The sequence below is a fragment of the Streptomyces sp. 184 genome (assembly GCF_045781775.1).
Taxonomy (GTDB): domain Bacteria; phylum Actinomycetota; class Actinomycetes; order Streptomycetales; family Streptomycetaceae; genus Streptomyces.
The window spans coordinates 4,761,868-4,992,553 of the sequence record NZ_CP123230.1 but is presented as its reverse complement, the minus strand read 5'-3'; the positions used below and the strand labels follow the sequence as shown (position 1 = coordinate 4,992,553).

Genomic DNA, 230,686 nt, shown 5'->3' with positions numbered 1-230,686 from the left:
CTCCCGCACCGCGGCCTCCCGCCCCTGCCGAGACCCGCGGCTGCCTCTTCGCCCTGTCCCAGCCGCCGTTGATGCTCTTTCTCACCGTCGTGGGCGTGCTGATCTTCGGCACCTCGGTCTACGACCTCATCGGCTGGTGAGCGCCGCCCCGCCGGTCGCCCCGGCCGCCGCCTTCCCGGTCCCCGCCCCCGTCCCGGTCCCGTCGCCGCGTCCGCTCTCGGCCGCCGCCTCGCGCTGCCGCGCGCGGTACGCGGCCACATGCAGCCGGTTGCCGCACGTGCGGCTTGAGCAGTAGCGGCGGGAGCGGTTGCGCGAGTAGTCCACGAAGGCCCGGCCGCAGTCCGGCGCCTCGCAGCGGCGCAGCCGCTCGCGCTCGCCGGCGACGACGAGGAACGCCAGCGCCATCCCGCCGTCCGCGGCCAGATGCTCGGCGACGGAGGCGCCGGGCGCGAAGTAGTGCACGTGCCACTCGTAGCCGTCGTGGTCCGTGAGCTGCGGCGTCGTGCCGGCGGCGGCCACGATCGCGTTCAGCCGTTCCGCCGCCGCCCGGTCGTCCGGGGCGGCGAAGACGGCCGAAAGGTCGCTCCGTACGGCACGGACCGCGGCGACGTCGGAGCCGCACAGGGCCTCGATGCCGCTGATCTCCTGCTCGTCGACGAACCCCTGAAGCGCCGCCACGTCCACGAGCGCGTCCGATTCCGCGCCCCCGTCCCCGGTGTCGGTGTTCAAGAGCGCCACGACGATGTCGAGCGCGCACCGGGTGTCGTGATCGATCAGCACCGTTCCGCTCCCCTGGTCGGGCCGCGCGTTCCCCTGGTCGGTCTGACGCCGACTCTAGCCAAAACGTGACACCGCCGTCGCCCACGTCGGGCGACGGCGGTGCCTGATGCTGCGGTTGTCCGGTTGCGGCCCGGCCGTCTCCCCGAGGCTGACGGCTACGGACGGTGACCTCGTACGGGCTCAGCTCTCCGCGAGGATGTGCGAGAGCTCCGTGTCGAGGTCGAAGTGGCGTGGCTCCGTCCCGGGCGGCACGGCGGCGTCCGTGCGCTTCAGGAAGGACTCCAGCGCCCGCGCGGGTGCTTCGAGCAGTGCCTCGCCCTCGGGCGAGCTGAGGGCGATGCAGACGACGCCCTGGCCGTGGCTTCTGGATGGCCAGACGCGGACGTCGCCGGTGCCGGTCGGGCGGTGGAGCCCTTCGGCGAGGAGGTCGCGGGCGAACACCCATTCGACCGTCTCTTCTGCGCCCGTGTGGAAGGTGGCGTGCACGGCGTAAGGATCCGCGGTGTCGTACCGCAGACCTGCGGGGACAGGCAGGGAAGACTCGCTCGACACAACGAGGCGCAGGTGCAGCTCGCAGCTGACCGTGTGGTTCATAAGCGCCAGGGCCTTTCGCTCAGTGTGCGCTCGGGGATTCGCACGTCGGCGAAGTCGACATGCCACCTACCGGGGCGTTGTAAACCCCTCTGACTGTTTTGTGATGTTTTTCGTAGTTCGTACGGCCTAGTGCAGGTTCTCGGAGCAGGGCCGTTCCGGTGAACTCTCCGGCACGGATAGTTTGGGCTCCATGGATGCGGAGAGTAACGAGGATCGGGCCCGGTGTGACGGAGGCGCGCGGAAGGCGCGGGGGCGGAAGGCCGGTAAGGGGCACACGCAGGTGCTCACATCGGGTAACGTGGTCACCCGCGAGGGCGATTAGCTCAGCGGGAGAGCGCTTCGTTCACACCGAAGAAGTCACTGGTTCGATCCCAGTATCGCCCACGAGCCGACAGGCGACCTGTGTCCGCGGAACGCGCGGAGCGGGTCGCCTTCGCCGTTGGCGGGTACCGGCGGGCGGGGCGGGGGGCCCAACGTGTGTGTCCGGGGCAGACTCGCGGCATGGGCCTGAGCCACTATCGCTTCCGCAGCGTGTGGGACCTCCCCGACGCGCCCCCCGCCGTCGTCTACGACGTCCTCGCCGACGCCGACGCCTACCCCGCCTGGTGGCCGCAGGTCCGCCGGGTCACCCGGCTCGACGAGCACACCGGCACCGCCGTCTTCGGCTCCGCGCTTCCGTACGAACTGCGCGTCACCGCACGGGCCGTGCGGCAGGACCCCGGGGCCGGGGTGGTACAGATCGAGATGACCGGCGATCTGGCGGGCTGGGCCCGCTGGACGGTCTCCGCCCGGGCCGGCGGCACCAGCGCCGTCTTCACCCAGCAGGTGGAGGTGACGCGGCCGTCGCTGCGGCTGCTCGCGCTGCCCGGGCGGCCGTTCTTCGTCGCCAACCACGCCTGGATGATGCGCTCGGGCCGCCGGGGGCTGCTGGCGCTGCTGCGGCAACGGGTTTGAACACCGAGGCCGCCGCAATGTATGGTTCTGGCCGCGCCACCACGGCGTTCCCGGGCGATTAGCTCAGCGGGAGAGCGCTTCGTTCACACCGAAGAAGTCACTGGTTCGATCCCAGTATCGCCCACAAGGTCGAGGCGACCTGTGTCCGCAAGAAGCGCGGACACAGGTCGCCTTCGTCGTTTCTGCGCGGCTGCGCCCCCGCGTCCCGGCTACGGGGCGCCCCGCATCACGCTCGGGCCGCCGTCGTCAGGCCGCTCATGCGTAACGGCCAGGCCGGGTCGCAGCGTTCGTCCGAGCCCGTGTGCGCGAACCACGCCGTCAGGCCGCGCGCCTGCGCGCCGTGCCAGACCGCCTGCCGCGCGTGCAGCTCCGCGGCGCTCAGCTCGCCCAGCCGCTCCGCGTAGCGCTGGCCGATGGCCCGTACGAGACGCAGCGCCGCCGTCGCGTCCGCGCCCGCCTCGTGGGCGCCGGCCAGCTCCACGCCGTAGTGCTCGCACAGCGCCGACAGCGTGCGGCGGCCCTTGCGGTAGCGGTCGAGGTGCCGGTCCAGCACCAGCGGGTCCAGCACGCACAGCGGGGCGCCGCCGAGGTACTTCGGCAGCGAGGAGGCGCGGTGCCGGCCCAACTCCCGGTCCAGCAGCGTGAGATCGTACGGGGCGTTCATCACCACCAGCGGCACGTGGCTCGCGCACTGCGCCGCCAGGGCCTTGCCGACCTCCTCCATCACCGGCGCCGGCCAGCGGCCGAGGCGCTGGAGATGCGGCAGCGTCAGCCCGTGGATCGCCGTGGCCGCCGCCGGGATCTCGACGTCGGGGGAGACCAGCCACGACGTACAGCGGGGCGGTGAGGTGATGTGGGGCTGCACGACGACGGCTGCGGAGAGTATCCGGTCGCGTTCCACGTCCACGCCGGTGGTCTCGGTGTCGAAGGCCGCGAGCGGCCCCTCGTACCAGAGCGTCATCGCCCCAACTCCCTGGACTTTTGCGGACTGTGGAGGTCGGCCCGCCCGACCGGGTGATACCCGCAACACCGCGGATTCGAACAATGGTTGTTTGGCGGAGAGTCGGCGCGGTGACAACAGAGAGTGAGGGCCGGGCACACCTCCGGTCGCCCGTGGAGGCCCGGCCCCGTCACCTACCCGACAGCGCGTGGAAGGCAGTTGGGCCATGGCCCTGACACGGCCTGAACCGAGCGGCCCGCTTCCGGGGCGGGCCGCCCCGCGGCGCGGCGCTCCCGGCGGGACGGCGTGCCCGCAGACGTGGCGTACCGCCCGTCTGCCCGCGGTCGTTGCCGCTGCCGGCTGCTCTCCGGCGCAGCCCTTCCCCGGCAGCGGCACCGACCGGCACACCGGGTTCCGCGGCGCCCCCGCGCTCCGCGGGATCGCGGCGCGGGCCGGCTGGGGAGGGAGACCCTGATGTACCGGCAGCCCCCCGAACCCGATCCCGCCCACGTGGACCCCGCCGTGCTCGGCGCCCTCCTCGCCCGCCACGGCTGGCGCCGGCACGGCGGTTCCACCGGGCGGTACGCGCGCTTCACGCCGCCCGGCGACGCGAAGAGCGGCGCCGGCGTCCTCGTACCGGCCGACCGCGCCTTCCCCGACTGCACCGACCTGCTCGCCGAGGCGCTCGCCGCGCTGGCCCGCAGCCCCGAGCCGTCCGCCCCGCTCGTCCGTACCGCCCTGGCCGTGCCCAGCGACGAGGTGAGCTGGGAGTACGGTGCCGAGCGGCGCGCCGGGCCCGCCCGGTGGGCCGACGCCGAGCGGCTGTCCGCCGCCGCCCGCGCCATGCTGCTGGCCGGCGCGCTCGCCGCCCGCCGCCCCGCGGGGTTCTACGGCGCCCGGCTGCGCCCGCAGGCCGCGCGGGACGTCGAGCGGACCCTGCTCGGCCCCGGCGCCCACGTCGCCCGCCTCATCGCCTTCGTCCCCGCCCCGGAGAGCCGCGGGGTCACCGCCACGCTGTTACGCGCCCTGCACGGCACCCGCGACGCGGTGGACCACCAGCGCGCCACCGGCGGCATGGAAGCCTTCGACAACGCGGTCGAACTCGGCGTGTGCCACGAGCTGACCGAGGCGCTGACCGCCCTCGTGCGCGGCACGGAAGGCGTGCGCATCGCCCTGTCCTGGGCCCCCGCCCACCCGCCGCCGGAGGGCTTCGCCGCCGCCCCCGAGCCGGTGGAGTTCACCCCCTGCGACGTCCCGGCCCTCCAGCGGGCCGCCGTGCGCTACCGGCACCGGGAGCCCTCCCTCCCGGTCCGGATCACCGCAGCCGTCACCCGGCTCAGCCGGTCGGCAGCCACCGGCCCGGGCCGGGTGCGGCTGCGGGTACTCGCGGGCGCGGACGTCACCGAGGTGCGCACCTCGCTCGACGAGGAGGCGTACCGCGTCGCCGGCCGGGCGCACCTGGCCGGGGTTCCGGTCCGGCTCAGCGGCCGGCTGGAGAGCCGCGGCGGCTTCAGGCGGCTGACCGGGGCGTCCGGGGTGCGGCCCGTACCGCTGGCGGATGCCGGGCGGGACCCGATGCCGAAGCCGCCGCCCGAGGACCTGGACTTCTTCGACCAGGCGTACCGCGACGGCTGAGGGTGCACCGGGCCGCGACGCCCGATTTCGCCGTGCGCCCCCCGGGCTCGGTACGATTCACGCCGTGCCGCCGCCGCGCGCGGCACCCCACCCCTTGCGAAGGAGACCTCGTGTCCGACGTCCGTGTGATCATCAGCCGCGATGCCGCCGAGCGGGAAGAGCGCGTGGTCACGACGGGCACGACGGCCGCCGACCTCTTCCCCGGCGAGCGCACCGTGATCGCGGCCCGCGTCGCCGGCGCGCTGAAGGACCTCGCGTACGAGGTCGCGGACGGGGACGTCGTCGAGCCGGTGGAGATCGACAGTCCCGACGGCCTGGACATCCTGCGCCACTCCACCGCCCACGTCATGGCCCAGGCCGTGCAGGAGCTGTTCCCCGAGGCCAGGCTCGGCATCGGCCCGCCCATCAAGGACGGCTTCTACTACGACTTCGACGTCCCCGAGCCCTTCCACCCCGACGACCTCAAGCGCGTCGAGAAGAAGATGCAGGAGATCGTCAAGCGCGGGCAGCGCTTCTCGCGCCGCGTCACCACCGACGCCGACGCCCGCGAGGAGCTGGCCGCCGAGCCGTACAAGCTGGAGCTGATCGGCCTCAAGGGCAACGCCGCCGACGCCGCCGAGGGCGCGTCCGCGGAGGTCGGCGCCGGCGAGCTGACGATCTACGACAACCTCGACGCCAAGACCGGCGAGCTGTGCTGGAAGGACCTCTGCCGCGGCCCCCACCTGCCGACGACGCGCATGATCCCCGCCTTCCGGCTGATGCGCTCCGCCGCCGCGTACTGGCGCGGCAGCGAGAAGAACCCGCAGCTCCAGCGGATCTACGGCACGGCCTGGCCGTCGAAGGACGAGCTGAAGGCGCACCTGGAGTTCCTGGCCGAGGCCGAGAAGCGCGACCACCGCAAGCTCGGCGCCGAGCTGGACCTCTTCTCCATCCCCGAGGACATCGGCTCGGGCCTGGCCGTCTTCCACCCCCGCGGCGGCATCGTGCGCCGCGTGATGGAGGACTACTCGCGCAGGCGGCACGAGGAGTCGGGCTACGAGTTCGTCTACACCCCGCACGCCACGAAGGGGAAGCTCTTCGAGAAGTCGGGCCACCTGGACTGGTACGCCGACGGCATGTACCCGCCCATGCAGCTCGACGAGGGCCAGGACTACTACCTGAAGCCCATGAACTGCCCCATGCACAACCTGATCTTCGACGCCCGCGGGCGCTCCTACCGCGAGCTGCCGCTGCGCCTCTTCGAGTTCGGGACCGTCTACCGGTACGAGAAGTCCGGCGTCGTGCACGGCCTGACCCGGGCCCGCGGCTTCACCCAGGACGACGCGCACATCTACTGCACCAAGGAGCAGATGGCCGGCGAGCTGGACTCGCTGCTGACCTTCGTGCTGAACCTGCTGCGCGACTACGGCCTGGAGGACTTCTACCTGGAGCTGTCCACCAGGAACCCGGAGAAGTCCATCGGCTCCGACGAGGTCTGGGAGGAGGCCACGGAGATCCTGCGCCAGGCCGCCGGCAAGCAGGGCCTGGAGCTGGTCATGGACCCGGGCGGGGCGGCGTTCTACGGGCCGAAGATCTCGGTGCAGGCCAAGGACGCCATCGGCAGGACCTGGCAGATGTCCACGATCCAGGTGGACTTCAACCTCCCCGAGCGCTTCGACCTCCAGTACACCGCGGCCGACGGCTCGCGGCAGCGGCCCGTGATGATCCACCGCGCGCTCTTCGGCTCCATCGAGCGGTTCTTCGCCGTGCTGCTGGAGCACTACGCGGGCGCCTTCCCGGCGTGGCTGGCGCCGGTGCAGGTCGTCGGCATCCCCATCGGCGACGACCACGTGCCGTACCTGGAGGAGGTCGCGGCGAAGATGCGGGCCCGCGGGCTGCGGGTCGAGGTCGACTCCTCCTCCGACCGGATGCAGAAGAAGATCCGCAACGCCCAGAAGGCCAAGGTCCCGTACATGCTGATCGCGGGCGACGACGACATGGCCAAGGGCGCCGTCTCCTTCCGCTACCGCAGCGGCGAGCAGAACAACGGCGTGCCCATCGACGACGCGATCGACGAGGTGGCCCGCGCGGTCGCGGAGCGCACCGGGGCGTGATCGGGCGCGGGCCCGGCGCGGGGCCGGGCCCGGGGCCCGGCCCGCGCGGTGGCACGCCATATGCTGCTGAGCATGACCAGTGAGCCGGAGCAGCAGCTCGGGGTCGGCACCCCGGATCAGTTCCAGCGGCTGTGGACGCCGCACCGCATGGCGTACATCCAGGGGGAGAACAAGCCCACCGGCGCCGCGGCCGGCGACGGGTGCCCGTTCTGCGCCATCCCGGAGAAGTCCGACGAGGACGGGCTGATCCTCGCCCGCGGCACGCAGGTCTACGCGGTGCTCAACCTCTACCCGTACAACGGCGGGCACCTGATGGTCGTCCCGTACCGGCACGTCGCGGACTACACCGAGCTGACCGACGGCGAGACCGGGGAGCTGGCGGCGTACACCAAGCGCGCGATGACCGCGCTGCGCGCCGCGTCCGGGGCGCAGGGGTTCAACCTCGGCATGAACCAGGGACCCGTCGCGGGCGCGGGCATCGCCGCGCACCTGCACCAGCACGTGGTGCCGCGGTGGGGCGGGGACACGAACTTCATGCCGGTCGTCGGCCACACCAAGGTGCTGCCCCAACTGCTGGCGGACACCCGCGCGATGCTCGCCGCCGCCTGGCCCCGGGACTGACCCCGGCACCCGCTCCGGTACCGGCCGGCCCGGCCCTGGTTCACGCCTGGTCCGCCGCCTTCGCCAGCGCCTGCTCCAGGTCCGCCCACAGGTCGTCCGGGTGCTCGATGCCCACCGCGACCCGCACCGTCCCCTCGCCGATGTCCATCGCCGCCAGCGCCGCGGCGTCGAGCTGCCGGTGCGAGGTGCCGGCCGGGTGCATGACGAGCGTCTTGACGTCGCCCAGCGACGGGCTGAGCAGCGCGAGGCGCAGCGACTCGACGAACCTGCGCCCCGCGTCCCGGCCGCCCGCCAGGTCGAACGCCAGCACCCCGCCGCCCGCGGACAGCAGCCGGGCCGCCGTCGCGCGGTCCGGGTGGTCCTCCAGCCCCGGGTGGCGGACCCGGGCGACCGCCGGGTGGGCGGCCAGCCGCCGGGCCAGCGTCAGCGCCGTCGCGGACTGCCGCTCGACCCGCAGCGCCAGCGTCGCCATGCCCCGCAGCGTCAGCCACGCCGCGAACGGGTCCGCCACCGCGCCCTGTTCCACGGAGTGCGCCCAGACCCGGCGGCGCAGCTCCGCGTCCCGGAAGACCGCCACGCCGCCCAGCACGTCGGCGTGGCCGCCGAGGTACTTGGTCGCCGAGTGCACGACGACGTCGGCGCCGTGCTCGACCGGGCGGCAGAGCAGCGGGGTGGCGAAGGTGTTGTCGACGACGCCGGTGACGCCCGCCTCCGCGGCGGCGGCCAGCAGCGCGGGCAGGTCGGTGACGGCCGTGGTGGGGTTGGCGATGGTCTCCAGGTACAGCACCCGGGTGCGGGGCGTCAGGGCGGCGCGTACCTCGTCGGCGTCCCGGCCGGAGACGTAAGTGACCGGCACCCCCCAGCGCTCCGCCAGATCGGTCAGCGTCGCGTACGTGCCGCCGTACAGCGAGCGCTGCGCGACGACGTGGTCGCCGGTGGCGAGCAGGCTGCGCAGCACGGCGTCGATCGCGCCCATGCCGGACGCGAACGCCAGCCCGCCGGCGCCCCCTTCGAGGCCGGAGACGGCCTCCTCCAGCGCGCGTACGGTCGGGTTGCCGAAGCGGCTGTAGAGGTACGCGCCGTCCGGGTCGTGGAAGGCGGCGGCCATCGCGTCGGCGGAGTCGAACGAGAAGACGTGGCCCTGGTGGATCGGCACGGTCACCGGGCGGCTGCCCTCGGGGACCGGCACGGGCGGGTGGACGGTACGGGTCGAGGGGTGCAGGTCGGCGCTCATGGCAGAAGTCTCCGTGCCGAATGGGTTGCCGGAACAGGGCCAATGCCGGGAGATTGGTCCGCCATGGACACCGACGACGTGCGGGCCTCCGACCTGGTGGCCGCCCTTGGCCGCTGGTCGGCCGGGCGCGGCCCGCTGTACGTGCTGCTGGCCGCCCGGCTCCGGCGGCTGGTCGACGAGGGCCGGCTGCGCCCCGGCGCCGCGCTGCCGCCGGAGCGGGCGCTCGCGGCGGCGCTGGCCGTGGGGCGTACGACCGTGGTCGCGGCGTACGGCGTGCTGCGGCAGGAGGGCCGGGTCGTACGGCGGCAGGGCAGCGGCACGCGCGTCGCGGAGGCGGCGCTCGTGCCCGGCCGGACCGCGGAGACCGCGAACCCGCTCTTCCTCAACCTGCTGGAGCCGGCGGACGGCGTGATCCTGCTGAGCTGCGCCGCCCCGGACGGCCCGCCGCCCGAACTGGTCCGCGCCTACCGGGACCTGGCCCTGCCCGCGACCGGCCTCGGCTACCACCCGGCCGGGCTGCCCGCCCTGCGCACCGCCGTCGCCGCCCGCTACACCGAGCGCGGCATCCCCACGGACCCGGCGCGGATCCTCGTCACCACCGGCGGCCAGCAGGCGCTGGCGCTGCTGACCCGGCTGCTCGTCGCCCCCGGCGACCCGGTGCTGGTCGAGGCGCCGGCGTACCCGGGGGCGCTCGACCTGTTCCGGGAGGCCGCTGCCGTGCTGCGGCCGGTGCCCGTGGGGCCGGACGGCATCGACGTGGACGCCGCGGTGCGGGCGCTGGCCGAACACCGGCCGGCGCTGGCGTACACCGGCTCGGTGCACCAGAACCCGACCGCCGCCGTGCTGCCCCCGCTGCGCGGGCGGCGGCTGGTGCGGGCGGCGGGGCGGTTCGGCGTGCCGCTGGTGGACGACGAGGTGGTGGCGGACCTGGCGTTCGACGGCGCCCCGCCGCCGGCGCTGGCCGCGTGCGCGGAGAGCGGCGACGAGGTGATCAGCGTCGGGTCGCTCAGCAAGGTGGTGTGGGGCGGGCTGCGCATCGGCTGGGTGCGCGCGCCCGCCGGCGTGGTCACCCGGCTGGCCCGGCTGAAGGCCGTCCACGACCTCGGCACCGACGTGCCGGCCCAGCTCGTCGCCGTGTCCCTGCTGGCGGCGTACGAACCGCTCCTCGCCCGCCGCCGCACCGAACTGCGCGGCGCCCACGACCACCTGCGCGCCGAGCTGGCCCGGCTGCTGCCCTCGTGGGACTGCCCGCCGGTGCGCGGCGGGCAGACGGTGTGGCTGCGGCTGCCGTACGGGGACGGGGTGTCCTTCGCGCAGGTGGCGCTCCGCCACGGGGTGGCCGTCCTGCCCGGCGCCTGCGTGGACGCCGCCGGGGGCAGCGGCGCGTACCTGCGGCTGCACTTCTGCTCCCCGCACGGCGTGCTCACCGAGGCCGTCGAGCGGCTGGCCGCGGCGTGGACGGCGTACGACGGCAGCTCCCGCCCGGCGACGCCCGCGCCCCTCGGCGGCGTGACCGTCTGACCGGGCCGGGACCGCAGGACCCGCGCCGCCGGCGGGCCGCCGTCAGCCGTCGTAGACGTCCGCCCGCCGGGGCTCCGCGCTCTGCACCATCCCGCTGAGCACCATCGACCGCGCGCCGAAGCTCGTGGTGTCCACGTTGTGCTCGTCCAGCACCTTCAGCGCCGCCTGGTGCACCACCCGCAGCACCGGCGTCGCCGCGCGCAGCGCGTCGTCGGCCATGAAGCGGTGCCGCCACGGCTTGTCCGCCCACACGTGCCGCAGCCCGAAGGGCTCGGGGAGCTTCAGCTTGCCGCCGAGGTAGTCGAGCAGCGGCGGATACCAGGTGAACGGCGCCCGCGCGGCCAGCCGTACCACCTCGCGGGTACGGACCAGGGGCAGCGGCTTCTCCTTGGTCTCCCAGAACTTCATGCCGCTCACGGTCTTGGTGTCGCGGCTGGGCTTGCTGGTGAACAGCGGGTGCACCGGGCCCAGCGCGTGCCCCGTGACCTCGATGCGCAGCGTCTGGTGCAGCACGGTCACCGACACCAGCAGCGTGATGACCAACTGGCCGTCCCAGAGCGTGAACTGCACGCCCAGGTAGTGCCGGTTGCCGGCGCCGAACTGCTGCTCGTTGCAGATCCGCTGGACCTCGAAGTCCCGTACGGAATAGCCGTCGACGATCGCGCCGCCCGGCCGGGCGACCTCGCCCGCGCCCTCGCCTATCGGCGCCACGATCCAGTGCTTTATCGCGGGCGCCGGGAAGCCGCCGGTGTGCAGCGGGGTGCGCTCCAGCATGCGCAGTTGGTCGTGCACCGCCCTGACGACGTCCCAGCTCCGGAACGGGTGGATCTCGCCGCCGGACTCCTTCGGCTTGAGGTCCTCGGCCAAGTGCCAGGCGCCCCAGCGGGTGCCCATGCCGAGTATCCCCTTGGGGCCCGCGTAGAAGACGACGTTGCTGTGCTGCTCCGCCGACAGCTTCGCCAGGCCCAGCCGCAGCCGCTCCGCGCTGGCCTCGCCGGGGTTGCTCGGCACCGCCTCCGGGATCTTGGCGCCGAGGCCGCCGCCGGACAGCAGCGCCGTCCAGTGCTCGCGCAGGCCCGCGGCGTACTTCTCGCAGATCCGGTTCGCCCAGAACCAGCCTATGATCGGCGCGACCAGCAGGCCGCGCAGGTAGAGGCCGAGCAGGCCGCTGAGCGGGAGCGTGATGAAGGCGTAGATCGCGGCGACGCCGAAGATGCCCAGCAGGACGTACCCCACCGCGCCGACGCGCTTGTCCGACGCGCCGGCCAGCGTACGGCGGAGCTGGAAGACGCCGAGCCAGAGCAGCACCCCGGGCAGGAACAGCAGCCCGAAGACGCCCATCACCACGGTCAGCCGGGTGTCGCGCTCCTTGCGGTAGCGGTTGGCCGCCAGGCAGTGCTCCAGCACCGCCTGCGGCTCCGTACCGAACGACTGGATGAGCGGCTTGCGGCCGTCGGCCAGCATCCGCACGGTGACCGCGCGGGCGAACGCCTCGCCCAGGTTCGGCTCGAAGAGCGAGAGCCGGCCCTTCTTGAAGTCCGACTTGCTCCAGTCGTTGTTGGCGTCGAGGAGCTTGGTGACGGCGCTGTCGCGGTACGCCGTGGAGGCGAGCGCGTGCGTGGCGGCCGTCTGGCCCTGGGCACCGGAAAGCGGCACCTGTGCGCGCGGGGTGAAGTCGAACTCCAGCCCGTCGGAACCTGCCACTGCCGCCCCCAACGCCGCGCGTCCGCCCCGGTGATGGGGCCGGGCCCGCGGGCAGCGGGCCCGACCACCAATGTGCCCAGCCTAGCCGCGGTCAACCTTCATGGGCCTGCCGATCACGGATCTTCGCCGCCAACTGCTGCGGCATCGGCTCGTGTCGGGTGTACGCCCGGCCGAACCGGCCGGTGCCGTGCGACAGGGAGCGCAGATCCACCGCGTACCTGCCGATCTCGAACTCCGGCACCTCGGCGCGCACCAGCGTCCGGCCGCCGCCCGCCTGCTCGGTGCCGACCACCCGGCCGCGCCGCCCGGACAGGTCGCTCATCACCGGGCCCACGTACTCGTCCGCGACCAGCACGCTGATCTCGGCGACCGGCTCCAGCAGATGGATCTGCACCTGCGCCGCGGCCTCCCGCAGCGCCAGCGCGCCCGCCGTCTGGAACGCGGCGTCGGAGGAGTCCACCGAGTGCGCCTTGCCGTCGACGAGCGTGATCCGCACGTCGACCAGCGGATAGCCGGTGGCCACGCCCTTGACCGCCTGGCCGCGTACGCCCTTCTCCACCGACGGGATGAACTGACGCGGCACCGCGCCGCCGACCACCTTGTCCACGAACTCGATGCCCGAGCCCTCCGGCAGCGGCTCGACCTCGATCTCGCAGATGGCGTACTGCCCGTGGCCGCCGGACTGCTTGACATGCCGCCCGCGCGCCGCCGACCGGCCCGAGAACGTCTCGCGCAGCGACACCTTGTGGTCCACCGGGTCGACCTGCACCCCGTACCGGGTGCGCAGCCGCTCCAGCGCCACGTCGCGGTGCGCCTCGCCCAGGCACCACAGCACCAACTGCCGGGTCGAGGCGTTCTGTTCCAGCCGCATCGTCGGGTCCTCGGCGCACAGCCGCGCCAGGCCCTGCGACAGCTTGTCCTCGTCCTGCTTGGTGTGCGCCTCGATGGCCACCGGCAGCAGCGGGTCGGGCATCACCCACGGCGCCATCAGCAGCGGCTCCTCCTTCGCCGAGACGGTGTCGCCGGTCTCCGCGCCGTTCAGCTTGCCGACGCAGGCGATGTCGCCGGCGATCGCCGCCTCCAGCGGGCGCTGGAGCTTGCCGAACGGGGCGGTCAGCGAGCCGATGCGCTCGTCGGTGTCGTGGTCCTCGTGCCCGCGGTCCTCCATGCCGTGGCCCGAGACGTGCACCGTCTGGTCGGGGCGCAGCGTGCCGGAGAAGACGCGCAGCAGCGACAGCCGGCCGATGTACGGGTCCGAGGAGGTTCTGACCACCTCGGCGGCCAGCGGCCCGGCGGGGTCGCAGGCCAGCGCCGCGCGCTCCTCGCCGCGCACGGTGGTGACGTCGGGGATCCGCCGCTCCGGCGGGGTGGGGAAGCCGCCGGTGATCAGCTCCAGCAACTCCACCGTGCCCAGCCCCTGCGTGCCGCCCTCCGCCGCGGGCGCGGCGGCCAGGACCGGGTGGAACACCCCGCGCGCGACGGCCTTCTCCAGATCCTGCACGAGCGTCTTGACCTCGACGTCCTCGCCGCCGAGGTAGCGGTCCATGAGGGACTCGTCCTCGCTCTCGGAGATGATGCCCTCGATGAGCCGGTTGCGCGCCTCCTCGATCAGCGGCAGCTCGTCCGCGCCCGGCGGCCTGTCCTCGCGGGCGCCGGAGGTGTAGTCGAAGACCCGCTGCGTGAGCAGGCCGATCAGCCCGTGCACGGGCGCGTGGCCGTCGCCGCCCGCCTCGCCGAGCAGCGGCAGGTACAGCGGCAGCACGGCGTCGGGGTCGTCGCCGCCGAACGCCTCCCGGCAGATCTCGGTCATCTCGTCGAAGTCGGATCTGGCGGCGTCCAGGTGCGTGACGACGATGGCGCGCGGCATCCCGACCGCCGCGCACTCCTCCCAGAGCATGCGGGTCGCGCCGTCCACGCCGTCCGCGGCCGAGACGACGAAAAGGGCCGCGTCCGCTGCCCGCAGACCGGCCCGTAGCTCCCCGACGAAATCCGCGTAGCCGGGGGTGTCCAACAGATTGATCTTGATGCCGTCCCACTCGACGGGGACCAGCGAGAGCTGCACCGAGCGCTGCTGGCGCTGCTCGATCTCGTCGTAGTCGGAAACGCAGCCGCCGTCCTCGACCCGGCCGGCCCGGGTGAGCGCCTTCGTGGTCAGCGCCAGCGCCTCCACCAGCGTCGTCTTACCGGATCCGCTATGGCCGACCAGCGCCACGTTCCGAATGTCGGAGGGCCGGGCGGCCGCCGCTGCCCTGCCGGCGGCCCCGGGGTGTGCGTTTGCTTTGTCACCCATGTGTCTCGCCTCCGTCTGACACGTGCGGTGCATTCGAGCTTTGCACCGTGGCCAGACCCCGTCCATAGCACGGACGGCTTCGGACGGGCGGACGGCCCCGGAGTACGGCCCGCGCGGGCCCGCGCGGGCGCTGGCTACGATGGCTGCGCTACGTTGAGCGACTTCCACCGACGTGTCCCCCCGGTCAGCCGCGGGGGCCCGGCGACCCGCGACCCTGGGACGGCCATGCTGAACAAGTACGCGCGTGCGATCTTCACGCGTGTCTTCGCACCGATCGCCGCGATGCTGCTGCGCCGCGGCGTGAGCCCCGACACCGTCACCTTCGTGGGCACACTCGGGGTGATGGCGGGCGCCTTGGCCTTCTTCCCCCGCGGGGAGTTCTTCTGGGGCACGCTGATCATCACCCTCTTCGTCTTCTCCGACCTGATCGACGGCACCATGGCCCGGCAGTCCGGCCGCTCCAGCCGCTGGGGCGCGTTCCTGGATTCGACGCTCGACCGGGCGGCGGACTCCGCGGTCTTCGGCGGCATCGCCCTGTGGTACGCGGGCGACGGCGACGACCTCATGATGTGCGCGGTGGCGATCTTCTGCCTGGCCGGCGGCCAGGTGGTGTCGTACACCAAGGCGCGCGGCGAGAGCATCGGGCTGGCCGTCAAGGTCAACGGCCTGATGGAGCGGGCCGACCGGCTGGTGATCATCCTGGTGCTCGCGGGCTTCGCGGGCATGGAGCGCACCTTCGGCATCCCGCACATCGACATCCTGCTGCCCATCGCGCTGTGGGCGGTCGCCGCGGGCAGCGCCGTCACGCTCTTCCAGCGGATGGTGACCGTGCACCGGGAGGCGGCGGAGAAGGACGCCGCCGACCCGCTGCCGCCGCCCGCGCCGCGCGGCGGCCCGCGCCCCGAGGCCACACCGGCGGACCAGGAGCGCGCGTGAGGGAACGCCTGACCGACGGGATGTACGGCCTGGGCTGGGGCGCCGTGAAACGGCTGCCCGAGCCCGCCGCCGCCGCCCTCGGCAGGCGCATCGCCGACACCGCCTGGCGGCGCGACGGCAAGGGCGTACGGCGGCTGACGGCGAACCTCGCCCGGGTGGTCCCGGACGCCGGGCCCGAGCGGCTGGCCGCGCTCAGCCGGGCCGGCATGCGCTCGTACATGCGCTACTGGATGGAGTCCTTCCGGCTGCCCTCCTGGAGCAAGGAGCGCGTCCGCGCGGGCTTCGACCCCAAGGACGTGCACCGGCTGGAGGACGGCCTGGCCGGCGACACCGGCGTGATCCTCGCGCTGCCGCACATGGGCAACTGGGACCTGGCCGGCGCCTGGGTCACCGCCAAGCTCGGGGTGCCCTTCACCACCGTGCAGGAGCGGCTGAAGCCGGAGTCGCTGTACGACCGCTTCGTCGCGTACCGCGAGAGCCTGGGCATGGAGGTGCTGGCGCACGGCGGCGCGAGCGCCTACGGCACCCTCGCCCGGCGGCTGCGCGCCGGCGGGCTGGTGTGCCTGGTCGCCGACCGCGACCTGTCGGCCACCGGCGTCGAGGTGGACTTCTTCGGCTCCGCCGCCCGCATGCCCGCGGGCCCGGCGCTGCTCGCCCAGCAGACCGGCGCGCTGCTGCTGCCCGTCACGCTCTGGTACGACGACTCCCCGGTGCTCCAGGGCAAGGTGCACGCGCCCGTGGAGGTGCCCGCGACCGGCACCCGCGCGCAGAAGACGGCCGTCATGACGCAGGCCGTGGCCGACGACTTCGCCGCCGGCATCGCCGAGCACCCGGAGGACTGGCACATGCTCCAGCGCTTCTGGCTGGACGACCTCAGGGGTGAGGCGCCGCGGTGAGGGTCGGGATCGTCTGCCCGTACTCCTGGGAGACGCCCGGCGGGGTGCAGTTCCACGTCCGCGACCTGGCGGGCCACCTGCTCGCCGCCGGCCACGAGGTCTCCGTCCTCGCGCCCGCCGACGACGACACCCCGCTGCCCAGTTACGTCGTCGGGGCCGGCCGCGCCGTCCCCGTGCCGTACAACGGGTCCGTGGCCCGCATCAACTTCGGCTTCCTGTCCGCCGCCCGGGTCCGCCGCTGGGTGCGCGACGGCGACTTCGACGTGCTGCACATCCACGAGCCGGCCGCGCCGTCGCTCGCGCTGCTGGCCTGCTGGGCGGCGAAGGGGCCGATCGTGGCCACGTTCCACATGTCCAACCCGCGCTCCCGCGGCATGATCGCCGCGTACCCGATCCTCCAGTCGGCGCTGGAGAAGATCAGCGCGCGCATCGCGGTCAGCGAGTACGCGCGCCGCACCGTGGTGGAGCACCTGGGCGGCGACGCCGTCGTCATCCCCAACGGCGTCGACGTCTCGTACTTCGCCGCAGCCGAGCCGAAGGCCGCGTGGCAGGGCCGCACGCTGGGCTTCATCGGCCGTATCGACGAGCCCCGCAAGGGCCTGCCGGTGCTGATGGATGCGTTTCCGCGGATCCTGGAGCGGGTGCCGGACGCCCGCCTGCTGGTCGCCGGGCGCGGCGACCCCGCGGAGGTCGCGGCGCGGCTGGCGCCCGGGGTGCGGGAGCGGGTGGAGTTCCTGGGGATGGTCGGCGACGAGGACAAGGCGAGGCTGCTGCGCAGCGTCGACCTGTACGTCGCGCCGAACACCGGGGGCGAGTCGTTCGGCATCATCCTGGTCGAGGCGATGTCGGCGGGGGCGCCGGTGCTGGCCGCCGACCTGGACGCGTTCGTGCAGGTGCTGGACGGCGGCACGGCCGGCGAGGTGTTCGCGCGCGAGGACGCCGGAGACCTGGCCGGGCGGGCGGCGGGGCTGCTGCTGGACGACGCCCGCCGGGCCGAGCTGCGCGAGCGCGGCAGCCGGCACGTACAGCGCTTCGACTGGTCGACGGTCGGCGCGGACATCCTCTCGGTGTACGAGACGGTGACCCAGGGCGCCGCGTCGGTGGCCGAGGACGAGCGCGCCGGCCGCTGGGCCCGCTTCGGCCCCGCCCGCGACCGGGAGGCGTGAGGCCCGTGTCCACCGCGCTGACCCTGCTTCTCGTCGCGGTCGTGCTCTGCCTGATCGGCGTCTACCTGAGCTGGACGGCCGGCCGGCTCGACCGGCTGCACACCCGTATCGACGCCGCCAAGGCGGCCCTGGACGCCCAGTTGCTGCGGCGCACCTCGGTGGCGCAGGAGCTGGCCACCAGCGGCCTGCTCGACCCGGCCGCCTCGATCGTGCTGTACGAGGCCGCGCACGCCGCGCGGCAGGCGGAGGCGGACCAGCGCGAGGTCGCCGAGAGCGAGCTGAGCCAGGCGCTGCGGGCGGTGTTCGAGGCCCCGGAGCAGGTGGAGGCGGTGCGCGGGGCACCGGGCGGGGACGAGGCCGTACACGAGCTGGCGGAGGCCGCGCGGCGGGTGCCGATGGCGCGGCGCTTCCACAACGACGCGGTACGGGCGGCGCGGGCACTGCGGCGGCACCGCAAGGTGCGCTGGTTCCGGCTGGCCGGGCACGCGCCGTTCCCGCTGGCGGTCGAGATGGACGACGAGCCGCCGCCGGCGCTGACCGACCGGGCCCCGGCGAGCTGACCCCCGCGGCGGGCCCGGCAGCCACAGTTTGCCGATTGGCTCTTTCCCGACCCCTCCCGCCTGGGGTTTCCTGACGGTGGCGCACGCTCGGGCCCGTAGTCCGAACGTGTTTACGATGGAGATGGCGCACCGTGCGCCACGTACACATCCACACCGCACCCACATCACCGAGCGAGGTTCCACCGTGTCCAGCACGCCCAGCTCCGCCCCCCAGTCGTCGGCCCCCGAGACCGGCACCGCACGCGTCAAGCGCGGCATGGCCGAGCAGCTCAAGGGCGGCGTGATCATGGACGTCGTCACGCCCGAGCAGGCGAAGATCGCCGAGGACGCGGGCGCCGTCGCGGTGATGGCCCTGGAGCGGGTCCCCGCCGACATCCGCAAGGACGGCGGCGTGGCGCGCATGTCGGACCCCGACATGATCGAGGGCATCATCGAGGCCGTCTCCATCCCCGTGATGGCCAAGTCCCGCATCGGCCACTTCGTCGAGGCCCAGATCCTCCAGGCGCTCGGCGTCGACTACGTCGACGAGTCCGAGGTCCTCACCCCCGCCGACGAGGTCAACCACTCCGACAAGTGGGCCTTCACCACGCCCTTCGTCTGCGGCGCCACCAACCTGGGCGAGGCCCTGCGCCGGATCGCCGAGGGCGCGGCCATGATCCGCTCCAAGGGCGAGGCCGGCACCGGCAACGTCGTCGAGGCCGTCCGCCACCTGCGCCAGATCAAGAACGGGATCGGCGCCCTGCGCGGCCTGGACAACCACGAGCTGTACGCCGCGGCCAAGGAGCTGCGCGCCCCGTACGAGCTGGTCGCCGAGGTGGCCCGGCTCGGCAAGCTGCCCGTCGTGCTCTTCTCCGCCGGCGGCGTCGCCACCCCCGCGGACGCCGCGCTGATGCGCCAGCTCGGCGCCGAGGGCGTCTTCGTCGGCTCCGGCATCTTCAAGTCCGGCGACCCGGCCAAGCGTGCCTCCGCCATCGTCAAGGCCACCACCTTCTACGACGACCCCAAGATCGTCGCGGACGCCTCCCGCAACCTCGGCGAGGCCATGGTCGGCATCAACCTCGACACCCTCGACGACTCCGAGCGCTACGCCGGCCGGGGCTGGTGAGGTCGGCGCACATGGGCACCACCCCCGCCATCGGCGTCCTCGCCCTCCAGGGCGACGTACGCGAACACCTGGCCGCCCTGGCGGCGGCCGGCGCGACCGCCGTGCCGGTGCGCAGGCCGGAGGAGCTGGCGGAGGTCTCCGGCCTGGTCCTCCCCGGCGGCGAGTCCACCACGATGTCCAAGCTCGCCGTCGCCTTCGGCCTGCTGGAGCCGCTGCGCGACCGGGTGCGGGCGGGCATGCCCGCGTACGGGTCCTGCGCCGGCATGATCATGCTGGCCGACAAGATCCTGGACCCGCGCTCCGGCCAGGAGACCGTCGGCGGCATCGACATGATCGTCCGCCGCAACGCCTTCGGCCGGCAGAACGAGTCGTTCGAGCTGCCGCTGGAGGTGGCCGGCGTCCCCGGCGGCCCCGTCCACGGCGTCTTCATCCGGGCGCCGTGGGTGGAATCCACCGGCGCCGGGGTGGAGCGGCTGGCGGAGGTCGGCGGGCACCCCGTGGCGGTCCGGCAGGGGCCGCTGCTGGCGACGTCGTTCCATCCCGAACTGACCGGCGACCACCGCGTGCACGCACTCTTCGCCGATATGGTGCGCCGGGCGGGATGACCGCCCCCGGTAGGATCGACGAGTTCGTTGCCGGTTAGTCGAATGCGCGGAACGCGGAATGGAGCGGGGCTGTGTCCGGCCACTCTAAGTGGGCAACCACCAAGCACAAGAAGGCCGTGATCGATGCCAAGCGAGGAAAGCTCTTCGCCAAGCTGATCAAGAACGTCGAGGTCGCGGCGCGGCAGGGGGGTCCCGACCCGGACGGAAATCCCACGCTGTACGACGCGATCCAGAAGGCCAAGAAGCAGTCCGTCCCGAACAAGAACATCGACAGCGCCGTCAAGCGCGGCGCGGGTCTCGAAGCGGGCGGCGCCGAGTACGAGACGATCATGTACGAGGGCTACGGCCCGAACGGCGTGGCGGTCCTCATCGAGTGCCTGACGGACAACCGCAACCGCGCCGCCTCCGACGTCCGCGTCGCCATGACGCGCAACGGCGGCTCCATGGCGGACCCCGGCTCCGTGGCCTACCTCTTCCACCGCAAGGGTGTCGTGATCGTCCCCAAGGGCGAGCTGGGCGAGGACGACGTGCTCGCCGCCGTGCTGGACGCCGGCGCCGAGGAGGTCAACGACCTGGGCGAGTCCTTCGAGGTGCTGAGCGAAGCCGGCGACATGGTCGCCGTCCGCACCGCCCTCCAGGACGCCGGGATCGACTACGACTCGGCCGAGGCCAACTTCGTCCCCACCATGCAGGTGGAGCTGGACGAGGAGGGCGCCCGCAGGATCTTCCGGCTCATCGACGCCCTGGAGGACAGCGACGACGTCCAGAACGTCTTCGCCAACTTCGACGTCTCCGACGAGGTCATGGAGAAGGCCACCGCCTGAGCCGTACGCGCACGAGGAGCCGGGCCCGCAGGATGGCGACATCCCGCGGGCCCTTCGGCTGCGGTGTCGGTGCCGGCCGGTAGCCTGCACACACGTACGCGGGCTAAGGAGAGGGGGCGGCCGGTGCGGGTGCTCGGAGTGGACCCGGGGCTGACGCGGTGCGGGGTGGGCGTCGTGGACGGGACGCCCGGCCGGGCGCTGCGGATGGTCGCCGTCGGCGTCGTACGCACCCCCTCCGACGCCCCGACCGCCGAGCGGCTGCTGCTCATCGAGCGCGGCGTCGAGGAGTGGCTCGACGCGCACGGGCCCGAGGCCGTCGCCGTCGAGCGCGTCTTCAGCCAGCACAACGTACGCACCGTCATGGGCACCGCCCAGGCCAGCGCCGTCGCCATCCTCTGCGCCGCCCGCCGCGGCCTGCCCGTCGCGCTGCACACCCCCAGCGAGGTCAAGGCCGCCGTCACCGGCTCAGGCCGCGCCGACAAGGCGCAGGTCGGCGCCATGGTCACCCGGCTGCTGCGGCTCGACGCCCCGCCCAAGCCGGCCGACGCCGCCGACGCGCTGGCGCTGGCCATCTGCCACCTGTGGCGCGCCCCCGCCCAGGACCGCCTGCTGCGCGCCCGCGCCGCCACCGCACCCGCGCGCGCCGGGACGGCCGCCCGCGCCGCCGCGTCCGGAGCGCCCGGCGTGCGCCGCGCCGCCCGCCCGGCCGACCGGGGCACCCCGCGCGAAGACCGCGCGGGCCAGGACCGCCCGGAGTACCGGGACCGCGAGATCCGGAGAGACCCCGCATGATCGCCTTCGTCAGCGGCCCCGTCGCCGCCCTCGCCCCCGACGCCGCGGTCATCGAGGTCGGCGGCATCGGCATGGCCGTGCAGTGCACGCCCGACACCCTGTCCACGCTGCGCGTCGGCAAGGACGCCCGGCTGGCCACCTCCCTCGTCGTACGGGAGGACTCCCTCACCCTCTACGGCTTCGCCGACGACGACGAACGCCAGGTCTTCGAGCTGCTCCAGACCGCCAGCGGCGTCGGCCCGCGGCTGGCCCAGGCCATGCTCGCCGTGCACCGCCCCGACGCGCTCCGCCTCGCCGTCTCCACCGGCGACGAGAAGGCGCTGACCGCCGTCCCCGGCATCGGCAAGAAGGGCGCGCAGAAGCTGCTGCTGGAGCTGAAGGACCGGCTCGGCGAGCCGCTCGGCAGCAGCGGCCTCCTCGCCCGGCAGGCCGGCGCCGCGCCCGCCGCCGGCTGGCGCGAGCAGTTGCACACCGCGCTCACGGGCCTCGGGTACGCGCCGCGCGAGGCCGACGAGGCCGTCACCGCCGTCGCCCCCCGGGCGGAGGAGAACGGCGCCGCGCCCCCGCCGCTGCCGCAGTTGCTGCGCGCCGCCCTCCAGACCCTGAACCGGGCCCGATGACAGGGCCGCCCGGCCCCGGGCGCGTACCGCAGACCTCGGCAGCACCCGAACCACGACGGACGGATCCAGCATGACCTGGGAGGACGCCGACCCGCGGCTGGTGGACTCGGCCGCCGACGCCGACGACCGGGCGGTGGAGACCGCGCTGCGCCCGAAGGACCTGGCGGAGTTCGTCGGCCAGGAGCGCGTGCGCGAGCAGCTCGACCTCGTGCTGCGCGCCGCCCGCCAGCGCGGCGGCGCCGCCGACCACGTGCTGCTCTCCGGCGCCCCCGGCCTCGGCAAGACCACGCTCGCGATGATCGTCGCCGCCGAGATGGCCGCGCCGATCCGCATCACCTCGGGCCCCGCCATCCAGCACGCCGGCGACCTGGCCGCGATCCTCTCCTCGCTCCAGGAGGGCGAGGTGCTCTTCCTCGACGAGTTGCACCGCATGTCCCGCCCCGCCGAGGAGATGCTGTACATGGCGATGGAGGACCTGCGCGTCGACGTCATCGTCGGCAAGGGCCCCGGCGCCACCGCCATCCCGCTGGAGCTGCCCCCCTTCACCCTGGTCGGCGCCACCACCCGGGCCGGGCTGCTGCCCCCGCCGCTGCGCGACCGCTTCGGCTTCACCGGGCACATGGAGTTCTACTCGCCGGCCGAGCTGGAGCGCGTCCTGCACCGCTCCGCGCACCTGCTGGACGTCGCCGTGGACGCCGCCGGCGCAGCCGAGATCGCCGGCCGCTCCCGCGGCACGCCCCGGATCGCCAACCGCCTGCTGCGCCGGGTGCGGGACTACGCCCAGGTCAAGGCCGACGGCGTGATCACCCGCGAGATCGCCGCCCGCGGCCTGGAGGTCTACGAGGTCGACGACCGCGGCCTCGACCGCCTCGACCGCGCCGTCCTCGGCGCCCTGCTGAAGCTCTTCTCCGGCGGCCCCGTCGGGCTTTCCACGCTCGCCGTCGCGGTGGGGGAGGAACGCGAGACCGTCGAGGAGGTCGCCGAGCCCTTCCTCGTACGCGAAGGGCTGCTGGCCCGCACCCCCCGCGGCCGCGTCGCCACCCCGGCGGCCTGGGCCCACCTCGGCCTCACGCCCCCGCAGCCCGGCGGCGGCATGCAGCAGACCGCGTTCTGAGCGCCCCCGCCGGGCCCGCCGCCGCCCGGCCGCGGGCCCGGCCGGGCAAGGCGCCGCGCGGGCGCCCCGGGGCGTACCGCGGCGGCGCGGGGACTCGCCCGCTACGGAACCCGGGTGACATGCTGGGCGTTGTTCACACGGCGGAACTCGCTTAGACTCCGCCGACGCCTTCCGGAACCGGAGGGCACCCCCGCCCCCCAGAACAGGCCGTGGCGAACGCGGTCATACGAAGGAAACCCGGACACCGTGGATATCACGATTCTCTTGCCGTTCATCGTGCTCATCGGGGCGATGTTCCTGATGACCCGCTCGGCAAAGAACAAGCAGCGCCAGATGACAAGCATGCGGGACCAATTGCAGCCGGGCAGCGGCGTGCGGACCATCGGCGGTATGTACGCCACGGTCAAGGAGGTCCACGAGGACACCATCCTTCTGGAGGTGGCCCCCGGAGTGCACGCGATCTACGCGAAGAACTCCATCGGCGCCGTCCTGGACGACGCCGAATACAACCGCATCGTGCACGGCGCTCCGGAGTTCGACGACGAGGAGATCACCGCGCCCGACGACGCCTCCTCGCTGACGGGGACCGCCGACGGTGACGACGCCGACGAGGACCGCGCGGAGGCGTCGGACAAGATCGACCTCGACAAGAAGGACGCGGCCGACGACGCCGGCGCCGAGGGCGACGCGGTTGCAGCGGACGTCACCGACGAGGACGAGAAGAAGAAGAACGGCGGCTCCGCCGCGAAGTGACCGCGGCCTTTCGGCGGCGGCCCCGCACCGTGTGCGGAGGCGCCGTCGGCCGCGGTGAACGGGGGACCGGTCACTTTTCGCCTCGCGGCACCGCGGGGCTACACTTCGTGACCGCGCGACGAGCCGCGCCGCGCGGTGTCTGGACAGGAGAATCGAGAAGGTGGCAGCACCCAAATCGGGCCGCAGGTCCCAGGGATCTCACGGCAGGCCCTGGCGGCCGCTGCTGCTGATCCTGGCCGCGATCGCCGCGCTCACCGGCGGGATGTTCCTCTCCGGGCACACCACCCCGCGCCTGGGCATCGACCTCGCCGGCGGCACCAGCATCACGCTGGAGGCCAAGTCCCAGCCGGGCAGCGAGAACGCGATCAACTCCACCAACATGGACACCGCCGTGAACATCATCGAGCGCCGCGTCAACGGCCTCGGTGTGCAGGAGGCGGAGGTCCAGACACAGGGCGACCGGCACATCATCGTCAACATCCCCAAGGGCACCAACCAGAAGACGGCGCGCGAGCAGGTGGGCACCACCGCGCGGCTCTTCTTCCGCCCCGTGCTGTCGTACGACGTGAACGAGCCCACGCCGTCGCCCAGCGCCTCGGAGTCCGGGGACAAGGAGAAGGACCAGGACCAGGGCGACGACGCCTCCACCTCGCCGTCCCCGTCCGAGACCGCCTCCGACGACGCCGGCCCGAGCGACGACGCCACCGAGCAGGGCCGGGCCCTGTCCGAGGGCCTCGCCCAGGCCGACGACTCGCCCAGCCCGTCCGACTCGCAGCCGCCGCCCGCCGAGACGCCCCCGGCCGAGCAGGCGCCCACGGGCCAGATCCCCGCCGACGTGCAGAAGAAGCTGGACGCGCTGGACTGCTCCAACGCCGAGGAGCGGACCAAGATCGGCGAGAACGCCAAGCCGACCGACACCGTCGTGGCCTGTGACAGCGACGGCGCGTACAAGTACGCGCTCGGCCCGGCCGAGGTCGAGGGCACCGACGTCGACGACGCCTCCGCCACGTACGACGCCCAGCAGGGCTCCGGCTGGATCGTGCAGCTCGAGTTCGACGACAAGGGCTCCGACAAGTTCGCCGACGTCACCGGCAAGCTCGCCTCCCAGGCCCCGCCGAACAACCAGTTCGCCATCGAGCTGGACGGCGAGGTCGTCTCCGCGCCCTCCGTCGACGAGTCGATCACCGGCGGCCGGGCGCAGATCTCCGGCAGCTTCAACCAGGAGTCGGCCGAGGAACTGGCCAACGTCCTGTCGTACGGCGCGCTGCCGCTGTCCTTCGAGGAGTCCGAGGTCACCACCGTCTCGCCGGCCCTCGGCAACGAGCAGCTCAAGGCGGGTCTCATCGCCGGCGCCATCGGGCTGGCGCTGGTGATCATCTACCTCGTCGCGTACTACCGCGGGCTGGCCCTGGTGGCCGTCGTCAGCCTCATGGTCTCCGCCGTCCTCACCTACACGATCATGGCGCTGCTCGGCCCCGGCATCGGCTTCGCGCTGAACCTCCCTGCGGTCTGCGGCGCGATCGTGGCGATCGGTATCACGGCGGACTCGTTCATCGTCTACTTCGAGCGCATCCGAGACGAGATCCGCGAGGGGCGCACGCTGCGCCCCGCGGTGGAACGCGGCTGGCCGCGGGCCCGGCGCACCATCCTGGTGTCCGACTTCGTGTCGTTCCTCGCCGCGGCCGTGCTCTTCGCGGTCACCGTCGGCAAGGTGCAGGGCTTCGCCTTCACGCTGGGCCTGACCACCCTCCTCGACGTCGTCGTGGTCTTCCTCTTCACCAAGCCGGTCATGACCCTGCTGGCCAGGAAGCCCTTCTTCGCCAACGGCCACCCCTGGTCCGGGCTCGATCCCAAACGGCTGGGAGCCAGGCCACCGCTGCGCGGCCGCCCGCGCGTCGCCGGTCCCGTCAACCCGAAGGAGGTCTGAGATGTCGCGCCTCGGCACCCTCGGCGCCCGCCTCTACCGCGGTGAGGCCGGCTACGACTTCGTCGCCAAGCGGTTCTTCTGGTACGGCGTCTCCATCCTGATCACGATCATCGCGATCGCGGGCTTCTTCGTCCGCGGCCTGAACATGGGCATCGAGTTCGAGGGCGGTGCGGTCTTCACCACCCCGAAGACCGAGACCTCGGTCTCGCAGGCCCAGGAGGTCGCCGAGGAGTCCTCGGGGCACCAGGCCATCGTCCAGGAGCTGGGCAGCGGGAAGCTCCGCATCCAGGTCAGCAGCATCGAGACGCAGCAGTCCGACAAGGTCAAGTCGGCGCTCGCCGAAGAGCTGAACGTCGATGCGCAGCAGATCAACGACCAGCTCGTCGGCCCCAGTTGGGGCGAGCAGATCGCGAACAAGGCGTGGCAGGGCCTGGCGATCTTCATGGTCCTGGTGGTGATCTACCTCGCCATCGCCTTCGAGTGGCGGATGGCGCTCGCCGCGCTCGTCGCGCTGATCCACGACCTGACGATCACGGTCGGCGTCTACACGATCGTCGGCTTCGAGGTGACACCGGGCACGGTCATCGGTCTGCTGACCATCCTCGGTTATTCGCTGTACGACACGGTGGTGGTCTTCGACGGCCTCAAGGAGAGCACGAAGGACATCACCAAACAGACGGCGTTCACCTACCGCGAGGCGGCCAACCGCAGCCTCAACGGCACGCTCGTCCGCTCCATCAACACCTCCGTCGTGGCCCTGCTGCCGGTCGCCGGCCTGCTGTTCATCGGCGGCGGCGTGCTGGGCGGCGGCATGCTCAACGACATCGCGCTGTCCCTGTTCGTGGGTCTGGCGGCCGGTGCGTACTCCTCGATCTTCATCGCCACCCCGCTGGTGGTCGACTTCAAGGAGCGCGACCCCGCCATACAGGCGCACAACAAGCGCGTGGCGGCCCGCCGCGCCTCCGACGCCCGCGCCGCCGCCCGCGGCGAGAAGGTGCCGGCCCGCGACGAGGACGGGCCCGGCGTGGCGATCGTCGTGGACGACGGGTCCGAGGACGGCCTCCGCGACCCCGAGCCCGCCGGGCAGGGCGCCGTCGGGCCCCCGCGCGCCGACGGCCGCCGGCAGCAGCCGGTGTCCCGGCAGCGCGGCCGGGGCCGGCCCTCCGGCAGCCGCGGCGGCCGGTCGGGGGGCAAGCGGCGGTGAGCGTGCCCGAGGGGACCAGGGAGCTGCTGCTCAGCCGGATCCAGGACGTGCCGGACTACCCGCAGCCGGGCGTGACGTTCAAGGACATCACGCCGCTGCTGGCCGACGCGAAGGCGTTCTCCGTGCTCACGGACGCGCTGACCGAGGTCTGCCGGCAGCAGGGCGCCCAGAAGGTCGTGGGCCTGGAGGCGCGCGGCTTCATCCTGGGCGCGCCGGTCGCGGTGCGCGCGGGGATCGGCTTCGTGCCCGTACGCAAGGCGGGCAAGCTCCCGGGTGCCACCCTCGGGCAGGCGTACGACCTGGAGTACGGCACGGCGGAGATCGAGATACACGCGGACGCCCTGAAGCCCGGCGACCGCGTCCTGGTCGTCGACGACGTGCTGGCCACCGGCGGCACCGCGGAGGCGTCGGTGCAGCTCATCCGGCGGGCCGGCGGCAGCGTCACCGGCCTCGCCGTGCTGCTGGAGCTGGGCTTCCTGGCCGGCCGGGCGCGCGTCGAGCGGGCGCTCGGCGGCGCTCCGCTGGACGCACTCCTCACCGTCTGAGCGTCTGTACCGTCCGAGCCGTTTGACCTGGGGTTCTCCGCCCGGCCGGAGCCCTGCCCGGACGGTTGCCGGGTGGTGGGGGCGTGACGGCAGATACCATGGCAGTTCCGGGGATCTCCCCGTGGGCCGCCCACCGTCAAGGAGTGCTCTTGCCAGACGAGGCTCATCGGTCCACCGCCGCGCCGCCCGAGAAGCAGCCCGGCGCGGCGGACCGCCCGCTGCCCGCGCGGGCCGCGGAGAACGGGTCGGGCCGCCGCAGCGCGCCGCCGGACGGGCGAGCGCAGCCGGCCACCCCCGCGCGCGTCGAGCCCGCCTCGGGCCACGGCGGCGGGCAGGCCGGCCGCGGCGCCTCGCCGAGCCGGGTGCGGGCCCGGCTGGCGCGCCTGGGCGTGCAGCGGCAGAGCCCGTACAACCCGGTGCTGGAGCCGCTGCTGCGGATAGTGCGCGGGAACGACCCGAAGGCCGACACCTCCACGCTGCGGCAGATAGAGCGCGCCTACCAGGTCGCGGAGCGCTGGCACCGCGGCCAGAAGCGCAAGAGCGGCGACCCGTACATCACCCACCCCCTGGCCGTCACCACGATCCTGGCCGAGCTGGGCATGGACCCCGCCACGCTGATGGCCGGGCTGCTGCACGACACGGTGGAGGACACCGAGTACGGGATCGAGGACCTGCGCCGCGACTTCGGCGACCAGGTGACGCTGCTGGTGGACGGCGTCACCAAGCTGGACAAGGTCAAGTTCGGCGAGGCCGCGCAGGCCGAGACCGTACGCAAGATGGTCGTCGCCATGGCCAGGGACCCCCGGGTCCTGGTGATCAAGCTCGCCGACCGGCTGCACAACATGCGCACGATGCGCTACCTGCGCCGCGAGAAGCAGGAGCAGAAGGCGCGCGAGACGCTGGAGATCTACGCGCCGCTGGCCCACCGGCTGGGCATGAACACCATCAAGTGGGAGCTGGAGGACCTCGCGTTCGCGATCCTCTACCCGAAGATGTACGACGAGATCGTCCGCCTGGTCGCCGAGCGCGCCCCCAAGCGGGACGAGTACCTGGCCGTCGTCATCGACGAGGTGCAGCAGGACCTGCGCAGCGCCCGGATCAAGGCGACCGTCACCGGCCGCCCGAAGCACTACTACAGCGTCTACCAGAAGATGATCGTGCGCGGTCGCGACTTCGCCGAGATCTACGACCTGGTGGGCATCCGCGTCCTCGTCGACTCGGTCCGCGACTGCTACGCGGCGCTGGGCACCATCCACGCGCGGTGGAACCCCGTCCCCGGACGGTTCAAGGACTACATCGCGATGCCCAAGTTCAACATGTACCAGTCGCTGCACACGACGGTCATCGGACCCGAGGGCAAGCCCGTCGAGCTTCAGCTCCGCACGTTCGACATGCACCGCCGCGCCGAGTACGGCATCGCCGCGCACTGGAAGTACAAGCAGGAGGCCACCGGCGGAGCCGCCCGCCAGCAGGGCGCCGGCACCCGCAAGGGCAGCAAGTCCGAGCAGGTCAACGACATGGCCTGGCTGCGGCAGCTCATCGACTGGCAGAAGGAGACCGAGGACCCCGGCGAGTTCCTGGACGCGCTGCGCTTCGACCTCTCCCGCAACGAGGTCTTCGTCTTCACGCCCAAGGGCGACGTGATCGCCCTGCCCGCCGGCGCCACGCCCGTCGACTTCGCGTACGCGGTGCACACCGAGGTCGGGCACAAGACCATAGGGGCGCGGGTCGGCGGCCGGCTCGTACCGCTGGAGTCCGCCCTCGACAACGGCGACACCGTCGAGGTCTTCACCTCCAAGGCCGCCGGTGCGGGCCCCTCGCGGGACTGGCTGAACTTCGTCAAGTCGCCCCGCGCGCGCAACAAGATCCGCGCCTGGTTCTCCAAGGAGCGCCGGGACGAGGCCATCGAGCACGGCAAGGACGCCATCGCGCGCGCGATGCGCAAGCAGAACCTGCCGATCCAGCGCATCCTCACCGGCGACTCGCTGGTCACCATCGCGCACGAGATGCGCTACCCCGACATCTCCGCGCTCTACGCGGCGATCGGCGAGGGCCACGTCTCCGCGCAGAACGTGGTGCAGAAGCTGGTCCAGGCGCTCGGCGGCGAGGAGGCGGCCACCGAGGACATCGAGGAGAGCGCGCCGCCGCTGCCCGGCACCCGCAAGCGCCGGGCGGTCAACGACCCCGGCGTGATCGTCAAGGGTGTCGACGACGTGTGGGTGAAGCTCTCACGCTGCTGTACGCCGGTGCCCGGAGACCCGATCATCGGCTTCGTCACCCGCGGCAAGGGCGTCTCCGTGCACCGCGCCGACTGCGTCAACGTCGAGTCGCTGTCGCAGCAGCCCGAGCGGATCATCGAGGTCGAGTGGGCGCCGACGCAGTCGTCGGTCTTCCTCGTCGCCATCCAGGTCGAGGCGCTGGACCGCTCCCGGCTGCTCTCGGACGTCACCCGGGTGCTGTCCGACCAGCACGTGAACATCCTGTCCGCCGCCGTGCAGACCTCCCGCGACCGGGTGGCAACCTCGCGCTTCACCTTCGAGATGGGCGACCCGAAGCACCTCGGGCACGTCCTGAAGGCGGTACGGAAGGTCGAGGGCGTCTACGACGTGTACCGCGTCACCTCCGCCCGGAACAACTGAGCGCACCGCACCGGCACCGTCCCGGCGCACGACGAAGGCCCCGCCGCCCGGCGGGGCCTTCGTCACGTACGCACTGCTCAGCCGGTCAGCCGGTCAGCCGCTCAGCCGCCGAACTCCCGCAGGCCCTTGAGCGCCTGGTCGAGCAGGGCCTGCCGGCCCTCCAGCTCGCGGGCCAGCTTGTCGGCCTTGGCGCCGTTGCCCTGCGCCCTGGCCTGCTCGATCTGCCGGTGGAGCTTGTCGACGGCGTCCTGCAACTGCCCGGTGAGCCCCTCGGCGCGCGCCCGCGCCTCCGGGTTCGTACGGCGCCACTCGGTCTCCTCCGCCTCGCCGATCGAGCGCTCCACGGCGTGCATCCGGGCCTCGATCTTCGCCCGGGCGTCCCGCGGTACGTGCCCGATGGCCTCCCACCGCTCGTTGATCGAGCGGAAGGCGCCCCTGGCGGTCTTGAGGTCGGTGACCGGCAGCAGCTTCTCCGCCTCGGCGACCAGTTCCTCCTTGCGCGTCAGGTTCTCGCGCTGCTCGGTGTCGCGCTCGGCGAAGACCTCGCCGCGGGCCTGGAAGAAGACGTCCTGCGCACCGCGGAAGCGGGCCCACAGGTCCTCCTCCTGGTCGCGCTGCGCGCGGCCCGCGGCCTTCCAGTCCGCCATCAGCTCGCGGTAGCGGGCGGCCGTCGGCCCCCACTCGCGGGAGCCGGAGAGCGCCTCCGCCTCCTCCACCAGCTTCTCCTTGCGCCGCCTGGCCTCCTCGCGCTGGGCGTCGAGGGACGCGAAGTGCGCCTTGCGGCGCTTGGAGAACGCCGAGCGCGCGTGGCTGAAGCGGTGCCACAGCTCGTCGTCGCTCCTGCGGTCCAGCCGCGGCAGACCCTTCCAGGTCTCCACCAGCTCCCGCAGCCGCTCGCCCGCCGCGCGCCACTGCTCGCTCTGCGCCAGCTCCTCCGCCTCGGCGACCACCGCCTCCTTGGACTCGCGCACTTCCACCTGGTGCTTGGCCTTGGCCGCCTTGCGCTCCTCCTGACGCGCGCCCACGGCCTCCACCAGCCGGTCGAGCCGCGCCGTCAGCGCGTCGAGGTCGCCGACCGCGTGCGCCTCGGAGACCTGCTCACGCAGGTGCTCGATGGCGGCGGTGGCGTCCTTGGCGGAGAGGTCGGTGGTCTGCACCCGGCGCTCGAGGAGGCCGATCTCCACGACCAGGCCCTCGTACTTGCGCTTGAAGTAGGCGAGTGCCTCCTCGGCCGAGCCCGCCTGCCAGGAGCCGACGACTCGTTCGCCGTCGGCGGTACGCACGTACACGGTGCCCGTCTCGTCGACCCGGCCCCATGGGTCGCTGCTCACAGCGCCTCCTCACATGACGCCCCGCGGGCCCGGCAGCCCGGCGACGTCTTCCACAGTTGTCTGCGGCCGGAAAGGGGATGGGGTACCGGATCCGGCCGATCCGGCGGCGGGCGAAAGCGACTGCCGCCGGCACCCCCGCACCTGCACAACGCCAACATAGGCGAACGGCGGGCCGGCTGTCCGCATCCCGCGCGAGACCAATCCCGTAACGACGCGGGCCCGCCCGTGACTCAGTGGTCGGTCTCCTGCTCCTGTGTGCCCTCGGTGACGGTCGCCTTGTCGATGACCACGGTCGCGTTCGGGGCGGTGTTGCCCGTCTGCGGGTCCTGCGGCTGCGCGCCGGCCTCGGCGATGGTCTTGACCGTCGCCGTGCCCTCGTCCGTGAGCTTGCCGAACGGGGTGTAGTTGGGGGGCAGCGGGCTGTCCTCGTAGACGAGGAAGAACTGGCTGCCGCCGGAGTCCTTCTGGCCGGTGTTGGCCATCGCCACGGTGCCCGCGGGGTACGTCCCGCCCTTGACCGCCTTGTCCTTGAGGTTCTCGTCCGGGATCGTGTACCCGGGCCCGCCCTGGCCGGTGCCGGCGGGGTCGCCGCACTGGAGCACGAAGATGCCGGACTCCTGCCCGGTCAGCCGGTGGCACGGGCTGTGGTCGAAGTAGCCCTCGCCGGCGAGGAACCGCATGTTGTTGACGGTGTGCGGCGCCTTGCCCGCGTCCATCTCGATGCCGATGTCGCCACAGGTGGTCGAGAGCGTCATCGTGTACGTCGCCGAGTCGTCGATGTCGAGCTTCGGCTCCTTCTTCCACGTCTTCTTCGACGGCTTGCCGTCCTCCGGCTTGCCGCAGGGGTCGTGCGCCTTCTCCGGGCTCGCGCTCGGCGCCGCGGAGTCGTCCTTCTTCTTGTCGTCGTCGTCCGACCCGAAGCCGGTGACGGCCGCGACCGCGACCGCGGTGATCACGACCACCAGCGGTGCCGTGATCACTGCCGCGAGCTTCCGGTTGTGCTTTCTGCGGTCGGCGCGCCTGCGCTGCTGCCGCTCGTACTTCTCCCGGGCGAGCTGCCGCCTCCGCTGGTCCCTGCTGACCACCGCGTCTTCTCCCTCGAGTCGCTGCCACACGCGTTCGTGGACCGGAATTCCGTGTGCCGTACCGTATATCGATTCGCTGCCGGATGAGGAGCGCCGGTAGTCTCAGAACGGCCGCAATTCCGGGGCCGCCGCCGGCCGCGCGGCTCCCGGCGGCGGCACAGCCGACGACAACCGACAGGTGAAGGACGAACGTGCTCATTGCCGGGTTCCCCGCGGGCGCATGGGGCACCAACTGTTATCTGCTCGCCCCGGCCGCCGGTGAGGAGTGCGTGATCGTCGATCCCGGGCACCGGGCGGCGGACGGCGTCGCGGAGGCCGTCGCCAAGCACCGGCTCAGGCCGGTCGCGGTCGTGCTCACCCACGGGCACCTGGACCACGTCGCCTCGGTGATCCCCGTCTGCGGCGCCCACGACGTGCCCGCCTGGATCCACCCCGCCGACCGGTACATGCTCGCCGAGCCGGAGAAGGCGCTCGGCATGGCCGTCGGAGCGCCGCTGCTCGGCGACCTGACCGTGGGGGAGCCGGACGACGTGGCCGAACTGGCCGACGGCGCCGAGCTGGAGCTGGCCGGGCTGAGCCTCACCGTCGCGCACGCGCCCGGCCATACCAAGGGGTCGGTGACCTTCCGGCTGCCCGAGCAGCCGGAAGTGCCGCAGGTCCTCTTCTCGGGCGACCTGCTCTTCGCCGGCTCCATCGGACGCACCGACCTGCCCGGCGGCGACAGCGCCGAGATCCTCGAATCGCTGGCCCGCGTGTGCCTGCCGCTCGACGACTCGACCGTGGTGCTGCCCGGGCACGGCCCCCAGACGACCATCGGCCGCGAGCGCGCCGGCAACCCCTTTCTCCAGGAGCTGGCCGCCGGCCGGGCGGGCGGCCAGGCCGCCCCGCTCCGCCACCGACGAGGAATGTGACGACCCCCTCCGTGAGCACTTCACCGGCCTTCAAGGCCCCCAAGGGCACCTACGACCTGATCCCGCCGCGCTCCGCGGCCTACCTCGCCGTCCGCGAGGCGTTCGCCGCGCCCGTACGCCGCGCAGGCTACGGCTACGCCGAGACCCCCGGCTTCGAGGACGTGCGGCTCTTCGCCCGCGGCGTCGGCGAGTCCACCGACATCGTGACCAAGGAGATGTACACCCTCACCACCAAGGGCGGCGACGAGCTGGCACTGCGCCCCGAGGGCACCGCCTCCGTGCTGCGCGCGGCGCTGGAGAGCAGCCTGCACAAGCAGGGCAACCTGCCGGTCAAGCTCTGGTACTCCGGTTCCTACTACCGCTACGAGCGCCCGCAGAAGGGCCGTTACCGGCACTTCTCCCAGGTCGGCGCCGAGGCCATCGGCGCCGAGGACCCGGCGCTGGACGCCGAGCTGATCGTCCTGGCCGTCGACGGCTACCGCGCGCTGGGGCTGACGGGCTTCCGGCTGCTGCTCAACTCCCTCGGCGACCAGGAGTGCCGGCCCGCCTACCGCGCCGCGCTCCAGGACTTCCTGCGCGGCCTCGACCTCGACGAGCCCACCCGCGAGCGGATCGAGATCAACCCGCTGCGGGTCCTCGACGACAAGCGCCCGGAGGTCCGGGCGCAGCTCGACGACGCGCCGCTGATGCGCGACCACCTGTGCGAGGCGTGCAAGGCGTACCACGAGCAGGTCCGCGAGCTGCTGACGGCGGCCGGCGTCGCGTACGAGGACGACCCCCGGCTGGTCCGCGGTCTCGACTACTACACGCGCACCACCTTCGAGTTCGTCCACGACGGCCTCGGCGCCCAGTCCGCCATCGGCGGCGGCGGGCGCTACGACGGGCTGTCGGAGATGATCGGCGGCCCCGCGCTGCCGTCCGTGGGCTGGGCGCTGGGCGTGGACCGTACGGTGCTGGCGCTGGAGGCAGAGGGCGTCTCGCTGGACCTGCCCGCCGCCACCGACGTGTACGCGGCGGCCCTCGGCGAGCAGGCCCGCAGGACGCTCTTCGGCGTGGTCACGGAGCTGCGCCGGAGCGGGGTCGCGGCGGACTTCGCGTTCGGCGGCAAGGGCCTGAAGAACGCGATGAAGTCCGCCGACCGCTCCGGCGCGCGCTACGCGCTGGTGGCGGGGGAGCGGGACCTCGACGAGGGCGTGGTCCAGCTCAAGGACCTCGGCAGCGGCGAGCAGCGGCCGGTGGCGCTGACGGCGGTCGTGGGCGAGCTGCACAAGCTGCTCGCCTGACCCCTGCGGGTGGCGCGGCGACCGGGTGGGTTTGCGCCGGTCGAACGCGCGGTCGGGCACCGCCCACCCCTGCCGGTGGACGGCCGGCGGGTGACCGGCCGATCACCGGTGCACCGGTGCCCGATCGCCCTGCGTTGCGGCACAATGAGGTGCCGCCACCGCCGAGCCCACGGAAGCAGCGAGATGACCACGACCGCAACGAGAACGGCCCCGTCCCGGCACGAGGACCCGCCCGAATCCGGACTGATCGGGTCGAGCCGACCGTTCGCCTGGCTGCTGATGATCGGCGGCACGCTGGGTGTGGTGGCATCCGCGGTGATCACGCACGACAAGATGAAGCTGCTGGAGGACCCGAACTACGTCTCGGCGTGCAGCCTGAACCCCGTCCTGTCGTGCAACAACATCATGAAGAGCTGGCAGGCGTCGGTGTTCGGGTTTCCGAACCCGTTCGTGGGCTGGATCGCCTTCCCGATGCTCGTGGTGATCGGCGTGGGCCTGCTCGCCGGCGCGGGGCACCGCCGCTGGTGGTGGACCGGACTGTGGGCGGGCTCCCTCTTCGGGGTCGGCTTCGTCACCTTCCTCCAGTACTCCTCGCTGTACAAGATCGGCTCGCTGTGCCTGTGGTGCTCGCTGGTCTGGGCGGTGACGATCCTGATCTTCTGGTACACCACCGTGCACAACGTCAAGACGGGCGTCTTCCCGCTCTCGGCGCGGGCGCGCGAGACGGTGCTGGAGTTCAACTGGGTGGTGCCCGTCCTCTGGTACGGGATCCTGCTCATCCTGATCGGCATCCGCTGGTGGTCGTACTGGAAGACGCTCCTCTGAGTGTTGTCGGTGCCGTGACATAGGGTCGGAGACGTGGAGCCCGACCTGTTCACCGCAGCGGCCGAGGAGCGCCAGGAGAAGGATCCCGGCAGTTCCCCGCTGGCCGTCCGGATGCGCCCGCGCAGCCTCGACGAGGTCGTGGGCCAGCAGCATCTGCTGGGGCCCGGCGCCCCGCTGCGCCGGCTGGTCGGCGAGGGCGCCGGCGGCCCGGCGGGCCCGGCGTCCGTGCTGCTGTGGGGCCCGCCGGGCACGGGCAAGACGACCTTGGCGTACGTGGTGAGCCAGGCCACCCAGAAGCGTTTCGTGGAGCTGTCCGCGATCACCGCCGGCGTCAAGGAGGTCCGCGCGGTGATCGAGGGCGCCCGCCGCGCCGCCGGGGGGTACGGCAAGGAGACCGTCCTCTTCCTCGACGAGATCCACCGCTTCAGCAAGGCCCAGCAGGACTCGCTGCTCCCGGCGGTGGAGAACCGCTGGGTGACGCTGATCGCGGCCACCACGGAGAATCCGTACTTCTCGATCATCTCGCCGCTGCTGTCCCGCTCCCTGCTGCTCACGCTGGAGCCCCTCACCGACGACGACGTGCGCGGGCTGCTGCGCCGGGCCGTGACCGCCGAGCGCGGTCTCGGCGGTGCGGTGACGCTGCCGGAGGAGTCCGAGGAGCATCTGCTGCGGATCGCCGGCGGCGACGCGCGCCGGGCGCTCACCGCGCTGGAGGCGGCGGCGGGGGCGGCGCTGGCGCAGGGCGAGCCGGAGGTGTCGCTGCCGACGCTGGAGGCGGCGGTCGACCGTGCCGCCGTGGCGTACGACCGGGACGGCGACCAGCACTACGACGTGGCCAGCGCCCTGATCAAGTCCGTGCGCGGCTCGGACGTGGACGCCGCGCTGCACTATCTGGCGCGCATGATCGAAGCGGGCGAGGACCCGCGGTTCATCGCCCGGCGGCTGATGATCTCCGCCAGCGAGGACATCGGGCTGGCCGACTCCTCTGCGCTCCAGACGGCGGTCGCCGCGGCCCAGGCGGTGGCCATGATCGGCTTCCCGGAGGCGGCGCTGACGCTGGCGCACGCCACGGTGGCGCTCGCGCTGGCCCCGAAGTCCAACGCGGTGACGAAGGCGATCGGCGCCGCGATGGACGACGTACGGGCCGGCAAGGCGGGCCCGGTGCCGGCGCATCTGCGGGACGGGCACTACAAGGGCGCGGAGAAGCTGGGGCACGCGCAGGGGTACGTGTATCCGCACGACGTCCCCGGCGCCATCGCCGCCCAGCAGTACGCCCCGGACGCCCTCTCCGGCCGGCGTTACTACGAGCCGACGCGGTACGGCGCCGAGGCGCGCTACGCCGAGGTGGTCGAGCGGGTGCGCGAGCGGCTGGCGGGCCGGGGGCAGGACGGCCCGGGCCGGGGCGGCGAGCGCGACTGACGCGCGGGCTGTCCGGAGCGGGTGGCCCTCGGCCGGTCCCGCCCCCGTCCCCGGGTGACGCGGATCACGGTGTCCGGCCGCCGGGAATGCCCGGTTTCGCAGGTGCGTTACCCGAGGTTGTCGCGCGGAGGCGCGAAAATCGCTTAAGGTAAGCCTTGCCTAACTTTCTCAAGGAGGACGGAACCGCGTGAACCAGCCGCGCCCCAAGGTCCGCAAGTCGCGGGCCCTCGGCATCCCGCTCACCCCGAAGGCCGCCAAGTACTTCGAGGCCCGCCCGTACCCGCCCGGCATGCACGGCCGGGGTCGCAAGCAGACCAGCGACTACAAGGTGCGGCTGCTGGAGAAGCAGCGCCTGCGCGCGCAGTACGACATCAGCGAGCGCCAGCTCGTCCGGGCGTACGAGCGTGCCAGCAAGGTGCAGGCCAAGACCGGTGAGGCGCTGATCGTCGAGCTGGAGCGCCGCCTGGACGCGCTGGTCCTGCGCGCCGGCCTGGCCCGGACCGTCTACCAGTCGCGGCAGATGGTCGTGCACGGCCACATCGAGGTCAACGGCCGCAAGGTCGACAAGCCGTCCTTCCGGGTCCGCCCCGACGACGTGGTGGCGGTCCGCGAGCGCAGCCGCGAGAAGTACCCCTTCCAGGTCGCGCGCGAGGGCGGCTACGCCACGGACGGCGAGACCCCCCGCTACCTGGAGGTCAACCTGCCGGCGCTCGCCTTCCGCCTGGACCGGGAGCCGAACCGCCCGGAGATCCCCGTCATCTGCGACGAGCAGCTCGTCGTGGAGTACTACGCCCGCTGACGGCAGCCCCGCGCGGCGGTCCGTCCGCCGCGGGGCCGCCGCCCCCGCCCCCGGCCCGCCGCGGCCGGGGGTTTCGTGTGCCGTCCCCCCGGCGGGCGGCGGGGCACGGAACGTACGCGGAAGTATGCGCAACGTACAATCCGGTCGCGCAACTCCCCGGTGCACGGGGGGTAATCCGGTACGGCGCCGTCGGTGCGGCGCGATAGGGTCGGAGCCTGCCCTGGCAGCGCAACACCCGTCGACTCGCCCGGCGAGCAGCCCTGAAGGAGCGGTGCATCGTGTCCGGTGGAGAGGTGGCCGGCATCCTCGTGGCCGTCTTCTGGGCCATCCTGGTCTCGTTCCTGGCCGTGGCCCTCTTCCGGCTCGCGCAGACGCTCCGCGCCGCAAGCGAGTTGGTCACGCGCGTGACCGAGGAGGCCGTCCCGCTGCTCTCGGAGGCCGGCGACACGGTCCGCTCGGCGAACACGCAGCTCGCCCGGGTCGACGCCATCGCCTCCGACGTCCAGGAGGTCACGGCCAACGCCTCGGCCCTGTCCTCCACCGTCTCCACCGCCTTCGGCGGCCCGCTGGTGAAGGTGGCCGCGTTCGGCTACGGCGTACGCCGGGCGCTGGGCCGCGACCGCGGCCCGGCCGGGGACGACGGCGGCGACGTGATCATCGGCGTGCCCGCCCCGGTGCCCGCCGCCCGCCGGGGCTTTTCCGCCAGGCGCAGAAAGGGCTGAGTAACAGTGTTCCGTCGGACCTTCTGGTTCACGACCGGTGCCGCCACCGGCGTCTGGGCCACCCTCAGGGCACAGCGCGCGATGCGCCGTGTGTCCCCGGAGGGCATCGCCGCCACGGCCGCCAACCGCGCCGTCGACTCCGGCCGCCGCGCCCTGCTCTTCGCGCAGGACGTACGCGCCGCAATGGCGGAGCGCGAGGACCAGCTCAACGACGCCCTCGGGCTCAGCCCCCGCAACCGCTCCGCGGAGCTGCCGGGACAGCGCGCCAAGGCGCAGCTCGAACGGAAGGCCGCGCGGCGCCGGCCGAACGGCCGGAACCCGCACCACCGCAATCGCGACCTGAAAGAGGACCACTGATGGAGTCGGCCGAAATCCGCCGCCGCTGGCTGCGCTTCTTCGAGGAGCGTGGGCACACCGTCGTGCCGTCGGCGTCGCTGATCGCCGACGATCCCACGCTGCTCCTCATCAACGCGGGCATGGTTCCTTTCAAGCCGTACTTCCTCGGCGAGGCCACCCCGCCGTACAAGCGCGCCACCAGCGTGCAGAAGTGCATCCGCACCCCGGACATCGACGAGGTCGGCAAGACCACCCGGCACGGCACGTTCTTCCAGATGTGCGGCAACTTCTCCTTCGGGGACTACTTCAAGGAGGGCGCCGCCACCCTCGCCTGGGAGCTGCTCACCTCCTCCCAGGACGCGGGGGGTTACGGCCTGGACCCCGAGCGCCTGTGGATCACCGTCTACGAGGACGACGACGAGGCCGAGCGCATCTGGCGCGACGTGGTCGGCGTACCCCCGGAGCGCATCCAGCGCCTGGGCAAGGAGGAGAACTACTGGGACATGGGCGTGCCCGGTCCCTGCGGCCCCTGCTCCGAGGTCAACTACGACCGCGGCCCCGAGTTCGGCGAGGCGGGCGGCCCCGCCGTCAACGACGAGCGCTACGTGGAGATCTGGAACCTGGTCTTCATGCAGTACGTGCGCGGCCCCGGCAAGGGCAAGGACTACCCGATCCTCGGGGACCTGCCCCAGCAGAACATCGACACCGGCCTGGGCCTGGAGCGGCTGGCGATGATCCTCCAGGGCGTGCACAACATGTACGAGATCGACACCTCGCGCGCCGTCATCGACAAGGCCGAGGAGCTGACCGGCGTGCGCTACGGCGCCGCCGGACCCTCGGACGTCTCGCTGCGGGTCGTCTCCGACCACATGCGCGCCTCCGTCATGCTCATCGGCGACGGCGTCACCCCCGGCAACGAGGGCCGGGGCTACGTGCTGCGCCGCATCATGCGCCGCGCCGTGCGCAACATGAAGCTGCTCGGCGCCGACCGCCCCGTCGTCGGCGAACTGGTCGACGTCGTCATCGCCACCATGGGCGAGCAGTACCCGGAGCTGGTCGGCGACCGCAGGCGGATCGAGTCCGTCGCGCTCGCCGAGGAGGCCCGCTTCCTCAAGACCCTCAAGGCCGGCACCAACGTGCTGGACACCGCCGTCACCGAGGCCAGGGCCGCCGGCTCCGGCGTGCTCCCCGGCGACAAGGCGTTCCTGCTCCACGACACCTGGGGCTTCCCCATCGACCTCACGCTGGAGATGGCCGGCGAGCAGGGCCTGACGGTCGACGAGGACGGCTTCCGCCGGCTGATGAAGGAGCAGCGGGACCGGGCCAAGGCCGACGCCGCCGCCAAGAAGACCGGCCACGCCGACCTGTCCGCGTACCGCGAGGTCGCCGACTCCGCCGGCGTCACCGAGTTCACCGGCTACACCCACACGGCCACCGAGTCCACCGTCGTCGGCCTGCTGGTCGGCGGCGTGGCCTCGCCCGCGGCCACCGAGGGCGACGACGTCGAGGTCGTCCTCGACCGCACCCCCTTCTACGCCGAGGGCGGCGGCCAGCTCGCCGACACCGGCCGGATCCGGCTCGGGTCCGGCGCCGTGGTCGAGGTGCGCGACGTCCAGCAGCCCGTGCCCGGCGTCAGCGTGCACAAGGGCGTCGTGCAGGTCGGCGAGGTCACCGTCGGCGAGCCCGCGCAGGCCAGCATCGACGTGAGCCGGCGGCGCGCCATCGCCCGCGCCCACAGCGCCACCCACCTCACCCACCAGGCGCTGCGCGACGCCCTCGGCCCGACCGCCGCCCAGGCCGGCTCCGAGAACGCCCCGGGCCGGTTCCGCTTCGACTTCGGCGCGCCCGCCGCCGTCCCGAACGGCGTCCTCGGCGATGTCGAGCAGAAGATCAACGAGGTGCTGGCCCGCGAGCTGGACGTGCACGCCGAGGTCATGTCGATGCAGGACGCGAAGAAGCAGGGCGCGCTGGCCGAGTTCGGCGAGAAGTACGGCGACCGGGTCCGCGTCGTCACCATCGGCGACTTCTCCAAGGAGCTGTGCGGCGGCACGCACGTGCACAACACCGCCCAGCTCGGCCTGGTCAAGCTGCTCGGCGAGTCCTCCATCGGCGCCGGGGTGCGCCGGGTGGAGGCGCTGGTCGGCGTGGACGCGTACAACTTCCTCGCCCGCGAGCACACGGTGGTCCACCAGCTCACCGAGCTGCTGAAGGGCCGCCCGGAGGAGCTGCCGGAGCGGATCTCCGGCATGCTCGCCCGGCTGAAGGACGCGGAGAAGGAGATCGAGAAGTTCCGCGCCGAGAAGGTGCTCCAGGCCGCCGCCGGCCTCGCCGAGGGTGCCCGGGACGTGCGCGGCGTCGCGCTCGTCGCGGCCCGGGTCCCCGACGGCACCGCCGCCGAGGACCTGCGCAAGCTCGTGCTGGACGTACGGGGCCGGATCCCCGGCGACCGGCCGGCCGTCGTGGCGCTCTTCTCCGTCGCGGCCGGTCGTCCCGTCACCGTGATCGCCACCAACGAGGCCGCCCGCGAGCGCGGCCTGAAGGCCGGCGACCTGGTGCGTACGGCCGCCAAGACGCTCGGCGGCGGAGGCGGCGGCAAGCCCGACATCGCGCAGGGCGGCGGGCAGCACCCGCAGGCCGTCGGCGAGGCCGTGGCCGCGGTGGAGCGGGGCGTGGCGGAGGCCGCCGCCTGATGTGCCGAGGCTGCCGGAGGACGGTGTGATCCGCCGCGGGCGCAGGCTCGCGGTGGACGTCGGGGACGCCCGGATCGGGGTCGCGTCCTGCGACCCCGACGGGATCCTCGCGACGCCCGTGGAGACCGTGCCGGGCCGGGACCTGCCCGCGGCGTACCGCAGGCTGGCCGCCCTCACCGAGGAGTACGAGCCGCTGGAGGTGCTCGTCGGCCTGCCGCGCTCGCTGCACGGCGGCGAGGGCCCGGCCGCCGCCAAGGTCCGCGGCTTCGCGGAGAAGCTGGCGCGCCGCGTCCACCCCGTGCCCGTGCGGCTCGTCGACGAACGGATGTCCACGGTGACGGCCTCTCAGAACCTGCGCGCGGCCGGGCGGTCGAGCCGCAAGGGCCGATCGGTTGTCGACCAGGTGGCGGCCGTCGTCATCCTCCAGAGTGCGCTGGAAGCCGAACGGGCGTCGGGGGTCGCGCCGGGCGAGAGCGTCGAAGCGGGTATGTGATCGCGATACGGTAACGTTCCGCGCGGACACGGCACCCGTCGTATAAAAGCACCGGCGGTCACGCGGCATAGGGGACTGATGACTGACTACGGCCAAAACCCCGGCTCCCAACCCTGGCAGCCCGACGACAGCCTTTACGGCGGGCAGCAGGACTGGTCGGGCGGGCAGCCCGGCGCCGGGCACGACCACTACGGGGGTCACCAGCCGCAGCAGCACTACCCGCATCAGCAGCAGTCCTCCTGGGACCCGGGCCAGACGCCGCAGTACCCCGGCGGCTGGGACACCACCGGCGGCGGGGTGCCGCTGGCCGACCCCTACGCCGCGCCCCTGCCGCAGCCCGACTACTACGGCACGCCGGACGCCTACCCGCCGCCGGACCCGCACCCGCGCCGCCCGCAGCCCCACCAGCAGCAGCCGGGCCACCAGCAGCCCGGACACCAGCAGCCCGGCCATCCGCAGCCCGGGCAGCAGCAGCCGCCGTACCAGCAGCAGCCCCCGCACGCGTCCCAGGGTGGCCGCCGCCCCGGTGGCCGCGACGACTGGGACCCCGCCTCCCGTCCGCCCGAGCGCGACGACCACCCCTTCTTCGACGGCGGCGGCGACGGTGACGACGACTTCGACGACGGCCCCCGCGAGGGCCGCCGCGGCGGCGGTGGCGGCGGCCGGAGCGCCGGCCGCGGCACGGGCCGGGACCGCCGCGGTGCCAAGCGCCGCAACGGCTGCGCCTGCCTCGTCGTCGCCCTCGTGCTCGCCGCCGGCCTCGGCGGCCTCGGCTACGTCGGCTACAACTTCTGGAGCGACCGGTTCGGCTCCGCCCCCGACTACGCCGGCGAGGGCAGCGGGAACGTGACAGTGGAGATCCCCGAGGGCGCGACCGTCACGCAGATGGGGAACATCCTCAAGGAAAAGGGCGTGGTCAAGAGCGTCCAGGCCTTCATCGACGCCGCCGGCGACGAGATGCTCCACCCCGGCTCGTACACCCTGCACAAGGAGATGTCCGGGGAGGCCGCGGTCGAGATGATGCTGAGCCCGGAGGCCGCCAACGCGCTGGTCATCCCCGAGGGCCGGCGCGCCACCGCCGTCTACACGATGATCGACGAGCACCTCGGCCTCGACGAGGACACCACCGCCAAGATCGCCGAGAAGGGCGACCTCGGCCTGCCCGACTGGGCGGAGGGCAACCCCGAGGGCTTCCTGTGGCCGTCGAGCTACTCCGCGGCCGAGGGCACCGACCCCAAGAAGCTGCTGCGCGAGATGGTCAAGCGCGCCAACGGCAAGTACACGGAGCTGGGTCTGGCCGAGAAGGCGGACAAGGTGGGCCGGACGCCGTACGAGGTCCTCACCATCGCCAGCCTCATCGAGGCGGAGGGGCAGTCGAAGGAGGAGTTCGGCAAGGTCTCGCGGGTCATCTACAACCGCCTGAAGCCGGACAACACCGCCACCAACGGCATGCTCCAGTTCGACTCCACCATCAACTACGCCAAGGGCGAGTCGAACCTGAACATCTCCAACCAGGACACCCAGTTCGACTCCCCGTACAACACCTACGTCCACGCCGGCCTGCCGCCCGGGCCGATCGACAACCCCAGCGAGCGGGCCCTCGAAGCCGCGCTCGCCCCGACCGAGGGCGACTGGCTGTACTTCGTCACGGTCGAGGAGGGCGACACGCGCTTCACCGACAGCAAGGAAGAACACGACCGCAACGTCGAGGAGTTCAACGAGAACCAGCGCAAGAAGGAGGACGAGTGATCGCCCTGCCCCGGCGCGCGGCCGTGCTCGGCTCGCCCATCACCCACTCGCTGTCGCCGGTGCTGCACCGCGCCGCGTACGGCGAACTGGGCCTGACCGGCTGGACGTACGGCCGCTACGACGTGGACGAGCAGCGGCTGTCCGGCTTCCTCGACAGCCTGGAGCCGGGGGAGTGGGCCGGGCTCTCGCTGACCATGCCGCTCAAGCGCGCGGTGATCCCGCTGCTCGACGAGGTCAGCGCCACGGCCCGGTCCGTCGAGGCCGTCAACACCGTCGTCCTGCACGACGACGGCCGCCGCTTCGGCGACAACACCGACATCCCGGGCATCTCCGCGGCGCTTCGCGAGCGCGGCATCGAGAAGGTCGAGCGCGCCGCCGTCCTCGGCGCCGGCGCCACCGCCTCCTCCGCGCTCGCCGCCCTGGCCACCGTCTGCACCGGGGAGGTCACCGCTTACGTGCGCTCCGCCGCCCGCGCGACGGAGATGGAGCAGTGGGGCGAGCGCCTCGGCGTCTCGGTGCGCTGCACGGACTGGTCGCAGGCCGCCGCCGCCTTCGACGCGCCGCTCGTCGTCGCCACCACCCCGGCCGGCGCCACCGACGGCCTCGCCGCCGAGGTCCCGGACCGCCCCGGCGCGCTCTTCGACGTGCTGTACGAGCCGTGGCCGACCCCGCTCGCCGGCGCGTGGGCCGCGCAGGGCGGCACAGTCGTCGGAGGTCTCGACCTGCTGGTGCACCAGGCGGTGCTCCAGGTGGAGCAGATGACGGGCGCCGCCCGGGCGCCGCTGGCGGCCATGCGCGAGGCCGGCGAGGCCGCGCTGCGCGCCCGCACCGTCTGATCCGGCCGATCCGGCTGATCCGGGCGGGTCGCTCCGGGCGGCTGCTCCCGGCGGCCCGCCGGAGTCTGTCACAACGGCGCCGCGAGCGCGCAAGAACCTGCCTGTCCAACCGTCCAGAACGTGGACCTGGACAAGTGCGGGGCCCGGAGCGTGGGAGGATCGGGGGCGAGGACTTCGCACTCGAAAGGGAGCACCGTTGAGCAGGTTGCGCTGGCTCACCGCAGGGGAATCGCACGGCCCGGCACTCGTCGCGACGCTGGAGGGCCTTCCCGCGGGAGTGCCCGTCACCACCGACCTGGTCGCCGACCACCTCGCCCGCCGCCGGCTGGGGTACGGCCGCGGGGCGCGGATGAAGTTCGAGCGCGACGAGGTCACCTTCATCGGCGGCGTACGCCACGGGCTCACCCTCGGCTCCCCGGTCGCGGTCATGATCGGGAACACCGAGTGGCCCAAGTGGGAACAGGTCATGGCCGCCGACCCGGTGGACCCGGACGAGCTTGCGGGCATCGCCCGCAACGCCCCGCTGACCCGCCCCCGCCCCGGCCACGCCGACCTCGCCGGCATGCAGAAGTACGGCTTCGACGAGGCCCGCCCGGTGCTGGAGCGCGCCTCCGCCCGCGAGACCGCGGCCCGGGTCGCGCTGGGCGCCGTGGCCAGGTCGTACCTGAAGGAGACCGCCGGCATCGAGGTCGTCTCGCACGTCGTGGAGCTGGGCGGCGCGAGGGCCCCGTACGGCAGCGTCCCCGTCCCGGGCGACGTGGCGCGGCTCGACGCCGATCCGGTGCGCTGCCTGGACGCGGACGCGAGCAAGGCGATGATCGCCGAGATCGACCAGGCCCACAAGGACGGCGACACCCTCGGCGGCGTCGTCGAGGTCGTCGCGTACGACGTGCCGGTCGGCCTCGGCTCGCACGTGCACTGGGACCGCCGGCTGGACTCCCGGCTGGCCGGGGCGCTCATGGGCATCCAGGCCATCAAGGGCGTCGAGCTGGGCGACGGCTTCGCGCTGGCCCGCGTGCCCGGCTCGCAGGCCCACGACGAGATCGTCGGCACCGACGCCGGCATCCGCCGCTCCTCCGGCCGCTCCGGCGGCACCGAGGGCGGGCTGAGCACGGGCGAGCTGCTGCGGGTACGGGCCGCTATGAAGCCCATCGCGACCGTGCCGCGCGCGCTGGCCACCGTGGACGTCGCCACCGGCGAGGCCACCAAGGCGCACCACCAGCGCTCCGATGTCTGCGCCGTGCCCGCCGCGGGCATCGTGGCGGAGGCGATGGTGGCGCTGGTGCTGGCCGACGCGGTCGCGGAGAAGTTCGGCGGCGACAGCGTCACCGAGACCGCCCGCAACGTCCGCGGCTACCTGGAGAACCTGGCGATCCGATGAGCAGCAGCACCGAGGGCCGAGAGCGCCCCGACACCGCAGCCGGCGCAGCAGCGGGTACGGACGGCCCCGCCGTCGTGCTCGTCGGCCCGCCCGGCGCCGGCAAGTCCACCGTGGGCGCCGTGCTCGCCGCCCGCCTCGGCACCAGCGTCCGCGACACCGACGAGGACGTCGAGAAGGCCGCGGGCAAGCCCATCCCCGACATCTTCTACGACGACGGCGAGCCCGCCTTCCGCGCCCTGGAGCGCGCCGCCGTGCGCGCCGCGCTCGCCGGGCACCCCGGCGTGCTGGCCCTCGGCGGCGGCGCCGTCATGGACGCCGGCACCCGCGAGCTGCTCGCCGCGCACCGCGTCGTCTTCCTCGACGTCGAACTGGCCGACGCCGTCAAGCGCGTCGGGCTCGACGCCCCCCGCCCGCTGCTCGCCGTCAACCCGCGCCAGCAGTGGCGCACCCTGATGGAACAGCGCCGCCCCCACTACACCGAGGTCGCCCGCGCGACCGTCACCACCGCCGGCCGCACGCCGGACGAGGTCGCCGCACTCGTACTCGCCGCATTGGAGAGCCACCCCGCATGACACCGAGCGCCGAAGGGGCCGAGGTCACCCGCATCCGCATCGGCGGCACCGCCGGCACGGAGCCGTACGAGGCCGTCGTCGGCCGGCGGCTCCTCGGCGAGCTGCCCCGGCTGGTCGGCGAGCGCGCCAAGCGCGTCGCCGTCGTCGTGCCGCAGGCGCTGGCCGAGACCGGCGAGGCACTGCGCGAGGACCTGGCCGTCGAGGGGTACGAGGCCGTCGTCATCCAGGTGCCCAACGCCGAGGAGGCCAAGACCGCCGAGGTCGCCGCCTACTGCTGGCGGGCGCTCGGCCAGTCCGGCTTCACGCGCAGCGACGCCGTCGTCGGCGTCGGCGGCGGCGCCACCACGGACCTGGCCGGGTTCGTGGCCGCGTCCTGGCTGCGCGGCGTGCGCTGGGTCGCCGTGCCGACGACCGTGCTGGGCATGGTCGACGCGGCGGTCGGCGGCAAGACCGGCATCAACACCGCGGAGGGCAAGAACCTCGTCGGCGCGTTCCACCCGCCGGCCGGGGTGCTCTGCGACCTGGCCGCGCTGGACTCCCTCGGCGTCCACGACTACGTCTCCGGCCTCGCCGAGGTCATCAAGGCGGGCTTCATCGCCGACCCGGCGATCCTGGAGCTGGTCGAGGCCGACCCCGAGGGCGCCCGCAGCCCCGCCGGGCCGCACACCGCGGAGCTGGTCGAGCGCGCGATCCGGGTCAAGGCCGAGGTGGTCTCGGCGGACCTGAAGGAGTCCGGCCTGCGGGAGATCCTGAACTACGGGCACACCCTCGGCCACGCCATCGAGAAGAACGAGCGCTACCAGTGGCGGCACGGCGCGGCCGTCTCCGTCGGCATGGTCTTCGCCGCCGAGCTGGGCCGGATCGCCGGCCGCCTCGACGACGCCACCGCCGACCGGCACCGCGCGGTGCTGCGCGCCGTCGGGCTGCCCGTGACGTACCGCGGCGACCAGTGGCCCCGGCTGCTCCAGACGATGAAGGTCGACAAGAAGACCCGCGGCGACCTGCTGCGCTTCATCGTCCTCGACGGGCTGGCGAAGCCGGCCGTGCTGGAGGGCCCCGACCCGGCGATGCTGCTCGCCGCGCACGCCGAGATCGCGGCGGGAGACGCCGACAGCGACGGGGAGGGCGCCGTATGACGCGCGTACTGGTGCTCAACGGGCCGAACCTCGGCCGCCTCGGCTCCCGCGAGCCCGACGTCTACGGCGCCACGTCCTACGCCGGGCTCGTCGAGCGGTGCACCGCGCTCGGCAAGGAGCTGGGCTTCGAGGTCGACGTGCGCGAGACCAACGACGAGGCCGAGCTGATCCGCTGGCTGCACGAGGCCGCGGACGGCCGGCTGCCCGTGGTGATCAACCCGGGTGCCTTCACGCACTATTCGTACGGGATGCGGGACGCGGCGGCGCAGCGCACGGCGCCGCTGATCGAGGTGCACATCTCCAACCCGCACGCCCGCGAGGAGTTCCGGCACACCTCGGTGATCGCCGCGGTGGCCTCCGGGACGATCGCGGGCTTCGGCATCGGCTCGTACCTGCTGGCGCTGCGCGCCCTGGCGGACGGCCTGCCCTCGTCCTGACGACGCCCCGCCCCCACACGGGAGTTCCGGATCTTCTCCTCGGTACGTAGGCGTAACCTCCCGCCGCCTTCCGCGGATAGGAAGGAGGGGCCGTCCGGCCCCCGTCAGAAACACCGCCGAAAACGAGGAGAAAAACGGATGCGCGTATGGGCGCGGGTGGCGGTCGCGATGGTCGCGGCGCCGGCGGGCGTGGCGTTGCAGGCCGGGGTCGCGACGGCCGACGAGCACTACAACGGCGGCAACGTCTCGAACGGGTCGAGCTTCTCCCTCCTTCGCACCGGGCAGATCGACGACCCGATGGAGGACGTGCTGGAGCACGTCCTCCTGATCGGCGGAAAGCACACCTGGGACTAGGCCCGCGCGGGGCTCCTGGCAGGATCGTTCCCACCATGGCGGGTCGTACCGGTACCGTGCGGGGCTAAGGCAGCTACGGACCGCCGTACGGCCATGACCAGCCGGGTGTCGGTACGTGACGGGTCACAGAGCGAGGGTGCACGGGATGCAGCACGCAGTGGGGGTTCCGCAGCCGCCCCAGGGCAGACCTGGGCCGGGCGGCCCGCCGCCGGCGGCCGGGCCGCACGACGCGGTGGAGACGACCGGCCATCTGAAGCTCCCGGTCGGCGGTCCCGTGACCCTGCCCAGCCCGCCGCCGGCGCCCATGCCGCACGGCGCACCGCCACCGACGGTGGCGGTGCTCCTCATCGGCCCGGCCGGGGCCGGCAAGACCACGGTGGCGCGGCACTGGGCCGACACCCGCAGGGTGCCGACCGCGCACATCAGCCTCGACGACGTACGCGAGTGGGTGCGCGCCGGCTTCGCCGACCCGCAGGCGGGCTGGACCGACCACTCCGAGGCGCAGTACCGGCTGGCCCGCCGCACCTGCGGCTTCGCCGCCCGCAACTTCCTGGCCAACGGCATCTCCTGCATCCTGGACGACGCCGTCTTCCCCGACCGGCCCGTGGTCGGCCTCGGCGGCTGGAAGCGGCACGTCGGCCCCGGGCTGCTGCCCGTGGTGCTGCTGCCGGGCCTGGAGTCCGTCCTCGCCCGCAACGCCGCGCGCACCGGCAACCGGCGGCTCGCGGACGAGGAAGTCGCCCGTATCCACGGCCGGATGGCCGGCTGGTACGGCTCGGGCCTGCCCATCATCGACAACTCGCACCACGACGTGCCCGCCACGGTCCGGATGCTCGACGACGTCGTCGGGCGCAGCCTGGCCAGCCCGCCGGCCTGGTAGCCCCGCAGGAGGCCCGCCGCGGGACCGCGCCGGGCACGGCGACCCCGCCGCGCGGGCGCACCGGGCACGGCCCGGCCACGCGCCCGTACGGACGCGCTCCGGCGGCCCCGGGCGGCGGAGCGCCCTAGGCTCGGATCATGCCCGAGGTGCACGCTGCCCGCCGTACCCGACTGCGCTCCCACTGCGAGGCGGCCGGCAGCGACGCCGTGCTCGTCTCCCGGCCGGCGAACATCAGCTACCTCGCCGGCTGCGCCCCGCCCGGCGCCGTCCTGCTCCTCGGCACCGGCGAGGACATGCTCGTACGCCCCGGAGACCCCGCGCAGGACCCGGCCGGCGCCCCGCAGCCCGACGACCTGCGCGTCCACGCGCTCGGCGCCCCCGACGGGGACGCCGCCGTCGCGGCCACCGGGCTCGCCGCCGCCGGCGGCGCCGCCGTGCTGGCCGTCGAGGAGCACCACCTGACCGTGGCCAGGCACCGCGCCCTGGCCTCCGTCGCGCCCCGCCTGGCCCTGACCGACCTCGCCCGCGCCGTGGAGCAGCAGCGGCTCGTCAAGGACGACGAGGAGATCGCCTGCCTGCGGATCGCCGCCGAGATCGGCGACCAGGCGCTCGGCGAACTGCTGGAGTCCATCCTCGTCGGCCGCACCGAACGGCACCTCGCCCTGGAGCTGGAGCGGCGGCTCGTCGACCACGGCGCCGAGGGCCCGGCGTTCCCCACCGCCGTCGGCACCGGGCCGCACGCCGGCCGCGCGGGGCACGTACCGACCGACCGGCGGGTGGAGGAGGGCGACTTCCTCACCGTCTGCCTGGGCGCGCGCTACCGCGGCTACCGCTGCGAGATCGGCCGCACCTTCGTCGTCGGCACCGCCCCCGACGACTGGCAGATCGAGCTGTACGACCTGGTCTTCGCCGCGCAGCGGGCCGGCCGGGAGGCGCTGACACCCGGCGCGGAGTACCGCGAAGTGGACCGGGCGGCGCGCCAGGTGCTCACCGCCGCCGGACACGGCGACGGCGTCGGTCCCTTCACCGGTCACGGGGTCGGACTCGAAATCGACGAGGACCCGCGGCTGGCCCCGGCGGCGATGGGTAAACTGGACGCTCGTGTGCCGGTCACCGTCGAGCCGGGAGTCCATCTCCCCGGCCGGGGCGGGGTCCGGATCGACGACACGCTCGTCGTCCGCTCGCAGGCGGACGGCGGTCCCGAGCTACTCACCATCACGACCAAGGAACTGCTCGCGCTCTGACCCCGGCCGGGTCGCAGGCGAATCCGGGCCTCCTCGGTCGTCCCACGCAGTCCAGGAGATTTCGCGACGTGGCCACCACGAACGACCTCAAGAACGGCTTGGTGCTCAAGCTCGACGGCGACCAGCTCTGGTCCGTCGTCGAGTTCCAGCACGTCAAGCCCGGCAAAGGCCCTGCCTTCGTCCGTACGAAGCTGAAGAACGTGCTCTCCGGCAAGACCGTCGACAAGACGTTCAACGCCGGGGTGAAGGTCGAGACGGCCAACGTCGACCGCAGGGACATGCAGTTCTCGTACAAGGACGGCGAGTACTTCGTCTTCATGGACATGGAGACGTACGACCAGCTCCACGTCGACCCCAAGACCGTCGGCGACACCGCCAACTACCTGCTGGAGGGCTTCGACACGACCGTCGCGCTGTACGAGGGCACGCCGCTGTACGTCGAGCTGCCCGCGGCCGTCGAGCTGACCATCGCGCAGACCGACCCGGGCGTGCAGGGCGACCGCTCCACCGGCGGCACCAAGCCGGCCGAGCTGGAGACGGGTTTTTCCATCCAGGTCCCGCTGTTCATCACCACCGGCGAGAAGATCAAGGTCGACACCCGCTCCGGCGAGTACCTCGGCCGCGTGAGCGGCTGACGTGGCCGCACGGAACACGGCTCGCAAGCGCGCGTTCCAGATCATCTTCGAGTCGGACCAGCGCGGGGCGCCCGCGGTCCAGGTGCTCCAGGACTGGGTCCGGCTGGGCCTGACCGACCCCCGGCAGCCGCCGGTCGGCGAGTTCACCCGGCGGCTCGTCGAGGGCTACGCGGAGCACGCCGCCCGCATCGACGAGCTGCTGGGCGCGTACTCGGTCGGCTGGACCCTGGACCGGATGCCGGTCGTGGACCGCAGCATCCTGCGGCTGGGGGCGTACGAGCTGATCTGGGACGACGAGACGCCGGACGCGGTGGCGATCGACGAGGCTGTGCAGCTCACGAAGGAGTTCTCCACGGACGACTCGCCCGGCTTCGTCAACGGCCTGCTGGGCCGTCTCCAGGAGCTGAAGCCCCGGCTGCGCCGGGACGGCGGGGAACCGGGCGCGGACGCGGAGCAGGAGCCGCGGGCGGGCCGGGAGGCAGGTCCCGACGGGGATCGGGACGCCGCACCGGACGAGGGCCCTGACGCGGGCCCGGACGCCGAAGCCGGCGGAAGCCGGGAGGCGGCCGCGGACGGGGCCGGACAGACCGCTCCGGACGCGCTGGACGCCCCGGACGCGCCCGCGGCGGGCGCCGGGGTGCCGGACGGCGCCCGGCCCGAGGCCGGCTAGCCGCGGCGCACCGCGCGCCCACCACGCACACCGCCGTCGGCGGAGCGGACCCCAGGAAGGGCCCGTTCCGCCGACGGCGGTACGTTTCTGCTGGTGAGGCGCGGGTCAGGCGTCTTCGTGGACCACGACCGCACGGCGGGCGTCGGCGTCCAGGACGCCCCAGCCGATCAGCTGCTCGGTCAGCACCGACGGCGACTGGTCGTAGATCACCGCGAGCGTGCGCAGGTCGTCCTGGCGGATCGAGAGGACCTTGCCGTTGTAGTCCCCGCGCTGGCTCTGGATCGTCGCCGCATAGCGCTGGAGCGGTCCGGCCTTCTCCGCGGGGATCTGGGCCAGACGCTCCAGGTCCAGCACGAGCTTCGGCGGCGGCTCCGCCGCCCCGCCGGGCGCCGAACCCGGGAGAAGCTCCTGCACCGGCACCCCGTAGAAGTCCGCCAGCTCGGCCAGCCGCTGCACGGTGACCGCACGGTCCCCGCGCTCGTACGACCCGACGACGACGGCCTTCCAGCGCCCCTGGGACTTCTCCTCCACGCCGTGCAGTGAGAGGCCCTGCTGGGTACGGATGCCCCGGAGCTTGGCCCCGAGCTGTTTGGCGTATTCGCTGGACATATGGCTCCCCGGACGACAGTCTGGTAACTCACTGTGAGGTTACGCAGCGTAACTTGGCTTCGTCAAGCGGAAGATTCATCCGGTCGCCACCCATGAGGGTGGTAGCCGGGCGGCGGTGGAGCGGCGGAGCCCCGGCGGCGGTGGTGTCCGACCGCGCTGTTACGGTAGAGGGGACCTGACGTCCTTTAACGCCCGTCCTGTGAGGCGGGGAAGGGGGTCCTTTTCGTATGGACACGCACAGCCCTGACCCGGCGCGCCCCGTACTGGAGGCGCCGGACATCCAGCGGGTGCTGACCCGCATCGCGCACGAGATCGTGGAGCGCACCAAAGGCGCCCACGACGTGGTGCTCCTGGGCATCCCGACCCGCGGCGTGTGGCTCGGCCACCGGCTCGCCGCGAAGCTCGAAGAAATCACCGGCAGGAAGTTCGGCCAGTCGGGCGTCGGTTCGCTCGACATCACGATGTACCGCGACGATCTGCGCATGGGCCCGCCCCGTGCGCTGGCCCGCACGGACATCCCCGCGGAGGGGATCGACGGCCGGCTGGTGGTGCTCGTGGACGACGTGCTCTTCTCCGGCCGCACCATCCGCGCGGCGCTCGACGCGCTGAACGACATCGGCAGACCGCGGGCCGTGCAGCTCGCCGTCCTCGTCGACCGCGGCCACCGCGAGCTGCCCATCCGCGCCGACTACGTCGGCAAGAACCTCCCCACGTCGCTGCGGGAGACGGTCCGCGTCCAGCTCACCGAGCAGGACGGCCGCGACGCCGTGCTGCTCGGCTCCAAGTAGGACGCCCGCCCCGCCCCGCCGGCCGCGGGGGGCGTACGCCCCCGTGAGCCGCGGTGCCGACCCGCCGTACCCACGACACCCGGAGCACCCAGTGAAGCGCCATCTCATCTCGGCCGCCGACCTGTCCCGTGACGACGCCGTGCTGATCCTCGACACCGCCGAGGAGCTGGCCCGGATCGCGGACCGGCCCATCAAGAAACTGCCCACCCTGCGCGGCCGCACGGTGGTGAACCTCTTCTACGAGGACTCCACCCGCACCCGCATCTCCTTCGAGGCCGCCGCCAAGCGGCTCTCCGCCGACGTCATCAACTTCTCCGCCAAGGGCTCGTCCGTCTCCAAGGGCGAGTCCCTGAAGGACACCGCCCTGACCCTGGAGGCGATGGGCGCCGACGCCGTCGTCATCCGCCACCACGACTCCGGCGCCCCGCACCGGCTGGCCACCTCCGGCTGGATCAACGGCTCCGTCGTCAACGCCGGCGACGGCACCCACGAGCACCCCACCCAGGCGCTCCTCGACGCCTTCACCATGCGCCGCCACCTGTCGCCCGGCACCGGCGGCGGGCTCGACGGCCGCCGGATCACCGTCGTCGGCGACATCCTGCACAGCCGCGTCGCCCGCTCCAACGTGCTCCTGCTGCACACCCTCGGCGCCGAGGTCACCCTCGTCGCGCCGCCCACGCTGGTGCCGGTCGGTGTGGAGAGGTGGCCGTGCGAGGTCTCGTACGACCTGGACGCCGTGCTGCCGAAGTCCGACGGCGTGATGATGCTGCGGGTGCAGCGGGAGCGGATGAACGCCGCGTTCTTCCCGACCGAGCGCGAGTACGCCCGCCGCTACGGCCTGGACGGCGACCGGATGGCGCGCATGCCCGAGCACGCGATCGTCATGCACCCGGGCCCGATGAACCGCGGCATGGAGATCACCGCCGAGGTCGCCGACTCGCCCCGCTGCACCGCCGTCGAGCAGGTCACCAACGGCGTCTCCATCCGGATGGCCGTGCTCTACCTGCTGCTCGGCGGCGCACCGGGAGAGGCACCCCCCGCAGGCACGACAGGCACGCCCGCCCCGACCACCGCCCGCACCGAGGAGACCGACCGATGAGCAAGACCCTGATCCGCGGCGCGCAGGTCCTCGGCGGCGAGGCCCGGGACGTCCTGATCGACGGCGGGACCGTCGCCGAGGTCGCCGGGCCCGGCGCCGCGCTGCCGGCCGAAGGCGCCGAGGTGATCGAGGCCGCGGGGCACGTCCTGCTCCCCGGCCTGGTCGACCTGCACACCCACCTGCGCGAGCCCGGCCGCGAGGACTCCGAGACGGTGCTGACCGGCACCCGCGCCGCCGCCAGGGGCGGCTTCACCGCCGTGCACGCGATGGCCAACACCTTCCCCGTCGCCGACACCGCGGGCGTGGTCGAGCAGGTCTGGCGGCTCGGCCGCGAGTCCGGCTACTGCGACGTGCAGCCCGTCGGCGCCGTCACCGTGGGGCTGGAGGGCAAGAAGCTCGCCGAGCTGGGCGCCATGCACGAGTCGGCGGCCGGCGTCGTGGTCTTCTCCGACGACGGCAAGTGCGTCGACGACGCCGTGATCATGCGCCGGGCGCTGGAGTACGTGAAGGCGTTCGACGGCGTCGTCGCGCAGCACGCCCAGGAGCCGCGGCTGACCGAGGGCGCCCAGATGAACGAGGGCGTCGTCTCCGCCGAGCTGGGCCTCGGCGGCTGGCCCGCCGCCGCCGAGGAGTCGGTCATCGCCCGCGACGTGCTGCTCGCCGCGCACGTCGACTCCCGGGTGCACATCTGCCACCTCTCGACCGCCGGCTCGGTGGAGATCGTGCGGTGGGCGAAGTCCAAGGGCTGGCGCGTCACCGCCGAGGTGACCCCGCACCACCTGCTGCTCACCGACGAGCTGGTCCGCTCGTACGACCCCGTCTACAAGGTCAACCCGCCGCTGCGCACCGAGACCGACGTGCGCGCGCTGCGCGAGGCGCTGGCCGACGGCACCATCGACTGCGTCGCCACCGACCACGCGCCCCACCCGCAGGAGGACAAGGACTGCGAGTGGGCCGCCGCCGCCATGGGCATGGTCGGCCTGGAGACGGCGCTGTCCGTCGTGCAGCAGACGATGGTCGACACCGGCCTGCTCGACTGGTCCGGCGTCGCCGACCGGATGTCCTTCCGCCCCGCCGCCATCGGCCGCCTCGAAGGCCACGGCCGGCCCATCGCAACCGGCGAGCCCGCCAACCTCACCCTGCTCGATCCGGCCTACCGTGGTCGGGTGGACCCGCAGCACTTCGTCTCCCGCAGCCGCAACACCCCCTACGCGGGCCGTGAGCTGCCCGGCCGGGTCACGCACACGTTCCTGCGCGGCCGGGCCACCCTCGCCGGAGGTGAGCCGGTGTGAGCCCCGCCACGCTGCTCGCCGGCGAGCGCCGGTCGCAGGAGGTGACCGACTGGGCGGCGCGCGTCGGCTGGATCGTCGGCCTGATCCTGTTCGTCGCGCTCGTCTACTGGCTGATGCGCGAGGGCTGGAAGTGGCGCGGCCAGCTCCAGTCCGGCATCCCGGACCTGCCCGCGATCCCCGACGACCCCGGCGCGGAACGCCTCGCGCTGACCGGCCGCTACCACGGCACCACCACCGCCGGGCAGTGGCTCGACCGCATCGTCGCCCACGGCCTGGGCGTACGCAGCCGCGTCGAGCTGACGCTCACCGAGCAGGGCTTGGAGGTCGTACGCCCCGGGGCCGCGGACTTCTTCGTCCCCGCCGCGCACCTGCGCGGCGCCCGGCTCGACAAGGCCATCGCCGGCAAGGTCCTCACCGAGGGCGGGCTGCTGGTGATCACCTGGGAACACGGCGGCGCGGAGTACGACTCCGGGTTCCGCTCCGACCGCGCCGCCGAGCACACCGCCTGGGTGGCGGCGCTCGGCGGCCCGCCCGCCGAGACCGCTCCCGGCGCCGACGCCGCCGCCGCGAGCACCGAAGAACGCACCACCACGGAAGGCGCACGATGACCGCAACCCACCGCGGCCAGGGCAGCCCCGCAGTCCTCGTCCTCGAAGACGGCCGCAGCTTCCGCGGCCGTGCCTACGGCGCGACGGGGGAGACCTTCGGCGAAGCCGTGTTCTCCACCGGCATGACCGGCTACCAGGAGACCCTGACCGACCCCTCGTACCACCGCCAGGTCGTCGTCATGACCGCCCCGCACGTCGGCAACACCGGCGTCAACGACGAGGACGCCGAGTCCGCCCGCATCTGGGTCTCCGGCTACGTCGTGCGCGACCCCGCCCGCGTGCCGTCCAACTGGCGCGCCACCCGCTCCCTCGACGAGGAGCTGCGCCGCCAGGGCGTCGTCGGGATCTCCGGCGTCGACACCCGCGCGATCACCCGCCACCTGCGCGAGCGCGGCGCCATGCGCGTCGGCATCTTCTCCGGCGACCGGGTCGCCGACCCGGACGCGATGCTCGCCCGGGTGCGGGTGCAGGAGCAGATGAAGGGCGCCGACCTCGCACCCGAGGTCGCCACCGAGGAGGCGTACGTCGTCCCCGCGATCGGCGCGAAGCGCTTCACCGTCGCCGCGCTCGACCTCGGCATCAAGGGCATGACGCCGCGCCGCATGGCCGAGCGCGGCATCGAGGTGCACGTGCTGCCGGCCACCGCCACGGTCGAGGAGGTCTACGCCGCCGGGCCCGACGGCGTGTTCCTGTCCAACGGCCCCGGCGACCCGGCCGCCGCCGACCTCACCGTGGTCCGCGCGGTGCTGGAGCGCGGCACCCCGCTGTTCGGCATCTGCTTCGGCAACCAGCTCCTCGGCCGCGCCCTCGGCTTCGGCACGTACAAGCTGAAGTACGGCCACCGGGGCATCAACCAGCCCGTCCAGGACCGCACCACGGGCCGCGTCGAGGTCACCGCGCACAACCACGGCTTCGCCGTCGACGCGCCCCTCGACGCCGTCACCGACACCCCGTACGGGCGCGCCGAGGTCAGCCACGTCTGCCTCAACGACCGGGTGGTCGAGGGTCTCAGGCTCCTGGACCGGCCGGCGTTCTCCGTCCAGTACCACCCCGAGGCAGCCGCAGGGCCGCACGACGCGGCGTATCTCTTCGACCGCTTCGTCCAGCTCATGGCAGACCACGCGGATCTGGCGGATCACGCGGAACAGGCCGCACAGGCAGAACAGGGAGCCCAGCGTGCCTAAGCGCACCGATATCCGGTCCGTCCTGGTCATCGGCTCGGGCCCGATCGTCATCGGCCAGGCCGCCGAGTTCGACTACTCCGGCACCCAGGCGTGCCGCGTGCTGAGGGCCGAGGGCCTGCGCGTGGTGCTCGTCAACTCCAACCCGGCGACGATCATGACCGACCCGGAGATCGCCGACGCCACGTACGTCGAGCCGATCACGCCCGAGTTCGTCGAGAAGATCATCGCGCGCGAGCGCCCCGACGCCCTGCTGCCCACCCTCGGCGGGCAGACCGCGCTCAACACAGCCGTCTCCCTGCACGACGCGGGGGTGCTGGAGAAGTACGGTGTGGAGCTGATCGGCGCCAACGTCGAGGCCATCCAGAAGGGCGAGGACCGCGACCAGTTCAAGGACGTCGTCGCGGAGGTCCGCCGCAAGATCGGACACGGCGAGTCCGCCCGCTCGGTGATCTGCCACTCCATGGACGAGGTGCTGGCGGGTGTCGCCGAACTCGGCGGCTACCCCGTCGTCGTACGCCCCTCCTTCACCATGGGCGGCGCCGGCTCCGGCTTCGCGCACGACGAGGAGGAGCTGCGCCGCATCGCCGGCCAGGGGCTCGCGCTCTCGCCGACCACCGAGGTGCTGCTGGAGGAGTCGATCCTCGGGTGGAAGGAGTACGAGCTGGAGCTGATGCGCGACAAGCACGACAACGTCGTGGTCGTCTGCTCCATCGAGAACCTCGACCCCATGGGCGTGCACACCGGCGACTCGGTCACCGTCGCCCCGTCGATGACGCTCACCGACCGTGAGTACCAGATCCTGCGCGACATCGGCATCGCCGTCATCCGCGAGGTCGGGGTCGACACCGGCGGCTGCAACATCCAGTTCGCCGTCGACCCGGTGGACGGCCGCGTCGTCGTCATCGAGATGAACCCGCGCGTCTCCCGCTCCTCCGCGCTCGCCTCCAAGGCCACCGGCTTCCCGATCGCCAAGATCGCCGCGAAGCTGGCCGTCGGCTACACCCTCGACGAGATCCCCAACGACATCACGCGCGAGACCCCCGCGTCCTTCGAGCCCACCCTCGACTACGTGGTGGTGAAGGTGCCCCGCTTCGCCTTCGAGAAGTTCCCGGCCGCCGACGCGTCGCTCACCACCACGATGAAGTCGGTCGGCGAGGCCATGGCCATCGGCCGCAACTTCACCGAGGCGCTCAACAAGGCGCTGCGCTCGGTCGAGAAGACGGACGCGCCGTTCGACTTCGCCGGCCCGCCGCCGGGACCGGAGGAGAAGGCCGGCCTGCTCGCGAAGGCCGGTGTGCCCACCGACGGCCGGCTGAACACCGTGATGGCCGCCATCCGGGCCGGTGCCACGCAGGAGGAGGTGCACGAGGCGACGCGGATCGACCCCTGGTTCGTCGACCAGTTCTTCCTGGTCAAGGAGGTCGCCGACGAGCTGGCCGCCGCGGACCACCTCGACCCGGGCCTCCTCGCGTACGCCAAGCGCCACGGCTTCTCCGACGCCCAGATCGCCGGCGTGCGCGGGCTGCGCGAGGACGTGGTGCGCGAGGTGCGGCACGCGCTGGGCGTACGCCCGGTGTACAAGACGGTCGACACCTGCGCCGCCGAGTTCGCCGCCCGTACCCCGTACCTCTACTCGTCCTACGACGAGGAGACCGAGGTCGCCCCGCGCGAGCGCCCCGCGGTGATCATCCTGGGCTCCGGGCCCAACCGCATCGGGCAGGGCATCGAGTTCGACTACTCCTGCGTCCACGCCTCCTTCGCCCTCGGCGAGGCGGGCTACGAGACCGTGATGGTCAACTGCAACCCGGAGACCGTCTCCACCGACTACGACACCTCAGACCGGCTGTACTTCGAGCCGCTGACGCTTGAGGACGTGCTGGAGGTCGTGCACGCCGAGACCCAGGCGGGCCCGGTGGCCGGCGTCCTCGTCCAACTGGGCGGGCAGACCCCGCTGGGGCTCGCGCAGGCGCTGAAGGACAACGGCGTGCCCGTCGTGGGCACGCCGCCGGAGGCGATCCACGCCGCCGAGGACCGCGGCGCGTTCGGCCGCGTGCTCGCCGAGGCGGGGCTGCCGGCGCCCAAGTACGGCACCGCGTTCTCCTTCGCCGAGGCCAAGAAGATCGCCGCCGGCATCGGCTACCCGGTCATGGTGCGCCCGTCGTACGTGCTCGGCGGGCGCGGCATGGAGATCGTCTACGACGAGCCGTCGCTGGCCGCGTACCTGGAGCGGCACGCCGGGCTCATCTCCGAACACCCCGTCCTCGTCGACCGGTTCCTCGACGACACCATCGAGATCGACGTGGACGCGCTCTACGACGGCCACGAGCTGTACCTCGGCGGCGTCATGGAGCACATCGAGGAGGCCGGGATCCACTCCGGCGACTCCGCCTGCGCGCTGCCCCCCATCACCCTGGGCGGGCACGACATCAAGCGGCTGCGCGCCTCCACCGAGGCCATCGCCCGCGGCGTCGGCGTACGCGGGCTGATCAACATCCAGTTCGCGCTGGCCGGGGACATCCTGTACGTGCTGGAGGCCAACCCGCGCGCCTCGCGCACCGTCCCCTTCACCTCCAAGGCCACCGCCGTGCCGCTGGCCAAGGCCGCCGCCCGCATCTCGCTCGGGGCCACGGTCGCCGAGCTGCGCGCGGAGGGCATGCTGCCGGCCACCGGCGACGGCGGCACGCTGCCGCTGGACGCGCCGATCTCGGTGAAGGAGGCCGTGCTGCCGTGGACGCGCTTCCGCGACATCCACGGCCGCGGCGTCGACACGGTGCTCGGCCCGGAGATGCGCTCCACCGGCGAGGTCATGGGCATCGACGGCGTCTTCGGCACCGCGTACGCCAAGTCGCAGGCCGCCGCGTACGGGGCGCTGCCCACCCGCGGGCGGGCGTTCGTCTCGGTCGCCAACCGCGACAAGCGCTCGATGGTCTTCCCGGCCCGCGAGCTGGTCCAGCACGGCTTCGAGCTGCTGGCCACCTCCGGCACCGCCGAGGTGCTCAGGCGCAACGGGATCGCCGCCACCGTCGTACGCAAGCACTCGGAGGGCCCGGGTCCGAACGGCGAGCGGACGATCGTGCAACTGATCCACGACGGCGACGTCGACCTCATCGTCAACACCCCGTACGGCACCGGCGGCCGGCTCGACGGCTACGACATCCGCACCGCCGCCGTCGCCCGCGGGGTGCCGTGCCTGACGACGGTGCAGGCGCTGGCCGCCGCCGTCCAGGGCATCGAGGCGCTGACCCGCGGCGAGGTGGGGGTGCGCTCCCTCCAGGAACACGCCGAGCACCTCACCGAGGCCCGCGCCCGGTAGCCCTGCAAACCGGAACCGAGATCCGAACCGGAACCGGGAACGGAACCGGAAACCGGGAAGCGGCCCCCCCCCGGGCGGCCGCGGCCCCCGAGCAGTCCCGAGCCCCGCCGGCCCCCACCGGGCCGGCGGGCACGGCACCCGAAGCAGCCGAAGGTCCCATATGTACCCCTTGCTCTTCCGCAGCGTCCTCGCCCGCATGGACCCCGAGCGGGCCCACGGCCTGGCGTTCGCGGCCATCCGCGGCGCCGCCGCCGCGCCCGGCGTGCGCAGCGCGGTGCGCGTCACCGCCGCACCCCGCCACCCCGAACTCGCCGTCCACGCGCTCGGCATCGACTTCCCCGGCCCCTTCGGGCTCGCCGCGGGCTTCGACAAGAACGCGGTCGGCGTCGACGGACTGACCATGCTCGGCTTCGACTTCGTCGAGATCGGCACCGTCACCGCCCGCCCCCAGGCCGGCAACGAGCCGACCCGGCTGTTCCGGCTGATCCCGGACCGGGCGCTGGTCAACCGCATGGGCTTCAACAACGACGGCTCCGCCGCCGTCGCGGCCCGCCTCGCCCGCCGCCGATGGGGGCACCGCCCACGCCTTTTGGGCTTCGGGGGAGGGCAGCGCACCCCGTACCGGCCGGACGCCGTCGTCGGCGTCAACATCGGCAAGTCCAGGGCCGTCCCCGAATCGGGTGCGATCCAGGACTACGTCACCTCCACGGAAAGGCTCGCCGGCCACGCCGACTACCTCGTCGTCAACGTCTCCTCGCCCAACACGCCGGGCCTGCGCGACCTCCAGGCCGTCGAGCACCTGCGCCCGCTGCTCCAGGCGGTCCGCGCCGCCGCCGACCTCCCCCATAGCCCTGAGGGCATGGGCGGTACCCCCATCGCCGGCCCCCCGGCCGCCGCGCCGGGCGCCCGCGGGCGCGTACCGCTGCTGGTCAAGATCGCCCCCGACCTCGCCGACGAGGACGTCGACGCGGTCGCCGACCTGGCCCTGGAACTGGGCCTCGACGGCATCATCGCCACCAACACCACCGTTGCCCGCGACGGCCTGGCCACCGCGGCGGCCCGCGTCGAGTCCATCGGCGCCGGCGGCCTGTCCGGAGCGCCGCTGCGGCGGCGCTCCCTGGAGGTGCTGCGCCGCCTCTACGCCCGCGTGGGCGCGCCCGGCGAGCACGGCATCGTGCTCGTGGGCGCCGGCGGCGTGGAGAGCGCCGCACACGCCTGGGAGCGCATCCTCGCCGGCGCCACCCTCGTCCAGGGCTACAGCGCCTTCGTCTACGAGGGGCCGCTGTGGCCCCGCAGGATCCACCGCGGCCTGGCGGAACTGCTCGCCGCGTCCCCGTACGCCACCCTCGCCGACGCCGTCGGCGCCGACGTCAGGAAGGCGACCGCATGAACCCCGAGCCCCCCGAGCCCTTCGGCCTCCGGCTGCGCCGCGCGATGGACACCCGCGGCCAGCTCTGCGTCGGCATCGACCCGCACGCCTCGCTGCTCGCCCGCTGGGAGCTGCCGGACGACCCGGCGGGGCTGGAGCGGTTCACGATGACCGTCGTGGAGGCGCTGGCCGACCGTGTCGCCGTGCTCAAGCCGCAGTCCGCCTTCTTCGAGCGCTTCGGCTCCCGCGGCGTCGCCGTCCTGGAGAAGGCCGTCACGGTGGCGCGCGCGGCCGGCGCGCTGGTCCTCATGGACGCCAAGCGCGGCGACATCGGCTCGACCATGGGCGGCTACGCCGCCGCGTACCTCGACAAGGACGCGCCGCTGCGCTCCGACGCGCTGACCGTCACGCCCTACCTCGGGTACGAGTCGCTGCGCCCGGCGCTGGACGCCGCCAGGGCCGCAGGAGCCGGCATCTTCGTCGTCACGCTCACCTCCAACCCGGAGGGCGCGGAGGTGCAGCGCGCCGCGGTGCACGGCGCGCACGGCGCGCGGACGGTCGCGCAGACGATGCTGGACCACATCGCCGCCGAGAACCGGGGCGCCGAGCCGCTCGGTTCGGTCGGCGCCGTCGTCGGTGCCACCCTCGCCGAGGCCGGCGCCGACCTGGCCGTGAACGGCCCGCTGCTGGCCCCCGGCATCGGCGCCCAGGGTGCGGCGCCGGCGGACCTCCCGCGGGTCTTCGGCGCCGTGCTGCCCCAAGTCCTGCCGAACGCAAGCCGGTCGGTGCTGGCGCACGGACCGGATATCGCGAGGCTGCGGGCGGCGGCCGAACAATTGGCCGATGACGTACGGAACGTATCCTCATAAACCGGGTGATATGCCCAGAACTTGTCGCGGAACTTGAGTCTGACCAGGACTTTTCGTCTGTTCTCGCTGACTGGCGCGGTCTCGGCCGCTAGTCTCCGTCATCAGAGCGCGGGCACCAGCGCGTTGCTCGTTGCTCCGCAGGTGCGGGCCCACTAGGTTCCACACCGTTCCATATCCGATTAGTTCGACATCCGAGGTGACGTAGGCGTGGCTCTTCCGCCCCTTACCCCTGAACAGCGCGCAGCCGCGCTCGAGAAGGCCGCAGCGGCTCGCCGGGAGCGCGCCGAGGTCAAGAATCGGCTGAAGCACTCCGGCGCTTCCCTGCACGACGTCATCAAGCAGGGCCAGGAGAACGACGTCATCGGCAAGATGAAGGTCTCCGCCCTCCTTGAGTCCATGCCCGGCGTAGGCAAGGTGCGCGCCAAGCAGATCATGGAGCGTCTCGGCATCTCAGAGAGCCGTCGTGTGCGCGGTCTGGGCTCCAACCAGATCGCCTCGCTGGAACGCGAGTTCGGCAGCACCGGTTCCTGACGTTCCGAGGCACTCCCGGAAACCGGGATAATCGCTGCATGAGTACAGCCTTCTCCCGGGGGGCGGCCCCCGTCCCGCCGGCAGATCGTCCGCGGCTGACCGTGCTCTCCGGCCCCTCCGGGGTCGGCAAGAGCACGGTCGTCGCGCATCTGCGCAAGGTCCATCCCGAGGTGTGGCTCTCGGTCTCCGCGACGACCCGCAGACCGCGCCCCGGCGAACGGCACGGCGTCCAGTACTTCTTCGTCAGCGACGACGAGTTCGACAAGCTCGTCGCCAACGGCGAGCTGCTGGAGTGGGCGGAGTTCTCCGGCAACCGGTACGGCACCCCGCGCGGGCCCGTGCTGGAGCGGCTGGACTCCGGTGAGCCCGTGCTGCTGGAGATCGACCTCCAGGGGGCGCGGCTGGTCCGGGAGAGCAAGCCGGACGCACTGCTGGTCTTCCTCGCGCCGCCGAACTGGGAGGAGCTGGTGCGCCGGCTGACCGGGCGGGGCACCGAGCCGCCCGAGGTCATCGAGCGCCGGCTGGCCGCGGCCCGTACGGAGCTGGCGGCCGAGGAGGAGTTCGACGCCACCCTGGTCAACACCTCCGTCGAGGACGTCTCCGCCGAGCTGCTAGCCTTGATGCAGGTTTGATTCGTGAAGTTCCACTGGAAGGCTGGATAGGTTGTCCTCTCCCATCACCGCGCCCGAGGGCATCATCAACCCGCCGATCGACGAGCTGCTTGAGGCGACCGACTCCAAGTACAGCCTCGTGATCTACGCGGCGAAGCGCGCGCGGCAGATCAATGCGTACTACTCCCAGCTCGGCGAGGGCCTGCTGGAGTACGTCGGCCCCCTGGTGGACACGCATGTGCACGAGAAGCCGCTGTCGATCGCGCTCCGCGAGATCAACGCGGGTCTGCTGACCTCCGAGGCCACCGAGGGCCCCGCGCAGTAGGCATCCCTCGTCCCACGGGCCCGGCAGCGCGGCTGCCGGGCCCGTGGTGTGTCATGGGGGGTGGAGACGACGAGCGGTGGGGAGCGGGACATGGCGCAGGCGGCGACGGAGACGGCACCGGCCGAGGTGGTGCTGGGCGTCAGCGGCGGCATCGCCGCGTACAAGGCGTGCGAGCTGCTGCGGCTGTTCGCGGAGTCCGGCCACGCGGTACGGGCCGTGCCCACGGCCGCCGCGCTGCACTTCGTCGGCGAGGCCACCTGGGCGGCGCTCTCCGGCCGCCCCGCCGCCACCGAGACCTGGGCGGACGTACACGAGGTCCCGCACGTGCGGATCGGCCGGCGGGCCGACCTCGTGGTCGTCGCCCCCGCCACCGCCGACCTGCTCGCCAGGGCCGCCCACGGCCTGGCCGACGACCTGCTGACGAACACGCTGCTCACCGCCTCCTGTCCGGTAGTCTTCGCGCCGGCCATGCACACCGAGATGTGGGAGCACCCCGCCACCCGGGCCAACGTCGCCACGCTGCGCGCCCGCGGCGCCGTCGTCATCGAGCCCGCCGTCGGCCGGCTCACCGGCGCCGACACCGGCAAGGGCCGGCTGCCGGAGCCGGCGGAGATCTTCGAGGTCTGCCGCCGCGTGCTCGCCCGCGGCGCCGAGGGCCTGGCCCCCGACCTGGCCGGCCGGCACGTCGTCGTCAGCGCGGGCGGCACCCGCGAGCCGCTGGACCCCGTGCGCTTCCTGGGCAACCGCTCCTCCGGCCGGCAGGGCTACGCCCTGGCCCGTACCGCCGTCGCCCGCGGCGCGCGGGTCACCCTGCTGGCCGCGAACACCGCGCTGCCCGACCCCGCGGGCGCGGACGTCGTCCGCGTCGGCACCACCGTGGAGCTCCAGGAGGCCGTGGTGAAGGCCGCGGCCGACGCCGACGCCGTCGTCATGGCCGCCGCCGTCGCGGACTTCCGCCCTGTGACGTACGCCACAGGCAAGATCAAGAAGAAGGACGACCGCGAGCCGGAGCCGATCGCGCTCACCCGCAACCCCGACATCCTGGCCGGGATCTCCGCCGACCGGCCGCGCGCCGGGCAGGTCGTCGTCGGCTTCGCCGCCGAGACCGACGACGTGCTCGCCAACGGCCGCGCCAAACTCGCCCGCAAGGGCTGCGACCTGCTCGTCGTCAACGAGGTGGGTGAGACCAAGGCGTTCGGTTCCGACGGCAACGAGGCCGTGATCCTCACCGCCGACGGGCGCGAGGTGGCCGTGCCGTACGGTCCGAAGGAGGCGCTGGCCGACGTGGTGTGGGATCTCGTAGGGGAAACGCTCGCTTGAGTCATCCCCTGTCGACACTCCGGGCAAGTTATTGCTGCTTTCCGGCGCTACTCGTGCGGAAACCTGCGGTTCCCCAGGTCAACAGGCATCCAGGGACCGAGACGGGTTGTCCCCTGGGCGAAACTCCCGGATAAAATGGCCCGCGGGCCCGTCCCGGGAGCACCCGGCCCGGGTCCGCAACCGATCAGCCAGCAGCCGCTGCAACCGTGGGGAGCGATGTGTCCCGCCGCCTTTTCACCTCGGAGTCCGTTACCGAGGGCCACCCCGACAAGATCGCTGACCAGATCAGCGACGCCATCCTCGACGCCCTCATCAAGGACGACCCGCACTCCCGCGTCGCCGTCGAGACGCTGATCACCACCGGCCAGGTGCACGTGGCCGGTGAGGTGACCACCTCCGGTTACGCGGACATCGCGACCCTCGTGCGCAACAAGATCCTCGAAATCGGCTACGACTCCTCGAAGAAGGGCTTCGACGGCGCCTCCTGCGGTGTCTCCGTCTCCATCGGCGCCCAGTCGCCGGACATCGCCCAGGGCGTGGACACCGCGTACGAGAGCCGCGTCGAGGGTTCCGGCGGCGACGACCTCGACCTCCAGGGCGCCGGCGACCAGGGCCTGATGTTCGGCTACGCCTGCGACGAGACGCCCGAGCTGATGCCGCTGCCCATCCACCTGGCGCACCGGCTGGCCGCGCGGCTCAGCGAGGTCCGCAAGAACGGGACCATCCCCTACCTGCGCCCCGACGGCAAGACACAGGTCACCATCGAGTACAACGGCGACAAGGCGGTCCGCCTCGACACCGTCGTCGTCTCCTCGCAGCACGCCTCGGACATCGACCTCGACTCGCTGCTGACCCCCGACATCCGCGAGTTCGTCGTGGAGCCGGAGCTGAAGGCGCTCCTGGAGGACGGCATCAAGCTGGACACCGAGGGCTACCGCCTGCTGGTCAACCCCACCGGCCGGTTCGAGATCGGCGGCCCCATGGGCGACGCCGGGCTCACCGGGCGCAAGATCATCATCGACACCTACGGCGGCATGGCCCGGCACGGCGGCGGCGCCTTCTCCGGCAAGGACCCGTCCAAGGTCGACCGCTCCGCCGCCTACGCCATGCGCTGGGTCGCCAAGAACGTGGTGGCCGCCGGCCTCGCCTCGCGCTGCGAGGTGCAGGTGGCGTACGCGATCGGCAAGGCCGAGCCGGTCGGCCTCTTCGTGGAGACCTTCGGCACCGCCACGGTCGACGTCGAGAAGATCGAGTCCGCCATCTCCGAGGTCTTCGACCTCCGCCCGGCGGCGCTCATCCGCGACCTGGACCTGCTGCGCCCGATCTACTCCCAGACCGCCGCGTACGGCCACTTCGGCCGCCCGCTCGGCGACTTCACCTGGGAGAAGACCGACCGCGTCGACGCGCTGCGCAAGGCCGCCGGCATCTGAGCCGGCACTCCGCTCCGCGCGTCCCGAGGCCCCGGACCCCGGTCCGGGGCCTCGGGCTGTCCAGCGGCCCGTCAGGCCACCCGGCCGGCGGCCCCGGCGGTCTGCCGGCCGGGGTGTCCGCCGCGTCTGGTAGGACGGAGAGGTGACCAGCGACGACGGCCGGGAGGCGGAACCCGAGGGCGCGGAGCAGCTCGCCCTCATCCGGGAGACCGTGCGCAAGGCAAGGGGCCCGCGCGCCCGCCCGCGCACCTGGCGCGGCGCCGCGCTGGCCGAGGAGCTGCCGGTCGCCCGCGTCCTCGTCGACAAGGGACTGCTCCACCTCGACCGCCTCTTCGACTACGCGGTGCCCGCCGCCATGGACGCCGAGGCGCGCCCCGGCGTGCGCGTGCGCGTGCGCTTCGGCGCCGGCGAGCGCGAGGGGCGCCGCGAGGGCGGCGGGCTGATCAACGGGTACGTCGTCGAGCGCCGCGCCGACAGCGACTTCACCGGCACCCTCGCACCGATCGCCCAGGTCCTCTCGCCGGAGCCCGTCCTCGGTGAGCAGCTCCTGGGCCTGTGCCAGGCCGTCGCCGACCGGTACGCCGGCGCCCTCGCCGACGTCGTCCAGCTCGCCCTGCCGCCGCGGATGGCCCGCGCCGAGAAGAGGCCCTCGCCCGACCCGCTCCCGCCGCCCCCGGCCCCCGGCCCCGGCGGCTGGGCGCGCTACGGGAACGGCCCCGACCTGCTCGCCGCGCTGGCCGACGGCGGCGGCCCGCGGGCGGTGTGGACGGCGCTGCCGGGCCCGGACTGGCCGGACGAGCTGGCCCGCGCGCTGGCCGCCGCGCTCGCCGCCGGCCGCGGCGCCCTCGCCGTGCTGCCCGACGGCCGCGCCGCCGCCCGCGTCGACGAGGCGCTGACCGCTCTCGTCGGCCGCGGCCGGCACGTGCTGCTCACCGCCGACGCCGGGCCCGAGGCCCGCTACCGCCGCTGGCTCGCCGTCAGCCGCGGCGCCGTCCGCGGCGTCGTCGGCACCCGGGCCGCCGCCTTCGCGCCCGTACGGGACCTCGGGCTCGCCGCCATCTGGGACGACGCCGACACCTCCCACGCCGACGACCGCGCCCCGCAGCCGCACGCCCGCGAGATCCTGGCCCTGCGCGCCGCCCGCGAGCACGCCGCGCTCCTCGTCGGCGGCCACGCGTGCAGCGTCGAGGCCGCCCGCTACGTCGAGAGCGGCTGGGCCCAGCCCGTGGCCGCCCCCCGCGAGACGGTACGGGCGGCGGCCCCCCTTGTCCGCACGGTCGGCGACAGCGAGCAGGCCCGGGACGCGGCGGCCCGCGCCGCCCGGCTGCCGACGCTCGCGTGGCAGGTCGCGCGGGAGGGGCTGCGCTCGGGCCCGGTCCTGGTGCAGGTGCCGCGCCGCGGGTACGCGCCCCGGCTGGCCTGCGCCCGCTGCCGCGCGCCCGCGCGGTGCGTCCGCTGTGCCGGGCCGCTGGTCGGCGAGGGCCGCCGGGAGGCGCTGGTGTGCGGCTGGTGCGCGACGCGGGAGGACGCCTGGCACTGCCCCGAGTGCGGCGGCACGCGGCTGCGCGCGCAGGTCGTCGGTGCCCGGCGGACGGCGGAGGAGCTGGGCCGGGCGTTCCCGTCGGTGCCGGTGCGTACCTCCGGCCGCGACCATGTGCTGGCGCGGGTGCCGGACGCTCCGGCGCTGGTCGTCAGCACGCCGGGCGCCGAGCCCGTCGCGGAGGGCGGCTACGCCGCGGCGCTGCTGCTCGACGGCTGGGCGCTGCTCAACCGCCCGGACCTGCGGGCCGGCGAGGAGGCGCTGCGGCGCTGGCTGACGGCCGCCGCGCTGGTCCGCGGGTCGGCGGCCGGCGGGGTCGCGGCGGTCGTCGCGGACCCGGCGCAGCGGCCGGTGCAGGCGCTGGTGCGCTGGGACCCGGCGGGCTTCGCGCGTACGGAGCTGGGGGAGCGGGCGGAGCTGGGCTTCCCGCCGGTCTCCCGGATGGCGGCGGTCTGGGGGCCGGGCGAGGCGGTCACGGCGTTCGTGAGCGACGCCGGGCTGCCGCCGTCGACGGAGGTGCTGGGCCCCGTGCCGGTGCCGGAGTCGCCGGCCGGCCCGCGGGGCGCGGCGGGCGGGGGGCCGGCGCCGGGGGAGTCGTGGGAGCGGATGCTGCTGCGCGTACCGCCGGGCCACGGGGCAGCCCTCGCGGCGGCGCTGAAGGCGGCGCAGGCGGCCCGCATGGCCCGCCGTACGGGCCCGCCCCTGCGGATCCGCATCGACCCGCCGGACATCGGCTGAACCGCCGCCCGGCCCGCCGCGCCGTTCACCGCGGCCGGCCCGCCGTGCGCGTACGCCGCCCGCCGCCTCCGGTCAGGACTGCGTGACGGCGACCGCGTCCGCCGCGGCCTGGGGCGGCGGCGGACCGCCCGGGGCCGGGCGCGCCGCCGGGACGACCGGGAGCGTGCCGGCGGGCATGCGCCCCTCGGCGCCGGGCACGACGGGTCCGGGCCCCGCGGTCTCGACGGCGCCGTCGTCGCGGCCCGGCTGCTGCGCGCGGCGGGTGCCGTAACGGCGGTGCACCGCCTGCTTGGTGACGCCCAGCGCCGAGCCCACCGCATCCCAGGAGAAGCCGAGCGAGCGGTCGAAGTCGACGGCCGCGGTCACCAGCGTCTCGACGCTGTCCCGCAGCTCCTGGGCGAGCCGCACCGTGGGCGCCGGGGCCCGCCCGTACACGACGAAGCCCGCGGACGGGCCCGTCCGCCGGGGGCGGTAGACGTTGCCAAGCTGGGCGGTCAGGGTGCGCAGCGCGTCGACCTGCCTGCGCACCCTTTCGATGTCCCGTACCAGGAGCTGAAGGCTCGCCCGCGCCTGGGCGTCGTGGCTTGCGTGGTCGGCCATGGAGAAGCCTCTCGAACCGGCGTCGTTCGGATCGGGCCGCACAGCGGCCCGTTTCGGTCACTTTTCACTTTCCTGACTGAGCAACGCGAGATCTACTCGGCGGTCACGGGTCGGGGGCGCGCGCTCGGCGGCCGGGAGCGTGCGGCCGACCGCACGCCCCTGGCGTATCCGGACCCTGACCTTCCGCCCGTGCCCGCCCCCGGGCCGGCCTGCGCCGGGTCCTAGACTTGGCGCACCCCGTCGCCGCCGCGCCGCACGACGCACCCGCTTCCGCCGCCGCCGAGAGGAACCGCACCACCCATGAGGCTCGTTTTCGCCGGTACGCCCGAAGTCGCCGTACCCGCCCTCGACGCCCTGCTGGCGTCGGACCGGCACGAGGTCGTCGCCGTCGTCACCCGGCCCGACGCGCCCGCCGGACGGGGCCGGCGGCTGGTGGCGAGCCCGGTCGCGCAGCGGGCCGCGGAGGCCGGCATCGAGGCGCTGAAGCCCGGGCGGCCCAAGGAGCCGGAGTTCCTGGACCGGCTGCGCGCCATCGGCCCCGACTGCTGCCCCGTCGTCGCCTACGGCGCCCTGCTGCCCGGGCCCGCGCTCGACATCCCCGCGCACGGCTGGGTCAACCTGCACTTCTCGCTGCTGCCCGCCTGGCGCGGCGCCGCGCCCGTGCAGCACGCGATCCTCGCCGGCGACGAGGTGACCGGCGCGACCACCTTCCGGATCGAGGAAGGGCTCGACTCCGGGCCGGTGTTCGGCGTCGTCACCGAGCAGGTGCGGCCCACCGACACCAGCGGCGACCTGCTGACCCGGCTGGCCATGGCCGGCGCCGGGCTGCTCGCCGCCACCATGGACGGGATCGAGGACGGCAGCCTCCAGGCCGTACCGCAGCCCGCCGAGGGCGTGACGTCGGCGCCGAAGATCCAGGTGGACGACGCGCGGCTGGACTTCGCCGCCCCCGCGCTGCGCGTCGACCGGGTGGTGCGCGGCTGCGCGCCGGCGCCCGGCGCGTGGACGACGTTCCGCGGCGAGCGGCTGAAGATCCGCGTCGTCACCCCGCGCCCCGAGCGCACGGACCTGGCGCCCGGCGAGCTGGCCGTGTCGAAGTCCGCGGTGCACGTCGGCACCGGTTCGTACGCCGTGGAGCTCCAGTGGGTGCAGGCCCAGGGCAAGCGGCCGATGGCGGCGGCGGACTGGGCGCGCGGCGTGCGCATCGCCTCCGGCGAACGCCTCGGCGACGGCCCCGGACCGGCCGGGGCGTAGGCTTCCGGTGTACGCAACTGCCAGCCCCGGAGCACATTTCACGTGAGCGACCAGCCGCGCCGTCGCCGGCCCGCCAAGCCCTACCGCAGGCCGCAGAAGGACCCCGTACGGATCCTCGCCTACGACGCGCTGCGCGCGGTCGACGAGCGCGACGCCTACGCCAACCTCGTGCTGCCGCCCATGCTCCGGCAGGCCCGCCGGCGCGACGGCTTCGACGCCCGCGACGCGGCGCTGGCCACCGAGCTGGTCTACGGCACGCTGCGCCGCCAGGGCACGTACGACCGGATCATCGCCGCCTGCGTCGACCGCCCCCTGCGCGAGGTCGACCCGGAGGTGCTGGACGTCCTCAGCCTCGGCGCCCACCAGCTCCTCGGCACCCGCATCCCCTCGCACGCCGCCGTCTCGGCGTCGGTGGAGCTGGCGCGGGTGGTGCTCGGCGACGGGCGGGCGCGGTTCGTCAACGCGGTGCTGCGCCGGATCGCCGCCCGCGACCTGGACGCCTGGCTGGCCGAGGTGGCACCGCCGTACGACGAGGACCCCGAGGAGCACCTGGCCGCCGTCCACTCCCACCCCCGCTGGATCGTCTCCGCCCTCTGGGACGCCCTCGGCGGCGGCCGGGCCGGGATGGAGGAGCTGCTCGCCGCCGACAACGAGCGGCCCGAGGTCACCCTCGTCGCCCGCCCCGGCCGGGCCACGCCGGCCGAGCTGAGCGGTGCCGACACGCTGCCGGGGCGCTGGTCCCCGTACGCCGTGCGGCTGGCCGAGGGCGGCGACCCGGGCGCACTGGACGCGGTGCGCGACGGGCGGGCCGGCGTGCAGGACGAGGGCAGCCAGCTCGTCGCGCTGGCGCTGGCCAACGCGCCCCTGGAGGGCCCCGACACCCGCTGGCTCGACGGCTGCGCGGGCCCGGGCGGCAAGGCGGCGCTGCTGGCGGCGCTGGCCGCGGAGCGCGGGGCGGCGCTGGTGGCGGCCGAGAAGCAGCCGCACCGGGCCCGGCTGGTCGCCCGCGCGCTGGCCGGCAACCCGGGCCCGTACCAGGTCGTCGTCGCCGACGGCACCCGCCCGGCCTGGCGGCCCGGCGGCTTCGACCGCGTCCTGGTTGACGTCCCCTGTACGGGCCTGGGCGCCCTGCGCCGCCGCCCCGAGGCCCGCTGGCGCCGCCGCCCGGAGGACCTGGAGGGCTTCGCGCCGCTCCAGCGGGCGCTGCTGGAGGACGCGCTGCGGGCGGTACGCACCGGGGGCGTCGTCGGCTACGTGACCTGCTCCCCGCACCCCGCCGAGACCCGCGCCGTCGTCGACGACGCGCTCAAGGCGGCCGGCGCCCCCGCCGCCGAGCTGCTCGACGCCCGCCCGCTGCTGCCCGGCGTACCGGACCTCGGCGACGGCCCGGACGTCCAGCTCTGGCCGCACCGCCACGGCACCGACGCCATGTACCTCGCGCTGCTGCGCCGCACGGGCTGAGCCCCGGTCCCGCCGCCCCGGGCGGAGGGACCGGCACCGAACCGACATTCCGGCCCCCGCGCGGTGAACGGGGAGTGGCAGCACGGGGACCGCGGCCCTTGCCGCCCCCCGGACGTGGCAGGCTGGGGGCATGGCCGTCCAGATCAACCCCAGCATCCTGTCCGCCGACTTCGCGCGGCTCGCCGAGGAGGCGGACGCCGTCTCCGGCGCCGACTGGCTCCACGTCGACGTCATGGACAACCACTTCGTGCCCAACCTGACCCTCGGCGTCCCGGTCGTCGAGTCGCTGCGCCGGGCCACCGACACCCCGCTGGACTGCCACCTGATGATCGAGGAGCCGGACCGCTGGGCCCCCGCGTTCGTGGACGCGGGCGCCGGCTCCGTGACCTTCCACGTCGAGGCCGCCGCCGCGCCCGTGCGCCTGGCGCGCGAGCTGCGCGCGAAGGGCGCGCGCGCCGCCATGGCGCTCAAGCCCGCGACCCCGGTCGAGCCGTACGAGGATCTGCTGCCCGAGCTGGACATGCTGCTGGTCATGACCGTCGAGCCGGGCTTCGGCGGCCAGGCGTTCCTGGACATCATGCTGCCCAAGGTGCGCCGCACCCGGGAGCTGATCGCCAAGCACGGCCTGGAGCTGTGGCTCCAGGTCGACGGCGGGGTCTCCGCCGAGACCATCGAGCGGTGCGCCGAGGCGGGCGCGGACGTGTTCGTCGCGGGCTCCGCGGTGTACGGGGCCGAGGACCCGGCCGCCGCCGTGGCGGCGCTGCGCGCCCAGGCGACGGCGGCGGGCGAGGGGGCGGTCTGGGCGACCGGCTGCCACTAGCGTCCGCGCGTACCGCCGCCGCAGCCCGCGCCCGCGGTCCCGGCCTCTCGGAGCCGGCGCCTGCGGACGCGGATCGTGAAAGTATGGACCACTGAAGCAGCGCCTTCCGAGCAGCGCCGCTGGGGAGAGCAAAGGAGATCGCGGTGTCGACGGGCCGGACGGCTGCGCGGATGGGACCCGCGGAGCTGGTACAGGCGGCGGCGATGGCTCGCCGTTTCTACCTTGAGGGCAAGTCCAAGATCCAGATCGCCGACGAGTTCGGGGTCAGCCGCTTCAAGGTCGCCCGGGTGCTGGAGACCGCGCTGGAACGCGACCTCGTACGGATCGAGATCCGCGTCCCCGCCGAGCTGGACGCCGAGCGCTCCGACGCCCTGCGCGCCCGCTTCGGCCTGCGCCACGCCGTCGTCGTGGAGGCGCCGGCCGACGCCGTGCCCGACACCCGCGACCCGGAGAACCTCGGCAGCGTCGCCGCCGACCTGCTCGCCGAGCTGGTCACCGAGGGCGACGTGCTGGGCCTGGCCTGGGGCCGGTCCACCATCAACATGGCGCAGGCGCTGCACCGGCTGCCCCCGTGCACCGTCGTGCAGCTCACCGGCGTCTACGACGCGGGCACCGCCGAGCGCGGGTCCGTGGAGGCCGTGCGCCGGGCCGCCGAGGTCGCCGGCGGCGAGGCCCACCCCATCTACGCCCCCATGCTGCTGCCCGACGCCGCCACCGCCACCGCGCTGCGCAGCCAGACCGGGGTGGCCCGCGCCTTCGAGTACTTCGACAAGGTGACCGTCGCCGCCGTCTCCATCGGCTCCTGGGAAGAGGGCATCTCCACCGTCCACGACATGCTCTCCGAGGAGGAGCGCGAACACTACGCCTCGCTGGGCGCCGCCGCCGAGATGTCCGCGCACCTCTTCGACGCCGACGGCCGGCGCATCGGCCGCGACCTGGGGGAGCGCTGCATCACCGTGGAGGCGGACCGGCTGCGCCGGATCCCCGAGGTGGTCGCCATCGCCGGGGGCGCGCGCAAGCGCGAGGCGATCGTGGCGGTGCTGCGCTCTGGCCTGGTCACCAGCCTGGTCACGGACACCGTCGCGGCGGACTACCTGCTGGACGAGGTGGCGCCGGGCCCGCGCCCCGCGCTGGAGCGCGCCGACCCCGACGACCTGTAGCACCCGCAGCATCGCGGGGCCCGTTCCGTACGGCGGCGAGGCTCCTCGCGTACGGACCGGGCCGCCGGCCTCACTCCGGCACCGCCTGCACAGGGGCGGACAGGACGGCCGGGATCTGGGAGCGCGAGGTGAAGCCGAACTTGGCGAGGATGTGCTCCACGTGCGCGTCCACCGTGCGCTTGGAGATCACCAGCTTCTCGGCGATCTCCCGGTTCGTCAGCCCTCTGGCCACCAGCGCCGCCACCTGCCGCTGCCGCGGCGTGAGACCGTCGCCCGCGCCCGGCGGCTGCGCCGGGGCCGCCGGCGCGGCCGGCGCCGCCTCGTCGGCGAGCGCCAGCGCCACGGCGGCGTCGGTGGGCAGCCGGCCGCCCTCGCGGAACGCGGTGTCGTAGCCGTCGTTGCCCAGCGCCTCGCGCGCCGCGTCCGCCGCGCCGCCGTGCAGGTCGTGCAGGACGGGGATGCCGAACCGGGCCTCCTTGACCGCCCGGCGCCACAGCGCGTCCGCCGCGCCCTGGAGCGCGGCCACCCGCTCGAAGTGCCGCAGCTCCGCGGCCCGCCAGGCGAAGCCCTCCAGGAAGTGCGCGATGCCCATCAGGTCGTGCAGCACGGCCTTGGCGCGGATGCCCTGCCGGGCGCACTCGATGCTCTCCAGTTGCTCGCCCTTCTGCCACAGGCCGATGCTCTTGACCCACAGCGCCCAGCCGCGCGACCACAGTTCGGCGGGGGTGTCCGCGTTGCGCCGCAGCGAGTCCTCGCTGAGTGTGAGGCCCTCGCCCGTACCGCCGTTGAGGACGTGGAAGAGGCCCGCGATGAAGCCGATCATCAGCAGCCCGGTCGCGTCGCCCTGCTCGGCCATCTCCCGGCGGGCCGCCTCGAAGCCCTCGGCGACGCCGTCGGCCCGGCCGCGGAAGTAGCGGGAGTGGTGGCGGAAGGTACGGGTCCAGGCGAGCCCCGCGCGGTCGTCCATGCGCAGCGCGAGGGCCTCGGCCTCGTCCAGCAGCGCGAAGGTGTCGCCGCGCTCGCCCTGCATGTCCATGAACCAGGAGGTCAGCCAGAGCGCCTTGACCCGCTCGCGGCGGTCCTCCGGGCAGCGGTCGAGGGCGCGGCGCAGCCAGTAGCGGCCCTCGGTGAGCAGCCCGGTGCAGTGCCAGTAGCCCCACAGCATCGTGGCCATCTTCAGGCCCGCGGAGCCGTCGGCCGGGTCGGCGACGCAGAACTCCAGCGCGACCCGTACGTCCGCCTGGTCGCGCACCATCTGCCGCAGCAGCACCGCCTGCCGGTCGCCGGTCCACTCGGCGTCGAACAGCCGCGCCCGGCGCAGGAAGTGGTCGCGGTGCCGGCGCCGGGTCCGCTCCGCCTCCGTGCCGGGGCCGAGCTGTTCGAGGCCGAACTCGCGGATGGTGTTGAGCATCCGGTAGCGGGTGCCGTCCTCGGACTCCACCCGCAGCACCACGGACTTCTCCACCAGCCCGATCAGCGCGTCGAGCACGCCCTCGACGGGCAGCGCCCCCTCCGCGCCCACCGCCTCGGCGACCTCCAGGCTGAACTCCCCGGCGCACACCGCGAGCCGGGACCACAGCAGCCGCTCGGGCGCGGTGGACAGCTCGTAGCTCCAGCCGATGGTGGTGCGCAGCGTCTGGTGGCGCGGCACGGCGGTGCGCCGGCCGCCGGTGAGCAACTGGAAGCGGTGGTCGAGCCGGTTGAGCATCTCCTCGGGCGAGAGCACCCGCAGCCGGCTGACGGCCAGTTCGATGGCCAGCGGGATGCCGTCGAGGCGGCGGCAGAGCGCGAGGACGTCGGAGCGGTTGTCGTCGTCGACGGTGAAGCCGGGCACGGCCGCGGCGGCCCGGTCGGTGAACAGCCGGAGTGCGTCGTCCGCGGGCCCGGAGTCCGCGACGGCCAGCGGCGGGACCGGCAGGATGTGCTCGCCCGCGACGTCGAGCGGCTGCCGGCTGGTGGCGACCACGTGCAACTGCGGCGCGGCGCGCAGCAGTTCCTCGACGAGCACCGCGCTGGCGTCGACCAGGTGCTCGCAGGTGTCGAGGATGAGCAGCGCCGTCTTGTCCTTGAGGTACGCGGCGAGCGCGTCCTGCGCGGGCAGCGCGGTCTGCTCCGGCACGTCGAGCGCGGCGGCGACGGTGTTGGCCAGCAGCCGCGGGTCGGCGAGGGCGGACAGCGGCACGAGGGTGACCCCGTCGGGGAAGCGGGAGCGCAGCAGGTGCGCGCCGCGCACGGCGGTACGGGTCTTGCCCACCCCGCCGGGCCCGGTGAGCGTGACCAGGCGGGCCTGCCGCAGACAGGTGTCGAGCAGCGCGAGCTCCTGCCGGCGGCCGACGAAGCTGGTGGCCTCGGCGGGCAGCTCACCGGCGCTGCGATTCCTCATCGTGGTCCCCCGGAGGTCGGTGACCGGGTGTCGACGTACGACCGACGGCCGTACAACCGACGACCGTAGGGGGCTCGCGGGCGGGCGTCGGAGCGAGTTCGCGGGATTCAACCGAACGGGGGGCGCGAGATGGCACAATGCCCGCCTGCCGGAACAGGGGCGCGAGCCGCGGCTCGACGGCCCACCGCAGCGCCCGGCGCACCGGGGGGGTGCACAGCAGCGCCACGCCCGCGGCGGCGGCCAGGGTGGCGGCGGGGGCCCCGGCGGGCGTGGACAGCCACGCGGGCTCGTACCAGCCGGCGTAGCGGGCGCCCTGGGTGGCGAAGGCGTGCAGCAGGTAGCCGTAGAGCGTGCCCGCGCCCAGCGCGGTGCACCACCGCCGCCGCCGCGGCACCCAGGCCAGGAACGCCGCCACCAGCAGCAGCGAGCAGCAGAACAGCAGAGGCGTGACGAGCAGCCCGGTGCGGCCGGAGTGGCCGATCTCCCGGGCGGCGGCGTTGTGGTAGAGCCAGCGCCGGTCGGTGTGCGGGCCGAGCAGGTACGCGGCCACCGGAGCGGCGACGAGCACCGCGGCGGCCGGCACCCGCGCCGCGCGCCGCCGCAGCAGCCGCAGCCGCTCCGGGGAGCAGGTCAGGCCGAGGACGAAGAACGGCAGGAGTTGCAGCACCCGTTGCAGCTCCAGGTCGCCGCCTGTCGGGGGTCCGGCGGTGGCGACCGCCGCCACCGCCAGCGCGACGGGCAGCGGCCGGCGCAGCGTCGTCCACAGCGGCACGGACAGCCGCCAGACGAAGAGCGCGAGCAGGAACCACGTCACGCCCCACGGGTCGAACAGGCTGAGAGGGCTCTCGTTGCCGCCGGCCCGGCCGAAGAGCGTGTACGCGGTCTCGAAGACCAGGTAGGGCACGACGAGGCCGGTGACCAGAGCGCGGGCCCGGCGGGGCGAGCCGTCCTGGCCGCGGGAGAAGTAGCCGGAGATCAGCACGAACGCGGGCATGTGGAAGGCGTAGACCGTCTCGTACGCCGCGGCGACCGCCCGGCTGCCGTCCACCAGCGGCTCCCAGGCGTGCCCGCAGGCGACGAGCACCACCGCCAGGAACTTGGCGTTGTCGAAGTACGGGTCCCGGGGGGCGCCGGGCCGCTCCTTGCCGTTGCCGGTCACCGATCTTCCCTATCACGCCGATGGGAATAGTAGGGAAACTCCCGGGGTCGGTACCGTGCGCTCCGGGCCGCCCGGGAAGCCCCGGCCGCCCCGCACGCCGGCCCGCGCGGACGATCTCGTACAGTGACGCCGACCCCGCCCTGGAGCGCGCATGACGGCCGACGCCCGCCGCACTGACCCCGCCCTCGCCACCCCCGCACCCGTACCCGCAACCGCACCCGGCCGGCTGCCGGGCGGCTCGCGGCGCTGGATGTGGCTGGCCGCCTGGCCGGTCGTCGCCGCGCTCGCGCTGTCGAACGAGCCCGCGCCGCTGTACGTGCTCTGGCAGGGCCGGTTCGGCTTCTCCGCCGCCACGATCACCCTGATCTACGCCGCCTACATCGCCGGGCTCCTCGTCACCCTGACGTTCGCCGGCACCCTCGCCGACCGGTACGGGCGCAAGCCGGTGCTGCTGCCGGGGCTGGCGCTGTCGCTGGTGGCCTCGGTGCTCTTCGCCACCGCGCAGTCGGTCGCCGTGCTGGGCGTGGCGCGGCTGCTGACCGGGTTCGCGGTGGGCGCGGTGCTGGCGGCGGGGATGGCGGCCGTGGCCGACCTGGCGCCGCCGGGCCAGAAGCAGTTCGGCGGGCTGGTCGCGTCCGCGTCGATGGTCGGCGGGGCGGCGCTGGGGCCGATGCTCGCCGGGGTGCTGTCGGAGACCCTGCCGCACCCCACGACGCTGGTGTTCGTGGTGCAGGCGGGGCTGCTGCTCGTCGCGGTGGCGGTGGTGCTGCGGATGCCGCTCGCCCGGCCGGGAGAGCCGCCGGCGGTACGGAGCGGGGGAGCGGACGCCGAGCCGGGGGGAGGGGGCGTAGCGGAGCCCGGGCCCCGGCGCGCGCGCCGGCTGGTGCGCATCCCGTCCGTGCCCCGCCCGCACCGCCGCACCCTGCTGCTCGGTCTGGCCGTCCTGGCCCCGGGCATGACCGCCACCGGCTTCGTGCTCTCCCTCGGCCCGTCCCTCCTGGCCGACCTGCTGGACAGCGACAACCGCGCGCTCGCCGGCGGCATGATCTTCCTGCTCTTCGCGGCGGCGACCGGCGTGCAGTTCGCGGTGCGGACCCTGCGGGTACGCGTTCTGTTCACCCTCGGCGCCGCGCTGACCTGCGCGGCCATGGCGGCGCTGGTGCTGGGCACCGCGCTCACCTCGGTGCCGCTGCTGCTCGCCGCCGCGGTGCTGGCCGGGCTCGGCCAGGGCAGCGCGCAGCTCGGCGGGCTCAGCACGCTCAGCGCCCGCATACCGGGCGCCCGGCTCGCCGAGGCCAACGCGGCGCTCACCGGCGGCGGTTACCTGATGGCCGGGGTGCTGCCCGTGGCCGCGGGCTACCTCAGCGACGCGGTGGGGCTGACGGCGGGCACCACCGCCTTCGGCATCGCCGTCGCGGTGCTGGTGACGGCCGGTGCGGTGGCGGCGACCCGCCGCTGAGCCGCCGGCACCGCCGCCGCGCGCGCCCCCGGGGCGTCACCACTCCGCGAACGACCCGTCCGGGTGCCGCCACACCGGGTTGTGCCAGCTCTCCGCCGTCCCGTCCGCGGCCCGTACCGCCCGCTCGTCGATCTGAACGCCCAGCCCCGGCCCGGTGGGCCGCAGCAGATGCCCGTCGTGGAAGCGGAAGACCTCCGGGTCGGCGACGTAGTCGAGCAGCTCCGCGCCGGTGTTGTAGTGGATGCCGATTGACTGCTCCTGGATGAGGAAGTTCGGCGTGCAGAACGCGAGTTGCAGGCTCGCGGCCAGCGCCAGCGGCCCCAGCGGGCAGTGCGGCGCGATCGCCACGTCGAACGTCTCGGCCAGCGAGGCGATCCGCCGGCACTCCGAGAGGCCGCCGGCGTGCGAGAGGTCCGGCTGGAGCACCGCGACGCCCGCCCGCAGCGCCGGCAGCACCTCGCCGCGCGAGAACAGCCGCTCGCCGGTGGCCACCGGCAGCGTCGTCGAGCCGGTGACCCGCTCCAGCAGATGCGTGTGCTCGGGCAGCACCGGCTCCTCCACGAACATCGGCGCGTACGGCTCCAGCACCCCGACCGCCCGGATGGCGCCGGCCGCGGAGAACCGCCCGTGGAAGTCGACGGCGAAGTCCCGCTCCGGCCCGAGCGCGTCGCGGACGGCCTCCGCGCGCTCGGCGACCCGGCGCAGGCCGGCGACGTTCGGCAGCCGGTCCATCCGCCCGGAGCCGTTCATCTTCACCGCCGTGAAGCCGGCCGCCACCTGCGCGGCGACCTGGTCGCGCACCTCGCCGGGCTCGTCGCCGCCGACCCAGCAGTACGCGCGGGCCCGCTCGCGCACCGGGCCGCCGAGCAACTGGTGCACCGGCGCGCCGAACGCCTTGCCCGCGATGTCCCACAGCGCCTGGTCGAGACCCGCGACGGCGGAGGAGAGCACCGGCCCGCCGCGGTAGAAGGAGCCCTTGGTCATGAGCTGCCAGTGGTCCTCGACGCGCAGCGGGTCGGCGCCGAGGAGGAACTGCTCGGCGAGTTCGTGGACGGCCGTGCGGACGGTCGCCGCCCGGCCCTCCACGACGGGCTCGCCCCAGCCCACGAGCCCGTCGTCCGTCTCGATCCGGCAGAACAGCCAGCGCGGCGGCACGGCGAAGGTCTCGACGCGGGTGATCCTCAACTCTTCACTCCTTGACGCTGCCCTCGGTCAGCCCGGTCCGCCAGAAGCGCTGGAGGACGAGCATCGCGACGGCCAGGGGTATGACGGAGACGAAGGCCCCGCCGATGGTGTACTGCGTGAGTTCCGGCACCCGGTCCGCGGCCTGCTGCCAGGTGACCAGCCCGAGGGTGATCGGGTACTTCCGGTCGTCGGAGAGCATCACCAGCGGCAGGAAGTAGTTGTTCCAGATGTGCACGAACTGGAAGAGGAAGACCGTCACCAGCGCCGGCGTCATGATCCGCAGCACCAGCGAGAAGAAGATCCGGCCCTCGCCCGCGCCGTCCACGCGCGCCGCCTCCAGCAGCGTGTCGGGCACCGCCGCCTCGGCGTAGATGCGGCACAGGTAGACGCCGAACGGGCTCACCACGCTGGGGATCAGGACGCCCCAGTAGGTGTTGGTCAGCTCCAGCTTGCTGAACATCAGGTACAGCGGCAGCGCCAGCGCCGTCGAGGGCAGCAGCACGCCCGCCAGCACGAACTTGAACACCGCCTCCCGGCCGGCGAAGCGGTACTTGGCGAGCGCGAAGCCGGCCGCGGCGGACAGCAGCGTCGCCACGACCGCGCCGACGCCCGCGTACAGCAGGGAGTTCAGCGTCCAGCGCAGATAGACGTGCCCGTCGTAGCCGAAGACCTGCCGGAGGTTGTCCCACAGCCGCGGGTCGTCGAACCACAGGCCGAAGGAGCCGTAGAGGCTGTCGTTCGACTTGGTGGCCGCGACCAGCAGCCAGTAGACCGGCAGCAGGAAGTACAGCGCGGCGGCCGTCAGTACGGCGACGAGGACGATACGGCCGGGGCGCGGCGCCCGGCGCCGCCGGGGCGTGGGCGGGGCGGGCCGGGGCCCGGCCGGCGGGGTGCCGGTGGTGCCGGTCGTGGTGGTCGTACCGGTGGTGCTCACCGCTCGCTCCTTTGCTTGCGGGTGACCAGGCTGAGGAACCCGAACGACAGCACCATGGCGACGACGGCGAGGATGACCGACTTGGCCGCGGCCAGATACAGGTTGGCGTTGGCGAAGGCGTCGAAGTACGCGCTGAGGTTGGGGGTGTAGTCGGTGGTCACGGCCGGGGCGACCTTCTTCAGCACCAGCGGCTCGGCGAAGAGCTGCATCGTGCCGATGATGGAGAACACGGTGGTGAGCACCAGCGCCGGCCGCACCAGCGGGATCTTGATGCGCAGCGCCGTCTGCCACGGCCCGGCGCCGTCGATCCGCGCGGCCTCGTACAGCTCCTGCGGCACGGACTTCAACTGGGCGATGATGATCAGCATGTTGTAGCCGGCGAACTCCCAGACCACGATGTTCGCGATCGACCAGAGCACGTTGTCGTAGCCGAGGAAGTCCGGCTGGAAGCCGAGGTCGCCGAGCACGTCGTTGACCGGGCTGACCCCGGGCACGTACAGGAAGCCCCACAGGATGGTGGCGATCACGCCGGGGATGCCGTACGGCAGGAAGTACGTGGCCCGCAGCAGGCCCGCCCAGCGGTCGGACACCTGGTCCAGCAGCAGGGCGAGCACCAGCGCCAGCAGCAGCATCACCGGCACCTGCACGATGCCGAAGAGCAGCACCCGGCCGAAGCCCTCGACGAACGTCTCCTGCTGGAGGGCCAGGGAGTAGTTCTCGAAGCCGGCGAAGCCGACGGACGGCTCGCCCAGGCCCATCGGGCCGCTGCGCTCGACCTTGAGCAGGCTCTGGTAGAAGGCGTAGAAGATCGGCACCACCATCGCGAACAGGTACAGCGCGAGGAACGGGCCCAGGAACGCCCACGCCCTGCGGTCCGGGCGGCTGCCGCCCCGGGCTCGGCCCCGGCCGCGGGCGGCGGGCGCCGGGCGCGCCGGTCCGGGTTTCCCGGAAGTGCTCATCGCGCGCTCCTCGCCTTGAGTCCCTTGGCCCTGAGGTCGTCCACGAACTTGCCCTCGGCGTCCTTCAGGGCGTCCGCGAGCGAGCCGTGGCCGGCCAGGGCGCGGCCGAAGCCGTCCTGGATGTGCGCGTACGACTGGGTGGTGGTCGGCCCGAAGCGCCAGGAGGTGTCGACGTTGCGGTCGGAGAGCTGGAAGACCTCGTTGTAGCGCTGGCCGCCGAAGAACGGGTCGGGCTTGCCGAGCGCGGAGTCCGCCAGCTCGATCCGCGCGGCCGGCCAGCCGTAGCCGGCGGCGATCAGCAGGTCGATCGCCGCGGGGTCGGTGTTGAGCCAGTGCGCGAACTCCAGCGCCTCCACCGGGTGCCTGCTGCCCTGGAGGATCGCGGTGGACGAGCCGCCCCAGTTGGACGAGGCGTGGGCCCCGCGCTCCCACTGCGGCAGCTCGGCGACCCGCCACCGGCCCTCGGTGCGCGGCGCGTTGCCGCGGATGAGCGCGTCGTACCACTGCGCGCCCGGCCAGGTGGCGAGCCCGCCCGTCTGGAGGCCCTTGAAGAACGCGGACTGCGAGTCCTGCACGGGCGCCACCAGGCCGTCGGAGACCATCCCGTCCCAGAAGTCGGCGACCTGGAGCGACTCCGGGCCCGCGAGGTCGACCACCCAGGTGTCGCCCTCGGTGCTCACCCAGCGGGCGCCGCGCTGCCAGGCGAAGGAGGAGAACCACTGGGCGTTGGCGGGCGGGAAGGCGGTGACGACGGAGCCGCCGCCACGCTTTCTGATCTTCACGGCGGCGGCCCGGTACTCGTCCCAGGTCGCCGGGACGTCGATGTCCCACCTGTCGAAGAGGTCCTCGCGGTAGAACAGGCCCATGGGGCCGGACGCCTGCGGGATGGCGTACGTCCTGCCGGCGAAGACGCCCTGCTGCCACTGCCAGTCGACGTAGGCGTCCTTCAGCTCGTCGGCGCCGTACTCGCTCAGGTCCGTCAGACCGTTGACGAGCATGAACTCGGGCAGCGCGTAGTACTCCACCTGCGCCAGGTCGGGCGGGTCGCCCGCGGTGAGGGAGGCGTGCATCTTCTGGTAGCCGCCGGAGGTGTTGGCGGGCACCGTCTGCACGTCGACCCGCACGTCCGGGTTCTGCTCGTTCCACAGCGCGACGGCCTTCTGGAGCGGCACCCAGGTCCAGAAGGCCAGCGTGATCTTCTGGCCCGGCCTGCGCCTGGTCGCCTCGGTCGTCCGGGCGGCGCCGACCTGCTCGCCGCAGCCCGCCAGGGCGGGCGCGGCGGCCGCCGCGGCGCCCCACGTCAGGACCTCTCTTCGGGTGGGCATCCGACCTCCTCGTCAGGTGCTCCTCAGGACTCAGAACTGGAGTACGACGACTCCGCGGGCGGGCAGTTCGACGGCGGCGACCGGGCCGGCCGCGGGGTCCGCGCCGTCGCCGGCGAGCGGGTGCATCGGCTCGGGCAGGGTGACGGTCGCGGCGCTCGCGCCGTGGTTGAGCAGGAACAGGAAGCGCTCGCCCGGGCCGCCCGCGGCCTCCGCGCCGCCCGCGCCGTCCGACCCGCCCGCGGCCTCGCGCACGGTGGCCTGGACGCCCGCCGGCAGCCCCGGCAGCAGCGGCGCCACCGCGGCCCCGGCGCGCACCCGGTCGACCAGGGTGCGCATCGCCGCCGGGGTGAGCCGGGTGCCGGCGTACCAGGCGACCCCGTCCCCGTACGCGTGCCGGGTGAGCGCGGGCCGCCCGGCCAGCTCGCCGGCGCCGAACGCGGCGACGGCCTCGGCGCCTTCGAGGTCGATCGCCTCGGACCACAGGTCGCCGCTGCCGGCCAACTCCCCGGTCAGCGGCAGGCTCTGCCCCTCGGCCAGCGGCCAGAACTCCTCCACGCGCAGCCCCAGCACCTCGCGCAGCGGCGCCGGGTAGCCGCCGAGGTGGACGTGGTCGTGGTCGTCGGCGATGCCGGTGAAGTACGAGACGAGCAGGTGGCCCCCGGCGCGTACGTACTCCGTGAGCCGGGCCCCCGTCTCCGCGTTCATCAGGTACAGGTTCGGCACCACCACGAGCCGGTACGCGGACAGGTCGCGGTCCGGCGGCACCACGTCGCACGGCACGCCCGCCTCGAACAGCGGCCGGTAGTGCCGGCGCAGCGTCTCGGCGTAGTCGAGGTCCCCGGACGGGTGCGAGCCCTGCTCCAGGGCCCACCAGTTGTGCCAGTCCGCGAGGAGCGCCACCTCCGGGCGCGAGCGCGTGCCGGCGAGCTGCGGGACGGCGCCCAGCTCCCGGCCCAGCGCGCTCACCTCCCGGAAGATCCGGGTGTCGGTGCCGGCGTGCGGCACCATCGCCGAGTGGAACTTCTCGGCGCCGCCGGGGGTCGCGCGCCACTGGAAGTACAGCACCGCGTCCGCGCCCTGCGCGACGGCCTGCCAGCTCCACAGCCGCATGGTGCCGGGCGGCTTGGGGCTGTTGCGGGCCCGCCAGTTGACGGCGCTGGGGGCCTGCTCCATCAGCATCCACGGGCGGCCCGCGCCCGCGGAGCGCGTGATGTCGAAGGCGAGGCCGGCGAGGACGTGGGTCTGCGGGTCGTACGGGTCCTGGTAGAAGTCCAGCGCCTGGACGTCCTCGTGCTCGGCCCAGGAGTACGGGTCGACGGGCTTGTGCAGCGGCATGTGGTTGGTGGTGACGGGCACGTCGGGGGTGATCCGGCGCAGCACCTCCCGCTCCGCCAGGTAGCAGCGGAGCAGGGCGTCGTCGCAGAAGCGCGCGAAGTCGAGCACCTGGGCCGGGTTGGGGTGCGTGGGGGTGGTGCGCGGCGGGAGCACCTGCTCGAACGTGCCGTAGCGCTGCGACCAGAAGGTGGTGGCCCAGGCGGTGTTGAGCGCCTCGACGGTGCCGTAGCGCTCGCGCAGCCAGCGGCGGAAGTCGGCGGCGGAGACGTCGCAGTAGCAGCGCGGGTTGGAGCAGCCGTACTCGTTGCCGATGTGCCAGTTGTCCAGGGCGGGGTGGGTGGCGTAGCGGGTGGCCAGTTCGGTGACCAGGCGGACGGCGCGCTCGCGGTAGACCGGGCTGGAGGGGCAGAAGTGCTGCCGCGAGCCGGGCCAGGCGCGGATGCCGTCGGCGTCCTGCGGCAGGATCTCGGGGTGCTCCTCGCTCAGCCACGGCGGCGGGGAGGCGGTCATGGTCGCCAGGCTGACGCGGATGCCCGCGCCGTGCAGGTCGTCCAGCACGCGGCCGAACCAGTCGAAGTCGTACGCGCCGGGCCGCGGTTCGACCAGCGCCCAGGAGAAGATCCCGGCGGTCACCATGGAGACCCCGGCCTCCTTCATCAGCCGGATGTCCTCGGCCCTGACCTTCTCGGGCCAGTGCTCGGGGTTGTAGTCGCCGCCGAAGTGGATGCGCGCCACGCTGCCTCCGCCCCTCTTGCTCAATTCTTAATTTACGAATTAACCTGCGGGCAACGTAGAAGTGCCGCGGCAGATCCGTCAACACCCGGAGCGTGACCTCGTGACAGCAGCCGCAGCCGTGCAAGTGCCGTACCCCGCCCGCTTCGCCGGGCGTACCGCCGTGGTCACCGGCGCCGCCGCAGGCATCGGCGCGGCCACCGCCCGCCGGCTCGCCGCCGAGGGCGCAGCCGTCGTCCTCGCCGACATCGACGGCGACCGGGCGGAGGCCACCGCCGCGGAGATCACCGCCGCCGGCGGCACGGCCGCCGCCGTCGCCGCGGACGTGGCCGAGGAGGACGGCTGGACGCGGATCCTGGCCGCGGCCGGGTCCTTCGGGCCCGTCGGCGTCCTCGTCTCCAACGCCGTCGTCGTCGACGTCGCCCCCGCGCACGAGACCTCCACCGCCTCCTGGCGGCGCCAGGTCGACGTCGGCCTGACGGCCGCGTTCCTCGGCTTCCGCGCCTGCCTGCCCGGCCTGCGCGGCCGGCCGGACGCCCCCGGCGCCGCGGTGCTCGTCTCGTCCGTGCACGCCAGGCACGGCATCCCCGGCCACCCCGCCTACGCCGCCGCCAAGGGCGGACTGCTCTCGCTGGCCGGCCAACTCGCCGTGGAGTACGGCCCGTCGGTGCGCGTGAACACCGTGCTGCCCGGCCCGGTGCTCACCGGGCTGTGGGACCGCGTCCCCGAGGAGGACCGCAGGGCCAGCGCCGAGCAGACCGCCGCGCGGCGGCTGGGCGCGCCGGCGGAGGTGGCCGCCGCGGTCGCCTTCCTCGCCTCGCCGGAGGCGTCCTACGTCACCGGCACCAGCCTGGTCGTGGACGGCGGCTGGAGCGTCGTAAAGTCATCGGCCTGAGCGGGGCGCCACGGGGGCGGCGGAAAGCACCGGAGCAGGACGACAGGGAGGAGCGAGCGGTCATGTCGGGTTACGCCCGCCGCGGGGTGCACGGGCAGACGGTGGAGACCCTCGCGCACCGCGTCCTCGGGGGCGAGATCGCCGAGGGCGCCACCCTCGACCTCGCCGCCCTCCAGGCCGAACTGGGCGTCAGCCTCACCGCGCTGCGCGAGTCGCTGAAGGTGCTGGCCGCCAAGGGCATGGTCGACGCCAGGCAGAAGCGCGGCACGTTCGTCCGGCCGCGCGCCGACTGGAACCTGCTCGACGCCGACGTGCTGCGCTGGCGCTTCGAGACCGCCGGGCGGCAGCAGGACGGCGGCGGGGCCGCCTCCCCGCTGCTGCGCGACCTGGACGAGGTGCGCGGCATCGTGGAGCCGGCCGCGGTCCGGCTGGCGGCGGTGCGGCGCACCGCGGCGGACCTGGCGGCGCTGGACACGGCGCTCGCGGCGATGGCCGCCGCGCGGGACGGGGCGGCCGAGGCCGTCGCGGCGGACCTCGCGTTCCACCGCGCCCTGCTGGCCGCCTCGCACAACGAGCTGCTGGAGCGCATGGATCTGGTCATCGCCAGCGGACTGGCCGCCCGCGACCGCCTGGTGCACGGCCCCGGGCACCATCCGCAGGACCCGGTGCCGGGGCACCGCGCCGTGCTGGAGGCGATACGGGCCGGGGACCCGGACGCGGCGGAGTCCGCGATGCGCACGCTCCTCGCGCAGGCGGCGCGGGACCTGGCGGAGCTGTCCGCACGGCCGGCGCCGGCACAGGAGTCCCGGCGCGCAGCAGAGGGCGCACCGGAGGAGCAGGCGGCGGGGGCGTAGCCCGTACGACAGGCGCGCCCCGCCGCGCGGACGGATCCGTGCGACGGGGCGGCAGGGGACTCCCGCGGGCCCGGGGCCCCTGCGTCGGTACCTGGTGGAGCGTCAGTACCAGTTGTTGGCCTGCCAGAACTCCCACGCGCTGCACGGGCTGCCGTAGCGGTCGTTCATGTAGTCCAGGCCCCACTTGAGCTGGGTGACCGGGTTGGTGCGCCAGTCGGCGCCGGCCGAGGCCATCTTGTCGCCCGGCAGCGCCTGCATCAGGCCGTACGCGCCGGAGCTGGGGTTGGTCGCGGTGTGGTCCCAGCCGCTCTCCCGCTCCACGATGTTGCTGAAGCAGGTGAACTGGTCCGCGGGCACGATCTCCCGGGCCGCGGCCTGGATGCCGGACTCGCTGGTCGGGACGCTCGCCTGCTGCGCCTCGGTGGCACCGCCGGAGCCGCCGGAACCGGCGGCGGACGACGAGCCGTTCGGGTCGATGGCCTTGCCGACCTTGCCGCCCTCGGTGTCGATGCGCAGCTCGGTGCCGACCTTCAGCGCGGCCGGGTTGTCGCCGATGGCCTTCTCGTTGTCGACGTAGACCCGCTGCCAGCCGCCGGGCACGTCGTACTTCGCGGCGATCTTGGACAGCGTCTCGCCGGCGCCGACGGTGTGCTCGACGTAGCGCTGCTGCTTCTTCTCGGTCTTGGCGGCGCTCTGGTCGGCTTCGGTGGGCTTGCTCGCGGCCTTCTTCCCCTCCAGGTCCAGCTCCTGGCCCGGGAGGATCAGGTGGGGGTTGTCGCCGACGGCTTCCTTGTTGGCCTCGTACAGCCGCTGCCAGTCGGCACCGAAGCCGTTGTCCTCGGCGATCTCCGAGAGTGTGTCGCCCTTTTCGACCGTATAGGCGTGCGCGGCGGTCGCCGCGATTCCGCCGGCGACGGGGAGGGCTATGCCCACCCCCGCGGCAGCGGCGTAGCGGCGGGTGGAGCGCGACTTGGGCGCGCGCCGGGTGCCGGTTCCGGCCATGTTGGCTCGCTCTTTCTCCGACGCCTGCGAAGTGAGCTGTCGGGTTCGGGCTGGAGTTGCCCGGCCGCGTCGTGCTGTGCGGCTTCACCCCGAGTCGGGGAGTCCGGTGCGCTTTGCCACCGTGCCTCCGGCCGACGGAGAAGTGGTTCCCCCGCTCCTGCCCGAACGGCTGTGGGGACGACGGTTCCGGGCTCCGACGGGCAGGACTCGGCGTACCGGAGCGCGGTGCTCGCGTCTGCGAACGTCTGGGACACTAGGAGATCGAACGGCAGATCACAAGAGGATCACGAGGATCCACGCATAGTCTGACGCTCCGTGGTGACGCGCGCACGCGTGGGGCGGCTGGGGCGGGTGTGGCGAACGGCACTCGAACCGCGGCGCAGCGCCTCCAACAGCGGCTGTCCCGCCGGTACGACGAGACCGTGCACCCCGCGGTCCGCGGCGCCGGCCAGCACGGCCCGCCAGGCGTCCGGTCCGGCGGGCGCCGCCACCGGGGTCCAGCGCCCGGCGCCCGGCTCCTCGTACCCGGGGGCGGCGGGCGCGAGACGGCGGAAGGCGGGCACCGTCGGGGCGACGGCGACGAGTTCCGCGCACCGCCGGGTGTCGGCGGCCAGCGCCAGCCGGCGGTCGCTGAGCAGTGCGACGGTGGCCAGCGCCCGCGCCAGCAGCGCGGCCTGCGGGACGCTGTCGGGCAGCGTGACGACCAGCTTCGCCCGGTTCGTGGCGGTGGCCAGGGCGGCGGCGAGCGCGAGCACGTCGTGCGCCGGGTCCGGACCGCCGTCCAGCCACAGCGCGTCGGCGCCTGCGGAGTCGTACGCCGCGCACTCGGCGAGCCAGGCGGCGGGCGCCTGGGGAAGCCGGGGGAGCAGCACCCCGACATGGACCGTCCGCCGGGCACCGGCCGGGGCCGTGCCGGGGGACGGGGGTGTGGATGCGCTCATCGTCTGCCTCCCCGAGTGGCTGATGAGGGCCATCGGGGGCATACCGTACGCCGATACGTCGCGGAAGGCAGCGGTTCGTACACCCACGGTTCATGATTTTTGAAATTTCAGGTGCCCCGCGGCCGCGCGGCACCGCGCGGAAACACCCCGCGAACACCGAGGGAGGGGACCCCCCCGGGGTGTCCCCTCCCTCTCTGTACTCCCGGCCGGTGGCCCACGTCAGTGCATGCGGGCCACACCCCCGTTCGCCGGGATGGGCTCGCCGTCCGAGACGGACGGCGAGTGGTCCGGTCGGCGCCGCAGCCCGTGCGCGGGCACGGCGCCGGGCGCGGTCATGCCGGGCTCCGCGAGAGCAGGAAGTCCGCGTCGCCCGCCTTGGCGCCCTCGATGAACGCGTCCATCTCACCGGGGGTGTAGATGAGGGCGGGGCCGTCCGGGTGGGCCGAGTGCCGCACCGCGATCCGGCCGTCCTTGAGCTTCATGGCCTCGACGCAGTTGCCGCCGTTGCCGCCGCTCCACGGCTTGTGCCAGCCCTCGGCGCCGAGGTCCGCGGCCGGCATACCGTTGTAAATGCGTTCCATTCACAGCTCCTTGCGGAAGTCCCGGAGGATCTCCTTCGTGCGTTTCGCCGTCGCCGCCTGGGCCGCCATGTGGTCCAGGGCGGCGAGGTGTGTGGCCACCTCGTGCCGGCCGTCGAGGTAGACGGCACCGGTGAGGTACTCGGTGTAGATCATGTCCGGCAGCTCGGGCACGGCGAACCGGAAGAGGACGAAGGGGCTGTACGTGCCCGGGTGGTGCCCGGTGCGGAACTCCGCCATCTGGAGCGTGACGTTGGGCTGGGAGGCGACGTCGAGGAGCCGGTCGACCTGCGCGCGCATCACCGCCCCGTCGCCCACCGGGCGGCGCAGTACCGTTTCGTCGACGATCGCCCAGAACCGCGGCGCGTGCTCGCGGGTGAGCAGCTCCTGCCGCTCCATCCGCAGCGCGACGTGCCGCTCGATCTCGGCGGACTCCACGCGGCCGAGGGAGCCGACCTTCAGCACGTGCCGCGCGTAGTCCTCGGTCTGGAGCAGGCCGGGCACGAAGTGCGGCTCGTACGACCTGATGAGCGACGCCGCGCCCTCCAGGCTCACGTACATGCTGAACCAGTCGGGCAGGATGTCGTGGAAGCGCTGCCACCAGCCGGGCTCGTTGGCCTCCTCGGTCAGCGCGACGAAGGACTCGACCTCCTCCCGGTCGATGCCGTACGTCTGGAGCAGCACCTGCACGTACGGGACCTTCAGCGCGACCTCGGCGGTCTCCATCCGGCGCACGGTGGCGGGGGCGACGCGCAGGATCCGGGCGGCCTCCTCGCGCTTGAGCCCGGCCTGCTCGCGCAGCTCCTGGAGCCGCTTGCCGAGCACGACCTGCCCCACGGTCGGCGCGGACCGCGGTTCGCTCACCCCATACCTCCCTGTCGGACTGCCTCAAGCAGTGTGCCACGCCCGGAGCTTGGCGGACACAGTGCAACCGCAACTCTGAAAAATTCACAGTGGGGGTTGCCAAGTGGCCGCGGCGGGACCATAGTTTGGAACGTGAGCCAGTCCACACAGCCGCATCGTTCGGGGGTCGTGACGCAGGTCCCCGGCATGCCGGGGACCCGTTCGGGGGCCGATGCGGCGCGGTGCGGTTTCGAGGTGCCAGGCAAGGCGGAGGCCATTGCGGTCGCGCGTCGGCTGGCCCGCGAGCAACTGCACCGCTGGGGGGTGGAGGGCGAGGTCGGCGACAGTGCCACCCTCGTCCTCTCGGAACTGGTGACCAACGCACTGCTGCATACGGGGAGTCGGCGCATAGGCTGCGAGCTGCGGTGCAGCGCCGATCGCCTGCGGCTGGCCGTCACCGACCAGGGTGCCGAGCCGGGAAGCCTGCGGGTGCAGCGGTCGTCCGCGGACGAGCAGGGTCGGGGGCTCCTGCTCGTCACCGCGGTGAGCAGCAGTTGGGGTGCATACGACGCGCGGCCCGGCCCGGGTCTGGTGGTCTGGGCGGAGCTGCTGCGCGAGGTGTCGGCGGCCGGGGGAGCCGCCGCGCCGCGCGTGTCGGGGGCCCGTACGGAATTCGGCCGGTCGGTCGGCGAGCGGGCGGCCGGATGATGCGCACCGAGCCCGGCGGCCGGCTCCGGCTGGCCGTGCCGGGCACGGGCGGCGCGGCGCTCGGCTGCGACGCGGTGGGTGTGCCGGAGCGGGTCGGGTACGACGTGATGCCCCGGCTGCCCCGCGTCGGCTGCGTCTTCGCCGACGGCAGCCGCTGGTGGTGGATCGTGCCGGCCGGCTCCGACCTCGGCCTCCAGTGGCCGCGCGGCGTCGACTACGCCCCGGGCGCCGCCGTCTCCGGCGCGGCGGCCGGCCCCGCCGTACCCCGGCTGGTGCACCGGCCGGCGGACGGGATCCCGTACACTCCCCCGATCCCGCTGTACCTGCTGGTCTGCCGGCGCACCGGCGTCGAGCCCGCCTGGTCCTGCGACGTCGCCTGGGCGGCGGGGGACCGCAGCGACGCCGCCTGAAGCGTCCGCGGCGGACCGGTCGGCGGGCACCTCCTCGTTCTTCGGTTGCGGGGGAGGTGCCCGCGGCCGGCCCGCCGCGGGTACGAACGCCCACGGGACCCGCACCACCGCCGGCGGCGGTACGGGTCCCGCGGATCGTGCGCTTCGTGCCTGCCGTGTCTGCGGTGGGAGGGTTCAGCAGCCCCGGCCGCGCAGCGCCACCATCGCGTCGTAGCTCGCCTCGGCCGCCCAGATCGAGCCCTGCGGCTCCTGCGGACCGCGGTCCTGCTCCCAGAAGTACAGCGGCAGCCCCGGCTTGCGCAGCCCGCTGAAGAAGCGGCGGAAGTCCAGCTCGCCCTGGCCGAAGACGACGTCGCGGTACTGGTTCGTCTGCGCCGGGTCCCGTACGCCGTCCTTGACGTGGAAGGCGATGTAGCGGTGCGGGGCGGCGTTGACGTAGTCCAGCGGGTCGAACTCGCCGAGCTGGTCGCGGAAGCGGACCGAGGCGCCGAACGCCCAGAGGATGTCCAGCTCCAGGAAGACGTAGCGCGGGTCGGTGCCGCTCAGGAACAGGTCGTGGCGCCGCTTGCCCGGCCGGTCGCTGACCGGGCCGAACTCGTTGGTGTGGTTGTGCTGGTAGATCTTCAGCCCGTGCCGGCGGGCCGCCTCGCCGGACTCGTTGAAGCGGTCGGCGCCGGCCTGGATCTCCGCCGCCGTCCCGCCGGGGAAGTCGCTGGCGGTGCCGACGTAGTCCATGCCGAGGGCGGCGGCGTTCTCGAACTCCTGCTCGCGGGTGTCCGCGTTGAGCAGCGCGTCGAGTCCGACGTGGGCGCCGCCGGCGCGCAGGTCGAGGTCGTCGAGCAGCTTGCGCAGCTTGGGTACGGTCATGTCCGGCTCGGCCGGCGAGGTGTAGCCGGCGAACTCGATGTGCTTGTAGCCGATCCCGGCCAGCTCCGTCAGCACGGGCGTGAAGCCGCGCTGCTGGATCTGGTCGCGGACGCTGTAGAGCTGGAGGCCGATACGGCCCCGGGGGATCAGACGGCCGCGGCCGTGCCCGCGGGCGGCGGCGGGGGCCGCGAGGGCCCCGGCGCCCGCGGCGACGGCGGCGGTGCCGGCCGCGGTACCGGCGGCGGCCCGGAGGAATCCACGGCGGTGCAGGCTGGGCTTGCTCATGTCGTGTCTCTCCTGCGAAGTGGGTGTGGACGGGGTGGGAACCGCGGGGTGGCGTACGCCCGTACGCCACCCCGCGCCGTACCGGAACGTCAGCCGACGACCTTCATGACCGCCCGGTCGCTGCCGGTCAGGCCGCCCGGGTCGGTGTACTCGGCGACGAACACACCGGTCACGTTGCCCTCGGAGGGGTCGTGGCCCGCGATGGGCTCGGTCTGGATCGTGCCGGTGCAGCCCGCGGTGGTGCTCTGCGGGTGCCCGTGCGCGTCGTGGCCCACGATGTAGTGCACGTTGACCTTGCTACAGTCCACCTCGACCTCGTCGGAGACCGTGACCTCGAACTCCACCGCGTCACCGAAGTGGAACTCCTGCTGGTCGGCGGGCTTGACGAGGGTCACGACCGGAGCCTGGTCGCCCACGGTGACGTCGACGTCCCTGTACGCTGCGCGCCCCTTGCGGTCGGTGACCTCCAGGGCCGCCTTGTACGTGCCGTCCTCGTCGTACGTGTGCGAGGGGTTCGCGTCGGTGGAGTCCGTCCGGCCGTCACCGTCGAAGTCCCAGGCGTAGCGCACCCGGTCCCCGTCGGGGTCGGCGGTGCCCGCGCTGGAGAACTCGACGGTCAGCGGCGCGAGGCCCTTGACCGGCGCGGCCGCCAGCTCGACCTTCGGCGCGTGGTTGCCCGTGCGGCCGATGTAGTCGATGCGGGAGAGCTGCGCGTCCGGGTTCTCCGAGAAGTAGCCGTCGCCGTACTCCAGCACGTAGAGCGCGCCGTCCGGGCCGAACTCCATGTCCATGGGGTTGTCGACGGGCGGGTTCCCGACCCCCTGGGCGACCGGGTTGACGGCCTCCACGGCGCCGGAGCGGTCGAGCCTGAACTCCTTGATGTAGTCGCGGCCCCACTCGGCGAACAGCGGCGTCCCGTCGTAGTACCGCGGCCAGGCCACGCCCGGGTTGAGCAGCGTGGTCAGCCAGTTGTGCTCGTACGCCGGGCCGGCCATCGGGGCTATGCCGCCGGTGCCCAGGCCCGGGAACTCGGCGGACTGGCCGTAGGAGTACCAGACCTCGGGCTGCTCCACGGTGGGCAGCTCGGTGCGGCCGGTGTTGTGCGGCGAGTTGTTCACCGGCTTGTCGCAGTCGAAGGCCGCGCCGGAGGTCTCGGTGGCGAAGTCGAAGTCGGTGTAGGGCAGCTCGCGGGTGGCGCAGTACGGCCAGCCGTAGTTGCCGGGCTCGTCGAGCACCAGCCACTTGCCCTGCCCGGCCGGGCCGCGGGCGTCGCTGGCCTCGCGGGCGTCGGGGGAGTAGTCGGCTACGTAGACGTCGTCGGTCTGCGGGTCTATCTCCATCCGGTACGGGTTGCGCAGACCCATGGCGTATATCTCCGGCCGGGTCTTCTCGGTGCCCGGCTTGAAGAGGTTGCCCTTCGGTATGCCGTACGAGCCGTCGCCGCGCACCTTGACGCGCAGCACCTTGCCGCGCAGGTCGTCGGTGTTCCCGGAGGTCCGCTGGGCGTCGAACGCCGGGTTGCGCCCGTCCCGCTCGTCGATCGGCGTGTAGCCGTCGGACTGGAAGGGGTTGGTGTCGTCACCGGTGGTCAGGTACAGGTTGCCCTTGGAGTCGAAGGCGATGTCGCCGCCGACGTGGCAGCAGATGCCGCGGTCCACCGGGACCTGGAGGATCTTCTGCTCGGTGGTCAGGTCGAGGGTGTCGCCCTTGAGCTTGTACCGGGAGAGCTGGAGGTGGCCCTTGTAGCGGTCCCAGTCCTCCTGCGTGCCCTCGAACGGCGCGTCACCCTCGTTGGCGGGGGTGACCGGGTCGTCGACCGGGGTGTCCAGCGGCGGCGAGTAGTAGAGGTAGACCCACCTGTTCTTGCGGAAGTCCGGGTCGATGGCGACGTTCTGGAGGCCCTCCTCGTCGTGCTGGTACACGTCGAGCTGGGCGGCGAGCTTGTTCGTGCCGCCGTCCGGGTCGTTGATCCAGACCTTGCCGGCGCGGGTGACGTGCAGAACCCGCTTGTCGGGCAGCACGGCGAGGTCGAGCGGCTCGCCCGGGCGGTCGTTGAGCGTGATCTTCTCGAAGGCGGAGTCCGGTGGCGGCTGCTCGGCGGCGTCCGGCGCCGCCGCGGTCGCGCCGGGCGCGACCAGCAGCGCGGCGCTGACCGCGCCGGCGGCGAACAGGGCCAGTCTTCGTAGCATTTCCCCTCCCAGGGGCTCGGACGACAAGGCGGCTGGACACGCTCCTGGGTGGTCGGCCCGTTCGCGCCGTCCTTGATCGGCCCGCGCGCTGCGACTCGTGCGCGGCTTCACGTCCCCCCGCCATCCACGTCCCGACATGTGACGGCGGCCGGTTGGAGATTAGACCTCTTTCGACGCAACGCCAATGCCTACGACCAGAATTGGCGTCACTTTGTCTTTGGAAAGAGCAAACTAGGGCGTGGTCACGGACGGTTCGGCCCCCGGGGCGGGAAGGGATCGCCCGGGGGCCCGTACCGGGAGCCGGGGGAAGGCCGCCCCGGCTCAGTTGAGGGACTTGCCCCCGGCCGGGACGTCCGAGGCCCCGCGCTGCCGCGGCAGCAGCACCGGGGTGTCCTGGTGGTGCAGCACCACGTTGCGCACGGGGTGGGCGATCTCGATGCCCTCTTCCCGGTAGCGCAGTTGCAGCCGCTTGATGAACTCGTGCTTGAGCCGGAACTGGTCGCTGAACTCGACGGCGCGCAGCACCACGGAGAAGCCGGCGCGCGAGTCGCCGAAGGTGTGGAAGCGGACCACCGGATCGTGCTCCGGTACGCCTCCCTCGACCGCCGCCATGACCTCCCGCGCCACCTCCACCGTCACCAGCTCGACCAGGTCGAGGTCGCTGGACAGGGCCACGCCCGCCTGCACCACGATCGACAACTCCTGCTCCGGGCGGTGGTAGTTCGTCATGATCGTGCTGGCGAGCTGGTCGTTGGGGATGACGACGAGGTTGTCCGACTGGGTGCGGATCACGGTGTTGCGCCAGTTGATGTCGGTCACGTAGCCCTCCTCCCCGCTGCTGAGCCGGATGTAGTCCCCGACCTGCACCGTCTTGGAGGCCAGGATGTGCACCCCGGCGAAGAGGTTGGCGAGCGTGTCCTGGAGGGCCAGCGCGACCGCCAGGCCGCCCACGCCGAGCGCGGTGAGCAGCGGCGCGATCGAGATGCCCAGGGTCTCCAGCAGGATCAGCAGCCCGATCGCCAGCACCGCGATGCGCGTGATGTTCACCAGGATCGTGGCCGAGCCCACGCCCTGCGAGCGGACCCCCATGAGCTGCGCGACCACCCGGGCCGCGGCGACCGTGACGGTGAGGATGAGCACGGCGACGACGATCTGGTCCACCGTGTGCTCGACCGGGCGCTTCAGCGGCAGCGAGGCGGCCGCGATCGAGACGCCGCCGCACAGCGCGCCCCAGGGGGCCATCGTGCGCAGCGCGCCGACGAGAATGTCGTCGCCGGCCCAGCTCGTCCGCGTCGCGCCCTTGCCCAGCCAGCCCAGCAGTGCGCGCAGCAGCAGGCCGGCGCTGATGCCGCCGAGGACCGCGGCGCCGGCGACGACCAGATCGTGCAGAGTGAGGGCTCGGTTCACCTTGGTACCTGTCTTCGTCCGGGAACGGGAGTACGTCCGGACGCGCGTGCGATCCGGTGTGCCCGTCATCCTGCCGTACGGGGAAGGGGAGTTGGCCGGGTGCCCGGGGAAGCGGACCGTCCGGTCCCGGGTCGCGGGCGGGCCGGGCGGCGCCGGAGCGGAGGCGGAAGTTCAGGGTCAGCCCTGAGGTGCGGTGCGTGCCGCGTGGCTACGGTGGTCGACACCGGCTCCGCTCCGCGGCGGGCGCGCGGAATGCGCGGGGGACGACGGGGGCGCGCGTGGGGGAGCGCCGCGGAGTGGCGGCCGGTACCGCGGGTTCCGGCGCGGGCGCCTCGGCGCGAGCGGGCCGGACGGCTGCGCCGCCGGTGCGGGCTGCCGCCGCGGGGGTGCGGCCTGCCCCGCCGGAGGCGCTCGGCGGCGCGCGTACGGCCGCCCGGATGCGGTCGCCGGACACCGTTCAGCCGCGCAGGTACGTGAGCACCGCCAGCACCCGCCGGTGCCCCGAGAGATCCGACTCCAGGCCGAGCTTGGCGAAGATGTTCCGCACGTGCGTCTCGACGGTCTTGCCTCCGATCACCAGGTCGCGCGCGATGGCCTCGTTGGACCGTCCCTCCGCCATCAGCGCCAGTACGTCCCGCTCCCGCGCCGTCAGCCCGGCCAGCGGCTCCGCCGCGCGCCCCGAGCGCATGAGGTGCGTGACCACCCGCGGGTCCACGACGTTCTCACCCGCGGCCACCCGGCGCAGCGCGCCGGCCAGCTCGTCCGCGTCGGCGACCCGCTCCTTCAGCAGATAGCCGAAGCCCCGCGGATCCTCGGCCAGCGCCTGGACGACCGTGCCGGTCTCGACGTACTGCGACAGCAGCAGCACCCCCGTGCCCGGATGCCGGGCGCGGATCGCGGAGGCGGCCCGCAGCCCCTCGTCGGTGTGGGTCGGCGGCATCCGGATATCGAGCAGTACGGCGTCCGGGCGGTGCCGCTCGACCAGGGCGAGCAGCGGGCCGGCGTCGCCGCACTGCGCGGGGACCGCGACGCCCGCGTCGTCCAGCAGCCGGACGATGCCCTGGCGCAGGATGGCGGAGTCCTCGGCGACGATCACTCGCACGGCAGCTCCGCGACCACCCGCGTGCCCTCGCCCGGCGGGCTGTGCACCGTGAGCACCCCGCCCACCGCCGAGACCCGGTCGGCCAGCCCGCGCAGCCCGCCGCCGAGGTGGTCGTGCCGGGCCCCGCCGACGCCGTCGTCCACGGCCTCGACGACCAGCCGGCCGTCGCGGTGGCGCGCGCTGACGCTGACGGCCCGGGCGCGGGCGTGCTTGGCGGAGTTCGCCAGCGCCTCGCTGACCGTGAAGTACGCGGTGGCCTCGACGTGCGGCGCGAAGCGCCGGTCCTCCGCGGCCACCACCACCGGCAGCTCCGCCCGCCCGGCCAGCTCCCGCAGCGCGGACGCCAGGCCCTCGCGGGTCAGCACCGCCGGGTGGAGGCCGTGCGCGAGACCGCGCAGCTCCTCGACGGCCAGCTTGAGGCTCCGCTCCACCTCGCCCACCGACCGGCGCAGCTCCGCGTCCGGGTGGTCCGCCAGGCCCTTCTCCACCCGGCGCAGCGTCATCAGCGCGAACACCAGCCGCGCCTGCGCCCCGTCGTGCAGGTCCCGCTCCAGCCGCCGCCGCTCGCTGTCCGCCGCCTGGACGACGCGGGCGCCCGCCGCCCGCGCCTCGGCCTGGAGCCAGACGTTCTCCAGCGCGAGCCGCAGCGCGGCGACGACGGAGCGCAGCAGCTCCTCGTCCTCGGCCACCGCCGGGTCGTGGCGCAGCAGCGCCAGCGGGGCGCCGCCGGCCGCGTCGATGCGGGTGCTGCCCGCCGCCGCCTCCTCGACCGGCTCGCCCGCGGCGTCCACGTACGCGCCCGCCTCGGGCCGCCACACGCCCAGCCGCAGCCCCGGGTCGCCGAGCACGGGCACCAGCGCCTCGCGCAGCCGCCCCGGGTCGGGGTCGCCGCCGACCTCCATCACCAGGCCGCCGACCTCCGCGCGCTGGAGCCGCATGCGCAGCAGCCCGGCGAGGAAGGCGAGCGGCACGGCGGTCTGGGCCACGTCGGAGAACGCCCCGACGGCGCCCTCGACCGGCTCGCCCGCGGGCACGAGCACCACGAGCACGTCCCACAGCAGGAAGGACGTGGCGACCAGGACGGCGAGCCAGGCGGGCAGCAGCGCGCGGCGGCGGGCGACGGAGGCGCGCCGCCAGCGCCGTACGACCGCCACCACGACGGCCAGGGAGACGGCCCAGCCCAGGGCGCGGTAGCCCGCGTCGAAGGCGGGGAAGAAGTCGCCGAGGGCGGGCGCGAAGAGCGGGTTGGGGCCGCAGTCGCGGCAGGTGAGGTACGAGCCCTCCGGGTGGGCCGCGGGGTCGAAGGCCAGGGTGCGCAGCAGGCCGCCGGTGGTCACCAGCCCGTATGCGAGGAGGACTATGCGGCGGGCGGCGAGGGAGTCGGTGCGGCCGTCGGGGTAGGCCAGGACGAGGTGGGCGAGGACGGCCACGTTCAGGCCCTCCCACCAGGCGCCGACGGCGAAGAGCGCCGGCACGTCGGTGCCCTGGAGGTTGCCGAGGAACCAGGTGACGCCCACGGCGGTCATCAGCGGCCCCGTCGCGTTCGCCGGGCGCCGCCACCAGGCGGCGAGCCCCGCGCCCGCGTAGGCCCAGCCGACGGCGAGGTCGCGCAGGATGTCGGCGGTGGAGGCGCCCGCCCCGGCGTACGCCCAGGCGCCGACGGCGCCGGAGACGACGGCGGCCACGGCGGCCGCCACCGTCCAGCAGCGCATCACCTGCATCGGCTCCCGGTTGTCCACGGGCCAACGCTAAGCCATCCGCGGGGGTGCCTGCCGCCGTGCGACGGCCCGGCACCGGCCGCGGCGGACCGCTTGACCTGGGGCGGGAGCGGGGTGCAGGCAGGGCGGATTACCGGAAGGGTGAATTCCGGCGGTCGGTGTGACGGGCGCCAGGCAGGCCGGGACCCCGTCGTCCGGCGGGGGGAGAGAGAGTGCCGGACGACGGGGTCCCGGGGATCACGCGGGCACGCGGCGGGCCGCGCCGGGGACGGGGCGCGGCGGGCTCAGTAGGCGCCGAAGACGTTGTCGATCGAGCCGTAGCGGTCGGCGGCGTAGTTGCACGCGGCGACGATGTTGGCGACCGGGTCGGTGATGATCGTCGAGGTGCCGGCCACGTGGTACGCGGCGAAGGTGGGCGGGATCACCTGGAGCAGGCCCTGCGAGGGGATGCCGGCCGCGGCGTTGGAGTCCCAGTTGTTGATCGCGGCCGGGTCGCCGCCGGACTCGCGCAGGATGTTGCGGTGGATCCCCTCGTACGTGCCGGGGATGCCGTTCAGCTCCATGACGACGAGCGCCTCGTTGATCCACTCGTCCAGGGTCGTGCCGACCGTGGCGGGCGCGGCGACCGGCGCGGCGGGCGAGGCGGACCGGGGTTCGGCCGCGGCCTGCGGCGCGACCGCGACGGTGAGGGCTACGGCCGCGGCGGCCCAGCCGCCCGCGGCCAGCAGTCGTCGGCGGGCGGGGAGGGCGGGGCGCTGAAGGGCGGGAGCAGACATGTGAGCGGGTCTCTTTCCGGTTGCCATACGTGGGGACGGTCGCCGGAATCGGCGATACCGGGCGACCCGGTGATTTTTAACGGACATAAACCCGGAATGCACGCAGCCCAGTTACTACCGCACGTAGTGCGACAAGCCGCCGGGACTGCCCCTCCGCTGAGGCGCCGGGCGCCCCCGTGCCGCGGGTGCTGTACGACGCTGCTTCGTATGTGACGCAGCCCATGTGGGAGAGGTCACACGCGAAATGGGGCGCTGAAGGGTAAAGCGGACATTGCCGTCTCTTTACCTGCAAATAACCAGGTGAAAAGGGTGCGGGAAGCCGCGTTCAGCCTGTCAGCTCCCTGGTCATCGGCGCCGGAAAGCTGACCACCAGACCGTGCGCCGCGAGCCAGTCCTCCAGCCGCTCCGCCTCCTGTGCCACCGCCCTGCGGGCTTCCGCGCCGCGGTCGGCGAGCAGCCGGTGCACCACGGCGCCGTCGCGGCGCTGCGCCCAGGCGCCGACGATCTCGCCGCGCCATCAGACGGTGGGCCCGGCGTTGCCGGCGCTGTCGAAGAGCAGCGTCCGGTGGGCCGGGTCCGTGTACCAGTCGCGGTCCCGCCAGCCCATCGTGGCCGGGTCGAGGCCGGGCAGCAGCGCCGCCCACGGGCCGGGATCCGTGGCCTCGTCCAGATCGCCCGGCAGGACGTACCCGGTGGTCCCGCCGAGCGCCACCTCCTGCGCCGCGATCTCGGCGAGCGCGGCCCGGACCTGGCCCAGCGGCAGCCCGGTCCACCACTTGACGTCCGCGAGCGTCCCCGGCCCGAACGCCGCCAGCCAGCGCCGCACCAGATCGGCGCGCGCCCGCGCCGGATCCATCGGCGGCACCGGCGGCGCCACCGCGAAGCGGAACTGCCCCGACGTCCAGCCGCCCAGCGGCCGGGTGCGCCGGATGCGGCCCTCCATGGCCAGCACCCGCATGACCCCGCTGCCGGCCCGGGGATGCGACTCGTACGACTTCCCCGGATGCAGCGTGTACGTCACCGCCAGCTCCGGCACCGCCGCCGTGACCTCGGCGGCGCTCGCCTCGCCCAGGTCCGCGAGCGCGGCCACCGCCCGGTCCTGCGCGGCGGCCAGCCACGCCTCGTCGTACTCCGGTCCGGCGGTGGCGAGCTGCTTGGCCAGCAGCGTGCGCTCGCGCGCGGCGACGGTCTCGGCGACGGAGAAGCGGAAGACGGGCACGAGGTCCGTGGGCACCACCCACAGCGTGCGGCGCATGGCGTGCATCCGCTGGAGCGAGCACTCCTCGTACAGCGCGCGGTCCAGCGCGGCGAGCGACGGCTCGCGCAGCCGGGCGCGGGCCGACAGCGCCACGGTCGGCGAGTCGGTCGCGTGCAGCCCGGCGAGCGCCTCCGCCACCTCCTCGGGCCGCGTGACGCGGGCGGAGGAGACGAGCAACTGCCGGTGCGCGAGCCGGGCCCGGCGCTGCGCGGTGGTGATCCCCATGCGGCCACCCTACGAAGGGGCGCTGACACCGGGCCCCGTACGCCACCGCGGGCCGCCGCTCCCCGCGGCGGGCCCGTCCGGCGCTAGCCCTCGCGGACCACCGCCACCGGGCAGGGCGCGAGGTGCAGCACCCCGTGGCTGGCCGGGCCCAGTTGTATGCCCGTCGCCCCCGCGCCGGCCCGCTCGTCCACGAGCGGGGTGCGGCGGGCGCCGAGGACCACCAGGTCGGCCCCGGCCGCCGCCGTCAGCAGCGTGTCGCGCGCCAGGCCCTCCGGCGACTGCCGCTCCAGCGGTACGTCCGGAAAGCGCTCCACCGCCGCGCGCACCGCGCGGCCCAGCGCCCACTCCGCCTCCCGCATCCGCGGGTCCGGCGCCCCGCCCAGGGTGTGCGCGTGCGTCGCCACGCCCCGCTCCGGCGAGCGCCAGGAGTGCACCGCCGTCACCGCGCAGCCGCGCTTCTGCGCCTCCCGGAACGCGAAGTCCACCGCCGCCGGCTCCGCCCCGTCGTTCCCGGTGCCGAGCACGACCCGGCCGAACTCGCCGCGCAGCGCCGCCTCCTCGCCCCGTACCACCACCGCCGGGCAGGCCGCCCGTGCCGCCACCGTGAGCGCCACCGAGCCCAGCGGCAGCGCGTCGTGCCCGCCGCGCCCCCGGTCGCCGACGACCAGCACCGTGCCCTTGTCCGCCTCGCGCAGCAGCGCCGGCACCGGGTCGCCGGACAGCAGCTCCGCCTCCACGGCCACGCCGCGGCCGCGCTCGCGGGCCCGTTCGCCCGCGGTCGCGAGTATGTGCTCCGCCACGCTCCGGCCGCGCGGCCGGTCGGCGGTGAACTCCGGCCACGTGCGCTCGTACGGCTCCCACAGCGGGGCGTACACGATCCGCACGTCCGCGCCGTGCCGGACCGCCTCGTCCACCGCCCAGTCGAGCGCCGCGAGGCTCGCGTCCGAACCGTCCACCCCTGCCACCAGCTTTCTCATGACCACGAGGCTAGTTACCGCGCCCGGCGCGGGCGAGGGGGCGTGCCGCCCGGTGCGGGCTGGGGCGCGCCCCGCGGGCGCCCCCCGCGGCCGTCGCCGCCGGGGCCCGGGGTGCCGCAGGGGCGCGCGGGACGGGCCCGCACGCCGTGCGCCGAGCCGGGCGGTGCAGGTTTCCGCCGGGCAACTCCGGCCTCCTCGCGGGGCCGTCAAAAGGGGCTTCCGCCCCGCCCGCTGGGGGCCCGCGGGGCCGAGCACACGGACGCGTTCCGTCCCGCCGACCTCAAGTGATCCGGCGCACAAGGAGCGTGGCCTTGTGTGCTACTCACGGGTTAGTCATACTCGGCGAGTTGTCTGGCAGTGATAAATCTGTTCGCTGCTTGGCATGCGCATGTCCAACTAAATCCTCCAGAATCCACCCCTCGCGGGTGGATCCAACCCCCCATAGGAGGCAGCACGTTGAAGTATCGAGCCATATCCAGGAGCCGGTACGCCGTCGCCGGCGTCGGCGCCGCCGCGCTGATCGCGGGCAGTCTGACGCTCGCCACCGCCAACGCCAGCACGGGTGAGCCCGCGGCGGACACCCTCTCGTCGGCCGCCGCGAGCGAACTCGCCGGCACCCTCGTCCAGGACCTCAGGGGCGGGGCGGCCGGGGCGTACTACGACGCCCAGGCGAAGGAACTCGTCGTCAACGTCGTGAACGACGAGGCAGCCGACCGGGCCGAGGCGGCGGGCGCCCGCGCACGTACCGTCGACCACACCACGAAGGAGCTGAAGGCCGCGAAGGCGGACCTCACCCAGGGCGCCACCGCCGGCACGTCGCGCGCGCTCGACCCGGTCACCAACCAGGTCGTCGTCACCGCCGACAGCACGGTCAAGGGCGCCGCACTCGCGGAGCTGAAGAAGGAGGTCGCGGCGCAGGACGGCAAGGCCGTGCTCAAGCGCAGCGAAGGCGCGTTCCAGCCCTACATCGCCGGCGGCGACGCCATCTACACCGGCGGCTCCCGCTGCTCGCTCGGCTTCAACGTGACCAAGGGCGGGGAGCCGTACTTCCTGACCGCCGGTCACTGCGTCGAACTGGGCGGCAGCTCCTGGTCAGAGTCCTCGGGCGGGCCCGTCATCGGCGAGGCCGAGGGCGCGACTTTCCCGGGCAACGACCGGGCGCTGGTCAAGTACGTGGCCGACACCGAGCACCCGAGCGAGGTCGACCTCTACGACGGCAGCACCCAGGAGATCACCGGTGCGCGTGAGGCCACGGTCGGCGAGACCGTGCAGCGCAGCGGCAGCACCACCCAGCTCCACGACGGCACCGTGATCGCGCTCGACGTGTCGGTCACGTACCCCGAGGGCACGGTCGACGGCCTGATCCAGACCGACGTCTGCGCCGAGCCCGGCGACAGCGGCGGCTCGCTCTTCGCGGGCAGCGACGCGCTCGGCCTGACCTCGGGCGGCAGCGGCGACTGCACCAACGGCGGCGAGACGTTCTTCGAGCCGGTGGTCGCGGCCCTCGACGAGTACGGGGCCACGATTCCGTAACCGAAGCGGTCCACGCACCGACGCACCACCGCAAGGCGTACGACCCGGGTCCCCGGCACCGCGACGGTGCCGGGGGCCCGGCCGCGTCCGCGACCTCGGTGCCCGCGGGCGGTCAGCGCAGCAGGTGGAGCGCCGCGGGGAGGATCCGCACCGTCAGCGGCAGGGCGGGCGCGGGGATGCCGTCGGTCGCGTACGCCAGCGGCCGGTCCGCCTCGACGCGCACCTCGCGCCCGCGCAGCGCCTCGCCGCGAATCCGCGACCGCCGCCCCGGGGCGCCGCCGAGCACCGCGACGTCCAGCGCCCCGTCGTCGATCCGGACCTCCGGGGCGGATTCGGCCGCCGGGGCGCCGGGGCAGGGGGCGTTGGCGAGGAGGACGGTGTGGCCGCGCGTCTCGTACGGCGTGCCGTCCACGGTGATACGGAAGAGCGCGGAGCGCCGCGCCGCCAGCGCGCGACCGGGCGCCGTGCGGGCCGCGCCCGCACCGATCCACACCGCGCCTAGCGCCACCGCCGGGGGCCGCTCCGCGCCCTCCACCCGCAGCACGTCCACCGGCCGCGGCTCGCCGCCGAGCAGCAGCTCCGCCAGCTCGTCCACCGCCCGCGGCAGCCCCAGCGCCCGTGCGACGGCGCCCGCCCCGACCGCGCCGGGCACCAGACCGCACACCGCGCCGGTACCGGCGAGCGCGCCGGCCACGGTGCCGGCCATCCCGTCGCCGCCGACCGCGAGCACGGTACGCCCCGACGCGGCGGCGCGCCCGGCGAGTTCGGCGGCGTGCCCGAAGCCGCGGCTGTACTCCGCCTCGACCTGCGCCCCGGCCCCGCGCAGCGCCCGGGCCAGCGGGATCAGCGCCGCGGCCCCGGCGGCGCGGCCGGCGGTGGGATTGACGATGGCGGTGAAGCGACGCATGACGGGCTCCGGTTCGGTGGTGCGTACGGCCTCGTCGGGCCGGGCGCGGATCGCGGGAGGCGGGCGCCGCGCCCGGAGGGCCGGTGCCGGTCGTGCGTACGGCTCACTCGTCCGCCCGCGGCAGCAGCACGCCCGGGTTGAGGATCCCGGCCGGGTCGAGGGCCGACTTGACCGCGCGGAGCGCCGCCACGCCCAGGGGGCCGATCTCCCGGGCGTACCACGGGCGGTGGTCCGTGCCCACGCCGTGGTGGTGGCTGATCGTGCCGCCGCACTCCAGGATCGCGTCGCTCGCCGCCCGCTTGGCGCGCTCCCAGGCGCCCAGCGGGTCGTCGCCGCGGGCGCCGACCACCGTGAAGTACAGCGACGCGCCCGTCTCGTACACGTGCGAGACGTGGCACATCACCAGCGGCGGCGTCCCCGCCGCGGTCAGCGTCCGGGTCAGCGCCGTGCGCACCGCCTCGTACAGCCGCGGCAGCGCCGGCCAGAAGCCCGCCGTCTCCAGCGTCTCCGCGAAGGCGCCGGCGTCCAGCAGCGCGTCGCGCAGGTACGGGGCCCGGTAGCGGCCCTGCGCCCACGCCTCGCCCGGCTCCGCGCCGAGCGGCTCCCCGCCCGCCGCCCGCAGGGCGACGCGCGCCGCGGCCCGGCGGTCCGCCGCCTCGCCCGCCGCGCCCTCGTACCCGGTGACGACCAGGCAGCCGCCCGGCTGCGGCGCCTGCGCCGCCTCACCCGCCGCCCCGATGTCCTCCGGGCGGGCCAGGCCCACCATCGTCTCGGTCTCGTCCGACAGCCGCAGCACCGTCGGCAGCGGCCCGTCCTGCGCCAGCGCGCGCAGCGCCGCCGCACCCGCCTCGAAGGAGCCGAACCGCCAGCCCTCGTACGCCCGCACCTGCGGCAGCGGCCGGACCCGTACGGTCACCGAGGTGATCACGCCGAACGCGCCCTCCGAGCCCAGCACCAACTGCCGCAGGTCGGGCCCGGCCGCCGACCGCGGCGCCCGGCCGAGCCGCAGCGTGCCCTCCGGCGTGGCCACGGTCAGGCCCACCACCATCTCGTCGAACCGCCCGTAGCCCGCGGACGCCTGGCCGCTGCCGCGGGTGGCGGCGAAGCCGCCGATGGTCGCCCACTCGAAGGACTGCGGGAAGTGGCCGAGGGTGAAGCCCCGCTCGCCGAGCAGCCGTTCGGCCTCCGGCGCACGCAGCCCGGCGTCGAGGACGGCGGTGCGCGCTACCTCGTCGAGCGTCGCGAGCCGGTCCAGCCGGCGCAGGTCGAGGGCCACCACGCCCGAGAAGCCGCTCCCGTTCGCGTACGGGGCGAGCCCGCCGGTCACCGACGTGCCGCCGCCGAAGGGCACCACCGCCACCCGCCGCTCGGCGCACACCCGCAGCACCGCCAGCACCTCGTCGTGCCCGCCCGGCAGTACCACCGCGTCCGGCGCGTCGGCGACCTCGCCGGCGCGGATGCGCAGCAGGTCGGGCGTGGACTTGCCGCGGGTGTGCCGCACCCGGGCCGCCGCGTCGGTGCGAACGTGCGCCGCGCCGCCCGCCGCCCGCGCGAGCGCGTCGAGCACGTCCGCGCCGAGCCGCGACGCCGGCACGTCGAGATCCGCGAGCGCCGCCGGCGGGGTGTCCGCCGGCCGCACCCCCAACAGGTCGCGCAGCAGGTCGCGGACGCCGTCGGGGAGCGGCGCCGCCTGTTCGGGGTCGCCCCACCCGTTCCACAGCATGTCCAACGCGATCCTCCCGTACGGGCGCGGCACCCGGGCCGGAGGGCTTTCCTCCGCCGCCATCGTCGTTACACTGTGACAGGTGAAGTCGAAACGTCACAAGCCCTCGCTGGACGACCTCGCGCTCGACGCACTGCGCGACTGCGTCCTGGCCGTGGGCGTGCGCCGCACCACGCTGACGGACGTGGCCCGCCGCGCCGGCGTGTCGCGGATGACGCTGTACCGCCGCTGGCCCGACGTGCAGTCGCTGGTGGGCGATCTCATGACGCGCGAGTGGATCGACGTCGCGCGCGGCGCGATCCCCGCCGCCGACGGCGCGGCGCACGCGCGCGACGTGCTGGTCGCGGGACTCACCGAGGGCTCGCGGGCGCTGCGCGCGCACCCGCTGTTCCGCAAGATCCTCGACGTCGACCCCGAGCTGCTGCTGCCGTACATGCTCGACCGCCGCGGCGCCAGCCAGGACCTCCTGCTCGACCTGATCGCCGACGACGTACGCAAGGGCCACGCCGACGGCTCCGTACGCGAGGGGCACGCGGTGCGGCAGGCCAGGGCCGCGCTGCTCGTCGTGCAGTCCTTCACCTTCTCGGTGCGCACCATGACCGACGAGGACGACCCCGACCTCGGCACCGCCGCGTTCGAGCGCGAGCTGCGCGGCGTGCTGGAGAGGATGCTCGCGCCATGACCGAGCGCAACGCAGCCGGCCCGGGCGCCGAGGCCGCCCCGGACTTCTCCCTCAACGCCCGCCGCCGCGCCCGCGAACTGGCCGTGCTGGCCGCCGGCGAGCGCGTCGACCTGCTGGTCGTCGGGCTCGGCGCCACCGGCGCCGGGGTCGCGCTGGACGCCGCCGCGCGCGGGCTGTCCGTCGCCGCGATCGACGCGCACGACCTGGCGTTCGGCACGTCGCGCTGGAGCAGCAAGCTCATCCACGGCGGGCTGCGCTATCTGGCCTCGGGCCAGGTCGGCATCGCCCGCGAGTGCGCGGTCGAGCGCGGCGCGCTGCTGGAGCGCATCGCGCCGCACCTGGTGCACGCCCAGCCGTTCGTGATCCCGCTCACCCCGCTGACCAGCCGCGTCCAGGCCGCCGTCGCCTGGGCCGGGCTGCGCTCCGGCGACCTGCTGCGCGTCTCCGCGCGCACCTCCCGCGCGGCGCTGCCCCCGCCGCGCCGGCTCTCCGCGGTGGAGACCGGGCAGCTCGTGCCCGGGCTGCGGCGCTACGGGCTGCGCGGCGGGCTGCTCTCCTGGGACGGGCAACTGACCGACGACGCCCGGCTGGTGACGGCCGTGGCGCGGACCGCCGCCGGGTACGGCGCCCGGGTGCTGACCCGGGCCCGGGCGGTGGAGCTGACCGGCTCCGGCGCGGTGGTCCGGGACGGGACGACGGGGGAGCGGCTGCGTATCCGCGCCCGCGCGGTGGTCAACGCGACCGGGGTGTGGGCCGGTTCGCTGGTGCCCGGCGTGCGGCTGCGCCCCTCGCGCGGCACGCACCTGGTGCTGCGCGCCGAGGCGCTGGGCATGGGGCGCCAGCCCGGCGGCGCGGGGGTGCACATCCCGATCCCGGGGGAGACCGGCCGGTTCGCGCTGGTGCTGCCGCAGGACGACGGCCGGGTGTACGTGGGGCTGACCGACGAGCCGGTCGACGGCGACGTGCCGGACGAGCCGGCGGCGCCGGAGACGGACGTCGGCTTCCTGCTGGACGTCCTGGACTCCGCGCTCGACGTGCCGGTGCGCCGGTCGGACGTCGTCGGCGCGTTCGCCGGGCTGCGCCCGCTGCTGGAGAGCGACGGCAGCACCGCCGACCTCTCCCGCCGGCACGCGATCCTGACCTCGCCGGACGGGGTGGTCACCGTCGTCGGCGGCAAGCTGACGACGTACCGGCGGATGGCCGAGGACGCCGTCGACGCTGCCCTGGCCGGCGCCGGCCTGACCGCGGGCCCGTGCCGTACCGCCCGGCTGCCGCTCGTCGGCGCCGCGCCGCCGGCGGAGCTGGCGCGGCTGGACGTGCCGCGCCGCCTGGTGCAGCGCTACGGGACGGAGGCGCCCGCCGTGCAGGCGCTGGCCGCCGCCGAGCCGACGCTCGCCGCGCCGGTCGTGCCCGGGTATCCGGTCACCGGCGCCGAACTCGTCTGGGCCGTACGGCACGAGGGGGCCCTCGACGAGGCGGACCTGCTGGACCGGCGCACCCGGCTGGGGCTGGTGGCGGCGGAGCGGGCGGCCGCGGTGGCGGCCGCCCGCGAGGTGCTGTCCGCGGTTCCCGGGGCGCTCAGCCCAGGGCGTTGAACACGGGGTAGTAGCCGCCGGACTGACCCGCCGCTTTGGGGTGGTAGGAGTCACCGATGGGGAAGGTGACGCTGTGCAGCCACTCGCTGTTCGAGCAGATCTCGTGGCCGGAGAACGCCGGCCGGACGTCGCCGTAGGAGAAGCCGTGGTCGGCCGCGCGCTTGGCGGTGACCTCGCTCAGCAGGTCCGAGGCGCCGTTGATGGCGGCCCGGGAGCGCTCGCTGATGCCGAAGACGCAGCCGCCGTCCAGCTTGTACATCCGCGGGTAACCGAGCACGACGACCTGCGCGTTGGGGGCGCGGGCGGTGATCGCGTCGTAAGCGGCGTCCAGCCGCCCGGGCAGGGTGCCTTCGATGTAGGCGCGCGCCTGGTTGATGCGGTTGATACAGGCCGACTCGCCCTGGAGCACGCAGGTGGTCATGGCGTCCGCGAAGCCCGCGTCGTTGCCTCCGATGCTGATGGAGACCAGCGAGGTGGCGGAGTTGAGGGGGCCGAGCTGGTTGTTGATGACATCGCCGGTCCGGGCGCCGGAACACGCGGTGAAGGCGAAGGACGCCGGGGCGTGCGCGTTCTTCCACAGCACGGGGTACGCGTTGTTGCTGCGTTTGCAGTCGCCGCTTCCCGAGTCGTACGAACCGGCGCCCACGCCCGAGGCGTAGGAGTCGCCGAGCGCCACGTAGTTCTCGGCGTAGGCGCTCTGGCCTGCGGCGCTCTCGGCGGCGTGCGCGGGCACGCTGCCGAGCAGCGCCACTGTGGTGGCGACGAGAAAGCCCAGCAGCAGCCGCAAGGGCCGGGTAGTTCTCATGGAACCCCCTGGGGGTGAGGTTTTACCGAGTGGTAACCACACCCTGCCCCCTGAAACCCGTGTCCATGCCAAGGTGCAACTGCGCGCCCGTGATACGCCGTTCCATCCGTGTGATGCGCGTTCACTAGGGCATGAGCCGATAATCCGGGTAGTTGCCCGGCGGCCGTCCGCCCGCCGCGCCCCCGCCCCGCGCCGAACCGTCGCGGGCGTCTGGTCGGACACCTTGCGTGCCCCGGGGCGCCCGCCCCGGCGTGCCCTCTCGACCGGCGCTTTGGCCCGTCCCTCTTGTCCCGGCCGGTCGTTCACCGAAGACTTGACGCAACGAGCAAAATGCACACCTGCGTTGGAGCGTGAGCGACCACCGTGACCGGGAAGAGAACGCTGGGCCCTCGGGTGCGGCCACTCGGGCCCCGCCCCGGCCGTCCCGACACCAGGGCGGACATCATCCGCGCCGCCAAGCGCATGTTCGCCCGCGGCTACGGGTCCTGTAGCCTGCGCGCCGTCGCGCGCGAGGCCGGCGTGGACCCGTCCCTTCTCGTCCAGTTCTTCGGCAGCAAGGAAGGGCTGTACCTGGCCGCCATCGCCGACGTGATGCGCCCCGACGACGTGCTCGGGCGGATCGTCGGCGACACCTCCGACGGGCTCGGCCGGCGGCTCGCCGCGTACTACTTCGATCTGTGGGACGACGCCGAGACCCGGTGGCCCTTTCAGGCGATCCTCCTCTCCGCCGCCTCGTACCAGCCGGCCGCCGCCATCCTGCGCGACTTCATCACCCGCGAACTGGTCGCCCGGGTCGCCGCCCGCGCGGTCAAGGACCGCGCGGAGCTGCGCGCGGGCCTCGCCGGCTCCCACCTCGTGGGCACGGCACTCGTGCGCTACGTGGTCCGCTTCGGCCCGCTCGCCGAGTTGCCGCGGCCGGAGCTGGCCGAGATCGTGGGCGGCACCATCGACGGGTACCTCTTCGGCCCCCTCCCGGCCGCCGGGAGTTAGCGCGCCGAGTCAACCTCGCGGGCGTCTGCTGCGTCAGGGGTGGGGGCAGTGGCGTCGGGGAGCGGCGTCGATCTAGAATCCCGAGCTAACTCAACAGATGTTGATAAACGGCTTCGTGCCGTGATGGACTCGGCGCAATCGGCGCATCTGCCGGAGGGAGAGCAATGGCCTTCGACATACCGGGCTACATCAACACGGCCGGACGCGTTCAGGTCGACGACCTGGACCTCGACGCGTTCGCCGAGCGCCCGCTGTCCGAGGAGGCGCTCCGCTGTCTGCGCTACATGTCGGACGTGGAGAGCCACACGATCTGCTACCTGCGGGACGTGCTGGTCACCCCGTCCCACCGTGACCCGGACGTGACGGCGTTCATGTCGATGTGGGCCTTCGAGGAATTCTGGCACGGCGAGGCGATCGACTCCGTGCTGCGCGCCCACGGCCAGAAGGCGGACTACGACCACATCCGCGAGGTGCGCGAGGCGCAGGGGCTCAAGGACCGGCTGGCGCCGATCTACCAGTCCATCGCGGCCAACGCCATCGGTGAGGACTTCGTCGCCGTGCACATGACGTGGGGCGCCATAAACGAGTGGTCCGCGCACGCCGCGTACGGCAGCCTCATCGAGAAGGAGCAGCACCCCGAGCTGACCAAGCTGCTCGGCCGCATACAGCGCCAGGAGTCCCGGCACCTCGCGTTCTACGCCAGCCAGGCCAAGGAGCGCCTGGAGCGCTCCCAGCGCGCCCGCTCGGTGGCCCGCTGGGTGACCGAGCGCTTCTGGCAGCCCGTCGGCTCCACCATCCAGCCGGTGGAGGAGACCCGGTTCGTGCTGCGGCACCTGCTGGGCGACGACGAGGGCGCCGCCGCCGTGCGCAAGATCGACGAGAAGGTGCACAAGCTTCCCGGCATGGCCGGGCTCAACCTGGTCCAGCGCGGCGTCGCGGACTTCGGCGCCGGCGTGCCGGTGGCCGACCTGGGCACCGGGCGGCGCGGCTCCCGCAAGCGCGGGCTGGTCGCCGGCGCCGCGGTCGTCGCGGGCGCGGCCGGGATCGCCGCCGTACGACGTCGATCGGCGGGCTCACACGCATGACGGACGCCGGCCCCGCCGCGCACCACGGCCCCGCCGACCGGCGCGGGCCCCTCGCAACCGCCGCCGGTGGCCCCGCGGCCGCCGCCCCCGCCACGGGGCCGGCCGCCGCGGACACCGGTGCCGCGGACGCGGCGGCGGCCGCCGCCGCCCTGCTGGCGGAAGTCGGCCGACTCGGCAGTGTCGCGGTGGCATACTCCGGTGGCGTGGATTCCACGGTCGTCCTCGCCGCGGCCGTACGCGCCCTCGGCCCCGGCCGGGCCGTCGCCGTCATCGCCGACTCGCCCGCGCTGGCCCGCGGTGAGCTGGCCCTCGCCCGCGACACGGCGGTGGACCTCGGCGCCGAACTCGTCGTGCTGGACACCGACGAACTGTCCGTCGCCGGCTACCGCGCCAACGCCGGCGACCGCTGCTACTTCTGCAAGCAGACCGTCCTCGGCCGGGTCGCCGGCTACGCCGCCGAGCACGGCTTCGCGCACGTGGCCACCGGCACCCACCTCGACGACCGCCGCGCCGCCCACCGCCCCGGGCTGCGCGCCGCCAAGGAACTCGACGCCGCCGAGCCGCTGGCCGCCGCCGGGCTCGGCAAGACCGCGGTGCGCGCGGTCGCGCGGGCGTGGGGGCTGCCGGTCGCGGAGAAGCCCGGCATGCCGTGCCTGGCGTCCCGGATCGCCGTGGGCATCCCGGTCTCGAAGGACCGGCTGCACCTGGTCGAGCGGGCCGAGGAGCGGGTCCGCGAGACGCTGGACGAACACCGCGTGGGCGCCCGGGACGTCCGCGTACGCCTGCTGAAGCGCGGCTTCCGGATCGAGCTGGACGCGCCCGCGCACCGCGAGGTGGCCGCCGCCCGCGGCCTCGGCGACACCCTGCTGCGCGAGGTCGCCGCCGTCGGCCCGCTCGGCGAGGGCAGCCTCGCCCCGTACCGTACGGGCGCCGTCAGCACGGCCGCGCGCGCCGCCTCCCGCACCGTCTCTTCCGACGGAGCGCCGACGCGATGAACGAGCCCCGCGGCAGCGCCCCCGACGCCACCGGCACCTCGTCGGGATGGGCGGCGCTGCTGGACGGCGGCGTCGCGGAGGTCGGCGACTTCGCCCGGCTCGACGTGGGCCGCCGGCGCCGCACCGGCGTGCCCGAGGTCGTCTACGCCGACGGCAAGACCCCGCAGCAGACCCTCCAGCTCCTCGCCGAACTGCGCCGCCGGACACCGGAGTTCCCCGCGCTGGCCACCCGCTGCCCCGAGGAGGTGCTGCGGGAGGCGCCCGACGCCTTCGCGGACGAGCCGGTACGGGTCGACACCCGCGCCCGCACCGTCACCGTGGGCGCGCTGCCGGACCCGCGCGGCACGGTCGCCGTGCTCACCGCCGGCACCAGCGACCTGCCCGTCGCCCGCGAGGCCGTCGCCACCCTCGACGCCCTGGGCACCGGCTCCCGGCTCTTCGCCGACGTCGGCGTCGCCGGCCTGTCCCGGCTGCTCTCGCTGCTCGGCGAGGTGCGCACCGCGGACTGCGCCATCGTCGTCGCGGGCATGGACGGCGCGCTCCCGAGCGTCGTCACCGGCCTGCTCACCGCCCCCGTCGTCGGCGTCCCCACCAGCGTCGGCTACGGCTTCGCCGACGGCGGCCGCGCCGCCGCCGGCGCGATGCTGTCCTCGTGCGCCCCCGGGCTCACGGTCGTCAACATCGACAACGGCTTCGGCGCCGCCGTGCACGCCGCCAAGATCGTGGGGGTGCGCGCCGGTGAGTGAACAGCGCGGCGCACGGCCCGCCTTCGGCTGCGACATCGCTCACACGAGGGAGGCGCCCCCGCGCGCCGGTGTGGCGGGGGAGACGTACGGGAAGGGCTCTCCCATTGATCATGAACGGGACGCGTCGGGGGTGGCACACGGTGGCTGAGGGGACGGCCGCGGCCCATCTCGACTGCACCGCCGGGGTGGCCGGCGACATGCTGCTCGGCGCGCTGCTCGACGCCGGCGCGAGCCTCGACGCGGTACGGGACGCGGTGGCGGCGCTCAAGATCGACGGGCTGGACGTGTCCGTGGCACGCGACCGCCGCGGCGGCTTCGGGTGCAACCGCGTCACCGTCCACCGCCCCGCCGTCCCCGACCACCACCGCCACCTCGCCGACGTCCTCGCCGACCTCGACCGCGCCGGACTCGCCCGGGACGCCGCCGACTTCGCCGCCGGCGTCTTCCGGCTGCTCGCCGAGGCCGAGGGCAAGGCGCACGGCACCGGCGCCGACGCCGTCCACTTCCACGAGGTCGGCGCCTTCGACGCGCTCGCCGACGTGGTCGGCTGCGCCGCCGCGCTCGCCGACCTCGGCCTGCTCGCGCCCGGCGCCGCCGTCACCTGCTCCCCGCTCGCCGCGGGCAGCGGGGAGGTCGACTGCGCGCACGGCCGCATGCCCGTCCCCGTACCCGCCGTGCTGCACCTGGCCGCCGCCGGCGGCCTCGCGCTGACCGGCGGCGCGCTCGCCGGCGAGCGCACCACCCCCACCGGCGCCGCGCTCGTCGCCGCCCTCGCCACCTCCGGCCCGCTGCCCGACATGACGGTACGGGCCGTGGGCACCGGCGGCGGCAGCCGCGACACCCCGGACCGCCCCAACATCACCCGCGTCGTCGTCGGCACCCTCGCCGCCCCGGCGGCCCTCCGCGGCGGCGACCCCGCCGAGGGCGAGGTCACCGTCGTGGAGAGCACCGTCGACGACCTCGACCCGCGGCTGTGGCCCTCGGTCCTCGCCGCCCTGCGCGCCGCCGGCGCGTGGGACTGCTGGACCACCGAGACGGTCGGACGGCACGGCCGCCCCGGCCGCGTCGTCACCGCGCTGTGCGCGGAGGAGGTGCGGCCGGCGGTCGCCGACGCGCTCTTCCGCCACACCACTACGCTCGGTGTCCGCTGGTCCGCCCGCCGGCGCCTGATGCTGCCCCGGCACAGCGCCGTGGTGGCCGTGGGCCCGCCAGGCGCCGAGCAGCAGGTCACCGTCAAGGTCGCGGACGGCCCCGGCGGAGCGCTCACCGTACAGCCGGAACTGGCCGAGGCGGAGACCGCCGCGGCCGCGCTGGGCTGGCCCGTACGCGCGGTGTGCGAAGCTGCCGCAGTCCGCTACCGGGGCGACCTGGCGGTGCCGCGGCCCGCCACCGGTTGACGCCGGTCCACCACAGAAACAGAGACCGGCACATGCAAGACCAGACCAGGGGAGGGCACGAGTGACGGGGACTTACCGCATCGGGCGACTCGACGACGCGCACGTCCTGCTGACGGGGGCCACCGGCTTCATCGGGCAGGCGCTGCTGGAGCGGCTGCTGTCCGGCCATCCCGGCACCCGCGTGTCGATCGTCGTCCGCCCGCGGGGCAACGGCAGCGCCGCCGACCGCTTCCGCCGCCTGCTGCGCAAGGACGTCTTCCGCGCCTGGCGCGAACAGGTCGGCGACGAGGCCGCGATCGCCGAGGCCGAGCGGCGCGTCACCGTCATCGAGGGGGCGCTCGACCGGCTGGAGGACGTCGAGTTCCCCGGCGACATCGACGTCGCCATCCACTGCGCCTCGTCCGTCTCCTTCGACCCGCCGATCGACGAGGCGTTCCGCAGCAACGTCTCCGGCGCCGTCGCGCTGTACGAGAAGCTGGGCCGCCAGGAGCGCCCGCCGCACATCGTGCACATCTCCACCGCGTACGTCTCCAGCGGCGGCCAGGGCCTGGTCCGCGAGGGCCGGCTCACCCACGACGTCGACTGGCGCGGCGAGCTGGCCCAGGGCCTGGCCGCCCGCGACGACGTCGAGCGCGCCTCCCGCCGCCCCGAAGTGCTGCGCAAGGCGCTGGAGAAGGCCGGCCGCGACCACGGCAAGGCCGGCCCGCAGATCGCCGCCAAGGACGCGGAGGACGCGCGCCGCGCGTGGGTCGAGGAGCGGCTCGTCGAACACGGCGCCATCCGCGCCGAGATCCTCGGCTTCTCCGACGTCTACACCTTCACCAAGGCGATGTCCGAGCGCGCCGTCGAGGAGCTGTGGGCCGGCCGGCCGCTGTCGATCCTGCGGCCCGCGATCGTGGAGAGCGCGCTGCGCCACCCGTTCCCCGGCTGGATCGACGGCTTCAAGATGGCCGACCCGCTGATCATCGCGTACGGCAGCGGGCTGCTGCGCGACATGCCGGGGCAGCCGGACACCGTGATGGACGTCGTCCCCGTCGACCTCGTCGTCAACGCCACCCTCGCCGCCGCCGCGGCACCGCCGGACGAGGGCGCGGAGCCGCACTACTTCCACGTCGGCTCCGGTGCCACCAACCCCCTCACGCTGCGCGACCTCTACAAGCACGTGCACTCCTACTTCCGCCGCGACCCGCTGCCGGAGAGCAGCGGCCGCGGTCACGTACGCCCGCCGACCTGGACCTTCCCCGGCGCCTCCCGCGTGGAGTTCGCACTCGGCGCCGGCGAACGCGCCGCGAACATCGCCGACAAGCTCCTGGGCCAGCTCCCCGGCACCGAGCGCACCCAGGAGTGGGCGAGCAGGCTGCACAAGGAGAAGCGCTCGCTGGAGACGCTGCGCCGCTACTCCGACCTGTACGGCGTCTACACCCGTACCGCCGTCGTCTACGACGACCGCGAGCTGCGCGCGCTCAACGCCGCGCTGCCCGCCGACCGCGCCGCCGAGCACGGCTTCGACCCCGCCGAGATCGACTGGTACACGTACCTCGAAGAGGTCCACTGCCCCAAGGTCACCGCGCCCCTGCGGGCCCGGACCGGCGGGCGCCGCAACACCCGCAGGCCGAACCCCGCCGTGCTCCCGCCCGGCGGCGACGGCGCCGCGGGCAGCACCGCCGCCGTCTTCGACCTGGACGGCACGATCATCGCCTCCGACATCGTCGAGTCCTACGTCTGGACCCGGCTGGCGTCGCTGCCCCGCGGGCGCTGGGCCCCCGAGCTGTTCGACCTCGCCCGCAACGCACCCCGCTACCTGCTCGCGGAACGCCGCGACCGCGGCGACGTGATGCGCTCCTTCTTCCGCCGCTACGAGGGCGCGCACGCCGAGGAACTGCGCGCCCTGGTCGCCGAGCAGGTCGGCGACGCGCTGCTGCACCGCGTGATGCCCGAGGCCGTACGCCGCATCCGCGCACACCGCGCCGCCGGCCACCGCACCGTGCTCATCACCGGCAGCCTCGACGTGCTCGTGGAGCCGCTGCGGCCGCTCTTCGACGACATCGAGGCGACCCGCCTCGCCGAGCACGACGGCCTCCTGACCGGCTTCCTGCGCACCCCGCCGATCGTCGGCGAGGGCCGCGCGGCCTGGCTCCAGAGCCACGCCCGCGAACGGGAGCTGGACCTCGGCGCCAGCTACGGCTACGCCGACAGCTACTCGGACCGGCCGCTGCTGGAGGTCGTGGGCAAGCCGCACGCGGTCAACCCCGACACCCGGCTGTTCCGGCACGCCAAGCGCCACCGCTGGGAGATCGCCCGCTGGGGGACGCACACCGCGAGCCGCTGGGACGCGCTCGCGGGCACCGTGATCAGCCACACCCGGCCGCGGCCCGTACGGGCCCTGCCCGCGGCCGGCCGCACCGCATCCGACGGAGAGGGCCGATGAGTCTGGCGCTTCAGTACCACCGTTCGCCCGCGCGCTTCCTGGCCGCCCGCGGGCTCAGCCGCACCCGCAGCCGCGCCGCCGGCTCGCTGGCCGGCTCGCTCGCGCCGCTCCGGCTCAGCCGCGACCGGCGCGAGCTGCCCAAGGGCGACGGCTGGACCCGGCTGGCGCCCAGCCTGTCCGGCATCTGCGGTTCGGACCTCGGGATGCTCAACGGCACCGTGTCGCCGTACCTGGCGGCGCTGACGTCCACGCCGTTCGTGCCCGGCCACGAGGTCGTCGGCACCACCGTCGACGACCTGCCGACCATCCCGCGCGGCACCCGCGTGGTGCTCGACCCGGTGCTGTCCTGCGCGGTCCGCGGCCTGCCCGAGTGCGACGCCTGCCGCGCCGGGCACACCAACCGCTGCGACCACATCACCTCCGGGCACCTCTCGCCCGGCATGCAGACCGGCTACTGCGCCGACACCGGCGGCGGCTGGGCCCAGCGCATGGTCGCCCACGAGCACCAGCTCCGCCCGGTGCCCGACGACCTGCCGGACGAGCGCGCGGTGCTCATCGAGCCGCTGGCCTGCGCGATCCACTCGGTGCGCCGGGCGCCGATCGAGCCGGGCGCCTCGGTGCTGGTCATCGGGGCCGGCACGGTCGGGCTGTTCACCGTGCTGGCGCTGCGCCAGCTCACCGAGGCGGGCACCATCCACGTCGTCGCCAAGCACGGCCACCAGCGCGAACGGGCGCTGGCGCTGGGCGCGGACGAGGCCGTCGAGCCGGACCGCGCGCTGCGCGTCGTACGCCGGCTGACCTCGGCGCTCGCCCAACGCCCCGAGATGGGCTCGGAGTTCCTGCTCGGCGGGGCCGACATCGCCTTCGAGTGCACCGGCGGCGGCGCCGGCCTGGACACCGCGCTGCGTACCGTACGGGCCGGTGGAACGGTCGTCGTGTCCGGCATCCCGGGGGGCGCCGACCTGACCCCGCTGTGGTACCGGGAGCTGAGCCTGGTGGGCGCGTACACGACCAGACGCCGCGAGGACGAGCCCGCGGACGGCGTGGACGCGGGCCCCGAGGGCCACGCCGGCACCGACTTCGACAAGGCGGCGCAGCTCGCCGCGACCGCGCCCCTGGACGGCTACGTCGAACGCTATGCGCTCCAGCAGTGGCGCCCCGCGCTGGAGCACGCGTTCGCGGCCGGCTCCGCGGGCTCCGTCAAGATCGCCTTTGACCCGACCCTGGACGGCTGACCGGGCACGAATGGCAGGGTAGTGGCCGACACCGGAGTCGGCCGCCCCACCGCCGTACGCAGCCGCCGGGCACCCGACGCCCGCACCGCCGCCCGCTGCGCAGGCGCCGGCGACCACACTGAGGAGAGAGCGTGAGCAGACCAGGCTTCGTGCTGGAAGTCGACGAACGAACCCCGCCCCTGCTGGTGCACGAGGGCGAGAATTTCCGGCTGGAGCGGCTGCCCCACGGCACCCGGGTGATCTACCCGCCCGACTCGCTGCCCGGCATCCGCGACCTCGACGGGGTCATCCGCCGCGCGCTGCTCGAACCCCACGGCAGCGAACCGCTGCCCGAGCTGCTCTTCGCCGGCATGCGGCTGACGATCGTCTTCGACGACCTGTCGCTGCCGCTGCCGCCGATGCGCCGGCCCGACGTGCGCCAGCGCATCATCGAGCAGGTGCTGGAGATGGCGGCGGCCAAGGGCGTCGACGACGTCGAGCTGATCGCCGCCAACGCCCTGCACCGGCGCATGACCCCGGCGGAGCTCCAGCACATCGTGGGCGACCGGGTGTTCCGCTCCTTCTTCCCGCAGCACCTCACCAACCACGACGCCGAGGACCGCGACAACCTCGTCCACCTCGGCGACACCTCGGAGGGCGAGGAGGTCGAGATCAACCGGCGGGCGGCCGAGAGCGACCTCGTCGTCTACGTCAACATCACCTCGACGGCGATGAGCGGCGGGCCCAAGTCGGTGTCGGTGGGCCTGGCCAGCTACCGCAGCATCCGCCACCACCACAACGTGCACACGCTGCGGCACTCCCGGTCGTTCAACGACCCGCCGAAGTCGGCCATGCACCACTCGTACAACCGCATGCACGACCTGATCGGCGGCCAGGTCAAGGTGTTCACCGTCGAGACGACGCTGAACAACGACACCTTCCCGTCCGCCACCCGCTTCCTCAACAAGCGCGAGTGGGAGTGGAACTACGGCGACCAGGCCGCCTACCTCGCCTCCCGGCGCGGCAACGCGCTGATGACGCCGTCGATGCGGCGCCGGCTGTGGCACAAGTCGGAGGCGCCGTACGGGGTCACCGGCGTCAACGCGGGCGCGCCGAGCGAGGTGCACCCGATCACCTTGCGCAACGTCCACCGCCAGCAGCTCACCGAGGTGCAGGGGCAGGCCGACGTCGCCGTCTACGGGCTGCCGTACATCTGCCCGTACAACGTCAACTCGGTGATGAACCCGATCCTGACGATGTGCCTGGGCCTCGGCTACTTCTTCAACCTGTATCTGAACAAGCCGATCGTGCGGGAGGGCGGCGTCGGGATCTTCTACCACCCGATGCCGAACGAGTTCCATCCCGTCCACCACCCCAGCTACATCGACTTCTACGAAGAGGTGCTGGCCGAGACCACCGACCCGGCGGTCATCGAGGCCAAGTTCGAGAAGCAGTTCGCCACCGACCCGTGGTACGTGCACCTCTACCGCAAGAGCTACGCCTACCACGGCGTGCACCCCTTCTACATGTGGTACTGGGGCGCGCACGCGATGCAGCACCTGGGCCAGGTCATCTTCGTCGGCGCGGACCGCAGTGCGGCGGCCCGGCTCGGCGTGCAGTCCGCCTCGACGCTCAACGACGCGCTGCAACTGGCCTCGCAGACGGTGGGCACCAGCCCCTCCATCACGTACCAGCACATGCCCCCGCTGACCCTGGCGTCCGTCCGATGAGCGGCGCGAAGGGCCCGGGCAAGGGCAGGGCCGGCAAGGGGAGCCTGCGCGGCGACCTCGACATGCTGCGCCGCGGGCGCGACTGGCGCGGCCGGGCGCTGGCGCCCCGCGGCTACCGCACCCCGGGCGGCAGCGCGGCGGGCTTCGGGGCGGGGAAGGTCGAGCAGAAGACGTTCCCCACCGCGTGGGCGCGCACCCCCGCGGCGCGGGCGGTGCGCAACGTGCTCCAGCGCGGGGTGCTCAAGCAGTACGCCTGGGCCAAGACCCGGCCGCAGATCGAGGGCCTGGACCTGCTGGAGTCGCTGCGCGGACCGGCGATCTTCGTGGCCAACCACTCCAGCCACCTCGACACCCCGCTGATCCTCGGCTCCCTGCCCCGCCGCATCGCCGACCGCACGGCGGTCGGCGCGGCGGCGGACTACTTCTTCACCTCCACGGCGGTCAGCGTGACGACGGCGCTGATGTTCAACGCCTTCCCCGTGGACCGGCACGGCTCGCGCCGCGGCGGGACATCGCTGCCGGCGGAACTCATCGACGACGGCTGGAGCCTGCTGCTGTACCCGGAGGGCACGCGGTCGCACGACGGCTGGATGAGCTCGTTCAAGATGGGCGCGTCGCGCCTCTGCGTGAACATGGGCATCCCGGTCGTCCCGGTCGCGGTCCGCGGCACGTTCGCGGCGATGCCCCGCGGCAAGGCCCTGCCGACCCGCACGGGCACCCGCCTGGTGGTCCGCTTCGGCCGCCCCATGCCCCCGCAGGAAGGCGAGTCGGTCACCGACTTCCGCGCCCGCATGCTGCGCCACATCGCGGCGCTGTGGGCGGAGGAGGACCTCGGCTGGTACCAGTCGCTCCGCGCGGCACAGGACGGCCGCCTCACCCTCCCGGAGGGCCGCACGACGGCGCTCCCGCTGACTGCGACGCCGGTGGAGCAGGGGAAGCCGGTGGCGGAGTGGCGCAGGGTTTGGGAGGCGACGAGACCGTCGCTGGGCGACGGCCGCCGGAAGGTGTGGCGGGACGACTGAGCCGAGGGGCCGGGGGCCCACGCCGGGAGTGCGAGGCGAAGCCCGCTGGGCCTTGTACGCGCCGGGGGCACGGGTGACGGGGTCCGGGGCGCAGCCTCGACGGGGGTACGGGGGCGGAGCCCGCGTCTAGCCCGCGCCGCAGGCGCGTTGGGGGTCCGGGGCGAAGCCCCGGTTTCGGGAAGGGGCGGGTCGGGGAACGCCCCCCCGTCCGAGGCTACGGACGCGGACCCCCGGGAGACGTAGCCCTCCCACGCGGACAGGCACGGGGAACAGCCTCCGCCCACCGACCCGGTGTCAGTGGGCGGTGGCAGACTCGGCGCCATGCACTGGGCCATGGCCGACGGACCGCACGGCGGGGTCACCGTCCGCCCCCTCGACGGCGAGGGCAGCGCCCACACCTACCCCCACCCCGCCGACGCCCTCCGGCACCACCCCACCGCCGACCGCTGGATCTGGTCCGCCACCGCCGAGTTCTACCCCCGCCTCCTCGACGCCGGCCTCACCGTCCCCCGCTGCCACGACATCGAGGCCGCCGAGGCCATCCTCCTCGGCCACGAGGGGATGTGGGGCCTGCCCCGCTCCCTCGCCGCCGCCTGGGCCCGCCTGAGCGGGCACCCCGTGCCGGACGACCCGCCGCCCCGCTCCTTCGGCGGCGAGCCCGAGCCCACCCTCTTCGACGCCGCCCCCGCACGCCCCCACGGCACGGACGACCTGCACGCACTCCTCGCCGTCCACGCCGCGCAGCAGGACCGCATCGCCGCCTCAGCCCACCCGGGCCGCATGCGGCTCCTCGTCGCCGCCGAGTCCGCCGGGATGCTCGTCGCCGCCGAGATGCACCGCGCCGGCCTCCCGTGGCGCGCCGACGTGCACGACGCCCTGCTCACCGAGCTGCTCGGCGGCCGCTACCCCGGCGGTCTGGAGCCGCCCCGCCTCGCCGCGCTGGCCGACGAGGTGTCCGCCGCGTTCGGCGAGCGGGTCCGCCCCGACCTGCCCGCCGAGGTGGTCCGCGCCTTCCGCAAGGCCGGCGTCAGGATCGCCTCCACCCGCAAGTGGGAGCTGCAAGACGTCGACCACCCCGCCGTCGCCCCCCTGCTGGAGTACAAGAAGCTGTACCGGCTGCACACCGCCCACGGCTGGTCCTGGCTCCAGACCTGGGTGCACGACGGCCGGTTCCGCCCGGAGTACCTGCCGGGCGGCGCCATGTCCGGCCGCTGGACCACGCACGGCGGCGGTGCGCTCCAGATCCCGCGGGTGGTGCGCCGCGCGGTGGTCGCGGACCCGGGCTGGCGCCTGGTGGTCGCCGACGCCGACCAGATGGAGCCGCGCGTGCTGGCCGCCGTCTCCGGTGACCCGGGGCTGATGGCGGCGGCGGACGGCACCCGGGATCTGTACGAGGCGCTGGCGGACCGCGCGTTCGCGGGCGGGCGCGCGGAGGCCAAGCTCGCGCTGCTGGGCGCGATCTACGGCCAGACCTCCGGGGACGCGCTGAAGTACCTGGCGGATCTGCGCCGCCGCTTCCCCGCCGCGGTGGCGTACGTGGACGAGGCCGCCCGCGCCGGCGAGGAGGGCCGGCTCGTCCGCAGCCACCTGGGCCGTACGTGCGCGCCGGCGGAGGCGGCGGACGACGGTGAGGCGGGGCTGCCGCAGGAGGGCGGGGACGACGGGGCGCAGCCCCGCGGGGGCGCCGTCGCACGGGCCAGAGGCCGGTTCGCGCGCAACTTCGTGGTGCAGGCCAGCGCGGCGGAGTGGGCGCTGTGCCTGCTGGCGGCGCTGCGCCAGGAGCTGGCGGGGATGCGGGCGGAGCTGGTGTTCTTCCAGCACGACGAGGTGATCGTGCACTGCCCGGCGGAGGAGGCGCCGGCGGTGGAGAAGGCGCTGACGGCGGCGTCGGCGCGGGCGGGGGAGGTGATGTTCGGGGAGACGCCGGTGGTGTTCTCGTTCACGACGGCGGTGGTGGAGTGCTATGCGGACGCGAAATAAGGGCGGGCGGAGCGTACGGCGCACAAGGTAGAACGGGTACGTGCCAGCCACTCCACGCCAGAACTGCCCGCAGCACGAGCCGCCGCAGGACTCCGCACCGCACGCATCCGTACCGCACGAAGCCCCACCGCAGGAGACCCCTCCGCACGAGGACCGGACTACGCCCCCGCCCCCCGCCGGCATCGTCACCCGCCTCCGCGCCGCCGGCTGCGTCTTCGCCGAGGACGAGGCCCGCCTCCTCCTCGCCGCCGCCCGGGAACCCGCCGAGCTGGACGCCCTCGTCGCGCGCCGTGTCGCCGGGTGGCCGCTGGAGCAGGTCCTGGGCCGGGCCGAGTTCTGCGGGCTGCACATCGCCGTCGAGCCCGGGGTGTTCGTACCGCGCAGGCGCAGCGAGTTCCTGGTCCGCCACGCCGCGGCAGCCGCCGGGGCCGCACCCGGCCCGCACCCCGTCGTCCTCGACCTGTGCTGCGGCTCCGGCGCCATCGGTGCCGCGGTCGCCGCCGCCGTGCCCGGCGTCGAGCTGCACGCCGCCGACGTCGACCCCGCCGCGGTCCGCTGTGCCCGGCGCAACGTCGCCCCCGCCGGCGGTTCCGTCTACGAGGGCGACCTGTACGCGCCGCTGCCCGCCGGCCTCCGGGGCCGCGTCGACGTGCTCGTCGTCAACGCCCCGTACGTGCCCACCGCCGAGGTGCCGTTCCTGCCGCCCGAGGCTCGCGACCACGAGCCGCTGACCGCGCTCGACGGCGGCGCCGACGGGCTCGGCGTGCAGCGCCGCGTGATCGCGGCGGCCCCGCGGTGGCTGGCGCCCGGCGGCCTGCTGCTGGTGGAGACGAGCGAGCGGCAGGAGCCCCGCACCCGCGCGGCCGTGGCCGCCGCCGGGCTGACGCCGCGGACGGCGACGTGCGAGGACCTGGCGGCGACCGTCGTCACCGGACACGGGGGCGGGCACGGCCCGGGCCGGCCCGCTACACGAACCCGCGCACCCGGTGCTGCATGACCCGGTAGGGCCAGCCCGCGGCGGTGTTCCACTGGCTCACCGCCAGGTGCAGGTTGTCCGGCGTCGAGCCGGGGATGACGTAGCCGCCGTACAACTGCGCCACGTGTGAGTCGTCCTCGTTGCCCCACTCGCCGCCCCACACCAGCGTCTGCCGGTGCGCCTCGTACAGGTTGGACGTGGGGGTGTCCATGAGGATGCCGTCGATACGGTAGTCGGCCTCGTTGAACCAGGTGAGGATCCACTTGCCCGCCATCGGCCGCAGGCACATCTCGCCGAAGCGCCCCTCCAGCACCGGGGTCGGCGGGTTGCCCCACGCCCAGGCGCCGTTGCGGTAGCCCCACGGTTCGTACGCGCCGGGGTCGGCGATGCGGGCCGCGGGCACCCGCTGGAGGATGATCGGCTTGCTGCGGGTGAACTCCGTGGAGAACACGTACACGAAGCCGTCGTTCCCCTCCGCCCAGGTCAGGAGCTGGAAGAGGCCGCCGTGCAGGTCGGGGGCGAACTTCGCGCCGGTGTGCACCCAGGTGGCGCCGTTGTCGTCGGAGCGCCAGATCTCCGTCCAGACGACGTTGCCGAGGCCCTTGTTGACCATGGCGTGCAGGTACATCGTCGAGCCGACGGTGATCACGTCGGACGGCAGCACGGTGGAGAAGACGGGGTTGTCGTGCTCGTACGCCCACAGTTGCTGCGCCGCCGCCCCGCCCACCGCGCCGGACCAGGTGACGCCGGCGTCGAGGTCCGTGGTGGTGGAGTACAGCGCGACGGGCGAGCGCCACCAGCCGCCGCCGACGTGCGCCTGCTCGAAGGTGTCGCCGAAGACGAAGAGCATCCGGCCGTCCGGCGTGCGCACGGGGATGCCCAGGTCGGTGGCCTCCATGCGGTACGCGGTGGTGATCCCGGGCCCGGTGAGGTCCCGGATCTTCTTCACCTCCACCGCCCGCGCCCCGCGGGCCCCGGGCGCGGAACCACCCGAACCGCCCGGACCACCGGTGCCGCCCGCCGCACCCGCCGCGGCCTGCCCGGTCCCCAGCAGCACCCCGCCGCCGACCGCGGCACCGGCCGCCGCTCTCAGGAACCGTGCCCTGCTCATCGGTGTGCGGCGCCCGCCGCCGGCTTCGCGATGACTGCCCATGGGCCCTCCCGAAGGTCCCGAGAAATCGATTTCACGAACTCGGGGACCGAGCCTCCCATCGCCTCGCGGCACCGTCAACAACGCCGACACGCCCCCCGCGAGGGCGTGCGCGATGAGTTCCGGCCGCCAGGCTGGTCGGCATCCGCAGGGAACCGCACCGGGCGAAGACCGAAACAGCACGTGCACCGAGGGAGTCCGCATGACCGAAAAGACACCGCACCGCGAGCCCGAGCCGACGCTCGACGCCGCCTTCAGCGACCCCGACGCCACCGCCACCCCCTGGCCGGACGCCCGCCGGGAACTGGAGACCGCCGGGGTGTTCTGGCTGACGTCCGTACGCCCCGAAGGCCGCCCCCACGTCACCCCGCTGATCGGCGTCTGGCTGGACGGCGCCGTGTACTTCACCACCGGCGCCGAGGAGCGCAAGGCCCGCAACCTCGCCCTCAACCCGCACTGCACCGTCGTCACCGGCGCCAACGCCCTGGACGCGGGCCTGGACGTGGTCGTCGAGGGCGACGCCGCGCCGGTCAGCGACCGCGCGGCGCTCGGCCGGGTCGCGGACGCGTACATCGTCAAGTACGGACGTACCGTCACCTCGCCCGAGGGCACCTTCCACGGGCTGCCCGAGACGGTGCGCAGCGGTGAGGGGCCGCTGGTCTTCGAGGTGGTCCCGCGGGTCGCGTTCGCCTTCGCCAAGGGCAAGCCGTTCGGCCAGACCCGCTACCGCTTCGCCGCCCGCGCGCCCGGCGACGGCTGAGCCCTCGCCCCTGCCGCGGGACGGGGGCCCGGCAGCGTCACGGCTTGCGGCCGACGCCGCCGGCCATCAGGCGCTCGAAGAGCTTCAGATCCGTGCGGACCGGCTTGTCGGGGCGCCAGTGCGGCAGCGAGACCACACCCGGCTCCAGCAGGTCGAGGCCGGTGAAGTAGGTCTCGATCTCCTCCACCGTGCGGAAGCGGCCGGTGCCCAGGAAGGACAGGAACGTGTCCTGAAGAGCCTGGGCCTCCGCGCCGACGTCGCAGAAGTGGGTGACCACGAGGTGGCTGCCCGGGCAGACCGCGTCCATGTACGTGTCCACGATGCCCTGCGGGTCCTCGTCGTCGTGGAGGTGGTGCAGGATCCCGACGAGCAGGATCGCCACCGGACGGGAGAAGTCGATCATCCTGCGCACGTCGGCGTGCTCCAGGATCTCCCGTGGCCGCCGCAGGTCGGCGGTGATGACGAGGGTGTCGTCGTTCTCCTGGAGCAGGGCCCGGCCGTGGGCGAGGACGATCGGGTCGTTGTCGACGTAGACGACGCGGGCGCCGGGCAGGTGGCGCTGGGCGACCTGGTGGGTGTTCTCCATGGTCGGCAGCCCGGCGCCGAGGTCGATGAGCTGGTCGATGCCCGCCTCGGCGGTCAGGTGGCGCACGGTACGGCCGAGGGCCTCACGGTTGAGCCAGGCGAGGTCGTCGATGTGCGGCATGGTCTGGCGCAACTGGTCGGCGACGGCGCGGTCGACCTTGTAGTTGTCCTTGCCGCCCAGCACCACGTCGTAGGCCCGGGCGATGCTGGGCCTGGTGGTGTCGATGCCGGGGCCGGGGTTGCCCGCCCGACCGCTGCCCTCGTCCTGCACAAGAGTCCCTTTCTGCCCGTCCGGTGACGTGACGGCCGAGCCTAACCCCCGCTCCCGGGGGTCGCATCCCGGGCCAACGACCTTGAGCCACGGGGCAGTTGGGGTTGGCGAGAAGTGCGGGTTCGCCTTGACGGGCGCGGCGGGCGCTCAATAGCGTTCCGGGGCATGCCAGCCCCGAACGAACCCGCCACCGCACAGGAAGCCCTCGTCGTGCGGTTCTTCGCCGACATGGGCAGCACCTACGCCGAGATGGTGCCCGCCTTCCACCGCCATCTGTCCGACGACTGCCTCTGGGCGAACCAGGGGCTGCCGGAGGTCCGCGGCAAGGAACGGATCCTGGGCTTCCTCCAGCAGCTCGTCGACCAGACCGGGCTGGAGAGCGTGGGGGGAGAGGTGCTGCGGATCGCGAGCCGGGGCGGCACCGTGCTCACCCAGCGCCACGAGCACTGGACCGGCAAGGGCGGTGCGGTCCTGGTCGAGTCGCTGCCGGTGATGGGCACGTTCGAGGTCGCCGACGGCAAGATCACGTCGTGGCGCGACTACTACGACTCCGCGCTCCTGGCCCACCTGATGGCGGGCGGCGCGTGAGCGCCCAGGCCGCCACCGTGCAGGCCGGGCGGTTCGCCGGCCGGACCGCAGTCGTCGCCGGCGCCAGCGAGGGGATCGGGCTGGCCGTCGCCGCCGGACTGGTGGCGGGCGGCGCCAACGTCGTCCTGGTCGCCCGGCGCGAGGACGTGCTCGCCGAGGCCGCCGCCAAGCTCGGCCCGGCCGCCTCCGGCATCGCCGGCGACGTGGCCGACGAGGAGACCGCCGTCCGCGCGGTCGCCCACGCCGTCGACACCCACGGCGGCCTGGACCTGCTGCTCTTCAACGCCGGTACGCTCCTGCCCGGCGACATCGCCGGGCAGCCGCTCGACCACGTCGACCGCATGCTCGCGGTCAACCTGCGCGGCCCGATCGCGTTCGTACGCGAAGCGGCCCCGGCGCTCGCCAAGCGGCCCGGTGCGGCCGTGACCCTCACCTCCTCGGCCACCGGCCGGCTGCCGATGCCCGGTCTCGGCGTCTACGGCGCCACCAAGGCCGCGCTGCACTACCTGGTGTCCACCTGGGCCATCGAGCTGGCGCCCAGCGGCATCCGGGTCAACGCCATCTGCCCCGGCGGCACCTACACGCCGTCGATGTACGAGGCGGCGAAGGCCATCCCGGGTCTTGAGGAGGGCACGATCCGCACCAACCTGGTCAAGCGGATGGCCACCCCGGAGGAGATCGCGCGGCCGGCCCTGACGCTGCTGGACAGCGCGGAGAGCGGCTACGTCACCGGCGCCGTCTGGGACATCGACGGCGGCTACCAGCGCGACCGCCCGGCGGACTGACCGGTGGACCGCGCCCGTACGCCGGACCGGCGGACCGCGCCCGTACGCCGGACCGGCGGACCGCGCCCGTACGCGGCCGTCTCAGTCGTCCCGCTGCGCCGTGACGAGCACCTCGCCCGGCGCCGTGCGGTAGTACAGCACCGACCGCCCCGCGCGCCGCCGGCCCACCAGCCGGGCGTCGAGCAGCACCCTCAGATGCCGCCCCACCGAGCCGAGGCCCTGCCCGGTGAGCGCCACGAGCTGCGTGGTGCTCTTCGGGGTGTCGAGCAGCGCGAGCACCGCCGCGCGGGCCGGGCCGAGGAGCCGGCCCAGCGACTCCGACGGCGCGGCGGAGCCGGTGTCGGCGAGCGCACCGGCGCACGGGTAGACGAGGGCGTAGCGCTGCTGCGCGATGTGCCAGGAGACCCAGCCGGTGCGCGGCACGACGGGCACGAACAGCAGTTGCGCGCCGGTGACGTCCCGCGGCGGGTAGTCGCGGACGTTGATCTGGAGCCGGCTCGTGCCCAGCCAGCGCGTGCCCGGCCGCAGCGCGTCCAGCGCGGAGGCCCAGCCGCCCTGCCCCACCTGCGCGGTGCGCGCGACGATGTCCGCCTCGATGACCCGCCGGCGCCGCGGCCAGTCCGGCAGCACCGCCTCCCGCCACACCCACTCCAGGATCTCCGCGGCCCGGTGCGGCAGGTCGTCCCGGCGCAGCCGCGCCGGCAGCCGGCCGTCGAGGCAGACGGCGAGGTCGGCGCGGGCCGCGTCCGGGGGCGTGGCCCGTATCGCCGCAAGCTCCTCCTCGAACGGCACCCCGGCCGCGCCCGTGGGCGTCGGGGTGAGGAAGTCCGCGTTCCACGGCCGCAGCAGCCCCGACCGGACCAGCTCCGCGGCCACCGGGTCCGCGGCCTCGCGCGCGCGGTAGGCCGGCACGTGGGCGTCGAACCAGACGCGCTCGCCGGGGTGCGAGGGCGCGCCCCCCGCCAGCGCCTTCAGACAGGCGATGGTCTCGGCGAGCGGCGAGACGACGAACCGGCTGCCCGCCAGCGTGTCCGCGTCGACCTGCCACCAGCCCATCTGCTTTCGCCTCCCGGCGAAACTCTAACGCTCCGGCGCGGATCTCCCGGAGGCTGCCCGGCATGCGCACGTACCGCGAGCTGTTCCGCACCCCGGAGTTCACGCCGTTCTTCGCCGCCTCCTCCCTCCAGGTCGCCGGGCTGACGATCGGCGGCCTGGCGCTCGGCACGCACATCTACGAGAAGACCGGCTCCCCGCTGCTGTCCGCCCTCGCCATGTTCGGCCCCTCGCTCGCCCAGGTGCTCGGGGCGACCCTGCTGCTCTCCGCCGCCGACCGGCTGCCGCCGCGCGGCGCGATGACCGCGCTCGCCCTCGTCTACGCCCTCGCCACCGCGGCGCAGGCCGTGCCGGACATGCCGGTGTGGGGTGCGTTCTCGATCCTGCTCTGCCTCGGCCTGCTCGCCTCCGTCGGCGGCGGGGTGCGCTACGGGCTGCTCAACGAGGTGCTGCCGCGCGACGGCTACCTGCTCGGCCGCTCGGTGGTCAACATGTCCGCCGGCGCCATGCAGATCACCGGCTTCGCCGTCGGCGGCGTGCTGGTGACCGCGCTGTCCCCCCGCGGCACGCTCCTCGTTGCCGCCGGGGCGTTCCTCGTCGGCGCCGCCGTCGCCCGCGCCGGGCTCGGCCGCCGGGCGCCGCGCGTGGCCGGGCGGCCCTCGGTCGCGGAGACCTGGCGGGTCAACGGGCTGCTGTGGTCCTCGCCGCACCGCCGCACCCTCTACCTCGCGCTGTGGCTGCCCAACGGCCTCGTCGTCGGCGCCGAGTCGCAGTTCGTGCCGTACGACCCGGGCCGGGCCGGACTGCTGCTCGCCCTGGGCGCGCTGGGCATGCTCTCCGGCGACGTGCTGGTGGGCCGGGTGCTGCCGGCCCGGTGGCGGGCCCGGCTCGGGGTGCCGCTGCTCCTGCTGCTGGCCGTCCCGTACCTGGTCTTCGTGCTGCGCCCGCCGATCGCCCTCGCCGCCGTCGCCGTCACCGTCGCCTCGGCGGGGTTCGGCGCGAGCCTCGTCCAGCAGGAGCGGCTGATGGCGCACACCCCGGACGAGCTGAGCGGCCAGGCGCTCGGCCTGCACTCCTCCGGCATGCTCACGATGCAGGGCGTGGCCGCCGCCGTCGCCGGCGGGATCGCGGAGCTGACCTCGCCGGCGACGGCGATGACCGCGATGGCGGCGCTCTCGGTCGCGGTCACGCTGTGCCTCGCGCCCGGTCTGCGGGCCGCCGCCACGGCGGCCCCGGCCCCGCGTCCGCCCGGTGGCGGGGGCGGGACACGGGACCGGGAGTCGAAGGTCAGGCTTCGGGCGCCCCGGGCCAGGTGAAGGTGGCGACCGCGCCCGCGGGCAGCTCGTACGTCAGCGACGCGCCGTTCTCCGTGACCGAGAACGTCCGTGCGCCGCCGGTGGCGTTGAGCACGACCGCGGCGCGGGAGCCGTCCGGGTTCTCGAAGACCACGTTCTGCACGCCGCCGGGGCCCTCGGTCGTCGAGCCGACGCGCACGGCGCCGCGGTCGACGAACTTCGAGACGTGGCCCAGCAGGTAGTACTCCGCGTTCTTCGTGACCGTACCGCCGTCGATCTCGACCACGCCGTTGCAGCGGGTGCCGCAGTGCCCGAAGTGCGGCCCGCCCTGCCCATCGAGCGCGAGGTTCCAGATGACCACGGTCTCGGAGCCGGCGCGCAGGCTGCGGATGACGAGGTTCTCCGTCTGCCACTTCAGCGTGTCGGCAAAGGTGCGCGAGGCGTCGTCGCTGTCGGTGCCCGAGCACTCGGTGAAGAAGACCCGGTGGCCGGCGTCGCGCACCTGCTGCTGCGCCTCGGGCCGGCCGCCGTAGCAGTGGAACGCGGCGCCCTGCACGCGGTCGAGGTCGCCGGTGGCGGCCAGCACCTGGAGCGGGTAGTCGGGGCGGTCCCAGTTGTGGTCGTAGACGAAGAGCTGCGTGTCCAGCCCGGCCGCGGCGAGCCTGCCGTCCAGGACCCGCAGGAAGTCGGCCTGTTCGGCCGCCGACATGCCCATCGAGGGGTACGAGGTCTCGAACAGCGGCTCGTTGGCCACCGTCAGGTCGTCGACGGCCACCCCGGCGTCGGCGTACGCGTTCAGCGCCTTGACCAGGTAGTCGGCATAGTCGCCGTAGTGCTCGGGCGCCAGGCTGCCGCCCTCCAGCTTCCCGGAGTCCTTCATCCAGCCGGGCGCCGACCAGGGCGTGGCCATGACGCGGATGTCGCCGTTCACGTCGAGCGCCTGGTTCAGCAGCGGCAGGATCTCGGCGCGGTCGCGGTCGACGGAGAACGACCCCTGCCGGTCCTCGTACGAGTAGTAGGGCAGCTCGGCGACGAAGTCGGAGCCGCCGAAGGGCTGGCGCAGGTAGTCGAGCCCGATGTTCTCGCCGCCGGTGCCGAACAGGTCGGTCATCAGCGAGTCCCGCGCGCCCTGCGGCAGCCCGGACACCAGCCGGGCGGACGCCTCGGTGACCGACGCGCCCGCGCCGGTGAACTCCTGCGCGCGCTCGCCGGTGTCGACGGCGATGTCGGTCTGCTGCGGCGAGCCGTCGAAGGCGGCGCCGGCCGCCGGGGCGAGCTTGCTGCTGCCGTCGGCCGTGGTGATCCAGACCTCGGCGCTGGTCTCGGCGGCCTGCGCGGGCCCGGCGAGGCCGTAGCCGCCGGCGGCGATCAGCAACGCGCCGGCCGCGGCGACCGCCTTGGCGGTGCGCGAGCGCGGGAGCCGGGCGCGGTGCGCGGCACGCGGCCGGCGTGGGAGCCGGCGTGGGCGCCGGGACGGGGCGGGTGCGTCGTGCATGGTGCGGCTCCTTCGGTGTGGGGGGTGGATGAACCGCGGAGGCAGGCGACCGCCCGGGCGCGCCGTCGTGGTGGGGGATGCCGTGCGGGGCACGCGGCGGCGGGCCCGGGCGGAGTGTGGTGCCGTACGGGCTACGCCGCGCGCCGCGCCGCGGCGCGATGGCCGCGGATCAGCTCGGCGTAGCGCCGGCCGCTGCCCTTGATGGTGCGCCGCTGCGTGGCGTAGTCGACGTGGACGAGGCCGAAGCGCTTGTCGTAGCCGTACGCCCACTCGAAGTTGTCCAGCAGCGACCAGGCGAAGTACCCCGCCAGCGGCACGCCCCGGCGCACCGCCTCGGCGCAGGCGGCGAGGTGCTCCTCCAGGTAGCGGGTGCGCTCCGGGTCGTCGATCTGCCCGTCCGGCCCGACCGCGTCGGGGTAGGCGGCGCCGTTCTCGGTGACGTACAGGCAGCGGGCGCGGTAGTCGTCGGCCATCCGCTCCAGCGTCTTCGTCAGCCCTTCGGCGTGCACCTCCCAGCCCATGGCGGTGCGCCGGGCGCCGGGCAGGTCGACCTGGCGGGCGTACGGCAGCGGACCGTCCGGGTCGTCGGCGACGACGTTGCGGAAGTAGTAGTTCAGGCCCAGCCAGTCCAGCGGCTCGGCGATGGTCTCCAGGTCGCCGGGGCGCTCGGGCAGCTCCACGCCGTACAGCTTGCGCATGTCCTCGGGGTAGCCGCGGCCGTGGATCGGGTCCATCCACCAGCGGTTGACGTGGCCGTCGGCACGCGCGGCGGCGGCGATGTCCTCGTTGCTGTCGGACGCCGGCTCGCAGTGGGTGAGGTTGTTGACCAGCCCGATCCGGGCCCCGGGCACGGCGGCGCGCAACGCCTGGACGGCGAGGCCGTGGCCGAGGTGCAGGTGGTACGAGGCCCGTACCGCCGCCGTCCGGTCGGTGAGCCCGGGGGCCATCCGGCCCTCCAGATGCCCGATCCAGGCCGAGCACAGCGGCTCGTTGAGCGTGGCCCAGTCGGTGATCCGGTCGCCGAGCCGGTTCGCCACCGCGTCCGCGTACGCCGCGAACGCCTCGGCGGTCTCGCGTTCCGCCCAGCCGCCGCGGTCCTGGAGCGCCTGCGGCAGGTCCCAGTGGTAGAGCGTGGGGAAGGGCGTGATGCCGGCTTCGAGGAGGGCGTCGGTGAGCCGGTCGTAGAAGGCGAGCCCGGGCTCGTTGACGGGGCCGTCGCCGTCGGGGACGACGCGCGGCCAGGCGATGGAGAAACGGTACGCCTCGGCGCCCAGCCGGCGCATCAGGGCGATGTCCTCCGGCCAGCGGTGGTAGTGGTCGCAGGCGACGTCGCCGGTGTCGCCGCCGTCGACCATGCCGGGCGTGTGCGAGAACGTGTCCCAGATCGACGGGGCGCGGCCGTCCTCGCGGACGGCGCCCTCGATCTGGTACGCGGCGGTGGCCGTGCCCCACACGAAGTCGGGCGGGAGGAGGTCGAGGTGCAGCTCGGTCACGGAGATCCTTTCGGACAGGGTCACTTGACGGCCCCGGCGGTGAGCCCGGCGACGAGATAGCGCTGGAGCAGCAGGAAGCCGGCGACGATGGGGAGGCTGACGACGAGGGAAGCGGCCATGACCTGGTTCCAGTACACCTCGGTCTGGGTCGCGTAGCCCTGGAGCCCGACGGAGAGCGTCCGAGTGACGTCGTTGGTCATCACCGAGGCGAAGAGCACTTCGCCCCAGGCGGTCATGAAGGAGTAGATGGCGACGGCGACGATCCCGGGGACCGCGGCCGGCACCACGACGCGGAACAGCGCCTTCAGCGGCCCGCAGCCGTCGACGAGCGCCGCCTCGTCCAGGTCGCGGGGGATGGAGTCGAGATAGCCGACCAGCATCCAGATCGAGAAGGGCAGGGTGAAGGTCATGTACGTGAGGATCAGCCCGCCGCGTGAGCCGTAGAGGGCGATCCCCGTGGTGTTCCCGATGTTGACGAAGATGAGGAACAGCGGCAGCAGGAACAGGATGCCGGGGAACATCTGGGTGGACAGCACCGTGACCGTGAAGATCCGCTTGCCGCGGAAGCGGTAGCGGCTGACCGCGTACGCGGCGAAGACCGCGATGACGACGGAGCAGACGGTCGCGGCGCCCGCCACGATCAGTGAGTTCAGGAAGTAACGGGCCAGCGGCACCGTGTCCCAGATATCGAGATACGGCCGGAACGTCAGCCCGCTGGGTATCCACCGGAACGCCCCGGTGACGTCCTCCAGCGGCTTCAGCGAGCTGCTGAGCATCACGTACACGGGGGTGACCGCGAAGACGGTCAGCAGGGTGAGCACGATCCGCCGGGTCCAGATGAACGACCGCGGCGGCGCGGTGGGTGAGCTATGCACTGGCCGCCTTCCTTCCCCGGGAGGTGAGCAGCAGATACACGGCCGTGACGACCAGCAGGAAGAGCAGCAGCAGCACGGACATGGCCGAGCCGGCGCCGAAGTTCCACGTGACGAAGGACGACTGGTAGATGTGGATGGAGATGATGTCCGCCGACTCCGGTGCCGACTTGCCGAAGAGGATGTACGGCACGTTGAAGTCGTTGAACGTCCACAGGAACAGCACGAGGACCAGCACCTGGTTGACCGGCCGCAGCGACGGCAGGGTGATCCGGCGGATCTGCTGCCAGATCCCGGCGCCGTCGATCGAGGACGCCTCGTACACCTCGCGCGGGATGTTCTGGAGCGCGGCGGTGAGCACCAGGAACGCGAACGGCCAGGTGCGCCAGACCGAGACGACGACCAGCGAGACGAACGCGTTGTCGCCGATCAGCCAGAACGTCGGCTGGCTGGTCAGTCCCAACTGGTCGTGGAGCACGTGGTTCACCAGGCCGTTGTCCCGCTGGAGCATGAACGACCAGGTGATGACGGCGGTGTAGACGGGCAGCGCGTACGGCGTGAGGAAGATCGCGCGCAGCAGCCCGCGCCCGCGGAAGGCGTCCTGCATGAGGATCGCCGCGGTGACGCCGAGCAGCCAGGACAGCCCGACCGCGAGCACCGTGAACGCGCAGGTGATCAGGAACGAGCGCAGCAGCGCCTCGCCCACGGGGGCGTCGAAGTCCACGGCGACGCGGAAGTTGTCCAGGCCCGACCAGGGGGCGGCCCCCCAGTCGCGGATGTAGCGCTGGGTCAGCTCCTTGAAGCTCATCACCACGCCGACGGCCATCGGCACCAGGTGGATCAGCAGTTCCAGCAGGAGGGCGGGCAGCAGCAGGAGGTACGGCAGGGCGCCGCGCCGCACGCGGCCGCGGCCACGGCGGCGCTTGCGGGCGGCGCCCCGGCCGGCGGGCGGCTTGTCGCCGGGGCCGGCCGGGGGCGTGTCGAGGGTGGTCGCGGTCATCCGGGGCCGCTCACTTCTGCATCTGCTGCTGGGCCTCGGTCAGCCGCTTCTGGACCGACTCCGTCGTCACCTCGTCGCCGGCCGCGGCGTCCGCGAACAGCTCCTTCATCGCGTCGCCGACGAGGGTCTCGAACTGGGCCTCGTCCGGCACCTGCGGCAGCGGCGCCGAGGTGGTGGAGAGCACCTCGCGCAGCACGGTCAGGTCGGTGCTGCTGAACGCCTCGTCCTCCTGCGCCTCCTTCACCGGCGGGATGGAGCCGTAGGTCGAGTTGAGGACGAGCTGCTCCTCGTTGGAGGTCATGAACTTCACGAAGTCCAGGGCGCCGTCGAGGTTGTCGGTGTTCTTGAAGACGGCGATGTTGATGCCGGCGACCATGGAGTTGACGTTCTGGCCCTCCGGCGGGTTCTCGGTCTGCATCGGCACGGGCGCCACGCCGTATTCCTCGGGCTTCATGCCGTGCGCCTTGAGGGAGCTGCCGGCGGCCTGCCACAGGAGCATGCCGGCCTTGCCGGTGGCGAAGTCCTTGACCGACTGGTTCTGCGCGTACTCGGCGTTGCCGACGGCGGCGATCTTGTCGTTGGCGAGGAAGTCGACGTACTGCTTGACGGCCGCGACCGCCTCGGGGCTGTCGAACGTGGGGTTGCCCTCGGCGTCGAAGAAGTCCGCGCCGTGCTGCTTGCCGAAGACGAAGGCGTGGTGGGAGTTCTCCACCGGGTTGCCGCCCTCGACGGCGACGCCGTACTTGCCGTCCGTCGTCAGCTTCTTGCCGGCGGCGACGAAGTCGTCCCAGGTGGCCGGGGGTTCCTCGATGCCGGCGTCGGCGAACATCTGCTTGTTGTAGTAGAGGGCGTAGGAGAGGGAGTACAGCGGCACGGCCGCCGGGTCCTGGCCCTCGGCGCCCGCGGCGGCCAGCGCCGAGGGCACGAACCGGTCCCTGCCGCCGATCTTGTCGAGGGTCTTGTCGTCCCACGCGAGCAGGCCGTCGGTCGCCTGGAGGGAGGCGGACCACGTGTTGCCTATGTTGAGCACGTCGGGGCCCTGCCCGGACGTGGTCGCCGCCAGGATCCGGTCGAGGAGGCTGTCCCAGGGGACGACTTCGAGCTTGACGTCGATGCCCGTCTCCTTCTCGAACTTCTCGATCTCCGGGGTGAGCACCTCCTTGTCGTGCTCCAGGCTGGTGCCCTGGTTGCTCGCCCAGTAGGTCAGCTCCTTGGGCTTGTCGTTGTTGCCTTCCGAACCGGTCGAGCTGCCGCCGCCGCAGGCGGCGGCGGTCACACTGAGGGCGGTGGCGAGTGCGGCGGTCGCCGCCAGGCGGTTTCTGCGCATGGTCGTGGGGCCCCTCTCCGGGCGCATGACTTAAGGCTCTGAACGCTGCGCGCGCTTAATTTAGGCCGTGAGTTAAGTAGTGAAAGAAGTCCCCGTCAACCCTTCTCACACGGGTTTCCCGGCACGTATGTTTCATCCGGGAAGGAGCCACATGGCGAGAAGCAACGGCCGTACCGTGCGCGACCTGCGCCGCAGCAACCGCTCCGCGGTGCTGCGCCACCTGTACTTCGAGGGGCCGCTGAGCCGCCAGGAGTTGGGCCCGGTCACCGGGCTCAGCTCCGGGTCGATCAGCAACGTCGCCGCGGAGCTGATCGCGGAAGGCGTGCTGGAGGAGGCGGGCGCCGTCGACTCCGACGGCGGGCGGCCCCGCACCCTGCTGCGGGTGGCACCGCGCTGCGGGCACATCGCCGGCGTCGACGTCGGCGAGACCCGGGTGCGGGTGGAGCTGTTCGACCTCGCCCGTACCGAACTCGCCCGCGCCGAGCGCCCGCTCGCCGACGGCGGCCGGGACGCCGGGCGGGTCGTCACCCACATCGCCGAGGGGCTGGCCGCCGTGCTCGCCGACGCGGGCGTCGCCGCCGGGGAGTTGCTCGGCGTCGGCCTCGGCGTCCCCGGCATCGTCGACCGCGAACCCACCCGCGGCGGCGCGGTGGTGTACGCGCAGACCATCGGCTGGGACGCCGTGCCGCTGGAGGCGATGCTGCGTACGGCCGCCACCGGCCTGGACGACGTGCCGTTCACCGTCGCCAACGGCGCCAAGACGCTGGGGCAGGCCGAGATGTGGTTCGGCGCCGGCCGCGGCGCGCGCAACGCCGTCATCGCCCTCATCGGCTCCGGCGTCGGCGCCTGCGTCGTCACCGACGGCACCGCGTACGGCGGCGCGTCCAGCGGCGCGGGGGAGTGGGGGCACACCACCATGCAACTGCGCGGGCGGCGCTGCCGCTGCGGCGCCCGCGGCTGCCTGGAGGCGTACGTCGGCGCGGAGGGGATGCTGGAGCGCTGGCGGGAGGCGGGCGGCGAACCGGCCGCCGCCGACGAGGAGTCGGCGCTCGCGGAACTGCTCGGCGCCGACGACCCGGCGGCCCGCGCGGTGCTGGACGAGACCGCCGAGTACCTCGGCGCCGGCATCGCCGACCTCGTCAATCTCTTCAACCCGGAGCGCATCGTGCTGTCCGGCTGGGCCGGGCTCTTGGCCGGCCCCCGGCTGCTGCCCGCCGTGCGCGGGGCCACGGCCATGTACGCGCTGCGCTACCCGGCGGCCCGCGCGGCCATCGAGATGGGCCGACTGGGCACGGACGCCGTCACCGTCGGCGCCGCGACGCTCCCGCTCAGCCGCTTCCTCGACGCGGGCGGCACGCTGCACCGCGACGCCGCGGTGGCCCCGGCACCCTGACGGCGGCCGGCCGGGGCATCCCCCGGCCGGCCGCCGCCGCGCGGTGCGTCGGTCCGCGGTCGGTCCGCGGTCAGCCCGCGTCAGTCCACCGTCACCTGCACCGCACCGGTCGTCAGGTCCCCGGTGTCGTCCGTCACGGTCAGATGCGCGGTGTACGTCCCCTTCCTGGCGTACGTGTGCGACGCCGTCGCCGCACCGTCGGCCGTCGCGTTGTCGCCGAAGGTCCAGTGGTACGACTCGGCCGTACGCCCCTCCGGCAGCGTCACCGCGCCCTCGAAGGAGATCTCGGCCGGCGCCGTGCCGCTCTCCGGCGAGGCCGCCACCGTCACCTTCGCCGCCGACTCCTTCTCCGCGCCCCGGCCGTTGAAGTGCAGCCAGTCCAGCGCCATCAGGTCGGGGCTCGTCGGCGTCCACGCCGGGTTGCTGAAGACCGCGTAGATCTTCTCCACCCCGCCCGGGTCCGCCAGCGGCACCGTCGGCGAGACCACGTTGGCGAAGTTCCCGGTGTTCGGGATCGTCGCCTTGCCCAGCAGCTCACCGTCCGGCGCGCCCGCGCGGAACTCCACGTCCCCGCCGATACCGCCGGAGGAGGCGCCGACCGTCACCGAGTCGATCCCGGTCGGGGACCCCGGGTCCAGCACGATCCAGTCGCCGTGCTCGATCTCGCCCAGTCGCTTGCCCCCGGAGGAGTCCTCCCGGGCCAGCGTCTCGACCCCGCCGTTCGCGCCGCCGGTGCCGGTGTGGTGCTCGGCCTCGCGGAACTTCTGCCGCAGGCTCAGCGAGTCGGACCCGACCAGGCTCGGCGCGCCCTCGGCGCCCTTGTCCTCGTACTGCGCGCTGATGCCGTAGTAGAGGTTCTGGCCGGGGCCGTGGCTGTCGCCCGGGTCGGTCTTGAACTCGCCCGCGCAGCCGGTCAGGTTGTCCAGCGGGTGCAGGTGGTCGTCGTGGCCGAGCTGGGTCTGCACCACCACGCGCGAGCAGTCGATCTCGCCGTCCTCCGGGTCGGTGACCTCCACCCGGTACGGCACGGTGTCGCCGAAGTCGAACGCGCCGCCGTCCGCCGGCGTGGTGACCTTCACCTCCGGCCGGGTGTTGCCGACCGTCACCTCGTGCACCGCCATCCCGGTACGCTCCGGCGGACCCTCCACCGTCAGCCGGGCGTTGAACCGGCCGTTGTCGGCGTAGGTGTGCGTCGGGTTGGGGTCGGTGGAGTCGGTCGTGCCGTCCCCGTCGAAGTCCCAGGCGTACGTGATCGCGTCGCCGCCCGGCGAGTGCGAGCCCTCCGAGGAGAACTCCACGGTCAGCGGCGCGGGCCCGGAGTCCGCGGACGCCGTGAGCTTCGCCACCGGCGGCCGGCCCTCGGCCACGTAGTCGATGCGGTAGATGCCGGCGTTCTCGTTGCTGCCGCCGCGGCCGGTGCCGCTGCCCTCGCCGAAGTCGATGACGTAGAGCGAGCCGTCCGGGCCGAAGTGCGCCTCGAAGGGCTGGATCCAGTCCATCTCGCCGAGGATCCCGTTGATCGACTGGAGGTCGCCCTTCTTTGCGGCCGGGAACCGCGGGTCGGTGAACTCCTGGTCCTTCTCCTGGAACGAGAAGGTCTTGAACCACTTGCGGGTCAGCTCGTAGGTGATCCACTTCCCCTCGAAGTACTCGGGGAACTTGTACGGGCTGTCGTTCTTCGGGTCGTAGTCGTAGACCGGGCCGCTCATCGGGCCGCCGCCGCCGGTGCCCAGCTCGGGGAACTCCGGCGAGGCCGAGTAGGCGTACCAGACCGTGGCGGGCTGGGCGGGCGGCAGCTCGGTCTTGCCGGTGTTGTTCGGCGAGTCGTTCACGGGCGCCGAGCAGTCGAACTTCTCCCCGGCGGTGCCGGTGGCGAAGTCGTAGTCGTTGAACGGCGTGTTGTCGCCGATGCAGTACGGCCAGCCCTGGTTGCTCGCCTTGGTGATCCGGTTGTACTCCACCGTCCCCTCGGGCCCGCGGTCCGGGACGGCGCCGCGCGCGTCGGGACCGTAGTCCGCGACCAGCAGGGCGCCGGAGATCGGGTCGGTGGTGATGCGGAACGGGTTGCGGAAGCCCATCGCGTAGATCTCCGGACGGGTCTTCTTCTCCCCCTTCTTGAAGAGGTTGCCCTTGGGGACGGTGTAGCCGCCGTCCTTGCTGGGCTTGACCCGCAGCACCTTGCCGCGCAGGTCGTTGGTGTTGCCCGAGGTGCCCTGGGCGTCCCAGGCGCGCCGGCCGTCCCGCTCGTCGATCGGCGTGAAGCCGCTGGACTCGAACGGGTCGGTGTTGTCGCCCGTGGCGACGTACAGGTTGCCCTTGGCGTCGAAGGTGATCGAGCCCGCCATGTGCACGTTCGCGCGGCCCTCGCCCCGCCAGGTGGGCACGGTGAGCAGCACCTTCTGCGACGCCGGGTCGGCGGTGTCCCCCTTCATGGTGAAGCGGGACAGGTTGATGTGGTTCTCCTCCTTGTCGGAGTGCAGGAGGTAGAGCCAGTTGTTCTTCGCGAAGCCCGGATCGAGGGCGAGTCCGAGGAGGCCGTCGGACTGGCTCGTCATCTCGGGGGTGTAGTCGAAGTCCAGGGCGGTGGTGACGTTCAGCGTCTCCTGGTCGACGACCTTCAGCTCACCGGTGCGCTGGGCGTAGAACACCCGCCGGTCGGGGGCGACGGCCAGCTCGAACGGGTCGGCCAGGTCCTCGGAGACCAGCGCGGTGCGCTGGAAGTTGCCGGTCTGGGTGGCCGAGCAGTCGCCGGGCGCCGCGCCCGCGGCCCACCGGATGCCGCCGAGCAGGTGCTTGAGGAACAGCGGCTCCTCGAAGGAGGACGCGTCGTGGCCGCCGGCGGTGAACCACGACCGGCCGCCGTCGTACTTCTGGCACCACGAGAACGCGTGGTCGACGCCCTCGTCCAGGCCGGTGATGCCGTCGCGCACCTTGATCTGCGCGAGGGTGTGCACCTTGCCGGTCGGGTTGGCGCGCCAGTTGTACCACTCCTCGTGGCGCTCCCACAGTTGCGGCAGGCCCTTGGTGGAGGGGTGGGCGTCGTCGAGCACCTTGATCCGGCCGGTCTGCGGCACCGGGTGCTTGTCGAAGATGGCGCCGACCAGGCCCTCGTACCAGTCCCAGTCCCGCTCGCTGGCCGAGGCGGCGTGCAGGCCGAGCCAGCCGCCGCCCGCCCGGATGTACGACTGGAGCGCGGCCCGCTGATCCGCGTCGAGCAGGTCGCCGCTCTCGGGCGTGGAGTTGGTGTTGTTGAAGACGACGGCCTCGTACGTCGCGAGGTTCTCCTCGGTGAACGCGGCGGCGTCGTCGGTCGCGTCGACCTCGAACCCGTACTCCTCGCCGAGCTTCTCGACGGCCTCGATGCCCGCCGGAATGGAGTCGTGGTAGAAGTTCGTGACCTTGGAGAAGACCAGGACCCGGAAGTCGGCCTCCTCGTCCTGCGGGGCGGCCGTCGCCGAGGCCGTGCCCAGGAGCAGCGCCAGCAGCGCGGCCAGGACGGCGATGGGTGACAGGGGTGGTCTGGCCAGGCGTCTCATAGTGCTCCCAGTCATGCCGGAACGCGGGCGGCGTCGGAGGGGGGCCCGCTTCCTGCGGGCGTAGAAAGCGCTTGCTGACGGTGCCCTGACAAAGTAAGCCCTTACTCGCAGGTGGTCAACGGTCGTGCGCGCACCGGCAGTCGGCGGCTTTCCGGACCGTACGGAGCGGGGGAGAAGCCGCACGGGGCCGCGCGCCGGGCGTCAACCCGCGGCCCGCGCACCACCCCGCCCGCGGCGTCGCCGCGAATTCAAGATCTCGTAGCCGGGTATCCTCACCCAATGGGCGAGGACCTGAGCGCGGCAGCGGCCAAGGGCTGGGCGGTGCGCTGGGAACTGCAACGGGAGCAGCGGGAGACCGGCCGCGAAGAGCGGTTCGCCGTCGTCGGCGACCTCGTGGAGCTGGTCACCGCCGGGCACGACCGCCCCGCCGTCCTCGACCTCGGCTGCGGTACGGGCTCGCTGGCCGCCCGGCTCAAGCGCCGGATGCCCGCCCTCGACGTCGTCGCGGTCGACGCGGACCCCGTGCTGCTCGGCCTCGGCCGGCGGATGCACGGCGCACAGGTCCGCTTCGTCGACACCGTGGTCGGCGGCCTCGGCTGGGCCGACGACCTCGATCTCGACCGCCCCCTGGACACCGCGGTGTCGGCGACCATGCTGCACCGCCTGCCCGAGCGCGTGCTGCTGGAGGTCTACGGCCGGCTGCACACCCTGCTCCGCCCCGGCGGGCTGCTCGTCAACACCGGCCGGCTGCCCCAGGAGAACGAGACCGTCGCGGAGCTGGCGGGCGAGGTCGGCAGACGGCTGGCCGGGCGGCGGCGGATGCCGGGCGGCGAGGACTGGTCGCCCTGGTGGGAGGCGGCGGCCGAGGCACCGGAGCTGGCGCGGCTCTTCGCCGAGCGGCTGCGCCGCGACCCGCTCCCCGGCGGGGCGAACGGCCTGAGCCTGGCGCGGCACGTGGACCTGCTGGAGAAGGCGGGCTTCGAAGCGGTCGGCACCGTGTGGCAGTGCGGCGACACGTGCGTGCTGGTGGCGGTCCGCGGCGACTAGGGGCCCGCGGCAGCGGCTCCCGGGGGCCGGGGTCTGCGGGAACGGACGGTGGAGGCGGCGGGCGTACGGCGGTTCCGGCGGGCGTGTGCGGCGGGCGCGTACGCTGACACGCCCCGCCGCGGCGCCTCAGGCCGCGGCGGTGAGCAGCCCGGCGCGTACCCCGCGCCGCGGCGCGACCACGGTGCCCGTCGGCAGCAGTTCACCGAGGTCGTCGAAGACGATCGTGCCGTTGCAGAGCAGGCTCCAGCCCTGCTCGGGGTGGAAGGCCACGGTCTGCGCGGCGTCGCGGTCAGGGCGGTCGGCGGCGGGGCACTCGGGCCGGTGGGAGCACATCGGACACCTCTCGGTCGGGAGGCGGCGGCCCCCGCGGGGCCGCCGGTGGCGGTGTTGTGCCGTCTGGTAGGTGAGACCCGGCGGGCGCCGGGAACTCATCGCCCATCTTCAGGAAAGCACCCCCGAGTTGAGTCCTGGTACGGGCGCGGTCACAGTCGCGTTGCAGCGCCCGCGGGGGGCACGCCCCGTACCGTCGCGCCGTCCACGGCGGTACGGGGCGTACCCGGCCTCAGCCGCGCGGCCCGTCGCGCTTGTCCAGGTCCGGTCCGCCCGGCCCGGACCGCGCCGCCCGCCCCTCGCGGGCCAGCTCGCTGCGGCGGTAGGAGTAGGCGAAGTACACGACCATCCCGATCGCGAACCACACGGCGAACCGCACCCACGTCTCCCACCTCAGGAACGTCACCAGCCAGATGGAGAAGCCCACCCCCACCAGCGGCACGAACGGCATCCCGGGGCAGCGGAACGTCCGCGGCAGCTCCGGCTGCCGGTAGCGCAGCACCACCACCGCGATGCACACGACCACGAACGCCAGCAGGATCCCGATGTTGGTCAGCTCCGCGGCCTCCCCGATCTTCAGAAAGCCCGCGATCCCCGCCGAGCCGACGCCCACGATCCACGTCACCCGCGTCGGCACGTGCCGCGTCGGGTGCGTCCTGGCGAACCACTTCGGCAGCAGCCCGTCGCGGCTCATCGAGAACCAGACGCGCGTGACGCCCAGCATGAAGGTGAACATCACCGTGAGGATGCCGATGATCGCCCCCACCGCGATCAGGTTCGCCAGCCAGCCGAGCCCCACCGACTCGAACGCCGTGGAGAAGCCGCTCTCCGGGTCGATGTCCCTGAAGTTCTGCATCCCCGTCAGCACCAGGCAGGCGGCCACGTACAGCACCATCGAGATCGCCAGCGAGTAGAGGATCGCCTTCGGCATGTGCCGCTGCGACTCCTTCGACTCCTCGGCCGCCGTCGACATCGCGTCGTAGCCGAAGACCGCGAAGAACACGGTCGCCGCGCCGGTGAAGGCGCCGCCGACGCCGTAGGGGAAGAAGGGGTTGTAGTTGGCGGTGTCGATGTGGAAGACGCCGACCAGGATGACCACGAGCACGACGACGACCTTCAGCACCACCACGACGGTCTCGAAGCGTGCCGCGTTCTTGATCCCGAGGGTCAGCAGGTACGCCACCAGCAGGCACAGCACGACCGCGAAGAGGTCGACCTTGTGGCCCTCGCCGGTGCCGGGGGCACCGAGCATCCACGCCGGCAGGTCGGCGCCCATGTTCTCCATGAGGAAGGAGAAGTAGCCGGAGATGCCGATCGCCACCACCGCGACGATCGCGGTGTACTCCAGCAGCAGGTCCCAGCCGATGAACCACCCCGCCAGTTCGCCGAGGACCGCGTAGCCGTACGTGTACGCCGAGCCGGCCTTGGGGATCATGCCGGCGAACTCCGCGTACGACAGGGCCGCCGCCGCGCTCGCCACCCCCGCGATGAGGAAGGAGACGAGCACGGCGGGTCCCGCCGTGCCGTTGGCGACCGCGCCGGCCAGTGCGAAGATGCCCGCGCCGATGATGCCGCCGACGCCGATCGCCGTGAGCTGCCACAGTCCGAGGACCCGGGTGAGCTGCTCGCCGCTGCCGCCCTCGGTGCCCTCGATGCGCTCGATGGGCTTGCGGCGCAGTACGCCGTCGGTGCTCCAGAGCCCTGCCATGGTGCGTCCTCTCCGTCGAGGCCGTTCGATGACAGTGGAGCACGATGGCGCAGAAGGTGCCTTTCAGGAAGACCCGCGGGTGCGCACCTTGAAGACCCAGGTGTGCCGGCCGGCCCTGCGGGCCGCCGCGGGCACCTCGATGACCAGCGCGCCGCCTTCGACGTCCCAGTTCAGCGGGCGGCCGTGGCCGAGCATCGTGATCCGGTCGCCGGCCCGTACGGGCACCGGTGCCTCGACGGTCAGCCGGGCGGAGGGTGCGGCGAGCGAGTGAATGTAGAAGGCGTCGCGGGTCGTGGTGAACCGCAGGTCCTCGCCGAGCTGCGCCATGCGGGACCAGTAGGTGGTGCCGTAGATCGCCTCGCCGTTGACGCGCAGCCACTCGCCGGTCTCCCGCAGCCGCCGCTGCATGACCTCCGGGATGGTGCCGTCGGCGCGCGGGCCGATGTCGAGGAGGAAGTTGCCGTTCTTGCTGACGATGTCGACCAGGCTGTGCACGACCTCCTCGGTCGTCATGTACGCATCGTCGGGCGTCTCGGCGTTGTAGCCGTAGGAGTACGGGTCCAGGCCGCGGCTGGCCTCCCACTTGGCGACCACGGTGTTGTCGTACACCGTGTACTCGGGCGTGGTGAAGTCGTGCGGGCCGATGCCGGAGCGGTTGTTGACCGTCACCTCGATCGGCCGCGGACGGTTCTTGGCGTGGTTGAAGAACTCGGCGAGCACCCGGTGGCTGTCGTTGTCGCCGCCGATGTCGCACCACATGATCTCCGGGCCGTAGTCGTGGATCAGCTCCAGCATCTGGCGCGCCTGGTAGTCGAGGACGTAGTCCTTGCCGGCGGTGTAGCCGGTGTACGGCACGGGCTGGAGCGTGTACGGGTTGCGCGGCGCGTGCCCCATCCACGGGTTGTCCGGGTTGAACCACTCCGGCATCGAGAAGTACAGCCCGCAGTGCAGGTCAGGGGTGTGCCTGCGGGACGCGTCGAACAGCTCGCGGATCAGGTCGCGCCCTGGGCCCATCGCGACGGAGTTGCGGGTGGACAGCTTGGTGTCCCACAGCGCGAAGCCCTCGTGGTGCTTGGACGTCAGCACGTGGTACTGCGCGCCCGCGTCCCGGAACAGCTCGACCCAGGCGCGCGGGTCGAAGCGCTCGGCGCGGAACATCGGTATGAAGTCGTCGTACGCGAAGTCCTCGCCGTACGTCTCCCGGTGGTGCGCGAACGTCGGGTTGTCCGGCTGGTCCATCTGCTGCCAGTACCACTCCGCGTACTGCTTGCCGACCGGCGCCCAGGCGGGCACCGAGTACACGCCCCAGTGGATGAAGATCCCGAACTTGGCGTCGTTGAACCAGTACGGCGCCTGGTGGCTGCCCAGCGAGGCGTCGGTCGGCTCGAAGTCGGGCACGCCCAGGGTCAGCGGACGGGTGACCTCGGCGGCCGTACCGCCTCGCCCGGTGGCGACGACGCGGCCCTCCTGCACGGTGCCCGGCGCGACGCCCGCGCGGTTGCGGATGCCGACCGCGATCCGGGCCTGCTCCCCGGGGCCCAGCCGCGGCACGGAGACGGGCGCCACGGTGCGGGCGCCCTCGGTGTCGACGGCGACGGACAGCCCGTCGCGGGCGGCGATCCACACGGCGCCGGCGTTGATCAGCGTGGCCTCGACGGACTGCGCCCCGGAGTGCTCCAGGGAGGTGGTGGTCGAGCGGACGTTGCGCAGCGCGACGGCGCGTCCCTCGGCGACGGGCTGGAGGGAGAGCGCGAAGACGTGCAGCGATGCCTTGTTCTCCGCGGCCGGGTTGGTGACCGGCAGGGTCAGCGCGACCGCCTCGCGCACCGGGTCCAGGCCGAGTTCCACGACGGCGATGGAGACAGGGTGCGGGTCCTTCGCACCGTCGGGGCCGTAGCGGTAGGGGGCGCCGAGCGAGCCGCCGCCGGAGTACCAGTCGGGGGCGGCGAGGCCCGCGGAGCCGGTGCTGCCGTCGGCGTAGTGCACGGTGGCGGCGCCGGAGGCGGTGCCGTACGAGGAGGAGGCGAGGAACAGCGCGCTCAGGTAGTGGCCCGGGGGCAGTTCGACGCGCTGCCCCATGGCGACGACGTTGTCGGGTTCCCCGGCGCCCGCGCCCGGGAAGTCGAAGGGGAAACCGTCGACTTCGACGGGTCCCGCGGGCAGTTCCTCACCGGGGTAGGTGTAGCCGCTGCCGTCGAAGTCTCCGCCGCGGGCGTCGGCGGTGTCGATGCCGTCGTTGTCGTAGAGGCCGGTCAGCGGTACGGGGACGGGGTCGGGGACCCGGCCCCAGTCGTCGGCGGTCGCGGTGTCGTCCGCCGCCCCGGCCGGGCCCGGTGGCGCGGCGCCGGCGGCGGTGGGCGCGATGCCCAGCGCGGAGCCCGCCGCGGCCCCGACGCCGATCCCGAGTACGTGCCGTCGTGCAAACCCGTTCATCCGAGTCTCCCTCAAGGATCCTTGATCCATCCGATGTCTCTGGGAGTTCAGCCAGAATCAAGCGCTTGCTGGGGGAGGAACGTAGAGATTCATCGGATGAAGGTCAAGGCCCGGCGCAACGGGCGGAAGGACGCGACGGGAGACGGACGGGAGACGGACGGGAGACGGTCGGGGAGGCAAGGGCCGGGGCCCGGCGGCGCGAACGCCACCGGGCCCCGGTCGGTTTGTCCTCCGGTCCCGCGGTGCCGGGCACCGCGGGGACCTTCCTCAGCGCACGCCGGTGGGCTGCGGCTCCCGCTCCTCGCCGGCGGTCGGCGGCGGCACAGGGGTCGCGGCGAGCTGCTTGTACAGCTTCTCGCCCTCGACGTCGACGTTCGGCAGGATCCGGTCCAGCCACTTCGGCAGCCACCAGGCGGCCTTGCCGATCAGGGCGAGCACCGCCGGGACGATGGTCATCCGGACCAGGAAGGCGTCGAAGAGGACCGCCACCGCCAGGCCGAAGCCCATCATCTTGATCATGGAGTCGCCCGCGCCGATGAAGCCGGCGAAGACGCTGATCATGATCACCGCGGCCGCGGTGACCACCCGGGCGCCGTACCGGAACCCGGTGACCACGGCGTCACCGGCCGACTCCCCGTGGACGTACGCCTCGCGCATTCGGCTGACGAGGAAGACCTCGTAGTCCATCGCCAGGCCGAAGACCACGCCGATCAGGAAGATCGGCATCATCGACATGATCGGACCGGTCTCCTCGACCCCCAGCAGCCCGGCCAGCCAGCCCCACTGGAACACCGCGACGACGGCGCCGAGCGCGGCCAGCACGGAGAACAGGAAGCCCAGCGCGGCCTTCAGCGGCACCAGCAGGGACCGGAACACCAGCATCAGCAGGACGAACGCCAGGCCGACCACCAGCGCCAGATACGGCACCAGCGCGTCGTCGAGCACCTGCGAGAAGTCGATGTTCACGGCGGTGCTGCCGGTGAGATAGACCTCCGCACCGGTGTCGTCCTGGAGCCCCGACGCCAGGTCCCGGATCTCGTGGACCACCTTCTCGGTGTCACTGTCGCTCGGACCGGTGGACGGCGTGACCATCACGGTCGCGGTGTCCCCGGCCTCGTTGAACGACGCGGGGGTGACGGAGACGACGCCGTCCACGTCGGATATCTGCGCGACGGCCTCGTCGGCCGCCTGCTGCGGGTTCTCCGCCTCACTGGCGTCGATGACGCCGGTGACCGGGCCGTTGAAGCCCGGGCCGAACGCCTCGGACAGCATGTCGTACGCCTTGCGCTGCGTGGTGTCCGTCGGGCTGCTGCCCTCGTCCGGCAGCCCCAGCTCCATGCTCGCCACCGGCGCGGCCAGGGCGCCGAGCCCGATGATGGCGGCGCTCAGCACCAGGACCGGGCGCTTCAGCACCGCACGGGCCCAGCGGGTGCCCATGTTCGGCTTGGCGTCGTGGTCGGACGCCTTCGGGGCGCCGGTCTCCGGGTTGGCCTTGCGCACCTTCTTGCCGTAGATCCGCTTGCCCACGATGCCCAGCGCGGCCGGGACCAGCGTGAGGGCGATGAGCACCGCGAGCGCGACCGTGCCGGCCGCGGCCAGGCCCATCTTCGTCAGGATCGGGATGTTGACGACCGCCAGGCCCGCCAGCGCGATGATCACGGTGAGGCCGGCGAAGACCACCGCGGAACCGGCGGTGCCCACGGCGCGGCCCGCCGCCTCCTCGCGGGAATGGCCGTCTGTCAGCTCCGCCCGGTAGCGGGAGGCGATGAACAGCGCGTAGTCGATGCCGACCGCGAGGCCGATCATCATCGCCAGCGTGGAGGTGGTGGCGGACAGGTCGAGGACGGTCGCCAGCGCCGTGATCGAGGAGATGCCGATACCGACGCCTATGAGCGCGGTGATGATCGGCAGCCCGGCCGCGACCATCGATCCGAAGGTGATCACGAGCACGATCAGCGCGATGCCGACACCGATGATCTCGCCGTGGCCCATGTCGGGCTCGACCATCAGCGCGTCACCGCCGGCCTGGATGTTCAGGCCGTCCTCGCGCTCCTTGTCCACCACGTCGTTGATGGCGTCGCGGGTCTCGTCCTCGATCTCCATCGACGTGACCTTGTAGTCGACGACCGCGTAGGCCGTCGAGCCGTCCTCGCTCACGCCCGCGTTGTCCGCGAACGGGTCGCTGACGGCCTCCACCTGGTTGCCGGCGACGCCGTCGAGCACGCCGTCGACGGCCTCGCGGTTGTCGCTTGCGGTGATCTTCTGGCCGTCGGGTGCCTCGAAGACGATACGGGCGGTCGCGCCGTCGGCGGACTGCCCCGGGAAGCGTTCCTCAAGAAGGTCGAATGCCTGCTGTGCCTCGGTGCCGGGCAGGGCGAAGTCGTCCTCGGGCGCGGTGCCCGCGGTCGACGCCCCGACCCCGGCAAGGATGAAGAGCAGCAGCCATATCAGCGCCGTGAGGCCGCGTCGCCGGAAGGCTAGCCGGCCTAGTTTGTACAGGTAGGTGGCCACGGGCAGGTTTCTCCTGATCTCGACGGTGGGTTGTGTTGGACCAGCCCGACGACGAGAGCGGCGTGCGCCAGGTGGAGCTGTGTTCGGTTGTGGTAGCGGAACGACAGGTCAGTTCATGTGCAGCGCGGGGAGGATCACTGCGTCGACGTAGCGGATGAGGTAGTCGTTGCTGACCGGTGCGTTGTCTATGAGCGGTCTCACCAGCACGGCGCCCAGCATCATGTGCGGGACGAACTCCGCGGCGGGGACTCCCGCGGCCAGCTCGCCGCGCCCTACGGCGCGGTCGATCAGGTCGTGGAAGGCCGCAAGTTCCGGCTCGACCATCAGCTGCCACATTGCCTGTTGCAGCTCCTCGTTGGTTTGCTGCGCGAACGCGACGGCGCGAAGGAGAGCTGAGTCCTTCTCCGCGCTTTGGCATACGCACGCGGCGAACTGCACGAGATCCCCGCGCAGCGTGCCGGTGTCGATCCCGGCCGTCCTCACCGGCTTGCTGTGCCGGAGCGCCGTGGCGACCAAGTGCGGCTTGGAGTGCCACTGGCGGTAGAGGGTGGCCTTGCTCGACCGCGTACGAGCCGCGACCGCGTCCATGGTGAGGGCCTCGTAGCCGACTTCGCGCAGATGGTCGAGCACGGCTTCGAACAGCTCGTGCTCGCGTTCGGCGCTCAGCCGGCTGCGGCGCCCGGTGGTACTGGTGTCCTGCACGACCATCGGGCCCCCTCCCCCGTCAGCGGAACGAAACGGTTTCGTACACTGAAAAAATGATAGCCGCTGTCAGAAGTTGTTCGCGCCAATAGGGGTGTGGTTTGCGTCACTCGGTGAAGACGACCCAGACCGGGCCGCGCGCGAAGCGCATCCGCTCGCCGTCCGCGTCGGTGAACTCCGTGCCGTCCCCGGCCGATCCGCGCTCCCACCTCGCCGGATACGACCGGCCGCCGCGCAGCACCTCCGCCTTGCCCTCGCCGACGGTCTCGGTGAAGGGGGAGACGTTGCCGGAGCGGTCGCCGAAGTCGGAGTCGCGGATCTCCACGTGCTGGACGACGACGGTCGCCGCCGACAGCCGCCCGCCCGAAGCGGTGGCCGCCGGGCTGCCGTCGAAGGAGATCCGCCACCGCTTGGCGTCCGCGTCCCAGGTGAAGCCGAAGCTCGCGGCGGGGTAGCGCACGGTGCGCTCGGAGGTGGCCTTGCCGCCCTTCGGCGCCTTGCCGAAGCGGAAGCCGATGTCCCGTGCGGGGTCCGCGTCGGGCGCCGCGGCCAGCGCCTGCTCCGGCCGTACGAACAGGTTGTGCGGCGCGGGCTTCGCGGAGCCGCGCAGGTACGCGTCCCCCGCCTTGCCGGGCGGCACGGGGTGCAGGGGCGCGTCGTCGATGGCCGGGAGCAGCTTGGACTGCGCCCCGGAGAAGGCGAGGGCGGGCTTGCCGAACTGCTCCAGCAGTTCGAGGTCGGACTCGCGGGCGCTGCGCACCGGGCCGACCTCCTTCGGCCGGTGCGCGGAGTACACCGCGAGCAGCCGGCTGAGCCCGGCTTCCACCCGTTCGACGTAGACGATGTCCGCGCGCTCCAGGCCCGTCTGCGGGCGGGCGGGCGCGGCGTTGTCGATCTTCACGCCGAGCACCGGCCTGTTGCGTCCCTCCAGTCCGGTGAACGGGGAGCCGCCCTCCGCCCCCTTCTCGGGTTTCTGCATGTCGTCAGGGGTGCACCCGCCCGCGAGCAGGAGGGGCAGCAGGAGGAGCGCGGCCGGCAGGACCGCCGTCGTACGCGGGAGGCGGGATATACGGCTGGCGCCCATGGCGTCCCTTCCGCAGTGAAGTGACTGCTACCTGGTGCTATGGCCTGATTCTAGAATCGATGTGCGCGACCGGATAACGGCGGGCGCCGGCGGCTTCGAGTCGTTACCCTGTGGAAACGGACAACCCCGCCCCCGGGGAAGGGCCGACACCCTCGGACCGTCCGCCGGCGCCACCGCGTCCGAACTGCCCACCCGAACAGCCCGGGGTGTCCGCCGCAGGGCACCCGCCGCCCAGGCAGGGCTGACCAGTTCACACGACCCGGAGGAGTGCACGGTGACCACAGAGGCCGCACCGGAACGGCACACACAGCCCGCCCCGCAGACACACCCGGGAGCGGGCGTGAGCCAGGAGCCCCTGAGCAGCCTGGACGTGTGGGCGCGCTCGGCCCCCATCCGGCTCGCCGGATACGAGGACGACCCGGCCGACACCGCCGAGCTGCACATCCTGCGCGGCATCGACTGATCCGGCCGGGCCCCCGGCGCCCACCCTCCCGGCGCTGCTAGCCGACGAACGTACGGACCGCCGTCTTCAGGTCGGCGAGCCCCTTCTTGGCGTCGGTGAAGAACATCCCGGTGTTCTCCGCGGTGTACAGCTCGTTGTCGATGCCCGCGTACCCGTGGCCCATCGACCGCTTGATCACCACCACGTTCTTGGCCCGGTCCACGTCCAGGATCGGCATGCCCGAGATCGCGTTGCCCGGCCGCCGCGCGGCCGGGTTGGTGACGTCGTTGGCGCCGATCACCAGCGCCACGTCCGCCTGCGCGAACTCGGGGTTCGCCTCCTCCATCTCCTTGAGCTTCGGATACGGCACGTTGGCCTCGGCCAGCAGCACGTTCATGTGCCCCGGCATCCGGCCGGCCACCGGGTGGATCGCGTACGTGACGTCCACGCCGTGCTCCTCCAGCAGGTCCGCCAGCTCGCCCAGCTCGTGCTGCGCCTGCGCGGCGGCCAGCCCGTAGCCCGGCACGATGACGACCTTGCCGGCGTACGCGAGCTGGATCGCCACGTCGTCGGCGGAGACCGGGCGCACGCTCACGTCCCCGTCCGTGCCGGTGGCCGCCGCGTCGTCGCCGGTGCCGAAGCCGCCGACGATGATGGCCGGAATGGAACGGTTCATGGCGTCGGCCATCAGCTTGGTGAGGATCGTGCCCGAGGCGCCGACGAGCGCGCCGGCGATGATCAGCGCCGGCTCGTTCAGCACGAAGCCGGCCATGCCGACCGCCGTGCCCGTGAAGGCGTTGAGCAGCGAGATGACCACGGGCATGTCCGCGCCGCCGATCGGCAGCACCATCGTGACGCCGAAGACCAGCCCCGCGAGGGTGAGCAGCGCCAGCGCCGCGACGCTGCCCGGGTCCACCACCAGCCAGACGCCCGAACCGGCGAAGACCAGGGCGAGCGCGGCGTTCAGCGCCTGGCTGCCCGGCAGCACGATCGGCTTGCCGGGGATGAGGCCCTGGAGCTTCCCGGCGGCGATCAGGGAGCCGGAGAAGGTGATGGCGCCGATGAGGATGTCGATGCCGCCCGGCACGGTGGTGCGCGCGCCGAGGTCCTCCGGGTGCGCGTGCTGGAGCACCTCGACGATGGCCAGCAGCGCGGCGGCCCCGCCGCCGACCGCGTTGAAGAGGCTCACGAGCTGCGGCATCGCGGTCATCTCGACGGTACGGGCCAGGTACAGCCCGGCGCCGGAGCCGACGAGGGTCGCGGAGAGCAGCACCAGCCAGCCGGTGGTGGTGATGTCGCCGCGCTCGGCCAGCAGCACCGCGGTCGCCACGATCGCGACGGCCATGGCGCCGGCCGACAGGGTGTTGCCGCGGCGGGCGGTGGCGGGGGAGTTCATCAGCCGCAGGCCCAGCACGAAGCAGGCGGCGGCGGCCAGCAGGACGTACCGTACGGCGGTCTCCAGATCGCTCACTTCGCGGCACCTCCCCGGGCGCCGGCCTCGCCGCGGGCGCCGCCCGGCACGGGGCGGGCGCGGAACATGTGCAGCATCCGGTCCGTGACGACGTACCCGCCGACGACGTTCATCGCGCCGAAGGCGACGGCCACGAAGGCCAGCGCGTACTCCAGCGGCTCCTCGGCCAGGGAGGTCACCAGCATCGCGCCGATCAGCACGATGCCGTGGATGGAGTTGGCGCCGGACATCAGCGGCGTGTGCAGCGTCGCCGGCACCTTGCTGATCACTTCGAAACCGACCAGGACGCTGAGCACGAAGATCGTGACGGCGGTGAGCAGATCGAGGTTCACCGGTTCCCTCCGTTCTGCGGGGCGACCGCGTCGCTGACGACCTCGCCGCCGTGCGCGACGACCACGCCGGCCTGGATCTCGTCGTCGAGGTCGATGTGCACCGCCTCGTCGGCCACCAGGTGCGCCAGCAGCGCGCTGAGGTTGCGGGCGTACGCGGTGGAGGCGGCCGTCGCCATGACCGACGGCAGGTTGCCCGCGCCGATCACGGTCACGCCGCCGGCGAGCACCGCGGTCTTGTCCGGCTCGGACAGCTCCACGTTGCCGCCGAGTTCGCTGGCGGCCATGTCCACCACCACGGAGCCGGGGCGCATCTGCTCCAGCGCCGCGGCGGTGACCATCAGCGGCGGCTTGCGGCCCGGCACCCGGGCGGTGGTGATCACCACGTCGAAGCGGGGCACCGCCGCCTCCAGCGCGGCGAGCTGCGCCCGCCGCTCCTCCTCGGTGAGCACGCGCGCGTAGCCGCCCTCACCGGCGGCCGAGGCCACGCCCTCCAGCTCCAGGAACTTCGCGCCCAGCGACTCGATCTCGCCCTGCGCCGCGGGCCGTACGTCGTACGCGGTGACGACCGCGCCGAGCCGGCGGGCGGTGGCGATGGCCTGGAGCCCGGCGACGCCCGCGCCGAGCACGAGAACGGCGGCGGGCTTCGAGGTGCCCGCCGCCGTCGTGAGCATCGGGAAGTACCGGTCGTAGGAGTCGGCGGCGAGCAGCACCGCCTTGTATCCCGCGACATTGGCCTGGGAGCTGAGCGCGTCCATCGTCTGGGCCCGGCTGAGCGTACGGGGCAGCAGGTCGAGGCTGACGACGGTCACCCCCCGGGCGGCCAGCTCGCCGATCAGGGCGGCCTGGCGGAGCGGGTCGAGCATGCCGATGAGCGTCTGCCCGGAGCGCAGCGCGGCGGCGGTCTCGCGGTCGGGTGGCGCCACGCAGAGTACGACGTCGGCGCGGCGGATCAGTTCGTCTACGCCGACCACCTCGGCCTCGGCGGCCGTGTAGTCGGCGTCGGTGAACCAGGCGCTCGCGCCCGCGCCGGTCTCGACGAGGACGTCGACACCCGACCGGCGCACACGGGTGACGACTTCGGGGGTGAGGGCGACACGGCGCTCGTCGGGCGCGCGCTCCCTCAGAACCCCCGCGGTGACGGCTTGGGCTCCCATGCTTCTCGCTCCCTCTCGGCGGACTGGGCGACCTCAGGGTGCTGCCCGCGGTGTGTGGTGGGGACACCTCGGGCAGCGGGCGGTGCGGTGCGGAGTGGTGCCGGGACGGGAACGCTATCGGATAACCGTCCCGTGCGGACCGCCTCCGACGTGCGGGTCCTGCGGGGCTGGATCGGGGGACGAGCCGGGGCTGACAGGAAGATGCTCCAGGCTCTCCCCATCCGCGAGCCGGCGCACGAGGGTCTGGAAGTTGGGACAGCGGGTGAAGTCGTGCGCCTCGCACTCCAGCGCGTGGTCGATCATCGCCCGTGACCGTTCGATCTCCCGGATCCGTTCCTGGAGCTGCTCCCGGTGCCGCTCCAGCAGCGTGTGCCGGTCGCCGGGGCCCCGCGCGGCGAACAGCTCGCGCAGTTGCTCCAGGCTGAGCCCGCCGCGCTTGCCGCCGACGATCATGGCGACCCGGGAGACGTGGTCCGCGGTGTAGCGCCGGCGGCCGTTCACCCGCTCGGCCGGGGTGAGCAGGCCCATGGCCTCCCAGTGGCGCAGTACGTGGGCGGCGAGTCCGAAGCGTCCGGCCAGCTCGCCGATCGTCATCGATGCGCTTGACTTCATGTTGACATTAACTTGCAGAGTGGGGTCCGGAGTCAAGGGAGGACATCCATGTACGACGTGATCATCGTCGGTGGCGGGCCCGCCGGGCTGGCCGCCGCCCTCACCCTGGGCCGCTCGCGCCGCCGCACCCTCGTGCTCGACGCCGGCGAGGGCCGCAACGCGCCCGCCGCCGCCGTGCACAACTTCCTCACCCGGGACGGCACGCCGCCCGCCGAGCTGCGCCGCGTCGCCCGCGCGCAGCTCGCCGCGTACCCGGAGGTGGAGGTGCGGCAGGCCGCCGTGGCGGACGCGGCGCGTACGGCCGACGGGGCGTTCCGGGTGGCGCGGGCCGACGGCGGGGCCGTCGACGGGCGCCGGCTGCTGCTGGCCACCGGGGTGGTCGACGAACTGCCCGACGTCCCCGGGCTCGCCCCGCTGTGGGGCAGGTCCGCGCTGCACTGCCCGTACTGCCACGGCTTCGAGGTCTCCGGCCGCCGCGTCGCGGTCCTCGGCGCGGGCCCCGGGCACGTACGCCTCGCGCTGCACCTGCTGCACTTCACCGACGACGTGGCCCTGGCCACCGGCGCCGCCCCGCTGCCCGCCGAGCAGCGCGACCTGCTCGGCGCGCACGGCGTCGCGGTGCGCTGCGAGCCCGTCGCCCGGCTGGAGGGCACCGGGGCGCGGCTGGAGCGGATCTGCTTCGAGACGGGCGAGCCGCTGGAGCGGGACGCGGTGTTCGCCGGCGGCCCGCTGCGCGAGCGCTCCGGGCTGCCGGCGAAGCTGGGCTGCGCGCTGCTGCCGGACCGGCTCGTGGAGGTCGACGAGTTCGGGCGTACCAGCGAGGCCGGCGTGTACGCGGCCGGGGACATGGCGCACCGCGCGACCGTCCCGGTGCCGGTGGCCGCCGTCGTCGCCGCGGCCGCCGCGGGAACGGTCGCGGGCGCCGCCCTCGACCAGGACCTGCTGAGCGAGGACTACGGGCTGCCGAACCCGTTCCCGAAGGCCGCCGCACCTGCGCCGGCCGGGTGAGGACGTCCGATTCCTTCAAGACGCGGCGCGCGCCGCTTCCTAGGGTCGGGGGCATGACCGCACGATTCGACGCCATCGGAATGGTGACCGCCGACATGGCCGCCACCCTCGCCTTCTACCGCCTGCTCGGCCTGGACATCCCCGCCGACGCCGACGGGCAGCCGCACGTCGAGGCGGCCCTGCCCGGCGGGCTGCGGCTGATGTGGGACGCGGAGGAGGCGATCAGGTCCTTCGCGCCCGACTTCGAACCGCCGACCGGGGAGGGGCGGATCGGGCTCGCCTTCCGCTGCGACGGGCCGGCCGACGTGGACGCGACGTACGCGATGCTCACCGAGGCGGGGTACAAGGGCGCCATGGCGCCCTGGGACGCGGCGTGGGGCCAGCGCTACGCCCAGGTGCACGATCCGGACGGCAACGGCGTGGACCTCTTCGCCCCGCTCGGCTGACGGCCGCGCGCCGGAAACGGACCCGGAACGGCGCGCCGGACGCCGCGGCCGGGGTGCCGCTCACAGCAGCGCCGACAGCGGCACCCCGGTCAGGGCCCGCATCTCGCGCGCCAGGTGCGCCTGGTCCGCGTACCCCGCCAGCGCCGCCGCCGCGGCCGGCGGCGTGCCCGCCCGGGCCAGCGCCAGCGCGCGGTTCATCCGCAGCACCCGGCCCAGCGTCTTCGGCCCGTAACCGAACACCGCCAGGCTGCGCCGGTGCAACTGCCGCTCGCCGAGCCCCAGCGCCCCCGCGACCGCGGCCACCGGCCGGCCCGCGGCCAGCGCCGCGACGACCGCCGGCACGTACGGCTCCGGCGGCCCGGCGTCCGCCAGGCGCGTCCGCGCCAGCGCCTCCAGCGCCGCGCCCGGGTCCGCCGCCCCCGCGACCTGCTCGGCCGCCAGCCGGGCCCGCCGCTCGCCCCACAGGTCGGCCAGCGGCACCCGCAGGTTGCGCAGCTCGTGCGCGGGCGCGCCCAGCACCGCCGGGCCCTGCCCGGGGGCGAAGCGCAGGCCGGTGTACGTGTCGCCGGCGACGCCGGTGCCGACGTGCGCCCGGGTGTCGGGGCCCGCGACGAGCAGCCCGCCGGGCCCGAGGATCAGGTCGGTGCCGCCGTCCGGCAGCACCCGGTACGGCCCCGGCCGGACGTCCCGGCGGCGCCAGACGACCGCCCCGCCGAGCAGCGCGGGCCTCTCCTCGTACATCGCTCCAGGATGCCGCAGACTGGATGGCATGCCCGAGCTTCCCGAAGTCGAAGCGCTCAGCGGATTCCTGACCGAGCACCTGGTGGGGCGGTACGTCGCGCGTGTGCAGCCGGTCGCGATCAGCGTGCTCAAGACGTACGACCCGCCGCTCACCGCGCTGGAGGGCGCCGAGGTCACCGCGGTCGGGCGGCACGGCAAGTTCCTGGACCTCACGGTCGCCGACGAGCTGCACCTGGTGATCCACCTGGCGCGGGCCGGCTGGCTCCAGTGGAAGGACAGGCTGCCGGCCGCGCCGCCGCGGCCGGGCAAGGGGCCGCTGGCGCTGCGGGTGCGGCTGGCCGAGCCGGAGGGCGCGGGCTTCGACCTCACCGAGGCGGGCACGCAGAAGCGCCTCGCGGTGTACTGCGTACGGGATCCGCGGGACGTGCCCGGCGTCGCCCGGCTGGGGCCCGACCCGCTGGACGAGGCGTTCACGGCGGAGGTCTTCGCCGCGCTGCTGGCCGAGGAGCGGCGGCAGATCAAGGGCATGCTGCGCGACCAGTCGACCATCGCGGGCATCGGCAACGCGTACTCGGACGAGATCCTGCACGTCGCGAGGCTCTCCCCGTACAAGCTCGCCGCGAACCTCACCGACGAGGAGACCGCCGTGCTCTACGCGGCGATCGGCGACACGCTGCGCGGGGCCGTCGAGCGCTCCCGCGGGGTGGCCGCGGGGCGGCTGAAGGCGGAGAAGAAGAGCGGGCTGCGGGTGCACGGGCGGGCGGGGGAGAAGTGCCCGGTCTGCGGCGACACGATCCGCGAGGTCTCGTACCGCGACTCGGCGCTCCAGTACTGCCCCACGTGCCAGACCGGCGGCAAGCCGCTGGCCGACCGGAGGATGTCCCGGCTGCTGAAGTGACCGCGGCCCCGGCGGGCTTCAGGAGCCGTCCGGCTCCTCCAGCCGGAATCCCAGCTTCAGGCCCACCTGCCAGTGCGCGACGACGCCGTCCTCCAGTTGCCCGCGCACCTGCGTGACCTCGAACCAGTCCAGGTTGCGCAGCGTCTGCGCGGCGCGGGCGACGCCGTTGCGGACGGCGGCGTCGACGCCGTCGGGGGAGGAGCCGACGATCTCGGTGATGCGGTACGTGTGTTCGCTCATGAACCCACCGTGCCGCAGTCCCGCCGGGTGCGCTACACGGACGGCCCCTGCGCCCGCCCCGCCGCCGCGCGCCGGGCTACGGCACCACCGTCACCGGCCAGCGGCCCGCCTTGACCAGCCGTACGGCCACCGAGCCGACGAACCGGTGGCCCGCCTGCTCCGACGCGCCGACGATCACCGCGTCCGCCTTCAGGTCCTGCGCCGCCTGCACCAGCCCGGCGAACGCGTCGCCGTGCAGGGTGTGGAACTCCCAGCGGACGTCGAACATCCCGCGCAACTGCTCCGCGGCCTGCCGGATCTCCGCCACCAGCTCCGCCGCCACGTCCGCCGTGGTGTCCGCCACCGGTGCGCCGAGGGCCGCCGCGGCGCCCAGCGTCGGCTGCACGTACACCAGCGCGAGCAGCGAGCCCTGCCGCCGGGCCAGCCCGGCGGCGTAGGCGGCGGCCCGCCAGGAGGTGTCGGAGCCGTCCACGCCCGCGAGGATCACCTTGGGGCCGTCCGTGCCGCGCTCGAAACCGGACGAGCCGCCTCCGGGCTGTTCGCCCGGGCGGTCCCCGGTCCGGTCTTCCGGGCTGTCTTCGAGGTTGCCCCCGGCGCTGCCTTCGCTCACATCCGGGACGCTACCCGACGCGCCGCGCGGCGGTCACCGCCCGGTACGGTGCGCGCGGCCGGGCCGTGCGCTTGACTGCGTGCATGACGGAATCCGACCCGCCCGCCGGCACACCCGCGGGCCTGCGGCTCGCGGAGCCGGCCGGACGCTGGCTGCTGACCGCGGTGGTCATCGGCTCCGGCATCACCTTCCTGGACGCCACCGTCGTCAACGTGGCGCTGCCCGCCATCGGCGACGACCTCGACGCCTCCCTCGGCGGCCTCCAGTGGACCGTCAACGGCTACACCCTCACCCTCGCCGCGCTGATCCTCCTCGGCGGCGCCCTCGGCGACCGCTACGGCCGCCGCCGGCTGTTCGTCGTCGGCACCGTGTGGTTCGCGGTGGCGTCCCTGCTGTGCGCGCTGGCGCCGAACGTCGGCATCCTGATCGCCGCCCGCGCCCTCCAGGGCATCGGCGGCGCGCTGCTGACCCCCGGCTCGCTCGCCCTCATCCAGTCCTCCTTCGCCCCCGCGGACCGGGCCCGCGCGATCGGCGTCTGGTCGGGCCTGGCGGGCATCGCCGGCGCCCTCGGCCCGCTGCTCGGCGGCTGGCTGGTGGAGGTGGCGAGCTGGCGGTGGGTGTTCGCCATCAACGTGCCGCTGGCCGCCGTCGTCGTGGCCGTCGCCGCCCGGCACGTGCCCGAGAGCCGCGACGAGTCGGCCGCCGGCCGCTTCGACTGGACCGGCGCCGCACTCGGCGCGCTGGGCCTGGCGGGCGTGACGTACGCGCTGATCGCCGCGCCGGAGAAGGGCGTGTCCGCGGCGCTGCTGGCCGCGAGCAGCGCGGCCGGCGTGGCGGCGCTGACGGCGTTCGTGGTCGTCCAGCGGCGCAGCCGCCACCCGATGCTGCCCACCAGGATCTTCGGCTCCCGCCAGTTCACCGCCGCGAACCTGGTGACCTTCGTCGTCTACGCCGCCCTCGGCGGGGTGACCTTCTTCCTCGTGCTGGACCTCCAGATCGCCGCCGGCTACTCGCCGCTGGCCGCGGGCTCCGCGCTGCTGCCGGTCACGCTCGTCATGCTGGCGCTCTCCGAGCGGTCGGGGAAGCTGTCCGAGCGCATCGGGCCGCGGATCCCCATGACCGTCGGCCCGGCGGTCTGCGCCGCCGGGCTGCTGCTGATGCTGCGCATCGGCGGCCCGGGTGACGACGTGTCGTACGTACGGGACGTGCTGCCCGGCGTCGTGCTCTTCGGGCTCGGCCTGGCGACGACGGTCGCCCCGCTCACCGCCACCGTCCTCGGCGCGGTCGAGGACCGGCACTCCGGCATCGCCTCCGGCGTCAACAACGCGGTGGCCCGCGCCGCGGGCCTGCTCGCCGTCGCGGCGCTGCCGCTGGCCGCGGGGCTCTCCGGCGACGACTACCGCGACCCCGGCGCGTTCGGCGACGGCTTCCGCGTCGCGCTGCTCGTCTGCGCCGGGCTGCTGGCCGGCGGCGCCGTGCTGTCCTGGCTGACGATCCGCTCGGCCGTCGAGCCCGCGGCGGGGCCGCCGCCCGGGCCGCCGTGCCAGGTGCACTGCGCGGTGGCGGGCCCGCCGCTCCAGGCGCTGGTCGAGGAACCGGCCGCCGACGGCCCCGGGGAGCCGCAACGGCCTCAGTCGGCGGGCCCGTAGACCAGGTGCAGCACGCCGGAGGCGAAGGCGTTCGAGGACAGCAGCTTCAGCGGGATCCTGGAGTCGCCCTCGTCGAAGAGCCGCTCGCCCTTGCGCACCGCGATCGGGTGGACCAGCAGGTGCAGCTCGTCCAGCACGCCGTGCTGGAGCAACTGGCGGATCACGGAGATCGAGCCGCCGATGGACACGTCGCCCCCGGACTCCGCCTTCAGCGCGGTCACGCCGGCGACCAGGTCGCCCGCCAGCTTCTCGGAGTTGCGCCAGGACAGGTCGACCTCGCCACGGGAGACGACGATCTTGCGGGCGTCACCGAGGATCTTGGCGAACCCGGCGTCCTCGTCGTCGGTGCCCTCCCGCTGCGGCCATGCCTCGGCGAAGCCCTCGTAGGTCTTGCGGCCGTAGAGCATGGTGTCGGACATCAGGCCGCCGACCGCCTCGCCCATCTCGTCGTCGAAGTAGGACATGTGCCACTGGTCGGGCGCTTCGACGACGCCGTCGAGGGAGATGAACAGGCTGGCGACGATCTTTCTCACGGTGTGCTCCAGGAGGCGGGAGTCGGTCGGACGTGCACTCCGTCGAGACGTTAGCCGCCGCCGGACGTCAGGTCTTGTACAGAAGCGACAGCGGCCGGGCGGGCCGCGGGTCGTCCCGCAACTGCCCGGCGGTCCGGCCGACGAAGCGGGCGAGGGCGCGGGCCAGATGCGGCTCGTCGTAGTAGCCCAGGCGGTGGACGACGTCGTCGGCGGCGGCGCCCTCGCAGAGCAGCACGGCGGCGCGCCGGGCCCGTTCGATCTGCCGGGCCGCGCCGTGGGTGAACCCGGTCGCGGCCTGGAAGCGCCGCTGCGCGGTGCGCGGGGAGACGTCCGGCGTGCCGCCGCGCATCACCTCGGAGACGAGCGGGTCGCGCACGAGCACCCCGGCGCGCACCAGCCGGTCCGCGAACTCCTCGGCGTCGTCGGGCCCCGGCACCGGCCAGTGGGAGCCCTTCAGCCAGAACGACCTGCGCGTCGCGTCGGGTATGTCCACCCCGCTGTCGACCAGCCGGGCCGACGGCAGATGCGTCATCGTGGTGCCCAGCGCGAAGGTGATGCCGAAGAACGCGGAGTCCTCGGGCACCGGCGCCGTGCTCACCTTCGACTCCGGTCCCGCGATCGCGGCGTGGAACCCGTCGGGCGACTCCCAGAAGACCAGGTCCCAGCCGGTCGTCGCGACCGCCGTCATGAGGTCGACGCCCTCGCTGCGGCTGCGCCAGACGTACGACACGTACGGCGAGTCCGACGCCCGCCCCTCGATCTCCAGACCCATCGCGCCCCCTCGCGACACCGGACGCCCCGCACGGGCGTCGCCTACGGCGTGCAGTCTGGCACGGGCCACCGACAGCGGACCGGCGGCGGCGCCCCGGCGCGGGCGGTCGCGGCCCGGGCGGTGCCCGGGCCGCGGCGAGCGGCGCGTTTATGCCGGCTTTCGGGGCCCGGTGCTTCGATGCAGGCCGCGAACGACCCACCGAGATCCCTGAGGGGGACCCCTTGAGACGTATCGCCACGGCCCTGGCCGCCGTCCTCGCCGCCGCCGCGGCGCTGACCCCGCTTGCCCAGGCCACCCCGTCCGCGGCCCCGCCCGACCCCGCGCCCGGCGGGCCGCAGCGCCCGTACGAACCCGATGTGGAGGGCACCGCCAACGTCGACACCCTGGACGTCACCGCGACCCGCGGGCCGGGGCGGAGCGTGACCGTCGCCTTCGACCGGCGCAGCCGCGCCGCCGAGGGGGCGGTGCCCGCGGGCGCCCGCCGCTTCGTCTTCCTCTTCGACCGCTCCGTCAGCTTCCGCCCGGAGTCCTTCCCGACCTGCGCCCGCGCCGTCGTGGAGGCGGACGGCGTGGCCGCCTGCCCGCCCGGCTCCCTGGTCGGCGAGGGGCTCGGCAACTGGCCGGACGGCTCGGAGCACGAGGTGGCCGTCGTCAACTCGCGCGTCGCCGGCGGCCCCGGGGTGCTGGTGGTCATTCCCGGCCTCGACACGATCCTGGAGCAGACCTTCGAGCGCGTACGGGCCCCGTACCGCGGCGAGTTCCGGTGGGCGGCCGACGAGATCGTGCCGCCCGGCGCGGTGCCGCCGGGACAGCGGGCGGGCACCACGCGCTTCCAGTTGTCGTTCGGCGCGACCCGCGAAGACCGCGGCCGTACCGTCGGCTTCGTCGAGACCACCGCCCGGACCGGCGACGAGCTGCGGTTCGGCCTGTGGAGCGAGTTCGTCACCGGCCAGGTCGTGCTGCCCACCGCGACCGCGCGCGTGCAGCCCTGACCGCGGGCGTACAGCCGGGGACCGCGGTGCCCCCGCCGGGAGTTGCCCGGCGGGGGCACCGCTTGGTTTACGCAAAAAGTCATCCAGAAATGTAAGTTGCTTGCGTCGGTCAGGGCGGAGTCGCCCCCGCCCTCCGGTGGAGTGCAGGTGCGCCGCGGGTCCGTAAGCTGCCAAGTTGCGCAAGCTCAGGGCTCTGCCGTGTTCTGTCATGGGCACGCAAGTCGGCTGGACCTCCGATAACGCGGAAGAAGAGTCGGTGTCTTGGCCGTGGACTTACCATGATCGTTCTGCAATTCTTCGATATCTCAGCGCAATTAGCTAACTCACAGGTTGGACGACCGCATGAGAAAGCACCGCTCGAGACATCGGCCCACCATCGCCGCCGTCGCCACCGGACTGCTGCTGTTCGGCCTGCCCGCGCTGCCCGCGGTCGCGGCAGCCGGCTCCGACGCAGCCGCCGGCCGGCCCGCCGCGGCGAGCAGCGCCGCACCGCGGCATGCCCCGGGGCAGGTCACGGACGGCGACCAGGACACGTACTGGCAGAGCCGGGGCAAGGGCACCCAGTGGGTGCAGACCGACCTCGGCCGGCAGGCGCGCGTCGACGAGGTCGTGCTCAAGCTGCCCGCGGACGCCGCGGCGCGCAAGCAGACCCTCGCCGTGCAGGGCAGCGCCGACGGCACCACCTTCCACACGCTGTCCGCCGAGCACACCCGCGCCTTCCGCCCCGCCGCGGACAACACCGTCACCGTCGGCTTCCCCTCCTCCCTGACCCGCTACGTGCGCGTGCAGTTCGCCGGCACCACCGCACAGAGCCCGGCCCGGCTCGCCGAACTCGTCGTGCACAGCGCCAAGGACTCCGACCGCAACCTCGCCGAGGGCCGCCCGCTCAAGGCCAGCAGCCACATCGGCGAGCAGAGCGCGGGAGAGGCCGGCGACGGCGACCGCGACAGCTTCTGGCAGAGCAGGAAGAGCAAGCGCGACCAGTGGCTGCGCACCGACCTCGGCGCCTCCGTCGGCATCGACCGCGTGGTGCTTGAGCTGCCCGAGGGCGGCGACGCACGCGTGCAGAACCTCAAGCTCCAGGGCAGCACCGACGGCCGGGAGTTCACCGACCTGACCGCCGCCCGCGACGTCGCCTTCGGCGCCTCCGGCGGCCACAGCGCGACCCTGTCGTTCGACACCGCGGTCACCCGCCACGTACGCGTCCTCTTCACCGGCGGCAGCGGCAGCGCCCGGCTGGGGGAGCTGGAGGTCTACGGCCCGGCCGAGGGCGACACCCGGCCGCCCGGCACCCCCCGCGACCTGACCCGCAGCGCGCTGCCCGACGGCCGCGTCCAACTCGACTGGAGGCCCCCGGCCGACGGCTCCGGCGACATCGCCGGCTACGACGTCTACGCCGACGGCCGGCTGCGCACCGGCGTCGCCGCCGACGCGACGTCGTACGTCGACACCCCGACGCCCGGCGAGTCCGTCACGTACCACGTACGTGCCCGGGACGGCGCCGACAACCAGTCGCCCGACAGCAACAGGGTGACCGCCAAGGCCCGCCCGGCCGCGACCACCGCCGCCCAGCCCGCCGCGCCCGGCCCCGGCGCCGCCGCCGCGAAGGCCGCCGCAGCCGACCCCAACCTGGCCGCGGGCAAGCCGATCACCGCCTCCTCCACCGTGCACAACTTCGTGGCCGCCAACGCCAACGACGGCAACCGCGGCACCTACTGGGAAGGCGCCGGGGGCAGCTACCCCAACACCCTGACCGTCCAGCTCGGCCCCAACGCCGACGTCAGCGGCATCGTCGTCCAGCTCAACCCCGACCCCATCTGGGGCCCGCGCACCCAGACCTTCTCGGTCCTCGGCCGGGAGCAGAACACCACCTCCTTCACCACCCTGAAGGCCGGCGCCCAGTACTCCTTCAACCCCGCCACCGGCAACAGCGTCACCGTCCCGGTGAGCGGACGCGTTGCCGACGTGCGGCTGTCGTTCACCGGCAACACCGGCGCACCGGCCGGCCAGGTCGGCGAACTCCAGGTCCTCGGCACCGCCGCGCCCAACCCCGACCTGGAGGTCACCGGCGTCACCCACAGCCCGGCCGACCCCGACGAGACCGAGTCCGTCACGCTCTCGGCGACCGTGCACAACGCCGGGCAGCAGCCCGCGGCGGCCACCTCCGTCGACCTCAGCCTCGGCGGCGAGCCGGCCGGCAGCGCCAACGTCGGCGCGCTGGCCGCGGGCGCCTCGCAGACGGTGACCGCGAACACCGGCGCGCACGACGCCGGCGAGTACGACATCTCCGCCACCGTCGACCCCGACGACAACGTCGTCGAGCAGGACGAGGACAACAACGAGTACACCGCCCCCAACCCGCTCGTCGTCTCGCCCGTGCAGAGCAGCGACCTCGTCGCCGCCTCGGTGAACTGGTCGCCCAGCTCCGCGACCGGCGGGGAGCCCGTCGACTTCTCCGTGGCGCTGAAGAACCAGGGCACCCAGGCTTCGGCGAGCGGCAGCCACGCGATCACGCTCACGCTGCGCAACTCCTCCGGCGGCACGGTCACCACGCTCAACGGCGCGCACAACGGCGCCATCGCGGCCGGCGCCACCACCTCCCCCGTCAACCTGGGCAGGTGGACGGCCGCGAACGGCTCGTACACCGTCGAGGTGAAGATCGCCGCCGACGCCAACGAGGTGCCGGTCAAGCGCGAGAACAACACCAGCACCGAGTCGCTGTTCATCGGGCGCGGCGCGGACATGCCGTACGACATGTACGAGGCCGAGGACGCCACCGTCTCCGCCGGCGCGCAGGTCGTCGGCCCGAACCGCACCATCGGCGACGTGGCGGGCGAGGCGTCCGGCCGGCGCGCGGTGACCCTCGACCAGACCGGCGAGTCCGTCGAGTTCACCACCAGGGCCAGCACGAACACCCTGGTCACCCGGTTCTCCATCCCCGACGCACCGGGCGGCGGCGGCATCGACTCCACCCTGAACGTCTACGTCGACGGCACCTTCCACAAGGCCATCAGCCTCACCTCCAAGTACGCCTGGCTCTACGGTGCCGAGGCCAGCCCCGGCAACGACCCCGGCTCGGGCCCGGCGCGGCACATCTACGACGAAGCGAACCTGATGCTGGACAAGACCGTGCCCGCCGGCAGCAAGATCCGGCTCCAGAAGGACGCGGCCAACTCCTCCCGCTACTCGATCGACTTCGTCAGCCTGGAGCAGGTCGCACCGAAGGCCAACCCGGACCCCGCCTCGTACACCGTGCCGGCCGGGGTCGGCCACCAGGACGTGCAGAACGCCCTGGACCGCGTACGGATGGACACCACCGGCCAGCTCAAGGGCGTCTACCTGCCGCCCGGCAACTACCAGACGTCCAGCAAGTTCCAGGTGTACGGCAAGGCCGTGCAGGTCGTCGGCGCCGGGCCCTGGTACACCCGCTTCTACGCGCCCTCGGGCCAGCAGAACACCGACGTCGGCTTCCGCGCCGAGCAGGCCGCCGCCGGCTCCACCTTCCGCGGCTTCGCCTACTTCGGCAACTACACCAGCCGCATCGACGGACCCGGCAAGGTCTTCGACTTCCAGAACGTCGCAGACATCACGATCGACGACATCTGGAACGAGCACATGGTGTGCCTCTACTGGGGCGCGAACACCGACGACATCACCATCGAGAACTCCCGCATCCGCAACTCCTTCGCGGACGCCATCAACATGACCAACGGCAGCACCGGCGCCCACGTGGTCAACAACGAGTCGCGCGCCACCGGCGACGACAGCTTCGCGCTCTTCTCCGCGATCGACGCGGGCGGCGCGGACATGCACAGCAACGTCTACGAGAACCTGACCTCGCTGCTCACCTGGCGGGCCGCGGGCATCGCCGTCTACGGCGGCTACAACAACACCTTCCGCAACATCCGCATCGCCGACACCCTCGTCTACTCCGGAGTCACCGTCAGCTCGCTGGACTTCGGCTACCCGATGAACGGCTTCGGCACCCAGCCCACCACCCTGGAGAACATCACCATCGAACGCTGCGGCGGACACTTCTGGGGCGCGCAGACCTTCCCGGGCATCTGGCTCTTCTCCGCCTCGAAGATCTTCCAGGGCATCCGCATCAACAACGTCGACATCATCGACCCGACGTACTCCGGGATCATGTTCCAGACCAACTACGTAGGAGGCCAGCCGCAGTTCCCGATCAAGGACACGATCCTCACCGACATCACCATCACCGGCGCCCGCAAGAGCGGTGACGCCTACGACGCCAAGTCCGGCTTCGGCCTGTGGGCGAACGAGATGCCCGAGGCCGGCCAGGGCCCGGCGGTCGGCTCGGTCACGTTCCGCAACCTGACCATGAGGAACAACGCGCAGGACATCAAGAACACCACCTCCACCTTCACCATCGACATCCAGGACTGACCCAGGACCCCTCTCGGACAGGCGCCCCGGCCGGAGTTCGACGCCCGGCCGGGGCGCCGTCGTCCGCCCGGACGACGGCGGGCCGGCTAGCCGGCCGAGGGGGCGATCGTGACGGGGACGTGCTTCATGATCGGCTGGTTGCTCTGGCTGCTCTGGTCGCCGATCGCGCAGAGCACGTTCATCTCCGGCATGTAGCCGGCGGCGCAGCCGCGGGGGATGTCGTACGGCACGGCGAGGTAGCCGCGCAACTGCCGCGTGCTGCCGTCCCGGGCCGTGCTGGTGATGTCGACCGGGCCGAGGTCGCCGATGCCTCGCTCGCGCATGTCGGCGCGGTTCATGAAGACCAGCGTGCGCAGGTTCTCGATGCCGCGGTAGCGGTCGTCGGCCGAGTAGACGGTGGTGTTCCACTGGTCGTGCGAGCGCAGCGTGCCCAGCACCAGCGTCCCGGCCGCCGGCACGACGTCCGGCAGCGGCGCGGCGGAGAACTCCGCGCGGCCGGACGGGGTGAGGAAGACCAGCTCGCGGGCGGGCTGCCTGATGCGGAAGCCGAGCGGCAGGCGCACGCGCCGGTTGAAGTCCTCGAAGCCGGTCAGGACCCGGCCCATCGTGTCGCGGATGCGGTCGTAGTCCTCCGCGTACCACTCCCACGGCGTCTCGCTGTCCGGCAGCGCGGCGCGGGCCAGGCCCGCGATGATCGCCGGCTCGGAGAGCAGGTGCGGGGACGCGGGGCGCTTCATGCCGACCGACAGGTGGACCATGCTCATGGAGTCCTCGACGGACGTGGACTGGAGCCCGCCGCGCTGCCGGTCCTGCTCGGTGCGGCCGAGGCACGGCAGGATCAGCGCCCGCCTGCCGTGCACCAGGTGGCTGCGGTTCAGCTTCGTGCTGACGTGCACGGTCAGCTCGCAGGCGCGCAGCGCCTCGCACGTGTACGCGGTGTCCGGCGCCGCCCGGGCGAAGTTGCCCCCCATGCCGACGAACACCCGCACGTCGCCGCGGTGCATCGCCTCGACGGTGGCGACGGTGTCCAGGCCCGGCTCCCGGGGCGGGTCGATGCCGCAGGCGCCGGCGAGCCGGTCCAGGAACCCGGCGTCCGGGCGGTGGTCGATGCCGCAGGTGCGGTTGCCCTGGACGTTGCTGTGGCCGCGGATCGGGGACGGGCCCGCGCCCTCCCGGCCCACGTTGCCGCGGAGCAGCAGCAGGTTGACGATCTCGCGTACGGTGTCGACGCCGTGCTCGTGCTGCGTGAGGCCCAGGCACCAGCAGAAGATGCTGCGGTCCGCCTCGCCGTAGATGCGCGCCGCCCGCCGGATGTCCGCGCGGCCGACGCCCGACTGGTGCTCGATCTCCGCCCACGGCGTGGCCTCGCACACCGCGCGGTACTCCGCGAAGCCCGCCGTGTGCCGGTCGACGAACTCCCGGTCCAGCGCCCGCGGATCGTTCGCCGAGCGCTCCAGGACCGCCTTGGCCATGCCGCGCAGCAGCGCCATGTCGCCGCCGATGCGCACCCGGAGGTTCAGGTCGCCGGTGCGGGTGGCCTTGAACAGCGCCATGTCGGTGAAGTCGTGGGGCACGATGGTGCGCGTGGCGGCGGCCTCGACCAGCGGGTTGACGTGCACGATCCGCGCCCCGCGGCGGTGCGCCGCGGCGAGCGGGGTGAGCATCCGGGGCGCGTTGGAGGCGGCGTTGACGCCGAGGACGAAGAGCGCGTCGGCGACCTCCCAGTCCTTGAGGTCGACGGTCCCCTTGCCGGTGCCCAGGGACGCGGTCAGCGCCCGGCCGCTCGCCTCGTGGCACATGTTGGAGCAGTCGGGCAGGTTGTTGGTGCCCAGCTCCCTGGCCATGAGCTGGTAGAGGAACGAAGCCTCGTTGCCGAGCCGGCCGGAGGTGTAGAACGCGGCCCTGCCGGGGTCGTCCAGCTCCCGCAGGGCGCGGCCGACCGTCTCGAACGCGTCGTTCCAGCCGACCGGCACGTAGTGGTCGGTGTCCGGGTCGTACGCCATCGGTTCCGTGAGCCGCCCCTGGTCCTCCAGGGCGTGGTCGGTCCACTCGGACAGCTCGGTCACCGAGTGCGCGGAGAAGAACTCCCGGCCCACCCGCTTGGGGGTCATCTCCCACGTGACGTGCTTGATCCCGTTCTCGCAGATGTCCAGGTGCAGGCCCTTGAGGTCGTCCGGCCAGGCGCACCCGGGGCAGTCGAAGCCGCCGTCCTCGTGGTTCATCCGCTTCACGGCACGCGCGCCCTCCACCACGGAGTGCTGCCGCAGCAGCACCTCGGCGACGCTGCGCGCGGCGCCCCAGCCCGCGGCCGGATGGCGGTACGGCCGGGACCTCGGCTCGCCGTCGGGTACGGGGCCGACGGGGGCCCCGGGGTTGCTCTCCGCGTCGTCGTGGGCGCTCACGGGCTGTCGGTCCTCCGCAGGGCGGGCAGAAGGTTCCGGGAAAGGGCTCTTCTGCACATTAGGTCCCTTGATCCGGGTTCGCCATGCGGCCGGTGCCCGTGTCCGCCCGTGTCGGGGCCGCCTCGTGCCTGAACAGGCAATGCCGCAGGTGGCCGGATTGCGTCCCGGCGCGCGCGGGTGGCTTCGCAAGAGCGCTACTGACGCGTAGTCTTCTGTTCGGGCCCCGTTGTTCCCCCGGCAGCGGGGCCCATAACGTGGCCCGCCGCCGGCGCCGGGAGGCGCGGCGGCGGGTGAACGACCCGGATCTCAGCGCGGATTCAGCGGCGTCGGCGGCAGCGGGGGCGCCTCCAGCCGGGGGCCCGCGTAGCCGTGGACCTCGCCGAAGCGGGTGCCGCTCGCCCAGTCCCGACGGGCCCGGTCGATCTCGTCGTGGTGGCGGCCGACGAAGTTCCACCACATCACGATCCGCTCCGCGAACGGCTCCCCGCCCAGCAGCATCAGCGAGCTGTCCACGTCCGCGCGCAGCGGCAGCTCCGTACGGCCGCAGCCCAGGTAGACCATCGACTCCGGCGCCAGCCGCAGCCCGTCGACCTCCGCCTCGCCGGACATCGTCAGCACCGCGTACTCGAAGTCCGGCTCCACCGGCAGCCGCGCCTCCGTGCCCGCCGCCAGGGTGACGTCCGCGCCGACGATCGGCGTGTACGTCGTCCCCGGCGACGCCGCTCCGGCCAGCTCGCCGAGCACCACCGTCGCCGACAGGCCCCGGCCGCCGGCCACCCGCGGCAGCACGGCGTGGTGCTCGAAGGCGGGCGCGGTGTCGCGGTGGGCGTCGGGGAGCGCGACCCACAGTTGCGCGCCGTGCAGCAGCCGCGGGTGGTCGCGCGGCGACTCCTCCGAGTGGGAGACGGCCCGGCCCGCCGTCATCAGCCCCAGCTCCCGCGGCCGGACCGTCGCCAGGCTGCCGAGGCTGTCGCGGTGCAGCACCTCCCCGTCGTGCAGCCAGCTCACCGTCTGGAGCCCGGTGTGCGGGTGCGGCGGCACCTGCATCCCCGGCTCGCCGGCGATGTCGTCGGGACCGTAGTGGTCCACGAAGCACCAGGCGCCGACCATTCGCCGGCCCAGGTTCGGCAGCAGCCGCCGGACGACCGTGCTCTCGCCCAGCGGCATGTGCCGCGCCTCCAGCACCTCGCGCACCGGCTCCGCCGTCACATCCGCCCGCCCGCCGCACGCGGCGACCGGGGGCCTCACGTCGAGATTGCTCATGGGGCCACGCTACGCGCGGGCGGCCGGCATCCGTGCGACGAGGCCGCCCGCCCGCGCGGCACGTACACCGCCCGCGCCGCCCGTACGGACCGGCGGGTACGGCGCGGTCAGCCGGGCGCCGCGACCAGCCGCCAGAGGTGGTCCGCCGTGCCGTTGTCGTCGTACTGCACCACCTGCTCGCTGTTCGCCGTCGACATGCCGTCCACGCCCAGCACCTTCCCGCTGTGCTCGTTGCGGATGCGGAACCAGCCGTCCGCGTCGGGGACGATCCGCCACAGGTGGTCCGGCGTGCCGTTGTCCCCGTACTGCACGACGGGCGCGCTGTTCTCCGTGGACATGCCGTCCACGCCGAGGACCTTCCCGCTGTGCCCGTTGCGGATCAGCAGCAGCCCGCCGCCCTGGTCGAGCAACTGCCAGGAGTGGTCGGACGTGCCGGAGTTGTCGAACTGGTGGACCCGCGCGCTGTTCTCCAGCGACATCCCCTCCACCGCCAGCACCTTGCCGCTGTGCCTGTTCTGCACCCGGTGGTGCGGCGGCTCCGGCACCCACGGCGTACCGTCCGGGGCCGCCGTCGGGAACGCCGTGATCCGCAGCCGGGCCGCGCCCATCGGGATCAGCGTCACCGTCTCCGGCGCCGCCCCGCTCTGCGCCGGGCTCTGCTGGAGCGGCGCCACGACGTGCTGCCGGTCGGCGACCCACTCCGGCAGCCGGCGCGCCGGGGCGGTGATGCGCACCGGGGTGTGCTCGTGGGTGAACGGGTCGCCGGTCAGCGGGCCGTCGTCGCGGTGGAACGCCAGCCCCTCCGGAGCGCCGGGGGACAGGGCGTAGTTCCAGGGGGTGGTGGCGTGCACGGCGAAGTGCGGGAAGTCGTCGGTGCCGCCGGTGCGCTCGTACGACTCGCCGATGCGCAGCGAGTACGTCAGCGGCCCCCGGTCGACGCTCACCGCACCGCCGTTGGCGTCCCACACCCGCACCGACGTGCGCTGCGGCAGCCGCAGCACGACGGTGTCGCCGTCGGCCCAGCTCCGCTGCACCGGGGCGAAGCCCGGCCCGGGCGCCGCGGCCACCGGCTGCCCGTTGACCGCCACCTCCGGCGCGTCGCACCAGCCGGGCACGCGCAGCCGCAGCGTGAAGGGCACCGGCCGCGCGGTGGCGATCCGCAGGGTGACGGTCTCGGTGAACGGGTAGTCCGTCTCCTCGGTGATCGTCACGTCGGTGCCGTTGACCCGGGTGCGCACCTCGCACGGCGCGTACATCGCCGCCGCGAGCCCGCCGTCCGGCGCGCTCAGCCAAAGCTCCTCGGTGAAGTAGGGCCAGCCCATGCCGTAGTTGTGCGGGCAGCAGCGGTACTGGTCGACGCCCGGCTGGAACGACTGCATCGCAAAGCCGTTCTGGAACTGGCCGTCGTTCTTGCGCACGTCGTCCAGGTCGACGGAGTTGGCGCTCGTCACGTAGTGCACGCCGCGGCCCGCCGGGTCGGTGGCGGCGGGCAGCAGGTTGAACGCCAGCTCCTCGCAGCGGTCGGCCCACAGCGCGTCGCCGGTGATCCGGGTCAGCAGCTCGTGGCTGGCCATGAACTCCACGATGCCGCAGGTCTCGAAGCCCTGCCGGGGGTCGCCGAAGCCGGGCCGGGCGTTCTCGTCCCCGGCGAAGCCGCCGCCGGGGAACTGCCCGTACTCCGCCAGGATCCGCTCGTAGCCGCGGTACGTCGCCCGGGTGAGCCCGGCGTCGCCGGCGCGCAGCGCGTACTGCGCGGGCTCCCGGAAGCCCTGCGCGACGTTGACGTTGTGCAGGTCCGGGAAGTCGTCCACCCAGTCCCCGCCCCACTCGTGCATCTTGTCCGTCAGCTCCAGCAGGAAGTCCTCGCCGGTGCGGGCGTGCATCCAGAACGCGATGTCCATGCCGTCGCCCCACCGCTTGGACACCCAACTGGAGTCGAACGCGCCCTTGCCCTGCGCGTTCATGAAGCGCAGGAACGGCAGCACGAACGGCACGATCCGCTCGTCGCCGGTGAACTCCTCGTGGCTGCGCAGCGCCTGGAGCAGCGGCAGGTACGGCCAGAAGTCGGGGCCGCCGTTCAGCGCGGTGCGCAGCCGGGCGGGGCCGAAGAAGCCGTCGGGCTGCCCGGTGGCCAGGATGGCGTCGATCCAGCGGCGGGCGGTCGCCTGCGCGGCGGCGTCGCCGGTGAGCGCGGCGAGCGAGACGTAGCCGCGCAGCCAGTACGTGACCTCCTCCCACCCGGCGCGGTCGGGGTGCACCCAGCCGGAGGCGTCGAAGTCGAGGAAGTGGGAGATCCGGTCGTAGCGGCCGAAGAGCCCGCCGAGGAGCGTGCCGAGCTGCCCGGCGAGCCAGCCGCGCGGGGCGACGCTGCCGAGCGGCAGCTTGCCGAAGGCGGCGGCGCCGTACGGGGTGCGCGGCGGCCGGGCGGCGGCGGCCGGCACGTACGCGTGCGCCGGGAGGGCGGTGGCGCCGAGGGCCAGCGCGGACGCCCCGGCGGTGGAGGCGTGCAGGAAGTGGCGTCGGTTGAGCGGAGGAGGCATGTCGGGTCCCTGGGGTCCTGGAAGGGGAGGGTGCCTGGTGCCTGGTACTCGGCGTGTCCGGCGCAACCGCCGGGCGCGCGGGGGCCCGCCCCCGGTCCCCGGCCGCGGCGGGTGCCGCGGCCGGGGGCGGGCGGGTGCGTCAGGAGGCGTCGCAGGTGAGGGTGCCGTCCGCGGACCCCTCGATCAGCGCCTCGTGGGCGGCCCGGATGCGTTCCACATCCGGCTTGACGACCTTCCGGTCGTAGGTGAGCAGTCCGTTCAGCTCGCCCTCCACATCCGTGATCTGGGTGTAGACGGCGCCGCTGCTGCCGTCGCAGGCGGCGAACCGCTCGATCTCGGCCAGCTTGATCAGGTACTCCTCGGTGTACGCCTCGCGGTCCACGCCCACGTAGGTGTGCCGCACCGGCCAGGCGTTGCCCGGGATGGCGAGCCCCAGGCCGCCGTACTCGCCGCTGACCAGCGCGCGTTTCCCGTCGGGCGCGGGCAGTTGCGCGCTCGGGTAGCCGTGCGCGTCGGAGATGTCGCCGTTGCCGCCGTCGACCGCGCCGCAGCAGTTGTGGCCGCTCATGTTGTTGACCAGCCGGGTCGGGTCCAGCTCCTTGGCGTAGTCGGCGATACGGGCCTGGTCGTACTGGCCCCAGCCCTCGTTGAAGGTCACCCACATGACCACCGACGGATGGCTGTCGTGCTGCTCGATCATCTCCTTCAGCTCGTGCTCGAACTGCGTGCGGGAGCTGTCCGAGGGCGTCTTGGTGTTCATCGACGGCATGTCCTGCCACACCAGCAGCCCCAGCTTGTCGGCGTGGTGGAACCACCGGTCGGGCTCGACCTTGATGTGCTTGCGCACGGAGTTGAAGCCCATCTCCTTGTGCGCTTCGAGGTCGTACTTCAGCGCCTTGTCGGTGGGCGCGGTGTGGATGCCCTCGGGCCAGAAGCCCTGGTCGAGCGTGGCCATGGAGAACACCGGCTCGCCGTTGAGCGTCATCCGCCGCTGCCCGTCGACCGTCTCGACGCCCACGGTGCGCATGCCGAAGTAGCCGCGCACCTCGTCGGCGGAGCCGCCGCGGCCGACGGTCACCTTCAGGTCGTACAGGTGCGGGTCGTCCGGCGACCACAGCCGCGGGTCCGGTACGGGCACGGTCAGCGACTCGCCGGTCCTGCCGGTGGCGGTGCCGACCGGGCGGCGGCCGTCGTACGCGGTGGCGGTGACCGGCACCCCGGGGCGCACGCCGCGCACCTGCACCGCGGTCCGCTCGCCGGCCACGTCGGGGGTGATCTTCAGGTCCTCGGCGCGGTCGGTGGGCACCGGCTCCATCCACACGGACTGCCAGATACCGGAGGAGGAGGTGTACCAGATGCCGCTGGGGGAGAGCCGCTGCTTGCCCATCGGCGGGTTCTCGCCGTCGGCGGAGTCGGTCGGGTCGTAGACCCCGACGATCAGCTCCTGCCTGCCGTGGCCGCGCAGGGCCGAGGTGACGTCGGCGCTGAACCGGTCGTAGCCGCCCTTGTGGGACGCGACCTGCTTGCCGTTGAGCCAGACGTCGGCCTTCCAGTCGACCGCGTCGAAGTTGAGCTGGAGCCGCTCGCCGCGCTGGCCGACGCGCCAGTCCCGCGGCACGGTGAAGGTGCGCTTGTACCACATGCGCTCCTCGTGCCGCTGGACGCCGGACAGCTCGGACTCGACCGGGTACGGCACGACGATCTTCTCGTCCAGCGTGCGGCCGAACGGCGGGCGCTGGCCCTCCTCGGCGCCGGCGAACTGCCACTCGCCGTTGAGGCTCTGCCAGTCCTCGCGGGTGAGCTGCGGGCGCGGGTACTCGGGGAGCGGGGCGTCGGTGTCGACGTCGTCGGCCCACTTCGTACGCAACTGGTACTCGGAGTCGTTGGCCCCCGAGGTCCAGAACTCGCCGACCGCCGCGCCGTCCGCGCCGGTCAGGCCGCCCTCGCCGTCGTAGCGCACGTCGGCGGAGCCGCCCTGGCCGACGACCGGCTCGTCGAGCGGGACGATCAGCCGGGTGGGGTCGCCGGGGTCCAGCTCGGCCGCGGCGCGCGGCCAGTCGGCGCCGCCGATGACGGCTTCCAGATGCTCGTCGAACGTCGCCGGGGGAGCGGCGAGCGGCTGGGCGAAGTCCATGGTCAGCGTGCGGCCGTCGGGCTGCACGGCGACCTCGGTCGGGCCGGTGTAGTCGAAGTCCGCGGGGAGCGAGAACGCGGACTGCGGCACGGCCTCCTTCTCGGCGCCCGGCTCGCTCCAGCGCAGGTGGAAGTTGGAGCCGCCGTGGTGCTCGAAGTACTCCACCTTGATGTCGTAGGTCCGGCCCGCCTCCAGGGTCACGGGCTGCGAGGTCTGCTCGTTGTCCCAGTCGTCGACCCAGTGGTCGATGACGGTCTCGCCGTCCACCCACAGGCGGAAGCCGTTGTCCGCGCTGACGTGGAAGGTGTGCGCGCCGGAGACCTCGGGGGTGATCCCGCCGGTCCAGCGGACGCTGACGTCGTCGGCCTGGCCGGCGCGGGCCGCGAGGCGCGGCTCCAGGTTGTCGAAGTCGAGCGACGGGTCGAAGGCGGTGGCCTGCAACCGGTCGAAGTCGAAGGCGCCGGGGGCGCTGTGGGTGTAGTACTCGCCCTTGAGGCCGTGGGCCTCGCCGGCCGCTCGGGAGCCGGCGGCCTCGGCGGCGGCCTGGCCGTCGGCGCCCGTGGCCGGGAAGCCGGGACCGGCGGGGACCAGGGTCAGGGCCAGAGCGGCGAGGATGGGCGTCGGCCAGCGCAGCAGTCGCCGCCGTACGCGTCTGAGGGAGGGATGCACGGGTACCTCCGGAAGTCGGAGAATGCGGGTGCCGGGTCTGCCCTTTGCCCCCGGGCGTCTTGTATAACGTTGGAAACAAGGGCAGTTGGCATGACAGCACGCCTCCTGCGTTGTGTCCAGTGCATGACCAAACGGCGTAGGAGGAACGCGGTGAGAGTCAGCCTGAAGGATGTGGCCGAGCGGGCGGGCGTGTCGGTGAAGACCGTCTCGAACGTGGTCAACAACTATCCGCACGTCACGCCGGCGATGCGGGCGCGGGTGCAGCAGGCCATCGACGACCTCGGCTACCGCCCCAACCTGACCGCCCGCCACCTGCGCAAAGGCCGAACGGGCATCATCGCGCTCGCCGTGCCCGAACTGGGCAACCCCTACTTCGCCGAGCTGGCGGGACACGTCATCGACGAGGCCGCGCGGCACGACTTCACCGTCCTGCTCGACCACACCCAGGGCCGGCGCGAGCTGGAGCTGCTGGTCTGCCAGGGCTTCCGCGCCCGGGTGATGGACGGGCTGATCCTCAGCCCGCTGGAGCTGGAGACCGAGGACCTGCGCGGCCGGGCCGAGGAGTCCCCGCTGGTGCTGCTCGGCGAGCGGCGCTACGACCTGCCGTACGACCACATCGCGATCGACAACATCGCCGCCGCCCGGCAGGCGGTCGGCCATCTGCTGGACCTCGGCCGCCGCCGGATCGCGTTTCTCGGCGCCCGCGCGGACCGCGCCCACCAACCCGCCCACCTGCGACTTCTCGGCTGGCGGGCGGAGCTGGCCGATCGCGGCGTGCCGGTCGACGAGTCGCTGGTGGCGAACACCGAGGGCTGGGAGCGGGCCGACGGCGCGGCGGCCATGGCGGCGCTGCTGGACTCCGGGCAGCGGCCGGACGCGGTCTTCGCGTACAACGACCTGATCGCCATCGGTGCGATGCGGGTGATGTCCGAGCGGGGGCTGCGGGTGCCGGAGGACGTGGCGGTGGTCGGTTTCGACGACATCACCGAGAGCCGCTACGGGGCCGTCACGCTGACCACCATCGCGCCCGACAAGCGGGCCATCGCCAGGCTCGCGGTGGAGTCGCTGGTCAAGCGTCTCGACGCCGCCCACGGCGACGGCAGCGTGCCGGAGTCGCAGGAGATGCACCCCGCGTTCTCGCTGGTGGAGCGGGAAAGCACGCGGGGTCGCGCCAGCGGCTGACCCCTGCGGAGCGACCCGCCCGGGCCGGCCCCTGGCGGGTGCCCCGGCCTGCCCGGCCGAGCGCTGACGGTTCGTCAACTCCCGTACGGCGCAGGGGCCATGGGGATCTTCGCCGGACAAGTCCGTGCTGCGGGAGGTGTTTACAGCTTCCTTCCAACGATGTAAAACATCCCGTGATTCTTCCGGTTCCGCGCATCGACCCGGCCCTCGTACTCCACCGCCCGAATTGGGGTATCACCATGAAGCCGCACGCCCGTACCGCCGCCAGAACCCTCCTCGCCGTCGCGCTCAGCGCGAGCCTCGCGCTCGCCGCCGGGTGCGCCAAGTCCGAGGACGACGACGAGGGGAGCACCGGCGCCGCCGGCTCCGAGGAGGCCAAGGGCAGCGAGCAGAAGGTCACCGAGGGCTCGGGCCCGACCTGCGTGATCGGCGACTACGGAGCCGAGGAGATCGACCTCGCCGGCGCCACCGTCGGCTTCTCGCAGTCCGAGAAGGAGGCCAACCCCTTCCGTATCGCCGAGACCGCCTCCATCAAGGCCGAGGCCGACGAGCGCGGCATCGAACTGCTCACCGCCAACGCCCAGTCGCAGTTCTCCAAGCAGATCAGCGACGTCCAGGACCTCATCGCCAAGGGCGCCGACCTGCTGGTCATCGCCCCGTTGAACTCCGACGGCTGGGACCCGGTGCTGAAGTCCGCTGCGGACAAGAAGATCCCGATCGTCACCATCGACCGGAAGATCAACGCCGAGCCCTGCAAGGACTACGTCAGCTTCATCGGCTCCGACTTCACCGAGCAGGGCAAGCGGGCCGCCGACAAGATGATCGAGGCCACCGGCGGCAAGGGCGAGATCGCCATCCTGCTGGGCGCGCCCGGCAACAACGTCACCACCGAGCGCACCAAGGGCTTCAAGGACCGTATCGCCGAGAAGGCCCCGGACCTCGACGTCGTCTTCGAGCAGACCGGCGAGTTCGCCCGCGAGAAGGGCCAGCAGGTCACCGAGCAGCTCATCCAGTCCAACCCGGAGATCACCGGGATCTACGCCGAGAACGACGAGATGGGCCTCGGTGCGGTCAACGCCCTCAAGGGCGCGGGCAAGGAGCCCGGCGCCGTCAAGATCGTCACCATCGACGGCACCCGCAACGCCGTCCAGGGCATCGTCGACGGCTGGATCGACGCCGTCATCGAGTCCAACCCGCGCTTCGGCCCGCTGGCCTTCGAGACCCTCGACGCCTTCACCAAGGGCGAGGAGGTCGGCCAGGACATCGTGATCGAGGACAGCGAGTACACCGCCGACAACGCCGAGGCCGACCTCGGCAAGGCGTTCTGACGCCGATGGCCGCAGCGAAAGAGCCGCCCGAGCGGCACGGGCCGGGCGGGTCCTCCGGGCCCGCCCGGCCCGCCGGCCCGCCCCCGGCGGACGCCCGGGACGGCGCGGCGAAGCGCCCCGCCGTCCTGGCCGTACGCGACCTGACCAAGCGCTTCCCCGGCGTCCTCGCCCTCGACGGCGTCGACTTCACCGCCCGCGCCGGCGAGGTGCACGCCCTCGTCGGCGAGAACGGCGCCGGGAAGTCCACCCTCATCAAGGTCCTCACCGGCGTCTACCGGCCCGACGAGGGCGAGCTGACCTACCGCGGCGCGCGGACGTCCTTCGCCACCCCGCTGGCCGCCCAGCAGGCCGGCATCTCGACCATCTACCAGGAGGTCAACCTCATCCCGCTGATGAGCGTGGCCCGCAACCTCCTGCTCGGCCGCGAGCCGCGCCGCCGCGGCGGCCTCATCGACTTCGGCCGGATGCACCGCGAGTCCGAGCGCATGCTCCTCGACTACGGCGTACGCGTCGACGTCCGCCGCCCGCTCGCCGAACTCGGCGTCGGCGCGCAGCAGATGGTCGCCCTCGCCCGCGCCGTCTCCGCGGCCGGGCGCACCGACGTCGTCGTCATGGACGAGCCCACCTCCTCCCTCGAACCCCGCGAGGTCGACACCCTCTTCGGCGTCATCGGGCGGCTGCGCGCCGACGGCGTCTCCGTCGTCTACGTCAGCCACCGCCTCGACGAGCTGTACGCCGTCTGCGACGCCGTCACCGTCCTGCGCGACGGCCGCGTGGTGCACACCGGCCCGCTCGCCGGCCTCGACCGGCTCCGGCTGGTCTCCCTCATGCTCGGCCGGGAGATGGGCGAGGTGCGCGCCGAGGGCCTGACCAAGTTCTCGGGCGAGCACCACGACGGGGCAGCCGCGGAGCCGGTGCTGCGCGCCGAGGGCCTGACGCGCCGGCACCAACTGCACGACGTCTCCCTCGACGTCCGCCCCGGCGAGGTCGTCGGCCTCGGCGGACTCCTGGGCTCGGGCCGTACCGAGACCGCAAAGGCCATCGCCGGCGCCCTCCCGCTCGGCGCCGGCCGCGTCACCGTCGCGGGCGTGCCGGTACGTACCGGCTCCACGCCCGCCGCGATCCGCGCCGGCATCAGCCTGCTGCCGGAGGACCGCAAGTCCGAGGGCATCGTGCCGGGCCTCTCGGTCCGCGAGAACATCGCGCTGGCCGCGCTGCCGCGCATGTCCCGCTACGGGCTCGTCTCCGAGGCCCGTATCGACGCCGTCGTCGAGACGTTCGTCGACCGGCTGCGCATCAAGGCCGCCAGCCCGCACCAGAAGGTCGGCGAACTGTCCGGCGGCAACCAGCAGAAGGTGCTGCTGGCCCGCTGGCTGGCCATGCAGCCCAAGGTGCTGCTGCTGGACGAGCCGACGCGCGGCATCGACGTCGGTGCCAAGGCCGAGGTGCAGAAGCTCGTCGACGAACTCGCCGAGGACGGCCTCGGCGTGCTGCTGATCTCCTCCGACGTGGAGGAGCTGATCGAGGGGTCCGACCGCGTGGTGGTGCTCAGGGACGGCGCCGTCGTCGGCGAGCTGACCGGCGACGACGTCACCGAGGACAGACTCATGGAGGCCATCGCCGCCGCCGCGGAACCGGGCGCGGACCCGGCCCCGGCGCCCGGCGCTGCCGGTGCGGGGGCGGGCGGCCATGGCTGACCTCACGCTGCGCCGCGCGCTGCCCGCCGACCGCGAGCGGGTGCTGCGCTGGCTCCAGGAGTACGGCGTCTACGTCGGCGTCGCCCTCCTGTTGATCGTCAACATCGCCTTCACCCCCCACTTCCTGTCCGCCGAGAACTTCCGCACCCAGGCCGTCCAGGTCGCCCCCGTCGTCATCGTCGCGCTCGGCATGGCGCTGGCCATCGGCAGCGAGGGCGTCGACCTGTCCGTCGGCTCGGTCATGGCCCTGTCCACCTCGCTGGTCGCGCTCTACATGGGCTACGGGCCGTGGATCGCGCTGATCGTCGCGGTCGTCGGCGGGGCCGCGGTCGGCCTGGCCAACGGCTCGCTCATCGCGTTCATCGGGGTCCAGCCCATCGTCGCCACGCTCGCGCTGATGGTCGGCGCCCGAGGGCTGGCGCTGGTGCTGCTGCCGCAGTTGGAGGACATCCGCGACCCGGGCATGGCCACCCTCGGCTCCGGCGAGTTCGCCGGCGTGCCGTACGTGGTGCTGATCGCGGCGGCGCTCGCGCTCGTCGTCGGCTTCGTCGTGCGCCGCACCACCTTCGGCCGCCAGTTGCTCGCCATCGGCGACAGCCGTCCCGCCGCGCAGCTCGCCGGGCTGCCGGTGCGCCGGGTGCTGATCGTGGTGTACGTCGTGTGCGCCGTGCTCGCCGCCGTCGCCGGCTTCCTGGCCACCGCCCGGCTGTCCGCCAGCGACCCCACCTCGCTCGGCAACCTGATGGAGCTGTCCGCGATCACCGCCGTCGTCGTCGGCGGCACGCCGCTGACCGGCGGGCGGGTCCGCATCGGCGGCACGGTGGCCGGCGCGGTGCTGATCCAGTTGCTGACGGCCACCCTGATCAAACACGACCTGGAGCCGTCGTGGACGCAGATCGCCCAGGCCGTGGTGATCATCCTCGCCGTCTACGCCGCCCGGGAGAGGGGGAAGCGGTGACCGTCGTGAAAGACGAAACCGCCGCCGACCGGCCCGTCGCGTACGACGCCGGCGAGCCGCCCGGCGGCCGCCGCGGCGAGCGGCTGAGCGCGCTGGCGCAGCAGCACGGCGCGCTGGTCGCGCTGGTCGCCATCGCCGCCGTCGCCTCGCTGTCCTTCGACTCCTTCGCCACCACCGGCAACATCGGCAACATGGCGGACTCCTCCGCCTTCCTGGCCATCGTCGCCCTCGGCATGACCTTCGTCATCGTCACCGGCGGCATCGACCTGTCCGTCGGCTCGGTCTTCGTCCTCGGCGGCGTGCTCGCCGCCTGGGGCTCGCGCCACGGGACGGTGGTGGCGCTGCTGCTGCCACTCGCCGTCTGCGGACTCTTCGGCCTGGTCAACGGGCTGCTCATCGCCCGGCTGCGGCTCGCTCCGTTCATCGTCACGCTCGCCGCCATGCTCGGCGCCCGCGGCGTGATGCTGGCGATCACCGACGAGGGCGCCGAGACCTTCCTCGTCGCCGAGGGCTCGTTCTTCGCCGACCTCGGCCAGGGCGACCTGCTGGGCATCGGCGTCCCGGTCTGGATCACCGCCGCGCTCTTCGTCGCCGGCGGCGTGGTGCTGCGCCGCACCCGCTTCGGGCAGCACGTCTACGCCGTCGGCGGCAACGAGGACGCCGCCGCGCTGATGGGCGCGCCCGTGGCCCGTACCAAGACGCTGGTGTACACCCTCAACGGGCTGCTCGCCGGCCTCGCCGGCGCGCTGAACGCCGCGTGGCTCGACTCCGGCGTGACCATCCTCGGCTACGGCATGGAGCTGGAGGCCATCGCCGCCGTCGTCATCGGCGGCACGCTGCTCTCCGGCGGCATGGGCTTCGTCGGCGGCTCGCTGGTCGGCGTGCTGCTGCTGAAGGTGATCCAGAACGTCATCAACCAGATCGGCTCGCTCGACTCCGCCTACCAGCAGGTCGTCAGCGGCGGCTTCCTGGTGGTCGTCGTCATCGCGCAGACCTGGCTCGCCCGGCGCCGTCGGGTGCCCTAGACCGGCCGCCGGGCAACCGGGCGGGTTGGCCCGGCGGCCGTAAGGCGGCCGGTCGCGGTCACAGGCCGCGGCCGGCCGCCGACACCGGTCTGGACCAGTGCCGCCGCGCAGATGGGCGGCAGCCGGGCTGACGTGCAACTTTCGTGCCCATGGAAGGGATTGACGGCTGCCTTGCCCAGTCGGTACCCCTGATACGCACCGCACGCGCACGCGCACCCCCTCGTCCCGACCCCTGAGGAGTACCGTTGCCTGCTCTCCCGGCCACCCGCCTCGGCGCGAGCCTTCGAAGACGACCCTGGGCGACGGCCGCCGTCGCCGCCGCTCTGCTGCTGCCGCTCACCTCGGCGTCCCTCCCGGCCGCCGCCGGTGACGGCGGGGAAGCGGCGCCCGCGACCCGGCAGGCGGCGTACGCCGCGGCGGCCGGGGAGTACGGCGTGCCGGAGAGCGTGCTGCTCGGCGTGTCGTACCTGGAGTCCCGCTGGGACACCCACGCCGGCGAGCCGAGCACCGACGCCGGCTTCGGCCCCATGCACCTGACCGACGCGCCCACCGTGCTCGCCGAGGACCACCACGGCGGCACCGCGGAGGACCCCCGCGGCGACACCGAGCGGCCCGTCGGCGACGAGAGGTTCGGCCCCGCGCTCACCACGCTGTACGCCGCCGCCGAGCTGACCGGCACCGACGAGGCGACGCTGCGCGCCAGGCCCGTCGAGAACATCGCCGGCGGCGCCGCGCTGCTGGCCGCGTACCAGGACGAACTGGGCGCACCGGCCTCGGCCGACCCCGCCGACTGGTACGGCGCGGTCGCGAAGTACGCGGGCGCCGCGTTCGAGCAGGACGCGGCGGCCTTCGCCGACGAGGTGTACGCGACCATCCGCGACGGCGCCGCCCGCACCACCGACGACGGCCACGCCGTCCGGCTCGCCGCACACCCGGCCCTGACCCCGCAGCAGCGGTGGCTCGGCGAACTCGGCCTGCCGCGGCTCCAGGACGACGAGGTCGAGTGCCCGGCCCGGCTCGGCTGCGAGTGGATCCCGGCGACGTACCGCCAGACCGATCCCGACGACATCCAGGCGTACGTCAACCACGACAAGGCGAACCGGCCTCGCGACCAGAAGATCGAGTACCTGGTCATCCACGACACCGAGGGCCGCTACCCCGGTGTCATCAACATGGTCCAGGACCCCACCCGCGCGGCGAGCTGGCAGTACACGCTGCGCAGTTCGGACGGCCACATCGCCCAGCACGTCAAGCACAAGGACGTCGCCTGGCAGGCCGGCAACTGGAACATCAACGCCAAGTCCATCGGCCTGGAGCACGAGGGCTTCGCCAAGGACCAGGGCACCTGGTACACCGAGGCGATGATGCGCAGCTCGGCGACGCTGGTGCGCTACCTGGCGGCGAAGTACGACATCCCGCTGGACCGCACGCACATCATCGGCCACGACAACGTGCCCGGCACCACCACGCCGAACATCCCCGGCATGCACTGGGACCCGGGCCCGTACTGGGACTGGGAGCGCTACTTCGAGCTGCTGAAGGCCCCGCTGCGCAGCCCGGGCGGGTCCGCCAGGGCGATGGTGCTGATCAAGCCGGACTTCGAGGAGAACCGGCCGCAGTTCACCGGGTGCAGCTACGAGTCCGGCTCCGACCCCAAGGAGCCCTGCCCGCTCGCGCCCTCGTCGTCGGTGATCCTGCACACGCAGCCCGACGCGGACTCCCCGCTGCTGGCGGACATCGGTCTGCACCCCGACGGCCGCGCGTCCGACATGCACGTCTCCGACATCGGCAGCCGGGCCTCGGCCGGGCAGCGGTACGCGGTCGCCGAGCGCAGGGGCGACTGGGTGGCGATCTGGTACCACGGCCTGAAGGGCTGGTTCCACAACCCCGCGGGCGCGCGGGTCGCCGAGTTCACCGCCGGGAAGGTCGTCACGCCCAAGCCGGGCAAGGAGTCGGTGCCGGTCTACGGCCGGGCGTACCCGGAGGAGGCGGCGTACCCGGCGGAGATCCCGTACCAGCCGATCTCCGCGCACCCGTACGAGTTCAAGGCCGGCCAGGCGTACTCCTACGGCGGCACGGTCCCCGGCGAGTACTACCGGGCGGTGTCCTTCGACGGCTCCGCGCCGGGGGACCGCACGGTGGTCCGCGGCAAGACGAAGTACCACATCGTCCAGATCGGCCACCGCATCGGCTTCGTCAAGGCCGATGACGTGGACGTGCGCCGGGTCCGCTGACCCGCCGCGCGGCGCGGCGCCGCCGGTCCCATGCCCGGCGGCGCCGTTCGCGTGCGCGCGGCGCCCGGCCGCGCGCCCTCGGCGTCAGTCGCAGTCCATGCGGTCGCCGGGGGCGACCCGGCCCTTCCAGTCGAAGCCGCCGCGCGGCCCGCGCCGGTCGGCCGGCGCCAGCGGCCGGTCCCCGGCCAGCCGCCCGAACATGGTGCGCGCCCGCGCGTCGTTCCACTTCACCGCCGAGCCCCACGTGCCGGCGGGGTGGCTGATGCTCGCCAGCGGCACGGTCGCGAACTCCGTGTCCCGCAGCCGCAGATGGCGTGCCTTCCAGGCCAGCGCCAGCATGTCCGCCACGCTGGTCCGGGGCCCCGGGCGCAGCCCGCGGGCGACCTCCCCGACGAGGGCGTGCGCCGTCCGCGGATCCTTCAGCGTGCCCGCGGCCAGGTGCTGCCCGGCGAGGCCGGCGACCAGCCGCTGCTGCCGCCGCACCCGGTCGATGTCGCCGTGGCCGCTGTGCCGGGTCCGGACGTACTGCAACGACCGGCCGCCGTCGAGATGGTGCCTGCCGGGCGTCAGGTCGATGCCGGAGTTCTCGTCGCGCATCGGCTTCTTCGTGCACACCGGTGCGCCGCCGAGTGCGTCGACCGCCCGTACGAAGCCCTTGAAGCGCGCCTGGACGTAGTGGTCGATGTCCAGCCCGGTGGCGCGCTCGACGGTGCGCGTCAGCAGGTCGGGGCCGCCGTGCCGGAGGGCCGCGTTGATCTTCCCGGAGTGGACGGCGGGTCCCTCGCCGTCGTCGTGCGGCGCGAAGGGCACGTAGGAGTCGCGGGGGAGGCTGACGACGCTCGCGCGCCGGCCGTCCGCGGACAGGTGCACGACCATGATCACGTCGGCGCACCGGCAGGCTTCGCCGCCCGCGTGCCAGCGGCTCTTCTCCTCCTCGGTCAGCCCCGCGCGGGAGTCGCTGCCGACGACGAGGACGTTGGTGCCCGGGCCGCCGGCCGCGGGCCCGGCGGCGAGCGCCCAGCCGTAGCCGGAGCCGGCGAGCACGGCCAGGCAGGCGCCGCCGGCCAGGGTGCGGGAGCGCGGGGGGAGAGCCATGGGTGTCCTTCCCGGTGGGGTACGGGACACCGGATGCTACGTCCCTGAATGCCCCGTAATATCCTGTAATATCCGTAACAGCCGCCGTGTCCCGCCCCGGGCCACCCGGTCGACGCAAGGCTCCGTGTCGCCCTGCCGGGAACCGGCCGCTGACCTCGGCGGACCGCCCGCCCGCCGGATGCCCGCGGAGTGGACTGCGCATTGCGCCGCGCACCGATCATGGGTTCTAATTGCGAACGGTTCGCAATAACAGCCGGTCTTCAACAGGGGAGTGGGCATGTCAGTCCGCGGCATACGCGCAGCGGTCTCGGTCACGGCGGCGGCGGTGCTCGCGGGGGCCGCCGCCTGCTCGAACCCGGACGCCGACGACGACTCCGGCGCCTCCGGCGGCGACGGCACCGCCGCCGTCGTCGGCGTCGCCAACGAGCCCGACACCCTCAGCCCGCTCCTCGGCTACGGCAAGGACGGCAACTCCAAGCTCTTCGACGGACTCCTCGCCCGCACCGGCGACATGGAGCTGGAGCCCGCCCTCGCCCGCGCGCTTCCCGAGGTCACCGACGACGGCACCACGTACACGTACAAGCTGCGCGACGACGTGACGTTCAGCGACGGCGAGCCCTTCACCGCCGCCGACGTCGTCTTCACCTACGAGACCATCCTCGACCCGGGCACCAACAACCCCTCCAAGGGCGACCTGGAAGCCGTCGAGAGCGTCGAGGCCGAGGGCGACGACACCGTCGTCTTCCGCCTGAAGTACCCCTACGCCGCCTTCGCCGAGCGCACCGTGCTGCCCATCGCGCCCGAGCACGTCGCCGCCAAGGGCGACGTCAACACCGGCGCGTTCAACACCGAGCCGGTCGGCACCGGCCCGTACGTCCTGGACAACTGGCGCAAGGGCGAGAAACTCACCTTCTCGGCCAACCCCCGCTACTGGGGCGGCAAACCGAAGGTGAAGAAGCTGACGATGGCCGTCATCGCCGACGACGACATCCGCGCCACCCGGCTGCGCTCCGGCGACCTCGACGGCGCCATCCTGCCGCCGAACCTCGCCAAGACCTTCGCCGAGGACGACGACAAGCAGACCCTCGCCGCCACCACCGCCGACCACCGCGCCGTCACCCTGCCCACCGACAACCCCGTCACCGGCGACCTCGCCGTCCGCCGCGCCCTCGACGTGGCCGTCGACCGCGGCGCCATGGTCGACAAGCTGCTGGAGGGCCGGGGCAAGGCCGCGTACGGGCCCGTGCCCACCGACAGCGAGTGGTTCGCCAAGGGCACCGAGCGGCCGTACGACACGGAGCGGGCCGAGCAGATCCTCGACGACGCCGGCTGGCGCGCCGGCGACGGCGGCATCCGGGAGAAGGACGGGCAGCGCGCCTCGTTCACCCTCTACTACCCCTCCGGCGACAAGCTCCGCCAGGAGCACGCCCTCGCCTTCGCCGGCGACGCCAGGAAGGTCGGCATCGAGGCCAAGGTGGAGTCCGGCACCTGGGAGGTCATCGAGCCGCGGATGGGCGAGGACGCCGTGCTCGCCGGCGGCGGCAGCCCCGCCGACCCCGACTTCGACCTCTACCCGATGCTCTACTCCGAGCTGGCCGGCCAGGGCTTCAACAACATGGCCTCGTACGAGAACCCGGACGTCGACACCGCCCTCGTCGAGGGCCGCGAGAGCGGCGACAAGGCCGAGCGCAAGCGGGCGTACGACAAGGTGCAGCAGGAACTCGCCGAGAACCCCGGCTACATCTTCCTCACCCACATCGACCACATCTACGTCATCGCCGACACCTGGCGCGGCCTGACCACCCAGGTCGAGCCGCACGAGCACGGCTTCGGCAGCGGTCCCTGGTGGAACGTCGAGAGCTGGCAGCCCGCGCCGTGACCGGGCTGCCGCTGGCCCCGATGGCACGGATGGCCGGACGGCGGCTGCTGTACGCCGTCCCCGTCCTGCTGGCCGTCACCTTCGGGGTGTTCGCCATCGCCGCCGCCTCGCCGTTCGACCCGGTGAAGGCGTACGCGGGCACCGCCGGGTTCAGCGCCTCCCAGGAGGCGCTGGACCAGCTCCGCGACAGCCTCGGCGCCGACGACCCGTTCGTCACCCGCTGGTGGGACTGGCTCTCCGGCATCGCCACCGGCGACCTCGGCGAGTCCACCAGCATGCGCCAGCCCGTCGCCGACGTCATCGGCGAGCGCATCGGCTGGACGGTGCTGCTGTGCGCGGTCGCGTTCGCCGTCGCCATCGTCGTCGGCACGCTGCTCGGCGTCCTCGCCGCCCGCCGCCGCGGCGGGTGGCTCGACCGGGCCGTCACCTCCGTCGCGTACGCCCTGGAGGCGGCGCCGCCGTTCTGGCTCGGGCTGCTCGCCGTCTGGCTCTTCGCGCTCCAGCTCGACGCGCTGCCGGCCGGCGGCCTCACCGACACCGGCACCGACGTCGTCAGCTTCGGGCAGGTCGCCGAGCACGTGGTGCTGCCCGCGTCGGTGCTCGCCGTCTCGCAGATGCCGTGGTTCGTGCTCTACGTCCGCCAGGGCGTCGGCGACGCCCTGGACGAGGACCCCGTGCGCGGCGCCCGCTCCCGCGGGCTCGCCGAGCGCACCGTGCTGCTCGGGCACGCGCTGCGCTCCGGGCTGCTGCCGGTGCTCACGCTGATCGGCACCCGGGTGCCGGAGCTGATCACCGGTGCCCTGCTCATCGAGACCGTCTTCAGTTGGCCCGGCATCGCCGCGGCCACCGTCGAGGCCGCCACGTCCGTCGACTTCCCGCTGCTCGCCGCGCTCACCGTGCTGGCGACCGCGGCGGTGCTCCTCGGCAACCTGCTGTCCGACCTGCTGTACGGGCTCGCCGACCCGAGAGTGGGCTTCGATGGCTGAGGCAGTGCAGAAGGCGGCGGTCCCCGGCGGGCCCCCCGACGCCGCCCGCTGGCGCACCCGCGGCACCGGCCGGAAGTCGGTGCGCACGCTGCGCGTCCGCACCTCGGCGGCGGTCGTCGCGCTCGCCGTCCTCGCGGTGCTCGTCGTACCGCCGCTGGTCCAGCTCGACCAGCAGGCCGTCGACATCGGCAACAAGCTCGCCGCGCCGTCCCTCTCCCACCTCTTCGGCACCGACGACGTCGGCCGCGACGTGCTGCTGCGCTGCGTCTACGGACTGCGCGTCTCGCTGCTCGTCGGCGTGGTCGCCGCGCTCGTCGCCACCGTCGTCGGCACCGCCGTCGGGGCGCTGGCCGGCGCGCTCGGCGGGCACGTCGACCGGGCCGTGATGCGGCTCGTGGACGTCTTCGCCTCCGTACCGCACCTGCTCCTCGGCATCTTCATCGTCGCCCTGTTCCAGCCGGGCGTGTGGCCCGTCGTCGCCTCGGTGGGCCTGACCCACTGGGTGTCGACCTGCCGCATCGTGCGCGCCGAGGTGCTGTCGCTGCGCGGCCGGCCGTTCGTGGACGCCGCCGTCTCCGGCGGCGCCTCGCGCACCCGGGTCGCCGTCCGCCACCTCGTGCCCGGGGTGCTGCCGCAGGCCGGGCTCGCGGCGGTGCTGATGGTGCCGCACGCCATCTGGCACGAGTCGGCGCTGTCGTTCCTCGGCCTCGGGCTGCCGCCGCACCAGGCGTCCCTGGGCGCGATGGTGCAGGGCGCGCGCGGGGCGCTGCTGGCGGGGGACTGGTGGCCCACCCTCTTCCCGGGCCTGTTCATCATCATCCCGACCCTCGCCGTCGCCGGTCTCGCCGGTGCGTGGCGGGAGCGGCTCAACCCGCGCCGCCGATCGGAGCTGACGCTGTGACGGACCGCACGGACGACCGCACCGACCGCACGGACGGGGACCGCACGGACGGGGACCGCACGGACCGGGACCGCACCGGCAGTGCCGCCGCCGCGCCACTGCTGGCCCTCGACCGGATGTCGGTCCGCTTCCGGATGCGCCGCGGCCGGTACGTCGCCGCCGTCACCGACGTCTCCCTCGCCCTCGCCCCCGGCGAGTGCGTCGCGCTCGTCGGCGAGAGCGGCTGCGGCAAGTCCGTGCTCGCCTCGGCGCTCCTCGGGCTGCTGCCGGAGAACGCCGAGACCGCGGGCGCCGCGCACCTCGGCGAGCTGGAACTGCTCGGCGCCGGCGAGGCGGAGCTGGCCCGCCGGGTGCGGGGCCGCCGCGTCGGCCTGGTACCGCAGTCTCCGGCCGCGCACCTCACGCCCGTACGGACCGTGCGCTCCCAGCTCCAGGAGGTCGTCCGCGAGCTGACCGGCACCCCCAAGGCCGGGCTGCGCGCCGCCGCAGAAGAGGCCGCGGCGCGGGCCGCGTTCCCCGCCGACCACCTCGACCGCTACCCGCACGAGCTGTCCGGCGGCCTCGCCCAGCGCGCCGCCACCGCCCTCGCCCTCGTCGGCGGCCCGCCGCTGCTGCTGGCCGACGAGCCGACCACCGGACTCGACCGCGACCTCGTCGAGCGCACCGTCGACGAACTGCGCCGGCAGGTCGACGACGGGCGCGGGCTGCTGATGATCACCCACGACCTGGCCGCCGCGGAGCGGATCGCGGACCGGGTGGCGGTGATGTACGCCGGGCGGATCGTCGAACTCGCCGCCGCCGCCGACTTCTTCGGCGCCCCCGGCCCTCGGCACCCGTACGCCCGCGGCCTCCTCGACGCCCTCCCGGAGCGCGGCTTCACACCCATCCCCGGCCTGCCGCCCGAGCTGGGCGCGCTGCCGCCGGGCTGCGCCTTCGCGCCGCGGTGCACGTATGCCACGGCCGCCTGCGAGGCGGTGCCGGCGCTGACGGCGGGGGTCGCGTGCCACCACCCGGTGCCCCCCGCCGCCGTACCGCCGCCGAAGCGGCAGCCGGGGACGCCCGCGGCGAAGCAGTTGCCGACGCAGCGGACCGACGAACCCGGTCCGCCCCAGCAGCCGGAGGCCGTCGATGCCCGCTGACGCCCCGTCCCCGCTCAGGCTCCGCGCCGTCACCGCCGGATACGAGCGCCGCGCCCCCGTCGTACGCGACGTCTCCTTCACCCTCGCCCCCGGCGAGGCCGCCGGGCTCCTCGGCCCCAGCGGCTGCGGGAAGTCCACCCTGGCCCGCGTCGCCGCGCTGCTGCACCGCCCGCACGCCGGCGAGGTGCTGCTCGACGGCGAGCCCGTACGCGGCTGGCGCCACCGGGCGCCCCGCGCACAGCGCACCGCCTTCGGCGTCGTCTTCCAGCAGCCCCGCCTGGCCGCCGACCCGCGACTGACGCTGGCCGCCCTGATCGCCGAGCCGCTGCGCGCCACCGGCCGCCGCGCCGAGGCCCCCGCCCGCACCGAGGAGCTGGCCGGCCTCGTCGGCCTCACCCCCGACCTGCTGGCCCGCCGCCCGCACGAGGTCAGCGACGGCCAGCTCCAACGCGCCTGCCTCGCCCGCGCGCTGGCGCTCCGCCCCCGGATCCTGGTGTGCGACGAGATGACGGCGATGCTCGACGCCTCCACCACGGCGGCACTGGTCGCGGCCGTCGAGGACTACCGCCGCACCTCCGGTGCCGCGCTGCTGGCCGTGGGCCACGACCGCACGCTGCTGGAGCGCTGGTGCGATCGCACCGTCGCCTGGGACGAGCTGGCACCGGAGGCGGCGAAGCACGCGCCGAGCGGCTGACCGCCTACGTACGGACGGTGCCTGCGGGCAGCGTCACGGACAGCCCAGCCGGTCGGCCAGGTCCCCGAAGTCCGCCGCCGCTACCTCGCCCGCCACCTCCGCCGCGCCGTCCGCCCCGCCCGCCGGGCCGTTCTCCAGCGGCCGCGCCACGAACGCCGTCCGCAGCCCCGCGCCGCGCGCCCCCGCCAGGTCCCAGCCGTGGCAGGCCACCATCAGCAGCTCACCGGGCTCGACGTCCAGCAGCCGCGCGGCCGTCAGGTACGGCGCCGGGTCCGGCTTGTAGCGCTGCGCCAGCTCGGCGGAGAGGATGCAGTCGAACGGCAGCCCCGCCGCCTTCACCAGGTGGGTGAGCAGCGCGAAGCCGCCGTTGGACAGCGCCGCCACCACGTACCGGCCGCGCAGCCGCGCCAGGCCCTCGGCCGCGTCCTCCCACGCGGGCAGCCGGTGCCAGGCGCGTACCAGCTCACCGCGGGAGGCGTCATCGAAGGCGGCGGCGACGCCGTGCTGTTCGAGCAGCTCGTCCAGCGACTCGCGGTGCAGCACGTCGAGGTACGCCCACCGGCGCTCGCCGCCGTTGACCCGGCCCATCGACGGCAGGTACTTCCCCCGCCACGCGTCGGCGAAGGCTTCGCCGTCCAGCTCGACGCCGCGCCGCCGCGCCACCCGCGTCACCTGCTCGGCGACGCCCGTGCGCCAGTCCACGGTGGTGCCGAAGATGTCGAACGCCAGCGCCCGTACCGCCCCCGGGTCGAACTCCGTCTCCGTCACGAGCTGCCCTCCTTCCGTCCCACGCCGCCGAACTGGTCGACCGGCTCCGGGTCTCCGCCGCCCTCCGGCCGCCATCGCGGGCACGACACGACCCCGGGCTCCAGCAGCTCCAGGCCCGTGAAGAAGCCTTCGATCTCCTCCGGCGTGCGCAGCACGTACGGCACCGCACCGCTCCTGTTGTACGCGTCCTGCGCCCGCCGCATCTCCCGGTGCACCACGCCCGTACCGTCGCTGAGCGTCAGGTGGCTGCCGGCCGGCAGCGCGTCGACCAGGTGGGCCACTATCGCGCGCGCCTCGTCGTAGTCCGCGACGTGCCCCACGATCCCGCTGAGGATCAGCCCCACCGGCTCGTCGAAGTCCAGCGTCTTCGCCGCACCGGCCAGCACCGCGTCCGGCTCGTGCACGTCGGCGTTGACGTAGTCGCACGTACCGCCGGGCCGCGAGACCAGCAGGGCGCGCGCGTGCGCGAGGACCATCGCGTCGTTGTCGACGTAGACGACCCGCGCCGACGGGTGGATCGCCTGCGCGATCTCGTGCGTGTTCTGGGCGGTCGGCAGTCCGGTGCCGATGTCGAGGAACTGGCGTGTCCCGGCCCCGGCCGCGAGGTGGCGCAGGGAGCGGGCGAGGAAGGCGCGGGAGGCGCGGGCGATGTCGACGATGCCGGGCGAGAGCCGCACGTACTCCTCGCCGGCGATCCGGTCGACGCGGTAGTTGTCGCTGCCGCCGAGCCAGAAGTTCCAGATACGCGCCGACTGCGGCACGGTGGTGTCGATCACCGGCGCCCGGCCGCCGCCCTGTGTGTCCACCATCAGAACTCTCCCACCACCGGTCGCGCTTGAAGTCCCACAAAATAGTCCAACGGCCCGTGCACCGTAAGCGGTCCGGCCGCCCCGGCGCACGTCGGTGCGGTCGCCGCGGGTGCGCCGCCGTGAAATCATCCGGATCCATGAGGCTGGACGGCGTGGGGCGGCGCTACGGCAGACGCGGTCCCTGGGTGCTGCGCGGGGTCGATCTGCGGGTGCCGGCGGGTGCGCTCGTACGCGTCGAAGGCGCCAACGGCGGCGGCAAGTCGACGCTGCTGCGGCTGCTGGCGGGCATCGACCTGCCGAGCGCCGGGCGCGTCACCGGCCGCCCCGCGCGCACGGCGTACGTGCCGGAGCGCTTCCCCGCGGCGCTGCCGCTGACGGCCCTCGGCTACCTGACGCACCTGGGCCGGGTGCAGGGGCTGCGCGGCCCCGAGGCGCGGCGGCGGGCGGGGGAGTGGCTGGCGCGGTTCGGGGCGGGGGAGTCGGCGCGTACGCCGCTGGACGAGCTGTCCAAGGGCGGCAGCCAGAAGGTCGCGGTGGCGCAGGCGCTGCTCGCCGAGCCGGAGTTGCTGGTGCTCGACGAGGCGTGGACCGGGCTGGACGCCGAGGCGCGGGCGGAGCTGGACACGGCGGTCGGGGAGCGGCTGGCGGCGGGCGGGGCGGTGGTGTTCGTCGACCACGACCCGCGGCGGCTGGCGGACGTGCCGTACGCCGCCTACCGCGCCGGCGGCGGCCGGGTCGTGGCCCGGCCGGCGGGCGGCGGCCCCGCGGTGGCGGTCGAGGCGGTCGGGCGGCCCGGCTCCCCCGTGCCCGGCGACCTGCCGGGGGCGCCGCTGTACGAGGAACTGCCCGGCGGCGGCTGCCGGCTGACGGTCCCCGCCGCGCAGTCCGACGCCCTGCTGCGGGCGCTGCTCGGCGCAAGCCCCGGCTGGCACATCCGCGGCGTGCACCCCGTGGCGTACGAACCGGAGGAGGACCCCGCGCCGTGACCGCGCTCGTGCGCTACCAACTCGCCCTGCTCGCCCGCTCGCACCGCTGGCTGCCGCCGCTGCTGGTGTACGCGGCGGCCGTGGCCGTCGGTGTCCAGCCGGGGCAGGCCGTGCTGGACTCGCTGGGGGTGGCCGCCGCGGCGGTGCTGCCGGTCGCGGCGTGGCTGGTGCGGGTGTGCACCGGCGTGGAGCCGCCCGCCGCGCGGGCCTGCCTGGCCGCGGCCGGGGGCCCGGCGCGGGCCCATCTGGCGAGCCTGGCCGCGGCGTTCGCGGCGGCGTGCGTGCTGGGCGCGGCGGGCGTGGCCGTGGTCGTGCTCATCAGCGACCCGCACGGCTCGGACCGCGCCTCGGAGACCGCCGTCCCGGTGGCGGCGGCGACGGGCGCGGGGCTGCTGGCGACACTGACGTGCGCGCTGCTGGGCACGGCGGTGGGGGCGCTGTGCAACCGGCCGCTGCTGCGCAGCCGGGCGTGGACGGTGCCGGCGACGCTCGCCGGCGCGGGGGCGGTGCTGGTGGCGACCGGCTCCCCGGCGAACGCCGCCGTGACCGGGCTGGTCACCGGCTCCCGCGCGGCGGAGGTGCCGCTGCCGCTGCTGCCGCTGACGGCCGCCGCCCTGGCGGCGGCGGCCACGGCGGCGCTGGCCGCAGCCCTGAGCGCCCGGCGCTGAGCGCCCGGCGGTGGGCGGGGCCGCCGCGCGTCGGTGCCCTCGGTCGGTGCCGGATCGCCGTCCGGCGCCCGCCCGTTGCCGACCGGGTCAGTGGCTGGCGTACGCGTGGGAGACGGCCGCCGGCCCGCCGCCGGGCGGCTTCCCACCGGGTCGGTCCTGCTTCACCCCCGGTCGGCCGCCGAGTGCCCGGCACGCGGCGTCACGGTCGCGGTGCCCGCGCCGCGTGGCCGTCGGCCCGTACGACACGGCCCAGCGCGGACGCCGCGTGCCTGCTTCCCGTACGACCCGGCCCCCGGCTCTCACACCACCCGCAGCCGCACCGGCGTCTTCGCCGCCGGCTCCGGCAGCCGCAGCGGCCGGGCCCCCGGAGTGATCGACCCCAGCAGCGCCGCCTCACGCGCCCCCGTTGCGGACGGCACCGAGGCGGGCAGCCCGTTCACCGTCAGAAAGCCCAGCAGCGCGAAGAGATACCCCTCCTTGCCCTGCGACGACAGCCCGTGGTCCTCCATCCGCGAGACCAGCGCCGGCGCGCACAGCTTTGCCAGCCGCGCCATCAGCGCCGGGTTGCGCACCCCGCCGCCGGAGACGACCAGCTCCCCGACCCCGTACTGCCGGCACGCCGCAGCGACCAGCTCCGCGGTCAGCTCCGTGACGGTGGCCACCAGGTCGTCCAGCGACGGCCGCGGGCCCGCGCCCGCCGCGACCCGCTCGCGCAGATACGCCCCGTGGAACAGCTCCTTGCCCGTCGACTTGGGCGCGGGCAGCGCGTAGTACGGCTCGTCCAGCAGCCGCCCCAGCAGCTCCCGGTCCACCGTCCCGCGCCGCGCCCGCGCGCCGTCGGTGTCCATCGTCTCCGCGCCGCCCGTGCCGTCGGCCACCGCGGCGTCGATGAGCGCGTTGGCCGGGCCCAGGTCGTACGCGACGACCTCGCCGGAGGCGCCGCGGACCGTGATGTTGGCGATGCCGCCGAGGTTCAGCGCCCCGCGCCGCGGCGTCCCGCCGGGGCCGCCGGCGAGCAGCAGCAGCGCGTCGAGGGTGGAGGCGAGCGGGGCGCCCTGGCCGCCGCGGGCGATGTCGCGGGTGCGTACGTCGGAGACGACGGGCAGCCCGGTGGCCTCGGCGATCCAGGCGGCGCCGCCGAGCTGGAGGGTGCCGCGGGCGCGCGGGCCCTCGACCCAGTGGTAGACGGTCTGCCCGTGCGAGACGACGAGGTCGGCGCGCCCGTCCGCCGCCGTCTCGACCGCCTCGGCGGCCGTCCGGCCGAAGAACCGCCCCAGTTCGGTGTCGAGCCGGCAGACCTCCGCCATCGTCGTCCGCGCCGGGGGCAGGCAGGCGGCGACGGCGCGGCGCAGCTCGTCGGGGAAGGGGGCGCTGTGCAGGCCGCGGGGGTGCAGGAGGATTTCGTCGCCGTCGAGGCGCAGGTCGCAGACGGCGGCGTCCACGGCGTCGTACGAGGTGCCGCTGAGCAGGCCGACGACGGTGAGCGCGGGGGCGGGGTGCGGGTGGGTCATCGGGCCATTGTCGTCGGCGCGTTCCGGGGGTCCTCGGCGGCGTACGCCGGTGGCGTGGAGGTCGCAGGCCCGGCGGCCGGGGTGCCGTCCTTGCGCAGAGGCGCGGCGGCGGGCCTGCGACCCCGCTGGGCCAGAACTATACATTTCGGGCATTCCGCCGCACGGAGAAGCGCGGCCCGACTTGTCAGGCCCTCTGTTGAAATTTCACTGCAAGCCCATTGACGCCGGACGCTGTCGGCCGTCAAGCTCCCTCCAGTGCGTGTTAACGATAACACGAGCACTGCGACCCAGGGAGCCGCCCGATGTCAGGTCGTCATCCGCCGATCCCCCCACCAGCCGCCGACCCCCGCACGACCGCACCCCGCCCCACCCGCTTCGACCGCCGCACCCTGCTCCGCGCCTCCGCGGCCGGCGCGTTCGCCACCGCCACCGGCGGACTGGCCGCCGCCTGCGGCAGCGCCGCGGGACAGGGGCCCGGCAAGGTCGCCATCCACGGTGACAACCCCGCCTGGGAGGCGCCGCTGAAGGCCGCCGGCCAGGCGCTCCAGTCCACCGCCGGCCTTCAGCTCGTGCCCGAGGTCATTCCGTCCCTCGAATCCTTCGAGCAGGTCGTGAAGTCCTCGCTGCGTACACAGAAGACCCCCGACCTGCTCAAGTACTGGTCCGGCTACCGGCTGCGCGACCTCGCGCGCACCGGCGGCATCGAGGACCTGTCGAAGCAGTGGCAGGACGCCGAGTCCCGCGGCTGGGTGGAGCCCTCGCTGCGCGAGGCGTTCACCTACGACGGCCGCGTCTACGGGCTGCCGATGAACCTCGCCTACTGGGTGATCTTCTACAACCCCGAGGTCTTCGCGGAGCACCGCCTGGAGAAGCCGGAGACCTGGGACGACTTCCTCACCGCCTGCACCCGGCTGAAGGAAAACGGCATCACCCCGCTGCACGGCACCACGGCCGGCCGCTGGCCCGCGTTCATCTGGTTCCAGGAGATCCTGAGCCGTCAGGACCCGCAGTTCTACGACGACCTGATGAACGGGCGCGAGCGCTACACCGACCCGCGTGCCCAGCGCGCGCTGCGCACCATCGCCGGCTTCTTCGACAAGGACTGGTTCACCTCCATGGACGTGGACCACAACAACGCCGCCGCGGCCGTCGTCCACGGCGACGTGGGCATGGTGGCCTGCGGCACCTGGCTGGGCGCCGTCTTCGCCGGGGCCGGCGCCAAGCCGGGCAAGACCGTGGACGCCTTCGTCCTGCCCATGGCCGACCCGGCCGCACGCCCCTGCGTGATCTTCGAGTCCAGCGCCTTCGTCGCCACCGTCAAGGGCCCGGACAAGGACGAGGCGCTCAAGGCCGCCGGCGGCTGGCTGCACCCGGAGGTCGCCACGGCCTTCGCCCACGGCCTCTCCGACGGCAGCCCCAACCCGACGGTCGAGCCGGCCAACGTGGTCATCGACGGCGTGGCGCGCCGGTCGAAGGACCTGTGGCTGCTCAACCGCTTCTGGGAACAGGGCCCGCCCGAACTCGTCGAGTCCACCGTGGACGACCTCGCGGGCATGCTCATCGACCCGCACTCGTACCGCGGCGGACTGCGGACCATGCAGGAGCGCGCCGACGAGGCGTGGAAGGTGTGGCGGGAGGCGGAGAAGTCATGACCGACACCGTGGGCACGGCCGAGGCCGCCAAGCCCGTACGCCTGCGCCGCCGCATCCCCGTCCGCAGCCCGCACCAGGCCGCGAAGACCACGTCCACCCGCCGCCTCGGCGGCGCGTTCGCCGGCGTCCCCTGGGCACTGCCCGCGGTCGCGCTCGTCGGCATCCTGCTCGTCTATCCCTTCCTCCGCAGCATCTACGGCAGCTTCTTCGAGGACAACGGCTTCGACAGCAGCTTCACCGGCATCGACAACTACACCCGGCTCGCCGAGGACCCGATCTTCGGCCGCTCGCTGCTCAACACCTTCATGTGGGTCGCCGGCACCCTGCTGCTGCCCGTCGTCGCCGGCCTCGCCATCGCCGTCGCCACCCACCGGATGCGCCGCCTCGGCGGGCTCGCGCAGCTCGTCATCGTGCTGCCGTTCGCGGTCTCCGGCGCGGCCACCGCCGCGCTGTGGCGCTTCATGCTCACCACCGACGGCGCGGTCAACCAGGTCCTGCGCGGCGTCGGCCTCGACTCCTGGGCGCAGAGCTGGCTGCTGGAGTGGCCGCAGAACACCATCTCGATGATCGTCGCCAGCACCTGGCAGGCCACCGGCCTGAACGTCGTCCTCTTCGCCATCGGCCTGCGCGCCATCCCGAGGGAGACGGTCGAGGCCGCCGAGCTGGACGGCGCCACCGGCTGGCGGATGTTCCGCCACATCACCCTGCCGCAACTGCGCGCCGTGACGGTCGTGGTCGTCGGCATGGCCATCGTCAACAGCCTCAAGGCGTTCGACATGATCTGGGTTCTCACCCAGGGCGGTCCCTCGCGCAGCTCCGAGACGCTGGCGCTGACCATGTACCGCGAGGCGTTCCGCCTCTTCCACGTCGGCTACGGGTCCGCCATCGCGCTCGTGCTCTCCGTGATCGTCGTCGCTTCCTCGTGGCTCTATCTGCGCCGCCAGATGCCCGGTGCCAAGGACTGAGAGGAGACACCGACATGGGACGCCACATGCGCAACCTCTTCGTCGCCGGCTGCGTGCTGCTCTGGCTGCTGCCGCTCTACATCCTGATCGTCAACGCCCTGACCCCCGCCGAGGAGTACACGGGATCCGTCGACTGGACCCCGCAGGGCTTCGCGATCTTCGACAACCTCAAGACCGCCTGGGTCGACGCCGGCATCGGCGACGGCTTCGGCAGCTCCATGCTGTACGCCGTGGTGTGCGGCGGGGTGGCCGTGGTGGTCGCGGCGATGGCCGCGTTCGCCGTCATCGTGCTGCCGATACCCAGGCCCGCCCTGTGGTTCTGGGTGATCTTCTCCGGGACGCTCTTCCCGCTCCAGATGTTCCTGGCCCCGCTGTTCGGCATGTACGCCGACGCCAACCTCTACGACACCCGCCTGGGCCTGATGCTCGTCTACGCCGCCTGGGCCATACCCTTCGCGTTCTTCCTCATCCGCAACCAGATGACGACGATGCCACCGGAGATCACCGAGGCCGCGATGCTCGACGGCGCGTCCATGCGCCGCATCTTCTGGCGCATCCACGTACCGCTGATGCGCTCCGGGCTCGGCGCCGCGTTCATCTTCCAGTTCACCGCCGTCTGGAACGACCTGCTGTTCGGCATCACGCTCAGCCGCAGCCCCGAGATCCAGCCGGTGATGGCCACCCTCAACTCCCTCAACCAGGCGTACAGCTCCGCCGGGCCGCCGGTGATCCTGGCCGGCGCGTTCATCGTCTCGCTGCCCACGCTGCTGGTCTTCCTGGTGTTCCGCGGCCTGTTCCTGCGCGGCATCACCGCATCCGCCCGCTGACCCGACCCGCTGACCCGACCCGACCCGCCGACCGCCCTGCCCGCCGACCCCTGCCCGGCCCACGAACCCGCCCGCATCACCGCCCGCACCACCGCGGGAGAGTACGGAGACCACCGCATGACCACTCGGGCCCTCGTCCGCACCACCGACTGGGACAACGACCGCATCCGCGACAGCCTGCGCAGCAGCGTCGTCACCGCCGAGGGCAGCCTCGCCGGCACCGTCCTGCGCCTGACCCAGGAGCCGCTGCTCAAGCACGCCGACGGCGGCGGGCTGCTCCAGAGCCTGCGCGTCGAAGCCGCTAACGGCGCGGCCCTGCCCGCCGGCCTGCCCGCGGACTTCGTCGTACGGACCGAGTCCGGCTCCGCGCTGCCCGTCGTGGCCGAGCCGGGCCCCGGCAACTCCGTACGCCTGCTGCTGCCCGCCGTCGACACCGACCAGCGCGTCACCGTCGGCCTGCCCGACGGCGACGGCGCCGGGCCCGACGCCGGCATCGAGCTGACGCTCACCCCGCAGCGGCAGTGGACCCTCCACCTCGTCCACCACTCCCACCTCGACATCGGCTACACCGACCCCCAGGGCCGCGTGCTGGCCGAGCACCTGTCGTTCCTCGACTCCTGCCTGGAGCTGACCCGCGCCACCGACGACTGGCCCGCCGAGTCCCGGTTCCGCTGGTGCGTGGAGTCCCTGTGGTCCTTCCGGCAGTGGGCCGACGCCCGCCCCGCCGAGCAGGTCGAGGAGTTCGTACGGCGGGTGCGCGAGGGCCGCATCGAGCTGACCGCCATGCCGTTCAACCTGCACACCGAGACCTGCTCCACCGACGAGCTGCACGAACTGCTGCGTCTGGCCGACGAGGTCCGCGACGAGCACGGCGTGGAGTTCACCTCCGCGATGCAGACCGACGTGCCCGGCGCCGTCGTCGGCCTCGTCGACGCGCTCGCCGCCGCGGGCGTGAAGTACCTGTCCGTGGCGCACAACTGGGCCGGCCGGTCCGTGCCCCACCTCGTCGGCGGCGAGAAGCTGCCCCGGCTCTTCCGCTGGCGCGCGCCCAGCGGCAACAGCATCCTCGTCTGGGTCACCGACACCCCGCACGGCCTGGCCTACATGGAGGGCCCGCTGCTCGGCTTCGACACCGACTACACCAGCGTCGACGACCTGCTGCCCGCCTACCTGACGTCGCTGGCCAGCAACCCGTACCCGTACCGCGGCGGCATCTTCGGCTGGGCCATGGACCAGGCCGACGTCAAGCGCGAGCCCTACCCGTGGGACATCCTGCACCTGCGCGTACAGGGCAAGTTCGGCGACAACGCGCCGCCCCGGCGGATCATCGCCGACACCGTCCGCCGCTGGAACGAGACCTGGGCCTACCCGCAGCTCAGGCTCTCCCGCAACGAGGACTTCTTCACCGACGCCGAAGCCCGCCTCGGCGACGAGATCCGCACCTTCGAGGGTGACTGGACCGACTGGTGGGTCGACGGCGTCGGCTCCGGCGCCCGCCCGCTGTCCCTGGCCCGCACCGCGCAGGCCACCGTCGCCGACGCCCAGACCCTCGGCACCTTCGCCGGCGTCCTCGGCGCCGCCGGCGCCGCCGACGACACCCGGGACTCCGCGCCCGTCTACGAGGCCGTGTCCCTCTTCGACGAGCACACCTGGGGCGCCGGCGACCCCTGGACCCACGGCGACCACGGCGGCCACAGCGGCGAGGAGCAGTGGCACTGGAAGTACGGCCAGGCGCTGCGCGCGTACGACGACGGCAACTCCCTGCTCGACCGGGCCCGCGCCCGCCTCGGCCAGCGGCTCGCCGGCGCGCCCGACGCCGTGTCGTACCACGTCGTCAACACCTGCTCCTGGGCCCGCACCGACGTCGTACGGATCTTCCTGCCGGAGAGCAGCGTGCCGCTGGAGCAGCGCGTCGCCGTCCGCGACGCCCGCACCGGCGAGCGGCTGCGGCACGAGGAGGAAGCGCAGGTCAACGACGACCACCGGGACGCGGGCCGCTTCCTGCTGGTGTGCGTCGACGACGTGCCGGCCGCCGGGTCCGTACGCCTCGACGTCGTCGCCGAGGGCGACGGCGACGGCGCGCAGGACGGCGAGGGCACCGTCCTGAAGGCCGCCACCGGCTGGAACCCCACCGGCGGCACCGAAAAGGAGGACCCCGCCGAGACCGCCGCCGCCGCGCACGCCCAGGCCGACCCCACCCTGCTGGAGAACGAGCACCTCGCGGTCCGCGTCGACCTCGCCCGGGCCTGCATCGCCTCCGTCGTCGACAAGGCCACCGGCCGCGAACTCGTCCGCGGAAGCGACGCGGGTGCGGCCGTGGGCTTCAACGCCTACATCCACGACAGCTACACCACCGCCGGCGGCTTCAACCACAACTCCAGCCGTACCACCGGCTCCGACCGCCTGGAACACCTCGGCAGCCGCTCCGTCGCCCCGCCCGCCGCGCTCATCGCGCGCACCTCCACCGCCACCGGCGAGTCCCTCACCTACGAGACCCGCCCCGCCGGCGCCAACCGGGTGCGTACGACCCTGACGCTGCCGCACGGCGCCGCCCGCCTCGACATCGACAACCGCGTCGACAAGGACGCCACCCTCGGCAAGGAGAGCGCCTACTTCGCGTTCCCCTTCGCCTTCGAGACGCCCGCCGTGCGGATGGAGGCCACCGGCGGCGCCACCGGCACCGGCCTGCCCGTCATCCCCGGCTCCGCGCTGCACATGCGGGCCGTACGCCGCTGGGTCACGCTCGCCGACGACGACCTCGCGGTGGCCTGGGCCACGCAGGACGCGCCGCTGGTGCAGTTCGGCAACATCGCCCTGCCCTACGCGCCGTTCCCCAAGACGATGGGCCACGACGAGCCCGCCACCGTCTTCTCCTGGATCCACAACAATCTGTGGGACACCAACTTCCCCAGCGAGCAGGGCTTCGAGTTCACCTTCCGCTACAGCCTGGCCTGCGGCCCCGCCGACGGTACCGCCCACGGTGCGCTCGGCGCCCGCACGGCCGCCGGGCTCAGCCGCCCGCTGCACGCCGTACGGGCCCGCGCCACCCACCCCGGCGGCGGCCCCGAGGTCACCGACGGGCTGGCGTTCGCCGAGGTCGGCGACCCGCGGGTACGGCTCGTCGGCGCCACCACCCCCGGCGGGGAAGCCGGCGGGGGCGCCGTGCTGCTGCGGCTCCAGTCCTTCGCCGAGGAGCCGGTGGCCTGCCCCGTACGCGCCCTCTTCCCCGTCACCGGGGCCGGGCTCGCCGACTACCTCGGCCGCCCGGGAGACGACCTGCCGGTACGGGACGGAGAGGTCACCGTCGACCTCCCCGCCCTCGGCACGACCGCGGTGCTCTTCCGGCGCCGCTGACCACATCCCAAAAGGAGACTGCGTGTACCGGCTCGACCCGCGCTACGCACCCGCCCCGCAGGCCGTCCTCACCACCGGCTGGCGGGCCGTGGCGGCGGAACTCCCCCACGGCCCGGCGGTAGTGGCCGTCGAGGGACCCCCGTCCGCGGACTGGGACGCCCTCGCCGACCGGCTCCGGCGCGAGCTGACCGCCCGCGGCACCGCCGTGACCCTGCTCGACGTACGGCGCCACTACGCGCCGCCCGACGAGGTCAGGCGCCGCACCGAGCGGCCCGAGGACACCGCCGACCCGTACTACTGCAAGCTCGCCGAGAACCCCCTCGACGACCTCTTCGACACCCCGCCCGAGGCCACCCGCCCCGACACCGGGCTGCTGCTGGTCTACGGGCCGGGCGCCGCCGTCGTACCGCACGACCTGCTCTGGTACGCCGACGTGCCCAAGCGCTACGCCGAGGCGGACGTCACCGCCGGCACCACCGGCGCCAACCTCGGCCTGCCCGGCGAACCCCCCGACCACCGCCGGCTGTTCTACATCGACTGGCCCGTGCTCGACCGGCACCGCGACGCGCTGGCCCGCCGCCTCGACGGCTGGCTCGACGTCCAGGACCCCGAGCACCCCGCCCACCTCGACGGCGACGGCCTGCGCGGCACCCTCGCCGCGCTCGCCCGCCGGCCGGTGCGCACCCGGCCGTACTTCAACTCCACCCCCTGGGGCGGCCACTGGGCGCAGCGCGAACTGGGCTTCGCCCCCGGCGCGCCCAACACCGCCCTCGGCTACGAGCTGATCGCCCCCGAGGCCGGCATCCTCGTCGGCACCGGACCGGACGCGCAGGCCGAGGTGCCGTTCCAGCTCATGTGCGTCCTCGCCCCCGAGGACGTCCTCGGCGCCGAGGTGCACGCCCGCTTCGGCACCTCGTTCCCGATCCGCTTCGACTACCTCGACACCGTCGGCGGCGGCAACCTCTCGCTGCACTGCCACCCGCGCGAGGCGTACATGCGCGAGCGGTTCGGCTGGCCGTACACCCAGCACGAGACGTACTACATGACGCTCGGCAGCGCGCAGACCAAGGTCTACCTCGGGCTGCGCGAGGACGCCGACGTCGGCCTGTTCCGCAAGGAGATCGAGGAGGCCATCAGCGACGCGCGGCCCATGGACCCCGAGGACCACGTCCTGGCCTTCCCGGGCGAGCGCGGGCAACTGTTCATGATCCCCGCCGGCACGCCGCACGCCAGCGGCGCCGGCAACCTCGTCCTGGAGATCAGCGCCACCCCCTACCTCTACAGCCTCCGGTTCTACGACTGGCTGCGGCCCGGCGCCGACGGCAGGCCGCGGCCCATGCCGTACGAACACGGGCTGGCGAACCTCGACACCGTCCGGCGCGGTGACGCCGTCGCCCGGGACCTGGTGCCGCGGCCGCGCGAACTGCGCTCGGGGCCCGGCTGGCGCGAGGAACTGCTCGGCGCGCTGGACGAGATGTTCTACGAAGTCAGGAGGTACACCCTGGACGAGGGCGCCGAGGCCGGCGACGACACCGAAGGCCGCTTCCATGTGCTCAACGTGGCCGAGGGCGCCGGCGTGACCGTGCACACCGCGGCCGGCGACACCCACGAACTGTCGTACGCCGAGACCCTGACGGTGCCCGCCGCGGTCGGCGGCTACCGGCTCGTGGCCACCGCCGGCGGCGGCCCCGTACGGGTCGTCAAGGCCCTCGTCAGCAAGGCCGCCGGGCGTTGATCCCCGTCCTGGAGATCGGCGGCACGCACGTCACCGCCGCGCTGGTCTCCCCGCGGACCGCCGCCGTGGCCGCCCGCGTGCGGCATCCGCTGGACGCGCAGGCCCGCGCCGGGGACATCCTCGGCGCGGTCCTGCGCTGCGCGCGCTCCCTGCCGGCGCCGCCGGCGGGGGCGCGGTGGGGGGTGGCGCTGCCCGGGCCGTTCGACTACGCCAAGGGCGTCGCGCTCTTCGCGGGCGTCGGCAAGTTCGAGGCGCTGTACGGGGTGGACGTGGGGGCGGAGCTGCTCGGCGGGCTGCCGGGGAGCCCGTCGGCCGTCGCCTTCCGCAACGACGCGCACGCCTTCCTCGCCGGCGAGGAGGCCGCGGGCGCCGCCCGCGGCCACACCCGGGCGGTGGGCATCACCCTGGGCACGGGAGTCGGCTCGGCGTTCCTCGCCGACGGCGCGCTGCGCACGACCGGCCCGGGGGTGCCGCCGGAGGGCCGGATGGACCTGGCCCGGATCGCCGGCCGCCCGCTGGAGGACACGGTCTCGCGCCGGGCGATCCGGTCCCGGTACGGGGCCGCCGCGGGCACCGGGGGCGGGCCTTCGGGGACGTACGGCGAAGAAGGCGCCGGTGCCCGTGTCGGCGCCGGTGTCGATGTCGATGTCGATGTCGATGTGCGCGAGATCGCCGAGCGGGCCCGGGCGGGGGAACAGCGGGCGCGCCGGGTGCTCGACGCCGCGTTCGGCGCCCTCGGCGCGGAACTGGGCCCGCGGCTCGCCGCCTTCGGCGCCACCGCGCTGGTCGTCGGCGGCTCCATGGCCGAGTCCTGGGACCTCCTCGCCCCGCCCCTGACCGCCGCCCTCACCGGCGGCGGCTGGCCCCCGGACACCGGCCCGCCCAAACCCGGCGACCCGCCCGCGGGCGCCCGGCGGCTGGTACGCGCCCTCCTCGGGGAGGACGCCGGGCTCATCGGCGCCGCCGCGGCCGCCGGGGGTGCCGGATGACGCCCGGCGCCGGCGGCGGGCCCGGCGCACGGGACGCGCAGCCCACGCTGCGGGACGTCGCCGAGCGCGCCGCCGTCAGCGCCATGACCGTCTCCCGCGTCCTGCGCGACGACCCCAAGGTGCTGCCCGCCACCGCCGCCCGCGTCCGCGCCGCCGTCGCCGCACTCGGCTACCGGCGCAACGAGGTCGCCCGCAGCCTGCGCCTGGGCAGCGGCACCGGGCTCGTCGGCCTCGTCGTCACCAACCTCGCCAACCCCTTCTACTCCCGCCTCGCCCTCGGCGTCGACGCCGTCGTCGCCCGGCACGGCCTGAAGGCCGTCATCGGCAACACCGGCCAGGACCCCGACACCGAACGCAGCCTGGTCGAGGATCTCGTCGCCCGCCGCGTCGACGGCATCGTCGCCGTCCCCGCCGGCGGCGACCAGCGGCACCTGGCCGCCGCCGCGGCCGAGGGCGTGCCCGTGGTGCTGGCGAGCCGGCCGCCCGCCGGGTTCGCCGCCGACCACGTCCTCGTCGACGACTACGGCGGGGCCCGCGCGGCGACCGAGCGGCTGCTGGCCGCCGGGCACCGCCGCATCGGCTTCCTCGGCTCCCCGCCCGCCGTCTACACCGGCACCGAGCGCCTGCGCGGCTACGCCGCCGCGCTGGCCGGCGCCGGACTGCCCGCCGAGGACACGTACATACGGCAGGGGCAGCAGCAGACCGCCGAGGCCGCCCGCGCCGCCGCCGGGCTGCTCGCCCTCCCCGAGCCGCCGACCGCGCTGTTCTGCTCCAACAACCGCAACACCATCGGCGCCTTCCGCGCCATCCGCGAGGCCGGCACCGCCACGGCGCTGGCCGGCTTCGACGACTTCGAGATGGCCGACACCCTCGGCCTGCCGCTCACCCTCGTCGCGTACGACACCGACGAACTCGGCCGCGAGGCCGGCCGCCTGCTCCTCGCCCGCCTCGCCGAACGCGCCGGCGCGGACGGCACGCCGGCGCCGCCGGAGCGCCGCACCATGGTCCCGACCACCCTCGTCTCCTACGGCACCCCCGGGCAGGCCCCGTAGCGGATTCCGTGCCACCGTCCCCCGGCGCCCATGTAACATCCGCTATCTGGATGGGCCATCTTTCCGCCAGGGGAACGGGGGCCGGGACCGGGACGGGAGGTCGCGATGGCGGCAACGGGAGGCACGGCGTCGGGCACGCAGAGCGTGGAGCGCGCCCTGTCACTGCTGTCGTACTTCACCGACGAGCAGCCCGAACGCCGCATCGCCGAGCTGGTCGAGCTGAGCGGCCTCGGCCAGTCCACCGTCTCGCGGCTGGTGGCCGCCCTGGAGTCGCTGGGCTACCTCGTCCGCGACGAGCGCAGCGGACTGCACCGCATCGGCCCCAAGGTCGTCGAACTCGCCGGCGTCGCACTCAACCAGTCCACCGTCCACCGCGCCGCCCGCCAGGTCGCCCAGAACCTCGCCCACGAACTGGGCCTCGGCGCCAACGTCGCCGAGCGCCACGGCGACCGCATGTTCTACCTCTGCCACTTCGAAGGCCCCCTCGCGCCGCGGTCCTTCACCCTCACCGGCCGCTCCGCGCCGCTGCACGCCACCGCCATGGGCAAGGCGCTGCTCTCCGGGCTGGCGGAGGACGAGGTCCGCGACGTCATGGGCCTGGACTACCCCGCGTACACCCGCAAGACCCTCACCGGCCTCGCCGGGCTGCTCGACGCGCTGGAGGAGACCCGCGCCCGTGGCTACGCCACCGAGGTCGAGGAGCTGGCCTTCGGCCGCGCCTGCCTCGCCGCGCCCGTACGCGACCGCTCCGGCGCCGTCGTCGCCGCGCTGTCCGTCTCCGGCTCGCTGTCCGCGATGGACCTGGCGGCCCGGCAGGACACACTCGCCGCCAGGACCGTCGAGTACGCCGACCAGATCTCCACCGGCCTCGGCTTCCTCGCCCACGCCCGCCCCGCCGCGCTCTGACCCCGCCGCCGATCCTGTCCGCCGGCCCTGCCCGCCGGCCCTGCCCGCTGACCGCGCCCGGCCGGGCGTCCGGCGCGCATCCCCGGGACCCGTACCCCCGGACACCGGTGAGCCCGGTCCCGGGGTGCGGCCCTCGGGACCGGGCTCCGGCGGCCGTCGGCCGAACCCTCGACGGCGACGGCCGCCCGCTTCACGCGGCAGGTGCTCAACCCCGCCCGCCCACCAGCCGGTAGTCGTGACCGGCGCGCAGCGGGAACTCGACCGCGCCGGTGACGGGGTCCACGGAGAAGTCGACCGCGCGGGAGGCGGTCGTGTCCAGCACCTTCAACGACTTCGCATGCCAGCCCGCGTTCGCGTTCACGATCCGGGAACTCCGCTTCCCGTCACCGTAGCTGTACACCGAGTCCCGCGTCACCGGGAAAACCTGCGCCCGGAGCCGGGCCGACGAGCCCGCCTCCGTGCGGCGCACCAGCACGCCCTTGCCGCCGACGAACGCCGGCACGTCGCCCCGGGCCACCTCGTGGTCCTCCAGCGTCACCGGGCCCTCGTGCCGCTCACCGGTGTTGACGTCGATCCACGTCCCCGCCGGCAGGTACACGTCCCGCCCGGTCGCCGTCGCGAAGTCCGCTCCCCACACCGGTGCCGCGAGCAGCGACTCACCGAGCATCCACTCGTACCGCCGGGTCGACTCGTCGACCAGACCGTACGTCCGCTCGTCGGCCGGATACGCCAGGTGCAGCGGCGTCATCGCATAGGGGAAGCCGGAGGCATGGCCGTCGAGGACCGCGTCGTAGATGTACGGATGCAGCGAGTCGTGCCACAGCGCCAGCTTCTTGGCGTCCGCGGCCACCTCGTCGCCGAACAGCCACGGCCCCTGGCCGAACCCGAGCACCGGGGTGAGCGCGTTGAACTGCACGTTGCGGGCGAAGTACGCCCGGTACGCCGGGTCGGCCGGCTCCGCCTTGCCGGGGGTGCCGCCGACGAAGTCCGGATAGAGGTTGCCGAAGCCGGCCGCCGCGATGTTCAGCAGGTTCACCGGCATCCGGTCCGGGTCCTCGTGGTACACCGCGCCGGTGCCGTAGATCGTGTCGTTGATCCGGGCCCAGTCGCCGGGCAGCGAGTAGGCGGTGTTGCGCACCATCACCGCGTCCCCGGCGTCGTGCAGCGCCTTCAGCAGCGCGTTCCAGTTGCCGTCGCGCCACAGGTCGGGGCTGTAGAGCATGGTGTCCTCCTTCCAGCCGTCCACGCCCCACTTGCGGGTCTGCGCCACGTACCAGTCGACGGCCTGCGGATTCCGCCCGTCCAGCACGTACGAGGCACCGGAGGGGAACTGCGCCCGGGTGACCTTCACCGGCTCGCCGTCCGCGCCGGCCAGCAGATAGCCGTTGCGCCGGGCCTCCTCCATGAAGCCCGCGTCGGTGACCGGGTTGTGGTTGCCGCCGTCGTCCCGCCCGGCCTTGAAGTTGTTCCGCGCGCCGAGGAGCAGCGCCACGTCGTTGCTCGCGAAGAGCCGCTTCAGCGCGTCCGGCTCCGGGTAGCGGGGGTTGGGCAGCCCGTCGTCGCGGCCCTCCTCGGCGGTGTCGTCCCACATCCCGAAGGAGTTCGTGGTCCCCTCCGCCGGATTGCCGCGCTCGCCCGGCCAGAAGCCGGAGCCGACCACGCCCCAGCCCAGCGGATAGCCGTGGTCGAGGAAGTCCCGCACGGTGCCCTCCACCGACGACTGGTAGGTGTTCCAGCCCAGCGCCCCGTACGCCTCCCAGCCCAGCTCGAACATCCGTGGCCGCGGCCGGACGTCCGCGTAGCCGGCGGCGTGCCGGGCGCGGCGGTAGTCCGCGTAGAGCTGCTTGACGTCCGTCCCGAGGAAGTAGTGCAGCCCGTCGACGCCGTCGGCGCCCGCCACCCCCAGCCGGTTCTCCGTCTCCGTCAGGCCGACGCGCTTCTGGCCCTCGGCGAACAGCACCTCGGCGAAGCTCTGCCGCGGGAAGACCGCGAAGGTCGACACGAAGCGCTTGCAGGAGCCCTGGTTGGTGACGTTGTCCAGGACGAGCCCGGTCAGCTCGGCCCGCGGGCGCGCCTCCACCTTGCCGCTGCACGGCGTGCCGGTCTCCGGCCGGCCGTCGCCGAACGAGCCGTGGTCGCCCAGCCCGTACGCCGGGCCGACGTGCCCCGTACGCAGGTCGACCGTGCTCGACGCCGGCACCCCGGTCACCGCCACGCCCACCGAGCGGGCCCGCGGGCGCAGCACCACGCGCACCGAGCCGCCGCCGGCGAGCCGCACGTCCAGCACCGCCGCCGACCGGCCCGCCGCGACGAGCCGGGCGGACTCGGCGTCCGCGAACTCCGCGTCCCCCGGGCCCTTCACCCGCAGCCCGGACTCGGCGTGCGGCGGCGCGACGACCGCGCCGCCACGGCGCTCGAAGCCGTAGCGGAAGCCGTCCTTTGCGATCCTCATCCGGTACGTCGCGCCCGTGACGACGACGCCGCGCCCGTGCTCGGCGACGGCGTACCCCGCCGGCGTCCCCGCCGACCCCGCCACCCCCGCAACCCCGGCCCTCCGCCCGGCGTCCGCCGGCTGCGCCGCCTGCGCCGGCGGCAGCAGCGCCGGGAGCAGCGCGAGCGGCAGCACCGGAAGCAGCACACGGCGCGCCGCGCGCACCGCGGCCCCCTCCCGCCCGCTCACTCCTCGATCAGACGCGTGACATCGTCACGCGCCGTCCTCATCGCGTCCTTCGCCGAGGAGTCGCCCACCAGCACGGCCTGCACCTGCTTGGCCACCGCCTCCTCGATCTGCGCGTTGTTCGCGTACGCCCAGAACGGGCCCGGCGTCGCCGTCGCCGTGATCTTCTCCGTCCACTCGGCGGTGAACGTGTCCGACGACACCTTCGGATCCGCCAGCCCCTGCGTCGTCGTCGGCGGCAGCGCCAGCTTCCCGAAGTAGTCCACGACCGTGGCCTTGTCGGAGGTGGTGTGCACGGCGAAGTCCGTCGCCGCCGACGAACCCTCGCCCTTCGTCACCACGATGACGTGGCCCCACAGCAGCGCCTGCGGATCGTCGCCCCGCTTCAGCACCGGCCGCGGCACCGCGACCATCGCCTCCGCCAGCGAGTCGTCCGCCGCCTCCGCCAGCGTCGCGCCCTTGCCGACCAGCGCGTCGTCGTAGAAGCCCACCTTGCCCTGCGCGAACAGCGCACGGGCGTCGAACCGGTCCACCGCCCTGGCGATCAGCTTCTCGTCGTAGAGCTTCTTGAACCACTCCACGGCGTCCACCGACGCGTCGTCGCCGATCGCGACCCCGCCGCCCTCGACGATCGGGCAGCCGAAGGTCTGCATCCACGGGAAGATGTCCTTGAGCTGCTCCACCTTGGTCGCCGCCGCGTACGGCGTCACCCCGCCGCCCAGGTCCTTCAGCGCCCGCAGCGCGTCCTCGAACTCCGAGATCGTGCCCGGCAGCCGCCGGATCCCGGCCTCGTCCAGCAGCCGCCGGTTGCCGATCAGCCCGATGGAGCCCGTCGTCCACGGCAGCCCGTACTGCACCCCCTCGTACTGCCCGCTCTTCAGCGCCACGTCCGTGTAACCCGCCCCGGCCGCCGCGTCCCCCAGGTCCAGCAGCGAACCCATCTGCGCCACGGCCGCCAGCCACGCGATGTCCAACTGCACCGCGCCGGTGACCTCCCCGCCGCTCAGCTTCAGCGTGAGCTGCTTCAGATACTCGTTGTACGGATACTCCGTGGTGGAGACCTCCGACCCGGAAGCCTTCTCCCAGTCCGTGAGGATCCCCTCCACGACCGGCTTGCTCGCCTCCTCGTTCAGCGCCCAGGAGGTGAACCCGAAGTTCTTCGCGCCGGCGTCGCCGCCGTCACCCGAGCCGCCCCCGGAGGGCGCGCAGGCGGCCAGGGCGCCGGGCACGGCGAGGCCCAGGGTGCCCAGGCCCAGCAGTCTGAGGGTGTCGCGGCGGGGTAGTGCGTGGCGGGACATGCCGACTCCTTGAAGGTTGGGAAGCGGTGCGCGATACGGGACCGGGCGCGGCGGCGCCGGTCAGCTCTTGACGGCCCCGGCGGTCAGCCCGCCGACGAGGTAGCGCTGAAGGAACATGAAGGCGACGACCACCGGCACCGAGACGATCAGCGACGCCGCCATCAGCGCCGGCCAGGCCGTCTGGAACTCGCCGAGGTAGGTGTTCACCAGGCCCGGCGGCAGCGTCATCGTGTCGTCGCCGGAGAGCGTCAGCGCGAAGATGAAGTCGTTCCAGCCGCGCACGAACGCGAACAGCCCGGCCGCGATCATCCCCGGCGCCGCCAGCGGCGCGACGATGCTGTGCAGGGTGCGCCAGCGCGACGCGCCGTCGATGGCAGCCGCCTCCAGCAGCGCGTCGGGGACCGTGTCGAAGATGCCCTTCAGCATCCACACGCACAGCGGCATCGTGAACGTGGTGAAGGACAGGATCAGCGCCGTGTACGTGCCGAGCAGGTCGAACTGGCGGAACACCGCGTACAGCGTGATCAGCAGCAGCGCCTGCGGGAACATCTGCGAGGCGAGCACGAAGTTCATCAGCGACTTGCGGCCGCGGTAGCGGAACTTGGAGAACGAATAGCCCATGTACGTGGAGACCACCACGCTCAGCACCGCGGTGACCCCGGCCACGATCACGCTGTTGACCATGTAGTCGAAGAGCTTCTCGTTCTCCGCGAACGCCTTGAAGTGCGCGAACGTGATCTCGGTGGGGAAGAACCGCGGCGGGAAGCGGAACGCCTGCCCCGGCGGGCTCAGCGCGGTCACCAGCATCCAGTACATCGGCAGCAGGCCGAACAGCCCGATGACGCCGACCGCGGCCCACGCCGCGACGGAGGAGCGGACCTGGTCGGGGCGGCGGCGCGGGCGCGGGGTCCGGGGGCGGCCCCCGGCGGGCGTCCCGGGGGCGCCGGCGGGCGGTGCCTTGGGGGAGGGGCCGTCGGCGGTGGTGAACTGGGCGGTGGTCACGAGTGCTTGTCCTCCCGCTCGGAGGTCTTCAGGTACACCCCGACGAGGACCAGGAGCAGCAGCATCCACAACCCGCCGAGCGCGGCCGCGTGGCCGAGGTCGAAGCCCTTGAAGGCGTCCTGGTAGACGGCGACCGCGAAGGTCTCGGTGGCGCCGGCGGGGCCGCCGCCGGTGAGGACGTAGATGGTGTCGAAGTGCTGGAAGTTCCAGATGAACTCCAGCAGCAGCACGATCGCCGCGACGCCCCGCACCCCCGGCCAGGTGACGGCGCGGAACCGGCGCACGGCCCCGGCCCCGTCCACGGCCGCCGCCTCGTGCAGCTCCCGCGGCACGGTCTGGAGACCGGCCAGCATCATCACCATCATCCACGGGAAGCTCGCCCAGGTCTTGGTGACGATCACCGCGACCATCGCCGTCGTCGGCTCGCCGAGCCACGAGACGCTCTCGTCGATGAAGCCAAGCTCCAGCAACGCACCGTTGAGGACCCCGTAGTTCGCATTGAAGATCCACATCCAGAGGAAGGACACCACGACCCCGGGGATCACCCAGGGGAAGAGGAAGAGGCCGCGCAGGAACCCGCTGCCCCTGAGCCCGGTGTTCAGCGCCAGCGCGAGTGCGAACCCGACGGCGAACGGCGCGAGCGTGGCGCCGACCGTGAACACGAGCGTGTTCTGGAGCACCGGCCAGAAGTCGCGGTCGAGCACGTCGGCGTAGTTGTCCAGCCCGACGAACGTACGCCCCGGCAGCCGCAGGTCCTGGTCGAAGAAGCCGGTGACGAGGGAGGCGACGAGCGGGTAGAACACGATCGCCGCGAAGAGCGCCAGGCCCGGCACGGTCAGGAGGAAGGCGAAGGCGCCGTTCGACAGCCCCTGCCCCTCGCGCTTCGACGGCTTGCGCGCGCGGGCGCCGTCAGGCTCGGGGGAGGCGGCGGCCGGCGGCGCCGGGGCCGCCTGCTTCGGCGAGGCGGACGGGGGCGTCACGGCCGGCTCCTCTCGGGCTCGCGCGCGGCTCCGGGTCCGCCGTTTCCGGATCTGCCGGCTCCGGGGCCGGCGCCGGCCTGGGCCGGCGGTGCGGCGCGCGGGCCGACGTAACCGAGGCCGACGCTCACGGAGTCGGCGGCCTCGACCGCGGCGCGGGACAGCTCCTCCTCGCGCCGGTCGAGCGCGACGGTGGACAGCGGCCCGGAGATGGAGATGGCGGCGACGATGTCGCCGGAGCGGTCCCGGATCGGCGCGGCCACGCAGGAGCGGCCGTGCGCCAGCTCCTCGACCTCGGTGGCGTAGCCGCGGCGGGCGACGGCCGCCAGCTCGGCGTCGAGCGCGGCGTGCGAGGTGAGGGTCGCCTGCGTGAAGCCCGGCAGCCCGCCCTCGGGCAGCAGTTCGCGGCGGCGCTGCGGAGCCAGGCCCAGCAGCAGGCACTTGCCGAGGCCGGTGGCGTGCAGCGGCTTGCGCTGGCCGGTGAGCACCGTGGACCTCGGGGCCAGCCTGCCTTCGAAGTTGAGCAGGTAGAACAGCGCGGCGCCGTGCCGGATGGCGACGTTGGCGCCGAGGCCGAGGCGGGCGGCGAGTTCCTGGGCGAGCTGGCGGGCCTCGCGGTGGACGGGGTGGTGGTTGACGGCGACGCCGCCGAGGGTGATGGGGGCGGTGCCCAGGCGGTACAGCCCGCTGACGGCGTCACGTTCGACGTAGTCCAGCGACTCCAGGGTGGCCAGCAGCCGGGAGGTGGTGGAGGTGCCGAGGCCGGTGATGCGTACGACATCGGAGACGCGCAGCTCCGGGTGCCCGTTCTGGAAGACCGCGAGCACGGCCACCGCGCGCTCCACGCTCTGGTTGTTGCCCTGATCCGATGCCATTCGCGACTCCAGTGAATCTGCTTTGCAACATGCGGGATCGTTGCCCACATATTGCGACGGCGTCAACCCTTCTGGCCGGTGTTCCGCGGCAGCGGCCCGGCTCCGGGCCCAGAGTGACGCCCGGTTTTCTCGTGCACTGGGGGTTGACGGCCGTGCAGCATGTGGACACTCTTCCTGCATTACGGATGCCAGTTGCAGAGTGGGGAGTGTGTCATCGATGCCCAGCCGCCGGAGCTTCGTGAAGGCCGCGGGAGTCACCGCCGCGGCAACGTCAGCCCAGGCAGGCGCGGTTGCCGCCGCCGCGCCCACCGCTGCCGCGGACCGGCACGCCGGCCCCGGCACCCTGCACCTGGACGGCGACCGCGTCCGCCTCACCTGGGAGCGCACCGACGCCGGCTGGCGCGCCGTCCGGGTGCGCACCCGCACCCGCCGCGGCTGGCGCGAACTCCCCGGCGCCCTCGGCGAGTACGGCCTCACCCACCACGACGGCCCAGAACCGCCCGACGCCCAGCAGGTGCGCCGCGAGGAGGCCGGCACCCACCACGCCTTCTTCCCCGCGGAAGCCGCCGCCGTCGGCACCGCTGAGGGAACCGCGGTCGTCTTCCGCCACACCCACCCGCTCGGCAGCCTCGAAGCCCGCTGGCGCCTCGACCGCCGCCACCCCCACGACGTCCGCGTCACCCTCACCTGGACCGCCGCCCGGGACGGCTGGGTCAGCCTGCGCACCCCCACCCTGTGCGCCCTGCCCGAGCAGGCCCTCGCCTTCGGCTGCGTCCCCGGCGGCTGGTACGGCCACGAGTCCAACCCCGACCTGCGCATGGCCGCCGAGTACGGCCACGGCCTGCCCGCCGTACCGCACCTGTTCTACGACGACCTCGCCACCACCCTCGCCCCGGTCCTCAGCACCACCGAAGGACTCACCCTCGCCGCCGTCGCCGAACCCGGCATGGCCCGCGACCCGTACGCCGCCGACCGCGTCACCCACCGCGACGTACGTCTCGCGCTGTCCACCCGCGACCGCGCCGGCCGCCTCGCCCCGCACCTCGCCCGCCCCATCCTCGGCCGCGCCGACTCCCGCTGCGCCGCCGGTGACCAGCGGGTCCTCGACTTCCGCTTCACCCTTACCGACGGCGACTGGTTCGAGGCGCTGCGGCACGCCGCCACCGAGGTCTACGGCTTCGGCCGCTACCTCGAACTCGCCGCCAACAAGCACGCCCTGACCGAGCGCCTCGCCCGCATCCAGGCCGCCTACATCGCCGACCCGGTGCTCTCCCAGTGGCTCACCGACGAGTACGAGGGCACCACCATCGGCGCCCAGAAGTACAACGGCTTCGTCCAGGGCGCCGAGAACGACGCGATGAAGAACTCCGACATCGGCGCCATGTGGGGCCTGGCCGCCGCCACCTCCGACGCGCTGCTGGAACGCGACCGGCTGCCGTACGTGCGCAACTTCAAGCTCGCCCAGCAGCAGACCGCCGCCGGCCGCTACCAGGGCGCGCTCCGGGGCCAGTACTACCTGTTCAAGTCGGACCGCTTCGTCGAGGAGGGCAACCCCGACGCCGACATCGCCGACTACGTCGAACCCCTGGCCACCGCGTACTACGTCGTCACCGACCTCGCGCACATCCTGCTCTTCCAGCCCGGCGACGCCGAGCTGAAGGGCCGGATCCGGCTCGGCGCCGACCACCTCGCCGACGCCCAGAAGCCCGACGGCTCCTGGGAGGTGGCCACCGACAAGGAGCCGCCGTACGCGGTGACGTACCCGCACCTGACCGAGGACCTGCGCCCCACCTGGTACGGCCTGCTCGTCGCCCACCACGCCCTCGGCGACCGGCGCTACCTCGACGGCGCCGTGCGCGGCGCCGACTGGTACGTGGAGCACGCCGTCGAGCGCGCCCGCTACCTCGGCTCCACCGGCGACTCCGGCTTCCGCATGGACCTCTCGCTCTCCCAGGGCATCCAGGGCCTGCTCGACCTCGCCGAGGCCACCGGCAGGCGCCGCTACCGCGACGCCGCCATCGAGGTCGCCCGCCTCCACACCACCTGGATCTACACCCACCCCGCCCCGTCCACCGAGCCGCGCACCCGGGCCGGCGCCACCTACGAGGCGTGGCAGCTCACCCAACTCGGCCTCCAGAAGGAGCAGAACGACAGCGCGCCGGGCAACGGCCCCATCCTGCTCTCCAGCTTCGCCGGCACCTACCTGCGCATCCACCGCCTCACCGGCGACCCCCTCTTCCGCGACATGGCCCGCGCCGCCGCCCTCGGCCGCGACGCCTTCGTCGCCGAGGCGCCGGGCGTGCACTCGTACTACTGGGTGCGCTTCGACAACGGCATCGGCTCCTTCCCGCACCACGCCTGGTGGCAGATCGGCTGGATCCTCGACTACCTGCTGGAAGAGGTACGCACCCGCACCGGCGACCGGATCCGCTTCCCCCGCGGCTACTTCACGCCCAAGGTCGGCGGCCAGCTCACCTACGGCTTCGCCCCCGGCCGGGTCCACGGCACCCCCGCCACCCTGCGCATCCCGCCGCGACTGCTGACCGCCGACACCCCGCACGCCGAGACCCTCGGCGCGCTGGCCACCGACGGCGACCGGCTCTTCGCGCTGGTGCTCAACAGCAGCGCCCGGCCGCTGACCGCCACCGTGACCGCCGACCCGGCGCTGGCGCACCCGGACGGGCCGCGCACCATCGCGGGCATCCGCGCCGTCTCCGGCCGCCTCACCGCCGCCGACGCGCCGCGCTTCACCGTGGAGCTGAAGCCCCACGGCATCGCGGTCGTCGCGCTCGACCTCGCCGAATAGCCCGTACGCCGACGTGGACGAAAGGACGTCACATGCCCCGCGCCACCCCCCTCGCCGCGGCGATCGCCGCCGCCACCGCCCTGCCCCTGCTCGCCGTCGTCCCGCCCGCCGCCGCCTCGCCGGCGCCCACCGCGCCCGCCGTGGAGCGCACCGCCGAGCGCCCGGCCGGCCCGGCCGCGGCGCCCGCCGCGGGGCCGCCCGGCACCGGCTGGACCCAGGTCTTCGGCGACGAGTTCGGCGGCGGTGCCGTCGACACCGCCAAGTGGAACTTCCGCACCGACGTGAAGGCCAACAGCGCCCAGCGCCCGCAGAACGTCACCCAGTCCGGCGGCTTGCTGCACATCGCGCTGAAAAAGGAGGACCACGCCGGCAAGCAGTTCACCGGCGGCGGCGTCATCTCCAAGAAGCACCTGCGCTACGGCTACTACGAGACCCGGGCCAGGATCAACGACGGCGCCGGCTGGCACACCGCCTTCTGGCTCCAGGCCGGCGACGGCAGCACCACCTACCCCGCCGAGCAGCGCACCGAGATCGACGGCTTCGAGACCGACTCCGTGAGCCCCACGAAGACGTACCACACCGTGCACGGCTGGGTGGGCAGCGGCGTCCACGGCCCGGTCACCATCGGCTCCGGGTCGTACGACACCGGTCTCGACCTCAGGCAGTGGCACACCTACGGCGTCGACTGGTCCGAGAGCGGCGTGAAGTTCTACATCGACGGCGCGCTGAAGTACACCGCCCCGTACACCCCCGGCCAGTGGACGCACGACTACACCGCCGTCTGGCTCACCAGCATCGCCACCGGCTCGCTGCCCGACGCGAGCAAGCTGCCCTCGGCCGCCTCCTTCGACTACGTCCGCTACTGGCAGCGCGACTACTACGTCGACAACGACGGCGCCGCCGCCTACGGCTACTCCACCACCGGCACCTGGCAGACCAGCGCGCTCACCGGCTGGACGAAGGACTCGCCGGTCTCCTACGGCTGCGCGGCGGGCGCCGCGGCCACCTGGCGGCCCCGGCTGAGCGCGGGCGGTTCGTACGAGGTCTTCCTCCGCAAGTCCGTCTCCGCGACCGGCGGCGACCCGGCCGCGAAGGTGACCCTGAACAACGCCGGGGCCGTCTCCACCCGGACCCTCGACGAGCGTTCCGGCAGCCCCGGTTGGGTCTCGCTGGGCACGCAGACGTACCAGAGCGGCACGGGCGCGTCGGTGTCGCTCACCGCGAGCGGTACGGGCTGCGCGCACGCCGACGCGGTGAAGTTCGTACGCCGGTAGCGGTCGGCTCTGTCGGATGCCGGTCCCGTCATGCGGGACCGGCATCCGATTCTGCTACAGGAAGCGCTCCCGCAGGTCGGGGCGGAGCCAGGCGGCGGGGGAGGAGATGCTGAGCCCGCCGTCCACCGGCAGCACCGCACCCGTGACGAACGACGCCGCGGGGGAGGCCAGGAAGTGCACGGCCGCCGCGACCTCCGCGGGAGTGCCGGTGCGGCGCAGCGGATAGCCCTCGGCCACGTGCGCGAGCGGCGGGGTGCCGATCATGCCCGGTGCCACCGCGTTGACGCGGACGCCGCGCGGCCCGTAGTCGAGGGCGAGTTGGCGCACCAGTCCCTCGACGCCCGCCTTGGCCGCCGCGTAGCCGGGCAGGCCGGGAGCGGCGAGGAAGGCGTTCACGGAGGTGACGGCGACGACGGCCGAGCCCGGCGCGAGGCGGGGGAGCGCCGCGCGGGCGACGTAGAACGCCGTGTCCAGCGTGGCGGACTGGGCCAGCCGCCACTGCGCGTCGGTGGTCTCGCCGGCCCGGGCCACCGGCTGCGCCGCCGCGGCCAGTACCACCACGTCCAGCCGTCCCAGCGACTGCGCCGCCGACTCCACGCAGCGGGCGGCGGCGGCCGGCTCCGCGCAGTCGGCGGCGAGGTACGCGGCGTACGACGGGTGCGCGCAGTCCGCCAGCCCGCAGCCGGCGACCCGGTCGCCGGCCGCGGCGAAGGCGTCGGCCACCGCAAGCCCGACCGCCGAGTCGCCCCCCACGACCAGCACCCCGCGCGGCTGCCCGGCAACCGGGCCCGCCCCGCCCTCGGGCGCCTCGCGTCTCCCGCCCTCCGGCACCTCGTCCGCCCCGCTCACCGCGCCCCGCCCGCGGCCACCGGCGGCAGTGCCAGCCGCTCCAGGATCCCGTCCAACTGCGCCCGCAGCGGCTCCGTCAGCGCCTTCGCCGGCATCCGGACCGCCGCGGAGCCGATCACCCCGCGCCGTACCAGCACCTCCTTGTGCACCGCCCAGGCAAACCCCGCCTGCATGCCGAACCGGATCAGCGGCAGCAGCCGCTCGTACGCCCCGTGCGCCTGCGCCGCCCGCCCCGCGGCCCACGCGTCCAGCACCGGCCGCAGCGCGTCGGTGAACTCGCACGCCGGCATCGTCCCCACCGCGCCCGCGGCCAGCTCCTCCAGCACGAAGAAGGCGTTCTGCCCGCCGAGCACGTCGAACCCGTCCGGGGCCGCCGCCACCGTCTCCGCGATCTTCGGCACGGTCGGCGCCGACTCGACCTTCACCGAGTCCACCCCGCCGAGCTTGCCGAACTCCGTGACCAGCGGCACCGGCATCGCCACCCCCGTCGTCGCGGCGGCGTCCTGCACCATGACCGGCGCCCCGGCCCGCTCGCCGAGCGCGCCGTAGAAGTCGACGAGCTGCTGGGGGCCGGGCTTCGCGAGATACGGCGGCAGCACCATCAGCGCGTCCGCGCCGCCCGCGACGGCCTGCCCGCACTGCTCCAGCGCCGTCGCCAGGCTCGTCGGGCTGACCCCGGCCACCACCGGCACGGCGCCCGCGACCACGTCCCGTACGTCCGCGAGGACGGCGTCCCGGTCGGCCGCGGTGAGCGCGAAGCCCTCGCTGGCCATGCCGAAGACCGCCACCCCGTCCGCGCCGGCGCGCAGTTGGAACTCGGTGAGGCGGCGCAGCGAGGCGCGATCGAGGCTCCCGTCCGGGTGGAAGGGCGTGGCGAGAACGGGGACGAGACCTCGTACGGGCCGGCTCATGCGGTGGTCCTTTCTATCGCCCCTCCGGCCGCACGGCGCGACGGCGCGGTCGGGCTGCGGTCGGGCTGCGGGCGGGTCGGGGTGCGGTGTGCGGGGCGGATGCTGCGGCGCGGTCCCCGGGCGGCCTCGCCGGCGCCCCTCACCCGGTGATCTCCTGCGCGTGCCGTACGACGAACCCCGCGTCCACCACCACGCCCAGGCCGGGACCCGCGGGCAGCGGAATGCCGGTGTCCGGGCCGCCGGCGAGCGGCGCGCGCAGGATGCGGCTCGCGACCTGCCAGGTGGTCGGCTGGTACTCGAAGTACGGCATGTCGGCGACCGCGGCGGCGAAGTGCAGCCCCGCGGCGGTGGCCACGCCGAGCCCGGTGGAGTGGTGCGGGGCGACGGGGACGTGGTGGGCGGCGGCCAGCTCGGCGATGGCGAGGGCTTCGGTCAGGCCGGTGCGGCCGGCGTCGGGCTGGGCCAGGGACAGGGCGCGGCGGCCGAGCCAGTGGGCGAACTCGTAGCGGTTGCGCAGGGCTTCGCCGACGGCGACGGGCAGGTCGAGGCGGCGCTGGAGGTCGCGGTGGCCCTCCACGTCCTCGGGGGCCAGCGGTGCTTCCAGGAACAGCACCCGGCCGCGCCGCTGGAGTTCGCGGCCGAGCCGGGCGGCGTCGGCGAGGGCGTACGCCCAGTGCGCGTCGACGGCGACGCGCAGCCGCTCGTCGGCGGCGAGCACGGCGTCGACGGTGGCGAGGTCGGCGTCGACGCCGCGGCCGAGGTGCAGCTTGATCCGGTACGCGCCGCGCCCGGCCCACTCGGCGGCGAGCTTCGCGCGCTCGGCGTCGGTGTCGCGGGGCAGCCCGGAGACGTACGCGGGCTGCACGGTGCGAAAGGCGCCGCCCAGCAGCTCGGCGACGGGCAGGCCGGCGCGGCGGCCGGCCAGGTCCCACAGGGCGATGTCGACGGCGGCGAGCGCGTCGGCCTGATGGCCCGTCAGGTGGCCGCGCTCGCGCATGAGGTCGCGCAGCCGGTGCCAGGCGGGGCGGACGGCGCCGGCGGGGGAGCCGAGGAGCGCGGGGCGCAGCAGCGTGGCGACGGCCTGGCCGGGCACCTCGGGGCCGACCGGCGCCAGCGCCTCGCCCCAGCCCTCGGTGCCGTCCTCGGCGGTGACGCGGACGAGCAGCGTCTCGAAGCGGGCGGAGTACAGGCTGCGCCAGGGCTCGCGCACCACGTACCCGCGGTCCTCGGTGAGGTCGCTGCCGTCGTCGAGCCGCCCCAGATATGCCTCGCCGTGCGGCAGCTTCAGGGCGTACACGCGGACATCGGCGATGCGGGCCATGCTCACCATCCTGCTTCGGCAACGGGCTCAGGCGATGGCAGATTCCCACATCATGCAAGCGATATGCAAGAAGTGCATTGACCTTTACGGAAAAGGGAACCCGGTGAGCGGCAACACCCCTGAGCCGCCCACCGGGTGCTCGTGGGCCCCGCGGCCGTGCGTCAGGCTTCCCGGACGAGCCGCATGTACTTCGTCCAGTTCCAGTTGGGGCCGGGGTCGGTGTGGGTGGCGCCGGGGACCTCGTTGTGGCCGATGATGTGCGTGCGGGTGCGCGGGATGGCGTAGCGGTCGCAGATCGCGGCGGTGAGTTGCGCGGACCGCCGGTACATCACGTCCGTGAACCAGGCCGGCTTGTCCACCCAGCCCTCGTGCTCGATGCCGATGCTGCGGGTGTTGTAGTTCCAGTTGCCGGCGTGCCAGGCGATGTCCTTCTCCCGGACGAGCTGGGCGATGTAGCCGTCGGCCGAGGCGATGAGGTAGTGCGAGGAGACGTCGCGGCTGGGGTTCTGGAAGATGTCCACGGCGTCCTGGAAGTACTCCTGGGTCACGTGCACGACCACGAAGTCCAGCGGGTACGCGGTCGGCCGGCTGGAGACCGTGTAGTTGGTCCGGTCCGCCGGTATCCAGTGCGTCGGGGGGTACTGCGCCGCCTGCGCGGGGGTGGCGGCGAGGCCGCCGAGGCCCGCCGCCGCGGCGGTGGCGGCGGCGCCCTGGATCAGCCGCCTGCGGGGGAGGTTCGCGAAGTCCATGGGGCTCCTGACAGCGGAGGGGACATTTGCGCGTACATGACAGTCCGGGATCTATCATGAGGACACGTCAGGCCCCTGCCAAGACATGACCGGATATGCCAATGGGCGTACCAAAGGCGGTGGTTGACCGGCGGCGTGACGCGGGGGCGTCCGGCGGGCGCGGGTCAGCCGGCGGCGACGGCGCCCGGCGCCTCCATGACGGCGTCGACCTCGCTGAGCGCCGCCCCGAGCAGCGGCCCCTCGGCGCCGAGCGCCGAGACGGTCAGCCGTACGGTACGGGCCGGGTCGGCGACCCGGCGGCCCAGTTCGCGTTCGACCGCGGGCACCACCCAGGGGGCGAGCCCGGCGAGCGCGCCGCCCAGCACGACGGCCTCCGGGTCGAGCATGTTCACGGCGCCGGCGATCGCGATGCCCAGCGCGCCGCCCGCCTCGCGCAGCGCCGCCCGCACCCGGGTGTCGCCGTCGGCGGCGAGGGCGGCCAGCATGGCGATCCGCCCACCGGGGCCGGGGTGGGCGGCGCGGGCCCGCGCCGGGTCGATGCCGGAGGCCCGCAGCACGGCCTCCTCGCCGGCGTACTGCTCCAGGCACCCGCGCCCGCCGCAGGCGCACGGCCGCCCCTGCGGGCGTACGGGCACGTGCCCCAGCTCCCCGGCGAACCCGTGCGCCCCGCGCAGCAGTTCGCCGTCCATGACGACCGCGGCCCCGATGCCGATCTCGGCGGAGACGTGCAGGAAGTTCCGCCCGGGCCCGGGGGAGCGGCCGTCCGCGGGGATCGCCGCGGCCGGCCGGCCCGCCGGGCCGCTCCCGGGCAGCGGCTCCTCGCCGGCGCCGCGGGGCTCCGGCGCGTCACCCGGGGCGGTGCTCCCCTCCAGGCGCTGTTCGGCCAGCGCGCCGAGGTTCGCCTCGTTGCCGACGCGGGCCGGCGGGACGGAGGGCAGGAGCGGGCCGAGGTCGACGCCCTGCCAGCCGAGGTTCGGGGCCCGTACGACCGTGGACTCGTCGCGTGCGATGAGGCCGGGGACCGCCACCGTCAGCCCCGTCGGCGTCAGGCCCTCGCCCCGCAGTTCGGCCACGACCTGCTCGATCAGCCCGCCGAGCCGCGCCAGCACCGGCCCTGGCGGATGGTCGCGGTTGGCCGCGTCGGCGGCGACCCGGGCCCGTACCCGGCCGCTGAGGTCCACCGCGCAGACGGCGAGGTGGTCCACGCCGATCTCGGCGCCGAGCCCGCACGCCCCGCGGTCGTTGAGCGCCAGCGCGCTGCCGGGCCGGCCCACCGTGCCCGGCCGGCCGGGACCCAGCTCCACCAGCAGCCCCGCCCGCAGCAGCTCGTCGACGACCGCCGCGACCCCCGCCCGCGTCATGCCGATCCGCGCCGCCACGGCCGCGCGCGACAGCGGGCCCCCGGCGGCCACGGCGCGCAGGGCCAGGGACAGGTTCCGCTGCCGCAGCGCCTGCTGCGTGCGGGGAGAGGGCGCCGACACGGGCGACTCCTTCAGGGCGTGAACGGGGCGGTGAACGGCGGTGACGACCGTCACGGCGGTCTCGGGCACGACGACCCTACGGCCTGGAGGCCCCGTACCGGAGTATGCCGGACAGGCCCGAAACATGTAGTTGCGCGGACTGCGCAGAAAATCTTGGTCGGACTGCTTGTTCCGCGCAAGTCGCGCGGGCATGATGTGCATGTCCGAACCGGACGTCCACAGCAAAGTCGGAGGAGGATCGGCGTGGATCTTCAGCTCTTGGCGGCGCTCGTGCTCGGTATCGCCACGATCATCGTCATCGTGCTGCGCACCAGGCTCGACGCCTTCGTCGCACTGCTCGTCGCCTCCCTGGTGACCGGCTTCGTCGCGGGTGCGCCCGCCACGGACATCCTCGATTCGATCACCGCCGGCTTCGGCTCGACGCTGGGATCCATCGGCATCGTGATCGGCCTGGGCGTGGGCCTGGGCAAGATCCTGGAGGTCTCCGGCGCCGCGGACGCGCTGGCCAGGGCGTTCGTCCGGGCCTTCGGCAAGGGCCGGGAGCCGTGGGCCATGGGCACGACCGGCGCGGTCGTCTCGATCCCGGTGTTCTGCGACTCCGGCTACGTGATCATGAACCCGCTCGCCCGCTCCATCGCCCGCGTGAAACGCGCGGGCTATGTGACGCTCGCCCTCGCGCTGGGCTGCGGCATGACCCTCACCCACCACCTGGTGCCGCCGACGCCCGGCCCGCTGGGCGTGGCCGGCATCCTCGACGCCGAGCTGGGCGCGCTGGTGCTGGCGGGCCTGTGCTTCTCCGTCGTGCTGCTGCCCATCGTGATCGGGTACGCGCGCTGGATGGGGCCGAAGCTGGAGAGCGAGATCTCCGACGAGGTCCGCGAGGCCGTGTACGGCAAGGCCGCGGTCACCGTCGGGGCGGGCTCCGCCTCGGGGCCCGGCTCCGGCCCCGGCCCCGGCCCCGGGTCCGCGGGGGCACCGGCCGACCTGTCCAAGGCCGGCCTGTCCAAAGCCGACGAGGGCCCGGACGAGGCGGAGCCCGAGCACGATCCGGCCGCCGCCCTCGGCACCCCGCCGCCCGGCGAGAAGCCGCACCGGATGAGCCCCGGCCTGGCCACACTGCCGCTGCTGGTGCCGCTGCTGCTCATCGTCGCCAACACCGTGGCGTCGGCCATCGACCAGAACCGCCAGGGCGCGGTCGGCTCCGACGACTACGAGCCCTCGGCCCTGCCAAAGGCCCTGGCGTTCATCGGCAGCCCCGTCGTGGCGCTCCTGATCGGCATCGTGCTCGCGGTCTACGTGCTGCTGCCCCGCTGGACGACCCGCTCCCAGGTCGGCGGCTGGCTCTCCGAGGCCGCCGCGTCCGCCGGGCTCATCATCCTCATCACCGGCGCGGGCGGTGCGCTCGGCCAGGTCCTGCGCGACACCGGCGTGGGTGACGAGCTGGCCGAGGCCATCTCCTCGTGGAACCTGCCCGGTGTGCTGGTGCCGTTCCTCATAGCCTCGCTGGTGCGGGTCGCGCAGGGCTCCGGCACGGTGGCGATGATCACCGCCGCGTCCGTCACCGCACCGCTCATCTCCGGCCTCGGGGTCTCCCCGCTCCTCGCCGCGCTCGCCTGCTGCGCCGGCTCGATGGTCTTCAGCTACTTCAACGACTCGTACTTCTGGGTCGTCACCCGCTTCACCGGCCTGGACGGCGTCGCCGCCATCCGCGGCTGGTCGGGCATCACCACGGCCGTGTGGCTCGGCTCGCTGCCGCTGCTGCTGATTGCGAGCACGTTCATATGAGTGGGCCGGCGAGCGTACGGCCGGGCGGCCGGCGAGCGGCCGTGCTGGTGGCCGCGGACGATCTGACGGGCGCGAACGCCACGGCGGCGGGTTTCGCCCGGGCCGGGCTGCGCGCGGTGACCGTCGGCGCCGACCAGGGGCCGGACGTCCTCGCCGGCCTAGCGGAGCGGTTCGACGCCGTGGTGGTCAGCACCGACAGCCGCCACTGCACGCCCGCCGAGGCGGCGGACCGGGTGGCCGCGGCGGTACGCGCGGGCTGGCCGGCCGAGCTGGCCGGCACCCGCGTCGACTCCACCCTCCGCGGCAACGTCGGAGCGTCCACCGCGGCCCTCCTGGAGGCCGTGGGCACGGCCTCCGGCCGGCGGGCCGTCGCCCTGTGCGCCCCGGCCCACCCCGAGGCGGGCAGGCACACCGTGCAGGGCACCCAACTGCTCGACGGCGTGCGGCTGGAGGAGACCGAGCTGGCCCGCGACCCGCGCTCGCCCGTACCCACCTCCGACATCGCGGAGCTGCTGCGCCGGCAGGCGGACCTGCGCATCGCCCGGGTGCCGCTGTCGGTGGTCACCGGCGAGGCCGGGACGCTGCGGGCCCATCTGGACAAGGCGCTCGCCGCGGGCGCCGAAGTGATCGTCGCCGACGCGCTGACCGTCGAGCACCTGGAGCGCACGGCCGCTGCGGCGGTGGCCGCCGGCGGTGACGAGATGGTGTGGACAGGCGTCGACTCCGGGCCCGGCTCGGTGGCGCTGGCCCGCGCGCTCGGCATCACCGGCCGCGCCGCCGGCGCACCGGTGCTCGCCGTCTCCGGCTCCGCCACCGAGCTGACCCGCACCCAGCTCGCCCGGCTCCGGGCCGCAGAGCAGGTGCGCGTCGTGCGCCCCGTCACCACACCCGGCTCACCGGTCCCCGAGCCCGCCGCCACCGCCGAGGCGCTGGCGGCGGAGCTGGCTGCCGCGGGCCCCGGCGAGGTCGTGCTGCTGGCGACCGTGCTGGAGGAGGCCGACGTCGTCGCGCTGGGCCCCGCGGACGCGGCGCGGCTGCCTGCGGAACTGGCCCGCACGGTCCGTACCGCCCTGGAACGGCAGCCCGTCGAGGGCCTCTTCGCCACCGGCGGCGACGTCTCCGCCGCCCTCTTCGCCGCGCTGGACGCGGCCGGGCTCGACGTCGAGAAGGAGCTGGAGCCGCTGGCCGTCGCCGGCAGCTTCGTCGGCGGCGACTGGGCCGGGCTGCCGGTCGTCACCAAGGGCGGCCTGATCGGCGGCCCCGACACCACCGTCGCCTGCGTCGCCCACCTGCGCCGGGCCGCGGCCGCCGCCCGGCGGCACGTTCCGACCGCCACAGGACGTTGAACCCGTGAACCCCGTGAACCCCGTGAACCCCGTGCCCACCGACCGGTCCGAGGAGTCCGGGCCGACCGCACCCCACCGGACGGCGAGCGCACCGCGCCGCCGCACCACGAGGAGGAACCACCGATGACCCGCCCCGTCCTCGCCGTCACCCTCGGCGACCCCGTCGGGATCGGCCCGGAGATCACGGCGCGCACCCTCGCCGAGGTCGCCGGGCAGACCGGGCACCACGGCATCGCCGTCGGCGACGCCGAGGCGCTGCGCCGCGGCGCCCGCGCCACCGGCCTGGATGTCGAGGTGCGCGCGGTGAGCGGCTTCGACACCGAGCCCGCGGGACCCGGCGTCATCGACGTCTTCGACACCGGCGAACTCGGCGTGGACGTACCGGAGTGGGGCAGGGTCGACGCCCGCGCGGGCCGCGCCGCCGTCACCGCCATCGAGGTCGCCACCCGCGCCGCGCTCGACGGCAAGGTCTCCGGGATCGTCACCGGTCCCATCAACAAGGAAGCGATCTGGAAGGCCGGCTCGAAGCACCTCGGCCACACCGAGATGCTCGGTGAGCTGACCGGCGTGACCCGCCAGGACACCATGTTCGTCGTGCGCAACACCGCGGCCGAGGGCCACCACCTGCGCATCTTCTTCACCACCCGGCACGTCGCGCTGCGCACCGCGCTCGACCAGATCACCGCGGAGCGCGTCGGCAAGTCGATCCGCGAGGCCGTCACCGCGCTGAAGGTCTTCGGCACCGAGTCGCCCCGCCTGGCCGTCGCCGCGATCAACCCGCACGGCGGCGAGAACGGCGCGTTCGGCGACGAGGAGATCGTGCACCTCGCCCCCGCCGTCGAGGCGGCCCGCGCCGAGGGCCTGGACGTCACCGGGCCCGTCCCCGCGGACTCGGTCTTCCACCAGGGCCTGGTCGGCCGCTACGACGGCGTGCTGTCCCACTTCCACGACCAGGGCCACATCCCCGCCAAGACCTACGACTTCGACGGCACCATCTCCGTCACCGTCGGGCTGCCGATCCTGCGCACGTCCGTCGACCACGGCACGGCCTTCGATATCGCGGGCACCGGCCGGGCCGATCACGGCACAATGCTCTCGGCGTATCTCGCGGGCGTGGACTACAGCCCGTTCGCGGGCCGGATCCGCCGGACGTACGGCTGACCCACCCCGCCCCCGCGGGACGCGCCGCGGCGGGCGGACACGACAGACGGAGGCACGTGTGGCCCACCCGACGGCGCGACGCGGCACGCGCGAGCGGCACGAAGCCCTGCTCAGGCTGCTCCGCGAAGGCACCACGCAGGTGGAGGAGCTGGCTGCGGCGCTGGCCGTGTCGCCGTCCACCGTGCGCCGCGACCTGGGCCGGCTCACCGAGGGCGGCCGGGTGACGCGCACCTACGGCGGCGCGGTGGCTCCGGAGGCGTTCCCCGAGCGGCCGGTGGGGGAGAGCGCGCTGGTGCGGCTGCACGCGAAGGCCGCGATCGCGGAGGCGGCGCTCGCGCTGGTGCCGGAGAGCGGCGCGGTGTTCGTCGACGCGGGCACCACGTGCGCGGCGCTCGCCCGCCAACTGCTCGACGCCGACGCGCACGCGGGCCGCAGCGTCGTGGTCACCCGCGGCCTGGAGACCGCGCAACTGCTCGCCGGCGCGCCGGACATCGACGTGGTGATGCTCGGCGGCAGCGTGCGCCCGCTCAGCCACGGCCTCGTCGGCCCGCTCACGGACCTGGCGCTGGACCGGCTGTCGTTCTCGGTGGCGTTCCTCGGCGCCGACGCGGTCGATCCCGTCCGCGGCGTCGGCGAGCCGACGCTGGAGGAGACGGCGGTCAAGGAGCGCGTCGCCGCCCGGGCGCACCGCGTCGTGGTCCTGGCCGACGCGACGAAGCTCGCGGTCGACGACGCACCCGCCTGGACCCGCCTGCCCCCGGGCTGGACCCTGGTGACCGACGCCGAGGCCCCCGGCGACCTGGAGGTCCGCTGCGCGGCGGCGGGCGTGACGGTGGTCCGCGCGGGCTGAACCGTACGGGCCTCAGCCCGCCCGGCGCAGCAGCGAGCCCGCGTCCGCGAGCACCTCGCCGATCCGCTCCAGCGTCGCGTCGTCCCGCTCCACCGCCTCGTACGTGCGCCCCTCCGCCGTGCTCCAGCGCCGCGCCACCGCCGCCGGGTCCTCGCCCAGCAGCAGCCCCGCCG

Annotated in this window: 190 protein-coding genes, 2 tRNA genes, 3 pseudogenes and 1 riboswitch (2 of these 196 running past the window's edge); of the genes and pseudogenes, 120 read left to right on the top strand and 75 right to left on the bottom strand. The window is 73.9% G+C overall.

The window, feature by feature from the left end; translation table 11 throughout:
* On the top strand, nt 1–140 hold the 3' portion of the coding sequence (locus QBL21_RS20960) for a hypothetical protein (RefSeq protein WP_164492506.1). It extends 13 nt beyond the left edge of the window; 140 of the gene's 153 nt are visible here — the last part of the coding sequence; the start codon falls outside the window, past its left edge; its stop codon occupies nt 138–140.
* Between the two features lie 82 nt (nt 141–222).
* Here QBL21_RS20960 and QBL21_RS20955 read toward each other — a convergent pair.
* Nucleotides 223–780, bottom strand: a pseudogene (locus QBL21_RS20955) (CGNR zinc finger domain-containing protein); the annotation flags it as partial.
* 180 nt (nt 781–960) lie between these two features.
* Entirely contained in the window at nt 961–1,374 is a 414-nt protein-coding gene (locus tag QBL21_RS20950; RefSeq protein WP_018836768.1) for an SsgA family sporulation/cell division regulator, read from the bottom strand.
* 312 nt (nt 1,375–1,686) lie between these two features.
* Between QBL21_RS20950 and QBL21_RS20945 the strand changes: the two genes are divergently transcribed.
* From QBL21_RS20945 to QBL21_RS20935, 3 genes are all read left to right on the top strand, one after another.
* Nucleotides 1,687–1,758, top strand: a tRNA-Val gene (locus QBL21_RS20945).
* Between the two features lie 117 nt (nt 1,759–1,875).
* The gene (locus QBL21_RS20940) at nt 1,876–2,328 is read left to right on the top strand and encodes an SRPBCC family protein (protein WP_407563764.1); all 453 of its coding nucleotides are present in this window, start codon (nt 1,876–1,878) and stop codon (nt 2,326–2,328) included.
* 52 nt (nt 2,329–2,380) lie between these two features.
* Nucleotides 2,381–2,452, top strand: a tRNA-Val gene (locus QBL21_RS20935).
* Between the two features lie 102 nt (nt 2,453–2,554).
* Here QBL21_RS20935 and QBL21_RS20930 read toward each other — a convergent pair.
* Complete coding sequence (locus tag QBL21_RS20930) at nt 2,555–3,289, bottom strand: 3'-5' exonuclease (protein WP_407563763.1); 735 nt, start codon at nt 3,287–3,289, stop codon at nt 2,555–2,557.
* Between the two features lie 453 nt (nt 3,290–3,742).
* Between QBL21_RS20930 and QBL21_RS20925 the strand changes: the two genes are divergently transcribed.
* From QBL21_RS20925 to QBL21_RS20915, 3 genes are all read left to right on the top strand, one after another.
* The gene (locus QBL21_RS20925) at nt 3,743–4,903 is read left to right on the top strand and encodes a hypothetical protein (protein WP_407563762.1); all 1,161 of its coding nucleotides are present in this window, start codon (nt 3,743–3,745) and stop codon (nt 4,901–4,903) included.
* Nucleotides 4,904–5,013: 110 nt separating this feature from the next.
* Entirely contained in the window at nt 5,014–6,996 is a 1,983-nt protein-coding gene (gene thrS, locus QBL21_RS20920; RefSeq protein WP_407563761.1) for a threonine--tRNA ligase, read from the top strand.
* 60 nt (nt 6,997–7,056) lie between these two features.
* Entirely contained in the window at nt 7,057–7,617 is a 561-nt protein-coding gene (locus QBL21_RS20915; protein ID WP_407563760.1) for an HIT family protein, read from the top strand.
* 40 nt (nt 7,618–7,657) lie between these two features.
* On the opposite strand, the gene QBL21_RS20910 is transcribed toward QBL21_RS20915, so the two are convergent.
* Nucleotides 7,658–8,851, bottom strand: coding sequence for a trans-sulfuration enzyme family protein (locus tag QBL21_RS20910; RefSeq protein WP_407563759.1), 1,194 nt, complete (start codon nt 8,849–8,851; stop codon nt 7,658–7,660).
* 63 nt (nt 8,852–8,914) lie between these two features.
* Here QBL21_RS20910 and QBL21_RS20905 point away from each other — a divergent pair, with 63 nt between their 5' ends.
* On the top strand, nt 8,915–10,372 hold the full coding sequence (locus QBL21_RS20905) for a PLP-dependent aminotransferase family protein (protein ID WP_407563758.1): 1,458 nt from the start codon (nt 8,915–8,917) through the stop codon (nt 10,370–10,372).
* Between the two features lie 42 nt (nt 10,373–10,414).
* Here the strand turns inward: QBL21_RS20905 and QBL21_RS20900 are convergent, their stop codons facing one another.
* Together QBL21_RS20900 and QBL21_RS20895 are read right to left on the bottom strand one after the other, a co-directional pair.
* Nucleotides 10,415–12,028: a hypothetical protein gene (locus QBL21_RS20900; RefSeq protein WP_407566495.1), complete on the bottom strand. Its 1,614-nt coding sequence runs from the start codon at nt 12,026–12,028 to the stop codon at nt 10,415–10,417.
* A gap of 139 nt (nt 12,029–12,167) precedes the next feature.
* Entirely contained in the window at nt 12,168–14,366 is a 2,199-nt protein-coding gene (locus tag QBL21_RS20895) for an elongation factor G-like protein EF-G2 (protein WP_407563757.1), read from the bottom strand.
* Nucleotides 14,367–14,591: 225 nt separating this feature from the next.
* Here QBL21_RS20895 and pgsA point away from each other — a divergent pair, with 225 nt between their 5' ends.
* The 15 genes from pgsA (at nt 14,592) to QBL21_RS20820 (ending at nt 30,052) form a co-directional block, all read left to right on the top strand.
* The gene (gene pgsA / locus QBL21_RS20890) at nt 14,592–15,302 is read left to right on the top strand and encodes a phosphatidylinositol phosphate synthase (RefSeq protein WP_407563756.1); all 711 of its coding nucleotides are present in this window, start codon (nt 14,592–14,594) and stop codon (nt 15,300–15,302) included.
* Nucleotides 15,303–15,322: 20 nt separating this feature from the next.
* Nucleotides 15,323–16,198, top strand: a complete 876-nt coding sequence (locus tag QBL21_RS20885; protein WP_407566494.1) for a phosphatidylinositol mannoside acyltransferase — start codon at nt 15,323–15,325, stop codon at nt 16,196–16,198.
* Nucleotides 16,195–17,364 (top strand): glycosyltransferase family 4 protein, encoded by a 1,170-nt coding sequence (locus tag QBL21_RS20880; protein ID WP_407563755.1) that lies wholly within the window; start codon nt 16,195–16,197, stop codon nt 17,362–17,364. Before QBL21_RS20885 ends, QBL21_RS20880 begins: the two co-directional genes overlap by 4 nt.
* Before the next feature lie 5 nt (nt 17,365–17,369).
* Nucleotides 17,370–17,924 (top strand): hypothetical protein, encoded by a 555-nt coding sequence (locus QBL21_RS20875; protein ID WP_407563754.1) that lies wholly within the window; start codon nt 17,370–17,372, stop codon nt 17,922–17,924.
* 184 nt (nt 17,925–18,108) lie between these two features.
* On the top strand, nt 18,109–19,029 hold the full coding sequence (gene pdxS, locus QBL21_RS20870; protein WP_407563753.1) for a pyridoxal 5'-phosphate synthase lyase subunit PdxS: 921 nt from the start codon (nt 18,109–18,111) through the stop codon (nt 19,027–19,029).
* 11 nt (nt 19,030–19,040) lie between these two features.
* Entirely contained in the window at nt 19,041–19,634 is a 594-nt protein-coding gene (pdxT, locus tag QBL21_RS20865) for a pyridoxal 5'-phosphate synthase glutaminase subunit PdxT (protein WP_407563752.1), read from the top strand.
* Between the two features lie 71 nt (nt 19,635–19,705).
* A complete protein-coding gene (locus QBL21_RS20860; protein ID WP_407563751.1) occupies nt 19,706–20,458 on the top strand; it encodes a YebC/PmpR family DNA-binding transcriptional regulator in 753 nt (250 codons plus the stop codon).
* A 123-nt stretch (nt 20,459–20,581) separates the two neighbouring features.
* Nucleotides 20,582–21,250 carry a crossover junction endodeoxyribonuclease RuvC gene (gene ruvC, locus QBL21_RS20855; protein WP_407563750.1) on the top strand — a complete coding sequence of 223 codons (669 nt, stop codon included), beginning with the start codon at nt 20,582–20,584 and terminating at the stop codon, nt 21,248–21,250.
* The gene (gene ruvA, locus QBL21_RS20850) at nt 21,247–21,870 is read left to right on the top strand and encodes a Holliday junction branch migration protein RuvA (RefSeq protein ID WP_407563749.1); all 624 of its coding nucleotides are present in this window, start codon (nt 21,247–21,249) and stop codon (nt 21,868–21,870) included. Before ruvC ends, ruvA begins: the two co-directional genes overlap by 4 nt.
* 70 nt (nt 21,871–21,940) lie before the next feature.
* A complete protein-coding gene (gene ruvB / locus QBL21_RS20845; protein WP_407563748.1) occupies nt 21,941–22,984 on the top strand; it encodes a Holliday junction branch migration DNA helicase RuvB in 1,044 nt (347 codons plus the stop codon).
* 246 nt (nt 22,985–23,230) lie between these two features.
* Nucleotides 23,231–23,737 (top strand): preprotein translocase subunit YajC, encoded by a 507-nt coding sequence (gene yajC, locus QBL21_RS20840; protein WP_407563747.1) that lies wholly within the window; start codon nt 23,231–23,233, stop codon nt 23,735–23,737.
* A 160-nt stretch (nt 23,738–23,897) separates the two neighbouring features.
* Nucleotides 23,898–25,664, top strand: a complete 1,767-nt coding sequence (gene secD, locus QBL21_RS20835; RefSeq protein ID WP_407563746.1) for a protein translocase subunit SecD — start codon at nt 23,898–23,900, stop codon at nt 25,662–25,664.
* A gap of 1 nt (nt 25,665) precedes the next feature.
* Nucleotides 25,666–26,868: a protein translocase subunit SecF gene (gene secF / locus QBL21_RS20830; protein WP_407563745.1), complete on the top strand. Its 1,203-nt coding sequence runs from the start codon at nt 25,666–25,668 to the stop codon at nt 26,866–26,868.
* On the top strand, nt 26,865–27,413 hold the full coding sequence (locus tag QBL21_RS20825; protein ID WP_407563744.1) for an adenine phosphoribosyltransferase: 549 nt from the start codon (nt 26,865–26,867) through the stop codon (nt 27,411–27,413). The genes secF and QBL21_RS20825 overlap by 4 nt, the downstream gene beginning before the upstream one ends.
* A 149-nt stretch (nt 27,414–27,562) precedes the next feature.
* Nucleotides 27,563–30,052, top strand: a complete 2,490-nt coding sequence (locus QBL21_RS20820; RefSeq protein ID WP_407563743.1) for a RelA/SpoT family protein — start codon at nt 27,563–27,565, stop codon at nt 30,050–30,052.
* 101 nt (nt 30,053–30,153) lie between these two features.
* Here the strand turns inward: QBL21_RS20820 and QBL21_RS20815 are convergent, their stop codons facing one another.
* On the bottom strand, nt 30,154–31,383 hold the full coding sequence (locus QBL21_RS20815; protein ID WP_407563742.1) for a DUF349 domain-containing protein: 1,230 nt from the start codon (nt 31,381–31,383) through the stop codon (nt 30,154–30,156).
* A gap of 230 nt (nt 31,384–31,613) precedes the next feature.
* Nucleotides 31,614–32,468: a peptidylprolyl isomerase gene (locus QBL21_RS20810; RefSeq protein ID WP_407563741.1), complete on the bottom strand. Its 855-nt coding sequence runs from the start codon at nt 32,466–32,468 to the stop codon at nt 31,614–31,616.
* A gap of 191 nt (nt 32,469–32,659) precedes the next feature.
* Between QBL21_RS20810 and QBL21_RS20805 the strand changes: the two genes are divergently transcribed.
* The 20 genes and pseudogenes from QBL21_RS20805 to nusB form a co-directional block, all read left to right on the top strand.
* Nucleotides 32,660–33,379: an MBL fold metallo-hydrolase gene (locus QBL21_RS20805; RefSeq protein WP_407563740.1), complete on the top strand. Its 720-nt coding sequence runs from the start codon at nt 32,660–32,662 to the stop codon at nt 33,377–33,379.
* Nucleotides 33,376–34,662, top strand: a complete 1,287-nt coding sequence (gene hisS, locus QBL21_RS20800) for a histidine--tRNA ligase (protein ID WP_407563739.1) — start codon at nt 33,376–33,378, stop codon at nt 34,660–34,662. Before QBL21_RS20805 ends, hisS begins: the two co-directional genes overlap by 4 nt.
* A 183-nt stretch (nt 34,663–34,845) precedes the next feature.
* Nucleotides 34,846–35,487 carry a vitamin K epoxide reductase family protein gene (locus QBL21_RS20795; protein WP_407563738.1) on the top strand — a complete coding sequence of 214 codons (642 nt, stop codon included), beginning with the start codon at nt 34,846–34,848 and terminating at the stop codon, nt 35,485–35,487.
* A 33-nt stretch (nt 35,488–35,520) separates the two neighbouring features.
* Entirely contained in the window at nt 35,521–36,906 is a 1,386-nt protein-coding gene (locus QBL21_RS20790) for a replication-associated recombination protein A (protein ID WP_407563737.1), read from the top strand.
* A gap of 187 nt (nt 36,907–37,093) precedes the next feature.
* Nucleotides 37,094–37,705: a 30S ribosomal protein S4 gene (gene rpsD, locus QBL21_RS20785; protein WP_407563736.1), complete on the top strand. Its 612-nt coding sequence runs from the start codon at nt 37,094–37,096 to the stop codon at nt 37,703–37,705.
* Nucleotides 37,706–37,983: 278 nt separating this feature from the next.
* A complete protein-coding gene (locus tag QBL21_RS20780; RefSeq protein ID WP_407563735.1) occupies nt 37,984–38,427 on the top strand; it encodes a DUF948 domain-containing protein in 444 nt (147 codons plus the stop codon).
* A gap of 6 nt (nt 38,428–38,433) precedes the next feature.
* Complete coding sequence (locus QBL21_RS20775; RefSeq protein WP_407563734.1) at nt 38,434–38,784, top strand: DUF6167 family protein; 351 nt, start codon at nt 38,434–38,436, stop codon at nt 38,782–38,784.
* Nucleotides 38,784–41,453: an alanine--tRNA ligase gene (alaS, locus tag QBL21_RS20770; RefSeq protein ID WP_407563733.1), complete on the top strand. Its 2,670-nt coding sequence runs from the start codon at nt 38,784–38,786 to the stop codon at nt 41,451–41,453. Before QBL21_RS20775 ends, alaS begins: the two co-directional genes overlap by 1 nt.
* 28 nt (nt 41,454–41,481) lie before the next feature.
* Complete coding sequence (gene ruvX, locus QBL21_RS20765) at nt 41,482–41,946, top strand: Holliday junction resolvase RuvX (protein ID WP_407566493.1); 465 nt, start codon at nt 41,482–41,484, stop codon at nt 41,944–41,946.
* Nucleotides 41,947–42,024: 78 nt separating this feature from the next.
* Nucleotides 42,025–43,695, top strand: a complete 1,671-nt coding sequence (gene mltG, locus QBL21_RS20760; protein WP_407563732.1) for an endolytic transglycosylase MltG — start codon at nt 42,025–42,027, stop codon at nt 43,693–43,695.
* On the top strand, nt 43,695–44,531 hold the full coding sequence (locus QBL21_RS20755; RefSeq protein WP_407566492.1) for a shikimate dehydrogenase: 837 nt from the start codon (nt 43,695–43,697) through the stop codon (nt 44,529–44,531). Before mltG ends, QBL21_RS20755 begins: the two co-directional genes overlap by 1 nt.
* 196 nt (nt 44,532–44,727) lie before the next feature.
* Nucleotides 44,728–45,912 (top strand): chorismate synthase, encoded by a 1,185-nt coding sequence (aroC, locus tag QBL21_RS20750; protein WP_407563731.1) that lies wholly within the window; start codon nt 44,728–44,730, stop codon nt 45,910–45,912.
* Nucleotides 45,909–46,484, top strand: a complete 576-nt coding sequence (locus QBL21_RS20745; protein WP_407563730.1) for a shikimate kinase — start codon at nt 45,909–45,911, stop codon at nt 46,482–46,484. Before aroC ends, QBL21_RS20745 begins: the two co-directional genes overlap by 4 nt.
* Complete coding sequence (gene aroB / locus QBL21_RS20740; protein ID WP_407563729.1) at nt 46,481–47,620, top strand: 3-dehydroquinate synthase; 1,140 nt, start codon at nt 46,481–46,483, stop codon at nt 47,618–47,620. The genes QBL21_RS20745 and aroB overlap by 4 nt, the downstream gene beginning before the upstream one ends.
* The gene (gene aroQ, locus QBL21_RS20735; protein ID WP_407563728.1) at nt 47,617–48,057 is read left to right on the top strand and encodes a type II 3-dehydroquinate dehydratase; all 441 of its coding nucleotides are present in this window, start codon (nt 47,617–47,619) and stop codon (nt 48,055–48,057) included. Before aroB ends, aroQ begins: the two co-directional genes overlap by 4 nt.
* Nucleotides 48,058–48,195: 138 nt before the next feature.
* Entirely contained in the window at nt 48,196–48,411 is a 216-nt protein-coding gene (locus QBL21_RS20730) for a hypothetical protein (RefSeq protein ID WP_407563727.1), read from the top strand.
* Between the two features lie 145 nt (nt 48,412–48,556).
* Nucleotides 48,557–49,291, top strand: coding sequence for an AAA family ATPase (locus QBL21_RS20725; RefSeq protein ID WP_407563726.1), 735 nt, complete (start codon nt 48,557–48,559; stop codon nt 49,289–49,291).
* Nucleotides 49,292–49,428: 137 nt separating this feature from the next.
* A complete protein-coding gene (locus tag QBL21_RS20720) occupies nt 49,429–50,535 on the top strand; it encodes a M24 family metallopeptidase (protein WP_407563725.1) in 1,107 nt (368 codons plus the stop codon).
* Between the two features lie 68 nt (nt 50,536–50,603).
* Nucleotides 50,604–51,170 carry an elongation factor P gene (gene efp, locus QBL21_RS20715; protein WP_407563724.1) on the top strand — a complete coding sequence of 189 codons (567 nt, stop codon included), beginning with the start codon at nt 50,604–50,606 and terminating at the stop codon, nt 51,168–51,170.
* 1 nt (nt 51,171) lies between these two features.
* A pseudogene (gene nusB / locus QBL21_RS20710) lies at nt 51,172–51,597 on the top strand (transcription antitermination factor NusB); the annotation flags it as partial.
* A 348-nt stretch (nt 51,598–51,945) separates the two neighbouring features.
* Here nusB and QBL21_RS20705 read toward each other — a convergent pair.
* Nucleotides 51,946–52,449 carry a transcriptional regulator gene (locus QBL21_RS20705; RefSeq protein ID WP_018836716.1) on the bottom strand — a complete coding sequence of 168 codons (504 nt, stop codon included), beginning with the start codon at nt 52,447–52,449 and terminating at the stop codon, nt 51,946–51,948.
* Nucleotides 52,450–52,676: 227 nt separating this feature from the next.
* Between QBL21_RS20705 and pyrR the strand changes: the two genes are divergently transcribed.
* The 14 genes from pyrR to QBL21_RS20635 all read left to right on the top strand — a co-directional run bounded on the left by pyrR (nt 52,677) and on the right by QBL21_RS20635 (nt 69,466).
* A complete protein-coding gene (gene pyrR / locus QBL21_RS20700) occupies nt 52,677–53,237 on the top strand; it encodes a bifunctional pyr operon transcriptional regulator/uracil phosphoribosyltransferase PyrR (protein ID WP_407563723.1) in 561 nt (186 codons plus the stop codon).
* A gap of 91 nt (nt 53,238–53,328) precedes the next feature.
* A complete protein-coding gene (locus tag QBL21_RS20695; protein WP_407563722.1) occupies nt 53,329–54,336 on the top strand; it encodes an aspartate carbamoyltransferase catalytic subunit in 1,008 nt (335 codons plus the stop codon).
* A complete protein-coding gene (locus tag QBL21_RS20690) occupies nt 54,333–55,628 on the top strand; it encodes a dihydroorotase (protein ID WP_407563721.1) in 1,296 nt (431 codons plus the stop codon). Before QBL21_RS20695 ends, QBL21_RS20690 begins: the two co-directional genes overlap by 4 nt.
* Nucleotides 55,625–56,236 (top strand): hypothetical protein, encoded by a 612-nt coding sequence (locus tag QBL21_RS20685; RefSeq protein WP_407563720.1) that lies wholly within the window; start codon nt 55,625–55,627, stop codon nt 56,234–56,236. Before QBL21_RS20690 ends, QBL21_RS20685 begins: the two co-directional genes overlap by 4 nt.
* A complete protein-coding gene (gene carA / locus QBL21_RS20680; RefSeq protein ID WP_407563719.1) occupies nt 56,233–57,420 on the top strand; it encodes a glutamine-hydrolyzing carbamoyl-phosphate synthase small subunit in 1,188 nt (395 codons plus the stop codon). The genes QBL21_RS20685 and carA overlap by 4 nt, the downstream gene beginning before the upstream one ends.
* Nucleotides 57,413–60,733: a carbamoyl-phosphate synthase large subunit gene (gene carB, locus QBL21_RS20675; protein WP_407563718.1), complete on the top strand. Its 3,321-nt coding sequence runs from the start codon at nt 57,413–57,415 to the stop codon at nt 60,731–60,733. The genes carA and carB overlap by 8 nt, the downstream gene beginning before the upstream one ends.
* A gap of 160 nt (nt 60,734–60,893) precedes the next feature.
* On the top strand, nt 60,894–62,123 hold the full coding sequence (locus tag QBL21_RS20670; protein ID WP_407563717.1) for a quinone-dependent dihydroorotate dehydrogenase: 1,230 nt from the start codon (nt 60,894–60,896) through the stop codon (nt 62,121–62,123).
* Complete coding sequence (gene pyrF / locus QBL21_RS20665; RefSeq protein ID WP_407563716.1) at nt 62,120–62,971, top strand: orotidine-5'-phosphate decarboxylase; 852 nt, start codon at nt 62,120–62,122, stop codon at nt 62,969–62,971. Before QBL21_RS20670 ends, pyrF begins: the two co-directional genes overlap by 4 nt.
* A gap of 207 nt (nt 62,972–63,178) precedes the next feature.
* Nucleotides 63,179–63,502: an integration host factor gene (locus tag QBL21_RS20660; RefSeq protein WP_018836707.1), complete on the top strand. Its 324-nt coding sequence runs from the start codon at nt 63,179–63,181 to the stop codon at nt 63,500–63,502.
* 38 nt (nt 63,503–63,540) lie between these two features.
* The gene (gmk, locus tag QBL21_RS20655) at nt 63,541–64,134 is read left to right on the top strand and encodes a guanylate kinase (RefSeq protein WP_407563715.1); all 594 of its coding nucleotides are present in this window, start codon (nt 63,541–63,543) and stop codon (nt 64,132–64,134) included.
* Nucleotides 64,135–64,165: 31 nt separating this feature from the next.
* Entirely contained in the window at nt 64,166–64,438 is a 273-nt protein-coding gene (gene rpoZ, locus QBL21_RS20650; protein WP_018836705.1) for a DNA-directed RNA polymerase subunit omega, read from the top strand.
* Between the two features lie 90 nt (nt 64,439–64,528).
* Nucleotides 64,529–65,758 carry a bifunctional phosphopantothenoylcysteine decarboxylase/phosphopantothenate--cysteine ligase CoaBC gene (coaBC, locus tag QBL21_RS20645; RefSeq protein ID WP_407566491.1) on the top strand — a complete coding sequence of 410 codons (1,230 nt, stop codon included), beginning with the start codon at nt 64,529–64,531 and terminating at the stop codon, nt 65,756–65,758.
* 218 nt (nt 65,759–65,976) lie between these two features.
* Entirely contained in the window at nt 65,977–67,188 is a 1,212-nt protein-coding gene (metK, locus tag QBL21_RS20640; RefSeq protein WP_407563714.1) for a methionine adenosyltransferase, read from the top strand.
* Between the two features lie 142 nt (nt 67,189–67,330).
* On the top strand, nt 67,331–69,466 hold the full coding sequence (locus tag QBL21_RS20635; protein WP_407563713.1) for a primosomal protein N': 2,136 nt from the start codon (nt 67,331–67,333) through the stop codon (nt 69,464–69,466).
* Between the two features lie 72 nt (nt 69,467–69,538).
* Here QBL21_RS20635 and QBL21_RS20630 read toward each other — a convergent pair whose 3' ends face one another.
* The gene (locus tag QBL21_RS20630) at nt 69,539–70,066 is read right to left on the bottom strand and encodes a hypothetical protein (protein WP_407563712.1); all 528 of its coding nucleotides are present in this window, start codon (nt 70,064–70,066) and stop codon (nt 69,539–69,541) included.
* A 300-nt stretch (nt 70,067–70,366) separates the two neighbouring features.
* Between QBL21_RS20630 and fmt the strand changes: the two genes are divergently transcribed.
* The 4 genes from fmt (at nt 70,367) to QBL21_RS20610 (ending at nt 74,761) form a co-directional block, all read left to right on the top strand.
* A complete protein-coding gene (gene fmt, locus QBL21_RS20625) occupies nt 70,367–71,320 on the top strand; it encodes a methionyl-tRNA formyltransferase (protein WP_407563711.1) in 954 nt (317 codons plus the stop codon).
* 42 nt (nt 71,321–71,362) lie between these two features.
* Complete coding sequence (locus QBL21_RS20620; RefSeq protein ID WP_407563710.1) at nt 71,363–72,781, top strand: RsmB/NOP family class I SAM-dependent RNA methyltransferase; 1,419 nt, start codon at nt 71,363–71,365, stop codon at nt 72,779–72,781.
* A gap of 130 nt (nt 72,782–72,911) precedes the next feature.
* Nucleotides 72,912–73,601, top strand: a complete 690-nt coding sequence (gene rpe / locus QBL21_RS20615) for a ribulose-phosphate 3-epimerase (protein WP_407563709.1) — start codon at nt 72,912–72,914, stop codon at nt 73,599–73,601.
* A gap of 170 nt (nt 73,602–73,771) precedes the next feature.
* Nucleotides 73,772–74,761: a sugar-binding transcriptional regulator gene (locus tag QBL21_RS20610; RefSeq protein WP_407566490.1), complete on the top strand. Its 990-nt coding sequence runs from the start codon at nt 73,772–73,774 to the stop codon at nt 74,759–74,761.
* A 70-nt stretch (nt 74,762–74,831) separates the two neighbouring features.
* Here the strand turns inward: QBL21_RS20610 and QBL21_RS20605 are convergent, their stop codons facing one another.
* Together QBL21_RS20605 and QBL21_RS20600 are read right to left on the bottom strand one after the other, a co-directional pair.
* On the bottom strand, nt 74,832–77,144 hold the full coding sequence (locus QBL21_RS20605; protein ID WP_407563708.1) for an ATP-binding protein: 2,313 nt from the start codon (nt 77,142–77,144) through the stop codon (nt 74,832–74,834).
* Nucleotides 77,122–78,303 (bottom strand): acyltransferase family protein, encoded by a 1,182-nt coding sequence (locus QBL21_RS20600; protein WP_407563707.1) that lies wholly within the window; start codon nt 78,301–78,303, stop codon nt 77,122–77,124. The genes QBL21_RS20605 and QBL21_RS20600 overlap by 23 nt, the downstream gene beginning before the upstream one ends.
* Before the next feature lie 151 nt (nt 78,304–78,454).
* Between QBL21_RS20600 and QBL21_RS20595 the strand changes: the two genes are divergently transcribed.
* Entirely contained in the window at nt 78,455–79,762 is a 1,308-nt protein-coding gene (locus QBL21_RS20595; protein WP_407563706.1) for an MFS transporter, read from the top strand.
* 36 nt (nt 79,763–79,798) lie between these two features.
* On the opposite strand, the gene dgoD is transcribed toward QBL21_RS20595, so the two are convergent.
* Genes dgoD through QBL21_RS20570 form a run of 5 tightly spaced genes read right to left on the bottom strand, consistent with a single transcriptional unit; the run spans nt 79,799 to nt 86,235 of the window.
* The gene (dgoD, locus tag QBL21_RS20590; protein WP_407563705.1) at nt 79,799–80,947 is read right to left on the bottom strand and encodes a galactonate dehydratase; all 1,149 of its coding nucleotides are present in this window, start codon (nt 80,945–80,947) and stop codon (nt 79,799–79,801) included.
* A 4-nt stretch (nt 80,948–80,951) separates the two neighbouring features.
* Nucleotides 80,952–81,881, bottom strand: a complete 930-nt coding sequence (locus tag QBL21_RS20585) for a carbohydrate ABC transporter permease (RefSeq protein WP_407563704.1) — start codon at nt 81,879–81,881, stop codon at nt 80,952–80,954.
* Nucleotides 81,878–82,840 (bottom strand): carbohydrate ABC transporter permease, encoded by a 963-nt coding sequence (locus QBL21_RS20580; RefSeq protein ID WP_407563703.1) that lies wholly within the window; start codon nt 82,838–82,840, stop codon nt 81,878–81,880. The genes QBL21_RS20585 and QBL21_RS20580 overlap by 4 nt, the downstream gene beginning before the upstream one ends.
* Nucleotides 82,837–84,165, bottom strand: coding sequence for an ABC transporter substrate-binding protein (locus tag QBL21_RS20575; RefSeq protein WP_407563702.1), 1,329 nt, complete (start codon nt 84,163–84,165; stop codon nt 82,837–82,839). Before QBL21_RS20575 ends, QBL21_RS20580 begins: the two co-directional genes overlap by 4 nt.
* Before the next feature lie 30 nt (nt 84,166–84,195).
* Nucleotides 84,196–86,235 carry a beta-galactosidase gene (locus tag QBL21_RS20570; RefSeq protein WP_407563701.1) on the bottom strand — a complete coding sequence of 680 codons (2,040 nt, stop codon included), beginning with the start codon at nt 86,233–86,235 and terminating at the stop codon, nt 84,196–84,198.
* 100 nt (nt 86,236–86,335) lie between these two features.
* Here QBL21_RS20570 and QBL21_RS20565 point away from each other — a divergent pair, with 100 nt between their 5' ends.
* Entirely contained in the window at nt 86,336–87,127 is a 792-nt protein-coding gene (locus tag QBL21_RS20565; protein WP_407563700.1) for an SDR family NAD(P)-dependent oxidoreductase, read from the top strand.
* A gap of 62 nt (nt 87,128–87,189) precedes the next feature.
* On the top strand, nt 87,190–87,981 hold the full coding sequence (locus QBL21_RS20560; RefSeq protein WP_407563699.1) for a FadR/GntR family transcriptional regulator: 792 nt from the start codon (nt 87,190–87,192) through the stop codon (nt 87,979–87,981).
* A 102-nt stretch (nt 87,982–88,083) separates the two neighbouring features.
* Here the strand turns inward: QBL21_RS20560 and QBL21_RS20555 are convergent, their stop codons facing one another.
* The 4 genes from QBL21_RS20555 to QBL21_RS20540 all read right to left on the bottom strand — a co-directional run bounded on the left by QBL21_RS20555 (nt 88,084) and on the right by QBL21_RS20540 (nt 91,366).
* On the bottom strand, nt 88,084–88,983 hold the full coding sequence (locus tag QBL21_RS20555) for a LysM peptidoglycan-binding domain-containing protein (protein ID WP_407563698.1): 900 nt from the start codon (nt 88,981–88,983) through the stop codon (nt 88,084–88,086).
* Nucleotides 88,984–88,989: 6 nt separating this feature from the next.
* Nucleotides 88,990–89,164: riboswitch (cyclic di-AMP (ydaO/yuaA leader) on the bottom strand.
* Between the two features lie 103 nt (nt 89,165–89,267).
* A complete protein-coding gene (locus QBL21_RS20550) occupies nt 89,268–89,924 on the bottom strand; it encodes a hypothetical protein (RefSeq protein ID WP_407563697.1) in 657 nt (218 codons plus the stop codon).
* A gap of 332 nt (nt 89,925–90,256) precedes the next feature.
* Nucleotides 90,257–90,505, bottom strand: a complete 249-nt coding sequence (locus QBL21_RS20545; protein WP_407563696.1) for a DUF397 domain-containing protein — start codon at nt 90,503–90,505, stop codon at nt 90,257–90,259.
* Nucleotides 90,506–91,366 carry a helix-turn-helix domain-containing protein gene (locus tag QBL21_RS20540; protein ID WP_407563695.1) on the bottom strand — a complete coding sequence of 287 codons (861 nt, stop codon included), beginning with the start codon at nt 91,364–91,366 and terminating at the stop codon, nt 90,506–90,508. It abuts the gene before it with no gap.
* A gap of 234 nt (nt 91,367–91,600) precedes the next feature.
* On the opposite strand from QBL21_RS20540, the gene QBL21_RS20535 reads away from it, so the two are divergent.
* Both QBL21_RS20535 and QBL21_RS20530 read left to right on the top strand, forming a co-directional pair.
* Entirely contained in the window at nt 91,601–92,053 is a 453-nt protein-coding gene (locus QBL21_RS20535) for an ATP-binding protein (RefSeq protein WP_407563694.1), read from the top strand.
* Nucleotides 92,050–92,463: a hypothetical protein gene (locus QBL21_RS20530; RefSeq protein ID WP_407563693.1), complete on the top strand. Its 414-nt coding sequence runs from the start codon at nt 92,050–92,052 to the stop codon at nt 92,461–92,463. Before QBL21_RS20535 ends, QBL21_RS20530 begins: the two co-directional genes overlap by 4 nt.
* A 174-nt stretch (nt 92,464–92,637) precedes the next feature.
* Here QBL21_RS20530 and QBL21_RS20525 read toward each other — a convergent pair whose 3' ends face one another.
* The 8 genes and pseudogenes from QBL21_RS20525 to QBL21_RS20490 all read right to left on the bottom strand — a co-directional run bounded on the left by QBL21_RS20525 (nt 92,638) and on the right by QBL21_RS20490 (nt 103,267).
* Nucleotides 92,638–93,615: a sugar phosphate isomerase/epimerase family protein gene (locus QBL21_RS20525; protein ID WP_407563692.1), complete on the bottom strand. Its 978-nt coding sequence runs from the start codon at nt 93,613–93,615 to the stop codon at nt 92,638–92,640.
* Between the two features lie 89 nt (nt 93,616–93,704).
* On the bottom strand, nt 93,705–95,804 hold the full coding sequence (locus tag QBL21_RS20520) for a PQQ-dependent sugar dehydrogenase (protein ID WP_407563691.1): 2,100 nt from the start codon (nt 95,802–95,804) through the stop codon (nt 93,705–93,707).
* A 321-nt stretch (nt 95,805–96,125) separates the two neighbouring features.
* Complete coding sequence (locus QBL21_RS20515) at nt 96,126–97,211, bottom strand: mechanosensitive ion channel family protein (RefSeq protein ID WP_407563690.1); 1,086 nt, start codon at nt 97,209–97,211, stop codon at nt 96,126–96,128.
* A 457-nt stretch (nt 97,212–97,668) separates the two neighbouring features.
* The gene (locus tag QBL21_RS20510) at nt 97,669–98,307 is read right to left on the bottom strand and encodes a LuxR C-terminal-related transcriptional regulator (RefSeq protein ID WP_407566489.1); all 639 of its coding nucleotides are present in this window, start codon (nt 98,305–98,307) and stop codon (nt 97,669–97,671) included.
* Nucleotides 98,304–100,052, bottom strand: coding sequence for a sensor histidine kinase (locus QBL21_RS20505; protein WP_407563689.1), 1,749 nt, complete (start codon nt 100,050–100,052; stop codon nt 98,304–98,306). The genes QBL21_RS20510 and QBL21_RS20505 overlap by 4 nt, the downstream gene beginning before the upstream one ends.
* 263 nt (nt 100,053–100,315) lie before the next feature.
* Complete coding sequence (locus QBL21_RS20500) at nt 100,316–100,807, bottom strand: transglycosylase SLT domain-containing protein (RefSeq protein WP_407563688.1); 492 nt, start codon at nt 100,805–100,807, stop codon at nt 100,316–100,318.
* Nucleotides 100,808–101,132: 325 nt separating this feature from the next.
* Nucleotides 101,133–102,290: pseudogene (locus tag QBL21_RS20495) on the bottom strand (winged helix DNA-binding domain-containing protein).
* An 83-nt stretch (nt 102,291–102,373) separates the two neighbouring features.
* Complete coding sequence (locus QBL21_RS20490) at nt 102,374–103,267, bottom strand: universal stress protein (protein ID WP_407563687.1); 894 nt, start codon at nt 103,265–103,267, stop codon at nt 102,374–102,376.
* A 456-nt stretch (nt 103,268–103,723) separates the two neighbouring features.
* Between QBL21_RS20490 and QBL21_RS20485 the strand changes: the two genes are divergently transcribed.
* Nucleotides 103,724–104,800: a S1 family peptidase gene (locus QBL21_RS20485; RefSeq protein WP_407563686.1), complete on the top strand. Its 1,077-nt coding sequence runs from the start codon at nt 103,724–103,726 to the stop codon at nt 104,798–104,800.
* A gap of 112 nt (nt 104,801–104,912) precedes the next feature.
* Here the strand turns inward: QBL21_RS20485 and QBL21_RS20480 are convergent, their stop codons facing one another.
* Together QBL21_RS20480 and QBL21_RS20475 are read right to left on the bottom strand one after the other, a co-directional pair.
* Entirely contained in the window at nt 104,913–105,707 is a 795-nt protein-coding gene (locus QBL21_RS20480) for a diacylglycerol/lipid kinase family protein (RefSeq protein WP_407563685.1), read from the bottom strand.
* A 103-nt stretch (nt 105,708–105,810) separates the two neighbouring features.
* Entirely contained in the window at nt 105,811–107,430 is a 1,620-nt protein-coding gene (locus QBL21_RS20475; protein WP_407563684.1) for an FAD-binding oxidoreductase, read from the bottom strand.
* 82 nt (nt 107,431–107,512) lie between these two features.
* Between QBL21_RS20475 and QBL21_RS20470 the strand changes: the two genes are divergently transcribed.
* The gene (locus tag QBL21_RS20470) at nt 107,513–108,112 is read left to right on the top strand and encodes a TetR/AcrR family transcriptional regulator (RefSeq protein WP_407563683.1); all 600 of its coding nucleotides are present in this window, start codon (nt 107,513–107,515) and stop codon (nt 108,110–108,112) included.
* A complete protein-coding gene (locus QBL21_RS20465) occupies nt 108,109–109,707 on the top strand; it encodes a glycerol-3-phosphate dehydrogenase/oxidase (protein WP_407563682.1) in 1,599 nt (532 codons plus the stop codon). The genes QBL21_RS20470 and QBL21_RS20465 overlap by 4 nt, the downstream gene beginning before the upstream one ends.
* Here the strand turns inward: QBL21_RS20465 and QBL21_RS20460 are convergent.
* Complete coding sequence (locus QBL21_RS20460) at nt 109,691–110,512, bottom strand: SGNH/GDSL hydrolase family protein (RefSeq protein WP_407563681.1); 822 nt, start codon at nt 110,510–110,512, stop codon at nt 109,691–109,693. The two genes, QBL21_RS20465 and QBL21_RS20460, sit on opposite strands and share 17 nt — an antisense overlap.
* A 363-nt stretch (nt 110,513–110,875) precedes the next feature.
* Here QBL21_RS20460 and QBL21_RS20455 point away from each other — a divergent pair, with 363 nt between their 5' ends.
* From QBL21_RS20455 to QBL21_RS20405, 11 genes are all read left to right on the top strand, one after another.
* Nucleotides 110,876–111,502, top strand: coding sequence for a TetR family transcriptional regulator (locus tag QBL21_RS20455; RefSeq protein ID WP_407563680.1), 627 nt, complete (start codon nt 110,876–110,878; stop codon nt 111,500–111,502).
* A gap of 164 nt (nt 111,503–111,666) precedes the next feature.
* Nucleotides 111,667–112,587, top strand: a complete 921-nt coding sequence (locus QBL21_RS20450) for a ferritin-like domain-containing protein (protein WP_407563679.1) — start codon at nt 111,667–111,669, stop codon at nt 112,585–112,587.
* Nucleotides 112,584–113,582 (top strand): TIGR00268 family protein, encoded by a 999-nt coding sequence (locus QBL21_RS20445; RefSeq protein WP_407563678.1) that lies wholly within the window; start codon nt 112,584–112,586, stop codon nt 113,580–113,582. The genes QBL21_RS20450 and QBL21_RS20445 overlap by 4 nt, the downstream gene beginning before the upstream one ends.
* Complete coding sequence (gene larB / locus QBL21_RS20440) at nt 113,579–114,328, top strand: nickel pincer cofactor biosynthesis protein LarB (protein WP_407563677.1); 750 nt, start codon at nt 113,579–113,581, stop codon at nt 114,326–114,328. The genes QBL21_RS20445 and larB overlap by 4 nt, the downstream gene beginning before the upstream one ends.
* Before the next feature lie 140 nt (nt 114,329–114,468).
* The gene (larC, locus tag QBL21_RS20435; RefSeq protein WP_407563676.1) at nt 114,469–115,725 is read left to right on the top strand and encodes a nickel pincer cofactor biosynthesis protein LarC; all 1,257 of its coding nucleotides are present in this window, start codon (nt 114,469–114,471) and stop codon (nt 115,723–115,725) included.
* A gap of 61 nt (nt 115,726–115,786) precedes the next feature.
* Nucleotides 115,787–118,153: an HAD-IB family hydrolase gene (locus QBL21_RS20430; protein ID WP_407563675.1), complete on the top strand. Its 2,367-nt coding sequence runs from the start codon at nt 115,787–115,789 to the stop codon at nt 118,151–118,153.
* Nucleotides 118,150–119,388, top strand: a complete 1,239-nt coding sequence (locus QBL21_RS20425; protein WP_407563674.1) for a zinc-binding dehydrogenase — start codon at nt 118,150–118,152, stop codon at nt 119,386–119,388. The genes QBL21_RS20430 and QBL21_RS20425 overlap by 4 nt, the downstream gene beginning before the upstream one ends.
* Before the next feature lie 131 nt (nt 119,389–119,519).
* Nucleotides 119,520–121,097, top strand: coding sequence for a lactate racemase domain-containing protein (locus QBL21_RS20420; protein ID WP_407563673.1), 1,578 nt, complete (start codon nt 119,520–119,522; stop codon nt 121,095–121,097).
* Nucleotides 121,094–122,119, top strand: a complete 1,026-nt coding sequence (locus tag QBL21_RS20415; protein ID WP_407563672.1) for a lysophospholipid acyltransferase family protein — start codon at nt 121,094–121,096, stop codon at nt 122,117–122,119. Before QBL21_RS20420 ends, QBL21_RS20415 begins: the two co-directional genes overlap by 4 nt.
* A gap of 321 nt (nt 122,120–122,440) precedes the next feature.
* A complete protein-coding gene (locus QBL21_RS20410; RefSeq protein ID WP_407563671.1) occupies nt 122,441–124,099 on the top strand; it encodes a bifunctional 3'-5' exonuclease/DNA polymerase in 1,659 nt (552 codons plus the stop codon).
* Between the two features lie 181 nt (nt 124,100–124,280).
* The gene (locus tag QBL21_RS20405) at nt 124,281–125,096 is read left to right on the top strand and encodes a putative protein N(5)-glutamine methyltransferase (RefSeq protein WP_407566488.1); all 816 of its coding nucleotides are present in this window, start codon (nt 124,281–124,283) and stop codon (nt 125,094–125,096) included.
* Here the strand turns inward: QBL21_RS20405 and QBL21_RS20400 are convergent.
* Complete coding sequence (locus QBL21_RS20400; RefSeq protein ID WP_407563670.1) at nt 125,065–126,186, bottom strand: DUF4185 domain-containing protein; 1,122 nt, start codon at nt 126,184–126,186, stop codon at nt 125,065–125,067. The genes QBL21_RS20405 and QBL21_RS20400 overlap by 32 nt on opposite strands.
* A 241-nt stretch (nt 126,187–126,427) precedes the next feature.
* Here QBL21_RS20400 and QBL21_RS20395 point away from each other — a divergent pair, with 241 nt between their 5' ends.
* Nucleotides 126,428–126,985: a pyridoxamine 5'-phosphate oxidase family protein gene (locus QBL21_RS20395; protein WP_407563669.1), complete on the top strand. Its 558-nt coding sequence runs from the start codon at nt 126,428–126,430 to the stop codon at nt 126,983–126,985.
* Nucleotides 126,986–127,022: 37 nt separating this feature from the next.
* Here the strand turns inward: QBL21_RS20395 and QBL21_RS20390 are convergent, their stop codons facing one another.
* Entirely contained in the window at nt 127,023–127,841 is an 819-nt protein-coding gene (locus QBL21_RS20390) for an SAM-dependent methyltransferase (RefSeq protein WP_407563668.1), read from the bottom strand.
* A gap of 165 nt (nt 127,842–128,006) precedes the next feature.
* Between QBL21_RS20390 and QBL21_RS20385 the strand changes: the two genes are divergently transcribed.
* Nucleotides 128,007–128,429 (top strand): limonene-1,2-epoxide hydrolase family protein, encoded by a 423-nt coding sequence (locus tag QBL21_RS20385; protein WP_407563667.1) that lies wholly within the window; start codon nt 128,007–128,009, stop codon nt 128,427–128,429.
* Nucleotides 128,426–129,214, top strand: a complete 789-nt coding sequence (locus QBL21_RS20380; protein WP_407563666.1) for an SDR family NAD(P)-dependent oxidoreductase — start codon at nt 128,426–128,428, stop codon at nt 129,212–129,214. The genes QBL21_RS20385 and QBL21_RS20380 overlap by 4 nt, the downstream gene beginning before the upstream one ends.
* A gap of 81 nt (nt 129,215–129,295) precedes the next feature.
* On the opposite strand, the gene QBL21_RS20375 is transcribed toward QBL21_RS20380, so the two are convergent.
* Complete coding sequence (locus QBL21_RS20375) at nt 129,296–130,270, bottom strand: ArsR/SmtB family transcription factor (protein WP_407563665.1); 975 nt, start codon at nt 130,268–130,270, stop codon at nt 129,296–129,298.
* 62 nt (nt 130,271–130,332) lie between these two features.
* On the opposite strand from QBL21_RS20375, the gene QBL21_RS20370 reads away from it, so the two are divergent.
* The gene (locus QBL21_RS20370) at nt 130,333–131,583 is read left to right on the top strand and encodes an MFS transporter (RefSeq protein WP_407563664.1); all 1,251 of its coding nucleotides are present in this window, start codon (nt 130,333–130,335) and stop codon (nt 131,581–131,583) included.
* Here the strand turns inward: QBL21_RS20370 and QBL21_RS20365 are convergent.
* The 5 genes from QBL21_RS20365 to QBL21_RS20345 all read right to left on the bottom strand — a co-directional run bounded on the left by QBL21_RS20365 (nt 131,555) and on the right by QBL21_RS20345 (nt 137,749).
* A complete protein-coding gene (locus tag QBL21_RS20365) occupies nt 131,555–133,057 on the bottom strand; it encodes a glycoside hydrolase family 30 protein (RefSeq protein ID WP_407563663.1) in 1,503 nt (500 codons plus the stop codon). The two genes, QBL21_RS20370 and QBL21_RS20365, sit on opposite strands and share 29 nt — an antisense overlap.
* A 131-nt stretch (nt 133,058–133,188) precedes the next feature.
* Nucleotides 133,189–134,550: a GH1 family beta-glucosidase gene (locus QBL21_RS20360; protein ID WP_407563662.1), complete on the bottom strand. Its 1,362-nt coding sequence runs from the start codon at nt 134,548–134,550 to the stop codon at nt 133,189–133,191.
* Nucleotides 134,551–134,570: 20 nt separating this feature from the next.
* Nucleotides 134,571–135,425, bottom strand: coding sequence for a carbohydrate ABC transporter permease (locus tag QBL21_RS20355; RefSeq protein ID WP_407563661.1), 855 nt, complete (start codon nt 135,423–135,425; stop codon nt 134,571–134,573).
* On the bottom strand, nt 135,418–136,422 hold the full coding sequence (locus tag QBL21_RS20350) for a carbohydrate ABC transporter permease (protein WP_407563660.1): 1,005 nt from the start codon (nt 136,420–136,422) through the stop codon (nt 135,418–135,420). Before QBL21_RS20350 ends, QBL21_RS20355 begins: the two co-directional genes overlap by 8 nt.
* A gap of 10 nt (nt 136,423–136,432) precedes the next feature.
* On the bottom strand, nt 136,433–137,749 hold the full coding sequence (locus QBL21_RS20345) for an ABC transporter substrate-binding protein (RefSeq protein ID WP_407563659.1): 1,317 nt from the start codon (nt 137,747–137,749) through the stop codon (nt 136,433–136,435).
* A 151-nt stretch (nt 137,750–137,900) separates the two neighbouring features.
* Here QBL21_RS20345 and QBL21_RS20340 point away from each other — a divergent pair, with 151 nt between their 5' ends.
* Nucleotides 137,901–139,142 (top strand): ROK family protein, encoded by a 1,242-nt coding sequence (locus tag QBL21_RS20340; RefSeq protein WP_407563658.1) that lies wholly within the window; start codon nt 137,901–137,903, stop codon nt 139,140–139,142.
* An 80-nt stretch (nt 139,143–139,222) separates the two neighbouring features.
* Here the strand turns inward: QBL21_RS20340 and QBL21_RS20335 are convergent, their stop codons facing one another.
* Nucleotides 139,223–142,678: a ThuA domain-containing protein gene (locus QBL21_RS20335; RefSeq protein WP_407563657.1), complete on the bottom strand. Its 3,456-nt coding sequence runs from the start codon at nt 142,676–142,678 to the stop codon at nt 139,223–139,225.
* 279 nt (nt 142,679–142,957) lie between these two features.
* On the opposite strand from QBL21_RS20335, the gene QBL21_RS20330 reads away from it, so the two are divergent.
* On the top strand, nt 142,958–143,725 hold the full coding sequence (locus QBL21_RS20330; RefSeq protein ID WP_407563656.1) for a methyltransferase domain-containing protein: 768 nt from the start codon (nt 142,958–142,960) through the stop codon (nt 143,723–143,725).
* Nucleotides 143,726–143,851: 126 nt separating this feature from the next.
* Here the strand turns inward: QBL21_RS20330 and QBL21_RS20325 are convergent, their stop codons facing one another.
* The 6 genes from QBL21_RS20325 to QBL21_RS20300 form a co-directional block, all read right to left on the bottom strand.
* Nucleotides 143,852–144,058, bottom strand: coding sequence for a DUF5999 family protein (locus QBL21_RS20325; RefSeq protein ID WP_407563655.1), 207 nt, complete (start codon nt 144,056–144,058; stop codon nt 143,852–143,854).
* A gap of 229 nt (nt 144,059–144,287) precedes the next feature.
* Entirely contained in the window at nt 144,288–145,763 is a 1,476-nt protein-coding gene (locus QBL21_RS20320; RefSeq protein ID WP_407563654.1) for an amino acid permease, read from the bottom strand.
* A gap of 63 nt (nt 145,764–145,826) precedes the next feature.
* On the bottom strand, nt 145,827–148,196 hold the full coding sequence (locus QBL21_RS20315) for an alpha-L-fucosidase (protein ID WP_407563653.1): 2,370 nt from the start codon (nt 148,194–148,196) through the stop codon (nt 145,827–145,829).
* 267 nt (nt 148,197–148,463) lie between these two features.
* Entirely contained in the window at nt 148,464–150,707 is a 2,244-nt protein-coding gene (locus tag QBL21_RS20310; protein ID WP_407563652.1) for an MMPL family transporter, read from the bottom strand.
* 108 nt (nt 150,708–150,815) lie between these two features.
* Complete coding sequence (locus QBL21_RS20305) at nt 150,816–151,415, bottom strand: TetR/AcrR family transcriptional regulator (protein WP_407563651.1); 600 nt, start codon at nt 151,413–151,415, stop codon at nt 150,816–150,818.
* 100 nt (nt 151,416–151,515) lie between these two features.
* The gene (locus QBL21_RS20300) at nt 151,516–152,493 is read right to left on the bottom strand and encodes a DUF3048 domain-containing protein (protein WP_407563650.1); all 978 of its coding nucleotides are present in this window, start codon (nt 152,491–152,493) and stop codon (nt 151,516–151,518) included.
* 274 nt (nt 152,494–152,767) lie between these two features.
* Between QBL21_RS20300 and QBL21_RS20295 the strand changes: the two genes are divergently transcribed.
* Nucleotides 152,768–152,956, top strand: coding sequence for a hypothetical protein (locus QBL21_RS20295; RefSeq protein ID WP_407563649.1), 189 nt, complete (start codon nt 152,768–152,770; stop codon nt 152,954–152,956).
* A 37-nt stretch (nt 152,957–152,993) separates the two neighbouring features.
* Here QBL21_RS20295 and QBL21_RS20290 read toward each other — a convergent pair whose 3' ends face one another.
* The 4 genes from QBL21_RS20290 to QBL21_RS20275 form a co-directional block, all read right to left on the bottom strand.
* Nucleotides 152,994–154,406 (bottom strand): NAD(P)(+) transhydrogenase (Re/Si-specific) subunit beta, encoded by a 1,413-nt coding sequence (locus QBL21_RS20290; protein WP_407563648.1) that lies wholly within the window; start codon nt 154,404–154,406, stop codon nt 152,994–152,996.
* Entirely contained in the window at nt 154,403–154,738 is a 336-nt protein-coding gene (locus QBL21_RS20285) for an NAD(P) transhydrogenase subunit alpha (protein WP_407563647.1), read from the bottom strand. The genes QBL21_RS20290 and QBL21_RS20285 overlap by 4 nt, the downstream gene beginning before the upstream one ends.
* On the bottom strand, nt 154,735–155,892 hold the full coding sequence (locus QBL21_RS20280; RefSeq protein WP_407563646.1) for an NAD(P) transhydrogenase subunit alpha: 1,158 nt from the start codon (nt 155,890–155,892) through the stop codon (nt 154,735–154,737). Before QBL21_RS20280 ends, QBL21_RS20285 begins: the two co-directional genes overlap by 4 nt.
* A 114-nt stretch (nt 155,893–156,006) precedes the next feature.
* A complete protein-coding gene (locus QBL21_RS20275) occupies nt 156,007–156,504 on the bottom strand; it encodes a MerR family transcriptional regulator (RefSeq protein WP_407563645.1) in 498 nt (165 codons plus the stop codon).
* A 48-nt stretch (nt 156,505–156,552) separates the two neighbouring features.
* Here QBL21_RS20275 and QBL21_RS20270 point away from each other — a divergent pair, with 48 nt between their 5' ends.
* Both QBL21_RS20270 and QBL21_RS20265 read left to right on the top strand, forming a co-directional pair.
* On the top strand, nt 156,553–157,512 hold the full coding sequence (locus tag QBL21_RS20270) for an NAD(P)/FAD-dependent oxidoreductase (RefSeq protein ID WP_407563644.1): 960 nt from the start codon (nt 156,553–156,555) through the stop codon (nt 157,510–157,512).
* A gap of 53 nt (nt 157,513–157,565) precedes the next feature.
* On the top strand, nt 157,566–157,958 hold the full coding sequence (locus QBL21_RS20265) for a VOC family protein (protein WP_407563643.1): 393 nt from the start codon (nt 157,566–157,568) through the stop codon (nt 157,956–157,958).
* 60 nt (nt 157,959–158,018) lie between these two features.
* Here QBL21_RS20265 and QBL21_RS20260 read toward each other — a convergent pair whose 3' ends face one another.
* A complete protein-coding gene (locus QBL21_RS20260) occupies nt 158,019–158,699 on the bottom strand; it encodes a helix-turn-helix domain-containing protein (protein ID WP_407563642.1) in 681 nt (226 codons plus the stop codon).
* A 28-nt stretch (nt 158,700–158,727) separates the two neighbouring features.
* Between QBL21_RS20260 and QBL21_RS20255 the strand changes: the two genes are divergently transcribed.
* Complete coding sequence (locus QBL21_RS20255) at nt 158,728–159,597, top strand: Fpg/Nei family DNA glycosylase (protein ID WP_407563641.1); 870 nt, start codon at nt 158,728–158,730, stop codon at nt 159,595–159,597.
* A gap of 18 nt (nt 159,598–159,615) precedes the next feature.
* Here the strand turns inward: QBL21_RS20255 and QBL21_RS20250 are convergent, their stop codons facing one another.
* Entirely contained in the window at nt 159,616–159,837 is a 222-nt protein-coding gene (locus QBL21_RS20250) for a dodecin (protein ID WP_407563640.1), read from the bottom strand.
* A 76-nt stretch (nt 159,838–159,913) separates the two neighbouring features.
* Nucleotides 159,914–160,324: a universal stress protein gene (locus QBL21_RS20245; RefSeq protein WP_407566487.1), complete on the bottom strand. Its 411-nt coding sequence runs from the start codon at nt 160,322–160,324 to the stop codon at nt 159,914–159,916.
* Nucleotides 160,325–160,530: 206 nt separating this feature from the next.
* Here QBL21_RS20245 and QBL21_RS20240 point away from each other — a divergent pair, with 206 nt between their 5' ends.
* Entirely contained in the window at nt 160,531–162,096 is a 1,566-nt protein-coding gene (locus QBL21_RS20240; RefSeq protein ID WP_407563639.1) for an MFS transporter, read from the top strand.
* On the opposite strand, the gene QBL21_RS20235 is transcribed toward QBL21_RS20240, so the two are convergent.
* A complete protein-coding gene (locus QBL21_RS20235; protein ID WP_407563638.1) occupies nt 162,078–162,629 on the bottom strand; it encodes a dihydrofolate reductase family protein in 552 nt (183 codons plus the stop codon). The two genes, QBL21_RS20240 and QBL21_RS20235, sit on opposite strands and share 19 nt — an antisense overlap.
* 67 nt (nt 162,630–162,696) lie before the next feature.
* Nucleotides 162,697–163,401 carry a helix-turn-helix domain-containing protein gene (locus QBL21_RS20230; protein ID WP_407563637.1) on the bottom strand — a complete coding sequence of 235 codons (705 nt, stop codon included), beginning with the start codon at nt 163,399–163,401 and terminating at the stop codon, nt 162,697–162,699.
* Between the two features lie 221 nt (nt 163,402–163,622).
* Here QBL21_RS20230 and QBL21_RS20225 point away from each other — a divergent pair, with 221 nt between their 5' ends.
* Nucleotides 163,623–164,393 (top strand): hypothetical protein, encoded by a 771-nt coding sequence (locus tag QBL21_RS20225; RefSeq protein WP_407563636.1) that lies wholly within the window; start codon nt 163,623–163,625, stop codon nt 164,391–164,393.
* 342 nt (nt 164,394–164,735) lie between these two features.
* Nucleotides 164,736–168,803, top strand: a complete 4,068-nt coding sequence (locus tag QBL21_RS20220) for a discoidin domain-containing protein (protein ID WP_407563635.1) — start codon at nt 164,736–164,738, stop codon at nt 168,801–168,803.
* 86 nt (nt 168,804–168,889) lie between these two features.
* On the opposite strand, the gene QBL21_RS20215 is transcribed toward QBL21_RS20220, so the two are convergent.
* The 4 genes from QBL21_RS20215 to QBL21_RS20200 form a co-directional block, all read right to left on the bottom strand.
* A complete protein-coding gene (locus tag QBL21_RS20215) occupies nt 168,890–171,205 on the bottom strand; it encodes an FdhF/YdeP family oxidoreductase (RefSeq protein ID WP_407563634.1) in 2,316 nt (771 codons plus the stop codon).
* A gap of 306 nt (nt 171,206–171,511) precedes the next feature.
* Complete coding sequence (locus QBL21_RS20210; RefSeq protein WP_407563633.1) at nt 171,512–172,468, bottom strand: pirin family protein; 957 nt, start codon at nt 172,466–172,468, stop codon at nt 171,512–171,514.
* A gap of 107 nt (nt 172,469–172,575) precedes the next feature.
* Entirely contained in the window at nt 172,576–175,008 is a 2,433-nt protein-coding gene (locus tag QBL21_RS20205; RefSeq protein ID WP_407563632.1) for an RICIN domain-containing protein, read from the bottom strand.
* 139 nt (nt 175,009–175,147) lie between these two features.
* The gene (locus QBL21_RS20200; protein WP_407566486.1) at nt 175,148–177,775 is read right to left on the bottom strand and encodes a PA14 domain-containing protein; all 2,628 of its coding nucleotides are present in this window, start codon (nt 177,773–177,775) and stop codon (nt 175,148–175,150) included.
* Between the two features lie 186 nt (nt 177,776–177,961).
* Between QBL21_RS20200 and QBL21_RS20195 the strand changes: the two genes are divergently transcribed.
* The 6 genes from QBL21_RS20195 to QBL21_RS20170 all read left to right on the top strand — a co-directional run bounded on the left by QBL21_RS20195 (nt 177,962) and on the right by QBL21_RS20170 (nt 186,235).
* Nucleotides 177,962–178,993, top strand: a complete 1,032-nt coding sequence (locus QBL21_RS20195) for a LacI family DNA-binding transcriptional regulator (protein ID WP_407563631.1) — start codon at nt 177,962–177,964, stop codon at nt 178,991–178,993.
* Nucleotides 178,994–179,232: 239 nt separating this feature from the next.
* Nucleotides 179,233–180,321 carry an ABC transporter substrate-binding protein gene (locus QBL21_RS20190; protein WP_407563630.1) on the top strand — a complete coding sequence of 363 codons (1,089 nt, stop codon included), beginning with the start codon at nt 179,233–179,235 and terminating at the stop codon, nt 180,319–180,321.
* 5 nt (nt 180,322–180,326) lie between these two features.
* Complete coding sequence (locus QBL21_RS20185) at nt 180,327–182,018, top strand: sugar ABC transporter ATP-binding protein (protein WP_407563629.1); 1,692 nt, start codon at nt 180,327–180,329, stop codon at nt 182,016–182,018.
* Nucleotides 182,011–182,976, top strand: a complete 966-nt coding sequence (locus QBL21_RS20180) for an ABC transporter permease (protein ID WP_407563628.1) — start codon at nt 182,011–182,013, stop codon at nt 182,974–182,976. The genes QBL21_RS20185 and QBL21_RS20180 overlap by 8 nt, the downstream gene beginning before the upstream one ends.
* Nucleotides 182,973–184,001: an ABC transporter permease gene (locus QBL21_RS20175; protein ID WP_407563627.1), complete on the top strand. Its 1,029-nt coding sequence runs from the start codon at nt 182,973–182,975 to the stop codon at nt 183,999–184,001. The genes QBL21_RS20180 and QBL21_RS20175 overlap by 4 nt, the downstream gene beginning before the upstream one ends.
* Before the next feature lie 245 nt (nt 184,002–184,246).
* Nucleotides 184,247–186,235 carry an N-acetylmuramoyl-L-alanine amidase gene (locus tag QBL21_RS20170; protein WP_407563626.1) on the top strand — a complete coding sequence of 663 codons (1,989 nt, stop codon included), beginning with the start codon at nt 184,247–184,249 and terminating at the stop codon, nt 186,233–186,235.
* An 84-nt stretch (nt 186,236–186,319) separates the two neighbouring features.
* Here the strand turns inward: QBL21_RS20170 and QBL21_RS20165 are convergent, their stop codons facing one another.
* The gene (locus tag QBL21_RS20165; protein ID WP_407563625.1) at nt 186,320–187,330 is read right to left on the bottom strand and encodes an LCP family protein; all 1,011 of its coding nucleotides are present in this window, start codon (nt 187,328–187,330) and stop codon (nt 186,320–186,322) included.
* Between the two features lie 277 nt (nt 187,331–187,607).
* On the opposite strand from QBL21_RS20165, the gene QBL21_RS20160 reads away from it, so the two are divergent.
* The 5 genes from QBL21_RS20160 (at nt 187,608) to QBL21_RS20140 (ending at nt 192,929) form a co-directional block, all read left to right on the top strand.
* Nucleotides 187,608–189,209, top strand: a complete 1,602-nt coding sequence (locus QBL21_RS20160) for an ABC transporter substrate-binding protein (RefSeq protein WP_407563624.1) — start codon at nt 187,608–187,610, stop codon at nt 189,207–189,209.
* Nucleotides 189,210–189,229: 20 nt separating this feature from the next.
* Nucleotides 189,230–190,195: an ABC transporter permease gene (locus QBL21_RS20155; RefSeq protein WP_407566485.1), complete on the top strand. Its 966-nt coding sequence runs from the start codon at nt 189,230–189,232 to the stop codon at nt 190,193–190,195.
* Nucleotides 190,188–191,096, top strand: a complete 909-nt coding sequence (locus QBL21_RS20150) for an ABC transporter permease (protein ID WP_407563623.1) — start codon at nt 190,188–190,190, stop codon at nt 191,094–191,096. Before QBL21_RS20155 ends, QBL21_RS20150 begins: the two co-directional genes overlap by 8 nt.
* 116 nt (nt 191,097–191,212) lie before the next feature.
* Nucleotides 191,213–192,235 (top strand): ABC transporter ATP-binding protein, encoded by a 1,023-nt coding sequence (locus QBL21_RS20145; RefSeq protein WP_407566484.1) that lies wholly within the window; start codon nt 191,213–191,215, stop codon nt 192,233–192,235.
* A complete protein-coding gene (locus QBL21_RS20140) occupies nt 192,225–192,929 on the top strand; it encodes an ABC transporter ATP-binding protein (protein WP_407563622.1) in 705 nt (234 codons plus the stop codon). The genes QBL21_RS20145 and QBL21_RS20140 overlap by 11 nt, the downstream gene beginning before the upstream one ends.
* 33 nt (nt 192,930–192,962) lie before the next feature.
* Here QBL21_RS20140 and QBL21_RS20135 read toward each other — a convergent pair whose 3' ends face one another.
* The gene (locus tag QBL21_RS20135; RefSeq protein ID WP_407563621.1) at nt 192,963–193,697 is read right to left on the bottom strand and encodes a haloacid dehalogenase type II; all 735 of its coding nucleotides are present in this window, start codon (nt 193,695–193,697) and stop codon (nt 192,963–192,965) included.
* A complete protein-coding gene (locus tag QBL21_RS20130; RefSeq protein ID WP_407563620.1) occupies nt 193,694–194,506 on the bottom strand; it encodes an SAM-dependent methyltransferase in 813 nt (270 codons plus the stop codon). Before QBL21_RS20130 ends, QBL21_RS20135 begins: the two co-directional genes overlap by 4 nt.
* Before the next feature lie 137 nt (nt 194,507–194,643).
* Between QBL21_RS20130 and QBL21_RS20125 the strand changes: the two genes are divergently transcribed.
* Both QBL21_RS20125 and QBL21_RS20120 read left to right on the top strand, forming a co-directional pair.
* Complete coding sequence (locus QBL21_RS20125) at nt 194,644–195,492, top strand: ATP-binding cassette domain-containing protein (protein ID WP_407563619.1); 849 nt, start codon at nt 194,644–194,646, stop codon at nt 195,490–195,492.
* On the top strand, nt 195,489–196,160 hold the full coding sequence (locus tag QBL21_RS20120; RefSeq protein WP_407563618.1) for an ABC transporter: 672 nt from the start codon (nt 195,489–195,491) through the stop codon (nt 196,158–196,160). The genes QBL21_RS20125 and QBL21_RS20120 overlap by 4 nt, the downstream gene beginning before the upstream one ends.
* 299 nt (nt 196,161–196,459) lie before the next feature.
* Here the strand turns inward: QBL21_RS20120 and QBL21_RS20115 are convergent, their stop codons facing one another.
* Nucleotides 196,460–197,671 carry an anhydro-N-acetylmuramic acid kinase gene (locus tag QBL21_RS20115; protein WP_407563617.1) on the bottom strand — a complete coding sequence of 404 codons (1,212 nt, stop codon included), beginning with the start codon at nt 197,669–197,671 and terminating at the stop codon, nt 196,460–196,462.
* 302 nt (nt 197,672–197,973) lie between these two features.
* On the opposite strand from QBL21_RS20115, the gene QBL21_RS20110 reads away from it, so the two are divergent.
* The 8 genes from QBL21_RS20110 (at nt 197,974) to QBL21_RS20075 (ending at nt 209,151) form a co-directional block, all read left to right on the top strand.
* Nucleotides 197,974–199,323 carry an ABC transporter substrate-binding protein gene (locus tag QBL21_RS20110; protein ID WP_407563616.1) on the top strand — a complete coding sequence of 450 codons (1,350 nt, stop codon included), beginning with the start codon at nt 197,974–197,976 and terminating at the stop codon, nt 199,321–199,323.
* Nucleotides 199,320–200,288, top strand: a complete 969-nt coding sequence (locus tag QBL21_RS20105; protein ID WP_407563615.1) for a carbohydrate ABC transporter permease — start codon at nt 199,320–199,322, stop codon at nt 200,286–200,288. Before QBL21_RS20110 ends, QBL21_RS20105 begins: the two co-directional genes overlap by 4 nt.
* A 14-nt stretch (nt 200,289–200,302) precedes the next feature.
* Nucleotides 200,303–201,115, top strand: coding sequence for a carbohydrate ABC transporter permease (locus tag QBL21_RS20100; protein WP_407563614.1), 813 nt, complete (start codon nt 200,303–200,305; stop codon nt 201,113–201,115).
* Between the two features lie 117 nt (nt 201,116–201,232).
* Nucleotides 201,233–204,469: an alpha-mannosidase gene (locus QBL21_RS20095; protein WP_407563613.1), complete on the top strand. Its 3,237-nt coding sequence runs from the start codon at nt 201,233–201,235 to the stop codon at nt 204,467–204,469.
* Nucleotides 204,470–204,491: 22 nt separating this feature from the next.
* A complete protein-coding gene (locus tag QBL21_RS20090; protein WP_407563612.1) occupies nt 204,492–206,204 on the top strand; it encodes a class I mannose-6-phosphate isomerase in 1,713 nt (570 codons plus the stop codon).
* Complete coding sequence (locus QBL21_RS20085; RefSeq protein ID WP_407563611.1) at nt 206,201–207,193, top strand: ROK family protein; 993 nt, start codon at nt 206,201–206,203, stop codon at nt 207,191–207,193. Before QBL21_RS20090 ends, QBL21_RS20085 begins: the two co-directional genes overlap by 4 nt.
* Entirely contained in the window at nt 207,190–208,245 is a 1,056-nt protein-coding gene (locus QBL21_RS20080; protein WP_407563610.1) for a LacI family DNA-binding transcriptional regulator, read from the top strand. The genes QBL21_RS20085 and QBL21_RS20080 overlap by 4 nt, the downstream gene beginning before the upstream one ends.
* A 105-nt stretch (nt 208,246–208,350) precedes the next feature.
* Nucleotides 208,351–209,151, top strand: coding sequence for an IclR family transcriptional regulator (locus QBL21_RS20075; protein WP_407563609.1), 801 nt, complete (start codon nt 208,351–208,353; stop codon nt 209,149–209,151).
* A gap of 205 nt (nt 209,152–209,356) precedes the next feature.
* Here QBL21_RS20075 and QBL21_RS20070 read toward each other — a convergent pair whose 3' ends face one another.
* From QBL21_RS20070 to QBL21_RS20050, 5 genes are read right to left on the bottom strand one after another with little or no spacing between them, the layout of a single operon-like run.
* Nucleotides 209,357–211,831 carry a hypothetical protein gene (locus QBL21_RS20070; RefSeq protein WP_407563608.1) on the bottom strand — a complete coding sequence of 825 codons (2,475 nt, stop codon included), beginning with the start codon at nt 211,829–211,831 and terminating at the stop codon, nt 209,357–209,359.
* Nucleotides 211,828–213,126, bottom strand: a complete 1,299-nt coding sequence (locus QBL21_RS20065) for an extracellular solute-binding protein (protein ID WP_407563607.1) — start codon at nt 213,124–213,126, stop codon at nt 211,828–211,830. Before QBL21_RS20065 ends, QBL21_RS20070 begins: the two co-directional genes overlap by 4 nt.
* Nucleotides 213,127–213,186: 60 nt before the next feature.
* Entirely contained in the window at nt 213,187–214,128 is a 942-nt protein-coding gene (locus QBL21_RS20060) for a carbohydrate ABC transporter permease (protein ID WP_407563606.1), read from the bottom strand.
* On the bottom strand, nt 214,125–215,108 hold the full coding sequence (locus QBL21_RS20055; protein ID WP_407563605.1) for a carbohydrate ABC transporter permease: 984 nt from the start codon (nt 215,106–215,108) through the stop codon (nt 214,125–214,127). Before QBL21_RS20055 ends, QBL21_RS20060 begins: the two co-directional genes overlap by 4 nt.
* Entirely contained in the window at nt 215,105–215,980 is an 876-nt protein-coding gene (locus QBL21_RS20050) for an IclR family transcriptional regulator (RefSeq protein ID WP_407563604.1), read from the bottom strand. The genes QBL21_RS20055 and QBL21_RS20050 overlap by 4 nt, the downstream gene beginning before the upstream one ends.
* Nucleotides 215,981–216,197: 217 nt before the next feature.
* On the opposite strand from QBL21_RS20050, the gene QBL21_RS20045 reads away from it, so the two are divergent.
* Together QBL21_RS20045 and QBL21_RS20040 are read left to right on the top strand one after the other, a co-directional pair.
* Nucleotides 216,198–218,786: a hypothetical protein gene (locus QBL21_RS20045; protein WP_407563603.1), complete on the top strand. Its 2,589-nt coding sequence runs from the start codon at nt 216,198–216,200 to the stop codon at nt 218,784–218,786.
* Nucleotides 218,787–218,818: 32 nt separating this feature from the next.
* The gene (locus QBL21_RS20040; protein ID WP_407563602.1) at nt 218,819–220,060 is read left to right on the top strand and encodes a family 16 glycosylhydrolase; all 1,242 of its coding nucleotides are present in this window, start codon (nt 218,819–218,821) and stop codon (nt 220,058–220,060) included.
* Nucleotides 220,061–220,114: 54 nt separating this feature from the next.
* On the opposite strand, the gene QBL21_RS20035 is transcribed toward QBL21_RS20040, so the two are convergent.
* The 5 genes from QBL21_RS20035 to QBL21_RS20015 all read right to left on the bottom strand — a co-directional run bounded on the left by QBL21_RS20035 (nt 220,115) and on the right by QBL21_RS20015 (nt 225,371).
* On the bottom strand, nt 220,115–220,909 hold the full coding sequence (locus tag QBL21_RS20035) for an SDR family oxidoreductase (RefSeq protein WP_407563601.1): 795 nt from the start codon (nt 220,907–220,909) through the stop codon (nt 220,115–220,117).
* Nucleotides 220,906–221,820 carry a dihydrodipicolinate synthase family protein gene (locus tag QBL21_RS20030; protein WP_407563600.1) on the bottom strand — a complete coding sequence of 305 codons (915 nt, stop codon included), beginning with the start codon at nt 221,818–221,820 and terminating at the stop codon, nt 220,906–220,908. Before QBL21_RS20030 ends, QBL21_RS20035 begins: the two co-directional genes overlap by 4 nt.
* A gap of 139 nt (nt 221,821–221,959) precedes the next feature.
* Nucleotides 221,960–223,141 carry a mandelate racemase/muconate lactonizing enzyme family protein gene (locus tag QBL21_RS20025; protein ID WP_407563599.1) on the bottom strand — a complete coding sequence of 394 codons (1,182 nt, stop codon included), beginning with the start codon at nt 223,139–223,141 and terminating at the stop codon, nt 221,960–221,962.
* 161 nt (nt 223,142–223,302) lie between these two features.
* Complete coding sequence (locus QBL21_RS20020) at nt 223,303–223,890, bottom strand: N-acetylmuramoyl-L-alanine amidase (protein ID WP_407563598.1); 588 nt, start codon at nt 223,888–223,890, stop codon at nt 223,303–223,305.
* A 164-nt stretch (nt 223,891–224,054) separates the two neighbouring features.
* Complete coding sequence (locus tag QBL21_RS20015) at nt 224,055–225,371, bottom strand: ROK family protein (RefSeq protein WP_407563597.1); 1,317 nt, start codon at nt 225,369–225,371, stop codon at nt 224,055–224,057.
* A 243-nt stretch (nt 225,372–225,614) separates the two neighbouring features.
* Here QBL21_RS20015 and QBL21_RS20010 point away from each other — a divergent pair, with 243 nt between their 5' ends.
* From QBL21_RS20010 to QBL21_RS19995, 4 genes are all read left to right on the top strand, one after another.
* Nucleotides 225,615–227,156, top strand: a complete 1,542-nt coding sequence (locus QBL21_RS20010; RefSeq protein ID WP_407563596.1) for a GntP family permease — start codon at nt 225,615–225,617, stop codon at nt 227,154–227,156.
* Nucleotides 227,157–227,197: 41 nt separating this feature from the next.
* A complete protein-coding gene (locus QBL21_RS20005; protein WP_407563595.1) occupies nt 227,198–228,502 on the top strand; it encodes a four-carbon acid sugar kinase family protein in 1,305 nt (434 codons plus the stop codon).
* Nucleotides 228,503–228,625: 123 nt separating this feature from the next.
* Nucleotides 228,626–229,663 carry a 4-hydroxythreonine-4-phosphate dehydrogenase PdxA gene (gene pdxA, locus QBL21_RS20000; protein WP_407563594.1) on the top strand — a complete coding sequence of 346 codons (1,038 nt, stop codon included), beginning with the start codon at nt 228,626–228,628 and terminating at the stop codon, nt 229,661–229,663.
* A 58-nt stretch (nt 229,664–229,721) separates the two neighbouring features.
* Nucleotides 229,722–230,513 (top strand): DeoR/GlpR family DNA-binding transcription regulator, encoded by a 792-nt coding sequence (locus QBL21_RS19995; RefSeq protein ID WP_407563593.1) that lies wholly within the window; start codon nt 229,722–229,724, stop codon nt 230,511–230,513.
* Between the two features lie 12 nt (nt 230,514–230,525).
* On the opposite strand, the gene xylB is transcribed toward QBL21_RS19995, so the two are convergent.
* On the bottom strand, nt 230,526–230,686 hold the end of the coding sequence (gene xylB, locus QBL21_RS19990; protein WP_407563592.1) for a xylulokinase. 1,261 nt of this gene lie beyond the right edge of the window; 161 of the gene's 1,422 nt are visible here — the last part of the coding sequence; its start codon lies beyond the right edge, outside the window; its stop codon occupies nt 230,526–230,528.

Coding starts and splice junctions, on each gene's coding strand:
- QBL21_RS20520 (WP_407563691.1), bottom strand. CDS start 95,804: ATGCTACGAAGACTGGCCCTGTTCGCCGCCGGCGCGGTCAGCGCCGCG.
- pdxT (WP_407563752.1), top strand. CDS start 19,041: ATGGGCACCACCCCCGCCATCGGCGTCCTCGCCCTCCAGGGCGACGTA.
- QBL21_RS20425 (WP_407563674.1), top strand. CDS start 118,150: ATGAGTCTGGCGCTTCAGTACCACCGTTCGCCCGCGCGCTTCCTGGCC.
- QBL21_RS20275 (WP_407563645.1), bottom strand. CDS start 156,504: ATGAAGTCAAGCGCATCGATGACGATCGGCGAGCTGGCCGGACGCTTC.
- QBL21_RS20595 (WP_407563706.1), top strand. CDS start 78,455: ATGACGGCCGACGCCCGCCGCACTGACCCCGCCCTCGCCACCCCCGCA.
- QBL21_RS20410 (WP_407563671.1), top strand. CDS start 122,441: ATGCACTGGGCCATGGCCGACGGACCGCACGGCGGGGTCACCGTCCGC.
- QBL21_RS20305 (WP_407563651.1), bottom strand. CDS start 151,415: ATGGTCGTGCAGGACACCAGTACCACCGGGCGCCGCAGCCGGCTGAGC.
- QBL21_RS20300 (WP_407563650.1), bottom strand. CDS start 152,493: ATGGGCGCCAGCCGTATATCCCGCCTCCCGCGTACGACGGCGGTCCTG.
- carA (WP_407563719.1), top strand. CDS start 56,233: ATGACCGCAACCCACCGCGGCCAGGGCAGCCCCGCAGTCCTCGTCCTC.
- QBL21_RS20040 (WP_407563602.1), top strand. CDS start 218,819: ATGCCCCGCGCCACCCCCCTCGCCGCGGCGATCGCCGCCGCCACCGCC.
- QBL21_RS20575 (WP_407563702.1), bottom strand. CDS start 84,165: ATGCCCACCCGAAGAGAGGTCCTGACGTGGGGCGCCGCGGCGGCCGCC.
- QBL21_RS20545 (WP_407563696.1), bottom strand. CDS start 90,505: ATGGAACGCATTTACAACGGTATGCCGGCCGCGGACCTCGGCGCCGAG.
- QBL21_RS20155 (WP_407566485.1), top strand. CDS start 189,230: ATGGCACGGATGGCCGGACGGCGGCTGCTGTACGCCGTCCCCGTCCTG.
- QBL21_RS20930 (WP_407563763.1), bottom strand. CDS start 3,289: ATGACGCTCTGGTACGAGGGGCCGCTCGCGGCCTTCGACACCGAGACC.
- QBL21_RS20795 (WP_407563738.1), top strand. CDS start 34,846: ATGACCACGACCGCAACGAGAACGGCCCCGTCCCGGCACGAGGACCCG.
- QBL21_RS20190 (WP_407563630.1), top strand. CDS start 179,233: ATGAAGCCGCACGCCCGTACCGCCGCCAGAACCCTCCTCGCCGTCGCG.
- QBL21_RS20205 (WP_407563632.1), bottom strand. CDS start 175,008: ATGCCTCCTCCGCTCAACCGACGCCACTTCCTGCACGCCTCCACCGCC.
- pgsA (WP_407563756.1), top strand. CDS start 14,592: ATGCTGAACAAGTACGCGCGTGCGATCTTCACGCGTGTCTTCGCACCG.
- QBL21_RS20145 (WP_407566484.1), top strand. CDS start 191,213: ATGTCGGTCCGCTTCCGGATGCGCCGCGGCCGGTACGTCGCCGCCGTC.
- QBL21_RS20105 (WP_407563615.1), top strand. CDS start 199,320: ATGACCGACACCGTGGGCACGGCCGAGGCCGCCAAGCCCGTACGCCTG.
- QBL21_RS20490 (WP_407563687.1), bottom strand. CDS start 103,267: ATGAGAAAGCTGGTGGCAGGGGTGGACGGTTCGGACGCGAGCCTCGCG.
- QBL21_RS20475 (WP_407563684.1), bottom strand. CDS start 107,430: ATGCTGTGGAACGGGTGGGGCGACCCCGAACAGGCGGCGCCGCTCCCC.
- QBL21_RS20730 (WP_407563727.1), top strand. CDS start 48,196: ATGCGCGTATGGGCGCGGGTGGCGGTCGCGATGGTCGCGGCGCCGGCG.
- QBL21_RS20400 (WP_407563670.1), bottom strand. CDS start 126,186: ATGAGCAGGGCACGGTTCCTGAGAGCGGCGGCCGGTGCCGCGGTCGGC.
- QBL21_RS20725 (WP_407563726.1), top strand. CDS start 48,557: ATGCAGCACGCAGTGGGGGTTCCGCAGCCGCCCCAGGGCAGACCTGGG.
- QBL21_RS20270 (WP_407563644.1), top strand. CDS start 156,553: ATGTACGACGTGATCATCGTCGGTGGCGGGCCCGCCGGGCTGGCCGCC.
- QBL21_RS20140 (WP_407563622.1), top strand. CDS start 192,225: ATGCCCGCTGACGCCCCGTCCCCGCTCAGGCTCCGCGCCGTCACCGCC.
- QBL21_RS20915 (WP_407563760.1), top strand. CDS start 7,057: ATGCTGCTGAGCATGACCAGTGAGCCGGAGCAGCAGCTCGGGGTCGGC.
- QBL21_RS20415 (WP_407563672.1), top strand. CDS start 121,094: ATGAGCGGCGCGAAGGGCCCGGGCAAGGGCAGGGCCGGCAAGGGGAGC.
- QBL21_RS20580 (WP_407563703.1), bottom strand. CDS start 82,840: ATGAGCACTTCCGGGAAACCCGGACCGGCGCGCCCGGCGCCCGCCGCC.
- QBL21_RS20460 (WP_407563681.1), bottom strand. CDS start 110,512: ATGAGAACTACCCGGCCCTTGCGGCTGCTGCTGGGCTTTCTCGTCGCC.
- pyrF (WP_407563716.1), top strand. CDS start 62,120: ATGAACCCCGAGCCCCCCGAGCCCTTCGGCCTCCGGCTGCGCCGCGCG.
- QBL21_RS20180 (WP_407563628.1), top strand. CDS start 182,011: ATGGCTGACCTCACGCTGCGCCGCGCGCTGCCCGCCGACCGCGAGCGG.
- QBL21_RS20065 (WP_407563607.1), bottom strand. CDS start 213,126: ATGTCCCGCCACGCACTACCCCGCCGCGACACCCTCAGACTGCTGGGC.
- QBL21_RS20895 (WP_407563757.1), bottom strand. CDS start 14,366: ATGGGTGACAAAGCAAACGCACACCCCGGGGCCGCCGGCAGGGCAGCG.
- QBL21_RS20020 (WP_407563598.1), bottom strand. CDS start 223,890: ATGGACTTCGCGAACCTCCCCCGCAGGCGGCTGATCCAGGGCGCCGCC.
- QBL21_RS20905 (WP_407563758.1), top strand. CDS start 8,915: ATGGACACCGACGACGTGCGGGCCTCCGACCTGGTGGCCGCCCTTGGC.
- QBL21_RS20720 (WP_407563725.1), top strand. CDS start 49,429: ATGCCCGAGGTGCACGCTGCCCGCCGTACCCGACTGCGCTCCCACTGC.
- QBL21_RS20130 (WP_407563620.1), bottom strand. CDS start 194,506: ATGGTGGACACACAGGGCGGCGGCCGGGCGCCGGTGATCGACACCACC.
- alaS (WP_407563733.1), top strand. CDS start 38,784: ATGGAGTCGGCCGAAATCCGCCGCCGCTGGCTGCGCTTCTTCGAGGAG.
- QBL21_RS20045 (WP_407563603.1), top strand. CDS start 216,198: ATGCCCAGCCGCCGGAGCTTCGTGAAGGCCGCGGGAGTCACCGCCGCG.
- QBL21_RS20025 (WP_407563599.1), bottom strand. CDS start 223,141: ATGGCCCGCATCGCCGATGTCCGCGTGTACGCCCTGAAGCTGCCGCAC.
- QBL21_RS20530 (WP_407563693.1), top strand. CDS start 92,050: ATGATGCGCACCGAGCCCGGCGGCCGGCTCCGGCTGGCCGTGCCGGGC.
- QBL21_RS20075 (WP_407563609.1), top strand. CDS start 208,351: ATGGCGGCAACGGGAGGCACGGCGTCGGGCACGCAGAGCGTGGAGCGC.
- QBL21_RS20345 (WP_407563659.1), bottom strand. CDS start 137,749: ATGCGCAGAAACCGCCTGGCGGCGACCGCCGCACTCGCCACCGCCCTC.
- QBL21_RS20280 (WP_407563646.1), bottom strand. CDS start 155,892: ATGGGAGCCCAAGCCGTCACCGCGGGGGTTCTGAGGGAGCGCGCGCCC.
- QBL21_RS20240 (WP_407563639.1), top strand. CDS start 160,531: ATGACGGAATCCGACCCGCCCGCCGGCACACCCGCGGGCCTGCGGCTC.
- QBL21_RS20705 (WP_018836716.1), bottom strand. CDS start 52,449: ATGTCCAGCGAATACGCCAAACAGCTCGGGGCCAAGCTCCGGGGCATC.
- QBL21_RS20670 (WP_407563717.1), top strand. CDS start 60,894: ATGTACCCCTTGCTCTTCCGCAGCGTCCTCGCCCGCATGGACCCCGAG.
- QBL21_RS20110 (WP_407563616.1), top strand. CDS start 197,974: ATGTCAGGTCGTCATCCGCCGATCCCCCCACCAGCCGCCGACCCCCGC.
- QBL21_RS20255 (WP_407563641.1), top strand. CDS start 158,728: ATGCCCGAGCTTCCCGAAGTCGAAGCGCTCAGCGGATTCCTGACCGAG.
- mltG (WP_407563732.1), top strand. CDS start 42,025: ATGACTGACTACGGCCAAAACCCCGGCTCCCAACCCTGGCAGCCCGAC.
- QBL21_RS20330 (WP_407563656.1), top strand. CDS start 142,958: ATGGGCGAGGACCTGAGCGCGGCAGCGGCCAAGGGCTGGGCGGTGCGC.
- QBL21_RS20160 (WP_407563624.1), top strand. CDS start 187,608: ATGTCAGTCCGCGGCATACGCGCAGCGGTCTCGGTCACGGCGGCGGCG.
- QBL21_RS20885 (WP_407566494.1), top strand. CDS start 15,323: ATGTACGGCCTGGGCTGGGGCGCCGTGAAACGGCTGCCCGAGCCCGCC.
- QBL21_RS20125 (WP_407563619.1), top strand. CDS start 194,644: ATGAGGCTGGACGGCGTGGGGCGGCGCTACGGCAGACGCGGTCCCTGG.
- gmk (WP_407563715.1), top strand. CDS start 63,541: ATGAGTACAGCCTTCTCCCGGGGGGCGGCCCCCGTCCCGCCGGCAGAT.
- QBL21_RS20925 (WP_407563762.1), top strand. CDS start 3,743: ATGTACCGGCAGCCCCCCGAACCCGATCCCGCCCACGTGGACCCCGCC.
- QBL21_RS20265 (WP_407563643.1), top strand. CDS start 157,566: ATGACCGCACGATTCGACGCCATCGGAATGGTGACCGCCGACATGGCC.
- QBL21_RS20610 (WP_407566490.1), top strand. CDS start 73,772: ATGGGACCCGCGGAGCTGGTACAGGCGGCGGCGATGGCTCGCCGTTTC.
- larB (WP_407563677.1), top strand. CDS start 113,579: ATGAACGAGCCCCGCGGCAGCGCCCCCGACGCCACCGGCACCTCGTCG.
- QBL21_RS20340 (WP_407563658.1), top strand. CDS start 137,901: ATGGCGAGAAGCAACGGCCGTACCGTGCGCGACCTGCGCCGCAGCAAC.
- pdxA (WP_407563594.1), top strand. CDS start 228,626: ATGACCCGCCCCGTCCTCGCCGTCACCCTCGGCGACCCCGTCGGGATC.
- QBL21_RS20375 (WP_407563665.1), bottom strand. CDS start 130,270: ATGGGCTGGTGGCAGGTCGACGCGGACACGCTGGCGGGCAGCCGGTTC.
- QBL21_RS20230 (WP_407563637.1), bottom strand. CDS start 163,401: ATGGGTCTGGAGATCGAGGGGCGGGCGTCGGACTCGCCGTACGTGTCG.
- QBL21_RS20560 (WP_407563699.1), top strand. CDS start 87,190: ATGTCGGGTTACGCCCGCCGCGGGGTGCACGGGCAGACGGTGGAGACC.
- QBL21_RS20320 (WP_407563654.1), bottom strand. CDS start 145,763: ATGGCAGGGCTCTGGAGCACCGACGGCGTACTGCGCCGCAAGCCCATC.
- QBL21_RS20030 (WP_407563600.1), bottom strand. CDS start 221,820: ATGAGCCGGCCCGTACGAGGTCTCGTCCCCGTTCTCGCCACGCCCTTC.
- QBL21_RS20365 (WP_407563663.1), bottom strand. CDS start 133,057: ATGCACGACGCACCCGCCCCGTCCCGGCGCCCACGCCGGCTCCCACGC.
- QBL21_RS20100 (WP_407563614.1), top strand. CDS start 200,303: ATGGGACGCCACATGCGCAACCTCTTCGTCGCCGGCTGCGTGCTGCTC.
- QBL21_RS20350 (WP_407563660.1), bottom strand. CDS start 136,422: ATGACCGCGACCACCCTCGACACGCCCCCGGCCGGCCCCGGCGACAAG.
- rpe (WP_407563709.1), top strand. CDS start 72,912: ATGGCCGTCCAGATCAACCCCAGCATCCTGTCCGCCGACTTCGCGCGG.
- QBL21_RS20115 (WP_407563617.1), bottom strand. CDS start 197,671: ATGACCCACCCGCACCCCGCCCCCGCGCTCACCGTCGTCGGCCTGCTC.
- secF (WP_407563745.1), top strand. CDS start 25,666: ATGTCGCGCCTCGGCACCCTCGGCGCCCGCCTCTACCGCGGTGAGGCC.
- fmt (WP_407563711.1), top strand. CDS start 70,367: ATGAGGCTCGTTTTCGCCGGTACGCCCGAAGTCGCCGTACCCGCCCTC.
- QBL21_RS20080 (WP_407563610.1), top strand. CDS start 207,190: ATGACGCCCGGCGCCGGCGGCGGGCCCGGCGCACGGGACGCGCAGCCC.
- QBL21_RS20745 (WP_407563730.1), top strand. CDS start 45,909: ATGAGCAGCAGCACCGAGGGCCGAGAGCGCCCCGACACCGCAGCCGGC.
- QBL21_RS20385 (WP_407563667.1), top strand. CDS start 128,007: ATGCCAGCCCCGAACGAACCCGCCACCGCACAGGAAGCCCTCGTCGTG.
- QBL21_RS20555 (WP_407563698.1), bottom strand. CDS start 88,983: ATGGCCGGAACCGGCACCCGGCGCGCGCCCAAGTCGCGCTCCACCCGC.
- QBL21_RS20950 (WP_018836768.1), bottom strand. CDS start 1,374: ATGAACCACACGGTCAGCTGCGAGCTGCACCTGCGCCTCGTTGTGTCG.
- QBL21_RS20690 (WP_407563721.1), top strand. CDS start 54,333: ATGAGCAAGACCCTGATCCGCGGCGCGCAGGTCCTCGGCGGCGAGGCC.
- coaBC (WP_407566491.1), top strand. CDS start 64,529: ATGGCGCAGGCGGCGACGGAGACGGCACCGGCCGAGGTGGTGCTGGGC.
- QBL21_RS20210 (WP_407563633.1), bottom strand. CDS start 172,468: ATGAGCAATCTCGACGTGAGGCCCCCGGTCGCCGCGTGCGGCGGGCGG.
- QBL21_RS20480 (WP_407563685.1), bottom strand. CDS start 105,707: ATGCGTCGCTTCACCGCCATCGTCAATCCCACCGCCGGCCGCGCCGCC.
- QBL21_RS20450 (WP_407563679.1), top strand. CDS start 111,667: ATGGCCTTCGACATACCGGGCTACATCAACACGGCCGGACGCGTTCAG.
- QBL21_RS20325 (WP_407563655.1), bottom strand. CDS start 144,058: ATGTGCTCCCACCGGCCCGAGTGCCCCGCCGCCGACCGCCCTGACCGC.
- QBL21_RS20260 (WP_407563642.1), bottom strand. CDS start 158,699: ATGTACGAGGAGAGGCCCGCGCTGCTCGGCGGGGCGGTCGTCTGGCGC.
- QBL21_RS20500 (WP_407563688.1), bottom strand. CDS start 100,807: ATGTCTGCTCCCGCCCTTCAGCGCCCCGCCCTCCCCGCCCGCCGACGA.
- QBL21_RS20220 (WP_407563635.1), top strand. CDS start 164,736: ATGAGAAAGCACCGCTCGAGACATCGGCCCACCATCGCCGCCGTCGCC.
- QBL21_RS20445 (WP_407563678.1), top strand. CDS start 112,584: ATGACGGACGCCGGCCCCGCCGCGCACCACGGCCCCGCCGACCGGCGC.
- QBL21_RS20910 (WP_407563759.1), bottom strand. CDS start 8,851: ATGAGCGCCGACCTGCACCCCTCGACCCGTACCGTCCACCCGCCCGTG.
- QBL21_RS20605 (WP_407563708.1), bottom strand. CDS start 77,144: ATGAGGAATCGCAGCGCCGGTGAGCTGCCCGCCGAGGCCACCAGCTTC.
- QBL21_RS20395 (WP_407563669.1), top strand. CDS start 126,428: ATGACCGAAAAGACACCGCACCGCGAGCCCGAGCCGACGCTCGACGCC.
- QBL21_RS20525 (WP_407563692.1), bottom strand. CDS start 93,615: ATGAGCAAGCCCAGCCTGCACCGCCGTGGATTCCTCCGGGCCGCCGCC.
- QBL21_RS20150 (WP_407563623.1), top strand. CDS start 190,188: ATGGCTGAGGCAGTGCAGAAGGCGGCGGTCCCCGGCGGGCCCCCCGAC.
- QBL21_RS20370 (WP_407563664.1), top strand. CDS start 130,333: ATGCGCACGTACCGCGAGCTGTTCCGCACCCCGGAGTTCACGCCGTTC.
- QBL21_RS20165 (WP_407563625.1), bottom strand. CDS start 187,330: ATGGCTCTCCCCCCGCGCTCCCGCACCCTGGCCGGCGGCGCCTGCCTG.
- QBL21_RS20550 (WP_407563697.1), bottom strand. CDS start 89,924: ATGAGCGCATCCACACCCCCGTCCCCCGGCACGGCCCCGGCCGGTGCC.
- ruvA (WP_407563749.1), top strand. CDS start 21,247: ATGATCGCCTTCGTCAGCGGCCCCGTCGCCGCCCTCGCCCCCGACGCC.
- QBL21_RS20050 (WP_407563604.1), bottom strand. CDS start 215,980: ATGGCATCGGATCAGGGCAACAACCAGAGCGTGGAGCGCGCGGTGGCC.
- QBL21_RS20940 (WP_407563764.1), top strand. CDS start 1,876: ATGGGCCTGAGCCACTATCGCTTCCGCAGCGTGTGGGACCTCCCCGAC.
- QBL21_RS20335 (WP_407563657.1), bottom strand. CDS start 142,678: ATGAGACGCCTGGCCAGACCACCCCTGTCACCCATCGCCGTCCTGGCC.
- pyrR (WP_407563723.1), top strand. CDS start 52,677: ATGGACACGCACAGCCCTGACCCGGCGCGCCCCGTACTGGAGGCGCCG.
- QBL21_RS20095 (WP_407563613.1), top strand. CDS start 201,233: ATGACCACTCGGGCCCTCGTCCGCACCACCGACTGGGACAACGACCGC.
- QBL21_RS20250 (WP_407563640.1), bottom strand. CDS start 159,837: ATGAGCGAACACACGTACCGCATCACCGAGATCGTCGGCTCCTCCCCC.
- aroB (WP_407563729.1), top strand. CDS start 46,481: ATGACACCGAGCGCCGAAGGGGCCGAGGTCACCCGCATCCGCATCGGC.
- ruvB (WP_407563748.1), top strand. CDS start 21,941: ATGACCTGGGAGGACGCCGACCCGCGGCTGGTGGACTCGGCCGCCGAC.
- aroQ (WP_407563728.1), top strand. CDS start 47,617: ATGACGCGCGTACTGGTGCTCAACGGGCCGAACCTCGGCCGCCTCGGC.
- QBL21_RS20185 (WP_407563629.1), top strand. CDS start 180,327: ATGGCCGCAGCGAAAGAGCCGCCCGAGCGGCACGGGCCGGGCGGGTCC.
- QBL21_RS20315 (WP_407563653.1), bottom strand. CDS start 148,196: ATGAACGGGTTTGCACGACGGCACGTACTCGGGATCGGCGTCGGGGCC.
- QBL21_RS20630 (WP_407563712.1), bottom strand. CDS start 70,066: ATGGCCGACCACGCAAGCCACGACGCCCAGGCGCGGGCGAGCCTTCAG.
- QBL21_RS20465 (WP_407563682.1), top strand. CDS start 108,109: ATGACCGAGCGCAACGCAGCCGGCCCGGGCGCCGAGGCCGCCCCGGAC.